At 68.2% G+C, this 226,239-nt stretch carries 204 protein-coding genes, 1 tRNA gene and 5 pseudogenes (2 of these 210 cut by a window edge); 119 read left to right on the top strand and 91 right to left on the bottom strand.

Features of this window, described 5'->3' with window-relative positions; all coding sequences use genetic code 11:
• Positions 1-394, bottom strand: partial view of an energy transducer TonB gene (locus ACORQU_RS09400; protein WP_491644836.1) — the beginning only. It extends 434 nt beyond the left edge of the window; 394 of the gene's 828 nt are visible here — the first part of the coding sequence; the start codon lies at positions 392-394; the stop codon falls past the left edge of the window.
• Between the two features lie 179 nt (positions 395-573).
• On the opposite strand from ACORQU_RS09400, the gene ACORQU_RS09395 reads away from it, so the two are divergent.
• Positions 574-2,370: a monovalent cation:proton antiporter-2 (CPA2) family protein gene (locus tag ACORQU_RS09395; protein WP_491644834.1), complete on the top strand. Its 1,797-nt coding sequence runs from the start codon at positions 574-576 to the stop codon at positions 2,368-2,370.
• A gap of 52 nt (positions 2,371-2,422) precedes the next feature.
• Here the strand turns inward: ACORQU_RS09395 and ACORQU_RS09390 are convergent, their stop codons facing one another.
• From ACORQU_RS09390 to ACORQU_RS09380, 3 genes are read right to left on the bottom strand one after another with little or no spacing between them, the layout of a single operon-like run.
• Entirely contained in the window at positions 2,423-2,776 is a 354-nt protein-coding gene (locus tag ACORQU_RS09390; protein WP_491644832.1) for a tRNA-binding protein, read from the bottom strand.
• Between the two features lie 33 nt (positions 2,777-2,809).
• Complete coding sequence (locus ACORQU_RS09385) at positions 2,810-6,133, bottom strand: ankyrin repeat domain-containing protein (protein ID WP_491644830.1); 3,324 nt, start codon at positions 6,131-6,133, stop codon at positions 2,810-2,812.
• A complete protein-coding gene (locus tag ACORQU_RS09380; protein WP_491644828.1) occupies positions 6,126-6,383 on the bottom strand; it encodes a YcgL domain-containing protein in 258 nt (85 codons plus the stop codon). The genes ACORQU_RS09385 and ACORQU_RS09380 overlap by 8 nt, the downstream gene beginning before the upstream one ends.
• A gap of 203 nt (positions 6,384-6,586) precedes the next feature.
• Between ACORQU_RS09380 and ACORQU_RS09375 the strand changes: the two genes are divergently transcribed.
• The 12 genes and pseudogenes from ACORQU_RS09375 to ACORQU_RS09320 all read left to right on the top strand — a co-directional run bounded on the left by ACORQU_RS09375 (position 6,587) and on the right by ACORQU_RS09320 (position 20,204).
• The gene (locus tag ACORQU_RS09375) at positions 6,587-7,780 is read left to right on the top strand and encodes a beta-ketoacyl-[acyl-carrier-protein] synthase family protein (RefSeq protein WP_491645036.1); all 1,194 of its coding nucleotides are present in this window, start codon (positions 6,587-6,589) and stop codon (positions 7,778-7,780) included.
• Positions 7,777-8,562: a beta-ketoacyl synthase chain length factor gene (locus tag ACORQU_RS09370; protein ID WP_491644826.1), complete on the top strand. Its 786-nt coding sequence runs from the start codon at positions 7,777-7,779 to the stop codon at positions 8,560-8,562. Before ACORQU_RS09375 ends, ACORQU_RS09370 begins: the two co-directional genes overlap by 4 nt.
• A gap of 11 nt (positions 8,563-8,573) precedes the next feature.
• On the top strand, positions 8,574-9,371 hold the full coding sequence (locus ACORQU_RS09365) for a glycosyltransferase family 2 protein (RefSeq protein ID WP_491645035.1): 798 nt from the start codon (positions 8,574-8,576) through the stop codon (positions 9,369-9,371).
• Positions 9,372-10,994 (top strand): NAD(P)/FAD-dependent oxidoreductase, encoded by a 1,623-nt coding sequence (locus tag ACORQU_RS09360; protein WP_491644824.1) that lies wholly within the window; start codon positions 9,372-9,374, stop codon positions 10,992-10,994.
• Positions 10,995-11,433: 439 nt separating this feature from the next.
• Complete coding sequence (locus ACORQU_RS09355; protein ID WP_491644823.1) at positions 11,434-16,020, top strand: RHS repeat-associated core domain-containing protein; 4,587 nt, start codon at positions 11,434-11,436, stop codon at positions 16,018-16,020.
• A complete protein-coding gene (locus ACORQU_RS09350) occupies positions 16,001-16,330 on the top strand; it encodes a hypothetical protein (RefSeq protein WP_491644822.1) in 330 nt (109 codons plus the stop codon). The genes ACORQU_RS09355 and ACORQU_RS09350 overlap by 20 nt, the downstream gene beginning before the upstream one ends.
• Positions 16,331-16,540: 210 nt before the next feature.
• A pseudogene (locus ACORQU_RS09345) lies at positions 16,541-17,304 on the top strand (RHS repeat-associated core domain-containing protein); the annotation flags it as partial.
• 162 nt (positions 17,305-17,466) lie between these two features.
• Entirely contained in the window at positions 17,467-17,844 is a 378-nt protein-coding gene (locus tag ACORQU_RS09340; protein ID WP_491645191.1) for a hypothetical protein, read from the top strand.
• Positions 17,841-18,254 carry a hypothetical protein gene (locus ACORQU_RS09335; protein WP_491644820.1) on the top strand — a complete coding sequence of 138 codons (414 nt, stop codon included), beginning with the start codon at positions 17,841-17,843 and terminating at the stop codon, positions 18,252-18,254. The genes ACORQU_RS09340 and ACORQU_RS09335 overlap by 4 nt, the downstream gene beginning before the upstream one ends.
• Positions 18,255-18,379: 125 nt before the next feature.
• Positions 18,380-18,691, top strand: coding sequence for a hypothetical protein (locus ACORQU_RS09330; protein ID WP_491644818.1), 312 nt, complete (start codon positions 18,380-18,382; stop codon positions 18,689-18,691).
• 434 nt (positions 18,692-19,125) lie between these two features.
• Positions 19,126-19,824 (top strand): annotated as a pseudogene (locus ACORQU_RS09325) (RHS repeat-associated core domain-containing protein); the annotation flags it as partial.
• Positions 19,821-20,204 (top strand): hypothetical protein, encoded by a 384-nt coding sequence (locus ACORQU_RS09320; protein ID WP_491644816.1) that lies wholly within the window; start codon positions 19,821-19,823, stop codon positions 20,202-20,204. The pseudogene ACORQU_RS09325 and the gene ACORQU_RS09320, both read left to right, overlap by 4 nt.
• Before the next feature lie 430 nt (positions 20,205-20,634).
• On the opposite strand, the gene fabG is transcribed toward ACORQU_RS09320, so the two are convergent.
• The 9 genes from fabG to ACORQU_RS09275 all read right to left on the bottom strand — a co-directional run bounded on the left by fabG (position 20,635) and on the right by ACORQU_RS09275 (position 28,221).
• Positions 20,635-21,378 (bottom strand): 3-oxoacyl-ACP reductase FabG, encoded by a 744-nt coding sequence (gene fabG / locus ACORQU_RS09315; protein WP_491644815.1) that lies wholly within the window; start codon positions 21,376-21,378, stop codon positions 20,635-20,637.
• Between the two features lie 332 nt (positions 21,379-21,710).
• A complete protein-coding gene (locus tag ACORQU_RS09310) occupies positions 21,711-22,145 on the bottom strand; it encodes a hotdog family protein (RefSeq protein WP_491644813.1) in 435 nt (144 codons plus the stop codon).
• Complete coding sequence (locus ACORQU_RS09305; RefSeq protein WP_491644811.1) at positions 22,132-24,477, bottom strand: MMPL family transporter; 2,346 nt, start codon at positions 24,475-24,477, stop codon at positions 22,132-22,134. The genes ACORQU_RS09310 and ACORQU_RS09305 overlap by 14 nt, the downstream gene beginning before the upstream one ends.
• A complete protein-coding gene (locus ACORQU_RS09300; RefSeq protein ID WP_491644809.1) occupies positions 24,474-25,133 on the bottom strand; it encodes a LolA-related protein in 660 nt (219 codons plus the stop codon). Before ACORQU_RS09300 ends, ACORQU_RS09305 begins: the two co-directional genes overlap by 4 nt.
• Positions 25,048-26,031: a lysophospholipid acyltransferase family protein gene (locus ACORQU_RS09295; protein ID WP_491644807.1), complete on the bottom strand. Its 984-nt coding sequence runs from the start codon at positions 26,029-26,031 to the stop codon at positions 25,048-25,050. Before ACORQU_RS09295 ends, ACORQU_RS09300 begins: the two co-directional genes overlap by 86 nt.
• Positions 26,028-26,309, bottom strand: a complete 282-nt coding sequence (locus ACORQU_RS09290; protein ID WP_491644805.1) for an ApeI family dehydratase — start codon at positions 26,307-26,309, stop codon at positions 26,028-26,030. Before ACORQU_RS09290 ends, ACORQU_RS09295 begins: the two co-directional genes overlap by 4 nt.
• A 17-nt stretch (positions 26,310-26,326) precedes the next feature.
• Complete coding sequence (locus tag ACORQU_RS09285) at positions 26,327-27,106, bottom strand: lysophospholipid acyltransferase family protein (protein WP_491644803.1); 780 nt, start codon at positions 27,104-27,106, stop codon at positions 26,327-26,329.
• Between the two features lie 121 nt (positions 27,107-27,227).
• A complete protein-coding gene (locus ACORQU_RS09280; RefSeq protein WP_491644801.1) occupies positions 27,228-27,977 on the bottom strand; it encodes a ketosynthase in 750 nt (249 codons plus the stop codon).
• Positions 27,952-28,221, bottom strand: a complete 270-nt coding sequence (locus ACORQU_RS09275) for a phosphopantetheine-binding protein (protein ID WP_271647564.1) — start codon at positions 28,219-28,221, stop codon at positions 27,952-27,954. The genes ACORQU_RS09280 and ACORQU_RS09275 overlap by 26 nt, the downstream gene beginning before the upstream one ends.
• Positions 28,222-28,415: 194 nt before the next feature.
• On the opposite strand from ACORQU_RS09275, the gene ACORQU_RS09270 reads away from it, so the two are divergent.
• The 3 genes from ACORQU_RS09270 (at position 28,416) to ACORQU_RS09260 (ending at position 31,357) form a co-directional block, all read left to right on the top strand.
• Positions 28,416-28,892, top strand: a complete 477-nt coding sequence (locus ACORQU_RS09270) for a nuclear transport factor 2 family protein (RefSeq protein WP_491644799.1) — start codon at positions 28,416-28,418, stop codon at positions 28,890-28,892.
• 69 nt (positions 28,893-28,961) lie between these two features.
• Positions 28,962-30,362: an NAD(P)/FAD-dependent oxidoreductase gene (locus tag ACORQU_RS09265; protein ID WP_491644797.1), complete on the top strand. Its 1,401-nt coding sequence runs from the start codon at positions 28,962-28,964 to the stop codon at positions 30,360-30,362.
• Entirely contained in the window at positions 30,359-31,357 is a 999-nt protein-coding gene (locus tag ACORQU_RS09260; RefSeq protein WP_491644796.1) for a chorismate transformation FkbO/Hyg5 family protein, read from the top strand. Before ACORQU_RS09265 ends, ACORQU_RS09260 begins: the two co-directional genes overlap by 4 nt.
• Positions 31,358-31,462: 105 nt before the next feature.
• Here ACORQU_RS09260 and ACORQU_RS09255 read toward each other — a convergent pair whose 3' ends face one another.
• The 4 genes from ACORQU_RS09255 to ACORQU_RS09240 form a co-directional block, all read right to left on the bottom strand.
• Positions 31,463-32,383, bottom strand: coding sequence for a hypothetical protein (locus ACORQU_RS09255; RefSeq protein ID WP_491644794.1), 921 nt, complete (start codon positions 32,381-32,383; stop codon positions 31,463-31,465).
• A 157-nt stretch (positions 32,384-32,540) separates the two neighbouring features.
• The gene (locus ACORQU_RS09250) at positions 32,541-33,497 is read right to left on the bottom strand and encodes a hypothetical protein (protein WP_491644793.1); all 957 of its coding nucleotides are present in this window, start codon (positions 33,495-33,497) and stop codon (positions 32,541-32,543) included.
• Between the two features lie 33 nt (positions 33,498-33,530).
• Entirely contained in the window at positions 33,531-34,862 is a 1,332-nt protein-coding gene (locus tag ACORQU_RS09245) for an AMP-binding protein (RefSeq protein ID WP_491645033.1), read from the bottom strand.
• Positions 34,863-34,953: 91 nt separating this feature from the next.
• Positions 34,954-36,300, bottom strand: a complete 1,347-nt coding sequence (locus tag ACORQU_RS09240; RefSeq protein WP_491644791.1) for an AMP-binding protein — start codon at positions 36,298-36,300, stop codon at positions 34,954-34,956.
• A 199-nt stretch (positions 36,301-36,499) separates the two neighbouring features.
• Between ACORQU_RS09240 and ACORQU_RS09235 the strand changes: the two genes are divergently transcribed.
• The 3 genes from ACORQU_RS09235 to hemF all read left to right on the top strand — a co-directional run bounded on the left by ACORQU_RS09235 (position 36,500) and on the right by hemF (position 40,738).
• Positions 36,500-38,884, top strand: a complete 2,385-nt coding sequence (locus tag ACORQU_RS09235) for a S9 family peptidase (RefSeq protein ID WP_491644789.1) — start codon at positions 36,500-36,502, stop codon at positions 38,882-38,884.
• A gap of 58 nt (positions 38,885-38,942) precedes the next feature.
• Positions 38,943-39,545, top strand: a complete 603-nt coding sequence (locus ACORQU_RS09230) for a hypothetical protein (RefSeq protein WP_491644787.1) — start codon at positions 38,943-38,945, stop codon at positions 39,543-39,545.
• A gap of 185 nt (positions 39,546-39,730) precedes the next feature.
• Entirely contained in the window at positions 39,731-40,738 is a 1,008-nt protein-coding gene (gene hemF / locus ACORQU_RS09225) for an oxygen-dependent coproporphyrinogen oxidase (RefSeq protein WP_491644785.1), read from the top strand.
• Positions 40,739-41,492: 754 nt separating this feature from the next.
• Here hemF and polA read toward each other — a convergent pair.
• On the bottom strand, positions 41,493-44,258 hold the full coding sequence (polA, locus tag ACORQU_RS09220; protein ID WP_491644783.1) for a DNA polymerase I: 2,766 nt from the start codon (positions 44,256-44,258) through the stop codon (positions 41,493-41,495).
• A 120-nt stretch (positions 44,259-44,378) separates the two neighbouring features.
• Between polA and ACORQU_RS09215 the strand changes: the two genes are divergently transcribed.
• Together ACORQU_RS09215 and ACORQU_RS09210 are read left to right on the top strand one after the other, a co-directional pair.
• Entirely contained in the window at positions 44,379-44,687 is a 309-nt protein-coding gene (locus ACORQU_RS09215) for a DUF2782 domain-containing protein (RefSeq protein ID WP_491645031.1), read from the top strand.
• Positions 44,688-44,757: 70 nt separating this feature from the next.
• Positions 44,758-45,003 carry a hypothetical protein gene (locus ACORQU_RS09210; RefSeq protein WP_491644781.1) on the top strand — a complete coding sequence of 82 codons (246 nt, stop codon included), beginning with the start codon at positions 44,758-44,760 and terminating at the stop codon, positions 45,001-45,003.
• 28 nt (positions 45,004-45,031) lie between these two features.
• Here ACORQU_RS09210 and lepB read toward each other — a convergent pair.
• Positions 45,032-45,658 (bottom strand): annotated as a pseudogene (lepB, locus tag ACORQU_RS09205) (signal peptidase I).
• Positions 45,659-45,901: 243 nt separating this feature from the next.
• Here lepB and ACORQU_RS09200 point away from each other — a divergent pair.
• The gene (locus tag ACORQU_RS09200; protein ID WP_491644779.1) at positions 45,902-47,596 is read left to right on the top strand and encodes an FAD-dependent oxidoreductase; all 1,695 of its coding nucleotides are present in this window, start codon (positions 45,902-45,904) and stop codon (positions 47,594-47,596) included.
• Positions 47,597-47,652: 56 nt separating this feature from the next.
• The gene (locus ACORQU_RS09195; RefSeq protein WP_491644777.1) at positions 47,653-48,552 is read left to right on the top strand and encodes a ketopantoate reductase family protein; all 900 of its coding nucleotides are present in this window, start codon (positions 47,653-47,655) and stop codon (positions 48,550-48,552) included.
• Between the two features lie 9 nt (positions 48,553-48,561).
• Here the strand turns inward: ACORQU_RS09195 and ACORQU_RS09190 are convergent, their stop codons facing one another.
• The 4 genes from ACORQU_RS09190 to ACORQU_RS09175 all read right to left on the bottom strand — a co-directional run bounded on the left by ACORQU_RS09190 (position 48,562) and on the right by ACORQU_RS09175 (position 51,053).
• On the bottom strand, positions 48,562-48,798 hold the full coding sequence (locus ACORQU_RS09190; protein ID WP_271647580.1) for a hypothetical protein: 237 nt from the start codon (positions 48,796-48,798) through the stop codon (positions 48,562-48,564).
• 130 nt (positions 48,799-48,928) lie between these two features.
• Positions 48,929-49,162, bottom strand: coding sequence for a hypothetical protein (locus tag ACORQU_RS09185; protein WP_271647581.1), 234 nt, complete (start codon positions 49,160-49,162; stop codon positions 48,929-48,931).
• A 152-nt stretch (positions 49,163-49,314) separates the two neighbouring features.
• Positions 49,315-50,394 (bottom strand): DUF1615 domain-containing protein, encoded by a 1,080-nt coding sequence (locus ACORQU_RS09180; RefSeq protein WP_491644775.1) that lies wholly within the window; start codon positions 50,392-50,394, stop codon positions 49,315-49,317.
• A 74-nt stretch (positions 50,395-50,468) separates the two neighbouring features.
• Positions 50,469-51,053 carry a phosphatase PAP2 family protein gene (locus ACORQU_RS09175; RefSeq protein WP_491644773.1) on the bottom strand — a complete coding sequence of 195 codons (585 nt, stop codon included), beginning with the start codon at positions 51,051-51,053 and terminating at the stop codon, positions 50,469-50,471.
• A 451-nt stretch (positions 51,054-51,504) separates the two neighbouring features.
• Between ACORQU_RS09175 and ACORQU_RS09170 the strand changes: the two genes are divergently transcribed.
• Positions 51,505-52,626 (top strand): NAD(P)/FAD-dependent oxidoreductase, encoded by a 1,122-nt coding sequence (locus ACORQU_RS09170; protein WP_491644772.1) that lies wholly within the window; start codon positions 51,505-51,507, stop codon positions 52,624-52,626.
• A gap of 9 nt (positions 52,627-52,635) precedes the next feature.
• On the opposite strand, the gene ACORQU_RS09165 is transcribed toward ACORQU_RS09170, so the two are convergent.
• Positions 52,636-54,078, bottom strand: coding sequence for a nitrilase-related carbon-nitrogen hydrolase (locus tag ACORQU_RS09165; RefSeq protein WP_491644770.1), 1,443 nt, complete (start codon positions 54,076-54,078; stop codon positions 52,636-52,638).
• A 149-nt stretch (positions 54,079-54,227) separates the two neighbouring features.
• On the opposite strand from ACORQU_RS09165, the gene ACORQU_RS09160 reads away from it, so the two are divergent.
• On the top strand, positions 54,228-54,617 hold the full coding sequence (locus ACORQU_RS09160; RefSeq protein WP_491644768.1) for an MAPEG family protein: 390 nt from the start codon (positions 54,228-54,230) through the stop codon (positions 54,615-54,617).
• 39 nt (positions 54,618-54,656) lie between these two features.
• Here ACORQU_RS09160 and ACORQU_RS09155 read toward each other — a convergent pair whose 3' ends face one another.
• Entirely contained in the window at positions 54,657-55,724 is a 1,068-nt protein-coding gene (locus ACORQU_RS09155) for an AbrB family transcriptional regulator (RefSeq protein WP_491644766.1), read from the bottom strand.
• 5 nt (positions 55,725-55,729) lie between these two features.
• Positions 55,730-56,296 carry a hydrolase gene (locus ACORQU_RS09150; protein ID WP_491644764.1) on the bottom strand — a complete coding sequence of 189 codons (567 nt, stop codon included), beginning with the start codon at positions 56,294-56,296 and terminating at the stop codon, positions 55,730-55,732.
• 80 nt (positions 56,297-56,376) lie between these two features.
• On the opposite strand from ACORQU_RS09150, the gene ACORQU_RS09145 reads away from it, so the two are divergent.
• Together ACORQU_RS09145 and ACORQU_RS09140 are read left to right on the top strand one after the other, a co-directional pair.
• The gene (locus ACORQU_RS09145; protein ID WP_491644762.1) at positions 56,377-56,979 is read left to right on the top strand and encodes a TetR/AcrR family transcriptional regulator; all 603 of its coding nucleotides are present in this window, start codon (positions 56,377-56,379) and stop codon (positions 56,977-56,979) included.
• Between the two features lie 93 nt (positions 56,980-57,072).
• Complete coding sequence (locus tag ACORQU_RS09140; protein WP_491644760.1) at positions 57,073-57,792, top strand: hypothetical protein; 720 nt, start codon at positions 57,073-57,075, stop codon at positions 57,790-57,792.
• Between the two features lie 550 nt (positions 57,793-58,342).
• Here ACORQU_RS09140 and ACORQU_RS09135 read toward each other — a convergent pair.
• The gene (locus ACORQU_RS09135; RefSeq protein ID WP_491644758.1) at positions 58,343-58,621 is read right to left on the bottom strand and encodes a hypothetical protein; all 279 of its coding nucleotides are present in this window, start codon (positions 58,619-58,621) and stop codon (positions 58,343-58,345) included.
• 159 nt (positions 58,622-58,780) lie between these two features.
• On the opposite strand from ACORQU_RS09135, the gene ACORQU_RS09130 reads away from it, so the two are divergent.
• The gene (locus tag ACORQU_RS09130) at positions 58,781-59,353 is read left to right on the top strand and encodes a DUF2058 domain-containing protein (RefSeq protein ID WP_491644757.1); all 573 of its coding nucleotides are present in this window, start codon (positions 58,781-58,783) and stop codon (positions 59,351-59,353) included.
• A 12-nt stretch (positions 59,354-59,365) separates the two neighbouring features.
• On the opposite strand, the gene ACORQU_RS09125 is transcribed toward ACORQU_RS09130, so the two are convergent.
• The 3 genes from ACORQU_RS09125 to ilvD form a co-directional block, all read right to left on the bottom strand.
• Positions 59,366-59,746 (bottom strand): VOC family protein, encoded by a 381-nt coding sequence (locus ACORQU_RS09125; protein WP_491644755.1) that lies wholly within the window; start codon positions 59,744-59,746, stop codon positions 59,366-59,368.
• Entirely contained in the window at positions 59,709-60,239 is a 531-nt protein-coding gene (locus tag ACORQU_RS09120) for a hypothetical protein (protein WP_491644753.1), read from the bottom strand. The genes ACORQU_RS09125 and ACORQU_RS09120 overlap by 38 nt, the downstream gene beginning before the upstream one ends.
• Positions 60,240-60,726: 487 nt before the next feature.
• A complete protein-coding gene (ilvD, locus tag ACORQU_RS09115) occupies positions 60,727-62,565 on the bottom strand; it encodes a dihydroxy-acid dehydratase (protein ID WP_491644752.1) in 1,839 nt (612 codons plus the stop codon).
• 161 nt (positions 62,566-62,726) lie between these two features.
• Here ilvD and ACORQU_RS09110 point away from each other — a divergent pair, with 161 nt between their 5' ends.
• Genes ACORQU_RS09110 through ACORQU_RS09100 form a run of 3 tightly spaced genes read left to right on the top strand, consistent with a single transcriptional unit; the run spans position 62,727 to position 64,926 of the window.
• Positions 62,727-63,260: a DUF1190 domain-containing protein gene (locus ACORQU_RS09110; protein ID WP_491644750.1), complete on the top strand. Its 534-nt coding sequence runs from the start codon at positions 62,727-62,729 to the stop codon at positions 63,258-63,260.
• Complete coding sequence (locus ACORQU_RS09105) at positions 63,260-64,438, top strand: glutathionylspermidine synthase family protein (RefSeq protein WP_491644748.1); 1,179 nt, start codon at positions 63,260-63,262, stop codon at positions 64,436-64,438. Before ACORQU_RS09110 ends, ACORQU_RS09105 begins: the two co-directional genes overlap by 1 nt.
• A 50-nt stretch (positions 64,439-64,488) precedes the next feature.
• The gene (locus ACORQU_RS09100; protein ID WP_491644746.1) at positions 64,489-64,926 is read left to right on the top strand and encodes a hypothetical protein; all 438 of its coding nucleotides are present in this window, start codon (positions 64,489-64,491) and stop codon (positions 64,924-64,926) included.
• A gap of 280 nt (positions 64,927-65,206) precedes the next feature.
• Here ACORQU_RS09100 and ACORQU_RS09095 read toward each other — a convergent pair.
• Positions 65,207-65,422 (bottom strand): annotated as a pseudogene (locus ACORQU_RS09095) (DUF58 domain-containing protein); the annotation flags it as partial.
• Positions 65,423-65,568: 146 nt separating this feature from the next.
• On the bottom strand, positions 65,569-66,024 hold the full coding sequence (locus ACORQU_RS09090; RefSeq protein ID WP_491645029.1) for a hypothetical protein: 456 nt from the start codon (positions 66,022-66,024) through the stop codon (positions 65,569-65,571).
• Positions 66,025-66,224: 200 nt separating this feature from the next.
• On the opposite strand from ACORQU_RS09090, the gene ACORQU_RS09085 reads away from it, so the two are divergent.
• On the top strand, positions 66,225-66,773 hold the full coding sequence (locus ACORQU_RS09085; RefSeq protein ID WP_491644745.1) for a hypothetical protein: 549 nt from the start codon (positions 66,225-66,227) through the stop codon (positions 66,771-66,773).
• 28 nt (positions 66,774-66,801) lie between these two features.
• Here the strand turns inward: ACORQU_RS09085 and ACORQU_RS09080 are convergent, their stop codons facing one another.
• The 6 genes from ACORQU_RS09080 to ACORQU_RS09055 form a co-directional block, all read right to left on the bottom strand.
• Positions 66,802-68,103 (bottom strand): DUF58 domain-containing protein, encoded by a 1,302-nt coding sequence (locus ACORQU_RS09080; protein WP_491644744.1) that lies wholly within the window; start codon positions 68,101-68,103, stop codon positions 66,802-66,804.
• A gap of 103 nt (positions 68,104-68,206) precedes the next feature.
• Positions 68,207-69,193, bottom strand: coding sequence for an AAA family ATPase (locus tag ACORQU_RS09075; protein ID WP_271647602.1), 987 nt, complete (start codon positions 69,191-69,193; stop codon positions 68,207-68,209).
• Complete coding sequence (locus tag ACORQU_RS09070; protein ID WP_491644742.1) at positions 69,190-70,353, bottom strand: DUF4350 domain-containing protein; 1,164 nt, start codon at positions 70,351-70,353, stop codon at positions 69,190-69,192. Before ACORQU_RS09070 ends, ACORQU_RS09075 begins: the two co-directional genes overlap by 4 nt.
• Positions 70,350-71,867 (bottom strand): DUF4129 domain-containing protein, encoded by a 1,518-nt coding sequence (locus ACORQU_RS09065; protein WP_491644740.1) that lies wholly within the window; start codon positions 71,865-71,867, stop codon positions 70,350-70,352. The genes ACORQU_RS09070 and ACORQU_RS09065 overlap by 4 nt, the downstream gene beginning before the upstream one ends.
• The gene (locus tag ACORQU_RS09060) at positions 71,857-72,858 is read right to left on the bottom strand and encodes a stage II sporulation protein M (protein WP_491644738.1); all 1,002 of its coding nucleotides are present in this window, start codon (positions 72,856-72,858) and stop codon (positions 71,857-71,859) included. Before ACORQU_RS09060 ends, ACORQU_RS09065 begins: the two co-directional genes overlap by 11 nt.
• Positions 72,855-73,571, bottom strand: a complete 717-nt coding sequence (locus ACORQU_RS09055) for an RDD family protein (protein ID WP_491644736.1) — start codon at positions 73,569-73,571, stop codon at positions 72,855-72,857. The genes ACORQU_RS09060 and ACORQU_RS09055 overlap by 4 nt, the downstream gene beginning before the upstream one ends.
• Positions 73,572-73,710: 139 nt before the next feature.
• On the opposite strand from ACORQU_RS09055, the gene ACORQU_RS09050 reads away from it, so the two are divergent.
• The gene (locus ACORQU_RS09050; protein ID WP_491644734.1) at positions 73,711-73,980 is read left to right on the top strand and encodes a YkgJ family cysteine cluster protein; all 270 of its coding nucleotides are present in this window, start codon (positions 73,711-73,713) and stop codon (positions 73,978-73,980) included.
• Here ACORQU_RS09050 and ACORQU_RS09045 read toward each other — a convergent pair.
• Positions 73,977-74,879 (bottom strand): DUF2167 domain-containing protein, encoded by a 903-nt coding sequence (locus ACORQU_RS09045; RefSeq protein WP_491644732.1) that lies wholly within the window; start codon positions 74,877-74,879, stop codon positions 73,977-73,979. The two genes, ACORQU_RS09050 and ACORQU_RS09045, sit on opposite strands and share 4 nt — an antisense overlap.
• Positions 74,880-74,959: 80 nt before the next feature.
• Positions 74,960-75,502 (bottom strand): gamma carbonic anhydrase family protein, encoded by a 543-nt coding sequence (locus tag ACORQU_RS09040; protein ID WP_271647609.1) that lies wholly within the window; start codon positions 75,500-75,502, stop codon positions 74,960-74,962.
• Positions 75,503-75,576: 74 nt separating this feature from the next.
• On the opposite strand from ACORQU_RS09040, the gene xth reads away from it, so the two are divergent.
• Complete coding sequence (xth, locus tag ACORQU_RS09035; RefSeq protein ID WP_491644730.1) at positions 75,577-76,344, top strand: exodeoxyribonuclease III; 768 nt, start codon at positions 75,577-75,579, stop codon at positions 76,342-76,344.
• Between the two features lie 75 nt (positions 76,345-76,419).
• Here xth and ACORQU_RS09030 read toward each other — a convergent pair whose 3' ends face one another.
• Positions 76,420-76,671: a GlsB/YeaQ/YmgE family stress response membrane protein gene (locus ACORQU_RS09030; protein ID WP_271647611.1), complete on the bottom strand. Its 252-nt coding sequence runs from the start codon at positions 76,669-76,671 to the stop codon at positions 76,420-76,422.
• Positions 76,672-76,881: 210 nt separating this feature from the next.
• Between ACORQU_RS09030 and ACORQU_RS09025 the strand changes: the two genes are divergently transcribed.
• Genes ACORQU_RS09025 through ACORQU_RS09010 form a run of 4 tightly spaced genes read left to right on the top strand, consistent with a single transcriptional unit; the run spans position 76,882 to position 79,940 of the window.
• The gene (locus ACORQU_RS09025) at positions 76,882-77,514 is read left to right on the top strand and encodes a 4'-phosphopantetheinyl transferase family protein (protein WP_491644728.1); all 633 of its coding nucleotides are present in this window, start codon (positions 76,882-76,884) and stop codon (positions 77,512-77,514) included.
• Between the two features lie 39 nt (positions 77,515-77,553).
• Entirely contained in the window at positions 77,554-78,207 is a 654-nt protein-coding gene (gene rsmG, locus ACORQU_RS09020; RefSeq protein WP_271647613.1) for a 16S rRNA (guanine(527)-N(7))-methyltransferase RsmG, read from the top strand.
• A 36-nt stretch (positions 78,208-78,243) separates the two neighbouring features.
• Entirely contained in the window at positions 78,244-79,044 is an 801-nt protein-coding gene (locus ACORQU_RS09015; RefSeq protein ID WP_491644725.1) for a ParA family protein, read from the top strand.
• The gene (locus ACORQU_RS09010) at positions 79,044-79,940 is read left to right on the top strand and encodes a ParB/RepB/Spo0J family partition protein (RefSeq protein WP_491644723.1); all 897 of its coding nucleotides are present in this window, start codon (positions 79,044-79,046) and stop codon (positions 79,938-79,940) included. The genes ACORQU_RS09015 and ACORQU_RS09010 overlap by 1 nt, the downstream gene beginning before the upstream one ends.
• Positions 79,941-80,527: 587 nt before the next feature.
• Here ACORQU_RS09010 and ACORQU_RS09005 read toward each other — a convergent pair.
• Both ACORQU_RS09005 and ACORQU_RS09000 read right to left on the bottom strand, forming a co-directional pair.
• Positions 80,528-81,337, bottom strand: a complete 810-nt coding sequence (locus ACORQU_RS09005; protein ID WP_491644722.1) for an alpha/beta hydrolase family protein — start codon at positions 81,335-81,337, stop codon at positions 80,528-80,530.
• Complete coding sequence (locus ACORQU_RS09000; RefSeq protein ID WP_491644720.1) at positions 81,321-82,463, bottom strand: DUF3182 family protein; 1,143 nt, start codon at positions 82,461-82,463, stop codon at positions 81,321-81,323. Before ACORQU_RS09000 ends, ACORQU_RS09005 begins: the two co-directional genes overlap by 17 nt.
• Positions 82,464-82,922: 459 nt before the next feature.
• On the opposite strand from ACORQU_RS09000, the gene ACORQU_RS08995 reads away from it, so the two are divergent.
• Positions 82,923-83,174 carry a hypothetical protein gene (locus ACORQU_RS08995; RefSeq protein WP_271647620.1) on the top strand — a complete coding sequence of 84 codons (252 nt, stop codon included), beginning with the start codon at positions 82,923-82,925 and terminating at the stop codon, positions 83,172-83,174.
• A gap of 14 nt (positions 83,175-83,188) precedes the next feature.
• Here ACORQU_RS08995 and ACORQU_RS08990 read toward each other — a convergent pair whose 3' ends face one another.
• A complete protein-coding gene (locus ACORQU_RS08990) occupies positions 83,189-83,938 on the bottom strand; it encodes a GntR family transcriptional regulator (protein ID WP_271647621.1) in 750 nt (249 codons plus the stop codon).
• Positions 83,939-84,075: 137 nt separating this feature from the next.
• Between ACORQU_RS08990 and zwf the strand changes: the two genes are divergently transcribed.
• The 5 genes from zwf to ACORQU_RS08965 all read left to right on the top strand — a co-directional run bounded on the left by zwf (position 84,076) and on the right by ACORQU_RS08965 (position 89,083).
• On the top strand, positions 84,076-85,560 hold the full coding sequence (zwf, locus tag ACORQU_RS08985) for a glucose-6-phosphate dehydrogenase (protein WP_271647622.1): 1,485 nt from the start codon (positions 84,076-84,078) through the stop codon (positions 85,558-85,560).
• Entirely contained in the window at positions 85,557-86,273 is a 717-nt protein-coding gene (gene pgl / locus ACORQU_RS08980; protein ID WP_491644717.1) for a 6-phosphogluconolactonase, read from the top strand. Before zwf ends, pgl begins: the two co-directional genes overlap by 4 nt.
• A 142-nt stretch (positions 86,274-86,415) precedes the next feature.
• The gene (locus ACORQU_RS08975) at positions 86,416-86,934 is read left to right on the top strand and encodes a c-type cytochrome (RefSeq protein ID WP_491644715.1); all 519 of its coding nucleotides are present in this window, start codon (positions 86,416-86,418) and stop codon (positions 86,932-86,934) included.
• An 89-nt stretch (positions 86,935-87,023) separates the two neighbouring features.
• Positions 87,024-88,715: an ExeM/NucH family extracellular endonuclease gene (locus ACORQU_RS08970; protein WP_491644713.1), complete on the top strand. Its 1,692-nt coding sequence runs from the start codon at positions 87,024-87,026 to the stop codon at positions 88,713-88,715.
• A gap of 17 nt (positions 88,716-88,732) precedes the next feature.
• Positions 88,733-89,083, top strand: coding sequence for a hypothetical protein (locus ACORQU_RS08965; RefSeq protein WP_491644711.1), 351 nt, complete (start codon positions 88,733-88,735; stop codon positions 89,081-89,083).
• 12 nt (positions 89,084-89,095) lie between these two features.
• Here ACORQU_RS08965 and ACORQU_RS08960 read toward each other — a convergent pair whose 3' ends face one another.
• The 4 genes from ACORQU_RS08960 to ACORQU_RS08945 all read right to left on the bottom strand — a co-directional run bounded on the left by ACORQU_RS08960 (position 89,096) and on the right by ACORQU_RS08945 (position 92,091).
• Positions 89,096-89,482 carry a MerC domain-containing protein gene (locus ACORQU_RS08960; RefSeq protein ID WP_271647627.1) on the bottom strand — a complete coding sequence of 129 codons (387 nt, stop codon included), beginning with the start codon at positions 89,480-89,482 and terminating at the stop codon, positions 89,096-89,098.
• Positions 89,483-89,545: 63 nt separating this feature from the next.
• Positions 89,546-90,403: an EamA family transporter gene (locus ACORQU_RS08955; RefSeq protein ID WP_491644709.1), complete on the bottom strand. Its 858-nt coding sequence runs from the start codon at positions 90,401-90,403 to the stop codon at positions 89,546-89,548.
• 70 nt (positions 90,404-90,473) lie between these two features.
• The gene (locus ACORQU_RS08950; RefSeq protein WP_271647629.1) at positions 90,474-90,806 is read right to left on the bottom strand and encodes an EF-hand domain-containing protein; all 333 of its coding nucleotides are present in this window, start codon (positions 90,804-90,806) and stop codon (positions 90,474-90,476) included.
• 85 nt (positions 90,807-90,891) lie between these two features.
• Positions 90,892-92,091 (bottom strand): DesA family fatty acid desaturase, encoded by a 1,200-nt coding sequence (locus tag ACORQU_RS08945; RefSeq protein ID WP_271647631.1) that lies wholly within the window; start codon positions 92,089-92,091, stop codon positions 90,892-90,894.
• A 132-nt stretch (positions 92,092-92,223) separates the two neighbouring features.
• Here ACORQU_RS08945 and ACORQU_RS08940 point away from each other — a divergent pair, with 132 nt between their 5' ends.
• From ACORQU_RS08940 to ACORQU_RS08925, 4 genes are all read left to right on the top strand, one after another.
• Positions 92,224-93,042 carry an ABC transporter ATP-binding protein gene (locus ACORQU_RS08940; protein WP_491644707.1) on the top strand — a complete coding sequence of 273 codons (819 nt, stop codon included), beginning with the start codon at positions 92,224-92,226 and terminating at the stop codon, positions 93,040-93,042.
• 94 nt (positions 93,043-93,136) lie between these two features.
• Complete coding sequence (mutM, locus tag ACORQU_RS08935) at positions 93,137-93,949, top strand: bifunctional DNA-formamidopyrimidine glycosylase/DNA-(apurinic or apyrimidinic site) lyase (RefSeq protein WP_491644706.1); 813 nt, start codon at positions 93,137-93,139, stop codon at positions 93,947-93,949.
• A gap of 75 nt (positions 93,950-94,024) precedes the next feature.
• A complete protein-coding gene (locus ACORQU_RS08930) occupies positions 94,025-94,594 on the top strand; it encodes an ECF-type sigma factor (protein ID WP_271647634.1) in 570 nt (189 codons plus the stop codon).
• Positions 94,595-94,612: 18 nt separating this feature from the next.
• Entirely contained in the window at positions 94,613-97,426 is a 2,814-nt protein-coding gene (locus ACORQU_RS08925; protein ID WP_491644704.1) for a protein kinase domain-containing protein, read from the top strand.
• 43 nt (positions 97,427-97,469) lie between these two features.
• Here ACORQU_RS08925 and ACORQU_RS08920 read toward each other — a convergent pair whose 3' ends face one another.
• Positions 97,470-98,093, bottom strand: coding sequence for a thymidine kinase (locus ACORQU_RS08920; RefSeq protein ID WP_491644702.1), 624 nt, complete (start codon positions 98,091-98,093; stop codon positions 97,470-97,472).
• Between the two features lie 51 nt (positions 98,094-98,144).
• Positions 98,145-98,846, bottom strand: coding sequence for a sel1 repeat family protein (locus tag ACORQU_RS08915; RefSeq protein ID WP_491644700.1), 702 nt, complete (start codon positions 98,844-98,846; stop codon positions 98,145-98,147).
• A gap of 104 nt (positions 98,847-98,950) precedes the next feature.
• Here ACORQU_RS08915 and ACORQU_RS08910 point away from each other — a divergent pair, with 104 nt between their 5' ends.
• A complete protein-coding gene (locus ACORQU_RS08910) occupies positions 98,951-100,930 on the top strand; it encodes a UvrD-helicase domain-containing protein (protein ID WP_491644698.1) in 1,980 nt (659 codons plus the stop codon).
• A gap of 18 nt (positions 100,931-100,948) precedes the next feature.
• Here ACORQU_RS08910 and ACORQU_RS08905 read toward each other — a convergent pair whose 3' ends face one another.
• Together ACORQU_RS08905 and ACORQU_RS08900 are read right to left on the bottom strand one after the other, a co-directional pair.
• Entirely contained in the window at positions 100,949-102,850 is a 1,902-nt protein-coding gene (locus ACORQU_RS08905) for a lysozyme inhibitor LprI family protein (protein WP_491644696.1), read from the bottom strand.
• Between the two features lie 55 nt (positions 102,851-102,905).
• Positions 102,906-103,580, bottom strand: a complete 675-nt coding sequence (locus ACORQU_RS08900; RefSeq protein WP_491644695.1) for a YceH family protein — start codon at positions 103,578-103,580, stop codon at positions 102,906-102,908.
• Positions 103,581-103,991: 411 nt separating this feature from the next.
• Between ACORQU_RS08900 and ACORQU_RS08895 the strand changes: the two genes are divergently transcribed.
• The 4 genes from ACORQU_RS08895 (at position 103,992) to plsB (ending at position 109,505) form a co-directional block, all read left to right on the top strand.
• A complete protein-coding gene (locus ACORQU_RS08895; protein WP_491644693.1) occupies positions 103,992-104,915 on the top strand; it encodes a 5'-nucleotidase, lipoprotein e(P4) family in 924 nt (307 codons plus the stop codon).
• Positions 104,912-105,625, top strand: a complete 714-nt coding sequence (gene pyrF / locus ACORQU_RS08890) for an orotidine-5'-phosphate decarboxylase (protein ID WP_491644691.1) — start codon at positions 104,912-104,914, stop codon at positions 105,623-105,625. The genes ACORQU_RS08895 and pyrF overlap by 4 nt, the downstream gene beginning before the upstream one ends.
• A 236-nt stretch (positions 105,626-105,861) precedes the next feature.
• Positions 105,862-106,833, top strand: coding sequence for a hypothetical protein (locus ACORQU_RS08885; protein ID WP_491644689.1), 972 nt, complete (start codon positions 105,862-105,864; stop codon positions 106,831-106,833).
• Positions 106,833-109,505, top strand: coding sequence for a glycerol-3-phosphate 1-O-acyltransferase PlsB (plsB, locus tag ACORQU_RS08880; RefSeq protein ID WP_491644687.1), 2,673 nt, complete (start codon positions 106,833-106,835; stop codon positions 109,503-109,505). The genes ACORQU_RS08885 and plsB overlap by 1 nt, the downstream gene beginning before the upstream one ends.
• 21 nt (positions 109,506-109,526) lie before the next feature.
• On the opposite strand, the gene ACORQU_RS08875 is transcribed toward plsB, so the two are convergent.
• On the bottom strand, positions 109,527-110,195 hold the full coding sequence (locus ACORQU_RS08875) for a hypothetical protein (protein WP_491644685.1): 669 nt from the start codon (positions 110,193-110,195) through the stop codon (positions 109,527-109,529).
• A gap of 170 nt (positions 110,196-110,365) precedes the next feature.
• Positions 110,366-110,572 carry a YdcH family protein gene (locus ACORQU_RS08870; RefSeq protein ID WP_271647645.1) on the bottom strand — a complete coding sequence of 69 codons (207 nt, stop codon included), beginning with the start codon at positions 110,570-110,572 and terminating at the stop codon, positions 110,366-110,368.
• 67 nt (positions 110,573-110,639) lie between these two features.
• On the opposite strand from ACORQU_RS08870, the gene ttcA reads away from it, so the two are divergent.
• The 3 genes from ttcA to ACORQU_RS08855 all read left to right on the top strand — a co-directional run bounded on the left by ttcA (position 110,640) and on the right by ACORQU_RS08855 (position 113,444).
• Positions 110,640-111,548, top strand: coding sequence for a tRNA 2-thiocytidine(32) synthetase TtcA (ttcA, locus tag ACORQU_RS08865; protein ID WP_491644682.1), 909 nt, complete (start codon positions 110,640-110,642; stop codon positions 111,546-111,548).
• Between the two features lie 139 nt (positions 111,549-111,687).
• On the top strand, positions 111,688-112,590 hold the full coding sequence (locus ACORQU_RS08860) for a recombination-associated protein RdgC (RefSeq protein ID WP_271647647.1): 903 nt from the start codon (positions 111,688-111,690) through the stop codon (positions 112,588-112,590).
• 71 nt (positions 112,591-112,661) lie between these two features.
• The gene (locus ACORQU_RS08855; protein WP_491644680.1) at positions 112,662-113,444 is read left to right on the top strand and encodes a M48 family metallopeptidase; all 783 of its coding nucleotides are present in this window, start codon (positions 112,662-112,664) and stop codon (positions 113,442-113,444) included.
• Between the two features lie 106 nt (positions 113,445-113,550).
• Here the strand turns inward: ACORQU_RS08855 and ACORQU_RS08850 are convergent, their stop codons facing one another.
• On the bottom strand, positions 113,551-114,405 hold the full coding sequence (locus ACORQU_RS08850; RefSeq protein ID WP_491644678.1) for an alpha/beta fold hydrolase: 855 nt from the start codon (positions 114,403-114,405) through the stop codon (positions 113,551-113,553).
• Complete coding sequence (hemH, locus tag ACORQU_RS08845; protein WP_491644676.1) at positions 114,402-115,406, bottom strand: ferrochelatase; 1,005 nt, start codon at positions 115,404-115,406, stop codon at positions 114,402-114,404. The genes ACORQU_RS08850 and hemH overlap by 4 nt, the downstream gene beginning before the upstream one ends.
• A 151-nt stretch (positions 115,407-115,557) precedes the next feature.
• On the opposite strand from hemH, the gene ACORQU_RS08840 reads away from it, so the two are divergent.
• The 4 genes from ACORQU_RS08840 to tatC all read left to right on the top strand — a co-directional run bounded on the left by ACORQU_RS08840 (position 115,558) and on the right by tatC (position 118,003).
• On the top strand, positions 115,558-116,463 hold the full coding sequence (locus tag ACORQU_RS08840; protein ID WP_271647652.1) for a lipid-binding SYLF domain-containing protein: 906 nt from the start codon (positions 115,558-115,560) through the stop codon (positions 116,461-116,463).
• A 103-nt stretch (positions 116,464-116,566) separates the two neighbouring features.
• Entirely contained in the window at positions 116,567-116,800 is a 234-nt protein-coding gene (tatA, locus tag ACORQU_RS08835) for a Sec-independent protein translocase subunit TatA (RefSeq protein ID WP_271647653.1), read from the top strand.
• 56 nt (positions 116,801-116,856) lie between these two features.
• Positions 116,857-117,267: a Sec-independent protein translocase protein TatB gene (gene tatB / locus ACORQU_RS08830; RefSeq protein ID WP_271647654.1), complete on the top strand. Its 411-nt coding sequence runs from the start codon at positions 116,857-116,859 to the stop codon at positions 117,265-117,267.
• Positions 117,248-118,003 carry a twin-arginine translocase subunit TatC gene (gene tatC, locus ACORQU_RS08825; protein ID WP_491644673.1) on the top strand — a complete coding sequence of 252 codons (756 nt, stop codon included), beginning with the start codon at positions 117,248-117,250 and terminating at the stop codon, positions 118,001-118,003. The genes tatB and tatC overlap by 20 nt, the downstream gene beginning before the upstream one ends.
• A gap of 76 nt (positions 118,004-118,079) precedes the next feature.
• Here tatC and ACORQU_RS08820 read toward each other — a convergent pair whose 3' ends face one another.
• From ACORQU_RS08820 to ACORQU_RS08810, 3 genes are all read right to left on the bottom strand, one after another.
• Positions 118,080-118,973, bottom strand: a complete 894-nt coding sequence (locus ACORQU_RS08820) for a BPSS1780 family membrane protein (protein ID WP_491644671.1) — start codon at positions 118,971-118,973, stop codon at positions 118,080-118,082.
• Positions 118,974-119,036: 63 nt separating this feature from the next.
• Entirely contained in the window at positions 119,037-119,762 is a 726-nt protein-coding gene (locus tag ACORQU_RS08815) for a glutamine amidotransferase (protein ID WP_491644669.1), read from the bottom strand.
• Positions 119,759-121,564, bottom strand: coding sequence for a GspE/PulE family protein (locus ACORQU_RS08810; RefSeq protein WP_491645027.1), 1,806 nt, complete (start codon positions 121,562-121,564; stop codon positions 119,759-119,761). Before ACORQU_RS08810 ends, ACORQU_RS08815 begins: the two co-directional genes overlap by 4 nt.
• 93 nt (positions 121,565-121,657) lie before the next feature.
• On the opposite strand from ACORQU_RS08810, the gene glyQ reads away from it, so the two are divergent.
• The 14 genes from glyQ to ACORQU_RS08740 all read left to right on the top strand — a co-directional run bounded on the left by glyQ (position 121,658) and on the right by ACORQU_RS08740 (position 137,885).
• Positions 121,658-122,587, top strand: coding sequence for a glycine--tRNA ligase subunit alpha (gene glyQ / locus ACORQU_RS08805; RefSeq protein ID WP_271647659.1), 930 nt, complete (start codon positions 121,658-121,660; stop codon positions 122,585-122,587).
• On the top strand, positions 122,584-123,234 hold the full coding sequence (locus tag ACORQU_RS08800; RefSeq protein WP_491644667.1) for a glutathione S-transferase family protein: 651 nt from the start codon (positions 122,584-122,586) through the stop codon (positions 123,232-123,234). The genes glyQ and ACORQU_RS08800 overlap by 4 nt, the downstream gene beginning before the upstream one ends.
• 18 nt (positions 123,235-123,252) lie before the next feature.
• Positions 123,253-123,522 (top strand): hypothetical protein, encoded by a 270-nt coding sequence (locus ACORQU_RS08795; protein ID WP_491644665.1) that lies wholly within the window; start codon positions 123,253-123,255, stop codon positions 123,520-123,522.
• On the top strand, positions 123,519-125,744 hold the full coding sequence (gene glyS, locus ACORQU_RS08790; protein WP_491644663.1) for a glycine--tRNA ligase subunit beta: 2,226 nt from the start codon (positions 123,519-123,521) through the stop codon (positions 125,742-125,744). Before ACORQU_RS08795 ends, glyS begins: the two co-directional genes overlap by 4 nt.
• A gap of 80 nt (positions 125,745-125,824) precedes the next feature.
• Positions 125,825-127,903 carry an autotransporter assembly complex protein TamA gene (locus ACORQU_RS08785; RefSeq protein WP_491644661.1) on the top strand — a complete coding sequence of 693 codons (2,079 nt, stop codon included), beginning with the start codon at positions 125,825-125,827 and terminating at the stop codon, positions 127,901-127,903.
• A gap of 80 nt (positions 127,904-127,983) precedes the next feature.
• Positions 127,984-131,751 (top strand): translocation/assembly module TamB domain-containing protein, encoded by a 3,768-nt coding sequence (locus ACORQU_RS08780; RefSeq protein WP_491645025.1) that lies wholly within the window; start codon positions 127,984-127,986, stop codon positions 131,749-131,751.
• A gap of 14 nt (positions 131,752-131,765) precedes the next feature.
• The gene (locus tag ACORQU_RS08775) at positions 131,766-132,443 is read left to right on the top strand and encodes a hypothetical protein (protein ID WP_491644660.1); all 678 of its coding nucleotides are present in this window, start codon (positions 131,766-131,768) and stop codon (positions 132,441-132,443) included.
• 678 nt (positions 132,444-133,121) lie between these two features.
• Complete coding sequence (locus ACORQU_RS08770) at positions 133,122-133,592, top strand: DUF695 domain-containing protein (RefSeq protein ID WP_491644658.1); 471 nt, start codon at positions 133,122-133,124, stop codon at positions 133,590-133,592.
• A gap of 71 nt (positions 133,593-133,663) precedes the next feature.
• Entirely contained in the window at positions 133,664-134,065 is a 402-nt protein-coding gene (locus tag ACORQU_RS08765; protein ID WP_491644656.1) for a hypothetical protein, read from the top strand.
• Positions 134,066-134,415: 350 nt separating this feature from the next.
• On the top strand, positions 134,416-134,772 hold the full coding sequence (locus ACORQU_RS08760) for a transposase (protein ID WP_491644229.1): 357 nt from the start codon (positions 134,416-134,418) through the stop codon (positions 134,770-134,772).
• A complete protein-coding gene (locus tag ACORQU_RS08755; protein ID WP_491645001.1) occupies positions 134,742-135,578 on the top strand; it encodes an IS3 family transposase in 837 nt (278 codons plus the stop codon). The genes ACORQU_RS08760 and ACORQU_RS08755 overlap by 31 nt, the downstream gene beginning before the upstream one ends.
• A 470-nt stretch (positions 135,579-136,048) precedes the next feature.
• Positions 136,049-136,591, top strand: a complete 543-nt coding sequence (locus ACORQU_RS08750) for a hypothetical protein (RefSeq protein ID WP_491644655.1) — start codon at positions 136,049-136,051, stop codon at positions 136,589-136,591.
• A 56-nt stretch (positions 136,592-136,647) separates the two neighbouring features.
• On the top strand, positions 136,648-136,959 hold the full coding sequence (locus ACORQU_RS08745) for a DUF6968 family protein (protein WP_491644653.1): 312 nt from the start codon (positions 136,648-136,650) through the stop codon (positions 136,957-136,959).
• A gap of 410 nt (positions 136,960-137,369) precedes the next feature.
• Positions 137,370-137,885, top strand: coding sequence for a DUF2199 domain-containing protein (locus ACORQU_RS08740; RefSeq protein WP_491644651.1), 516 nt, complete (start codon positions 137,370-137,372; stop codon positions 137,883-137,885).
• A 312-nt stretch (positions 137,886-138,197) separates the two neighbouring features.
• Here ACORQU_RS08740 and ACORQU_RS08735 read toward each other — a convergent pair whose 3' ends face one another.
• Positions 138,198-138,851 (bottom strand): trimeric intracellular cation channel family protein, encoded by a 654-nt coding sequence (locus ACORQU_RS08735; protein WP_491644649.1) that lies wholly within the window; start codon positions 138,849-138,851, stop codon positions 138,198-138,200.
• Between the two features lie 417 nt (positions 138,852-139,268).
• Between ACORQU_RS08735 and ACORQU_RS08730 the strand changes: the two genes are divergently transcribed.
• Together ACORQU_RS08730 and ACORQU_RS08725 are read left to right on the top strand one after the other, a co-directional pair.
• On the top strand, positions 139,269-141,410 hold the full coding sequence (locus tag ACORQU_RS08730) for a S46 family peptidase (RefSeq protein WP_491644647.1): 2,142 nt from the start codon (positions 139,269-139,271) through the stop codon (positions 141,408-141,410).
• 84 nt (positions 141,411-141,494) lie between these two features.
• Positions 141,495-142,250 (top strand): transporter, encoded by a 756-nt coding sequence (locus ACORQU_RS08725; RefSeq protein WP_491644645.1) that lies wholly within the window; start codon positions 141,495-141,497, stop codon positions 142,248-142,250.
• A gap of 54 nt (positions 142,251-142,304) precedes the next feature.
• Here ACORQU_RS08725 and ACORQU_RS08720 read toward each other — a convergent pair whose 3' ends face one another.
• Positions 142,305-142,478 (bottom strand): DUF1328 domain-containing protein, encoded by a 174-nt coding sequence (locus tag ACORQU_RS08720; protein WP_271647685.1) that lies wholly within the window; start codon positions 142,476-142,478, stop codon positions 142,305-142,307.
• A 79-nt stretch (positions 142,479-142,557) separates the two neighbouring features.
• On the bottom strand, positions 142,558-143,484 hold the full coding sequence (locus ACORQU_RS08715; protein WP_491644643.1) for a LysR family transcriptional regulator: 927 nt from the start codon (positions 143,482-143,484) through the stop codon (positions 142,558-142,560).
• Between the two features lie 98 nt (positions 143,485-143,582).
• Between ACORQU_RS08715 and ACORQU_RS08710 the strand changes: the two genes are divergently transcribed.
• The gene (locus ACORQU_RS08710) at positions 143,583-144,839 is read left to right on the top strand and encodes an MFS transporter (protein WP_491644641.1); all 1,257 of its coding nucleotides are present in this window, start codon (positions 143,583-143,585) and stop codon (positions 144,837-144,839) included.
• On the opposite strand, the gene ACORQU_RS08705 is transcribed toward ACORQU_RS08710, so the two are convergent.
• Entirely contained in the window at positions 144,796-145,593 is a 798-nt protein-coding gene (locus tag ACORQU_RS08705) for an AraC family transcriptional regulator (RefSeq protein WP_491644639.1), read from the bottom strand. The two genes, ACORQU_RS08710 and ACORQU_RS08705, sit on opposite strands and share 44 nt — an antisense overlap.
• Before the next feature lie 75 nt (positions 145,594-145,668).
• On the opposite strand from ACORQU_RS08705, the gene ACORQU_RS08700 reads away from it, so the two are divergent.
• Positions 145,669-146,886, top strand: a complete 1,218-nt coding sequence (locus ACORQU_RS08700) for an MFS transporter (RefSeq protein ID WP_491644637.1) — start codon at positions 145,669-145,671, stop codon at positions 146,884-146,886.
• A 31-nt stretch (positions 146,887-146,917) separates the two neighbouring features.
• On the opposite strand, the gene ACORQU_RS08695 is transcribed toward ACORQU_RS08700, so the two are convergent.
• A complete protein-coding gene (locus tag ACORQU_RS08695) occupies positions 146,918-147,271 on the bottom strand; it encodes a hypothetical protein (protein WP_491644635.1) in 354 nt (117 codons plus the stop codon).
• A gap of 183 nt (positions 147,272-147,454) precedes the next feature.
• Between ACORQU_RS08695 and ACORQU_RS08690 the strand changes: the two genes are divergently transcribed.
• Positions 147,455-149,818 carry a Tex family protein gene (locus tag ACORQU_RS08690; RefSeq protein ID WP_491644633.1) on the top strand — a complete coding sequence of 788 codons (2,364 nt, stop codon included), beginning with the start codon at positions 147,455-147,457 and terminating at the stop codon, positions 149,816-149,818.
• A gap of 63 nt (positions 149,819-149,881) precedes the next feature.
• On the opposite strand, the gene ACORQU_RS08685 is transcribed toward ACORQU_RS08690, so the two are convergent.
• Both ACORQU_RS08685 and ACORQU_RS08680 read right to left on the bottom strand, forming a co-directional pair.
• Positions 149,882-150,835, bottom strand: a complete 954-nt coding sequence (locus ACORQU_RS08685) for a PDR/VanB family oxidoreductase (protein WP_491644632.1) — start codon at positions 150,833-150,835, stop codon at positions 149,882-149,884.
• On the bottom strand, positions 150,832-151,881 hold the full coding sequence (locus tag ACORQU_RS08680; protein ID WP_491644630.1) for a Rieske 2Fe-2S domain-containing protein: 1,050 nt from the start codon (positions 151,879-151,881) through the stop codon (positions 150,832-150,834). Before ACORQU_RS08680 ends, ACORQU_RS08685 begins: the two co-directional genes overlap by 4 nt.
• 174 nt (positions 151,882-152,055) lie before the next feature.
• Here ACORQU_RS08680 and ACORQU_RS08675 point away from each other — a divergent pair, with 174 nt between their 5' ends.
• The 5 genes from ACORQU_RS08675 (at position 152,056) to ACORQU_RS08655 (ending at position 158,080) form a co-directional block, all read left to right on the top strand.
• Positions 152,056-152,799, top strand: a complete 744-nt coding sequence (locus ACORQU_RS08675) for a GntR family transcriptional regulator (RefSeq protein WP_271647697.1) — start codon at positions 152,056-152,058, stop codon at positions 152,797-152,799.
• Positions 152,800-153,167: 368 nt separating this feature from the next.
• Complete coding sequence (locus ACORQU_RS08670; protein ID WP_491644628.1) at positions 153,168-154,709, top strand: alginate export family protein; 1,542 nt, start codon at positions 153,168-153,170, stop codon at positions 154,707-154,709.
• A 13-nt stretch (positions 154,710-154,722) separates the two neighbouring features.
• Positions 154,723-155,703 (top strand): MBL fold metallo-hydrolase, encoded by a 981-nt coding sequence (locus ACORQU_RS08665; protein WP_491644627.1) that lies wholly within the window; start codon positions 154,723-154,725, stop codon positions 155,701-155,703.
• 22 nt (positions 155,704-155,725) lie between these two features.
• The gene (locus ACORQU_RS08660) at positions 155,726-156,727 is read left to right on the top strand and encodes an MBL fold metallo-hydrolase (protein WP_491644625.1); all 1,002 of its coding nucleotides are present in this window, start codon (positions 155,726-155,728) and stop codon (positions 156,725-156,727) included.
• A gap of 45 nt (positions 156,728-156,772) precedes the next feature.
• Complete coding sequence (locus tag ACORQU_RS08655; RefSeq protein WP_491644623.1) at positions 156,773-158,080, top strand: MFS transporter; 1,308 nt, start codon at positions 156,773-156,775, stop codon at positions 158,078-158,080.
• Here ACORQU_RS08655 and ACORQU_RS08650 read toward each other — a convergent pair.
• Positions 158,077-158,994 (bottom strand): helix-turn-helix domain-containing protein, encoded by a 918-nt coding sequence (locus ACORQU_RS08650; RefSeq protein WP_491644621.1) that lies wholly within the window; start codon positions 158,992-158,994, stop codon positions 158,077-158,079. The genes ACORQU_RS08655 and ACORQU_RS08650 overlap by 4 nt on opposite strands.
• A 98-nt stretch (positions 158,995-159,092) precedes the next feature.
• On the opposite strand from ACORQU_RS08650, the gene pobA reads away from it, so the two are divergent.
• Positions 159,093-160,271: a 4-hydroxybenzoate 3-monooxygenase gene (gene pobA / locus ACORQU_RS08645; protein ID WP_491644619.1), complete on the top strand. Its 1,179-nt coding sequence runs from the start codon at positions 159,093-159,095 to the stop codon at positions 160,269-160,271.
• A gap of 142 nt (positions 160,272-160,413) precedes the next feature.
• Here the strand turns inward: pobA and arsN2 are convergent, their stop codons facing one another.
• The 4 genes from arsN2 to ACORQU_RS08625 form a co-directional block, all read right to left on the bottom strand.
• Positions 160,414-160,848, bottom strand: coding sequence for an arsenic resistance N-acetyltransferase ArsN2 (gene arsN2 / locus ACORQU_RS08640; RefSeq protein WP_271647706.1), 435 nt, complete (start codon positions 160,846-160,848; stop codon positions 160,414-160,416).
• 65 nt (positions 160,849-160,913) lie between these two features.
• Complete coding sequence (arsH, locus tag ACORQU_RS08635) at positions 160,914-161,636, bottom strand: arsenical resistance protein ArsH (protein ID WP_491644617.1); 723 nt, start codon at positions 161,634-161,636, stop codon at positions 160,914-160,916.
• A complete protein-coding gene (gene arsC / locus ACORQU_RS08630) occupies positions 161,629-162,051 on the bottom strand; it encodes an arsenate reductase (glutaredoxin) (RefSeq protein ID WP_491644615.1) in 423 nt (140 codons plus the stop codon). Before arsC ends, arsH begins: the two co-directional genes overlap by 8 nt.
• Positions 162,052-162,207: 156 nt before the next feature.
• On the bottom strand, positions 162,208-162,540 hold the full coding sequence (locus tag ACORQU_RS08625) for an ArsR/SmtB family transcription factor (protein ID WP_491644613.1): 333 nt from the start codon (positions 162,538-162,540) through the stop codon (positions 162,208-162,210).
• A 357-nt stretch (positions 162,541-162,897) separates the two neighbouring features.
• Here ACORQU_RS08625 and ACORQU_RS08620 point away from each other — a divergent pair, with 357 nt between their 5' ends.
• The 19 genes from ACORQU_RS08620 (at position 162,898) to pcaC (ending at position 185,177) form a co-directional block, all read left to right on the top strand.
• Complete coding sequence (locus tag ACORQU_RS08620; protein WP_491644611.1) at positions 162,898-164,409, top strand: right-handed parallel beta-helix repeat-containing protein; 1,512 nt, start codon at positions 162,898-162,900, stop codon at positions 164,407-164,409.
• A gap of 70 nt (positions 164,410-164,479) precedes the next feature.
• On the top strand, positions 164,480-165,787 hold the full coding sequence (locus ACORQU_RS08615; protein ID WP_491644610.1) for a carbohydrate porin: 1,308 nt from the start codon (positions 164,480-164,482) through the stop codon (positions 165,785-165,787).
• A gap of 50 nt (positions 165,788-165,837) precedes the next feature.
• Positions 165,838-166,731, top strand: coding sequence for a type I 3-dehydroquinate dehydratase (gene aroD / locus ACORQU_RS08610; protein WP_491644608.1), 894 nt, complete (start codon positions 165,838-165,840; stop codon positions 166,729-166,731).
• Positions 166,732-167,740: 1,009 nt separating this feature from the next.
• Complete coding sequence (locus ACORQU_RS08605) at positions 167,741-168,265, top strand: MarR family winged helix-turn-helix transcriptional regulator (RefSeq protein ID WP_491644606.1); 525 nt, start codon at positions 167,741-167,743, stop codon at positions 168,263-168,265.
• Between the two features lie 145 nt (positions 168,266-168,410).
• Positions 168,411-169,406, top strand: coding sequence for a SphA family protein (locus ACORQU_RS08600; protein ID WP_491644604.1), 996 nt, complete (start codon positions 168,411-168,413; stop codon positions 169,404-169,406).
• Positions 169,407-169,421: 15 nt separating this feature from the next.
• On the top strand, positions 169,422-170,189 hold the full coding sequence (locus ACORQU_RS08595; protein ID WP_491644603.1) for a coniferyl-alcohol dehydrogenase: 768 nt from the start codon (positions 169,422-169,424) through the stop codon (positions 170,187-170,189).
• A 32-nt stretch (positions 170,190-170,221) separates the two neighbouring features.
• Complete coding sequence (locus ACORQU_RS08590; protein WP_491644601.1) at positions 170,222-171,694, top strand: benzaldehyde dehydrogenase; 1,473 nt, start codon at positions 170,222-170,224, stop codon at positions 171,692-171,694.
• 144 nt (positions 171,695-171,838) lie between these two features.
• Positions 171,839-172,672: a p-hydroxycinnamoyl CoA hydratase/lyase gene (locus tag ACORQU_RS08585; RefSeq protein ID WP_491644599.1), complete on the top strand. Its 834-nt coding sequence runs from the start codon at positions 171,839-171,841 to the stop codon at positions 172,670-172,672.
• Positions 172,673-172,758: 86 nt separating this feature from the next.
• Entirely contained in the window at positions 172,759-174,849 is a 2,091-nt protein-coding gene (locus ACORQU_RS08580) for an acetate--CoA ligase family protein (RefSeq protein WP_491644597.1), read from the top strand.
• A gap of 36 nt (positions 174,850-174,885) precedes the next feature.
• Positions 174,886-175,869, top strand: a complete 984-nt coding sequence (locus ACORQU_RS08575; protein WP_491644595.1) for an alpha/beta hydrolase — start codon at positions 174,886-174,888, stop codon at positions 175,867-175,869.
• 321 nt (positions 175,870-176,190) lie between these two features.
• Positions 176,191-177,414 carry an HD-GYP domain-containing protein gene (locus ACORQU_RS08570; protein WP_491644593.1) on the top strand — a complete coding sequence of 408 codons (1,224 nt, stop codon included), beginning with the start codon at positions 176,191-176,193 and terminating at the stop codon, positions 177,412-177,414.
• A 453-nt stretch (positions 177,415-177,867) separates the two neighbouring features.
• On the top strand, positions 177,868-178,548 hold the full coding sequence (locus tag ACORQU_RS08565; RefSeq protein WP_491644591.1) for a 3-oxoacid CoA-transferase subunit A: 681 nt from the start codon (positions 177,868-177,870) through the stop codon (positions 178,546-178,548).
• Positions 178,545-179,189 carry a 3-oxoacid CoA-transferase subunit B gene (locus ACORQU_RS08560; RefSeq protein ID WP_271647723.1) on the top strand — a complete coding sequence of 215 codons (645 nt, stop codon included), beginning with the start codon at positions 178,545-178,547 and terminating at the stop codon, positions 179,187-179,189. Before ACORQU_RS08565 ends, ACORQU_RS08560 begins: the two co-directional genes overlap by 4 nt.
• Before the next feature lie 13 nt (positions 179,190-179,202).
• A complete protein-coding gene (gene pcaF, locus ACORQU_RS08555) occupies positions 179,203-180,411 on the top strand; it encodes a 3-oxoadipyl-CoA thiolase (RefSeq protein WP_491644589.1) in 1,209 nt (402 codons plus the stop codon).
• A gap of 223 nt (positions 180,412-180,634) precedes the next feature.
• Positions 180,635-181,345: a protocatechuate 3,4-dioxygenase subunit beta gene (pcaH, locus tag ACORQU_RS08550; protein ID WP_271647725.1), complete on the top strand. Its 711-nt coding sequence runs from the start codon at positions 180,635-180,637 to the stop codon at positions 181,343-181,345.
• Between the two features lie 3 nt (positions 181,346-181,348).
• On the top strand, positions 181,349-181,912 hold the full coding sequence (gene pcaG, locus ACORQU_RS08545; protein ID WP_491644587.1) for a protocatechuate 3,4-dioxygenase subunit alpha: 564 nt from the start codon (positions 181,349-181,351) through the stop codon (positions 181,910-181,912).
• 702 nt (positions 181,913-182,614) lie between these two features.
• Positions 182,615-183,952 carry a 3-carboxy-cis,cis-muconate cycloisomerase gene (locus ACORQU_RS08540; RefSeq protein ID WP_491644585.1) on the top strand — a complete coding sequence of 446 codons (1,338 nt, stop codon included), beginning with the start codon at positions 182,615-182,617 and terminating at the stop codon, positions 183,950-183,952.
• Positions 183,953-183,978: 26 nt separating this feature from the next.
• Positions 183,979-184,758, top strand: coding sequence for a 3-oxoadipate enol-lactonase (gene pcaD / locus ACORQU_RS08535; RefSeq protein ID WP_491644583.1), 780 nt, complete (start codon positions 183,979-183,981; stop codon positions 184,756-184,758).
• Between the two features lie 26 nt (positions 184,759-184,784).
• The gene (pcaC, locus tag ACORQU_RS08530) at positions 184,785-185,177 is read left to right on the top strand and encodes a 4-carboxymuconolactone decarboxylase (protein ID WP_491644581.1); all 393 of its coding nucleotides are present in this window, start codon (positions 184,785-184,787) and stop codon (positions 185,175-185,177) included.
• Positions 185,178-185,944: 767 nt separating this feature from the next.
• Here the strand turns inward: pcaC and ACORQU_RS08525 are convergent.
• The 5 genes and pseudogenes from ACORQU_RS08525 to ACORQU_RS08505 all read right to left on the bottom strand — a co-directional run bounded on the left by ACORQU_RS08525 (position 185,945) and on the right by ACORQU_RS08505 (position 193,547).
• Positions 185,945-186,724, bottom strand: coding sequence for an IclR family transcriptional regulator domain-containing protein (locus ACORQU_RS08525; protein ID WP_491645023.1), 780 nt, complete (start codon positions 186,722-186,724; stop codon positions 185,945-185,947).
• A 227-nt stretch (positions 186,725-186,951) separates the two neighbouring features.
• Positions 186,952-189,366: a glucose/quinate/shikimate family membrane-bound PQQ-dependent dehydrogenase gene (locus ACORQU_RS08520; RefSeq protein ID WP_491644579.1), complete on the bottom strand. Its 2,415-nt coding sequence runs from the start codon at positions 189,364-189,366 to the stop codon at positions 186,952-186,954.
• 395 nt (positions 189,367-189,761) lie between these two features.
• Positions 189,762-190,569, bottom strand: a pseudogene (locus ACORQU_RS08515) (nucleotidyltransferase domain-containing protein).
• Between the two features lie 32 nt (positions 190,570-190,601).
• Entirely contained in the window at positions 190,602-192,506 is a 1,905-nt protein-coding gene (mnmG, locus tag ACORQU_RS08510) for a tRNA uridine-5-carboxymethylaminomethyl(34) synthesis enzyme MnmG (RefSeq protein WP_491644577.1), read from the bottom strand.
• A 432-nt stretch (positions 192,507-192,938) separates the two neighbouring features.
• On the bottom strand, positions 192,939-193,547 hold the full coding sequence (locus ACORQU_RS08505) for a hypothetical protein (RefSeq protein ID WP_491644575.1): 609 nt from the start codon (positions 193,545-193,547) through the stop codon (positions 192,939-192,941).
• A gap of 139 nt (positions 193,548-193,686) precedes the next feature.
• Here ACORQU_RS08505 and ACORQU_RS08500 point away from each other — a divergent pair, with 139 nt between their 5' ends.
• The 4 genes from ACORQU_RS08500 (at position 193,687) to ACORQU_RS08485 (ending at position 196,163) form a co-directional block, all read left to right on the top strand.
• A complete protein-coding gene (locus ACORQU_RS08500) occupies positions 193,687-194,646 on the top strand; it encodes a threonine ammonia-lyase (RefSeq protein WP_491644574.1) in 960 nt (319 codons plus the stop codon).
• The gene (locus ACORQU_RS08495) at positions 194,631-195,245 is read left to right on the top strand and encodes a YdcF family protein (RefSeq protein ID WP_491645022.1); all 615 of its coding nucleotides are present in this window, start codon (positions 194,631-194,633) and stop codon (positions 195,243-195,245) included. The genes ACORQU_RS08500 and ACORQU_RS08495 overlap by 16 nt, the downstream gene beginning before the upstream one ends.
• Before the next feature lie 56 nt (positions 195,246-195,301).
• Complete coding sequence (locus ACORQU_RS08490; RefSeq protein ID WP_271647736.1) at positions 195,302-195,733, top strand: ketosteroid isomerase-related protein; 432 nt, start codon at positions 195,302-195,304, stop codon at positions 195,731-195,733.
• Between the two features lie 103 nt (positions 195,734-195,836).
• The gene (locus tag ACORQU_RS08485; RefSeq protein WP_491644572.1) at positions 195,837-196,163 is read left to right on the top strand and encodes an EthD family reductase; all 327 of its coding nucleotides are present in this window, start codon (positions 195,837-195,839) and stop codon (positions 196,161-196,163) included.
• A 53-nt stretch (positions 196,164-196,216) separates the two neighbouring features.
• Here the strand turns inward: ACORQU_RS08485 and bioC are convergent, their stop codons facing one another.
• From bioC to bioF, 3 genes are all read right to left on the bottom strand, one after another.
• Positions 196,217-197,092 (bottom strand): malonyl-ACP O-methyltransferase BioC, encoded by an 876-nt coding sequence (gene bioC / locus ACORQU_RS08480; RefSeq protein WP_271647739.1) that lies wholly within the window; start codon positions 197,090-197,092, stop codon positions 196,217-196,219.
• A gap of 73 nt (positions 197,093-197,165) precedes the next feature.
• Positions 197,166-197,954, bottom strand: coding sequence for a pimeloyl-ACP methyl ester esterase BioH (gene bioH, locus ACORQU_RS08475; protein WP_491645020.1), 789 nt, complete (start codon positions 197,952-197,954; stop codon positions 197,166-197,168).
• Between the two features lie 58 nt (positions 197,955-198,012).
• Positions 198,013-199,212, bottom strand: a complete 1,200-nt coding sequence (bioF, locus tag ACORQU_RS08470; protein WP_271647741.1) for an 8-amino-7-oxononanoate synthase — start codon at positions 199,210-199,212, stop codon at positions 198,013-198,015.
• 234 nt (positions 199,213-199,446) lie between these two features.
• Between bioF and ACORQU_RS08465 the strand changes: the two genes are divergently transcribed.
• Positions 199,447-200,082, top strand: coding sequence for a ComFC family protein (locus ACORQU_RS08465; protein WP_491644571.1), 636 nt, complete (start codon positions 199,447-199,449; stop codon positions 200,080-200,082).
• 22 nt (positions 200,083-200,104) lie between these two features.
• Here ACORQU_RS08465 and ACORQU_RS08460 read toward each other — a convergent pair whose 3' ends face one another.
• Both ACORQU_RS08460 and ubiA read right to left on the bottom strand, forming a co-directional pair.
• Positions 200,105-201,511, bottom strand: a complete 1,407-nt coding sequence (locus ACORQU_RS08460) for a short-chain fatty acid transporter (RefSeq protein ID WP_491645018.1) — start codon at positions 201,509-201,511, stop codon at positions 200,105-200,107.
• A gap of 128 nt (positions 201,512-201,639) precedes the next feature.
• The gene (gene ubiA, locus ACORQU_RS08455; RefSeq protein ID WP_491644569.1) at positions 201,640-202,536 is read right to left on the bottom strand and encodes a 4-hydroxybenzoate octaprenyltransferase; all 897 of its coding nucleotides are present in this window, start codon (positions 202,534-202,536) and stop codon (positions 201,640-201,642) included.
• 200 nt (positions 202,537-202,736) lie between these two features.
• Here ubiA and ACORQU_RS08450 point away from each other — a divergent pair.
• A tRNA-Arg gene (locus ACORQU_RS08450) sits at positions 202,737-202,813 on the top strand.
• A gap of 265 nt (positions 202,814-203,078) precedes the next feature.
• On the opposite strand, the gene ACORQU_RS08445 is transcribed toward ACORQU_RS08450, so the two are convergent.
• On the bottom strand, positions 203,079-204,035 hold the full coding sequence (locus ACORQU_RS08445; RefSeq protein ID WP_491644568.1) for a rhodanese-like domain-containing protein: 957 nt from the start codon (positions 204,033-204,035) through the stop codon (positions 203,079-203,081).
• A 653-nt stretch (positions 204,036-204,688) separates the two neighbouring features.
• Here ACORQU_RS08445 and ACORQU_RS08440 point away from each other — a divergent pair.
• The 4 genes from ACORQU_RS08440 (at position 204,689) to cls (ending at position 207,245) form a co-directional block, all read left to right on the top strand.
• On the top strand, positions 204,689-204,958 hold the full coding sequence (locus tag ACORQU_RS08440; protein WP_491644566.1) for a hypothetical protein: 270 nt from the start codon (positions 204,689-204,691) through the stop codon (positions 204,956-204,958).
• A 215-nt stretch (positions 204,959-205,173) separates the two neighbouring features.
• A complete protein-coding gene (gene rpmB / locus ACORQU_RS08435) occupies positions 205,174-205,410 on the top strand; it encodes a 50S ribosomal protein L28 (protein ID WP_014159265.1) in 237 nt (78 codons plus the stop codon).
• A gap of 8 nt (positions 205,411-205,418) precedes the next feature.
• Positions 205,419-205,586: a 50S ribosomal protein L33 gene (rpmG, locus tag ACORQU_RS08430; RefSeq protein ID WP_205956734.1), complete on the top strand. Its 168-nt coding sequence runs from the start codon at positions 205,419-205,421 to the stop codon at positions 205,584-205,586.
• 237 nt (positions 205,587-205,823) lie between these two features.
• Positions 205,824-207,245: a cardiolipin synthase gene (cls, locus tag ACORQU_RS08425; RefSeq protein WP_491644563.1), complete on the top strand. Its 1,422-nt coding sequence runs from the start codon at positions 205,824-205,826 to the stop codon at positions 207,243-207,245.
• A gap of 128 nt (positions 207,246-207,373) precedes the next feature.
• Here cls and ACORQU_RS08420 read toward each other — a convergent pair whose 3' ends face one another.
• Positions 207,374-208,189 (bottom strand): DODA-type extradiol aromatic ring-opening family dioxygenase, encoded by an 816-nt coding sequence (locus ACORQU_RS08420; protein WP_491644561.1) that lies wholly within the window; start codon positions 208,187-208,189, stop codon positions 207,374-207,376.
• Between the two features lie 102 nt (positions 208,190-208,291).
• On the opposite strand from ACORQU_RS08420, the gene ACORQU_RS08415 reads away from it, so the two are divergent.
• Positions 208,292-209,215: a LysR family transcriptional regulator gene (locus ACORQU_RS08415; protein ID WP_491644560.1), complete on the top strand. Its 924-nt coding sequence runs from the start codon at positions 208,292-208,294 to the stop codon at positions 209,213-209,215.
• A 9-nt stretch (positions 209,216-209,224) separates the two neighbouring features.
• Positions 209,225-210,607 (top strand): FAD/NAD(P)-binding protein, encoded by a 1,383-nt coding sequence (locus ACORQU_RS08410; RefSeq protein ID WP_491644558.1) that lies wholly within the window; start codon positions 209,225-209,227, stop codon positions 210,605-210,607.
• A 72-nt stretch (positions 210,608-210,679) separates the two neighbouring features.
• Here the strand turns inward: ACORQU_RS08410 and ACORQU_RS08405 are convergent, their stop codons facing one another.
• A complete protein-coding gene (locus ACORQU_RS08405) occupies positions 210,680-211,600 on the bottom strand; it encodes an AraC family transcriptional regulator (protein ID WP_491644556.1) in 921 nt (306 codons plus the stop codon).
• A 98-nt stretch (positions 211,601-211,698) separates the two neighbouring features.
• Here ACORQU_RS08405 and ACORQU_RS08400 point away from each other — a divergent pair, with 98 nt between their 5' ends.
• On the top strand, positions 211,699-212,442 hold the full coding sequence (locus tag ACORQU_RS08400) for an SDR family oxidoreductase (RefSeq protein ID WP_491644554.1): 744 nt from the start codon (positions 211,699-211,701) through the stop codon (positions 212,440-212,442).
• A 184-nt stretch (positions 212,443-212,626) separates the two neighbouring features.
• On the opposite strand, the gene ACORQU_RS08395 is transcribed toward ACORQU_RS08400, so the two are convergent.
• The 4 genes from ACORQU_RS08395 to ACORQU_RS08380 form a co-directional block, all read right to left on the bottom strand.
• Positions 212,627-213,262, bottom strand: a complete 636-nt coding sequence (locus ACORQU_RS08395) for an exopolysaccharide biosynthesis protein (RefSeq protein ID WP_491644552.1) — start codon at positions 213,260-213,262, stop codon at positions 212,627-212,629.
• A gap of 95 nt (positions 213,263-213,357) precedes the next feature.
• On the bottom strand, positions 213,358-216,807 hold the full coding sequence (locus ACORQU_RS08390; protein WP_491644551.1) for a hybrid sensor histidine kinase/response regulator: 3,450 nt from the start codon (positions 216,805-216,807) through the stop codon (positions 213,358-213,360).
• A gap of 403 nt (positions 216,808-217,210) precedes the next feature.
• Positions 217,211-218,494 (bottom strand): sensor histidine kinase, encoded by a 1,284-nt coding sequence (locus ACORQU_RS08385; RefSeq protein ID WP_491644549.1) that lies wholly within the window; start codon positions 218,492-218,494, stop codon positions 217,211-217,213.
• Complete coding sequence (locus tag ACORQU_RS08380) at positions 218,484-219,179, bottom strand: response regulator transcription factor (protein ID WP_271647777.1); 696 nt, start codon at positions 219,177-219,179, stop codon at positions 218,484-218,486. Before ACORQU_RS08380 ends, ACORQU_RS08385 begins: the two co-directional genes overlap by 11 nt.
• Positions 219,180-219,397: 218 nt before the next feature.
• Between ACORQU_RS08380 and ACORQU_RS08375 the strand changes: the two genes are divergently transcribed.
• A complete protein-coding gene (locus ACORQU_RS08375; RefSeq protein WP_271647778.1) occupies positions 219,398-220,123 on the top strand; it encodes a phosphatase PAP2 family protein in 726 nt (241 codons plus the stop codon).
• Positions 220,120-221,811: a phosphoethanolamine transferase gene (locus ACORQU_RS08370; RefSeq protein ID WP_491644547.1), complete on the top strand. Its 1,692-nt coding sequence runs from the start codon at positions 220,120-220,122 to the stop codon at positions 221,809-221,811. Before ACORQU_RS08375 ends, ACORQU_RS08370 begins: the two co-directional genes overlap by 4 nt.
• 800 nt (positions 221,812-222,611) lie before the next feature.
• Here the strand turns inward: ACORQU_RS08370 and zapE are convergent.
• The 3 genes from zapE to ACORQU_RS08355 form a co-directional block, all read right to left on the bottom strand.
• Positions 222,612-223,700, bottom strand: a complete 1,089-nt coding sequence (gene zapE, locus ACORQU_RS08365) for a cell division protein ZapE (RefSeq protein WP_491645016.1) — start codon at positions 223,698-223,700, stop codon at positions 222,612-222,614.
• Positions 223,701-223,711: 11 nt separating this feature from the next.
• Positions 223,712-224,383, bottom strand: coding sequence for an alpha/beta hydrolase (locus ACORQU_RS08360; RefSeq protein ID WP_491644545.1), 672 nt, complete (start codon positions 224,381-224,383; stop codon positions 223,712-223,714).
• Between the two features lie 258 nt (positions 224,384-224,641).
• Positions 224,642-226,239, bottom strand: partial view of an MFS transporter gene (locus ACORQU_RS08355; RefSeq protein ID WP_491644543.1) — the 3' portion only. 64 nt of this gene lie beyond the right edge of the window; 1,598 of the gene's 1,662 nt are visible here — the last part of the coding sequence; the start codon falls outside the window, past its right edge — the gene reads right to left on this strand; its stop codon occupies positions 224,642-224,644.

The raw sequence follows: 226,239 nt of genomic DNA, 5'->3' as shown, positions 1-226,239 counted from the left end.
CCGCCGCCACGGGGTAGGAAGGCGGCTTCATGTCGCGACTTTGCACGCGCTCGCCCGGCTCAGGCTCACCGTCGAACTGCGCGCTGACCACGCTCAGGCCATAGCGATCCTCGCCCAGCTTGCGGGCCACCAGGCGCAGGCGCATGGGCGAGCGCGCCGCGACGGCATGCCCTTCCCGCTCCACCGGCTCGAAGCACCAGGCGGGAATCAGCTGGTCCAGCAGCCCGGTCACTTCCGGCGGCAGGTCCTCTCGCCCGGCGACGCTGAAGTTGCGCACCTGACCCTGCGGGCTGATCTCGATCTCGCCGGACACCAGCATGGACGCCTCGACCGTCTGGCGTACCGCCCTGGCCGTCTGCGCCTGGGCGCCCATCGACAGCATCAGCAGGGCCACGATCCCTCCTGTCCACCAACCCATTTTCGGCATGGTCCGCGCTCCTTTGCGATTGAAGAGCAGCAGCGTAGATGCAGGAATCGCGTCAGGCAAACCGGGATTGAACACAGCATCCAGCGAGCACCCGCCCCGTGCACGCGAGGCGCACCGCATAATGCGGGCCGTTCCTGGAGATTCCTATGCACAGCGGCGGCCTCGAAATTGCCCTGCTCTTCTTGCTGGCTGGCGTCATCGCCGTCCCGGCGTTCAAGCGCTTCGGGCTGGGCGCGGTGCTGGCCTACCTGGCCGCTGGCGTCGCGCTGGGGCCCTTCGGCTTCGGCTTCGTGCGCGATGCCGAACGCATCCTCAACGCCTCGGAAGTCGGCGTGGTGATGCTGCTATTCGTGATCGGGCTGGAGCTTTCGCCCTCGCGCCTGAAGGTGATGCGTAAACCGGTCTTCGGCACCGGTGGCCTGCAGGTGCTGCTGAGCACCCTGCTGCTGGGCGGGATCTGCCTGGCGCTGGGCCTGAGCTGGAAGGCCGCGCTGGTGGTCGGCATGGGCCTGGCGCTGTCGTCCACGGCGGTGAGCCTGCAACTGCTCGCAGAGCGCAAGGAGCTGACCACCGATTACGGACGCACCGGCTTTGCGGTGCTGCTGTTCCAGGACCTGGCGGCGATCCCGTTGCTGGCGGCCATCCCGCTGCTGGGCGGCGCCAAGAACCAGACCCTGACCTGGTCGATGGCGCTCCACGCGGTGGGCGCCATCGTCATCGTCATCGTGTTCGGGCGCCTGCTGCTGCGGCAGATGTTCCGCATCGTGGCGCGCACGCGCATGCCCGAGGTCTTCACCGCCAGCGCGCTGCTGGTGGTGCTGGGCACGGCGTGGTTCATGCAGCTGGCGGGACTGAGCGCCGGCCTGGGCGCGTTCCTGGCCGGCGTGCTGCTGTCCGATTCGGAATTCCGGCACGAGCTGGAATCGCAGATCGAGCCCTTCAAGAGCCTGCTGCTGGGGCTGTTCTTCATCGCCATCGGCATGACCGTGGACCTGGATCGCATCCGCAACGAGCCGTGGATCATCGCCGCCGGCGTCGTCGCGCTGCTACTGATCAAGGTGGGCGTGCTAGTCGCGCTCGGGCGCTGGCAGCAGCAGATGACCTGGCGCTCGGCGCTCAAACTGGGCGGCGTGTTGTGGTTGGGCGGTGAGTTCGCCTTCGTGGTGTTCAACCAGGCCGAGGCCTCGCAGCTGCTGAGCACCGAGCACCATGACCGGCTGGTGGCCATGGTCGGCCTGTCGATGGCGGCCACCCCGCTGCTGCTCATCGCTGCCGGGCGCTGGCTGGACAAGGCCCCGGTCGGTCCCAAGCGCGCCTTCGAAGAGGTCGACGATCTGCAGCCACAGGTGCTGATCGCCGGCATGGGCCGCTTCGGACAGATCGTGGCCCGCCTGCTGACCGCCCAGCGCGTGCCGTTCGTGGCGCTCGAGCACAGCCCGGAGACGGTCGACACCCTGCGCCGCTTCGGCACCGCGCGCCTGTTCTACGGCGACCCCACCCGCCCGGACCTGCTGCGCGCGGCCGGCGCGCAGCACTGCAAGGTCTTCGTGGTGGCCATGGATGACCCGGACACCAACATCAAGGCCACCCGCCTGATCCGGCGCATGTACCCGACGGCCACGGTGCTGTCCCGCGCGCGCAACCGCCAGCACGCCTGGCGCCTGATGGACCTGAGCGCCGAGCCCTTCCGCGAGACCTTCGGTTCCAGCCTGGAGATGGGCGAACGGGTCATGACCGCGCTGGGCGTGGACGCGGCCACGGCCGCCGAACACACCCAGCGTTTCCGCGCCCATGACGAGAAGCTGCTGCGCGAGCAGTACCTGGTCTACGACGACGAAGCGGCACTGCTGCAGACCTCCAAGGACGCGCGCCGCGACCTGGAACGCCTGTTCGCCGCCGACACCCAGACCTCGACCGACGGCGACACCGCCAGCCGTCCATGACCAGCCCTGCGATTCCGATCAGCGGTCGCGCCGCGCGATGCCCGCCAGGTGCTCAGCCCAGGCGCGATCCATTGGGAACGGGGCGCTCCAGCGCGCTGACCACCACACCGGCCTCGGTGTAGACACCGGTCAGCAGGAACTGCGACTTGAACGGGCCAATCTGCTTTTCGGGGAAGTTGATCACCCCGATGATCTGCCGGCCCACCAGGTCCTGTGGCGCGTACAGATCGACGATCTGCGCGCTGGTCTTGCGCTCGCCGTAGGGGCCAAAATCCACCCAGACCTTGTAGGCCGGGCGCCGGGCTTCGGGAAACGGTTCGACCCGCAGCACCGTGCCGGCGACCATCAGCACGCGGTCGAACTCGGACCAGGTGATGGGTTCGGCGGTAACCGGGCTGGTGGGCATGAGGACGCTGCAGTGGATCTGATCGGAGCCCGATCAGCGCGGATCGCGCAGGTAGCGGGCGATGGGCGTGCCGTTACCGGGCACCAGCGCCGGAGCGAGTTCTCCGGCCACGTCGACGAAGCCGCGCATGATTGCCACCTCGCGCGCGCTGCGGCCCAGGCCATCGCGCAGTTCCGGGTCGGCGCCGGCACGCAGCAGCCGCTGGACCACCCGCAGCAAGCCATGCAGCGCCGCCAGATGTAGGGGCCCGAAGCCGCGCGGATCGCGCGCCTCAAGCGAGACCCCTTCGTCCAGCAGGCGTTCGAGCCCGGCCAGGATGACGTCCTCGTCGCAGGACGTCCCTGGCTCGGCGCGCGCACCGAGCAAGAGCAACAGCGGGGTCACGGTGGCCGCATCCGCGCCATCGGCTTGCGCGCCGGCCAGCAGCAAGGTGTCCAGCAGCGCCAGCAGCCGGGCGCGATCGTGGGCGATGAAGCCGAACAGGCAGGCGCAGTGCAGCGAGGTCAGGCCCTGGGCGTCGGCGGCATGCACGTCGGCGCCCGCGGTGAGCAGGCGCGCGGCGATGTCCGGCAGGCCCAGCGCCGCGGCCAGCATCAGCACGCTGACGCCTCCGGGCAGGCGGTATTCCAGATCGGCACCGGCGTCGAGCAATGCGCCGACGATGCCGGCCTGGCGCATGCTCACCGCCGCCGACAGCGGCGTGGCGCCCGTACGCGCGGCGCATTGCGGATCGGCCTCGTGGGCCAGCAGCAGGTCGACCACCGGGCGGTGTCCACCGCCGGCGGCGCGCAGCAGCGCGCTGCAGCCCTGGGCATCGGGGGCGTCGACCGGGAAGCCGAGGTCCAGCAGCTTGCGCACCGCATCGGCATCGCCGGCCATCGCGGCCAACGGCAGATCGCCAGGACGCAGCGTGCGCCCGGGCAGGGTCCAGCCGCGCCAATCCAGCCAGTCGGCCAGATCGCGCCGGCCACTGGACAGGGCCACGCCCAGCGGGGTCTGCCCATCCGCGGCGCGGGCGTCGGGCGAGGCGCCACCGGCGATCAGGCGGCGCACCATCGGCACGTTGCCCAGCGCCGTGGCCAGGTGCAAGGCGGACATGCCGCGCGCATCGCGGGTCTCGCGATCCACGCCGATCGCCAGCAAGGCGTCGACCAGCGGCGCCCAGTCCAGGCGCACGGCCAGGGACAGGGGCGGATCGCCGGCGGGCGAGATGGCAAAGGGGTCGGCGCCGCGCTGCAGTAGTTCCAAGGCCAGCGCCTGCGCGCCAACCGAATCGGTCCCTGGACTGCAGGCAGCCAGGAAACGCGCAAGGCCGGCTCCGCCCGCAGGCGACAGCCCGGCATCAAGCAAGACCCGGATCACCGGCCGCGCCGCCGGGCCGCGCGCCAGATTGGCGTGCAGCGGCACATCGCCGCGCACGTCGCGCTCTTCGCCTGCCGCACGGTGGCGCAGCAGCCAGGCCACGGCCTGGGGTGAGGCGAACAGCGCCGGCGCATGCAGGAGGCTGCCCAGTTCTGCGGGGGTGCACAGGCGCGCCAGTTCGGCCAGGCCGTTGAACTGGCCGCGCTCGAGCGCCTCGCGCAGCAGGCCCAGCGGTGCCTGGTCCGGCGGCGGTTGCTGGCCCTCACTTGCCGAGACGGCATTGGGCAGCGGGTAGTCCGGGTCCAGCACGGCCACCAGCGACCAACGCCCGGCGGCGGCGGCCAGATCACTGGCGCGCTGCCCGTCGGAAGTGCGTCGCGCCGGGTCCAGGCCCAGCGCCAGCAGGCGCTGCACCAGGGCCGGGGTCACCCGCTCGGCCGCGCAGGCCAGCATCAGCGCATCGCGACCCCGCGCATCGACGGCCTGGCAGTCGGCGCCGGCCGCGGCCAGGGTGTCGAGCACGCGCTGGCGTCCGCCTCGGGCCGCTTCCAGCCAGGGCGTGGCCTGCGCGTCGTCGCGTGCATCCACGCTGGCGCCGGCCGCCAGGAGCGCGGCCAGGATGTCCTCGTGTCCGGCGAAGGCGGCCTCGTGCAGGGCGCTGCGTCCGCCCGTGCCACGCGCATCCACCTTGGCCTTGTGGCGCAGGAGCAGCTGCACGCCGGCGGCGTCGTCTTCCTCGGTGGCCGCTGCGGCGACCAGGGCCGGCTGGGCGCCAGCGGCCTCGGGCCGGGCCCCGCGCTCGAGCAGGAACTTGGCCAGGCGCCAGTTGCCGGCCAGGCAGGCGATGCCCAGCGGGGTGAACCGGTCGCGGTTGCAGGCATCCAGTTCGGCGGCGGCATCGCGCAACAGCGCGGCCACGCCCGGATCGGAACTGCGCGCGGCGTGGTGCAGTGGGGTGTTGCCGTCGCGATCGGCCTGGCGCGGATCGGCCCCGTTGGTCAGCAGGGTGGTCACCGCGTCGGGACGGCCATGCCAGCTGTCGCGGGTCGCGGCGAGCAGCGGGGTCATGCCGGCATGGGCCTGGTTGAGGTCGATTCCGCGGGCGATCAGCTGGCGCAGCAGTCGAAGATCCGGCAGCACCGCCGCCAGCACGGCCAGGCTGCGCTGGTCGCGGGCATCGGCGGGCGGCAGTGCCCGTGGATCGGCGCCGGCCTCGATCAATTCAAGCGCACGCTCGACCCGGCCACTGCGGGCGGCCTCGTACAGCGCGGCGACCTGCGCCGGCCCGGACACCGGACGCGGCGCGGGGGCGAGGACCGGCTCCATCACGGGCGCCGGGGACTGGGGCCGGGCCGCCGCGCGGCCGGGCATTTCCAGGACCGGAAGGCCACCGCTGCGCGGGGTGCGCTGCAGGCCCCAGTGCAGCAGCGGTAAGGCGATGACGTAGACCGCCGCCCCCAGACCACGCAGGTGGCCGGGCCACAGCGCCGGCCACGCAAGCGCCAGACCCGTACCGATGGCGAGCGCGGCTGCGAACGCGACAACCAGGCCATGCCAGTCGCCCGCATCGCGCTCGAGCATGAGCCGCCAGTGCCGCGACAGGCGCCCGCCCTGGCATTCCACTGCCTGCCACAGCGGCCAGGTCCGCCACAGCAGAATCAGGGACAGGCCGGCCGCCGCGCTCAGGCCCAGCGCCGCGCCCAGGCTGCCGCCGTCACGCAGGCGCTGCAGCGGCCAGGCCAGCAGCAGGGCCATGCCGGCGAACCCGCCCGCCCAGACCGCCAGCAGGGCCAGCAGGTCGCGCCGCAGGAAGCCCGCGCCGGCCATGCCGCGGGTCCGCGCGTGCCAGGACACGGCCAACGCGAACGCCGGCTGTGCCAGCCAGGCGCCGGCCAGGGCCAGCCAGCCGCCGAAGTAACTCAGCCCCGCCAGCACCAGGCCGGCGCCCATCGCGGCGGCCACGGCGGGCATCGGCGAACGGCCAGCATCAGGCATCGGGCGTTTCCCCGATCAGCGGCTTGGGCGGGAACTGGAGGTGGAACCCGCGCGTGGCCAGGTTCTGGCGGACCACCGCCACGTCCTCGCGGGCCAGCTTGCGCTCGGGGGTCAGGGTCACGTCCAGGACGAAGGCCAGCTCACCCACCTGCGTGCGCAGCGGCTCGGGCAGGCAGGCGAAATCGTCACGCACGGCCAGATAGACGTAAGTGTCGGCCTTGCGCAGGCTCTTGTAGACGAACGCTTGCATCAGGCGCGTGCGGAAGGTTCTTGAAGGAAAGTGTCACGATTGTGCGGGAATTGACGCAACGACGGAACCCGACGAGCGCCAGGCGCGCGTGCGGGCTTCAGGTGCCTGACCAGCACGGCGTCGGTGCACAGCGCATCGACGACGCGTGGCTATACTCGTCTGTCATCTTTTGACACATCCCGCTGATGCCGTCCCAGCCCCGCATGACGCCCCTGGCGATCACGGCCTACACCGCCACCACCGCCCTGGGCGCCGGCCGCCAGGCCCAGGCCCAGGCCCTCGACCAGCGCCGCAGTGGCCTGCGCGAGAACGATTTCGGACCCGCGCCGCGGTTGGATTGCTGGATCGGCCGGGTGGACGGCGTCGAGGACGTCACCCTGCCGCCGGAGCTGGCGCAGTGGGACTGCCGCAACAACCGCCTGGCCTGGCTGGCCCTGCAACAGGATGGGCTGCTGGAGGCGGCACGCGCGGCGGGCGCGCGCTACGGCACCCACCGGGTGGCCGTGATCGTGGGCACCTCGACCTCCAGCATCGGGGCCAGCGAAGAGGCCTATACCCGCTTGGAAGAAGACGCCGAGGGCGCGCGCTTTCCCGACGACCTGCAGCGGCCCATCGTGCACACCCCGCACTCGCTCGGGGATTTCGTCCAGCACGCCACCGGCCTGGCCGGCCCCTGCATGACCGTGGCCACGGCGTGCTCTTCCAGCGCCAAGGTCTTCGCCCAGGCCGCACGCCTGATCGCCGCCGGGCTGGTCGATGCCGCGCTGGTCGGCGGCGTAGACACGCTATGTGGCAGCGTGCTGTACGGCTTCAACTCCTTGCAATTGGTGTCCAGGAACAAGTGCATGCCCTTCGACGCCGCCCGTGACGGGCTTTCGCTGGGCGAAGCCGGCGGCTTCGCCTTGGTCGAGCGCAACGAGGCCGCCGACAGCGCCGTGCAGTTGCGCGGCTACGGCGAATCCAGCGACGCCCACCACATGTCCGCCCCGCACCCGGAGGGCCTGGGCGCGCAGCTGGCCATGCGCGATGCACTGGCCCGCGCCGGCATCGAGGCCGATCAGCTGGACTACCTCAATCTGCACGGCACCTCGACCCCGGCCAACGACACGGTCGAGGCGATCGCGGTGGCGGCCATGTTCCCCGGCACGTTGCACGCGGCCTCGACCAAGGCCTGGACCGGCCACACCCTGGGCGCGGCGGGCATCGTCGAATCGGTGTTCGCGCTCATCGCGCTGGAGACCGGGCAGTTGCCCGGCACGCTCAATTCCCAGATCCGCGATCCGGCCTGCGGTCCGCAGATCCGCTTCGCGCCCGAGCAACGCACGGTGCAGTACGCCATGAACAACTCCTTCGGCTTTGGCGGCAACAACTGCGCGCTGGTGTTCGGCCGCGCATGAAGTCGCCTGTCCTGTCCGCCCGCATCGCGGGCATCGGTTTCTGGTGTCGCGGCCTGCCCTCCTGGGACGCCGCTCAGTCCTTTGCCCGGGGCGGCGCCCTGCCCGAACAGGCGCCGGCCAAGCCTGCGCCGCAGCTGCTGGCCCCCAACGAGCGGCGCCGTGCACCGGAGACGGTGGCCGTGGCCTTGGAAGTGGCCCTGGCCGCCTGCCAGGCCGCCGGGCGTGACCCCAAGGTGCTGCCGTCGGTGTTCACCTCCACCCACGGCGACCTGGCGATCACCGACTACATGTGCCGGCAGCTGGCCGATGACCCGACCGGGATCTCGCCGACCCGCTTCCACAACTCGGTGCACAACGCCGCGGCCGGCTACTGGACCATCGGCGCCGGCGCCCACGCCCCGGCCACCGCGCTGAGCGCCTTCCACGGCAGCTTCGCCCAGGGCCTGCTCGAAGCCCTGACTCAGCTGGCCACCGACACCGATGACGTGCTGCTGGTGGGTTACGACAGCCAGTCGGCCGGGCCGCTGGGCCGGGTCTCGCACAGCCAGGGGCTGCTGGGCGCTGCGCTGGTTCTGAGCCGCACCGGCGAGGGCTCCGTGCTGCGCGCCACGCTGGGCAGCGGCGGTCGCGACCGCGCCCCGGCCGGCCCGCTGGAACACCACGCCGCCGGCAACGCGATGGCGCCAATGCTGCCGCTGTTCGATGCGCTGGCCGCTAACGCGTCGCACGCCCACCTTGACGCAGGCAACGGTGACGCGCTGCATGTGGAGCTCGCGCGGTGACGGCGCTGACGATGCAGGACGTGGCGGTGGTCATCCCCGCGCTCAACGAGAAACTGCGCATCCGCGAAGTGGTCAGCGACGCGCTGGCGGTGTGCCCGCACGTCATCGTGGTCGACGATGGCTCGGACGACGGCACCAGCGCCTGCCTGGACGGCCTGCCGATCACCCTGATCCGCCATCCGCGGCGCATGGGCAAGGGCGCGGCGCTGCGTACCGGTTTCGCCGAAGCCGCGCGCATCGGCGCACAGGGCGTGATGACCATGGACGGCGACGGCCAGCACAAGGCCAGCGACTTCCCGCGCATGCTCGAAGCCGCCAACGCCTACCCGGGCTGGGTGGTCAACGGTGCGCGCCTGCGCAAGCGCGCCAGCCAGCCGACCATCCGCCGCATCGGCAACGACTTCGGCGACTGGGGCATCGCCTGGGCCTGTGGCTTCCGCCTGCGCGACACCCAGAGCGGGCAGCGCTTCTATCCGCGCAGTGTGTTCACGCTCGAAGGGGTGGAAGGCGAGGGCTTCGTGTTCGAGGCACAGATGCTGATTTCCGCCGCGCGCCGCGCCAACGCGCGGCTGGTCTCGGTGCCGGTGGAAACCCGCTATCTGCATCTGGAAGGCGGCGAGTTCCGCCAGAGCCATTTCCGCCTGGTCCACGACCTGGTCAAGATCACCGCGCACGTGGTGAGGCAGGTCTTTGCGTACGGCCACGTGCTGCGTGAATATCGCAACGCGCGCCGGCAGCCGCCGGTGATCCACGATCCCTCCGGTGAGTTCGCGATGGTACCCGCATCGTCTGCCGCCAAGGACGCCTAGATGACACAGCACACCGATGTCGCCATCCTCGGCGGCGGCCTGGCCGGCCTGACCCTGGCCTTGCAGCTCAAGCGCCAGGATCCGGGCATCCAGGTGCAGGTGATCGAACGTCGCCGCCACCCGGTGGCCGAAGCGGCCTTCAAGGTGGGCGAATCGACCGTGGAGATCGGTGCGCGCTACCTGGCCGACGTGCTGGACCTGCGCGCCCACCTGGATGCCGAGCACCTGCGCAAGTTCGGGTTCCGCTTCTTTTTCTCCGACGGACGCCGCGACGTGGACCGCTGCACCGAGGTCGGCGTCAGCCAGCTGCTGCCCACGCCGTCCTGGCAGATCGACCGCGGCCGCTTCGAGAACTTTCTGGCCCGACACGCGGCCGAGCACGGCGTGCAATTCATCGATGGCGCCACCGTGCGCGCCATTGAGCTCGACCAGGACGATGCCCCGCACCGGGTGCGCTTCGAACGCGAGGGCGCGCTGCATGCGCTGGAGGCACGCTGGGTGATTGATGCCAGCGGTCGCGCCGGCCTGCTCAAGCGCCAGCTCGACCTGGCCCAGGACAACCCGCATCAGATCCACGCGGTCTGGTGGCGCGTGGACGGCCACGTCGATCCCAACGCCTGGTCGCAGGATCCGGACTGGCTGGCCCGCTGCACCCCGCCGGACCGCTGGCGCTCGACCAACCACATGTGTGGGCCGGGCTACTGGGTGTGGCTGATTCCGCTGTCCTCCGGCGCGCATTCGCTGGGCATCGTGTGCGACACGGCGATGCATCCGCTGGAGTCGATGAACACCCACGCCAAGGCCATGGACTGGCTGGCACGTCACCAGCCGCAGGTGGCTGCCGCGCTCGCGCGCGAAGAGCACGTGCTGCGCGATTTCGCTTTCTTCCGCAACGTGTCCTATGGTTGCCGACAGGTGTTCGGCGAGCATCGCTGGGCGATCACCGGCGAGGCCGGGCTGTTCCTGGATCCGTTCTATTCGCCGGGCACCGACTTCATCGCCATCTCCAACACCTACGTGGCCGAGCTGATCGCTCGCGACCGCGCCGGCAAGGACGTCGGCGCCTATGCCAGCGTCTACAACCAGCTCTACCAGGGCTTCTACGAGAACACCCTGACCCTCTACCAGGGCCAGTACGCGCTGTTCGGCGACGCCCAGGTGATGCCGGTCAAGGTGATCTGGGACTACACCTATTACTGGTCGCTGCTGGCACCGCTGTTCTTCGCCGGGCGCCTGACCGACATTTCGCTGTTGGGCCGACTGCGGCCGCTGTTCCAGCGTGGGCGCGCGCTCAACCTGAGCGTGCAGGCTCTGCTGGCCGACTGGGGCCGGCGCAACCTCGCCGCGCCGCCCGTGCTGGAAGACGGCCGCCTACTGGACCAGTACACCATCGGCTGGTTCCACGAACTCAACCGCGCGCTCAATGACGTGCTGGATACCGACGCGCTGGCCGCGCGCCTGCAGTCCAACGTCGCGCGCATGGAGTGGCTGGCTGGGGAGATCCTGACCCGCGCACAGAGCCAGCATGTCGGCATCGGCGACCACGAGTTGCAGGCCATGCTAGTCGACATTGCGCCGCTAGAAGAGTCGTTAGAGGCAACGTGGTATGCGGATGCGCCTTAGCATCGGTACCGCTCCTCCAATTCCGCGGCCATGCGCCGCGTGACCGCCTGTACTCACGCCCATCCCCGCGGATCTACCCACGGTGCATTTTTCAATCAAAATCGTCGTACGCCGTGTAGTGCATCAAGGTCTAGCCCATCGGATGGGAGCGTAAGAGATTCCGGCTTGACTTACTAAAAGCGATCTGAAATAAAGCTGGGGATCGCCGTTGCTGTCTCGCCCCGAAAAGGAAAAGCGAAGCGAACAGCCTGATAACGGAAAATGTGGCTCTCGATCTGAGTTCACGCAAAGCTGAAGCACATTGGCAAAAGGAGTTGCAATGGAAATGTTTGCGCGCCCGGCCTATGTAGCCCTGAGAGCGCTTCGTGTGCACGCCACATCGGCCTCACGTCGGGCGATAGTGTTTGCACTGGCGATGATGGCGGTCACGCTACCGGCGTTGGCACAAGAAACCAAGAAGGTTTGGACACTTTATTCTGCCTACCCAAGTGGTTATAACAGCGAAAAGGCGGTGCAGTTAGCTATCCAAAGTAAATGGGCGAGCTCAACCCCGGCCGACGCAAGATGGATTGTCTTGTCTACGAAGACGACGGAAAGCGAGACCGAGTACCACTACGGAATTGAATCCGTTCCGATTATCAAAGGCTCCTGGCATTACTCCATAGGCTACACCGGCGACAATTACGAGAATTATCCTGAGGATGACCAGGCGTTGATCGCAGGGCTCGTCGCGGAGATGGTGAGCGCTTGCGGTCCAGGCACCGACGTGCAGGTCACGCAGGAAAGCCCATGGGAAAACGCTCAAGTGGTCACCAGTGGCGTCAATGGTGAGCCCATGACGCAGATGATGGACTACTATATCCATGTACCTGGTGATCCGAGTTGCACCGCCGGTCAACGCGCATCTGCAAACGTCTGGCGCCAACGCACGCTGGAGTGCTCGCAAAAGCGGATTTGGGACGCGGCGACACAGATGTGCAAATCGCGAATCTCAAGCCAGAGCAGTCCTTCCAGCTACTTCAGCAAGCTCGTCGCAAAAAGCGACCAATGCCTCGGCAACCCCTGCGACCCCACGACAGGCGACAAGCACGAGACCGCGACTGACTTTGAATTGGGCTGGATCGCTTTCGTCAGGCATTTCCATTCCCTGATCGGTAACAGCACGCCCGGCTTTGGCGCGGGCTGGAGTCACGAGCACGCGGTCAGGGTAAACGCAGTGGCGGCCTCCGATGGCAGTTTGACAGTGTCCTACATCGACCCGCAGGGCTTCCAGATTCCCTTCCGCCTGCAAGGCACGTCCTATCTGGCCAGTGACGGCAGCGACGATGTGCTGAGTCAGGAGAATGGCGAGTGGATCTTGGAGCAGGCCGACCGCACCCTGCGCTTCGACGCGCAGGGCAAGGTTCTCTGGCAACGGCTGGATAGCGGCCTTCAGTGGACCTACGGCTACGCCGGGGAATTGCTGACCACCATTGCAGGCTCGAGCGGTCGCACGCTACAGCTGGTCTACGACGGCGACCGGCCCCGCGCAAGACTGACGGGGATCGCCAGCGACGGCGTGGTTCTGGTCGCCTATGCCTATGATGCCAACGGCATGCTGGAGACGGCCGGATACGCCGATGGCAGTAGCGTGCAGTACCACTACGAAGATGCGGCCTTCCCTGCATTGCTGACCGGCGTCACGCGCGAGGATGGGCAGCGCTACAGCACCTTCGCCTACGACGCGGCAGGCAGGGTAACCAGCACCACCCACGCCAACGGGATCGATCAGTTCACCTTGAACTATCCGACGACCGGCGGCTCCGTCGCGACCAGCCCGCTGGGCAACGTGACCACTTATGGGCTGGTGGGGACCACATACGGCCGTCCGCGTCAGTTTTCCGGTGCAAGCGACGCCGGGGGGCAGAGCGCCCGGACCTATTACCCCGAGTCGACCGATTTCCGCAGGCGCCTGGACACCGAGACCGACCGCAATGGCGTGATCACCAAGCATACGTATACCGAGGTAGCGGGAGGCGCGGCGACGCTGGACGTCCACACAGCCCAGCAGGCACAGGGCCGGCCGGAGCAACGCACCACCACCACCCGGACCTTGGTCGACGCCAACCGGGTGTCTTCGATCGAGTCCGATGCGCGACTGGTGTCCTACGTCCGCAATGGGCGACTGCAACCGACTGCCATCACCACAACTGACATGGATGCGGATGTGTCCCGCACCACGGCGATCATCTACTGCGAGGACGCCGACGTGTCGGCCAGCGGCAGCACCTGCCCCGTCCTGGGCTTGGTGAAATCGATCGACGGCCCGCGCACGGACGTGTCCGACCTCACCCAATACGCTTACTATCCAGCCGATGATGCCGGCTGTGCCGCCGGTGGCACCTGTGCCCACCGCAAGGGCGACCTGTGGAAGGTCACCGATGCCCTGGGCCAGGTCACCGAGACGCTGGCCTACGATGCGGCCGGCCGGAAGCTGTCGGTCAAGGACCCGAATGGCGTGATCACTGACTACAGCTATAGCCCGCGCGGCTGGCTGACCGCCATCAAGCTGCGCGGCACCAACGACGGTAGCGAATCGGACGACCGCATTACGACCATCGCCTACTGGCCCACTGGCCTGGTCAAGCAGCTCACCCAGTCCGATGGCGCCTTCACCGCCTACACCTACGACGCGGCCCATCGCCTGACCGATATCAGCGATAACACGGGCAACACGATCCACTACACCCTGGACAACGCGGGTAACCGGATTGCCGAAGACATCAAGGATGCCAGCGGCACACTCAAGCGCACGCTCTCACGCGTGTACAACCAACTCGGCCAGCTGGAGACGCGGGCCGATGCCGCGGCCAACCCCACCGACTTCGGTTACGATCCCAACGGCAACAACACTGCGATCACCGATGCGCTGGGCCATATTACCCAGCAGGATTATGATCCGCTCGACCGACTTAAGCGCACGCTGCAGGACCCGAGCGGCATTGCCGCGCAGAGCCAGTTCACGTACGACGCGCTGGATAACCTGACTCAAGTGACCGACCCCAAGGGCCTGAAGACCACCTACAGCTACAATGGCCTGGGCGATCTGACCACGCTGGTCAGCCCCGACACCGGCACCACCCGCTACACCTACGACAGCGGCGGCAACCCGGCCAGCAAGACCGATGCGCAGGGCAGGACAACCACCTACACCTACGATGCGCTCAATCGTTTGACTGAGCAGGCTTACGCCAACACCAGCTTCAACGTCACCTATACCTACGACGCCACGCAGAGCGTGTGCGCTGCTGGTGAAACCTTCACGGTCGGACGCTTGAGCAAGCTGCAGGACGCCAGCGGCACTACGCAGTATTGCTATGACCGTTTCGGCAATCTGACCCGCAAAGTGCAAACGACCAACGGCGTCGTGTTGACGCTGCGTTACGCCTATGCACCCGGCGGCCAGCTCAGCGCGATCACTTATCCCGATGGCGCGGTAGTGGATTACCAGCACGATGCGCAAGGCCGCACCACCGAGGTGGGCGTCACCCCCGCCGACGGCGGACGCCAGGTCCTCCTGACCGGCGCGACCTATCACGCGTTCGGTCCGGTGGCCGGCTGGATTTACGGCAATGGACGCCAGCTCAGCCGCACGTTGGATCAGGACTATCGCCCGTTGACCATCCATGATGGTGGTCCAGGCGGCCTATCGATGGAGTTGGACTACGACGCGGTGGGCAATGTAGATCAACTGCGTCAACCCGGCACCACACTGCCCCAGGTGAGCTTCGGCTACGACGCCTTGAACCGGCTGACTCAGTTCAAGGATGGTCCGACCGGCGCGGTGATCGATGCCTATGGCTACGACCAGACCGGCAATCGCACCAGCGCGACCACGGCCAGCGGCACCACGCTGTATGCCTATCCGAGCAGCAGTCATCGGCTGAGCAGTGTTGGCGGTCTGATGCGCCGTTACGACAGGACGGGCAACACCATCGGGATTAGCAGCAGCGCGCAGGATTTCTTTTACGGCCCGGCGGGGCGGATGAGCAGCGTGCGCCGGAACGGTGCGACGGTGCGCAATTACCAGTACAACGGCAAGGGCGAGCGGGTGCGCAGTTTCCTGGGCGCGGACAGCCGCTACACGCTCTACGACGAAGCCGGACATTGGATCGGCGACTACAGCGCCAACGGCACGCCCATCCAACAGGCGATCTGGCTGGACGATCTACCGGTGGGTTTGCGCAACGAGGCCAGCGGGGCGCTGACCTATATCGAGCCCGACCACCTGGGCAGTCCGCGCGTAGTGGTCGACCCGGTGGCCGACAAGGCCGTATGGAAGTGGGATCTGAAGGGCGAGGCGTTCGGCGCCACCGCGCCGGAAGAGGACCCGGATGGTGATGGCACTTCGTTCAAACTGGATATGCGGTTTCCGGGGCAGCGGTTCGACGCGGCGACGGGACTCAACTACAACTACTTCCGGGATTACGAGCCGACCACTGGGCGGTATGTGCAGAGTGATCCGATTGGGTTGGATGGAGGGCTTAGTACCTATGCCTATGTTGGCGGAAATCCGATTAATGCGATCGATCCATCGGGCTTAGTTGGCTACGTATGTCAGAAAGGCAATAACATTGGGATCGCCATTCCAATAAATTTCCAAGGTGCAACGGAAGCTCAAGTAGCACAAATTTCGGACGCAATCCAAACCGCTTGGAGTGGTCGTTTTGGCTCTTACAACGTTAAAACCGTAGTCATGTCAATGCCGTCGTGGGACCAAGGAAACAGCAACAGGATCGCCGTGAGACCTGGAAATGAGCGATCATGGGTTAATACCGCTGATATGAATTGGGGTGCATGGTATATGCAAAATTTTTGGGGGGATGCTTCATTTCCACATGAAGCAGGGCATCTTCTTGGACTTGTGCATGGCTCTGGAATTATGAATGCCGTCAGTTTGAAAGGCGCTTCTGTTGATGAAAATAATATCCGAGATGTACTTAAAATGGACAACGAGGCAATTAGACATGGCTGTGGGTGCAAATAACCGCCATTTTACGCTTATGAGCATAGCGATTTTTATTTGTAGCACACTACTCTCGATAGCCGGCTGCAAGCAGGAGACATTATCAACTGAGGAGTGTCGCCTAATTAGCAGCCGTGAACTTGCATTCAAGAAATCGCTACTAAAATTTGAACCTAATGATCAAATTTCTGAAGATTTATTAAATAAAGCCGCTAAAAGATGCATGTCTGAACAGCCATATACGCGAAAAGATTTTTACTGCATAAAGGCTGCTAAGACGGAGATAGAGATGAGTCGATGCATGGCGCAAATTCATGAAGCAATTCCCTGACGATACAATCGCTTTGGCGACTTAGCGTGCCAATGCAACGCCTCCTTGGTCGCCCGTTACGCCTACGACCTGGCAAGGCTGTAGCACAAACGCACAGGGCTACAAACACCCGCAAGGAGCGGATCTGGAAATCCGCACCTAGCCATGGCAACTACCGTCCTGACCAGCACGAACGTTGAACAAAGGGGGCGGAGTTACTTAAGACATCTTGGGGCGGTGATTGGCGGCTACGGCTACGACAAGACCAGCAACCGCATCAGCCTGACCACCGCAGCCGGTACTTCAACCTACGCCTATCCGACCACCAGCTATCGCCTGAGCAGTGTTGGCGGTCTGACGCGCCGTTACGACAGGACGGGCAACACCATCGGGATTAGCAGCAGCGCGCAGGATTTCTTTTACGACCCGGCGGGGCGGATGAGCAGCGTGCGCCGGAACGGTGCGACGGTGCGCAATTACCAGTACAACGGCAAGGGCGAGCGGGTGCGCAGTTTCCTGGGCGCGGACAGCCGCTACACGCTCTACGACGAGGCCGGGCATTGGATCGGCGACTACAGCGCCAACGGCACGCCCATCCAGCAGGCGATCTGGCTGGACGATCTGCCGGTGGGTTTGCGCAACGAGGCCAGCGGAGCACTGACCTATATCGAGCCCGACCACTTGGGCAGTCCGCGCGTGGTGATCGACCCGGTGACCGACAAGGCCGTATGGAAGTGGGATCTGAAGGGTGAGGCGTTCGGCGCCACCGCGCCGGAAGAGGACCCGGATGGTGATGGCACTTCGTTCAAACTGGATATGCGGTTTCCGGGGCAGCGGTTCGACGCGGCGACGGGAGTCAACTACAACTACTTTCGGGATTACGAGCCGACCACTGGGCGGTATGTGCAGAGTGATCCTATCGGCTTACGGGGGGCATTAGCTCTTATGGATATGCTGGGTTTAGTCCGCTCAGCGCAAGTGACTTTTCCGGGCTGGCATGCGCCTCTTATGGTGGCCTGACCGGCTGTAGCTACCCGGGAGGACCATCTTTCATCGTTCCGACGCCAATTGGGTGGCAAGACTTTGTCGGCAATGAATTGCTTTACCATAATTACGATTTCCAGCGTAGTTTATGGTGCGCGGATGCAGATGGCGTCATGAATGATCTGATAAATCATCCGACACCGTCTAAAAATGCACGCCCGGCGAGCTCTGGTGGTACGACCCACAATGATGCAGGGGTTCCGGGTCTCCCACTTTCAAATTTTGTCACCACTTACCTGACGAAAGACTTAAAAAGTGGTGGCGCCTTGGTGGTTAACATCACTGCTCCAGGAAGTGCTTTCAGCCCAGGCTATGTTGCGAGGTCAGTTATTAATGGGGCGGCTCACACATATGGCGGGGGGTTAAGCTGGATGCAAGCTGACAAAATGTCAAGCTCGGCGCTTATCAACAAAATCGTCAATGAAAAAGTATGGGGCGGTCAGATGCAGGAATTCATAAGCGAGAATTCAAAATGCGGGTGCAGGCGATGAAATTCAAGCGAGCAGTCATTAGTGCTTTGATCTCAGCAATAGCCCCGGCAGCTGTGGATTTAATTATTGCCCCTGAAAACTTTTTAAATTCACTTTCAACCTGGCTAGTAGTTTTTTCCGCATACTACATATTTTCCCTTCCCGTGATTGCAGTCGCCGGTTGGATCTCGGTAATTTCACTAGAAAAATTTAGATTTCTTAAGTACATAGGCCCTGTACTAGTCGGCATTTTTGTTGGCTTTGTTTTTTCAAAAATCCTTTACCCGGCTAGCACAAATATTTTGGATGCCTGGCGATTGCCCTTTAATGGCGGGTGCACCGCACTGGTTGGATGCCTGATTTATTTCCGACCATGGTCTGGCCGTGAAATTAGTCCGGAGTCTGGAACGAAGGGGAGCGGAGGTAGTTAGTCGGCATTGAGAGGCGCCCCAGAGCCGTCAGACCAAAGGATTTTCCGTCGATGAAGGCGTGCCTGGATCGCCAGATTTCGTTAGCCTGAGCGCTGCAATGCGAGTTTTGAGTAATGAACGAAATCATGAGTAATCGCGAAAGTCTGTCACCTCAGCAGGTGTTTGATCTCTACTACTCAACATCTCATATCGATAGGACACTAGTTGTTGAGCTCCTCAATCACGTAGCCGCAGAACTTTCGTTGCCCGCTGACAAGCTTCGGCCTGGCGACCGGTTTTCGGTTGAGTTGGCACCAAAAAAAGACGCCGCGTGGGATTCCGGCTATGGGGTCCTGCTGTTTGAATTGAAGCGATTAGCCAAAAAGAAGAACAAGAAAATAGAGAGGCGAATTACGACTCTCGACGACTATCTGAAGGCGATGGCCGAACTTTACTGAGCACTATCTATATATATTTGAGTTGGCCCAACCTCATTGACTGACATATTTTGGGTGCGCGCGGATTAAACTGGCATGTAAAATGAGTGATAATGCCACTAAAAAATCTAATGGCAGCGTGAAAAATATGGTCGGCTTCGGCTAGAAGCTTGCGAAAACAGGAGTCAAAGTGCAGTTTCCAACACATGCCTACAGCGCCCCGCAGTATTGCTACGACCGCTTCGGCAATCTGGTGCGCAAGGTGCAGGCGGCCGAAGGCAAGGCCTTGACCTTGCGCTAAGCCTACGCCTAGGCGGGGGATGCCTCCAAGACCATCTATCCGGACAACAGCGTGGCCGAGTACTGGCGCAACGCAGTGGGCCGGATTACGCAAACTGGTCGGTCCGCGCGTAGTGATCGGCCCCGTGGGCGACCACGCGATCTGAAAATGAGATCTGAAGGGCGAGGCGTTCGGCAGCACGCCACCTGACCAGGATCCGGATGCCGACGGCAACGCGTTCGTGTTGGATCTGCGGTTCCCGGGGCAGCGGTTCGACGCGGCCACGGGACTCAACTACAACTACTTCCTGGATTACGAGCCGACCACTCGGCGGTATGTGCAGAGTGATCCGATTGGGTTGGGTGCGGGGATCGGCACATACGCTTATACCGTTAGCAATCCGGTAAACCTCACAGACTCGCTGGCATTGGATACACTGGTTATCCGTTCGGGTGCCGTGGACGGGAATCCGTTTGGACATATAACTATAGCAACGTCAAGTGATGGCCTGTTTAGCTTTGGTACGGTACACCCCTACGGCAGCAGTACGCGTAGCTATTTGCAGTTACAAGTGAAAGACAGGTGCTTGGAAATTCTCCGGCTTAGCACCACGCCTCAGCAGGAGGCCGCGATCGCAGCTGAGATGAAGAAACATACGCAAAAAGACTATTCTGTTGCATCGAATAACTGTGCGACGGCAGTTGATAGATGCCTGCAGGAAGCTAGTATTGCTGACGCAAGTGGCCACATATCGCCTGGACTTGTCTATGTTCACGCACTTGCTAGCCCGCTCAATACCGGGTCTACGCTTATTCTGAAAGGCGGCGGCATTCCGATTGAGTTTCTGAATTTCAATGGGATGTCAGACCCATGAAATTTATCTATTTCCTGTCAATAACTGCATTAATTGGGATAGCATTCCTCTTCCTCAGGATCTTTTCTCAGGGAGAGTTGGCCGACAAGCCAGTATATGCTGCACTACAGGCGGCCGAACTGGAGCATCGGAATAAAATCGAAGCACGGGTAGTTTATGAGAATAAGGACGGCTATGCCTTGGCCGGCTTCTCTATTGGCTCAAAAGGAAGGGCGTGGATAGCGCTAAACTCTTTAAGCAGCGGAGGAAATTTGTTCACACTTCCTACTGAAGGACAAAGACTGATTCCCTGTCGCCTTATTGACCAATTACCTACTTCCGCGATGATTAGCCCAGATGTAACAAGCACCCTGCGGTCGTCGTGCGCAAAATCGAATTGATAAAAATAAATAAACTCATGTTTACAACCCAGTGTTTTAATTACTTTTATAAGGAAAGCGAATTAGGCGGATATTAACCGGGTCAGATCTAATACTTCAACGCTTATTCTGATTGGTACACACCTCAGTGGAGAACCCCGGCAGATCGCAAAATGCCCGCTCTAGCTAAGGCTTTGCGGCAGCCGCCGCCGCCAACGCGCCGAATGCACCCGTAAGCTCCCTACCTGGCAGACACCACATAAGTAGCCCTTTCTGGCATCGCTCCAAAACCATGAGGTTCCATGAGCAAGACCGCAAACGCATTATGCTCACGTCACCAAGCACGGGAACAATTCTGTGTATTCATTCGTCAAGAAGTGCCAACCAGCAAGAGCCCCGGCTCAATAGTTCCTTAGCCCGAGCGCCGATCTGCTGCGCCGGCGGCGCCGGCTCAGCCCATGCCGCCATTGACCCCGATGACCTGGCCGTTGATGTAGCCGGCCGCGTCCGAGCACAGGAAGACCACCAGCGCAGCGACCTCTTCGGGCTTGCCGGCGCGCGCGGCCGGCACGAGTTGCTTGATCGCTTCTGGCGGAAAGGCCTGGCCGATCATCGCGCCTTCGATCACGCCGGGGGCGACGACATTGGCAGTGATGCCGCGGCTGCCCATCTCCCGTGCCAGTGACTTGGTCGCGCCGTGCAGCGCCGACTTGGCCGCCGCGTAGTTGGTCTGGCCGCGATTGCCGATCACCGCCGCCACCGAGGACACGCTCACCACCCGGCCCCAGCGCGCGCGCGCCATCGGCAGCAGCAGCGGCTGGGTGACGTTGAAGAAGCCATGCAGCGACACGTCGATGACCCGGTGCCACTGCTGCGCGCTCATGCCGGCCATCGGCACGTCGTCATGGATGCCGGCGTTGTTGACCACGGCATGGACCGGGCCGGCTTCCAGCAGCGCCGCGATCCCCGCCGCGCTGGCCTCGGCGTCGACCACGTCGAAGGCCACCACCTGGGCATGACCGCCGGCATCGATGATCTGCTGGGCCACGCCCTGCGCCTTGGCCAGGTTGCCGTTGGCATGGACGATGACCTCGAAGCCCGCCGTCCCCAGGGCCAGGCAGATCGCGCCGCCAAGATCGCCACTGCCGCCGGTGACCAGGGCGCGGCGCGCGGATGTTGAAGTCTGTGCACTCATGCGCGTCATGCTAGCAGCCGCGGGAGATCACACCGCGGTGGGAGCTGCTGCCAAGGCAGCGCTGGGGCCTGCCCGGCAAAGCCCCATCGTCGCCGTGGCGACTCCCACAGCAGCAGCGCTGCATCAGGTCGAAGTCGCTTGCCTGTGGGAGCGGCTACAGCCGCGATGCGGCTTGCCCGGCGAAGCGCCATCGTCGCCGTGGCAACTCCCTCAACAGCAGCACTGCATCGGGTCGAAGTCGCTTTCCTGTGGGAGCGGCTATAGCCGCGATGTGGCCCGCCCGGTGAAGCCCCGTCGTCGCCATGGGAAACTCCCACGACAACAGCTCGACCTCAGGGCGCCGGACCCAGCATCACCGAGGCGCGGCCTTCTGCCAGCAGCGCGCCGGCGTGCAGGATGCGAAAGCCGTATTGCTGGCTGTCGGGGGTGTGCATCGACAGTTCGGCATGACCTTCCAGCGGGCCGTGCAGCGCATCGATTGCATCGACATGCAGCTGCACGCCACGCAGCGCCACCAGCATGCCCGGGCGCACCGGTGCGCCGCTGGCCTGACCGAGCAGGCCGCCGTGCACGGCCATGGCCTGGGCACCGTATTCGCACAGGTGCACCGCGCGCAGGCGGCCATGCGAACGTAGCGGATGTTCCGCATCGCGATGGCCGACGCTGCGCAGGGCAACCGAGGTCGCATCCCAAGCCACCACCTCCTCCCACAGGCACATCAGGCCCTGGTGCGGGACCAGCCTGGCAATCGCCTCACGCCCGCGCATCGACCACCTGTGCCACCGGCTCGCGCGAGACCAACAGGGCCAGTACGAAGTTGAACACCACGCCCATCGCCACCGTCGAGCCAATCGCGCGCAGCACCGGGATGCTGGACAGACCCAGCAGCACGAACACCAGCAACGTCATCAGGCTGCAGACAATCAATGCATGCAGGGTGCGGCGCTGGTCGGCGGCATCGTCGCCGGCGTGATCGAAGAACAGCGCGTAGTCCAGGCCCAACCCGGCCCCGAGAATCATCGAGATCAGATGGAACAGGTTGAGCTCCACGCCAAAGCCGCGCAGCACCGCCAGGATCAGAAGCACGCTCAAGCCCATCGGCAGCAGCACCCGCACGATGCGGCGGCGCTCACGCAGCGCCACGCTGACCGCGAGCGCCAGCAGCACCGCGGCCACGGCCATGGCCACCAGGACGCGGTGATAAGTCCCCACCAGCGTGCGCGAGGCCTCGCGCAGGTCCATCAGCTGCGCACCGGTGCCTTGCATTGCCTTGGCCAGCGCCTGCGCATCACGCAGGCCACTGAGGGAGACCAGCGCGGTGACATGGTCGCCCCCCTCCATCAACAGGCCCTGCACCGGCGAAGCCAGCGGCGTGCCGGCCAGGTCGGCCACGTCCAGCGGCTTGGCTGTGCGCGCCTGCTGCAGATCGGCCAGGAACGGGGCGAACACATCGCTGCGGAACGGCAGGTCCGCGGCGGCCTGATCCAGCATCGCGCGCGCCGCTTCCGGCGTGGGCAGCCGGGCTTGGCGACGGCGCTGCACGGCCTCGCTGGGCAGGTAACGCGCCGCCATGTCATAGCCACTGAGGTTGCCATCGGCGACCTGCGCGTCCAGGCGCGTGCGCAGGCCTTCCGACGCGTCCAGGGCCGCCTGGCGGGTGGGGCCCTGCACGGTCAGCACGTACATCACGTCCGGCGCGCCCAGTTCGGCGCGTAGCTCCTGGTCCTGCATCAGCGAGGCCGTGGGGACCGGGGTCAGCTTGGACAGGTCGTGCTGCCAGAACGGCGTGGGCATGACGACGATCACCACGATGGCGACGACCGCCAGCCCCAGCAGCGCCTGCCAGCCTGGGCGCGGCAGGCGCTCGATCAATACGTACATCCGCGCCATCAGGCGCGAATCGGCATAGTCGCGTGGCGAGGGGTCGATCAGCGCCGGGAGCAGGAAGCGCGTCAGCAGCGCCGCGCCGCCCAGCCCGCAGATGGTGAACACCGCCAACTGCCGCAGTCCCTCCACGCCGGAGAAGAAGAACGTCACATAGGCGATGCAGGTGGACACCACCCCGGTCGCCAGCGTCGGCCACAGGTGGCGTGCATTGGCGTAGGGCGCCAGGCCCGGGCGCTGGTGGCTGAATAGATGGATCGGATAGTCCTGGACCACGCCGATCAGGGTGAAGCCGAACGCCAGGGTGATGCCGTGGACCTGATCGAAGACCAGCATCACCGCGATCATGCCGACCAGGCCGGCGCTGGCCAGCGGCAGCACGCCGAGCAGCGGGATCTTCCAGCTGCGGTAGGCCACCAGCAGCAGCACGATCAGGCCGACGGTATCCAACATGCCGATCCACTGGGTCTCGTTCTGCGTGCGCGTGCTGATCTCCACCGAGAACGCGCCCGGCCCGGTCAGCAATAGCTGACTGTCGCTGCCCTTGGTCACCTCGGCGAATGCGCTGCGGATATCGGCCACGGCCTGCTGCTGGCCGCTGGGATCGAAGCCGCCGGCCAGGGTCTGTACCACCAGCAGCGCGCGTTTGCCGGCCTTGTCGAACCACACCCCGTCGATCAGCTGCGGCGCATCGGCCGGCTGCAGGGTCTCGGCCACGTGCAGCAGTTCCAGGGTCGGATCGCGCGGCAGCATCGGCTCGATCATGTCCGCCGCCGGCGAGCCCAGGTCCTGAACGCGCTCGACCAGGGCGGCGTGCAGGCTGGCGGCATCCAGCGGGTGCGCGTCGTAGCGGTCGGTCAACAGGAAGCGATAGGGCATCCAGCGCGGCGGGATAGCGTCGGACAAGGACTGGTCACCATTGCCGACCATCGAAAAGGTATCGCCCTGCGCTTGCAGCCGCGCGCGCAAGGCCTTGGACTGCGCGGCCAGGGTGGCCGGGTCGCTGCCGGAGACGGCCAGCAACAGCAGGCGTGACCCAGGCCCCTCGCCGAGTTCGTCCAGCAGCAGCTTTTGCGCCGGGGTGCGCGCCTCGGGCATGAACATGCGCAGGTCGCCGGAGAGCTTGAGCGTGTTGCCGATCCACGCACCCAGCGCCAGCAGCCCGGCCAGCCACAGCAGGGCCAGGCCGGTGCGCGCGATCGGGGGCAGACTCACCCGTGGGCGCCGTGGCACAGCGCGGTCAGTGCCGCGCCGTCATCCACGCCTGCCGCCGCTTGCGCGGCGCCGGCCAACAGCGTGCGCTGGGCTTGGCCCTTGACATCGGTGGTCTCGATGCAGCGCAATTCGGCGCCCTTGCCGTACAGCTGGATCTCGCGCACCGGGGCCTTGGCCGCGGTGGCGTCCTTGGGATCCAGCTTCAGCTGCCAGGCCTGGCGCGTCCCGCTGGCGCTCAAGGCGTAGTGCTGCTCGAGCTGGGTGGCATCGCCGGACAACAGCGCACCAAATCCGCGTTGCAGGTCGACCAGTTCCGGCGCGCGCGACAGCGAGAAGGTGCGGGTCTTCTTGCCCTCGCGCTCCAGGATGGCGCTGTCGCCCTTGAGGGTGATCTTCTCGTGGTAGGGCGCGGTGACCTCGCGCACCAGGGTGTCGTCGGCATCGCGCGCGTAGCGGCCCTCGACCCGCAGCGGGGTCTTGAGCAGCGCCGAACCGCGCAATTCCACGAACTGGGTGGTGATCGCCCCGGGGCGGGCGATCTTGGACAGGATCCAGGTCGGATCGACCGCGTCAGGCGACGCGGCGCACAGCGGTGCGGCGCTGCACAGCAGCGTCAGCATCAGCGCCCAGGGCCGCAGCGGCAGCGTCCTGCGCATGCTTGGTGTTCCAGAAATCATAGAAGTTGAACCAGTTGTAGGGCGCCAGGCCCACGTAATGCTCCAGCCGTCCGGCATAACCGCGGATGAGCGCTCCCAGGCTGGCCGCACGATTGCGACGCGGCACGTCCAGCCCCTCGCTGAAGGTCTCGAAGGTCAGCGAGTATCGCGCCTTGCCGTGGTACAGGCCGAAGGCCAGTACCACCGGCACCTTGAGCACCGCGCCGATCAACCAGGGCGAGGTCGGGAACTGCGCCTGGCTGCCAAGGAACTGCGCCGGCAGCGCCGGCTCCTCGGGGCGGGTGCGGTCGACCAGCAGCGCGACCAGATGGCCCTCGTCGGTGGCCTGCTTGATCGCCATGACGATCGAGGTGCTGTCCTGGCTGGCGTCGATGATGCACTCGGCCAGGCGCGGGTTGAGCGCGGCCAGCACCTCGGTCATCGCCGGCGCCTGGGCCTTGTCCAGCACCACCCTGACCTGCACGTCCGGCCGCTCCTGAGCCAGCACCCGCAGCGCGTCGAAGCTGCCCAGATGCGAGCCGAAGATCAGCACGCCACGGCCCTTGTCCATCTGCGCGTGCAGCTGGTCCAGGCCGCTGACATCCACATGGAACGCGTCCATGCGACCGCTCAGCAGGAACACCCGGTCCAGGATGACCGAGGCGAAGGTATGGATGTGGCGGGCGGTGTCGGTCCAACGCGCCGGGCGTCCCAGCACCCGTGCCAGATAGGCACGCGAGGCGCGGCGCTCGGGGCCGCGCACCAGCATGAAGTACAGCGTGATCGGATACAGCAGCATCCGCGCCAGCCCACGCCCGCCGTGGCAGGCGACGACCCGGAACAGGCACAGCGCCAGCCGCGTGCCGCCCTCGGGGCGCTGTTTCCAGGCCGCGTTCATGCCTGCACCACCTCGCCGCTGGCCAGCAGCGTGTTGGCGCGCAGCACGCGGAACTTCCAGCGCGGCGCGGTGCCGTCCAGTTCGATCCGCGCCGGCTGGCCGGGCAGCAGGGGCTGGACGAACTTCACCTGCGGCAGGCGCAGCGCCCCGCCCAGGGGTCCATGCGCGGCTTCCACCGCCTCCAGGACATGATCCAGCACCACCACGCCGGGCACGACGGGATGACCGGGAAAATGGCCAGGCAGCGCGGGATGGTCGTGCGGGACTGCGAATTCCATGGTGCGTCGAACGGCCTCTAGATCCGCGGTTCCAGCATGTGGCGCACGGCCTCGTGGGCGCGCTGGGTCAGGGCCTGGCGGTCCAGGGCCGCCTCGCCCTGCCCGACCTGGATCGGCGTGCCGATGCGCACGCGGATCGTGCCCGGGCGCACCCGGAACAGACCCGTGGCCGGCAGCACCTTGCCGCAACCGTCCAGGGCCACCGGCACCACCGGGACGCCGGCATCGATGGCCGCCTGCAGCAGGCCCGCCTTGAATGGCGCCAACGCACCGGTGCGGCTGCGCGTGCCCTCGGGGAACAGGCACAGGCTCTGCCCGCGCCGCAGCAGTGCGGCGGCCTGGCGGCGCACGATGGCCCCGGCGCGGCGACTGTCGCGGTCCAGAAACAGCATCCCGGTGGCCTTGGCGTACCAGTTCACGAACGGCACCTTGAGCATCTCGTCCTTGAGCAGAAAGCGCAGCGGCGCTGGAATGGCCATGTACAGCACGCAGATATCGATCACCGACTGGTGATTGGACACCACCAGATGCGGGCGGGACCAGTCGATGTCCTGTCCCCCTTCGACCACCAGCCGCGCCCCGGCGCCGAAGGTCAGGCCCGGCGCCCAGCAGCGGGCGGCCATGCGCAGCACGCGCTCGGTGGGCACCCCAATCAGGCGCAGGCCCAACGCCACGGAGATCCACGCGGCCGTCCACGCCAGGGTAAAAAGAAGCTGCAGGGCGTTCCAGACACTCCAGGCCAGCGAGGCGGAGGCCTGCGACGACTGCACATCCATGTTGTCGGTCGAGGTGCTCATGCGGGACAGCATACCGGGCAAAGGCGCGATTGCGTCGCCGGAATTTGCGATTTTTTAACGGTGAACAGTGCTGGTGCGGTGAACGGCACTCGCCACGCGCCTGGGACAACGCCGCCCTGGCTCAACGCAGCAGGTCGCGCCAGAAGCCCGGCCCCAGCCTGGCCAGCTGACGCACGAAATCCACGAAGTTGCGGTAGGGGCGCACCGGGAACCAGCGTGAGCGCAGGGCGTACTCCCCCAGGAAGAACCCACCGATCACCCCATACCCCAGCAGGTTGGCGAACAGCGAGGCGCGCGCATCGGGGATGGCCAGCGGTGGCGTGCTGCCCAGCTGGGCCAGGACTCCCCCGGGCACCGCACACAAGGCGAGCAGGAGGTTCAAGCAGGTCATGGCGGCCAGCAGCAAGGCCCAGGCGCCGGTCAGGCGGCGGGTATAGTGCCGCTGCGCGGTGGTGAGCACGTGTCCGGCCTGTGCGTACAGGCCCTCGACGATCCGCCCGATCAGCGGCTGCCGCCCGGGCAGCAGGCTGCGGCCGAAGAACCACGCCACCCAGGCGGTGAACACCACTGGGGGTGCAGTCAGCAGGACCAGCGCATGGGGGGAATCCCACAGCGGGGCCAAGGCCAGCAACAACAGCACGGCCAGCCCCCAGGCCCAGGGGCGCAGGCGCGCCATCGGCTCGACCAGCAGCATCAGCACCAGCGCCGCGCCGGCCAGCACGGCCAGGTCGCTGCGGCCGGATGCGTTGGCCCAGTGGGCCAGCGGCGAGTAGGCGATCGCCAGCAGCAGCGCGACACCGACGGCCCACGGCGGGGCGGCGGCATCGGCCTGCGGCGCGACGGGTTCAGACGGTCTTGTTGGCCTGGACATGCGCCGACAACGCGCGCAGCGAGGCGAAAATACGCTGGTTGTCCTCGCTGTCCGAACGCAGCTGGAAGCCGTAGCGCTTGCCGATGGCCAGGGCCAGCTCCAGTGCATCGATCGAGTCCAGGCCCAGGCCGGTGTTGAACAGCGGGGCCTCCGGGTCGATCGCGCCAGCGTCCACGTCCTCCAGGTTCAGGCTCTCGACGAGCAGCTGGGCCAGTTCGTGTTCTTCGGGCGTTTGCGCGGACATGCGGCGAGGGATTCCAGTACGTTGAAGGAGCGACAAGATGGTGCATCGTCGGCACGCGCGCAACTGCCACCCCGGGGATGGCAACTTTGGGGATGCGGGCCGTCGATCCTCATGTCATCGTGTAGTGAGGGTTTTCCTCCCGCGCCCCGGTGACTGCCCCGGCTTTTACAGGCCTAACTCTCTACGGAGCTTCCATGTCCCAGCCCTCGTCACGCCCTCCGCTGCCTCCGTTCAGCCGGGAATCGGCCATCGAGAAGGTCCGACTGGCCGAGGATGGCTGGAACAGCCGCGATCCGCACAAGGTCGCGCAGGCCTATACGCCGGACACCTCATGGCGCAATCGCGCTGAATTCATCGAAGGCCGCGCGCAGGTCGAGGCGTTTCTTTCCCGCAAGTGGGCCAAGGAGCTGGATTACCGCTTGATCAAGGAGCTGTGGGCGTTCGATGGCCATCGCATTGCGGTGCGCTACGCCTATGAGTGGCATGACGACTCGGGCAACTGGTTTCGTTCCTACGGCAATGAGAACTGGGAGTTCGAGGACAGCGGATTGATGGCGCGTCGTTATTCATGCATCAACGACCTGCCCATCGCCGAAGCCGAGCGGAAATTCCACTGGCCGCTGGGGCGCCGACCGGACGATCATGCAGGCCTGAGCGCATTGGGGCTGTAGGGAGACGCCGGCGTCTTCTTATAAGATGGCTGTCTTGTCAGGACAGCCGCACGCGCAAGGTTCGCACGCATGACCCCCGCCGCCGCCGTGATTTCCCCGCCCGCCGATCCCGTGCGCGCGCGGACGGAAGACGCCCCGGCCGCTTCCGCGGCACTCGACGCCACGCCCGATGTGTTGATCGTCGGCGGCGGCCCCGCCGGCAGCACCGCGGCCATCCTGCTGGCCCGCCAGGGCTGGAAGGTCACCCTGTTGGAGAAGGACGCCCACCCGCGGTTCCATATCGGCGAATCGCTGCTGCCCATGACCATGCCCCTGCTCGAACGCCTTGGCGTGCTGGAGCAGGTGCGCGCCATCGGCACGCTCAAGCTGGGCGCGGACTTCCCCAAGGACGGCGGCGGCTACAACACCTTCCGTTTCTCGCGGGCGCTGGAGGCCAAGGCCGACTTCGCCCTACAGGTGCCGCGCGCGGACTTCGACCGGATCCTGTTCGAGCAGGCCCGGGCCGAAGGCGTGGACGCGCATGAGCGCACTGCGGTCACCGGTGTGACCTTCGAAGGCGAGCAGCCGGTGGTGAGCGTGCGCCAGGGCGAGCAGGTGCACACGCTGCGCCCGCAGTGGCTGCTGGACGCCAGCGGTCGCGATGCCTTCCTGGGCAGCAAGCTCAAGCTCAAACGCAAGAACCCGCACCACCAGTCCGCCGCCGTGTTCAGCCACTACACCGGCGTGGCGCGTCGGCCCGGCGAGGACGCCGGCAATATCAGCATCTACCGCCACCGGCACGGCTGGATGTGGCTGATCCCGCTGCCCAATGATGTGATGAGTGTGGGTGCAGTGTGCTTTCCCGATTACCTCAAGACCCGTCAGGGCGACCTGGGCCGGTTCCTCGATCAGACCCTGGCGCTCAACGAGGAGGTCGCCACGCGCATGGCAGGCGCGACCCGCTGCGCACCGGTCCACGCCACCGGCAACTACGCCTACGAGTGCACGCAGATGAGCGGTGCGCGCTGGCTGCTGCTGGGCGATGCCTATGCCTTCGTGGACCCGATGTTCTCCTCGGGGGTGTTCCTGGCCATGCACAGCGCCGAACGTGGCGCGCAGATGGTCGACGCGGCGCTGCGCGCGCCGGCGCGGGCACCGCGCCTGCGCCGGCAGCTGCAGCGCCACCTGGACGCCGGGCTGGACGAGTTCAAGTGGTTCATTTACCGCTTCACCTCGCCGACGATGCGCCACCTGTTCGCCAATCCGCGCGACGTGCTGGACGTGGAGTCGGCGGTAGTGGCGATGCTGGCCGGCGACGTGTTCGAGGCGCCGCGCGTCACCCGGCGCCTGCGCGTGTTCCGCGCCATCTACGCCGCGCACGTGTTGATCATGGTGCCGCAGGCGCTGCGCGCCTGGCGCCGCCGCCGGCGCCAGCGCGTCGAGGGCTTCGACGGCGAAACCCTGCAACCAGGCGCGGAGGGCAGCGCGTGAGTCGTCCATTGCCAACGCTTGCGTCGACGCGCCTGACCGTGGACTACGTCGACGCCACGCAGCTGTCGGCCCTGCTGGCCAATGATCAGGTGCTGGCCGTGTTCGGCTTCGGCCCCGACGCGCCCGGCAGTGACGATCCGCGCTATCTGCGCGTCCCCCTGGCACCGCACGGCACCGCCCCGCTGGAAGTCTGGCGTGGGTCGCGGCCGGTCACCTGTGGCCGCGAGGGCGCCGTGGCCTGGGCCAGCGATGGCCGGCTGCAGTTCGGCGCGATCGAACTGGACGAGGTCGACGACGACATCGAGGCCGCAGGTGAACAGGCCTACGCCCTGCTCTCGCAATTCGTGCCGGCCAGCGATACCCCACACCTGCTGCGCGTCTGGAACTACCTGGATGCGATCACCGAGGGCGAGGGCGACACCGAGCGCTACCGGCGCTTTTGCGTGGGCCGCGCGCGCGGACTGGGGCAGTTCGATACCGGCCAGCTGCCGGCGGCCACGGCCATCGGACGGATCGACGGCGTGCGCCGCCTGCAGGTGTACTGGTTGGCCTGCGACACGCCCGGCACGCCGGTGGAGAACCCGCGCCAGGTCAGCGCCTACCGTTACCCGCGCCAGTACGGCCCGCAGCCGCCCAGCTTCGCCCGCGCGATGCTGCCGCCGCCGGGCGTGGAGACCCCGTTGCTGCTTTCGGGCACCGCCGCGGTGGTCGGCCACCAGACCCTGCACCCGGAGTCCACCGAGGCGCAGCTGACCGAGACCTTCGCCAATTTCGACAGCCTGATCGCCAGCGCCCGGCGCCACCGCCCCGCGCTGCCGGCGCAATTCGATGCCGGCAGCCGCCTGAAGGTCTACGTGCGCGATGCCGACGAGCTGTCGCAGGTCGCCGCGCTGCTGGAGGCGCGCCTGTCCGCCGATGTCCCGCGCCTGCTGCTGCACGCGGTGGTCTGCCGCCGCGACCTGCGCATCGAGATCGACGGCGTCCACGGCGCCTGACGCTCAGCATTGAAACCCACCTGGTGGGAGCCGCCATGGCGGCGATTGAGGCTCCACAGGGAAAGCTTCATCGCCGCCATGGCGGCTCCCACCAGGCAGATTCGCTCAGTCGCCGCAGCGGGCCGGGGCGATGTCCGATACCCCGCCGTCCATGGAGAACGTGCCGCGGGTCTCCTCCGGCGGCACGGGCGTCCACTGCTGCTGCCACTGGCGCGACAGGGCGTCGGCTTGGGCCATCTGGTCGGGCGACATGTTCGCGCGCAGCCAGTCGATGTTGCGCTCGAACATCGTGTCGCGGAAGCGCCGCCGCCGCGCCTGCGTTTGGTCCGTTGGCGTGTTGCCCAGCGCCTGCTGCGCACGCAGGTACAGGGCCAGCGAGCGGGCCGGATCCGGCGTCACGACCTGCGCCAGATAGGTGCGCCGTCCACTCTCGCGCTGGGGCGAGTACGCGCCCGCCAGCGCCAGCGTGGCCGACAGGCTGCCGCGCTGGGCGGCCTGCAGCGCGAGCGACTCGGCCTCGTTGCGATAGACCTGCAGCTGCGGCAGCAGCTGCAGGGTGTCGCGGAGACGGAACGCATTGCCCACCGCGTACTGGGTCAGTGCCGGCAGGCTGCCGCCGAGCGCGGCGGCGCGCCACAGGTCGGCGCGCTGGGCCGGCGAGATCACCGGGACACCGTCGCACTGTTCGGACGCTTCCAGCAGCCGCTGGCCGCGCTTGGCCAAGAGGCGCTCCATCATGTCCTTGCGCCGTGCCGTCTCTTCAGGATTGCCCGCCACAACTTCCTGGGTATGCCTGAGCGATCCCATCTGATCGTCGAACTGCGCCAGCTGCATGCGCACGCGCTCGCACTGCTCCAGTTCTGCCGCCAGCCGGCATGCCGCGCGGGCATCGCCGGTGCCAGCGCGACGTTTGAGGTCGTCGAACACCAGCCGCAACGGGGTGCCCTGCGCCGGCAGCGGCGCGCTGGCGGCTGGGGCGTTGGCGATGTGAGGGGCCGCGGCGCCAGCAGACGCGTCTAGCGGCATGGCGACCGCGGTCGTTTGAGGCGTTGGACCGTGGCGAACCGACCACCAGCCCAGCGTGACGAGCCCCACAAGGCCGATCCCAGCCAACCATCTCAACCAGCGCGTCCTCATCGCCAACCACATCGCACGGATCCAGCGATCGATGCTGCCACAGCGCTCAATGGGCGCAATCCCGTTGCGCGAGCCGCTCGGCTTCGCTGGCAGGCCAATAGAGCGCCAGTCCTGCTGGCGTGAGGTCGATCGGGGCCCAGGTCTTGTCCCATTCCGCGACCAGACGCCCGGCCCTGTCCGTCTCTTCGGCGGACATGCCGACCCGGACGCGCTGCAGCTGGAAGTCCGCCTGGCGCGCCCTGAACCACCGGTTGCGCTCCTTGGGGAGCGTGCGCATCGCACCGGCCAGTCGTGTCAGCAAGGCCGCCGCCATCGCGCGATCGGGCTGCACGGCCTGAGCAAGCGGTGCCTGCGCCGACTGCGGATCGGCTGGCCAGTAGGCCGAGGCAAGCGTCTGATGAGCGATCGCATCGCCGCGACGGGCCGCCGAGCGCGCCAGCGCCTCGGCTTGCGCCCGATACGTCGCGCGCTGGGGCTCCAGGCCTGCAGGATCCGTCGTGAGCCGCGCCGCGCCGACATAGACCATCAGCGCAGTGCGGTTGCCCGCCTGCGCAGCGTCGTGCCAGAGATCAATGCGCTCGGCGGGGCCAAGGGCGGGAGCGCCGGCGTAAGCCGTCTTCCAGCCAAGCAGGGCCGGTTCCAGCCGCGCCCGCAGCGCCGCGGCGTCGCGCGCCATGGCCTTGGCCGCCTGCGCATCCTGGCCCGTGCTTGCCGCAGCCGCACGCCGCTGCAGGTCGTCCTGCAGTTCGTCCAGACGCGTGGCGTAGGTCTCGCAATCGTCCAGCGCCGAGGCCAGGGCGCACATCGCGACCGGGTCACCGTGCGCCACGCCGGCCTGCAGGGCCGGCAGGCGGTCGCGCAAGGGGACCGTGGGCGGTGGCGGCGCCGGGCGCGGCGGCATGCGGGGAGTCACGGCATATCCCGCCGTGGCCAGGCAAAGCGAACCGATCGCCATCATCCACACCCGCCATGCGAGGGTCCTGCATCTTTCCTGCGTTTTCACGAGGCCTCCTTGCGCCGTGGTGTGTCTCTCGGATTATTCGCCCAGCAACCGCAGCAGGTCCGCACGCGGGAGCTTGCCGGTCTCGTTGCGCGGCAGGGTGTCGACGAAGCGTACGCGGCGCGGCAGGAACACCGGGTCCATGGATTCGCGCAGGGACGAGAGCACATCGCCTTCGGACAGGCCCAGCGCGACCACCAGCGCGGCGATGCGACGCACCTTGCCGGGTGTATCCAGCTGCACCACCACGCCATCGCGCACGCCGGGTACCGCAAGCAGGCGCCGGGTGAGGTCCCCCAGCGAAGCGCGCTTGCCCGCGATCTCCAGCAGGTCGGCCTGGCGCCCGTGCAGGACGAAGCGCCCGTCGGGCAACACTTCGGTCAGGTCGGCCAGGACCACCGGCTGGTGCAGGTGCGGCGCATCGACACAGGTTCCGTCCGGTTGCGGCTGCACGCTCACCCCGGGCAAGGGCATCCAGGCGCGCTCGTGCGCGGTGCGGCGCGTGGCGAAGATGCAGGTCTCGGTCGAACCAAAGACCTCCCGCACCTGCCCGCCGAAGCGCGCCTCGGCCGCCGCCGCCAGTGCCGGCTCCAACGGCGCGGTGGCCGACACGCAGCCGGCGATCGGCGGCAGCCTCACGCCGGACTCGACCAGCGCACGCAGGTGCACCGGGGTAGTGATCAGCAGCCGCGGCGCGGGCATCTGCTCCAGCGCGCGGGCCACGTCCTGCGGGAAGAACGGGCGCCCGCCATGCGCGGTCGCCTCGGTCAGCAGCGGCACCAGCACCGACTGCTCCAGGCCGAACATGTGCTGAGGCGGCACCGTGGCCACCAGGCTCGGCGCCGCACCTGCGCACAGGTCGGCCAGGGACGCGACCAACTGATCGGTGCTGGCGCGGAACTGGGCCAGGGTCTTGGGGAACGCCTTGGGGGTGCCGGTGCTGCCGGAGGTGAAAGCGACGGCGAACACCGCGTCCTGGTCGACCTGCGGCGGCGGGCCGTCGGCCTGCTCCAGGACGTCGGGCAGGCGCCAGTAGTGCGGCGGTTCGACCTCCAGCGCCTGGTCGCCCAACGCATAAGTGGCCGGCTGCCGGGCCATCAGGTCACGGACCACTGCCGGCGCGCGCGAAGGCGGCAGCAGGGTGACCTGACCACGCAGCGCCACCGCGCACAGGGCAACCATGAACCGGTAGCGGTCCTCGCACAGATTGACCGCATGACGACCGGCCGGCAGCCGCAGGGCCAAGCCACGGACGTGCGCGTGGAAGGTCGCCAGGGAGAGGTCGCGGCCGGCGCAGCGGGCGATGACCCGGTCCGGGGCGCCGCTGCCCAGCGCGCAGCGTCCTGCCGGGCGGGGCGATGATTCGATGACGGCTGACATGGCGTGCGGCTCTACATCCCTGTGTGTCCATGCCGGGCGAGGACCGACGTCAGCGCCCGGCGCGATCAATCCTCTGGATTCAAGCTTGCAGCAGGCGCAGCGCGGCATCGCGCGGCAGCTTGCCGGTCTCCCCGCGCGGCAGCGCGGCGACGAAGCGGATACGCCGGGGCAGGAACACCGGATCCATCGCCGTGCGCAGCTGGGCCAACAGCGCGGCCTCGGTCAGGTCCGGCGCCACCACCAGCGCGGCGATCCGGCGCACGCCCATCTCGTCGGCGTCCAGCTGCAGCACCGCGCCATCGCGCACGCCGTCCACCGCTAGCAGGCGCCGGGTCAGGTCGCCCAGCGAGGCGCGCTTGCCGGCGATCTCCAGCAGGTCGGCTTGGCGCCCACGCAGGTGGAAGCGGCCGTCGGGCTCAACCTCCATCAGGTCGGCCAGCGCCACCGGCTGCGGCAGGTGGCGGGCGTGCACCAAGGTGCCGTCAGGCTGCGGCTGCACCCACACACCGGGCAGCGGCGTCCAGGTCGTGTCCAGCGCGGTGCGGCGCTTGGCGAAGATGCAGGTCTCGGTCGAACCAAAGGTCTCGCGCAACTCACCGCCGAAGCGCGCCTCGGCCGCCTGCGCCAGCGCCGGCTCCAGCGGCGCGGTGGCCGAGACATAACCGGCGATGGGCGGCAGCGACACGCCCGATTCGACCAGTGCGCGCAGATGCACCGGCGTGGTCACCAGCACGCGCGGGGCGGGCATGTCGGCCAGTGCGCTGGCCACGTCCTGCGGGAAGAAGGGCTTGCCGCCGTGCACGCAGGCATCGCTCATCAGCGGCATGACCACCGACATCTCCATGCCGTACATGTGCTGCGGCGGTACGGTCGCCACCAGGCTGGGCGTGGCATCGCCCCACAGGTCGGCCACGGCGCTGAGGTTCTGCGCGTTGCTGGTGCGGAAGGCCGCCAGCGTCTTGGGAAAGGGCTTGGGCGCGCCGGTGCTGCCGGAGGTGAAGCCGATACACACCACCGCGTCCTCGGGCACTTCCGGCACCGGGCCGTCTGCCTGGGCGAAGGTCTGCGGCAAGCGCCAGTAGCCCGGCGGCGCCGACGCGATGTCGGTATCGCCCAGCGCATAGCAATCCGCGTGACGGCCCATCACGTCGGCCACCACGGCCGGCGCGCGCGAGGACGGCAGCAGGGTCACCTGCCCGCGCAGGGCCACCGCGCAGAAGGCCACCAGGAATCGGTAGCGGTCCTCGCACAGGTTGACCGCGTGGCGCCCGGCCGGCAGCTGCGCGGCGAGCGCCCGGACGTGGGCGTGGAAGCTGGCCAGGTCGACGGCCTGCCCGCCGCTGCGGGCGATGATGCGGTCCAGCGGGCCTGCGCCCAGGGGACACAGACCGGCGTCGGGCGACGCCGGATGGATGACAGCTGACATAGAGGGTCCTGCTTCCCCGGTGGGTTGGCCCGGTTCTGGTGCCGGGCGTCCTGCCCGTACTTTGGCCGCTGCACCGCGCCCATGGCAAGCCGCGCGGGCACAAACCGGCCGGAAACCCGGCATGACCTTGGACCGGTGCGGGTGCCGCCGAGCGGCTGCTACCCTTCCGCGCTTGCCTTTCCACGGATCGACCTTGCCGATGCGCCTGACCGCCACCGTCCTGTCCTGCCTGCTGTTCGCGCCCGCCACCCTGGCCCAGACCACGCCCGCCACCCCGCTCACCATCGAGCAGGTCATGGCCGACCTGGACTGGGTCGGTCCGCCGGTCGAGGACGCACGCTGGACCTGGGACAGCCGCGCGGTGGAGTACGACCTCAAGCGCAACGGCACCCCGATCCGCGACACCTTCCGCCAGGACATCGCCGGCGGCGCGGCGGCGCGGGTGGCCGACGACGCCCGCGACACCCTGGGCGCGCCCGGCGCGGTCTACGACGCCAAGCGCCAGCACCAGGCCTTCGTGCGCAATGGCGACATCTTCGTGCGCAACCTGCGCAGCGGCGCGCTGGTCCAGGTCACCCGCACCCTGGAACCGGAGCGCGCCCCGCAGTTCGCCAGCGACGGCGGCCTGGTCTGGCGCGTGGACAACCAGTGGTACCGCTGGAACGGCACCAGCGTGGCCCAGGCCGCCCAGGTCAAGGCCGAGGACGACCCGGACAAGGACCCGGCCGAGGACCTGCTGCGCGAACACCAGCTGTCGACCCTGACCACCCTGGCCCACGACCGCGACATGCGCGAGCTGGCCCGCAAGCAGGACGAGCGCCTGCGCAAGGCCGACCCGACCCGGGCCCCAGCGCCGATCTACCTGGGCAAGGACGTGGAGATCGAGCAGACCGCGCTCTCCCCCGATGGCCACTGGCTGCTGGTGGTCACCCAGAAGAAGGGAGCCGAGGCCGGCGAAGCCGGCAAGGTGCCCCACTACGTCACCGAGTCCGGCTACGCCGAGGAACAGGAGGCCCGCACTCTGGTCGGCCGCAACTCGCCGATCCCGCAGGCGCTGTGGCTGGCCGACATGACCACCGGCACGGTCAAGCCGCTGTCCTTCGACACCCTGCCCGGCATCGGCACCGATCCGCTGGCCGACCTGCGCAAGGCGGCCGGTAAGGAGGCACTGAAGGGCAGCCGTGCCGTGCGCGTGGAAAGCGACGGTGATGGCGACGGCGCGGCGATCCACTGGAGCGAGGATTCGCGCAACGTCGCGGTGCTGCTGCGCGCCACCGACAACAAGGATCGGTGGATCGCCGGGGTCGACCTGGCCGCCGCGCGCCTGCAGGTGCGCGACCGGCTGACCGATCCGGGCTGGATCAACTGGAGCTTCAACGACTTCGGCTGGATGCCCGACAACCAGACCCTGTGGCTGCTGTCCGAGGCCAGCGGCTATTCGCAGCTCTACACCCAGCGAGGGGGCGACCGGCCCAAGGCGCTGACCTCCGGCAAGTGGGAGGTCTCCGCACCGGCTCTGTCGGCCGATGGCAGCGCGTTCTATTTCCTGTGCAACCGCGCCGCGCCCGGACGCTACGAGGTGTGCCGGGTCGGCGCCGACGGCGGCAAGGTCAGCGAGGTCACCGCGCTGGGCGGCGGGGTGGAAGGCTTCACCCAATCACCCGACGGGCGCAGCCTGCTGGTCGACTATTCGGCCAGCTATCTGCCCACCCAGCTGGCGGTCGTCCCGGCCAATGGCGGCGCCGCCAAGGTCCTCACCGACACCCGTAGCGCGGCGTTCAAGGCGGTGGACTGGATCAAGCCCGAGTTGGTGCAGGTGCCGTCCGAACATGGCGCGGGCACGATCTGGGGCAAGTACTACGCGCCCGCACACCTGGTACCCGGCAAGCGCTACCCGATCGTGATGTTCGTCCACGGCGCCGGCTACCTGCAGAACGCCATCGCCGGCTATCCGCCCTATCCACGCGAGCAGATGTTCCACAACCTGCTGGTGCAGAAGGGCTACATCGTGCTGGACCTGGATTACCGCGGCAGCGCCGGCTACGGCCGCGACTGGCGCACGGCGATCTACCGCAACATGGGCCACCCGGAGCTGGAAGACTATCTGGACGGCCTGGACTGGCTGGTCGCCGGCCACCAGGGCGACCGCGACCGCGCCGGCATCTACGGCGGCAGCTATGGCGGCTTCATGACCTACATGGCGCTGTTCCGCGCGCCGGGCGTGTTCAAGGCCGGCGCCGCGCTACGCCCGGTGGCCGACTGGATCCAGTACAACCACGAGTACACGTCCAACATCCTCAACACGCCGGACATCGATCCGCAGGCCTACAAGACCTCCTCGCCGATCGAGTACGCCGCCGGCCTGCAGGACCGCCTGCTGATCGCCCACGGCATGATCGACGACAACGTGTTCTTCAAGGACTCGGTGGACATGACCCAGAAGCTGATCGAGCTGCACAAGGATCACTGGTCCATCGCACCCTACCCGATGGAGCGCCACGGCTTCACCCGCGCCGACTCCTGGCTGGACGAGTACAAGCGCGTCATGCGCCTGTTCGACGACACGCTCAAGCCAGTCCCCTGATGCCTCATGCAGGCGTGCCGCACCCAGCGGCCACCTGCCCTTTCGCCAAGCAGACGCCATGAACGCTCCGCTGCCTCCAGAAGCGCCACCCTCGCCATCGCGCAGCACACGCAGCGGGCCGCAGGGCTTCGTCTCCGTCCTGGCCTGGATCACCATCGTGCTCGGCATCCTGGGCGTGGCCTACGGCCTGCTGCAGCTGCTGGTGGCCGCGCTCGTGCCCGCCGATGCGTACCTGCAGATGCTCGACCCACTGGGCACCGGCCAGGTCGACGTGCCCCCGCTGCTGCGCTGGGTGCTGACGCATAACGGCCTGATCGGCACGATCGAAGCGATCGCCTCGCTGCTGCTGACCGGACTGGGCTTTGGCCTGCTGCACCGCCGGGAATGGGCGCGCCTGGGCTTCATCTGGTACCTGGTGCTGGCCACGGTGATGACCTTCGGCGGCATCTGGCTGGTCCCGGCCACGTTGGACGCCAGCCTGGCCTCGCAGGCCGCCCTGCTCTCGCCCGATGGCAGCGTCCCGCCCGAACTGGCGCCAATCCGCACGCTGGCCTTGGTGTTCTCGGTGATCGTCGTGGTCGTGTTCAGCGTCCTGCACGGCGCCATCATCTGGAAGCTGTGCACCGGCCCGGTGCGCGCGCAGTTCCAGCGAATCGCCTGAAGGCTGGGCGTCCGCCCGCGCTCCTGCACGGCGCGGCGGCTTGGGCGCACTCGGTGCCCGCCATGCACACGAACCGAACGCCAAACCGGCCAGCGCGTGGTCCCCTCCACCGCCAACGCCGTTCCACCAGGCTCGCGACGCAGCGCGAGAGGGTTCCGACGACACGCGCCGCTTAAACTGGCGCGATGAACACCATCCCCGACATCGACCCCGTCCGCGATTACCTGACCGGACTGCAGGACCGCATCTGCGCGGCCATCGAAGCGGCCGACGGCCAGGCGCGCTTCCAGGAGGACGCCTGGGCGCGCGGCGAGGTCGGCGGCACGCCCGCCTCCGACACTGGCCCGTCCCTGGGCGGCGGTCGCTTCCGGCCTCCTGCCTCCCGCGACACTGGCCCGTCCCTGGGCGGCGGTGGGCGCACCCGCATCCTGCGCGATGGCGCAGTGTTCGAGCAGGCCGGCATCGGATTTTCCGATGTCTCCGGCAACCGCCTGCCGCCCTCGGCCACCGCCACCCGTCCCGAACTGGCCGGCGCGTCCTGGCGCGCGGTCGGCGTGTCGCTGGTGTTCCACCCTCGCAATCCGCATATCCCGACCACGCACGCCAACGTCCGCCACTTTCGCGCCGAGCGCGACGGCCAGACCGTGGCCTGGTGGTTCGGCGGGGGCTTCGACCTGACCCCCTTCTATCCGGTCGATGAGGACGTCCTGCACTGGCACCGCACCGCGCGCGCGCTGTGCGAGCCGTTCGGCGGCCAGTCGCGCTACGAGGCGCACAGGCGCTGGTGCGACGAGTATTTCTTCATCAAGCACCGCAACGAGACCCGCGGCGTGGGCGGGCTGTTCTTCGACGACCTGCATGGCGACTTCGAGAACGAGTTCGGCTACCTGCGCGCGGTCGGCGACGGGTTCCTCGACGCGTATCTGCCCATCGTCCAGGCGCGCAAGGACACGCCATACACGGACGAGCAGCGCGCGTTCCAGCTGTACCGGCGCGGGCGCTACGTGGAGTTCAATCTGGTCTACGACCGCGGCACGCTGTTCGGTCTGCAGAGCGGCGGGCGCGCCGAATCCATCCTGATGAGCCTGCCTCCCCTGGTGCGCTGGGAATACGGCTACACGCCCGAGGCGCAGAGCGCCGAGGCGCGGCTGGCCGACTATCTGGTGCCGCGCGACTGGCTGGCGGACAGCTAAGGCCGACTGAAACACCGGGACCTGCAAGCGACGCGAACCAGGAAGGCTTGTCGGCATGCAGGCATGCAGGTAACGAGGCCTGCCGCGACTTCTCTCAGCACGTGCAAAACGCGGGATCAAACGCTCGCCGGATCGCAGGCATAAAAAAGCCCCGCGGAGCAGGGGGAGCTCGGCGGGGCCAGGGTACGGGAGCCTGGGGAGGGGCCCTTCGTACCAGAGATCTATCCCCAGGGGATGGGGGGACGATCTGCGACAGACCTTGCATCTGTCGAGGGCTATGAGAGCACTTCCAACATGGATGGATCGTGAAGATTTCAGTTAAAAACCTGTTGGATTTAGGGATTATTCAGATAATAAACTCATCAGTATTGAAATTATTTTTCCGTTACTTCCAAGCATCGATCCGGCAACCCTTCATCTCAAGACGCTGCGTCCCACGCGTCACCTTCGATGTGTCACCGCGTTGCGGAATGCGAAGCACATCCGCAGCGTTAACGGCGCCGCGTTTGTGGCGCCAAAGACGCGTCTTCTCTCACCGCACCACACTGCTTCCGGAGTGAGCCCATGCCACCGCGGCCATGCCCATCGTGGCGGTTCGGTCCGTCGACATGAAACAGTGTGTCGACGCCGCGCGTGCTGCCTTTTCCAGCCAGGCCTACCCGACGCTGCAAGCAGTCCAGGCGCGACAACGAGGCTCCGCTTCGTGTACTGAAGCGCTGGTGCGCCGAGGCCCGCTTGTCAGCGGCCGCACTGGCTAATGCGCTTGGTCCCAGTTGTCACCGACGCCACAATCGACTTCCAGCGGCACCGCCAGGCTGGCCGCGCCGGACATCAGCGCGCGCGCCTGCGCGCTCAGCGTCTCGACAAAGTCCACGTCGGCCTCGAACACCAGTTCGTCGTGCACCTGCAGGATCATCAGCGCCCGGTCAGCGTGGTCGGTCAGCCAAGCATCCACACCGACCATCGCGCGCTTGATGATGTCCGCCGCCGTGCCCTGCATGGGCGCGTTGATCGCCGCGCGCTCGGCGCCGGCGCGCTGGGCCTGGTTACCGGCATTGATGTAGTCCAGGTACAGGCGACGGCCGAAGACGGTCTCCACATAGCCCTTCTCGCGCGCCTGCTGGCGCGTGGCCTCCATGTAGTCGCGCACGCCGGGATACCGGTTGAAGTACTGGGCGATATAGTCCTGCGCCTCGCCGCGACCGATGCCCAGCTGGCGCGCCAGGCCGAAGGCGCTCATGCCATACATCAGGCCAAAGTTGATCGCCTTGGCCGCACGGCGCTCGTTGCTGGTGACGTCCTCCAGCTTGCGCCCGAACACCTCCGCCGCGGTGGCGCGGTGCACGTCCAACCCATTGGCAAAGGCGCCGACCAGGCCGGGATCACCGGACAGATGAGCCATGATCCGCAGCTCGATCTGCGAGTAGTCGCAGGCTACCAGCTTGCGGCCCGCCGGGGCGACGAAGGCGCGGCGGATCCGGCGCCCATCCTCGGTGCGGATCGGGATGTTCTGCAGGTTGGGATCGGACGAGGACAGCCGCCCGGTCGCCGCACCGGCCTGGTGGTAGCTGGTATGCACACGGCCGGTATCCGGATGGATCATCTCCGGCAGCTTGTCGGTGTAGGTGCTGCGCAGCTTGGCCAGGCCGCGGTACTCCAGGATCACGCGCGGCAGTTCGTGCTGGTCGGCAATGGCTTCCAGCGCCTCCTCGTTGGTCGAGGGCTGGCCCTTGGGCGTCTTGACCACCGCCGGCAGCTTGAGCTCGTCGAACAGCAGCGCCTGCAGCTGCTTGGGCGAATCCAGATTGAAACTGCGCCCGGCCAGCTCGGTGGCCTGCTGCTGGGCGGCGAGCATGCGCTTGGACAGGTCAGCGCTCTGCCGGCGCAGTTCCTCGGCATCCACGCGCACGCCGTTGGCCTCGATCCGCGCCAGCACCGGCACCAGCGGCATCTCGATGTCGCGGTAAACGGTTTCCAGTCCCGGCTCGGCGGCCAGCTTGGGTGCCAGCACCTGGTGCAGGCGCAGGGTGATGTCGGCATCCTCGGCGGCGTAACGGGTGGCGTCCTCGAGCGAGACCTGCGAGAACGGGATCTGCTTGGCGCCCTTGCCGCACACGTCCTCGTACTTGACCGTGTCGTAGCCCAGATAGCGCTTGGCCAGGCTGTCCATGTCATGGCGCGCGCTGCCGGAATTGAGCACGAAGCTCTCCAGCAGCGTGTCCTGGGCGTAGCCGGCCACGTCCACGCCATGGCGGCGCATCACGTGCAGGTCGTACTTGCCGTGCTGGCCGATCTTCTCGATGGCCGGGTCGGACAACAGCGGGCGCAGCGCGTCCAGGACCGCCTCGCGAGGCAGCTGTGCCGGCACGCCGGGCGCGTCGTGGCCGAGCGGCACATAGGCGGCCTTGCCGGCTTCGGCCGCCAGGCTCAGCCCGACCAGGTTCGCCCGCATCGGGTCCAGGCTATCGGTCTCGGTATCGAAGGCGAAACGGCCGGCCGCGGTGAGCGTGGCGATCCAGGCATTCAACCGCTCGGCGTCCAGGATGGTTTCGTATTCGCCTGCGGCGGCCAGCGCCGGGTCGAGGTCGCTGGCTGCTGCCGACACAGGCGCCGCACTGAAGCCCGTCCCGCGCGCCTTGCCCGGCTCCTTCTCGGCCACCGATGCGGTCACGCTGCCGCCGTCCAGGTCCTTGAGCGCCTGGTTGAAACCGTAGCGCGCGTAGAGCTCGCGCAGCTCATCCACATGCTGGTCGCGCAGCGCCAGGTCCTGCGCGGCCACCTCCAAAGGAACGTCGGTCTTGATGGTGACCAGCGTGCGGTTGAGCGGCAGGCGCTCCAGCGCGGCGCGCAGGTTGTCGCCGATCTTGCCCTTGATCTCGCCGGCGTGTTCGATCACCCCGTCCAGGCTCTCGTACAGGCCCAGCCACTTGGCCGCGGTCTTGGGGCCGCACTTCTCCACCCCGGGCACGTTGTCCACCGTGTCGCCCATCAGCGAGAGCAGGTCGATGATCTGATCGGCACGCACGCCGAACTTGTCCATCACCGCCGCATCGGAATCCATGCGGCTGCCACTCATGGTGTTGACCAGCTCAACGCCCGGGCGCACCAGCTGGGCGAAGTCCTTGTCGCCAGTGGAAATGGTGACCTGCAGGCCATCGGCGCACGCCTGCAGGGCCAGCGTACCGATCACGTCGTCGGCCTCCACACCTTCGATGCGCAGGATGTCGATGCCCAGCGCATGCACGATCCGGCACATCGGCTCGATCTGTGCGCGCAGGTCGTCGGGCATGGCCGCGCGGTTGGCCTTGTAGGCGGGATAGAGGTCGTCGCGAAAGGTCTTGCCCGGCGCATCGACCACGAAGGCGATGTACTCGGGCCTTTCCTTCAGCGTGGCGCGCAGCATGTTGACCACGCCGAACAGCGCACCGGTCGGCTCACCGTCCGCATTGGTCAGCGGTGGCAGCGCATGGAAGGCGCGATACAGGTAGGAGGAACCATCAATCAGGACGAGTCTGCTCATCGCGCAATTCTACGCGGTGCCCGTCATGACCAGGCCGTCACCCCCAGCCGCGCGCACAGGCGGATAATCAGATCCTGTTCTTCCCGACAAGGTCCCGCCATGAAGCGCCTGATGCCCGCCCTGACCTGCCTGCTGCTGAGTGCCGGCCCATTGCTTGGGGGATGCGCCACCAACCCGGCCGCCGGCCCCGAGCAGGCCGTGAGCGAGATGGACCTGGACAACGCCGACGTGGCGGTGCGGACCGAGGACAATGGCGATGTCATCCAGGAGTATCGTGTGGCCGGCGCACTGCGCATGGTCAAGATCACGCCGGTGCGTGGCCCGGCCTACTACCTGTACGACGACAACGGCGACGGCAAGCTGGACCGCAGCAGCGACCCCAATCGCGGGGATATCGCCCCGGTCTACTGGAAGCTCTACGGCTGGTGAAGCGCCGGCCTCGTTCAGCTTGGATGTAAGCTGCCCCGTCAACCCTGTTGCGGGGACACGAGGGGAGCCAATGCCAGATCAAGAACGCCGCGGCGAACACACGCCCACGGAGGCCGCCCTGCGTGCCGGCCTGTCCGAGGCCCAGCTGAAGACGCTCAAGACCATGGAGCAGTTCGGCTGGACGCTGCGCTTCGTGCGCAAGCCCTTGTTCCGCGACCCGTTGCCGGTGCTGTTCGACCGCGCGGGCGCACGCTACGTGGTGCTGGAGCGCGACGGCACCATCGACGAGCAGCCCAATATCAAGGTTCGCGATTGATCCCGGCGACACATTGGCGACCCATCGCCTAGAGGCGACGCCAGCCCAGCCCTTCCCCGCGCCGCCAGTCAACCGCGACTGCGCGACCATACAGCGCGTTGGCCTGAACCAGCCCGAAGAAGCGCCCGTCCTCACTGTTTCCCCGGTGGTCGCCCAGCATCAGCACCTGGCCAGGCGGGACGATCAGCCCGTCGATATCCGGCCCGCCGCCATGATCCAGATCCAGCGGCGCGGCGTGCATGCCGAAATGTTCGACCTGCCCATCGGCGGCGGCCAGCGCCTATCCGTTGATCCACAGATGGCCATCGAGCAGGCGAACCTGATCACCTGCGACCGCGGCGACCCGTTTGATCAGGCGCGTGCCATCCACCGGTGAGTCGAAGACGGCCACATCACCATGCTGCGGCGTCCCGGTGGGCCACACGACCCGATTGCCGAGCGGCAGGCGCAGGCCATAGGCGCGCATGTCCACCGCGACTCGGTCGCCGACCTCCAAGGTGTGCTGCATCGAGCCGGATGGCACTACGTAATGATTGGCGAACGACGCGCGCGCCGCGCCCAGCAGCGCAATCAGCGCCAGCAGGCGCATGGCGTCCCGCCACCACGCATACGGACCGTCGCCGCGGACTTGTCGTGAAGAAGTCTGCGCCTGCATGAGCGGATTCCGAGAAGTGGAGGCAATGATCCTGCGTTGTGGGAAGCGCCTGTCACAGGTGCCAAGGGTCGTGTCCGCCCCACGCCATTTGCCCGACGCGCCGCGGATCGCGCGCGTGCCCAGCCTGACCTGCAGATGACTGTCCTGTCACTTTGGAGAAGCGCGTTCTCCCTCGCAGGAGCCCCACTTTCATCCAATACCCACCGGCGTTTACACAAGCTGGAAGCCTGCCGACAGGAAGCGATGTCTATGTTCATCGACGCCAGTGCCCTCCCCCGCAACACCATCATGGATGCCGATCTCTGCATCATCGGCGCAGGTCCCGCCGGGATCGCGCTGGCGACCGAGCTGCGCCGCAGCGGACTGCAGGTGGTGCTGCTGGAAAGCGGCGGGCTGAACGAGGAAACGAGCGAGCGCGGACAGCCGGACAGCAAGTCGGTCTTCGAGGGGCACCGCGGCCTGTGGACCACGCGCCGGTTTGGCGGCAACGCCAACCGCTGGCTGGTCGACGCGGGCATCGGTCCCAATCATCTGCGCCTGATCACGCTCAGCGCCGCCGATTTCGACCGCCGCCCGTGGATCCCCAACAGCGGTTGGCCGCTGACCCTGGAAGAACTCAGGCCGTTTTACACGCGCGCGCAGTCCTGGTTCGAGCTGCCCGAGTGGCACTACGGCCCCGGCTACTGGGAGGACCAGGGCAACCGGCGCCTGCCGCTGCAGAACAGCGGCCTGCGGACCAGCATGTTCCAGTTCGCCGACAAGAACGTTGTGCTGACCAAGCACCGCGACCTGATCGGCGCTTCCGGTGACATCAACTGCTATTTCAACGCCACTGCCACGCGGCTTGAGATGAACGAGGCGGGCAACCGGATCACGGCCGTCCACACCCTGCCCAAGCCGGGCCTGGAGGTGACCTTCCGCGCCCGCACCTTCGTGCTGGCCCAGGGCGGACTGGCAACGCCGCAGCTGCTGCTGTCCTCGACCGACCGGCAGGCGAGCGGCATCGGCAACCAGCACGACCTGGTGGGTCGCTATTTCATGGATCATCCGCTGCTGTTCGGGGGCACCCTGACCCCGACCTCGCGCAAGCTGATCGATCGCATGGCGCTGTACGACCTGCGCCGCATCGGCGGCACCTCGGGCATGGGCCACCTGCAGCTCACCGACGAGACCCTGCGCGGCGAGCCATGCGTGAACATCAGCACCATCCTGTTCCCCCGGCGCAGCATGTCCCGTCGCCGGGAACTGGGGTTCCGCGCCTCCCAACGGGTGCGCGAGGCGTTGCACAAGCGTGGCCGGCTGCGCAAGCGCGACCTGCTGGCGATGCTCTACGGCCTGGATGGCGTGGCCCAGCAGTACAACGACCGGCTGCGCAATCCCATTTCCCATCTGGGCATCGGCGGCTGGTCCAAGACCAACGCACCGAGCCAGCGGCTGGACCACTTCGAGGTCCTGCACCAGGCCGAGCAGCCGCCGCGCTACGACAACCGCGTCAGGCTTGGCGAGGAGCGCGACGACCTGGGCAACCGCCGGATCGAGATCCAGTGGCGCTGGCACGACCGGGACGTGGCCCTGGTGGAAAAGGCCCAGGACATCCTGGCGCGCGAACTGAAGCGCAGCGGCGTGGGCGAGTTCAGCATCCGGCGCCCGATGGAAATCAAGACCAGCTCCACGACCCACTTCTCCGGTACGACACGCATGCACGACGACCCGCGCGAGGGCGTGGTGGATCGCAACTGCCGCGTCCATGGCGTGGATAACCTGTTCATCAGTGGCTCGAGCGTGTTCCCCACCGGCGGCTATGCCAACCCTACCCTGACCATCGTGGCGCTCTCGCTTCGCCTGGCCGACAGGATCCGCCAGGAAGCCGGCGTCAACGGCGGTCCGCTGCGCGGCACGCAGGCCCTACCGAGCGCCAGGGAAGTACGCCAGGACTGACGCGCGCGCGCCGTGCTGGCTAGAGTGTCCGATCCGTTTCAGCGAGGATCGAACACATGCGGATCGCCATCATGGGCGCCGGCGCGGTGGGTTGTTATTACGGGGCACTCCTGGCGCGCGCCGGTCATGTGGTGACCCTGATCGGGCGCCCCAGCCTGGTCGACGCGGTGCGCCAACGTGGCCTGCTGCTGGACTCGGAGCGCTTCACCGGCACTGTCGCGCTCGAGGCCAGTGACGAGCCCGCCGCCGTGGCCGGGGCGGCGCTGGTGCTGTTCTGCGTGAAGTCGGGCGACACCGAAAGGGCCGGGGCGCAGATCGCCCCCTGGCTGGACTCCGACGCGCATGTGCTCAGCCTGCAGAACGGAGTGGACAACGCCGCGCGTCTGGCACAGGTACTGGGACGCGACGTGATCCCCGTGGCCGTCTACGTCGCCACCGAAATGATCGGGCCGGGCCATGTGCGCCATCACGGCCGCGGCGACCTGATCATGGGGCCTTCGCCGGGTGGCACGGCGCTGGCCGCGGTGCTGGATCAGGCGGGGATTCCGACCCGCGTCTCGGACACCGTCATGGCCGCGCTCTGGGCCAAGCTGACGATCAACTGCGCCTACAACGCGCTCTCGGCGCTTTCCGGGCAGGCCTACGGCACGCTGGTCCAGTCCGAGGGCGTGTCCGAGGTGATGCGTGATGCGTTCGACGAATGCCTGGCCGTGGCGGCCAGTCAGGACATCGCCCTGCCGAAGTCCCTTTGGCAGGACACGCTGAACATCGCCCGCAACATGGCCGCACAGCGCTCATCGACCGCGCAGGACCTGGCGCGCGGCCGGACCAGCGAGATCGACCACCTCAACGGCGCCGTCGTTCGCATGGGTCAGGCCGCCGGGATCGCCACGCCGGTCAACCGGACCCTGTGGTGCCTGGTCAAGCTCGCCGAGCGGCGTGCCGCGCCGGCCTGAGGCGTGCGCTCAGGGCGCGCGCCGATACACCGCGGCGTTGATGCACGACAGCACGCTGATGATGAACCAGCCGAAGGGCAGCAGTGACAGGGTGATCAGCCAGGTGATGGCAAAGGCGACGCAGGCCACCACGAACCAGCACACCGCCGAGATCAGGCGCCCCTGGAACAGCTGTCCCAGACCGGGAATGAAGAAACTGCAGATGGCGGCAATCACGTTGCCGGTCGAACCCTGCCCTTCGCTCATGCGCCTTGCTCCTGGTGCCCAGGTACGCATTGTGCAGGCTTGGCCGATCGCAGCGAACGTGCAGGAGGTCACGCCCCATGCAGGAAGCGCAGGAAGATGGCCGCGCCTGGACAGGCGCCGAGGTCCACGCCTATTCGACCGCTGCGATCCGCATGCCGTAAGGGGCCAGCATCGTGTTGACGCGCTGCATGACCGCCACGCCGTCCGCATCGGCGACGCTGTCTTCGATGGGGTCCACGCGGGCCATGAAGGCCTGCCAGAACGCATTGGGCGACGGATGCGCGGCGACCAGCGCGGGCAGCTCCCGCTCCAGGGCGCCGAGCATAGCGTCCAGCTGTTGCGCAGAGGCGTATTGACTGGCCATGACATTCACGGGAAATCACTTTGGGTCCACGGGCGCCGCACGCCACCCCGACATGATACGAGACGCGTCCGCCCCCCGCGATCGGCATTTCCAATCCGATGGGAGGTTCCCTGTCCGGTGGTCCGACACTCGCGCGGGAAGCGCGCGTGGACCTAACGCTGCATGCAGCGCTGCCAGCGGGCATTGACCCGATCGGCGAACCATGCGGTGGTCAGCTTGCGGGTGATCTTGGGGCTTTCCAGGCGGATGCCCGGCAAGATGGCACGCGGCATGGCGCGTCCCGCGGCGGCGTCTGCCAGCGCGAACACCCGGGCATAAAGCGCGGTGTCCTCGAACTCCAGGCGATCGCCACGCGCCAGCGCGTCACGGATCTGCCCGTCGCCCATGTCCAGGCGCGCGCCCAGGGCGCGTATCGCGCGCTCAGTGCTGCCAGGATGTTCCAGGTCAGCGCCGGGCTGCAGCAGATCGCCGTCCAGCGCCAGATCGATGCCGGTGGCCCGGCTCACCGCGGCCTGGAAGGCGGCGTTGCGGCTGGCGTACCAGCCCGCGTTGAAATCGGCGAAGCGATAGAGCAACGCGTCATAGTGGGCCGGATAACCCAGCAGATGCGCCGTTCCGAAATACAGCCCGCCGCGGCGGGTGAACACCTCGTGCCGGATCGAGCCTTCGATCGGATACGGATAGTCCCGCGCGTGTTCACGGGCGAAGTCCACGCTGACCTGCATGGGCCCGCCGGTATGGACCGGATTGAGCCCACCGAACAGCCTACCTCCCAGCGGCACCATGCCGATGAAGTCCTCATAGAGCGCGCTGAGCTGGCGCTCGGTACGGACTTGGCCCAGCCGCTGGGCGTAGCTGCGACCATCTGGCGAATCGATCCGCAGCGCGGCGCTGACCAGCAGGCCAGGAACATGCAGCGCCGCGGCCCGACGGTCGATCTCCGCGCGCGCGATCCTGGCCAGCCCCGGTACGACCGGATCGGCGGTATAGGTGCTCTCCTGCTCGGTCACGGCCAGGACCGCGCACAGGTTCGCCGTGCTGGTGGAGATGTCCTGCGCAGACAGCGCGACATAGACGTCATTGGCCCAGCCACTGCGGTCGGACACGCTGGCCGGCAGTTTGCGCAGGATCTCGGCGCGCACCACCTCGGGCTGGCGTTGCGGGGGGAGCGCAGGCTGGGTGGCACAGCCTGCCAACAGCACGAGTCCCAGGCAGAACAGGCGGATACGCATCGGGAGATCCGGGACGGCGGTAGCGGTCGAGCGGCCTATCGTGCCATGCGCGGGTCGAAGCCCGGCGCGCGTGCTCAGCTGTTTTGCAGCCGCCATGCGATGTGCGAGAGCACCCGCTCGGCCGACACATGCGGCGCCATCCACACCACTAGGCCGGCGGCCATCAGCGCGCCGGCCATCCACGGCAATGCCCGCGCCGGCAGCGCCATCTCGCCGTGCCAGCGACGCAGCAGCAACCCGCCGACCGTCAGGCCCAGGGCCAGACCCACCATGATCTCCACCGGCGTGTGCCGGTAGGTGAGGACGCGCGAGATGGCGATGGCCAGCGCGACGCAGACCCCCAGCGCCAGCGACGCGTGGCGCACGCCTGGCCGCGCGCCTTCGGCCAGGCTGTAGCACAGCAGCGGATACAGCAGCGCCGACAGGGCGCTATGCCCGCTGATGGTGAAGAACCCGATGGTGCGCCAATCGATGCCCGCGGCCTTGTAGGCCAGCTTGGAGACGACCAGCAGCGCGATCATCCCCGACACCGCCACGGCCGCTTCCAGCGCCAGACGTGGGTTGCGACGCCACCATTGCCAGCCCAGGACCAGCATCACCGGCGCCACCAGGCGTGCATCACCCATCCAGGTCAGGAGAAGGGCCAGGGAATGGGGCATGCAGGATCCTGAAAGCGGCGTGCGGGAGACGCCCAGTGTTACGCAGATCACAGACGAATCAGGCCCCGACGGGCAGGACCAGCCAGCTGCGACTCAGGCTGCAGCGGCGCCCAGGCGCCATAGCGACATGAAGCCGCGGCCATACGCCCGATTGGTGGGTGAAGCCTGTCAGCGCCGACAGGGAGACACGGATGCACCTCCCGTGGTCCTTGTCCGCACGCCGAGCGGACCTGCTCGTCGTCGCGTGGGCTCACCCGACCATGCCGCCGTCTTCAGCGGATGAATTCACTTGCGGCCAGCGGTGGCAGATCCGGCATGACGCGTCCTCGAGGGCGCATCCCGCGAAGCGTGCAGCGCCGCACGGGAGGACCGCCATCGGTCGCCGCGCACGCGCGCGTCCTTCCGGGGCGCTAAGTTGCGTCTCTACAGGCGGGCAAGCGAGGAATGACGAATGGATCGGGTGGATTGTGTGGTGATCGGCGCGGGCGTGGTCGGGTTGGCGAGCGCCCGCGCGCTGGCGCTGGCCGGGCGCGAGGTCTTGGTGCTGGAAGCCGAGGCCGCCATCGGCACGGGCACCAGCGCGCGCAACAGCGAAGTGATCCATGCCGGCATCTACTACCCGCAGGGCTCGCTGAAGGCGCGTCTGTGCGTCCAGGGACGGCGGATGCTCTACGCGTTCTGCGCGCGTGCCGGCGTGGAGCACCGCCGCTGCGGCAAGCTCATTGTGGCCAGCGAGCCGGAACACGTCGCGGGACTGGAGCAGATCCGTCAGCACGCGCTGGCCAATGGCGTGGAGGACCTGCAGCTGTTCGATGCCGGTGCGGTCGCGGCGCTGGAACCGGAACTGCGAGCCGTGGCCGGGCTGTTCTCCCCCAGCACCGGCATCGTGGACAGCCACGGCCTGATGCTGGCGCTGCAGGGCGAGGCCGAACACCACGGCATGATGCTGGCCCTGCGCGCGCCGGTCGTGCAGATGGCGCGGGTGGACGACGGCTTCGTGCTGGACGTCGGTGGCGATGCGCCCATGCGACTGCATGCCACCACCCTGGTCAATGCAGCCGGGCACGGTGCCCCGGCGCTGGCCGCCGGGATGGCCGGGCTGGACGACAAGCACGCGCCCCGGGCGTGGTTCGCCAAGGGCAGCTATTTCAGTCTGTCCACGCGCACGCCGTTCCGGCACCTGGTCTATCCCCTGCCCGAGCCCGGTGGACTGGGCGTGCACCTGACCCTGGATCTGGCCGGGCGCGCGCGCTTCGGCCCGGACGTGGAATGGGTAGACGGCCTGGACTACGCACTCGATGCCCAGCGCGGCGAGCGCTTCTACGAAGCCATCCGACGCTATTGGCCGGGCCTGCCCGATGGCGCCCTGCAACCGGCCTATACCGGGATCCGGCCGAAGATCAGCGGCCCGGGGCAGCCCAATGCGGATTTCCGCATCGATGGGCCGGCCGAGCATGGGGTCGCTGGGCTGGTGAACCTGTTCGGCATCGAGTCGCCCGGCCTGACCAGCAGCCTGGCCATCGGCGAGCACGTCTGCGCCCTGCTGGAATTGACCGAACCTCTGGCGGTCTGACCTAGGCGATCAATGGCTGCGAGGCGGCGCCAGCAGCATCAGCGCTGACAGCCCAACGCATAGCCAGCCGAACACATTGCCGATCCGGGTGAACAAGGTCGGCTGGATCGGACCAACCGTTACTTGCGCCAGCAGTGTGGCGCCGGGCATCGGCGCACTGAGGGCTTCGGCGACGAAGCGACCGTGCGCGTCGCTGACGCTCAACAGTCCCTCGCGCGAGGCGCGGATCACCGTGTAGCCATTTTCCAGCCCGCGCATGGCGGTCATGCGCGCCGCCATCCAGGCATCGGCATAGGCGAAATCCCAGGCCGGCACCAGCATGACGCCAGACGCACGCTGCCCATAGGCGCGACCGAAACGGGCAAAGTGCATGTCCTTGCAGAGCGCCAGCCCGACCCGCGTGCCGACGATGTCATGCACGGCGTAGGCTGTGCCGCTTGCATAGGCTTCGGCCCGCTCGGGCGGGGCCATGAAATGCTTCTGGAAGTCTTCCACGCGGCGCCCGGACGGGTCGAAGAGCCAGGCGTGGTTGCGTGGGCGCCGACCGTCATCGATGGCGATCCCCACTTCCAGCCAAAGATGATGCCGGGCCGCCACCGTCGCGAAATGTGCCTGCCAGGCATTGGCCTGTGATGGCCCCAGCACGGCGATCTTTTCCGGCAGCACGACCAACATGGCGCCCTGTGCGGCCAGCTGCGCGATCAAGGTGTCGTAGCGATCGCGGATGTCGGCCGCGTAGCCCGGTGCGGCCTTCATCCCGATGGCATCGTCGATCGACGCCAGCCCGACCGGGATCTGCGTGCCGGGCAATGGCTGCTGCATGCGCAGCGCCCCATACCCCAGCATCGCCAGCACCACCATGCCGGTCGCGCCCAAGGCCCAGCCCTTGCCACGCACTGGCTGGCGCCACAGCAGCAGGGCCAGCGTCGCGGGCACCAGGCACAGCACGAACAGCACTGCCGAAGTCCCGCCCAGCGCGGCCAGCTGGCGCACCCACGGCAGGTCGGCCTGCGAATAGGCCAGGCTGCCCCAGTTGCCATCGGGCAACAGCACGGCCATCAGCGTATCGGCGCTCACCCACAGCAGCGGATAGGCCAACACTGTCCAGGCCCGGGGCGAACGCCGCATCACGCGCCGGCTCAGGCCCAACACGCCGACCCAGACCGCTGACTGGCCGATCAATGCAAGCACCGCCGGCAGCGCTGGCATGACCAGCAGGAAATACGACAGGTAGCGGCTGCAGGCCACCAAACTCGCCACCAGCATTGCCAGCGCGGCCAACCAGCGTCGTTCGACGGACAACGCCAGCCACAGCGTCGGCACCGGTGCGATCCAGGCCATCCAGCCGTTGGGCGTCAGCCCGGTTGCCAGGCTCAGCACGCCACCGGCGCACACGGCCAGAAACAGCGTCCACAGCACGCGTGCAGGTCTTAGCGCGTTGGTGGTCTTCATGCGTGCACCCGAGAAGGATCGGCCAGGCCGTTGCACGCCAGCCTGCCTGCCGGGCGGCGCGCGCGACATGGCCAGAAGTCAACACGTGTGGGCCGTCTTCACCCCAGGCCCCCGACACTGCAGACCCCACATACCCCCGGAGGACCGCCATGCCTGTTGAACTGAAGATGCTCGCCTGGTCCATCCTGCTGGGATTGGTTTACGTGCTGACCGCCGGCGCACTGGTCACCGCCAAGCGCGGGATGAAATGGAATGCCGGCAATCGCGACGCACCGGTCGAGCCGCTGACCGGGCCGCCAGCACGCGCGCAGCGCGCCAGCGCCAACTTCCTGGAGACCTTCCCCTTCTTCGCCGCCGCCGCACTGGCCGTGGTCGCGCTCGACCGCGGTACACCGCATACCGCACTGGCCGCCGAGCTGTACTTCTGGGCGCGGCTGGCCTATCTGCCGGTGTACATCGTCGGCATCCCCTATCTGCGCACGGCGATCTGGGTGGTCTCGCTGTGGGCGATCCTGCAACTGGTGTGGGCCCTGCTCTGAGCCCGGCCGGCACGCGCAAGGACGCTTTCGGTTTGCCGCCTAGGTCTGCACGCGCCGGCCCAGCCAGCGCGCGATGACCGGCCCCAGGATCAGGACCACCAGCAGGCGTGCGGTCTGCATGGCCATCACGAACGGCACGTCTACCTGCGCCGAGGATGCGGCGATGATCGCCACCGAATCCGCGCCGCCCGGACTTGTCGCCAGGTAGGCGGTCAACGGGCTGACCCCGGCCAGCGCGACCAGCGCCCAGGCGATGCCGCCGCACAGCACCAGCAGGGCAAGCATGGCGCCCAGCACCCTTGGCAACGCGCCCAGCGCATTGCGCAGCACGTCCGGGGTGAAGCGCAGCCCGATGCTCCAGCCTAGTACCGCGTAGCTCGCGGCGAGCAGCAACGGCGGCAGGGTCACCTGCAGCAGGCCGGTGTCCTGGAGTGCCACGCATACCACCAGCGGCACCAGCAAAGGCCCGGCGGGCACCTTGAGCCGCACGGCCGCCCACACGCTCACCGCAATCACCGCCAAGGTCAGCGCAGCGGCCGGCACGTCGCCGATCGCCAGCCACGCCATGGGCGTCGCGCCATGCCCGGACACGTGCCACAGTCGGGCGACGATCGAAGCCGCAACGGCCACCAGCACCACGCGCAGGTACTGCATGAACGCCACCAGGCGCATGTCGCCGCCGAACGAGGCCGACATCAGCGCCATCGCCGAAGCCGCACCAGGGAAGGTGCCCCATAGCGCGGTCGTTCCCGGCAGGATGCGCCAGCGCTGCAGCAGCAGACCCAGTAGCACCGCCACCACGATCACCGCCAGCACGCAGCCAACGAACAGCGGCGCATCGCGCACCACTTCGCCCAGGATCGAGGCCGGCATGCTGCGCGCGATCATCGCGCCGACCACGCCCTGGGAGAACGCGAACGCCACCCGGTGCACCGGCACCGCGCCCCCGGTGACCGCCAGGCCGATCGCCGCGACCATCGGCCCCAACAGCAGCGCCGCCGACAGGTGCGCCGCTTCCAGCACGACCACCAAGGCCAGGGAGACCGCGACCAGCAGCAGCCAGCGTTGCCAGGCCGGTCGTGGATGGGGAAGGGGCCGGCTGGGCACGTGCGTCAGGCCTGCAGGGCGATGGCCTCGCTGTACACGATGCGCGCGACGCGCGGCAGCACATGCTGCAGGGTCATCTCGTGCAGTTCGGTCGACACGCTGGCGCACAGGTCGGGGGCGATGACCACGGCGAAGCCCAGTTCCCAGGCGTGGCGGGCGGTGGACTCGACGCCGAAGTTGGTGGCGATGCCACCCAGGACGATGGTGTCGATGCCCCGGCGACGCAGCCGCTGCTCCAGCCCGGTGCCGGTGAACGCGCCCCACTGACGCTTGGTCACCCGCAGGTCGCCGGGATGCTCCAGCCCCTCGACCAGGACGGCCCAGTCGTCCGGTAGCGGCCCATTGGCACGTGGCGCGGCATCGACGGGCTGTCTGGGCGCATCGACCAGGCCCGGGCCGAAGTCGACGTTGACCAGGATCACCGGCGCGCCCGCCTCACGGAAGCGTGCGGCGGTGGCCTTGGCGCGAGTCACCAGCTCAGGGCCGGTGATGGGCTGCAGCGGCATGGCGGTCGTCCCGTGCTGCAGGTCGATCAGGACCAGCGCGGTCCGGTTGAGAGGGAGGGTGAGCATGGAAGGCTCCTGGAAACGGGCCGCACACGCGCGGCAATGGATTAAAATGCGAGGATGGATTCGCATAGAGAATTGTGAGGATGCCCTCGCAAAAGTCAACCCAGGCCGTGCCCCCCAAGCGCCAGCGCGGACGCGAACGCGTCGCCGCGATCCTCGATGCCGCCGCCCAGCTCTTCGTCGAACAGGGCCAGACAGTCACGATGACCGAGATCGCCGCCCGCTCGGGCACGGCGATCGGCTCGCTGTATCGCTTCTTCCCGACCCGCGAGGCGCTCATCGCCGTCCTGCTGGAACGCTATGCAGAACACCTGCGTGCGGCCCTGACCTCGCTGCAGGCGCGTGCGCCCGCTTTGGACCCGGAGGCCCTGGCCAATGACCTGCTGGCCCTGGCCACGGACCTCAAGCTCGAGCGCGCCGCCGCGCTGGCGTTGCTGGACCACACCGAGGACGATGCGCTGCGACAGCAACTGCGCACCGAAATGCACCAGGGCGTGGCGGCGATCCTGACCGGCGCAGGCATCGCGCCGGGCGCCGCCCCGGCCGTCGCGGCGGCGGTCATCCTGGTGATCAAGGCCGCCGGCACCCTGGCGTTGCAGCCGGATAGCGCGCCGGCGCTGGCCGAACTCCATCGCATGCTGCGGGGCTATCTCGCTGGGCTTGCCGCGCCGGCCCGCCGGGACTGAACAGCGTCATGCCGGACGTGGCAACATCCTTTTAATGCCGCTGCGGGTATCCCTGCGGGTTTCGTGGATCACCGGTTCACCACAGGAGTCTTCATGAAGCAGTTCTTCGGGGTCCTCGCGCTGGCCATGGCGTGCGCCGCCTGCAAGCCCGAACCCGCCGCGCCGGCCGCCACCGAGCAGCCCCCCGCGCCCCGCCAGTGCAGCGCGGACACGGATTGCGAAGGCAACGAGATCTGCGACACCGGAACCTGTGCGATGCCGCGCAGCGGTGCCAATCCGATCCAGCCAGGTGCGCCAGGCGCCTCTGCGCCCAGCGCCCCGCCGACCGACGGCGCGCAGGCGTCCACGCCGCCGCCGGGCAGCCGCGCGATGGCCGAATCGGGCGACCTGGTCCCCGGCATTCCCACCTGCAAGCCGGACGACAACCGCACGCCGATCCCGGTGTGGAAGCCCACCGTCGACGCAGAGAACACTCTTAGCGTGGCCCCGCCCCAGACCCCCGACCAGGTGGTCGCCCTGGAGCTGGAAGTCCACACGGACGCCAAGTGCAACGACAGCGATCTCAACGTCTTCAAGATCGCCAATCCCGGTGATGCCGGTGGCGGCGTACAGGTCACCGTGCGCGGCAACTCCCAGGAGATCGACGGGGTCTGCCACCTCAGCGGTCTGTACCGCAACGCCCCGATCGAGGACAAGAAGCTCGCCCGCCAGGCCCCCAAGCTGGAAGGCGGCTGGAGCGGCGTGCATTTCTCGGCGGCCGATGCCTCGGAAGTCGCTTCGTCCAACCGCTACTGCGTGCAGACAGGCGGCTGATCACCGACCTGCGCCGGCATGCCGGCGCCACGCATGACCCCTGATCCTGATGGCGGCCATGGCGCACGGCCAGCGCCGACCTTGTTGTCGTTGCGAGCCGCAGCGTCAGGGGCCGTGATCACCGTCAGCCACTAAGGCCGGCGCTCGCCGCATGCTGAAAATGGCGCCAGCGCGGGACTCTCCTTTCGAGCGCCGGACCCTGCGCGGACGCCGCAAGTCACTTCCGTTGCAGTGCGTGCGGTCGGCCAGCCACGCCAGCGACTGCAAGATGCGACCGCTCACGCGCCACCACGTCTGCCTTGGCCGAAGGCGTTTCCCCCTTGTGCGTCCATGGCGCCAGGCTGGGGTGTGCGTCGAAGGCGGCTCCGACGCGAGAGGCTGCCCGCATTGCGAAATGCACGCATCCCCGAATCGATCGCCTTCTTGAACAGCGAAGACCTCACGCAGGAGCGGCGGTGCGCGCAACGCTGTCTGGCCAATGCGCGGGTCGCGCGCGGTCGTGAAAGCGTTCGCCGCCAAAGGCGCCCTGCGTGTGCCCAGATCCGTCTGCTCAGCCCGGCACACCGCTGGCGGCCAGGCCGAGCATGCCCAGCAAGGCGGCCATCAGCAGCGCACCCAGCGCGCCGATCCAGCGCCGCAGGGTCCGGCGCGTGCGCAGCGCGGCCCGGTGCTCCAGCTCGGCCAGGCGTGCCAGCGTTGGCCGCAGTCGATGCGCCACGTCCTCGACCGGCTCCTGGTTGGCGAGGGCGGCATCCAGCTCCACCGCGACCTGCGCCCTGAGCGTCTTGCGCAGCTGTGCGGACACCTGCGACGGCGAAGGACTGGACATGAAATTTCCCCTGTTCAAACGCCGGTCCGCGCAGGCGGGCGGCCGGCCGACTGGCCGATACTGTATGCGAACGCGCCCGCGCGCCAGCACAGGACATCGACTGTCATCCGGGCAAGCCGGCGCTACACTGCGCGCCCGTCATGTGGTCTGCGTTGTCCGATGCGTAATCCCCTGCAGGAGCAGCTGCTCAAGGCCGGCCTGGTCAAGAAGGGCAAGGCCGACCAGATCGCCCGCGACCAGGTCAAGGCGCGCCTGGCCAAGGGCAAGGCCGCCAAGCCGTCGACCGAGCAGGACCAGGTCGATGCCGCCCGGTTGCAGGCCGAGCGCGCCGAACGCGACCGCGCCCTGGCCGCCGAGCGCAACGCGCAGGCCAGGCGCCAGGAGCTGCAGGCGCAGATCCGCCAGATCGTCGACACGCACAAGGTCAAGCGCAGTGGCGAAGTGGAATACCGCTTCAACGACGGCAGCGTGATCCGCACCGTGCTGGTCAACGCCACGCTGCGCACGCAGCTGGCCAGCGGCGCGCTGGTCATCGTGCGCCATGGCGAGGGCGTTGAGCTGATCCCACGCGCCGCCGCGCAAAAGGTCTACGAACGCGATGGGTCGTGGGTGCTGCTCGATCACGGCCGCCAGGAGGAAGACGCGCCTTCCCAGGCCGCCGCCGGTGCAGCACCTGAAGACGACTTCTACGACCAGGACCGTTTCAAGATCCCGGACGATCTGATGTGGTGAGGCGCCGGGCGCTTACTGGCCTGCCGGTGGCTCCCACAGTTCCACCTTGTTGCCCTCTGGATCGATGACCCAGCCGAACCTGCCCTGCTCGGAGGACTGGGTGTCGTCGAGCACGTTGCAACCTTCGCTGCGCAGCGCGGCCAGCAGCGCGTCGAGGTCGGCGACGCGGAAGTTGACCATGAACGACGCGGTGCCGGGCGCCATGTACGTGGTGTCGGCATCGAACGGACTCCACAAGGTCATGCCCGATTCGCTGCCATCGCCACCCCAATTGAAGATGGCCGCGTTCCAGTCGGACACCTCCAGGCCCAGGTGATCGCGATACCAGGCAGCCAGCGCGCCGGGATCGCGCGCCTTAAAGAAGATCCCGCCGATTCCCGTGACTCGCTTCATTGCGCTGCTCCCTGGGTGATGGTGGATTCTTGGCCACCGGCGTGGCCGGATCAAGTGCGCTCAGCGCTTCCGCGCGCCCCTGGCGGCCTCCCAGTACGGCGGCTTGTGCAAGCGCGGCAGCGGCGCATCGCGGCGCATCGCGGTGCGGATCGGCGGATCGGCGGATCGGCGGATCGGCGGATCGGCGAGCAGTCGGGCAGTCGGGCAGTCGGGCAGTCCGGCAGTCCGGCAGTCCGGCAATCCGGCAGTCCGGCGGACAGATTGCGGTGAAGCTCGCGTCGCCGCCGGTGCCTGTCTCGTACCGCGCGAATCCGATCGCCACCAGCGCGTCGACTTCCGGCACCTGGTCCAGGTGCGCCGCGCCATCGGCCTGGGCGTACCTGTGGTGCATCAGCCAGGCCTCGACCTCCGGATCGGGGCTGTCGTCGGTGTCCAGCGGCTCGTGCCCATCCGCAGGACGTGGCGCTGCTCGTGCAGGAAGTTCAGCGCCCACAGCGACACGCCGGGAAGCAATGGGCCCGCGGTCGCGTCGTCGGCATGTTGACCGGCCCTTGTAGCGCCGAGCTCGCTCAGCCAGGGCTCTCCCGGGCAAGCTTCAGCGGAGCAAGCTCCGCTCTACGGCAGGTCACGCGTAGCGACGCGCTCCCGAATGGGCGGCGCCGGATCAGGCCAGCCCCGGACTCCCCGGCACGTACGGCAGCCAGTGCTCCTTCCGAGGTACGACCGGCGATGACGTGTGAGAGCACCACGTCCCTCACCCCCTTGAGCGGGTGGACATAGACACCCCATAGGCGGGTATCGCCTGCGGGCTGCACCGGCAGCACGCAGGCGTCCGGGCACGCGAGCCACAGCGCGAGCGACATCCGGAGAGCGAACGACGCGGCAGGCGAACTCCCGCAAGCGAGGTCGAAGGCGCATCGCCCCAACCACGCCTCCGCGATCCGCGCAGAAGCCGCGACAGCGGCTTGCGCATCTGCGGATCAGCCGTCCAGCAGCGCCTTGTTGCGCACGGCGCCCTTGTCGGCGCTGGTGGCCAGCAGCGCATAGGCCTTCAGCGCGGTGCTGACCTTGCGCGGGCGCACTTCTACCGGCTTCCAGCCCTTGGCGTCCTGCTCGGCACGGCGGGCGGCGAGCTCCTCGTCGGAGACCTGCAGGTTGATGCCGCGGTTGGGAATGTCGATCAGGATCCGGTCACCCTCGCGCACCAGGCCGATGGCACCGCCCGCGGCGGCTTCCGGCGAGGCGTGGCCGATGGACAGGCCGGAGGTGCCGCCGGAAAAACGGCCATCGGTGAGCAGCGCGCACTGCTTGCCCAGGCCTTTCGATTTCAGGTACGAGGTCGGGTAGAGCATCTCCTGCATGCCGGGCCCACCCTTGGGACCTTCGTAGCGGATCACCACCACGTCGCCCGCTTTCACCTCGTCGGTCAGGATGCCCTTGACCGCTGCGTCCTGGCTCTCGAACACCTTGGCCGTGCCTTCGAACACGTGGATGGATTCGTCCACGCCGGCGGTCTTCACCACGCAGCCATCGCGGGCGATGTTGCCGTAGAGCACGGCCAGACCGCCTTCGGCCGAATAGGCGTGCTCGACGCTGCGGATGCAGCCTTCAGCGCGGTCCACGTCCAGCGACGGCCAGCGCGTGGCCTGGCTGAAGGCCACCTGGGTCGGGATGCCGGCCGGACCGGCCTTGTAGAAGGTCTGCACGGCTGCGTCCTCGGTCACGGCCACGTCCCATTGGGCGATGGCGTCGGCCAGCGTCCTGGCATGCACGGTGGACACGTCGGTATGCAGCAGGCCGCCGCGCGCCAGTTCGCCCAGGATCGCCATGATCCCGCCGGCGCGGTGCACGTCCTCGACGTGGTACTTCGGCGTGTTCGGCGCCACCTTGCACAGCTGTGGCACGCGCTTGGACAGGCGGTCGATGTCGCGCATGTCGAAGGGCACCTCGCCCTCCTGCGCGGCGGCAAGCAGGTGCAGGATGGTATTGGTCGACCCGCCCATGGCGATGTCCAGCGTCATCGCGTTCTCGAAGGCCTCGAAGGTGGCGATGCCACGCGGCAACGCACTCGCATCCTCGGCGCCGTACCAGCGGTGACACAGTTCCACCGCGGTGACGCCGGCCTTCTTGAACAGCGCCTCGCGATCGGCATGGGTGGCGACCACGGTGCCGTTGCCCGGCAGCGACAGGCCCAGGGCTTCGGTCAGGCAGTTCATCGAGTTGGCGGTGAACATGCCGCTGCACGAGCCGCAGGTGGGGCAGGCACTGCGCTCGACCGTGGCGACCTGCTCGTCGCTGGCATTCGGATCGGCCGCCATGACCATCGCGTCGATCAGGTCCAGCTTGTGGTCGGCCAGCTTGGTCTTGCCCGCTTCCATCGGCCCGCCGGAGACGAACACGGTGGGGATGTTCAGGCGCATGGCGGCCATCAGCATGCCGGGGGTGATCTTGTCGCAGTTGGAGATGCACACCAGCGCATCGGCGCAATGCGCATTGACCATGTATTCGACCGAGTCGGCGATGATCTCGCGGCTGGGCAGCGAGTACAGCATGCCGTCATGGCCCATGGCGATGCCATCGTCCACGGCGATGGTGTCGAATTCCTTGGCCACCCCGCCCACGCGCTCGATCTCGCGCGCGACCAGCTGGCCGAGGTCCTTCAGGTGCACGTGGCCGGGCACGAACTGGGTGAACGAGTTGGCGATGGCGATGATGGGCTTCTGGAAGTCCCCATCCTGCATGCCGGTGGCGCGCCACAGCGCGCGGGCTCCGGCCATGTTGCGGCCGTGGGTGGAAGTTTTCGAGCGGTATTCGGGCATGGCAAGGTCTTCACGCAGGCCCGTGGCCTGCAGCGGGAACAGAGAGGCACATGTTCGCCGCTTTTCTCGGTTGCTGCTGCAACTGACCATTCCGCCATCCTCGGCACAGGGCCGGGAACAGCAGGCATCATGGAACGCCGTATGCCCTGGATTCGACCCGCATGAAGCGCTCCAGAACCGCCACCCTGCTCCTGATGGGCAGCGCCCCGCTGCTGCTGGCGGCCTGCCAGCGCGAGCCGGAAGCGCGCGAGGGCCTCTACACCTCGGTGGACGCCTGCTATCGCGCCACCGGCGAGCGCGACAGCTGCCAGCGCGCCTTCGACGAGGCGCAGCGCCAGTCCGCCGAACAGGCCCCGCGCTATGCCTCCCAGGAGCAGTGCAAGGCCGACTGGGGCCAGGACCGCTGTACCGAGCAGCGCGACAGCCAAGGCCATGCCTTCATCGGGCCGCTGATGACCGGCTTTTTCATCTCGCAGATGCTCAACAACCGCGCCGGCCTGCGCAGCGCGCCGGCCTACCAGACCCCGGCCAACGGCTGGGTGCGGCCGCGTCCGGGCGCGCTGCCGGACACCTCCAACGCCTTCCGCACCCCCACCGCGAGCATGACGCCGGTGACCACGCCTCCCAATCGTGCGTTGACCGTCAGCCGCGGTGGCTTCGGCAGTCGCAGCAGCAGCCGCAGCTTCGGCGGCTGATGCGCAGGGTCTCGATCATCGAGCGCGGCGACTGGCGTGCACAGGCCGCCGCGTGCGGATTCGACTTCCACACCATCGACGGCGCAGCGTACTGGGACGAGACGGCCTATTACGCGTTCAGCCTGCGCCAGATCGAGGACGATCTGGAGGACCCCAGCGCCGAGCTGCATGCCATGGCCCTGGACCTGGTCGATTCGGTCGTGCGCGACGAGGCCAAGCTGCAACAGCTGGCGATCCCGCAACCCTACTGGCAGTGGATCGCCGACAGCTGGCAGCAGCGCCAACCGCATCTGTACGGGCGGCTGGACCTGGCCTACGACGGACGCGGCCCGGCCAAGCTCTACGAGCTGAACTACGACACGCCGACCTCGCTGTTCGAGGCCTCGTTCTTCCAGTGGCAGTGGCTGGAAGACCAGCGCGCCGCGGGACGGCTGTCAGCGCACGCGGATCAGTTCAATTCGCTGCATGAAGCGCTGGTCGCGCGCTTCGCCGAGATCGCACCCGCGCTGCCGCATCCGCTGATGTTCGCCGCGGTGCGCGGCTCCAACGAAGACCAGGGCACGGTGGCCTACCTGCGCGACTGCGCGATGCAGGCGCAGCTGCGCGGCGAGTTCATCGCGATCGAAGACCTGGGGCTGTCGGAGGATGGCCGCTTCACCAATCTGGATGACGAGGTGATCGGCACGCTGTTCAAGCTGTATCCGCTGGAGGACCTGTTCGCCGAGGCGTTCGGCCACGCCCTGCCCGCCTCCGGCCTGCAGCTGCTGGAGCCGGCGTGGAAGGCGGTCCTGAGCAACAAGGGCATCCTGCCCCTGTTGTGGGCGCGCCACCGCGGCCATCCCAACCTGCTGGAGGCGCACTTCGACGACGGCGCGCCGCTCAGGCACGGCTGGGTGCGCAAGCCGCTGCATTCGCGCGAGGGCGCCAACATCGCCTTGCACCTGGCCGACGGTAGCTGGCAGGAAAGCGAAGGCCCCTACGCCGGCCCGTGCATCGTGCAAGCCGCGCATCCGCTTGTCGGCTTCGACGGCCGCTACCCGCTGATCGGCAGCTGGGTGATCGGCGATGCCGCCTGCGGGATCGGCGTCCGCGAAGACGACAGCCGTATCACCCGCGACAGCGCGCGGTTTGTGCCGCACGCCATCGTCGATGAAGCGCCCGGGGTGTTCTACGCTTGAGCGCTGCGGCAGACTGAGCCCGGTGGAAGGCGACACAAGGACGAGGCCCGATGCGATTCCTGAAATCCCATGCGCTGTTGATCGCGAGCCTGTTGCTGTACGGCGTGTCGCTGTTCCTGCCCGCCTTGTACGGCGGTGGCTCGCACCTGATCGGGTTGGTGCTGCTGATCTTCGGAGCCCTCCCGCTGGCGGACGCCTCCTGTTTCGCCTGGCTCGCCAATGGCCTGTACGCCGCAGCGCTAATCGCCTATTTCATGCGCCGAACGCGCGTGGTCCTCGTCCTGAGTCTGTTCGCATTTGTGGTGGGACTGGACGCACTGCGCGTAGACCGCTTCCCGCTGGACGAAGGCGGAATGAACGTCATGCGCCATGCCTTCGGCGAAGGCTTCTACCTCTGGGAGGCGAGCTTCCTGCTGCTGGCCGCCTCGGCCGCTGTGATGCTGTTGCGGGCGCGCAAGAATGAGCCGTCGCCTATGCCGCCAGCGTAAGCAGAGTACTTGGTGGCGGCGGGCTGAGGCGATCGTCGATAAGGCGCCTGGGGCTTTGTACGCCTGATCAAGGCGGACCCGCCGCCACCTGTTGCGAATCCGCAGAACAATGATGCAGCAGTCTGCTCCCGTGGGAGCAGCCCTTTCGGCCTTTAGCCGATGGCGGCGAGGGGCTTCACCGGAAAGCTTCATCGCCGCCATTGTGGCTCCCGCCCATACGAGTTCAACAGAGGGAAGCAGGCAGTAGCGATCTTCTCGCTCCACTCCATTCACTCCTGCCTCAAAGCAGTCCCTCGCGCTTGACCGCCAGATAGCGCTCGACCAGCGCGGCGGGCAGTTGCGCGGTGGTGACATCCAGCACCATCACGCCGTGGCCGCGTAGCGCGTCGTGGGCGGCGGCGCGCTGCTCCAGGTAGCGGGCCACCGCGCCGGCCTGGATCGCCCCAGACAGGTCGGTGACCTCGGCGTCCAGCGCCCGATCCAATCGGCCCTGTCGGGGACACCGCGATGCCGCGTCCCGGTAGAACCCTCGCGCCCTCGCGGGCGCTCATGTACCAGGCCATCGACCAGGCACACCCGCGTGGCGCGGGTCAATGACGCGACTGCGCTTCGCATGCCGCCTTCAGCACAGCCGCAAGCCGCTTACTCGATGTGGTATAGCACAGCAGCACCTGGCTTTGCTTCAAAGGCAGGCACGGTGCGCTGCTGGAGCGGCTGACCCTTGGTGTCCCACACCAGCGTTTGCGGTGGGTACTCGTCCTGACGGGTCATGGCATCGATCTGCTTGACGATCACCGCGCTGCTGGCCTTGACCTCGGGATTCCATGCAAACACTCCAACCCGGCCGTAGAACACCGCGGGCGCATCGGCGTCCAGACGACGGTCCGGACACATCACCAGGCCGCGTTCCAGCATCACCCGTAGTGCCGCCACCGGCGTGGCCTTGACCGTCGGCGTGGTCCGGTCGGCGCTATGTCCCGGACAGACGTTCGCCGAGCGCGTCACCATTCTTTCGACCACTTCGCGGTCGGACTGGGCCAACGCGGGGCAGGCGACGGCTGCCAACGAAACGAGCACGAATGAAGACTTCCATTGCATCATTTGATCTCCTGTTAGGTGACAGACACGGCGCAACGGTCCGGGTGAACGACTGAATTGTGCGTGAGGACGCGGGTTGCACCCAGAAACCCAGCCCGCCGTGATACCGCCGACCAAGGCATCGGCTCAAGCGCGACATGCGACCATTGATGGCGCGCGAGGATGAGCCTCCGTACTCAATTCAGACAGGACGTCGCCTCATGCATGAAGCAATGGACACCATGGAGAAGTTCCGGACCCAGTGGCGTCAAGACTGGAGAAATTTCTTGATCGCAGGCTGCCTGAGCTGCCTGCTTGCGCTGGCGGCCCAAGCGCTATCCAGCACACCGGCACTGCAATCCTCTCCCGAGGCAAGTCTGCTAGGCATGCGTGCTTGGCTTTATGTGGTGGCCGGCTATTTCTTATTGGTCCCGGTCTCGCTGGTCTTGCAGAAGGCGCGTATGCAAGCCATCTCTCCGCGCCAAGGGAACCTCGCCGACCGCATCTTCATGCTCGTGCTTGCGGTCTGCATCTTCCTTCCCGTTTTCTTTTTCCCGGAGGCGATCCTCGTCTTCGGCCCGGAGGCGGCCGGTCGGTTGCACGGGATCTACCGCGCCATGGTCAGCACTGTTCCAGGCCTGGCAGTCACCGGGACGTTCCTGTTCTACGGTGCGGCGTCCGCTGTGTGGATGCTATCGGCTGCTTTCAGGCACCTCGGACCAAGCCATCAAGACAGACGGGATGCCGCACAGGGAGCCGCGTCGCGTTGAAGGTGTGCAGCCGTGATCAAGGCGACGCCTAAAGCAGTCCCTCGCGCTTGACCGCCAGGTAGCGCTCCACCAGCGCGGCGGGCAGTTGCGCGGTGGTGACGTCCAGCACCATCACGCCGTGGCCGCGCAGCGCGTCGTGGGCGGCGGCGCGCTGCTCCAGGTAGCGGGCCACCGCGCCGGCCTGGATCGCGGCGGGCAGGTCGGTGACCTCGGCATCGAGCGCCTGATCCAGTTCGCCTTCGCGCAGGCTGGCCACGCACACCAGATGGCGGCGGCGCAGCAGGTGCACGGCGGCCAGCAGGTCCTCGATGTCCTCGTCGCGCACGTTGGTCACCAACATCACCAGCGCGCGGCGGCGCTGGCGTGCCGACAACTCGGTGGCCAGGGCCAGGTAATCGCAGGCGCTGGCCGCCGGCTGCAGGTCGTAGGACGCCCGCAGCAGGGTGTCGATGCCGCCCATGCCGCGCCGCGGCGGCACCCAGCGCGGCTGTTCGCCAGTCGCCAGCAGACCGGCGGCATCGCCCTGGCGCAGGGCCAGGTAGGCCACCACCAGCGCGGCGTTGAGCGCGTGGTCGAAGTGCGCCAGGCCGTCCTCACGCGCCAGCATGCGCCGGCCGGTGTCCAGGGCCAGCACCAGTTGCTGGTTCTTCTCGTCCTGGTACTCGCGCGAGATCAGCTTCTGCGCGCGCGATGTGGCCTTCCAGTCGATCTGGCGCAGGCTGTCGCCCACGCGGTACTCGCGCATCTGGTTGAAGTCGGTGCCTTCGCCACGGCGGCGCTTGAGATGCGCGCCGACCAGCCGCGAGGCCTGATCGGCACTGAACAGCGCCAGCCGCGCCAGCGGTGCGAAGTCTGGATACACGCGCACCGCCTGCGGCGCGCCGGCCACGCGCGACTGGCGCCACAGGCGCAGCGAGGAGCCCAGGCGCAGCTGCACGCCGGAGAACCACGCATCGCCGCGCGCCACCGGGCGCAGGCGGTAGACGAACTCCACCGCCTCGTCGCGCGCGACGACCACCTTGCGCGGCAGCCCCTGCGAGGGCCAGCCGCCCGGATGCAGGTCGAATACCGCCAGCCGCTGCGCGCGCCCCGGCGAGGCGATACGCAGACGCACCTCACGCTCCAGGTCCAGCGCCAATGCCTCGGGCACCTGGCGGCTGACCTGCGGGGTGGGCCGACGCCAAAGAAGGACGGCATCGACCAGCGCCAGCAGCATCAGCCCCGCGCCCGTGGCCTGCCAGGCAACCAGCGGCATTCCCGCGTAGAGCACCGCCAGCCCGGACAGGCCCCAGGCGCACAGCAAGGCGATCAGCAACGGCGCTGGCCTCATCCCGGAACCGTCCTGGTGGGAGTCGCCATGGCGGCGATGGCGCGCTCACGCGAAAACTCCTCGCCACCAGGGTGGCTCCCACCTGGGCAGATGGCGCTCGGCCTCACTTGCGCGGCGCCTCCACCTTGGCCAGCAGCGCGCCGAGCACCGTGTCCGGCGACTGCCCCTCGATCTGCAGTTCCGGCGCCAGGGCGATGCGATGGCGCAGGGCCGGTAGCGCGACCTCGCGCACATCGTCAGGCACCACGAAGTCGCGCCCGTTCAATAGCGCCTGCGCACGCGCCGCGCGCACCAGCGCGATGCTGCCGCGCGGGCCGGCGCCCAGGGCGATGCCCGGCCAGCCGCGCGTGGCCGCCACCAGCCGTACCGCGTAGTCAATCACCTGCGTGTCCACCTGCACTGCGGCGGTCGCCTGTTGCAGGGCCACCACGTCCTCGGCCCCGGCCACACACTGCACGCGCGACAGATCGAAATCCCCGGCGCGGCGCCCGGTGGTGACCGCATCGACCATGCGCTTCTCGTCTTCCAGGTCGGGATAGCCGATCAGCACCTTCAACAGGAAGCGATCCAGCTGCGCCTCGGGCAGGGGATAGGTGCCCTCCTGCTCGACCGGGTTCTGCGTGGCCAGCGCCAGGAACGGCGGCGCCAGCGGAAAGGACTGGCCCTCGATGGTCACCTGCCCTTCCTGCATGGCCTCCAGCAGCGCCGACTGGGTCTTGGCCGGGGCGCGATTGATCTCGTCGGCCAGCAGCAGATGGGTGAACACCGGGCCGCGGCGGATCTCGAAGCGCTGGCTGCCCGGGTCGAACACCGCATGGCCGGACACATCGCTGGGCATCAGGTCCGGGGTGAACTGCACGCGCGCGAAGTCCAGCGACAGCGCGCGCGACAGCGCCCGCACCAGCAGGGTCTTGCCCAGCCCGGGCACGCCTTCGATCAGCACGTGGCCACCGGCCAGCAGCGCGATCAGGATCTGGTCGAGCACCTCGGGCTGGCCGATGAAGGCCTTGGCGACCTCCTCGCGCACCGCGCCCACGCGCTCGGCGATGGACGCGTCGGCGCTGGCGGGGGTGTCGGACGGTTCGCTCATAGTCGGTTCCTCATGTGCATCAGCAGGGAGATTCGGTCGGCAAATTCGCGGCGCTCGCGCTGCAGGGGCACCTGCAGCGCGCGACGCAAGCGCGCGGCCGGCAGGCCGAAGCGGCGGGCCAGCGCATCGACCTGAGGCTCGCCACTGAGCGCGGCGGCCACCGGATCCCGGCGCCGCAGGCGCATCAGGAAGGCCTTGCGCGCGGCCGCGTAGAGCAGCGGCCCCTTGCCGTAGCGGTACAGGTGCTCGCCGCTGGCACGCACGTGCTCCAGCAGGGAGCGGCGCGCCGCCTGGGGCGCGGGGAGCGGCGGCCCGAAGCGCTGCGCACGCGCCCACAGCCAGCCCAGCAGCGCCACCAGCAACGGCACCCACACCGGCCAGCCGCGCGCCAGCACGGTGCGCCACAGCGAGGGCATCTGCACGGCGTAAATCAAATGCATCGTGCCCTGGCCGTAATTGGGCGCTAGGATCTGCCGGGCCAGCACGCGATGGGGAATGTCGCGCAGGCCACCGCTGGCCGGCCGGTCACCGCGGGCAGGCGTGCCATTGCCGAGGAAGTCCACATCGGCCAACACGTCCACGTGGCCCTGGCCATGGCCCAGGCGCGCATAGACATAGCCATCGCGCAGGTTGCCCCACGACAGCTCGGGCTCGACTTCGGCAAAGACGAAGCGCCGCGCGCGACAGAACTCCACGTGGCGCTCGTCTCCCTCGACCTGGAAGGGCTCGCACGCTCCGGGGTCCTTGACCTGCAGTCCCAGTGCGTCCAGCAGCGGCATGGCCTCGTGCTGGGACAGGCGCGCACCTGGCGGCGTGCGCACCACCAGGTGCCCGCCGCGCGCCACCCAGTCCAGCAGCGCCTGCGCGCGCGCGGCATCCAGGTAGCGCGAGTCGTCGAGCAGGACCAGCGTATCGCGTGGCCCCAGCGCGGACACCGGCAGATTGAAACGTGGACGCGACTCGACCCGCACGCCGTCGGCCTTGAGCGCCTGCTTGAGCACGTAGAGCGGATTCCACGCCGCCTCGCCCACCGGCGGCAGGGTCACGGTGCGCTCCACCCGCTCGTAGGTGTGGACGAACCACGCCACCAGCACGAACACGCACGTGCCCACCGCCAGCGCGATCAGCCCGCCCTTCGCCCCGCGCGTGGTCTCGCTCATGCGCGCCACCGGTAGCTGGCCTGCAGATCGCCCACCAGCGCCTCGAAATCGGCATCGTCGGGCAGGCGCTGGGCATAGGCCGCCAGCTGCCACACCCGCACCATGCGCGCGAACAGGCTGCGGTCGGCGTCCTCGGGCTGTCGGCGCGAGGCACGCAGGCACTGCGACTCGGTCGCCCCCGGCGGCAGGACCACGCCAGCGCGCGCGGTCATCGCCTCCACGCTGGCCCGGTACAGCAGGGCCAGGGCACGGCGCCGGTGGCCGTCGCGCCACAGCGCGCGGGCCTGGGTCGCGATGTCCTCGGGCAGGACCTCGGGAAGTTCGATGGCGCTGGAGGTGGCCTCGCTCGGCACGGCGCGCGGCGCACGCACCCCGCGCATCCACGGCCACCAATGCCTGGCACTGGCCAGGACGAAGATCACCACCAGCGCCAGCAGGATCCACAGCCCCCACTCGCCGATGAAGGCCAGCACGCCCTGCAGGCCCCGCAGCCAGGACAGGTCCGGCGCCTTGCGCTGGATCGGCTCGGGCGCGTCCTGCGGCCGGCGCTGCCAGTACCGGTCGGTGCGGTGGCGGTCGATCAGCGGGTCGTCATACGCGGTGTCCACCGCCTTGCGGAAGGCGTGGTCGTCCACGCGCGCCTGACCGAACACCTGCTCGACCCCGGGCGGCGGCGCCTGCCCGGGCGCGGGGGCCTGCGCGCGCGACGGCCCGGCGAGCCCTACAAGGCACAGCACCAACACGAAGCCGGTCGAGGCCGCCTGCAACCGCTGGCGCAGGCGGCGGAAGGCGATCTCCACGTCCCAGGCCTCGATCTGCGTGCGTCGGTTGAGGTACAGCCCAAACCCGGCGCCGACGAAGAACGGCTCAATCGCGCCCACGCCGATCCAGAAGGCCGTGTTGAGCCCCAACTGCGCCCACAGCGGCGGATCGCGCAGCAGGGCCAGGCCTGCGCGCGCGGCCTCGGGCATGTAGTCGACCGGCACGAACAGGAACACCAGCGCCACGCAGGCCAGTGCCACCGCCAGCTGGAAGGCCAGGCACACCAGGGCCAGCACCATCGCGTTGCCGTAGACGGTCGCGCCCAACACCGCGCGCCGCTGGCGCAGGCGCGGACCGCGCTCGCCTTCCAGCAGTTCGATGGGCAGGTACAGCGCGCGCGCCGGGCTGAAGCGGCGCCAGGTGAGATAGCCCAGCATCGGTCCCCAGCCCCAGCGCAGCTGGGCGGCCAGGGTCTGGCGCGTGGTCGGCGCCTGCCCGAACACTCCGCGCGAGATCACGAACAGCGGTACGCGGTCCAGCAGCGGCTTGATCCACCACAGCGCCAGACACGAGGCCAGCGGCATGGACAGCGCCCAGGCGGCCGCGTTGACCAGCACGAAGACCGGCACGGCCACCCACAGCCACGGCGCCCAGACCGCGCGGGCGTGGCGCCGGACCAGCGCGGTGCCCAGTTCCACCGCTTCCCACGGCGAACGCGCGCGCAGCTCGACGGTCAGATGCTCAGCGCGCATCGGCCTGCCCCGCATCCAGGCCACGGCCGCCGCGCCACAGCCAGGTCAGCACGCCAGTCCACAGCACCGCGGCCACCGCGTGCTTGACCGGGTACGGGACACTGGCAATCGAGGACCAGAAGGCCTCGATGAAGGCCGCCACCAGCAGCATGAAGGCCACGCCCAGGCACAGCCGCGCGCCCTTGAGCCCGGCCTGGACCAGCGCCTGCCCACGGCTGCGCCGGCCCGGCGCCAGCCAGTGCAGTCCCATCTGCAGCCCGGCGCCGCCGGCGATCACGATGGCGGTCAGCTCGAAGGCGCCATGCCCGCACACGAAACTCCAGAACGGTCCGCCCGAGCCGATCCGGGTCAGATGCCCGGCCACCGCCCCGATGGTCAGCCCGTTGCTGATCAGCACCACGATGCTGCCCACGCCCACCAGCAGGCCGCTGGCGAAGGTCTGCAGGCCGATCCCGGTGTTGTGCATGATGTAGTAACCGAACATCGTCCAGTCGCTGCCGCTGTCGCGGCCGATGCGGGCATTGGACGGGTCGTACATCCGCTCCATCTGTGCCAGCTGGCGTGGGTCGATCAGCGCGTGGATCAGTTCGGGCCGGACCTGCAGCAGCACCGCGATGCCCACCAGCGGCAGCGCGAACAGCGCCAGCGAGGCCCACATGCAAGCCGCCTCGCTGCGCACCAGCCGCGGGAACCCCGCCAGCAGGAATTCCAGCGCCGCGCGCCAACGCACCGGTGGGGTGCGGTAGAGCACCTGGTGGCCCTGTTCCATCAAAGCTTGCAGGCGGGCGGTGACCTGCGGGCTGTAGCCACGCCGGCGCGCCAGCGACAGCTGCTGGGCGATGCGCCGGTAACGCTGCGGGACCGCCTCGTCGCCCAGCGCATCGGTGTTGCGTGTGTCCTGGGCACGGCGCGCGTCGGCGCGGGTGCGCAGCCAGTGCTCCAGTTCCACCCATTCGTGCTGGTGGCGGGCGATGAACTGCTCCTGTTTCATCGCCGACCCAGCAACCAGTTGGCCATGCCGAACAGCCGCAGCACGCCCGGTGCGCCGCGCGCGCCGGTGAGTGGCTCGACCAGGTCGGCCAGTTCGGCCTGGCGCTCGGGGGTGAGACCCGGCGCGCGCTCACCGAAGGCGACGATGGCGGCCTGCTCGGCCGGGCGCAGGGCGACCTGCGGCACGTAGAGGGCATTGACCGGTGCCCGCGTGCCGGCCTCGGTGTGTTCGGCATGCACCACCACGGTCCCGGCGGCCAAGTCACCCAGGCGGCGTGCGGACGGGTCGATCAGGCTCACCACCAGCCCGGTGGCGTAAGCGAAAGGCAGCATGTCCACCACGCGCAACAGGTTGCGGGTGATCGAGGCCAGCCAGCCGATCGGCGCGCCGTTGGCCTGGACCACGCGCAGGCGCATCGCCCGCTTGCCCAGAGTCTGGCCATGCCACAAGGCTTCCAGCACGATCATGTAGGCCCACTGGATCAGGAAGCTGGCGATGGCGGTCAGCCCGGCGCCCAGCTTGCCCAGCAGGGCCAGCAGCAGCGAGACCACCAGCATCAGGGCCACGCGCACCACCAGGTCCACGCCCCAGGCGATCGCGCGCGGCACCGGCCCGGCGGTCGGCAACTGCAGGGCCACGCCTTCGGGCGTGACCACTTCGCGATAGGTGTCCAGGACCGGGACCTGCGTGGCGGCCTGCGGCACTGCGCTCATCCCCTTCCCCGTCTCACTCGCCTCGCGCTGCATCGTCCCTGCTTGCCTGATATCCATCCATGGTGCCGGCCGACTGTAACGGCCCCGGCCACGCTTGCCCATCCCGGGTGGCGACGCGGCCACGCACTAGACTGGCGTCATGTCCGGATCCGACCTGCCCTGCCGCACCGGCTGCGCGGCCTGCTGCACCGCCCCGTCGATCAGCTCACCCATCCCGGGCATGCCGCAGGGCAAGCCTGCGGGCGTGCCGTGCGTGCAGCTGGATGCCGACCTGCGCTGCATGATTTTCGGGCGGCCCGAGCGGCCGGCGGTCTGCGCCCGCCTGCGGCCGCAGGCGGCGATGTGCGGCGCCTCGCGCGGCGAGGCGATGGCCTACCTCGCCGCGCTGGAAGCTGCCACCCGGCCCTAGCGCACCGTGGTCGATGCCCGGTCCTTGCGCGAGGAGAGGAACTTCTTGATCGCCGCGCCTGCGGCGATCAGGCCGAAGATCAGCAGCTTGCCCAGCTTGGCCAGGATCAACCCGAGCTTGGCCAGCAAACCGGTCTTGGCGGCCAGGCCGCCACCGATCAACGCCGCCACGCCGTAGGCGGCGACCTTGTCGGTGGAAGCGTTGTGGTCGGCGTAGCGCGCGCCGGGGTCGAACTCGGTCATCGGCAGCAGCTGCTGCATCCCGGCCTGCACCTGCGGCAGCTCGTCCATCCCCGAGACCGCGTTGAGGCTGAGATAACCATGGCGCCCGAGCACGCGGATGTCGTAGTTGAGCGTGTGGGTCGACTCACCGTTGAACGCCAGCTCCTTGGCCCAGTAGAGCTTCTTGCTGGAGGCGTCGTAGCGCGGGGGCACCGCCCAGCCGACCAGGTCGACCCGGCCGTAGCCGGCCTTCTCGCGTTCGGCGTTGGCCTCGCGCGTGCCGTCCTGCATGTCCTTGAGCAGCGCGTCGTAGTCGATCTTGGAGGCATCCTCGTCGGAGACGTAGCCCTCATCGTCATAGGTGACCACCACGGCCCAGCTGCCTGCTTCGTCCAGCCCCGGCCGGGTCGGCACGACCATGCCCAGTACGCTGTCGTCTTCCGGGTTGCCCCACAGCTGTTCGAGCACCTTGCGGGTGTCGGCCTTGTCCAGATAGCGGAACTGGTCGCCCAGGTTGAAGTGCACCGCGGCCTGGTCCACCGCGATCTCGCCGCTGCGGAAGTGCAGCCCGTCCACGAGCTGGCGCACCGTATCGTCCGGTGTTTGCTGTGCCAGCGCCGGAACGGCGAGCGCCATCATCCACGCGGCCACTAGGCCACGGAGCTTGGTCTGCGTCATCTCTTCCCCTTTCGTCCTTGCAGGCATCCCCATGCCCAGGCGCCGAGTGTCGCCCGACGCGGGCGCGGCTGACAAGACGGTCAGTCGTTGTCCTGGGCCAGGTACTGGTCCTTGAGCCGCACGTAGTGCTGGGCCGAGTACAGCAGACCTTCGAGGTCCTGGTCCGAAAGCCTGCGCGCCAGTCGTGCCGGGTTGCCGACCCACAGTTCGCCGCTGCCGACCTGCTTGCCCGGCCCGACCACCGCGCCGGCCGCGATGAAGGCGTTGGGCGCGATCACCGCCCCGTCCAGGATGCAGGCGCCCATGCCGATCAGGCAGGCATCGCCAATGGTGCAGGCATGGATGATGGTGCCGTGGCCGAGGGTCACATCCTGCCCGATCAGGGTGGGATAGCCGCCCTTGTTGTAGGGACTGGCGTGACTGACGTGGATGATCGTGCCGTCCTGCACGTTGGTCCGCGCGCCGATGCGCACGTGGTTGACGTCACCGCGGATCACCGTGCCCGGCCACACCGAGACATCGTCGCCCAGTTCCACGTCGCCGATGACGGTGCAGGCCGGATCCACATACACGCGCTGGCCCAGCACGGGCCGCTTGTCGAGATAGGGACGCAGGGTCTTCATCGGGCCAGTGTACCGATGGGCTCGGTGCCGGTGAGTTAGGCTGTGCCGCCCTCGCCGCCGCCCCGCGCACCGCCATGAAGATCGCCAGCTGGAACGTCAACTCGCTCAACGTGCGCCTGCCGCATCTGGAACAGTGGCTGCGCGACTTCGCACCCGATGTGGTCGGCCTGCAGGAAACCAAGCTGGAGGACCACAAGTTCCCAGACGCGGCCTTGGTCGCGGCCGGCTATCGCAGCGTGTTTTCCGGGCAGAAGACCTACAACGGCGTGGCCCTGCTGGCACGCGGCCAGATCCAGGACGTGCAGGTCGGCATTCCCGGCTTCGAGGACGAACAGAAGCGCGTGATCGCCGGCACCATCGATGGCGTTCGCGTGATCAACCTCTATGTGGTCAACGGCCAGGACGTGGGGACCGACAAGTACGGCTACAAGCTGCGCTGGCTGGAAGCGGTGCGCGAATGGATCAAGGCCGAGCTGGCCGCGCATCCGCAGCTGGTGGTGCTGGGCGACTTCAACATCGCCCCAGACGCGCGTGACGTGCATGACCCGACGGTGTGGAACGAAGACCACATCCTCACCTCCAGCGCCGAGCGCGGCGCGCTGCAGTCCCTGCTGGATCTGGGCCTGCACGACGCCTTCCGCCTGCACAGCGAGGAGGCCGGGATCTTCAGCTGGTGGGATTACCGGATGGCCGGTTTCCGCCGCAACCTAGGCTTGCGCATCGATCTGACCCTGGTCTCCGACGCCCTCAAGGCGCGCGCGAGCGCTGCCGGCATCGACCGCGAACCCCGCACCTGGGAGCGTCCCAGCGACCATGCGCCGGCCTGGGTCGAGCTCGGTTGAGCCTGTGGGCTGCGCAAAAGAAAAGCCCGGGCAAAGCGCGGGCTCTTCCACCTCGTCGAACTGCGCGTCGTGCGTTTAACGCACGCTCTTGCGGGTGAACAGGTTGACGATGGCCAGCAGGATCACCGCGCCAAGCAGCGACCACAAGAAGGTGCCCACGGTGATGCCGGCATTGATGCTGCCGCCGCCCAGGAAGCCTGCAATGGCCGCACCGACGATGCCGACGACGATATTCAGGATGATGCCCTGCTGGGCGTCACGACGCATGATGATGCTGGCCAGCCAGCCCACGATGCCGCCCACGATCAGCCAAATAATGATGCCCATTGCCGTTCTCCTCGTTTGATGGGTTTCGATGCCCCGCGCTGTGGGGTGCGGGACGATTTGGCGGCCGCTGGCGTGAAACCGTCGTATACGACATGGGTTCAGAGATGATCAAAACCCCTCTAAAACAGGCGTTTTCCGCGATGCAACGGCTGTGGCCTTCACATGCCCGACGCGTACATGCCGCGACTTTCGCGAGCCATCGGGCGACGCATGCACATCCCTGAACCAGATGAGGACGCTGAACGCCGCTGGTCGATCGGCCCGCTGCAGGTGTGGTGGAGCGCCTATCCGATGCGCGGATCGGGCGAACCATTGGCACGTCCGCTGCTCGAGAACTGGTTCGCCTTGCCCGCCGGAACCCTCCCGCTGGCCCGCGATGCCCGGGGCCGACCACGCCTGCACGGCCCATTGGCGGGGCACGACGTCGGCTGGAGCCACAGCGGCCAGGGACTGCTGCTGGCCACCGCCCCAGGGGTGGAGCTGGGCACCGATCTGGAGCGGCTGCGTCCGCGTCCCAACGCCTTGGCGCTGGCCGAACGCTATTTCGCGCCGGCCGAGGCCCAGGCATTGGCGGCGGTGCCCGAGGCGGTCCGCGAGATGGCCTTCCTGCGCCTGTGGTGCGCCAAGGAAGCCGTGCTCAAGGCGCATGGTCACGGCATTTCCTTTGGTCTGGAGCGCCTGGCCTTCGCCCCGATGGACACAGCGACGCTGGATGCCGGCCCCCTGCGACTGGTTGCGTGCGACGCGGCGCTGGGCGCGCCCGATGACTGGAGCCTGCACCAGTGGCAGCCCCGCCCCGAGTATCTGGCGGCCGTGGCCTGGCGCAGGCGGCCTGGCGATTGAGCGCTCCGCCAGCACGCCGCCCTGCGATAATCGGCGGCGATGACTCCTGATTCCCTGCCCCCTGGCCTGGATGCGCTGCTGCGCGACGGGCTGGCCGACCTCGGCCTGTCCACCGATCTGGCGCCCCCGCTGCTGGCCTACCTGGCCCTGCTGGTGCGCTGGAACGGCACCTACAACCTCACCGCCGTGCGCGACCCCCGACAGATGGTGACCCGCCACCTGCTCGACTCGCTGGCCATGCATCGCTTCGTTTCCCACGGCACCCTGGCCGACCTGGGCACCGGCCCCGGCCTGCCCGGCATTCCGCTGGCCATCGCCCACCCGGATCTGCAGGTCACCCTGGTGGAGAGCAACGGCAAGAAGGCCCGGTTCCTGCGCGAGGCCGTGCGCCAGCTCAAGCTGGGCAACGCCCGCGTGGCCGAATCGCGCGCCGAGGCGGTGGACGAACCGGCCGCCTACGACCATCTCACCGCCCGCGCCCTGGATACCCTGGCCGGGATCATCGCGGTGGGCGGACACCTGCTCAAACCCGGCGGCACACTGCTGGCGATGAAGGGCGTGATGCCCCACGAGGAAATCGCGGCCCTGCCCGCCGGCTGGGCGCTGGTCGGCACCGAGCCGCTGTCCGTGCCGGGCCAGGAGGGCGAACGCCACCTGGTCACGGTGGGACGCGCCGGGGTGAAACCCGCATAATCCCTGACCCGCCCCCTTCCCGAGGAACGCCGCCGCATGGCCAGGATCATCGCCATCGCCAACCAGAAGGGTGGCGTGGGCAAGACCACCACCGCCGTCAACCTGGCCGCCGGACTGGCACATACCCCGCAGCGGGTGCTGCTGGTCGACCTGGATGCCCAGGGCAACGCGACCATGGGCAGCGGCGTGGACAAGCGCGAGATCGAGGCCTCGACCTTCGAGGTGCTGCTGCAGGAAGCGCCGGCGCGCGACGCGATCGTGCGCACCGGCGAGGACTTCGACCTAATCCCGGCCAACATCGACCTGACCGCCGCCGAGATCCAGCTGATGGATGCCGAAGGCCGCGAGCAGCGCCTGAAGGCCGCACTGGAGCCGCTGCGGGCCGACTACGACTGGATCATCATCGACTGCCCGCCCGCGCTGTCGCTGATGACCCTCAACGCCTTGACCGCCGCCGACTCGGTCCTGGTCCCGATGCAGTGCGAGTACTACGCACTGGAGGGCCTGAGCGCGCTGATGGATACCATCGCCGCCATCCGTGGCCGGCTCAACCCCAGGCTGGAGATCGAGGGCGTGCTGCGCACCATGTTCGACGTGCGCAACAACCTGGCCAACGCCGTGTCGGCCGAACTGACCGAGCATTTCGGCGACCAGGTCTTCCGCACCATCGTCCCGCGCAACGTGCGCGTGGCCGAAGCCCCCAGCCACGGCCAGAGCATCGTCGGCTACGACCGCGCCTCGCGCGGTGGCGTGGCCTACCTTGGCCTGGCCGGGGAGATCATCCGACGCCAGCAGGAGCGGTTGCGACCCGCTCCCCCGCCCATGGAGAGCTATTGATGTCCGCCCCGAAGAAGCGCGGCCTGGGCCGCGGCCTGGAAGCGCTGCTTGGCCCCAAAGGGGCCGAGACGCCACCGACCGAGGTCCAGCCTGGCGAAACCCTGCGCACGGTCCCCGTGGGCGAGCTGCAGCCCGGCCGCTACCAGCCGCGCCAGGCGATGGACCCGGCCAAGCTGGACGAGCTGGCCGATTCGATCCGCGCCCAGGGCGTGATCCAGCCGATCGTGGCGCGCGCGGTGGACACCGGCGGTTACGAGATCGTCGCCGGCGAGCGCCGCTGGCGCGCCTCGCAGCTGGCCGGCCTGGCCGAAGTGCCGGTGGTGGTGCGCGAGCTGGACGACCGCACGGTCATCGCCATGGCGCTGATCGAGAACATCCAGCGCGAGGACCTCAACCCGCTGGAAGAGGCGCAGTCACTGCAACGGCTGATCAACGAATTCTCGCTGACCCACGGCCAGGCGGCCGAGGCGGTCGGGCGTTCGCGCGCTGCGGTGTCCAACCTGCTGCGCCTGCTGGAACTGCCGCCGGCCATCCGCCATCTGCTGGAGGCACGCCGCCTGGAGATGGGCCACGCCCGCGCCCTGCTGACGCTCTCGCCCGAGCTGGCCAGCAAGCTGGCCGCCGAGGCCGCCGACCAGGGCTGGTCGGTGCGCGAGGTCGAACACCGCGCCTCCCAGTTCGCCGCCGGCCGGGTGCCGGCCAACGGCAAGAAGAAGCCAGCCAAGGTCGCCCCGCAGGCCGACATCGCCTCGTTGCAGAACGAGCTGTCCGAGACCCTTGGCACCTCGGTGGTCATCGCCCACGGCCGCAATGGCAAGGGCAAGCTGATGATCCACTACACCGATCTGGACACGCTGGAAGGGGTGCTGGAGCGGTTGCGGGGGAAGCGGGAATAAGCCGCTGCTGAGGGTTGGCGCGATGTGCGCGCTAACGCTAGCGGACCTGTTTGTCTTGAACTCCCGGTTTCCCCGGGAGCTCCCATCTTTTCCTCTGAAGGCAAAGGCTTTCGCGCCTAACGGCGCGACTTCCTTTTGTCTTGTCAAAAGGAAGCAAAACCGCTTCTCGCCGGGACGCTCGCCGCCGCGACGCGGCGGTCCCCTGCGCTTCTCGAAGAAGACGGCATGTCGCCCAAACTCGCTGCGCTCAAACAGGGCGACGCTTCGGCCGTCTTCTTCTCCGATGCTCGGCTCGCTTTACGGCTCAGACATACGGAGCAACAGCAATACCTGCGGCCGGAGCAGAAGCAAGCGCAAACAGCTTTGCTTTGTCTCTGCTCCGAACCCCTCCATAACGCACGGCGGAGGGACGAGGTTAAGACCCATGAAGGCGCCACGCATGGGGGCGCGGCGTGCCACACGAGCCGTGGTTCTTCGCTTAGCATTCCTTTGCAGCGCAAAGAATGCTGACTGGTTGCGGCAGGAAAGCGTCTGCTCAAGAAGCCGAATCCAAGAAAATCGTCAAGCCGCAATCATCGGCCTCGCGATCAGTGCGAGGCAGGAGCCGCCTGCCCATCGCGCACCCGCTTGCGCTCGTTGATCTTCTCGCGTGCGGCGTGCTCGCGGGCGCCGACGACCATTTCGGTCAACCACTTCACCAGGACCGCGGTGTAGGTGCGCTGCACCGGCTTTTCGGAGAAGCCGTGGTCCGCGCCGGCGATCACGCGCGAGGTGCGCGAGCGCGCGCGGGTGAAGGCGGACATGTAGTTTTCGATCACCTGATGCGGAATGATCTGGTCCAGTTCGGCCTCGACGATCAGCGCGTCGCCGCGAAACTCGGCGCAGGCGCGCAATGCGCGATTGTCCTTCCATGGCACCTGACGGTGGCGGAAGGGAATCAGATCCGGATCCTGGTGCAGCTGGCGCTTGGGCAGCTCCCAGCCTTCGTCCTTGTAGAGAGCGGGCGTGCGCAGCGCCAGCCAGCGCACCGGGCGCAGCGAAGACAGGATCGCCCCCAGATAAGCGCCGTAGCTGATCCCCACCACGGTGATCGCATCGGGATCGACATTGGGTTGCTTGACGAACCAGTCGTACGCCGCCAGCAGGTCGTCCAGATTCTGCTGCCGGGTGACCCGCTCGAGCATCTGTGCATCGCCGTCGTGGCCCCGCAGGTCGAAGGTCATGCAGACCACGCCCAGACCTGCAGCCTCGCGCGCACGCGCCAGGTCATGGTCCTGGCTGCCGCCCCAGCCGTGGACGAACAACACGCCGGGCAAGGCCCGGGCCGGTGCCAGCAGGGTCCCGGCGAGCCGGTCGTGCTCTACATCAAAGCCGATGTGTTCAAGGGTCACGTCCATCGCGCACGACCCTAGCGTATTTGGTCAGGGTCCCGAGTGAAGCCACTTCACCCCGGAAATAGACCTCCGCGTCGGCCGGTGCCGGGACATCGTCCCAGACCTCGCAGGTCATCGCGTCCAGCCATGGCACCTCTGGCTGGGTCACCAATGTCTCCAATGCCAGGATCTCGGCCGGGCTCGCCCCGCCGAAGCGCCAGGACTGCTCGAGCACGCCGCAGTGCTCCCAACCGTCGCCATCGCGCCCATGGACCACGTCGTAGTTGCGGCGCGAGGCGAAGAAGCCTGGATAGGCCTCGGACACCTGGGCTTCGTAGTGCTGCACCTTGGCGATGGCGTCGGCGGCCTGCGGCGGCAACGGCACGTGCTGCAGCTGGTCCAGTCCGCCACGGGCCACGCGCAGCGTCGAGCCGCCGTAGACCGTCTCGCCGCGCGGGTTCTCCACGGTACACTGGGTACCGAAATAGGCGATGCAATGCCCGCCCACTTCCACCTGGCCAATGCTGAAGGTCTGCGCCTGCTCCAGGTTGAGCTCGGCAACCACGCCCTCGGCGACCTGTCCGAGCGGCACGGTAGCCAGCCACGCATCCAGCGCCTGCAGCGAATCCACCACCTGTTGCCCATTGCCGCCGCGCGCGTGGGCCAGCTTGCAGCGCACACGTCCCATCGGCAGCAGGCGGGAGACCGCCTGGATCAGGTCGTCCGGGGTAAACGCGGCGAAACCGGGCAGGACCGCGCTACCCAGCGCACCGCCCAGCCCAGGTGCCCAACCCTCCGGCACGTTTCCCGGCGCTTCGACCAGGCCGTGGCTGATCACCTTGGTGGCCACGAACGCATGCGGCACCACGCCGCCGAAGATGTGTTCGCCGCTGGTGATGCCGCGCATGGCGGCCTGTTCGCGGGTGAGGGTCTCCATGGGAATGAAATAACCCGGCAGTCCCGGCAGCGCGCGCAACCGGAAGTCGCGGCCCATCAGTCCCGCCAGGCGACGGCCGAAATACTCCACGCTGGCGCGCTCGTGCGGCGCGCGCGCTTGATCGATGAACAGCGGCGTGACCGCCGGGGCCTGCATCGACAGGCCCGCGCGGTCGAGCGCGGGTGCGGTACGGAAATCGAGAGTCGCGTTCATGACAGCTCCCTGGGCCTGCGTTTGGGGGAACGCGACCTCCGGCGGCGCACGGCGACCGGGGGATCGCGGGAAGCGTGATGCGCTTGCAGGTAGTTGCCGGATCGGCCGGCACGGGAAGAGCGGTTACTTATTCATTCGCGAAGCCTGACGCATCCGGCACTGCATTCTTGATGTGGCCGGGGCAGCACCGAGGCGCGGACGCGCGTCGGTACGTGAGCGTGAACTTGGCCCGAGTCTTGGTAGAACGACGTGAATCGTGCGCGAAATCCCCGCTTACATTTCGCTCACGACTGCAGAACGCTTCCGACGGCATCTTCGCGTTGGATCCCGGAGCCCCTCCATAGAACCGCGCTTTGGTCGTTTGATCATCCGACCCAGCGCAGCGTTCCGGGACCAACCCACACCGGCGCGCTGCAGTACGCACGGACAACACCGGTTCCATGCCCGGAGATGCAACCAATGACCTGGGAAGACCTCAGTCAGCGGCTCGATGCCCTGCACGAAACGATCGCCACACACGGGCCGGCTCCGTTGGAGCAGACGTTCTTCGATGCCTGCGCCGCCGAGGCGACCGCCATCCTCGAACAGGCGGAGGACGCCAAGCAGGCACAACAGGCGATTGAGCGGATCACCGCGATCTTCGACGAGATCGGCGTGGATGCCCAACGCCTGCTGTCGGCTGGTCAGCGGCGACCGCTGGCCGTGGATTGAAACGACCGCAGGGACTATTCGCTCTGCAGCTCCGCCACGAAATCGTAGGCATCGCCGCGATAGAACGAGCGGGTGAATTCCACTACACGACCGTCGGCCAGAAAGGCGCGGCGCTCGACCAGCAGGCCGGGGGCACCGGCGTCGAGCTGGAGCAACTGTGCAGGCTCGGCATCCAGGGCGACGGCGCGCAGGCGCTGCAGTGCGCGGCGCGGGCGGTGGCCGTAGGTATCCAGCGCCTCGTACAGCGAGGCGCCGATGCGTTGCGGATCGGGCAACAGGGCGTGCGGCACCAACGTGCGTTCGGCGGCGATGGGCGCGCCATCCACGTGCCGCAGTCGATACAGCCGCACCACGCCGCTGCCGGGCGAGAGATTCAACGCCATGGCTTCTTCGGGGGTCACCTCTCCCAGGCTGCGTTCCAGGAAGGTGACCTGGGGATTGAGCCCACGTTCGCGCAGATCGTCGGTGAAGCTGGTCAGGCGCGAGAAGCTGCGCACGATGCGTTCAGACACGAAGGTCCCGGCGCCCTGGCGCTGGCTGAGCAGTCCCTGGTCGATCAGCCCCGACAGCGCCTTGCGCACCGTCACGCGCGACAGTTGCAGGCCGGTGGCCAGGTCGCGCTCGCTGGGCAGGCCATGGCCGGGACCGAGCACCCCGGTATCGATGAGATGCTGCAGCGCGCGGCGCAGGCGCAGGTAGGCCAGCGTGCGGCTGGTTTCGGCCGACTGCAGGCGCTCGTATTCGGTGGCGATGGCGGAAAGCATGCCTCAATAGTACCAATGCGATACCAAGGCTTCAATCCAGAACGAATCGACCAGTCCAACAGCGCCAGGACTGGGAGGCGTGGTAGCGCGGTGGTATCGTCTTGCGCGTTTTCTTCCTTCATCGACAAGGCCGTGCCGTGACCGCCAAGACCGTACCCGTGGACAGCTTTGACCTGGTGATCTTCGGAGGCACCGGCGATCTGGCGTTGCGCAAGCTGCTGCCGGGTCTGCTGCGCCGCTACGCCGATGGCCAGATCCCGCAGGACAGCCGCATCATCGGCGTGGCGCGCGATCCGCAGGATGGCAGCGAATACCGCGCCAAGGTCGGCGAGGCGCTGGAGAAGATCGCCGAGGGCGACACGCTGCTGCGCGCGCGCCTGCCGGCCTTCCTGCAGTTGCTGGACTACCGCCCCCTAGATGCGACCAAGGACGAGGGCTGGGAGGAGTTCGCGACCCTGCTCAAGCAGTCCGGCGAAGACCGCATCCGCGTGTTCTATCTGTCCACCAGCCCGAGCCTGTTCGTCGACCTGTGCTCGCGCCTGCGCGATGCCGGCCTCAATAGCGGCAATGCGCGGGTGGTCCTAGAAAAGCCCATCGGCAAGGACTCGCGCAGCGCCGCGGGCATCAACGACGCCGTTGGCGCGGTCTTCAGCGAGGCGCAGACCTTCCGCATCGACCACTACCTGGGCAAGGAGACGGTGCAGAACCTGCTGGCGCTGCGCTTTGCCAACATCCTGTTCGAACCGCTGTGGAACGCCAACCGCATCGACCACGTGCAGATCACCGTGGCCGAGACCGTCGGCCTGGAAAAGCGCGCGGGCTATTACGACACTTCCGGCGCCCTGCGCGACATGGTCCAGAACCACCTGCTGCAGCTGCTATGCATGGTCGCCATGGAGCCGCCGGCCACGCTGGAAGCCAATGCACTGCGTGACGAGAAGCTCAAGGTGCTGCGTTCACTCAAGCCGATCACCTCCAACGAGGTCAGCCATGTCACCGTGCGCGGCCAGTATCGCGCCGGCGCCTCCGGCGGCCAGGCCGTCCCCGGCTACCTGGACGAGCTGGGGCGCACCGACTCGCGCACCGAGACCTTCGTGGCGATCAAGGCCGAGGTCTCCAACTGGCGCTGGGCCGGCGTGCCGTTCTACCTGCGCACCGGTAAACGCCTGCCCGAGCGTGTCTCGGAGATCGTGGTGGCCTTCCGGCCGGTGCCGCACTCGTTGTTCGACGCCGGCGCCGGCACCGCACAGCCCAATCGCCTGGTGTTGCGCCTGCAGCCGGACGAAGGGGTCAAGCTGTGGCTGATGATCAAGGACCCCGGCCCGGGTGGCCTGCGCATGAAGTACGTCCCGCTGGACATGAGCTTTGCCGAGGCCTTCGGCGTGCGCCAGCCCGAGGCCTACGAGCGCCTGCTGATGGACGTGGTGCGCGGCAACCAGTCGCTGTTCATGCGCCGCGACGAGGTCGAGGCCGCGTGGGCCTGGATCGATCCGATCCTGGAGGCGTGGGAACAGCTGCCCGAGGCGCCCAAGTCGTACACGGCCGGCTCCTGGGGCCCCAATGCGGCGGTGGCGCTGATCGAGCGCGACGGCCGCACCTGGCATGAGGACGCCGGCACATGAGTCTGACCCTCCCTGCCTCGCTGGCCCAGGTTCACGCCTGCGCCGACCACGAAGCCCTGGCCCAGGCACTGGCCGCCTCGGTCGCCGACCAGTTGCGCGCAGCCCTGGCCGAACGCGGCCGCGCGGTCCTTGCCCTGTCCGGCGGGACCACGCCGGTGCGCTTCTTCCAGGCCCTGGCCGAACAGCCGCTGCCGTGGAAGCAGGTCGCCATCACCCTGGTGGACGAGCGTTGGGTGGACGAGACCCAGCCCCGTTCCAATGCCGCCCTGGTCCGTGAGCACCTGATGTACGGCGCGGCCGCGGTGGCCAGCTTCCTGCCGCTGTACCGCAACTACGGCGAGGATCCGGCGCAGGCCCTGCCCGAGCTGGAAACCGAGCTGGCGCAGCTGCCGCTGCCGCTGGACGTGGCCGTGCTGGGCATGGGCACCGATGGCCACACCGCCTCGTTCTTCCCCGATGGGGACTACCTGGCCCAAGCCCTGGACCCGACCGGGATCGCCAAGGTGCTGCCGATGCACGCGCCGGGCGCGGGCGAGCCGCGCATCACCCTGACCCTGCCGGTGCTGGTGGCCGCCCGCCACCTCTACCTGCACATCGAAGGCCAGGAGAAGGCCCAAGTCATCGAAGCGGCCGTGGCCGCCGAGCCGGGTCCGCCGATCGCCGCGGTGCTGCGCGCGGCCTCCGCGCCGGTCCAGGCCTACTGGTGTCCTTGAGGGGCGGGCCACAGGCCTGCTTATAATGCGGGCCGTCGCTGCCTGACCGGTGGCGACACCCGGGCGCCCCCACGACCGGAACATTCGCTGGATGATCGAGTGTTTTCAGCCACGCCGGTGACGGCGCTGCCAAAGGTGGACTGTGCGCAACTATGACCTGGAGTTCCTCAAGCGCTTCTCGATGGTGATCGGGATCCTGGCGGTGGTGACCGTCGGATTGATCATCGGGGCGTATTTCCTGTCCAAGACCATCCCGGCGGAAGTCTCGCCGGTGGCGGCCAAGCAGACCCAGAGCCGCATCGCGCCGGTGGGCGCGGTCTATGCCGGCGCCACCGGAGCCGCGGCCCAGGCCGCCGCGGCGGCCGCCGCGACGGCCGCCGCCGCAGCCCAGGGCGCCTACGGCGGCACGCTGGACGGCAAGGAAATCTTCAACCAGCTGTGCACGGCCTGCCACACCGCCGGCGTGGGCGGGGCGCCCAAACTGGATGCGGCCGGCTTCGGCGCGCGGGCCTCGAAGGGCAAGGACACCTTGTACAAGCACGCCATCGAGGGCTACACCGGCCCGGACGGCGGGGTGATGCCGCCCAAGGGCGGCAACCCGGGCCTGAGCGAGGCGCAGATCCACGCCACGGTCGACTGGATGCTGGAGCAGTCGAAGTAACGCGCGTCATCTGACGCAGGCACAATCGGGGGTTCCGACGCCGCCTTCGGGCGGCGTTCTCGTGTCTGCCTTGGCCTTGTGGAACCCGCATGTCCCCGATCCGCCCGCTGTTGCTGTCCGCCTGCCTGAGCGCGCTCTGCGCCGTCGCCGCCCCCGGCCTGGCCGACACCCCATTGAACATCGGGCAGCTGCCCACCGCGGTCGACGCCAGCGCGGTCACCGTGCGCGGCGTGCTCACCGCGGACCTGCGCACCGGACTGGGCGGCCTGTTCGTGCAGTCGCCCGGCACGGGCGACGGCGATCCACGCACGCCCGAAGGCCTGTTCGTGCAGGTCCCGGCGGACATGGCCCTGCCCGCCTTGAAGGCCGGCCAGACGCTGGAGCTGCAGGGCAGCCTGCACGCTGTCTCTGGCGCGAGGACGCTGGCACTGGCGCATCTGCGCGTTCTGCCCGGCAAGGCGACGGCACCGGCGATCACCACGCTGACCGCACCGCCGGCCGACTGGGCGGCACTGGACGGCATGCGCGTGCGCATCGACGCGCCGCTGACCCTGGACGGCACCGACACCCGGTATGGCCAGACCATCGCCAGCTTCGGCGGGCGCATGTGGACCCCCGCGGAGCAAGCGGTCGCCGGGACCCCGGCCTTCGCCGCGATCAACGCGGACAACGCGCGGCGCCGCATCGTGCTGGACGATGCAAGCGACGCGCGCGATCCCGCCACGCTGCCCTACCTGCCAGCCGGGCCGGTGCGGACCGGATCGGTCGCCACCGGCGTGGAGGGCATCGTCGACTATCGCCATGACGCCTGGCGCCTGCAGGTTACCCAGCCGCTGCACGTGCAGGCCGCGGCGCGCCCATCGGCGCCCACGGTGCCGGGCAACCTGAGGATCGCGGTGTTCAACCTGGAGAATCTGTTCAACGGCGATGGCGCCGGTGGCGGCTTCCCGACCATGCGCGGGGCCAAGACCGAGGCGCAGTGGCATGCGCAGGTCGCCAAGCTCATCGCCACCCTGATGCCGCTGCATGCCGACATCGCCGCACTGATGGAACTGGAGAACGACGGCTACGGCCCCCGCTCGTCGTTGGCCCAGTTCGTCGATGCCCTCAATGCCGGTGGCGGCGACTGGACGTACGTGAATGCCGGCAGCGGACCCGGCGACAACCCGATTCGCGTGGGCCTGATCTACCGCGCCTCGAAGGTCACTCCGGTCGGCAAGCCGGTGGTGCTCGAAGGCGGCCCCTTCGCCGAGCACAGCCGGGTGCCGTTGGCCCAGGCGTTCCGGCGTGGCGACGGCCCGGTGTTCGTGGTGGCCGCCAACCACTTCAAGTCCAAGGGCTGCCGCGACGCCAGCGGCACCGATGCAGACCAGCACGACGGCGCCAGCTGCTGGAACGCCACGCGTACCGACTCGGCGCGCCGCGTCGACGCCTGGCTCAAGTCCGATCCCACCGGCCAGGGCGCCACGCGCAGCCTGATCGTCGGTGACCTCAACGCCTACGCGCAGGAGACCCCGCTGCGGACCCTGCGCGCCGCTGGCTGGGCCGACGCCTTCGCCCTGGCCAAGGTCGAGGCTCCTTACAGCTACGTCTACGACGGCCAGAGCGGGCGCCTGGACCACGCATTGCTGTCCCCGGACCTGGCGGCGCACCTGAAGGGCGCGGCCGAATGGCACGTCAACGCGGACGAGCCCTTCGACGTCGGCTACGAGGGCCTGGACGCGGCCGGCCCGTGGCGCAGCTCCGACCACGACCCGATGCTGCTGGGCTTCGATCTATAGCCGACGGGGGACGAGGGATGGACCTGACCACGCGCAGCGATGCCGAGATCCTGGCCGTCGTCGAACCGATCATGGATCGGCTGATGGCCGCGTCCACCGCCATCGACTATGCAGGCCACGTGCGTGACTTCACCCCGCGCCTGCTGGCGCAGTTGCCGCCGGAGCGCTTCGGGACGCTGTGCCATGCGTACCAGGCCGAGCGCGGGACGTTCGCAGGGCGCGAAGTGGTCGCGGTATTCCGTCGACCCGCGTCCATCGCCGTGGTCTGGCGCCGGGGGTTCGACGGGGTCGCAGGCGAGTTCGTCGCCGAGCTGGTCCTGGTCGAGCAGGATGGCCGCTCTCTGGTCGATCACGTCATGGTGTTCTGAGCGCGGCTGCCCTCAGCCGTTGGCGCAGGTCGCATGCGGACGGCGGCGCCAGTTCCAGACATGCGCGCTGGCCAGCAGCAGGCTGCCGGTCACGGTGAGCGGCGTCTCCAAGGCATGCAGCACGGCCCCGGCCACCAGGCCGGTCAGGCCCAGCAGCGCCAAGGCCACCAGCGCAGGCGGCAGGGGGCGGTGCCGGTGCGCGCGCCACAGGGCGGTGCCGGCCAGCGGCGCGGCGATGGCCGCGAACACCGGATGGACCCATTCGGCCTGTGCCCAGGTCCCCAGGGCCGGCAACAGCGCGGCCAGGACAGGCAAAAGCAGGCAGTGGGCCAGGCACAGCATCGACAGACCGATGGCGGAAGCGTCGCAGGCCGCATGCGCGGCCGAGGAAGTTTTCATGGGGGGCGGCCCTGATTTCGTTACATTGTAACGATACAGGAGGCGTCAAGCCCCCCGCCGACGTCAGCCCATGCCCCGGCTGATCAGGGCGATGGCCAGCACCGCCAGGGGAATCGCCAGTCGATTGAGACGGCCCAGACGCTCACCGAAGCCCGCCACGCCCACGACGGTCCCCACCAGCACCACACCGATGTTCATCGCCGCGAACACCGTGGCCGGCGCATGCGGCAACGCGCGATGCGCGGCCAGGTAGAACCCGATGTTGGCGAAGTTGAGCGCGCCCAGTCCCAGCCCGGCCACCAGGCTGCGCAGTCGCAGCGGCGTGCCCTGTGCGTGGCGCCACAGCTGCCAGGCCAGCATCGGCACGAAGGCGATGGCGAAGGTCGCCAGCAGCGAGGCCGACAGCGGTGCGCCGTCGGCGGCGATCCGCTTGAACAGCACGTCGGTCGTCGCCCAGCCCACCAGGACCACCAGTGGCAGGCCCCACGCCGGCGCTTCCAGGCTAGCGTCGCCGCGCGGCCGCGCCAGCAGGCAGGGGATCGCGATCAGGCCCAGGACCAGCCCCGCCACCTGCCAGGCACCGGCGCGCTGCCCGAACAGGGTGAAGGCGGCGATCAGCGACAACAGCAGCGACAGACGCTGGGCGATATCGGTGCGCACCACCCCGGCGCGCCGGATCGACGCGGCCAGCACCAGGAACAGGCCCGGCAGCAGCAAGCCCAGCGGCAGCCACCAGCGCCACGGCGCGCCCTCGCCACGCAAGGCCTCCAGCCGCGGGTGCAACAGGGCCAGCGCCAACACCGTGCCGGCCAAGTAGTTCCAGGTCACCGCCTGTGGCACGTCCACCTGCCAGCGTGGCGCCAACCGGAACACCGCCGAGACCGCCACGCTGCACAGCACGGCCAGCAACAGGAACCACATCGCCACACCACCAGGAACGCCTTGAGGAGGCGCGCATTATCGCCGCCGGCCACACAGGCCGTATGCCTGCCTATTGCGGCGGGGCGGCCAGTTCGCGGGCATCCAGGTACCCGTCGTGGTTGCGGTCCTGGCGGCCAAACCGGGTCCGCAACTGCTCGACCAGCACCGCACGCGAGACCGGCTTGCCGCGGCTGCCGGGCAACTCGGCCCCTTCCAGCACGCCATTGTGGTCGGCATCGCGCGCATCGAAGGCGTAGGTCATCCAGGCCACGTACTCGTCGACGCTGACCCGGCCGTCATGGTCGGTGTCCAGGCGCGCCAGATAGTCCGAGGTGCGATCCGGCACCTGGGCCAGGGCCGCAGGCACGCAACAGGTCAAGGCGATCAGGAGGGGCAGGCGCATGGTCGCCAGTGTCGCAGGAGCTGGGGTCGGACACGACACGCCCCGGACGGGCCGGGGCGTGTGCAAGCCGGGCAGACCGACTGATTCAATGCGCCAGCGCGTAGCCCTTGAGCCGGCGCGAGTAGGCCTGCAAGGAGGCGATGCCACTTTCCTCGGCCTCCTTGCACCACTGCTGCAGCTGGCGCAGGCGTTCGGCGGCATCGTTGGAACGTGCCTCCAGGACGGCGGCCAGACGCTTGCGATGCTCCACCAGCGCCTGCATGCGCGGCCGCTGCGAGACCCAGGAATGAAGGGCATCACGCGCATCGGGCTTGAGCCAGCGACCGTCGTCGACCAAGCCGCGGCGCATCCGGCTCGGCAGCAACTGGCGCAGCTTCTGCCCGGCGTTGGCGGCTTCCTCGGCCAGCACCGGCTTGAACACATTGCGCTGGTAGTCGGTCATGGCCTGGAAGCGATGCGACAGCAGCGCCTTCAGGGTATCCGCATCCGGCACGGCGATATTGGGGCGAATGTCCAGGCGTGGGGCCACGCGCAGCACCTTGGCCAGACGCAGTGCTTCCAGGCCCTTGATCGCGGCCCAGCCGATGTCGAACTCGAAGCGACGCATCGCAAAGCGCGCCGAGCTGGGGAAGGCGTGGTGGTTGTTGTGCAGTTCCTCGCCGCCGATCCAGAACGCCCATGGCGTCAGGTTGGTCGAGGTGTCGGCCGATTCGAAGTTGCGATAGCCCCACCAGTGCCCCAGCCCGTTGACCACGCCGGCGGCCCAGAACGGGATCCACGCCATCTGGATCGCCCACACCGCCACGCCCGGCAGGCCGAACAGCGTGGCCTGCACCAGCAGCAACAACACCGGCCCCCAGTTGGCACGCGGGGTGTAGAGGTGACGCTCGATCCAGTCTTCCGGCGCACCGCGCCCGTACTGCTCGATATCGGCACGCTGGCCGCGCGCTTCGCGGTACAGCTCCACGCCTTCCCAGAACACCTTGCCGATGCCCTTGGCTTGCGGGCTGTGCGGATCCTCGTCGGTTTCGACCTTGGCGTGGTGCTTGCGATGGATCGCCACCCACTCCTTGGTGATCATCGAGGTGGTCAGCCACGTCCAGAAGCGGAAGCCGTGGTTGAGCACGGGATGGAAATCCACGCCGCGATGGGCCTGGCTGCGATGCAGATACAGGGTGACCGAGAAGATGGTCAGCTGGGCGCACACCAACAGCACCAGCAACAGCTCCCACCACGTGAACTGCAACAGCCCGCCGGTCAGCAGGTCGATCAGGGTTGCGTGCATGTGTTCCCCCTCCAGGGACGAAGCGCCGGCAGCACGCGCGACGCAGGCCTCCATAATGGAGCCTCCCACCGCAAACTTCACCCGTCGCGGACGTATGGCGTTCAGCCCCGTGCACGGTGTCCCCAGGAAATCATGCCGTCCGTCACTGAGTCATCTTCCCCAAACGCCCTGATCGAGCTGGACAACGCCACCGTCGTGCGCGGCGAGTCGCCGGTGCTGCATGCGCTGGACCTGCGCATCGTGCTGGGCCAGCACACCGCCCTGCTGGGCCCCAACGGCTGCGGCAAGTCGACCTTCATCAAGCTGATCAATCGCGAGCTCTATCCACTGGCGCGCGAGGGCCAGGCCCCGGTGCGGGTGTTCGGCCAGGACCGCTGGAATGTGACCCAGCTGCGTACGCGCCTGGGCGTGGTCACCAGCGATGCAACCCGCGACCTGCAGGAGATGTACCAGTTGCGGGTGGAGGACGCGATCGTCACCGGCTTCTTTGCCAGCTTCGTCCTGCCCATCGACCAGGAGGTCACCGCCGAGATGCGCGCGCGGGCGACCGAAGCGCTGGCCCGGGTGGACGGGCAGGCGCTGTCCGGGCGCCTGGTCGCCGAGTTGTCCACCGGCCAGATGCGCCGGGTCCTGATCGCCCGCGCCCTGGTTCACCAGCCGCAGGCCCTGTTGCTGGATGAGCCCACCGCCGGGCTGGACGTGATCGCCCAGCAGCAGTTCTGCACCTTGATGGGCGAACTGGCCGCCCAGGGGATCACCCTGGTGCTGGTCACCCACCACCTGGAGGAAATCGTGCCGGCGATCGACCGCGTGGTGCTCATGCAGGACGGTCGCATCGTCGCCGATGGTTCCCGCGCCCAGACCCTGACCGCCCCCCTGCTCTCCCAGGTCTACGGGGGGCCGCTGGACGTGCGCTGCGAGCGTGGCATCTACCGGGCCTGCGCCGCCTGAGCCGCACCGTGGCCTTGGACGCCGCCCGGCACGGCCCCACCTGTGTGGATCCGGCCGGTTCCTGCGACCGCGGTGAATTCCAGGACCTCTGCCCATGCCCGAACTGCCCGAAGTCGAAACCACCCGCCGCGGTCTGGCCCCGCACCTGGAAGGGGCGATCGTGCGCGCGGTCCTGCAGCGGCGCGACGATCTGCGCTGGCCGATTCCCACCGAGGTCCGAGCCCATCTGCCGGGCGCGCGCATCGACGCGGTCCGCCGCCGCGCCAAGTACCTGCTGCTGGACACCCAGGCCGGTAGCGCCCTGCTCCACCTGGGCATGAGCGGCAGCCTGCGGGTGCTGCCCGCGGCCACGCCGGTGCGCGCGCACGACCACGTCGACCTGGCGCTCGACAGCGGCCAGGTCCTGCGCTTCAACGACCCACGCCGGTTCGGCTGCCTGCTCTGGCAGGCGCCGGGCACGGTGCATCCGTTACTGCGTGACCTGGGGCCCGAGCCGCTCTCGGACACCTTCGATGGGGCCTATCTGTTCGCCCGCAGTCGTGGACGCAGCGCCCCGGTGAAGACCTTCCTGATGGACCAACGCGTCGTAGTGGGCGTCGGCAACATCTACGCGGCCGAAAGCCTGTTCAGCGCGGGCATCCACCCGCTGCGGCCGGCAGGCAAGGTGTCCCGGGCGCGCTACGACGCGCTGGCCGACGCGGCGCGGGCCATCCTGGCCCACGCGATCCAACGCGGCGGCACCACCTTGCGCGACTTCATCAGCCCGGACGGCGCGCCGGGCTACTTCGAACAGGAGCTGTGGGTCTATGGCCGCGGTGGGCAGCCCTGCAAACGCTGCGGCAGCGCGCTCAAGGCCGAGCAGATCGGCCAGCGCACCAGCGTGTGGTGCCCGCGCTGCCAGCGCTGAATGAAGACGCGGTTACGGCACCGGGCCGGCGCCAGGGCGCTATGATTCACGCGGGGAGCCGAGGGACGTGCAGGTATGGAACGCGGGGCCGACATCACTTCGTGGCTGGATTCTGCGCGTGCGGGCGACCGTGCGGCGCTGGATCGCGTGCTCTCCACGCTCTACCAGGAACTGCACACCATGGCCCGCCGGCAACTGGCGGGTCACCAGGGCCATACCCTGGACGCGACGGCGCTGGTCCATGAGTCCTATCTCAAGCTGCTGGGCGCGCAAGGCGCGGCGCAGTTCGATGATCGGGCGCATTTCTTCGCCTACGCCGCCTCCTCGATGCGTTCGGTGGTGGTCGACTACGCGCGCAGCCGGCTGGCACGCAAGCGTGGCGGCGATCTCAAGCGCGTGGCCGAGATCCCCGAGGACGTGGAAAGCAACCTGCTTCGGCTGGACGAAACCACCCTGGCCCTCAACAGCGCGCTGGACAAGCTGTCCGATGCCGATCCGCGCCTGGCCAAGGTGGTGGAGATGCGCTATTTCGCCGGCCTGTCCGAACTGGAGATCGCCGAGCTGATGCAGCGCTCCGAGCGCAGCGTCCGCCGCGACTGGCAGAAGGCCCGCCTGTTCCTGCTGGCCGCGATGCAGGACGAGTAACCGGGCCTGGGACACGCGATGGACCCTGCCCGCTGGAAGCGCGTCTCCCCGCTGCTGGACCTGTTGCTGGACATGAATCCAGAGCAGCGCGCGCACCAGCTGAAACGGGTGGCGCAGGAGGACCCGGACCTGGCCGAGGACGTCGCTGGCCTGCTGGCGCTGGAGGAAGACAGCGAGGAGGCCTGGCCGCCGCCCCTGCACGAGCCCCAGCCAACCCTGCGCGCCGGTGCCCGCATCGGGCCCTACCGCTTGGAATGCGTGCTGGGCGAAGGCGGTATGGGCATGGTCTGGCGCGCCGCGCGTGCCGATGGCAGCTACCAACGCCGGGTCGCGCTCAAGCTGCTCCGCCCTGGGTTCGCGGACCACCGCTTGCGCCTGCGCTTCTCGCGCGAGCGCGACATCCTGGCCCGGCTGGAACATCCGCATATCGGCCGCCTGCTCGACGCCGGTGTCGGCGAGCAGGGCCAGCCCTACCTGGCGCTGGAATACGTCGAAGGCCTCCCCATCACCGAGTACTGCCAGCAGCACGCGCTGGGCCTGGAGGCGCGCCTGGCCCTGTTCCGCCAGGTCTGCCAGGCGGTCAGCCACGCCCACGCCAACCTGATCGTCCATCGCGACCTGAAGCCTTCCAACATCCTGGTCACCGCCGAAGGCGACACCAGGCTGCTGGACTTCGGCATCGCCAAGTTGCTCGACTCGCCCGAGGGCGGTGGCGCGCGCACCGAGTTGCGGGCCTTCACTCCGCACTATGCCGCGCCCGAGCAGATCCGCGGCGAGCCGGTCACCACGCGCACCGATGTGTACGCCCTGGGCGTGGTCCTCTACGAACTGTTGGCCGGCACCAAGCCCTACCGGCTGACCGGCGAATCGTCCCTGGAATGGGAGCGGGCGATCGTCGGGACCGAGCCTCCCCGGCCGTCGCAGGCCGTGCTGGGCATGGACGCGCCAAAGGAAATGCGGGGCGAACTGCACCGCCAGGCCCGCCGCCTGCGCGGCGACCTGGACCGCATCGTGCTCAAGGCGCTGCTCAAGAAGCCCGAGCACCGCTACCCCTCGGTCGAGGCGCTGTCCTCGGACCTCGGGCGTCACCTTGAAGGGCTCCCGGTACAGGCGCGCCGGCAGAGTATCGGCTACCGCCTGGGCAAGTACGTCCTACGTCAACGCTGGTGGCTGCTGGCGGGCAGCCTGGCCTCGCTGATCCTGCTGGGCGCTGCCGCGATCAGCCTGCGCCAGGCCAGCCAGGCCGTGCACGAAGCCCAGCGGGCCCAGGCGATGCAGGATTTCGTGATTGGGCTGTTCGACAGCGCTGGCGCCGCCCCACGCGGCGACGCCTTCGATACCCGCAAGCTGCTGGAGCTCGGGGTGGCGCGTGGCGAGCGCGAGCTGGCCCAGCAACCCCTGGCCCACGCCGAACTGCTGGCGGTGGTGGCCCGGCTGCGGATCGGCCTGGGCGACTACGAGCAGGCGCTGGCGCTGCTCGAACGTGCCCAGGCACTGCTCCCTCCCGACCGGCAGGCGCCCGCCAATCTGCAATTGCAGATCGCCGCCCAGGAAGGCCGCGCGCTGCGGCTGCTCGATCGCGGCGACGCCTGCGCACACAAGCTCGCCCCGCTGGAGCCCTTGACCCACAAGCCCCTGACTGACGATGCGGAGGTCGCGGACTTCCTGTCCCAATACGCCCGCTGCCTGCGCCCCCGTGGCGACCTGGAGCTGGCCCGACAGCTGCTGGACCGCTCGCTGGCACGGCGCCGGAATCAGGGCGACGAGGTCGGCGTGGCCGAAAACATGCTGGACCTGGCCATGCTCGATACCGACCTGGCCCGCGAACAACAGGCGCTGGAGGGCTACCAGGCCGCGCTGGCGCACCTGGACCAGCATTCCGGACGCGAGCATCCGCTGGCCGTGGAAATCCTGCGGGTCTTGGGTGCGGCCTGGCGGTTCCGCGGCGAGACCGCACGCGCGCAAAGCACCTATCAACAGGCGCTGGCGCTCTCCAATCGCCTCAACGGCACCGATCACCCGGTCACCCTGAGCCTGCAGCGCCAGATCGTCGCCCTGCAGGTGGACATGGGGCAGATCAGCGCCGCGGCTGCGCGCATGCGCATTTTGCTGCCCGAGACCGAGCAGGTGCTTGGGCCGCACCACCGGGAAACCGGCCTGGCCTGGAACACGATGGGCATCATCGCCTGGGAGCAGGACGACCTGGAGGCCGCCCAGCGCGACATCGCCCACGCGGTGGAGATCTGGCGCACGCCGGAGGGCGCCGGACAGCTGGCGGGCGGACTGTTCAATTACGGACGGGTCCTGCACGCCGCCGGCCACGACGGCCAAGCCCTGGAAGCCCTACGCGAGGCGCGCACCCTGCGCATCCAGAACTACGGCGCCAACCACCCCCTGGTCGGTGACACGGACCGCATGATCGGGCAGATCCTCGCCGACGGCGGCGCGCCGGAGAAGGCCGAATCCTGGTTCGAAAATGGGGCAACGCTGATCCGCAACGGTTACCCCGCCGACCATCCACGCCGCCTGGAGGCCGAGTTGGCCGTGGCCCGCAACCAGGCGCGCCTGGGCCAACTGGAACCGGGACTGTCCCGCATGGACGCCCTGGCCCGACGCGCCGGAACCGGCAGCGAGGCCATCCGCCTGCGCTGGAGCGCGAGCGCCTACGCGGCCGAGGCCCGCTGCAGGATCAAAGCCTCCAGCGCCCCGCTCAAGCAGTTGGATGCCTTGCTGGAACAGATCGACCAGGCGCGCCCGGATGGCGGCACCCTGGCCCGTGAGATCCAACAGATCCGCGATCGCTGCGCGACCCAGCGACTGGCCCAGCGCTGAAGCGACCGCGGGCGTGCCATCGATCGGAAATTGACGACACGCCCTAGAGCGGCAACCTGGCCTGCAGCGGCGGGGCCATCGCCGACTCGCCGCGGGTGATCTTCTTGTACTCGGCACGGCTGACCGACACGTAGGCCTCGTTGCCGCCGATCTCCACCTGCGGACCGTCCTGCACCACCCGTCCCTGACCATCGACGCGCACGGTCATGGTCGCCTTGGCGCCGGTGTGGCAGATGGTCTTGATCTCGCTGAGCTCGTCGGCCCAGGCCAACAGGTACTGGCTGCCCTCGAACAACTCGCCGCGGAAATCGGTACGCAGTCCGTAGCACAGCACCGGGATGCGTCGCTGGTCGACCACCTCGCTCAGCTGCCAGACCTGGGAGCGGGTGAGGAACTGCGACTCGTCCACCAGCACGCAATGCAGTGCCCCGTGCGCGGCGATATCGGCATCGACCACGCCCAGGAGGTCATCGTCGGCACCGAAGGCGGTCCCTTCGGCACGCAGCCCGATGCGCGAGGCCACCACGCCGGAGCCGGCGCGGTGATCCAGGCGCGGGGTCAGGATCAGCACGCGCATGCCGCGCTCCTGGTAGTTATGCGCCGACTGCAGCAGGGTCGTGGTCTTGCCGGCGTTCATCGCCGAATAATAGAAATAGAGCTTGGCCATGGCCGTAATTGTGCGGGCGCGACCTGGTCACCGCCACACGCCGGTCCAGGATCACTTTTCCCCTGAATGCGCCTCGGACTCACTGGCATCGGGATCAATGGCACCCACCTTGACTTGGCCCTTGCCGTAATCCATCCAGCCCTTGTCGACCCATTGCTTGTATTGGACCGGATCCCAGAACTGGGATTTGTAGAACTCCGAGGCTTGGATGCTGCGCCCTCCAAGAGGGCCAAGGAACTGAATCTCCACTTGACCGGTGAGCGCCCCGGTCCGACTCCCGGTCATGGCACGTTGCCCGCGCTGGAGCTCCTTGGCGATACGCGGCAACGCGACCTCGTCCGCGTATTCATCCCACAATGCCTGTCGCTGAGCCTGCGCCTGCTGCCACTGGGCCGGATTCAGCGCCGCGCGATAGCGGTCGCGTAACTCCACGAACGTGGGGTAGTCACGCTCTGCCGCCAGTTCCATCCACAAGAACGCCTTGACGTGATCTGCCGGCATGTTGACGCCATACCAATACATCTCTCCCAACGTCCCTTGCGAGGCTTTGTCTGCATAGCGCGCCGCGCGGCGGAAGTATTCCATGGCACCAGGTGCGTCACCTGCACGCAATGCCTGCATGCCCCGATTGTGGTTGGCCATGTCCGGGTGGTAATCCAGAAACCCACCGTTGAGGACATCTTGACGAATCTCCGCCGATTCTTGTGCTGGCGCGACTTGGACGCTCAACGGCAAAAGCAGCGAAGCTGCCACCCAGTGTCTCCAGCGCATGCACATCTCCTTCCGTGATATTGGCGTCGATCATGACCTACATGCTGGGGCGCTAAAATAGGCCGATCGTCATCGGCCGTGTGTTCATGGACTTCCTCAACCCCCCACAGCGCGCGGCGGTGCTGCACGTGCATGGTCCGCTGCTGGTGCTGGCCGGCGCCGGCAGCGGCAAGACGCGCGTGATCATCGAGAAGATCGCGCACCTGATCGCGTCCAAACGCATGCCGGCCAAGCGCATCGCGGCCATCACCTTCACCAACAAGTCGGCCAAGGAGATGCGCGAGCGCCTGGCCAAGCGCGTCAAGGGCGATGCGGCCGAAGGCCTGACCATCTGCACATTCCACGCGCTGGGACTGAAGTTCCTGCAGATCGAGCACGCTGCGGCCGGGTTGAAGCGTAATTTCTCCATCTTCGACGCCGACGATGCCAACGCGCAGTTCAAGGACCTGATGCCCGGCGCCAAGCCCGACGCGGTCGAGCAGATGAAATCGCTGGTCTCGCGGGCCAAGAATGCCGGGCTGTCGCCCGAGCAGACCGCCGAACTGGCCCGCAGCCCGCGCGAGGTGGAGGCCGCCGCGCTGTACGCGCGCTACCAGGCGCGGCTGACCAGCTTCAACGCGGTGGACTTCGACGATCTGATCCGCCTGCCGGTGCAGATCCTGGAGGGCAACGCGGAGATCACCGCCGCCTGGCGCGAGCGCATCGGCTACCTGCTGGTGGACGAATCGCAGGACACCAACGACGCCCAGTACCGCCTGCTCAAGGCCCTGGCCGGCCCGCGCGGCGACTTCACCTGCGTGGGCGACGACGATCAGTCGATCTACTCCTGGCGCGGCGCCAACCCCGAGAACTTGATGCTCATGGCGCGCGACTATCCGCAGCTGGAGGTCATCAAGCTCGAACAGAACTATCGCTGTTCCAACCGCGTGCTGCGCGCGGCCAACGCGCTCATCGCCAACAACCCGCACGAGCACCTCAAGCAGCTGTGGTCCGACCAGGCCGACGGCGAGCGCATCCGGGTCTGGGAATGCCGCGACAACGAGCACGAGGCCGAGAAGGTCGCCGCGGAGATCGCCTTCCTGCAGAGCGCCAAGCAGGTGCCGTGGAACGAGTTCTGCATCCTGTTCCGCGGCAACTTCCAGTCAAGGGTGATCGAAAAGGCGCTGCAGCTGCTGCGTATCCCCTACCACCTGACCGGCGGCACCGCGTTCCTGGAGCGACAGGAGGTCAAGGACGCGCTGAGCTGGCTGCGCCTGGTGGCCAATCCGGATGACGATGCGGCCTTCCTGCGCGCGGTGCAGGCGCCCAAGCGCGAGGTCGGCGCGACCTCGCTGGCGCGCTTGGCCGAACTGGCCCAGGCCCGACATCTGCCGATGGCGCGTACGGCCGAGATTAGTGGCGCCCTGCAGGCCCTGCCGCCGCGCGCGGCCAATGGCCTGGCCGCGTTCAACGATGCCCTGCGCGACCTGCGCAGCCAGGCCCCCAAGCTGCCGGCGGCCGAACTGGTCCTGCTGCTGGCCGAGCGCTCGGGCCTGCTGGCCGACCTGCGCGTGCAGTCCAAGGACGAAGCCTCCTTCCAGCGCCGCAAGGCCAACCTGGAGGAACTGGCCGATTGGTTCGGTGGCGGCCCGCGCGGCGCCAGCGCGGGCGACCTGGCCGCGCAGCTGGCGCTGCTGTCGCGCAACGACAAGGACGATGGCGGCAACCAGGTGCGGATGATGACGCTGCACGCGGCCAAGGGGCTGGAGTTCCGCTATGTGTTCATCGTCGGCTGCGAGGACGGCGTGCTGCCGCACGAGGCGGCGCTGGAGGAAGGCTCGCTGGAGGAAGAGCGCCGCCTGATGTACGTGGGCATTACCCGCGCCAAGCAGGGCCTGTACCTCAGCCACAGCCGCACCACGCGCAAGTTCCGCGAGCTGATGCGTCTGCAGCCCAGCCGCTTCATCGACGAGCTGCCGCAGAGCGAGCTGCAGCGCGACGGCGCCGACCCGGTACTGGACGCAGCCAGCAAGCAGGAACGGGCCAAGGCCGGCCTGGCGGCGATCCAGGCACTGTTCGACGACTGAGCGGGCGGTGCTTACCGCCTACGGGGCGTCGTTGGATCCCGATGGCGGGGTCGAGATATCGGAAGCAGGCGCGGCGCTCTGCTGGGCCTTCGCCTGCGCGGCGGCGGCTTCGGCCGCGGCGACCTGGGCCAGCACCTGGCGGACCAGGGCATCGGTGGCCTCGGCGGCGGTCATCCGCGACCGCGCGCGCGTTGCGGTGCGTGCAGGCGTGGCCGGGGTCGAGTGCGAGGCGCCCGGCGCGGTCTCCCGGACCAAGGCGTCGGTGGCCTGCGCGGCCGTCCGCGGCGCTGGCGTGCGCGCAACGGACGCTACCGGTGGCGACACCGGGGTCCCGGACGCCTGGGACGCGGCCTGTGCCACCAACGTCCCGGTCGCGCGCGCCGCCGGCGTGGAGGGCCTGGGCGGGGCCGGCGCCGGCTCGGCCGTGCGTCCCGCGGCGCGTGCCGGGCTCTGCGCTGCCAGCGTCTCGGTGGTCGTTGTGGCGGCGCGCGGCGCCTTCGCCCGCGGCGGGGTCGAGACCGGAGGCGCAGCGTTGTCGGCCCGCCCGGCGACGCGCACCGACGCCTGGCTCGCCAATGCGTCGTTGCTGCGCGCGGCCTTGCCGGGACTGACGCTGGGCGCGGGCGCCCGCGGGGCGGGCGTTTCGACGGGGGCCTTGGCGGTAGCTTCACTGACGTTTGCCGTCGACGTGGCCTTGGCCGGCGCCGGGGCCCGTGTAGATGTGGCTTGCGGCGCGGGCCTGGCTGCGGGGGTGGCCGCCGCCACAGCCGAGGGCACGGGCGAACGCGTCGGGCGCGCCACCGGCTGGGCCGGGGCGGGCGTCGCCTCCGCGACCACGGGGCGCCTGGGCGTGACGACGGCGGGCACCTCGGCGGCGGGGGTTGCCGCAGCGGCAAGGTCCGTCTTCTTTGCCACTACCGGGGGCGCGGCGGCGACCGCGCGATTCACCGTGGGCCCTGGCGCAGGCTGCCGCTCCGGGGGCGTTGCCGGGACGGGCGTGGGTACATTGGCGATAGAAGCCGGTGCCGGTGGCGCTGCCGGCGTCGAAGCCTCGATCGGCGCCGACGCTTGCTCCGATGCCGGCTCAGGCACGGTGGTCGTTGCCGTTGTCGTGGCGGGCTCGGTCGCCGCCGGATCGGCATCGGGCAATGCAGCGGGAGGCGGCGCGAGGGCCTTGACCAGCAGATCGGAGGTCGCCGACGCCGACGGCAGCGCACAGGCCAGGTTACGGCCGTACAGGTCGGCGGCGACCTGCCCATGCAGCAGGACGAAATCCACCCCGGTGCGCTTGTAACGCAGGCCGACCGGCGAGGGTTGCACGAACACCACCGCGTGCTGGCTCCCGTAATCCAGCACCGCGAATGACGGCTTGATGGTGTCGTAGAACTGCGCCTGCAGCGCCGTGCCGGTCCCGCGACAGCCGAAGGACAGGGTGAAGCGCGGCTGGGTGGCCGGGTCCTGCAGGACCAGTTCGGCCAGGCGCGTGCGGCTGGACTCGGCCACGCAGTCGCGCGGGTCGGCCGCCTTCAGGCAGGTCTCACGGTCGGTCTCCCACTGCTGCTGGGCATGCGACATGGCCGCACGGTTCACGCCGCCGCGCAGGCGCGCGGCGACATACGCGTCGTGCACCTGGTGGTCGAGCATGGCCAGCTCGACCTCGTCGCAGATCAGCTTTTGCAGATCGGTCAGCGGCTCGGCCAACGGCAGCATCGGCTCGCCCTCGACCGGGCGCGAGGGGCATTGGAAGGAGGCCTTGATGGTGCGCGGCGGCGCCGGCGGCAGCGTCTCGGGGATGGCGTTGAGCGCAGGCTCGGGCGCGCTCGACACCGCCTGCCGGGGCGGGGCGGGCGGCTGCGGTTTGCAGGCTGCCAGCAGCAGCGCCAGCGACAGCAGCGCTGCGGCAGTCAGGGTCAAACGCATGGAGCACCGGTCATGAGGGGGAGGTTCTTGCGGTTTCACGCGCGCAGCGGGTCATTCAGGACAGCTGGGCACCCGCGCCCGGCGCGGGATCGCTGCCTCCGTGATCCCCCAGCCGCGCCTCCAGTTCGGCGACGCGGGCCTCCAGCGCAGCCAGGCGGTGTTCCAGCTCGCCGGCAGCCGCGGGGACCGCCCCTGTGGTGCGCGCCTGCACCGCCTCCACGTCCACTGGGCCAGCCAACAGGTGCATCCAGCGATCCTCGCGCTGGCCGGGCCCGCGTGGAATCTGCACCACCAGCGCGGGACTGCGATGGGCCAGCCGGTCGAGGTGATGGCGCGCATCCTCGGCGTCGGCCAGGGTGGTGAGCCGCTCGGCGCGGGCCAACAGTTCGTTGACCGTCTGCGGCCCACGCAGCAGCAGCAGGCCCAGCAGCGCGACCTGCTGATTGGGCAGGCCGAAGGCCTTGCCGGTCAGGTGCTCGTAGCGCTCGGCGCGGGAGGAGAACTGCTGGCGCGCCAGGCCCAGCGACTCCAGGGCGCGCAGCGCGTGCTGCACGGCCCCGGCCTGCAGGCTCATCAGCGGATCGCGCGCGGTCTTCTGGTTGGCGGCCGAGACCGCGGCGTTGACGGTCAGGGGGTAGACGTCCGGCGTGGTGGCCTCCTTCTCGATCAGACAGCCGAGCAGGCGCGCCTGGGCGGCGTCGAGCACGGGCAGTTCGGTGGCATCGGTCATGGGGCACCTGTTGGAGCGGAAGCGGGGCGCAAGGATAGCTGCCGCGCGCAGATGGCTGGGTGCAGGGCAGAACGGCGGCCATGCGCCGCGCCGCCCACCTCGGAGGTCTTCGATTCCCGCAGCCTGCGCCGGGAGCCGGGCCACAGCCGGAATTCCCCGGTCTTGCTCGGCGCTAGGCGACCGCGTGGCATCGCACATTCTGGATCAGCTGCTGGCGTGCGTGGGTCTCCCGCGAATTGGGCTGCCCCGCCGCGGGTGGTCAGGCGCACGCCTGCGCGCTGACTCGTGCGCCAGGCCACCCTGCGTAGTTGCTTGAGTTGCGGCCATCGGGCCGCCCGGACAGCGGGCGCAGCACGGTGGTCATGGTCAGCCGTTAAACTCGCGCATCCTTCAAGCCTTGCCCTTCGTCTCGTGACCCGACCCCGCACCCTGCTCCTGAGCGCCGGCACCGTGCTGGCGCTGGCCGCCTGCAAACCGGCCCCCGCCCCGGACACCACGGCGACGACGCCCCAGTCCTCCGCCCAGGCCAGCGCCGATCCGGCCCCGGCCACCACCGAGGTGCTGGCCGACGACAACCTTAACGCCGTGCTCTGGGTGCAGCGCTCGGCCGAATACAAGGCCATCGCCGAGCAGACTTACCGCGCCGCCGCCGACCACCTCGATGCCGCGCTCAAAGACAAGACCTGGGACGCCCTGCCCGAGGACGAACGCGGCGGCGCGGTCGGCGATCTCAAGCCGGCGGTGATCCTGGATGTGGACGAGACGGTGTTGGACAACTCGCCCTACCAGGCCCGCCTGATCCGCGACAACGCCGAATACGACGAAGTCAGCTGGGACCAGTGGGTCGCCGAGAAGAAGGCCAAGCCGGTCCCGGGCGTGGTCGAATTCGCCAAGGCGGCCAAGGCCCGCGGCATCACCCTGTTGTACATCTCCAACCGCGCCGTGCACCTCAAGGACGCCACCCTGGCCAACCTGCGCAGCGCCGGGCTGCCGGTGGCCGATGACAGCGTGTTCCTGGGGCTGGGCACCGTGCTCAAGGGCTGCGAGCAGAACGGCACCGAGAAGACCTGCCGGCGCAAGCTGGCCGGGCAGCAGTACCGGGTGCTGATGCAGTTCGGTGACCAGCTCGGCGATTTCGCCCAGGTCATCGCCAATACCGAGGAAGGCCGCGCCGGGCTGCTGGACAAGTACGACGCCTGGTTCGGCCAGCGCTGGTGGATGCTGCCCGGTCCGACCTACGGGTCGTGGGAACCGGCGCTGTTCAACAACGACTGGCAGCAGCCGCGCGGGGTCCGCCGGGCCGCCAAGCGCGCACAGCTGGATTTCGCCCAGTGAGCGCGCTGACCCTGGGCCCGCGCGAACGCCTGATCGTCGCCCTGGACGAACCGACCGGCGCGCAGGCGCTGGAATGGGTCGACCGCCTGGGCGATGCGGTGCAGTTCTACAAGATCGGCATGGAGCTGCTGGCCTCTGGCGACTACTTCACCGTGCTCGACGCGCTGGCCAAGCGCGACAAGAAGATCTTCGTGGATCTGAAGTTCTTCGACATCCCCGCCACCATCGCCGGCGTCATCGGCGGACTCTCGCGCTGGCCGGTGACCTTCGCCACGCTGCACGGCTGGCACGCACCGATGATGGAGGCCGCCGCCAACGCGCGCAGCGGCCAGCTGCGCCTGCTGGCGGTCACCGTGCTGACCTCGATGGACCGCACCGACCTGGGCGCGATGGGTATCGACGCCGATCCGCAGGCCGTGGTGGTGCAGCGGGCGCTGGCCGCCAAGGCCGCCGGCATCGACGGGGTGATCTGTTCGGGCCAGGAAGCCGGGCCCGTGCGCGCGGCGACCGGCGCCGGCTTCGACATCGTCTGCCCGGGCATCCGCCCGGCCGGCAGCGCGACAGGCGATCAGAAGCGGGTGATGGGCGTGGCCGAGGCGTTCGCCGCCGGCGCCAGCGCCATCGTGGTCGGCCGGCCGATCCGTCAGGCGCCCGATCCACGCGCCGCCGCGGAAGCGATGCAGGCGGAGATCGCCAATTCACTCATTTGAAATCAACAACTTGCATCAATTAACTTAAAGTATTGCCTTGGATTCATTCAGGCGCTAGGCTGTGCGCCGTCCGGTTTCGACCGGGTCGTTGCCACAACCAAGTCCGCCGGGATGTTTCCCGGATTTACCAGGCCCGCGCGTCGTGATCGACCGGGCCTGTTTTTTTGCCCCGCGACGGGGTTTCTTGCCCACGCCACGGCGCTGCGGCCAAGATGAGGCTCCACAGGGGATTACGCATGCGACTGGCCAAGCGCTCCATTGCTGTCCTTGCCTGTGCGCTGCTCGCGCTGGGCGCCTGCACACCGGACACCGCGCCGCAGGCGCAGGTGCCCGGCCCGCCCGACGGCCCGGCCGCCACCGTGATCCATCTGGCCCAGCGACTGGGCCAGGACGATCTGGCCGGATTCGCCCGCGACGCGGTGCCGGCGGCGGACTACGCCACCTTCGCCCGCGCCTGGTCGCAGGACCTGAGCCGCTGGCCACTGAGCGAACTCCCCCTGCCCGAACGCATCGTGCCGATGCTGGCCACGTTGTCGGCCAACGATGCCGAGCGCCAGCTGGGCATGGACTACGACCGCCAGCTGGCGGGTCAGACCCAGGACCTGCGCAACGCTGCCCAGACGCTGGGTCTGTTCGCCACCCAGTACGTGCGCAACCAGGGTGATTTCACCCCGGCCCAGCGCAAGCATCTGGCCCAGGTCATCCCCGCGCTGTCGTCCTGGGCCCAGGACGCCCCGCTGGCCGACGCGCCGCGCGCCCACACCGCCCTGCGCGAGCTGGTGGCGGCTGCCCGGGCCACCGGGATCGACAGCGACCTGGACCTGCGCGAGGCGGGGATGGAAGCCTCGCTGCGCAGACTCGATCCCTTCCTGGCCACCTTCGTCAAGGTCCTGGACGACTACGGCCTGTCCCTGCACGAGAGCCTGGCCCAGCTGGTGACCGGGGCGGTCACCATCGAAGGCGATGTGGCCACCGTCCAGGTCCGATACCCGCTGGCCGGCAAGCCGATCACCCTCACCGTCACCCTGCGGCGCCAGGCCGGACACTGGTATGTGGCCGACTACATGGACCGCGCCGAGGCCCTGCGCAAGCGGATGGAACAGACGCCATCGGCGCCGGACCCGGACCAGGCACCCGCCGAACCGGCCCCGGCCGAAGACAAGGTCGCCCTGCGCCTGCGGGCGGGCGCGCGCGGGCATTGGGCATAATGCCGCCGATGCCCGAACAGACTCCCCTCCCCCTCCCGGACGACAACGCTCCGCAGCCGCCGCGCGCGGGCCAGCCCGAGACCGCCGAGCACGCCGCCGCGGCCAGTGCGCCGGTGGACGGCGAACACGCGCACCTGCCGGTGCCGGTGTCCGCGCCGATCGGCCGCAGCGGCAAGGCGCCCCTGTGGGCGCGCCTGATGCACCGCCTGGTCGACCCGTGGGTGAACCTGGACATCGAACCGGAGGCCCCCGGGGCGATGATCGACAACCGGCCGGTCTGCTATGTGCTGGAAGACTATGGGCTGTCCAACGCCCTGATCCTGGACCGCGCCTGTCACGCCGCCGGCCTGCCGTCGCCGCTGCAGCCGATCCCGGGCGACCCGATCCGGCGCAAGCGCGCCTACCTGGCGCTGTCGCGGCGCAGCTCGCCCACGCTGATCCCCGAAGCTGGCAGCGCCAAGACCCATTCGGACTCGCTGGCCCGGCTGCTGCAGGCACACCGCCATAACCTGGCCCTGGACGTGCAGCTGGTCCCGGTGTCGATCTTCGTGGGGCGCGCGCCGGACAAGCAGAGCGGCTGGTTCGCGGTGCTGTTCTCGGAGAACTGGGCCCTGGTGGGCCGCTTCCGCCGGCTGCTGGCCATCCTGCTCAACGGACGCAACACCATCGTGCGGTTTTCGCCGCCGGTGTCGGTCCGCGATACCGTCGCCGAACAGCTCCCCCCCGAACGCACGGTGCGCAAGCTCTCGCGCGTGCTGCGCACGCACTTCCACCGCATCCGCGAATCGGTGATCGGCCCGGACCTGTCGACCCGGCGTTTGCTGGTGGACCAGGTGCTGGCGGCCGAGTCGGTCAAGCAGGCCATCGCCGACCAGGCCCGCCGCGACAACACCAAGCCGGAGGACGCCTGGAAGAAGGCCCACGCCATGGCCTGGGAGATCGCCGCGGACTATTCCAACCCGGTGGTGCGCTCGGCCAGCTTCCTGCTGTCGCACGTGTGGAACCGCATCTACGCCGGCGTGCTGGTGCACCACCTGGACAAGTTCAAGGACGCCGCGCCCGGGCACGAGATCGTCTACGTGCCCAGCCACCGCAGCCACATGGACTACCTGCTGCTGAGCTACCTGCTGTACGAGCGCGGCATCGTGCCGCCGCACATCTTCGCCGGCATCAACCTCAACCTGCCGGTGGTCGGCACCCTGCTGCGCAAGGGCGGGGCGTTCTTCGCCCGGCGCTCGTTCCGCGGCAACCCGCTGTATTCGGCGGTGTTCTCCGAATACATGGCGCAGCTGGTCGCTGGCGGCTATTCCATCGAGTACTTCGTGGAAGGCGGACGTTCGCGTACCGGCCGGCTGCTGCCGCCTAAGGGCGGGGTGATCTCGATGACCGTGCGCGCCTACCTGCGCCAGCCGCGCAAGCCGGTGCTGTTCCAGCCGGTCTACATCGGCTACGAGAAGCTGATGGAGGGCAAGAGCTACCTGGACGAACTCTCCGGCCGGCCCAAGCAGAAGGAATCGATCTGGGGCCTGCTGTGGAACATCCCCAAGGTGCTGCGCTCCAACTTCGGCCAGGTGGTGGTGAACTTCGGCGAGCCGATCGAACTGAACGCGGTGCTGGCCGAGCACGCGCCGGAATGGGACGGCACGCCCCTGCCCGACGAGGAAAAGCCGCGCTGGCTGTCCGATACGGTCGATGCGCTGGCCCAGACCATCAATGTGCGGGTCAATGCGGCCGCCGACGTCAACCCGATCAACCTGCTGGCGCTGGCCCTGCTGTCCACGCCCAAGCACGCCATGGCCGAGGGCGACCTGATCGCCCAGATCGAGCTGTCCAAGGCCCTGCTCAAGGAACTGCCGTATTCGGACCGGGTGACCGTCTCCCCGCACAGCCCCGAGCGCATCATCGCCCACGGCCTGGACATCAACGTCCTGCGCCGCATCTCCCACCCGCTGGGCGATGTGCTGGACGTGGTCGACGAAGACACCGCGGTGCTGCTGAGCTATTACCGCAACAACGTCCTGCACCTGTTCACCGCGGCCTCGTGGATCGCCTGCTGCTTCCAGAACAACCGGCGCATGTCGCGCCAGCGCCTGGTCGGGCTGGGCGTGCAGCTGTATCCGTTCCTGCAGGCCGAGCTGTTCCTGCCGTGGACACCGGAGCAGTTCAGCGCGCGCATCGAGCGCACCATCGACGTGTTCATCCAGGCGCGCCTGCTCGAGCAGGTCGGCGATGACGACGGCGGCATCCTGGCCCGCAACGCCGGCCAGACCGACGAGGTGTTCCGCCTGCGGGCGATCGGCCACTCGCTGCAGCAGGCCTTCGAGCGCTATTACATCGCCATCTCGGTGCTGGTGAAGAACGGCCCTGGCACCCTGGGCTCGGCCGAGCTGGAGAGCCTGTGCCAGCAGGCCGCCCAGCGCCTGAGCCTGCTCTATGCGCCGGCCGCCCCGGAATTCTTCGACCGCACCCTGTTCCGCGGTTTCATCCAGAAACTGCGCGAACTCAAGCTGGTCTGGCCCGACGAAAACAGCAAGCTGCTGTTCGACGAGCGCCTGGACGCCTGGGCGCGCGATGCCAAGATCATCCTCGGCCGCGAGCTGCGCCACACCATCGAGCGGGTCAGCCCCGAAGCGGCGCGCCCGCAGGACACCGCCCCGGAACCGTCCGAATAAGCCAAACCGGGCCCGCCCGGCTCAGCCCAGCATCGGAAAGGCCTGCGCCAGCCAGGCGTGGGCCGAGGCTCCGATCTCCGGCTGCTGCACCAGCTCCAGCAGGGGCGAGCCGGTGGCGCGGAAATCGGCGGCGTGCTCGCAGACCATCACCATGCGCAGCACCGCGCTGCCGCCGGGCAGGATCGCCGGCGGCAGGTATTCCTGGAAACCGTAGAAAGCGAACAGCGCATGCAGCTCCGGCGGGCACATGATCAGGCCGAAGCGCACCCCGGAATCGCGCGACAGCTGGTAAGCCTCACGGACCAGCGCATCGATCACCGGCCGCACGCGATGCTCGGCCAGCACCGCCAGGCGCGAGCCGACCACCAGGCTGGCGGCCGGCCAGGTCCCGGCAAAGCGCTCCAGGCGCAGCAGACCGGCCATCTCCTGGCGCAACTGCGGGGTGTCGGCCGCATGCAGCCGCAGCGCGGCCACCGGCTCCTGCCCCTGCAGGACAACCACCTGGGTGGCGCTCATTTCCAGGGCATCGTCCTGCAGCCAGTGGTCCTGGCCCTGCTCGTCTAGCAGTCGCGTGCGCAGACGGCGCAGCATGGCGCCCCCCTGGCCGGGCCCCAGGCGCACGGCGTGCAGACGCCCCTGCCCCGACGACGGGCCGTGGCTGGAACTGGCGGAGGAAGCAGCGGCTTGCATGGAGCGGGTACCGGCTGGCCCGAAGACGCGGGTCGATAGGGGTGCCCAAGCAAACATCGCGCCAACGGCCGGACCCCGCCATCGCCTTGCCGTGCAGGGTCCAACGCCGGGTGCGCAGGATGCGGGGTGACGTGACGGGTCACAAGCGGCCCGATCCGGCTAGCGCAAGGTCAGGCCGGCTCGTCGGGGATCAGGGCGCTTTCCAGCCGGGCGATGCAGTCCTTCAACCACAGCTTGCGCTTCTTCAGACGCTTGACCGACAGTTCATCGGCCTGGATGCCCGCGAGCAGGCGCAGGATCTCTTCGTCCAGATCGCGGTGTTCCCGCCGCAGGCGGGTCAGCCGGGAGACCACCTCTTCGGTCGCGCCGTTGTCCATGGGCGCAGCATACCCCGCGCACGTGGCGGCGGTGAGGCCCGCGCCACGGGCCGGTAAAATGCCCGGCATGAGCACGCCTTTGCCCCTGCAGCTGCTGGACGATCCAGCCCCCCGCCCGGCCGACCGGCACGGCCGCGCCTACCGCGAGCAGACCAAGCTGGCCAAGCGCCTGCGTCGCCAGGTCGGCCAGGCCATTGCCGACTACGGGATGATCGAGGCCGGCGACAAGGTCATGGTCTGCCTGTCCGGCGGCAAGGACAGCTACACGATGCTCGACGTGCTGCTGCAGCTGCAGAAGAAGGCCCCGGTGGACTTCGAACTGGTGGCGGTCAACCTGGACCAGAAGCAGCCCGGCTTCCCCGAGCACGTGCTGCCGGCCTATCTGGAATCCTTGGGCGTGCCGTACCACATCATCGAGCAGGACACCTACTCGGTGGTCAGCCGGGTGATCCCCGAAGGCAAGACGATGTGCTCGCTGTGCTCGCGCATGCGCCGCGGCGCGCTGTACAGCTACGCCGCCGAGCACGGCTTCACCAAGATCGCCCTGGGTCACCACCGCGACGACATGGTGGCCACCTTCTTCATGAACCTGTTCCACCACGCCAAGCTGTCGGGCATGCCGCCCAAGCTGCTGTCCGACGATGGCCGCCACGTGGTGATCCGGCCGCTGGCCTACGTGCGCGAGGCCGACATCGTCGACTATGCCGAGGCAAAGGCCTTCCCGATCATTCCCTGCAACCTGTGCGGCAGCCAGGAAAACCTGCAGCGGCGCCAGGTCGGCCACATGCTCAAGGCCTGGGAGAAGGAATCGCCGGGGCGGATCGAGCAGATCGCCCGGGCGATGGGCGACATCCGGCCCTCGCAGCTGGCCGATCCGAAGCTGTTCGATTTCCTCGCCCTGGGCGCGCGCGGGGCCGGCGCGCCGCCCGATGCGCGCGCTTGGCTGGGCGGTGGCCAGGACGAGCACCAGGACTGAGGCCGCCCCGGCCCGATTCCGGGCGCCCTGGGGCGATCGCTGTCAATGGTGTCGGCCGCGGCGCCAGCAGCGATAATCGCCGGTCCATTCTTTCGCGCCGGACGCTTTGCCAGCGCCGCGCCCCCATCTGGTCCCTCGCATGTTCTTTCGCAACCTGACCCTGTTCCGCTTCCCCACCTCGCTGGATTTCTCCGAACTGGACAGCCAGCTGCAGCAGGCCCCGCTCAAGCCGGTTGGCCCGCTGGAGATGAGCTCGCGCGGCTTCATCTCCCCGTTCGGCCGCAACGAGGAGGTCGCCAGCCATCGCGCCGACGAGGCCATCTGGGTCAGCGTTGGCGGCGAGGACAAGATCCTGCCCGGCGCGGTGGTCAACGACCTGCTGGCGCGCAAACTCGACGAGATCGAGGAAAAGGAAGGCCGCCGCCCCGGTGGCAAGACCCGCAAGCGCCTCAAGGACGACCTGCTCCACGAACTGCTGCCGCGCGCCTTCGTCAAGCCCTCGCGCATCGATGCCATGCTGGACCTGAAGTCCGGCTTCATCGCCGTGGACGCCTCCTCGCGCAAGAGCGCCGAGAACGTGGTCTCCGAGCTGCGCGGGGCGATGGGCAGCTTCCCGGCCGTGCCGGTCAACGCCGAGGTCGCCCCGCAGTCCATCCTCACCGCCTGGATCGCTGGCGAGCCTTTGCCCGAGGGGCTGAGCCTGGGCGAGGAATGCGAGATGAAGGACCCCATCGACGGTGGGGCCGTGGTCAAATGCCAGCATCAGGAATTGCGCTGCGAGGAGATCGACAAGCACCTGGAAGCCGGCAAGCAGGTCACCAAGCTGGCCCTGGTGCTGGACGACCACGTGTCCTTCGTCCTGGGCGATGACCTGATCATCCGCAAGCTGAAGTTCCTCGATGGCGTGGTTGACCAGCTCGAATCGACCGGCAGCGACGACCTGCGCGCCGAACTGGACACGCGCTTCGCGCTGATGAGCGCCGAGGTCCGGCGCCTGTTCACCATCCTGGAAGGCGCGCTCAAGTTCAGCCGCATGGAATGAGGCCGCGCGGCCGCGCCGAGTGACACGCGGCTGTCGCACCGGCGCAGGACGTCGCGCCCTAGAATGGCCCCATGCTGCTGCGCCGGCTCACCGCCAAACCACCCCGCAGCGTCGAGCGCGACACCATCGTCGTGCCGGCGCGTGCCGGTGCGCCCCCGATCGAGGTTCAGCGCGTGCGCGACCCGCGCGCGCGCCGCATTCGCCTGAGCGTGGATGAGCGCGGCGCGCGCCTGACCCTGCCCTCGCGGGCCAGCCTGCTGGCCGGCGAGCGCTTCCTGGAAGAACACCATCAATGGCTGTGCGAGCAGCTGGCCCGCAGCGCCGTGCCCGAGACGGTGCAGCCGCTGCGCCCGCACGCGACCCCCAGCCTGCCGCTGCGGGGACAGGACATCGCCCTGCACTGGCGCAGCGGCCGCTATACGCAGCTGGACCTGCGCGAGGATGGCCTGCACCTGCAATGGCCCGGGCGCGCCAGCCAGGCGACCCTGGTCCGCACCCTGCGCAGCTTCTACGAAACCCAGGCCATGGCCGACGTGCAGGCCTGGACCCCGCGCCACCTGCCCGGCCTGCCGCGCGCGCCGGGCCGGGTGCGCTTCAAGATCATGTCCTCGCAATGGGGCTCGCTCAGTCCGGACGGGTCGATGGCGCTGGACCTGTCCCTGGTCCTGGCCCGGCCGTCGGCCTTTGAGTACGTGCTGGTCCACGAGCTGTGCCACCTGGCCCAGGCCAACCACTCGCCGGCGTTCTGGGCCGAGGTGCAGGCGCGCTTTCCCGACTGGCGCGCCGAACGCGCCTATTTCCACGAACACGGCCGCATCCTCAAAGCGCAGCTGCGCACCCTGCTGCAGAGCTGACCACCTCGCTGGGTGGGAGACGCCATGGCGGCGATGCGGCTTTCCCGATAGCGCCCTATCGCTGCCATGTCGGCTCCCACAGCGGTCTGTGAGTGCAGCGGTCGGCTCAGTCCTCGCCGAGAAAGCCGCCAATGACCCCGGCCACGGCCGGCGCGTCATCCATGTGTAGATGGTGATGGCCGGGCAGGACCGCGACGTGGCCACGACGCAGGCGCGCGGCGCGCTGGCTGCGCAGGGGTTCGGGGAAATAGTGCTGCGCCGGGGTCGCCAGGATCACCTGGGCCGGGCAGTCGATGGATGCCACCAGCGCATCGACCTGGTCGTGCGTGGCGCGGTACAGCGAGGGCAGCATCAGGCGCGGGTCGCTGCTCCAGACCCAGCCATCGTCGACCCCGCGCACGCCGCGTTCGACCAGCAGCCGTGCGCTGGCCTCGCTCAGGCCGTTGGCCTGCATGCGCGCGCGGATCGGGGCCGCGAGCGCGTTGAAGACCCGCAGCGGGCGGCGCGAAGGCAGGCGCGCCTGCGCAATGGCATCGCGCATCCGCGCCGGGGCCTGGTCCGCCGCCTCGCCCAGGCCGCCCAGGGCCTCGATGCACACCAGCCGCCGCACGCGCTGCGGACAGGCCGCCGCGATCAGGCTGGAGATGCCCGCGCCCATCGAATGGCCCAGCAGGGCGAAGCGCTCCCAGCCCAGGGCATCGGCCGCATCGAGCACCGCGTTGATCGCCACGAATGGCGAGTACTCGGTGCCCGGCGGCAGATGCACGCTGCGCCCATGCCCGGGCAGGTCCAGCGCCAGCACGTCCAGCGGCTGCGGCAACAGGTCCAACAACGGAATCCAGCTGGCCGCGTTGTCCAGCCATCCGTGCAGGGCGATGACCTTGGACCCCTCCGGATCACCGCCACGCAGGGCGTGCAGCGCGCCGACGCTGGCCGGCAGCACGCATTCGACCAGGTTCATGCGCGCATCGGCCCCAGCTGGCGCTCCAGCATGGCCAGCAGGGCCTGGGCGTGTTCGGGCGAATCGTTGAGGCAGGGGATGTAGCGCAGAGTGCCACCGGCCTCGGCGAAGCCCTCGGCAAACTGCATGCCGACCTCCTCCAGGGTCTCCAGGCAGTCCACCGCGAATCCGGGACAGACCACGTCCACCTGGCGCACGCCGCGCGCGGCCAGCGCGGCCAGCTCGGTATCGGTGGCCGGCTCCAGCCAGCGCTCCTTGCCGAAGCGCGACTGGTAGGTCAGCGTCCAGTCGCCTTCGGCCAGGCCCAGGGCCTGGGCGATCAGCGCGGCGCTGCGCTCGCACCGCTGCGGGTACGGGTCGCCGTTGTTGGCCACGCGCTGGGGCAGGCCATGGAAGGAGAACAGCAGGTGTTCTCCGGTGCCGTTGGCCTGGCGCCAGCGCGCGATGGAGGCCACCACCGCCGCGATCCAGTCCGGATCGTCCGAGTAGTCGTCCACCCAGCCCAGTTGTCCCGCGCCAGCGCTAGGCAGCACCGCATCGACCACGTCGCGCACCGAGGCGGTGGTGGTGGTCGAGTACTGCGGATACAGCGGCAGCACCCGCAGTGGCGTGCCCTCGCCCTTGAGCCGTTCCAGCAGCGCGCGCAGCGCCGGCTGGCCGTAGCGCATGGCCGGCACGACCCGCCAGCCCGGCAGCAGCGCCTGCATCCGCGCGGCCAGGCCAGTGGTGTACACGGCCAGCGGCGAACCGCCGTCCAGCCACACCTTGGCGTATTTCTCCGCGGACTTGGGACCGCGCAGCGGCAGGATCAGGCCACGCAGCAGCGGCTGCCACAGCAAGGGCGGGATGGCGACCACGCGTCGGTCACTGAGGAATTCGGCCAGGTAGCGGCGCACCGCCGGCGCGGTCGGCGCCTCGGGGGTGCCCAGGTTGACCAGCACCAGGGTGCCGGTGGCCGGCAGTGGCACGGGGCCGGCGGCATCAAGGGAGGTCGTTTGCATGGGCACATGATGACAGACCCACGGTGTGGGCCTGGCTCAACTCATGGCCGATTCACCCGTCCGTGACTAGGCTCGCGCCGGTGCATGGCGGGTCATGTCACCCGCGCACAGATCGGTTACAACGCCATTTCCTCGCTCGGAGTCGCCCCGCATGTTCCTGTCCCGTCTTTCTCCGCGCCCTCTGGCCCGATTCGGCGTGCTGATGCTGGCCGCCCTGGTCAGTACCCAGGCCATGGCCGGGACCGAGCAGGACGAGCGCGCGATCAATGCCACCCGCGTGCTGACTGACATCCAGCGCATCCCGGAAGAGTCCATCCCCGACAAGCTGCTCGACGAGGGCAAGGCGATCATCGTCATCCCCGATTCGCTCAAGGTCGGGCTGGTGTTCGGCGGGCGCAGTGGCCACGGCCTGATGTCGGTGAAGAACCCCGACGGCACCTGGTCCCAGCCGGTGTTCGTCAAGCTCACCGGCGGCAGCATCGGCTTCCAGGCCGGCGTGCAGTCGTCTGACATCATCCTGGTGTTCCGCAACGAGCGCTCGCTCAACAACATCGTCAACGGCAAGTTCACCCTGGGCGCCGATGCCTCGGTCGCTGCCGGCCCGGTCGGGCGCAATGCCTCGGCCGCCACCGACGGCCAGCTCAAGGCCGAGATCTGGTCCTGGTCGCGCGCGCGCGGCCTGTTCGTCGGTGTCGCGCTCGATGGTGCGGTGCTGTCCATCGACAACGACGACAACGTGGCCGCCTACGGGCCCACCGCCACGCCGCGCGCGATCTTCGAGAACCGCGCAGGCCACCCGTCCTCGCAGATCGTCAGTTTCCGCGACGAACTGGAGGAAGCCACCGCCGCGGCACGCGCCAACCGCGGCACCGATGCCCGCCCGGTGGTGACCACCGGCACGCCCTACGCACCGCCCGCCCCCGCCCAGCCGGCGCAGGCCGCCCCGCAGGTGCAGACCGCCCCGGTCGGCACCCAGCCGGCCACGACCGAGCCGGCGCCTCAGCAGGGCTTCCAGCCGGTGGAGGAAGGCGAGATCCGGACCGAACAGCTGAACTGATCGGTCAAAACAGCGCGATCCCGCGGTCCGCAGCCACACCGGCGGACACTTTGCCGATGCGGCTGCGGTATCCTGATCGTCCACTTTCCCCAGCGAGTCGGTCATGGGCAGTCTCAGCATCTGGCATTGGTTGGTCGTGTTGGCCATCGTCCTGTTGGTCTTCGGCACCAAGCGACTGACCAGCGGCGCCAAGGACCTCGGCAGCGCGGTGAAGGAATTCAAGAAGGGCATGCGCGACGAGGACAAGCCGGCTGCACGCCTGTCCGACGAAGCGCGCGGCGCCGACGAGGCCGCCGCCAAGGAGCGCGAGCGCGAACGCAGCGGCGAGGACCGCTGATCGCCACCGCTGACGTGCCAACCCTCCGAACGCCCGCCTGACGGGCGTCAGTCGCCATGTTCGACATCGGCTTTCCCGAACTCATCGTCATCGCCATCGTGGCCCTGGTGGTGCTTGGTCCCGAGCGCCTGCCCAAGGCCGCGCGCTTCGCCGGACTGTGGGTGCGCCGGGCGCGCAACCAGTGGGACTCGGTGAAGAGCGAACTGGAACGCGAACTGGCCGCCGACGAACTCAAGCGCAACCTGCACGAAGCCCAGGAAGCCCTGCGCCGCACCGACCAGTCCATGCGCCGTGGCCAGGACGACCTGCAGCGCGAGTTCGACAGCGTGGGCGAGGAAGTCCGCTCGACCGGCGCGGAGACCGAGACAGCACGCGATGTCGCGGCGGCGTCCGCACCGGAGGCCGCCGCGCCTGCGACACCCGCGCAGGGTCACAAGGAGGGCGGCGATGAACGCCCCAACCCCTGACCACGAGGCCGAAAGCAGCCTGATGGAGCACCTGATCGAGCTGCGCACGCGGCTGATCCGGGGGATGGCGGGGGTGGCGGTCGCGCTGGCGGTCGCGCTGCCCTTCGCCAAGCGCATCTTCGAGCACCTGGCCATGCCGCTGCTCTCGCAGCTGCCGGTGGAGCAGGCCTCCAAGATGATCGCGGCCGACCCGACCTCAGGATTCTTCGCGCCGATCAAGCTGGCCCTGTATCTGGCGATCTTCGTGTCCTCGCCGTGGCTGATCTACCAGGCCTGGTGCTTCGTCGCGCCCGGCCTGTACAAGCACGAGAAGCGCCTGGCCGTGCCGCTGCTGGTGTCCTCCATCGCGCTGTTCTTCGCCGGCTGCGCGTTCGCCTATTTCGTGGTGCTGCCGGCGGTGTTCCACGCGCTGACGCTGTTCACTCCGGACGTGGTGACCCTGGCGCCGGATCCGGGCAAGTACCTGGATTTCGTCGTGGTGATCTTCCTTGCCTTCGGCGTCAGCTTCGAGCTGCCCGTGGCGATGGTCATCCTGGTCGCCCTGGGCCTGGTCACCCCGGCCCAGCTCAAGCATTCGCGCGGCTACGCGGTGGTCGGCGTGTTCGTGGTGGCCGCGGTGATCACCCCGCCGGACGTGGTCTCCCAGCTGTTGCTGGCCCTGCCGATGTGCCTGCTCTATGAACTGGGCATCCTGGCCTGTCGCTGGGTGGTGCCGCGGAGCCTGGCGCGCGGCTAGTTGGACAGGCGCCACGCTTCATAAAAAAGCCCGCCATTCGGCGGGCTTTTGCATTCCAGTGCAGCGCGCGTGCGGCTCAGGCCTCGAACGTGGAGCTGGACACCGGCGCCGCAGGCGGCATCGCCGAGGCGCCCGCCGCCCCGCCCAGGAGCTGGCGCCAGGCGCTGGCCACGCAGCCGGCGATCAGGGGCAGCATCACGCCCATCAGCAGCACGTTGGTGACCAGCACACCCAGCAGCTGGCCACCGACCATCGTCATCGCCAGACCCAGCAACTGGACCATGATCATCAGCGGCACCAGGACGATGAACAGCAGCACGTAGAACAGGATCACCGCCGGCAGGTTGTGCAGGCAGGCGCGCAGGCTGTTGAACATGGCCTCGCCCCCGCGTCGATCGCCGAACACCACGTCCGGCACCGCGACGAACACCAGCAGGCTGGCCACCAGCGCACCGGCCACCAGCAGCGCCAGCCACAGCAGCAGGCGACCGGCCGGCAGCTGAGACACCAGCGCCGGGTCGGGCTGCCCCCCAGAAGCGGCCTGCTCTTCCAGGTGGGCGATCACTTCCTGCAGCTGCTGCACGCCCTGGCTGCCCAGCAGCGCCATCAGCAGCAGCCCGGCCGCCAGGGCCAGCAGCACCTGCGGCAGCAGCGTGGCCACCAGGCTGGGCACATGCCCGGTGCGGAAGCCTCCGAACAGGTCGCCCGGCACCACCGCCTGTCCGGTCTGCGCCTTGCGCACCGCACCCAGCACCCCGGCGAACAGCACCGGCGAGGCCAGCCCCAGCAGCAGCTGCAGGAACAGCCCGGGGACCGTGGCCAGCGCCATCACCTGGGCGGCCAGCAGCGACAGCAGCGCCCACAGCGCGCCCAGCAGGCCCAACTGCAGGGGCGCCCGGCGCAGGGTGGCCAGGCCGTCCAGCAGCCATTGCGCACCGGCGCTGGCCGGCACCTTGTTGATCATCGACATCGGGACTTCCGAAGAAACGGGATTGTGCAGGGCGACAGTCTACGCAAGCCGCACGCCGCCGGCTCAGCGCCCGCGGACCTGCCGGGCGTGGCGCACGAACCGCCGCAGCAGCGCGCGCGCCTGCGGCGCGGCGCTGACCTCGCGGCTGATCCGCAGCGGGCATTGCCCGCTGCTGCGCAGGTGCTCGGCGCGCGCGGCCACGTAGCCGCGCATGTGGTGGGTGGCGAACTCCGGGTGGAACTGCACGCCCCAGGCGCGCGCGCCCCAGCGGAAGGCCTGGCAGCCGTCGCGCTGCGAGCGGGCCAGCACCGTGGCCCCGTCCGGCGCGCGCAGCACGGTCTGCACGTGGCTGGTATGGGCCATGAAGCCGGTCGGCGCATGGGCGAAGAGCGGATCCTCGGCCGCCGGCGGATGCAGATCGATGCGCACCGTGCCCGATTCGCGCCCGGCCGGGTTGTCGGCCACCTCGCCGCCCAGCGCATGGGCCAGCAGCTGGTGGCCGTAGCAGATGCCCAGCAGCGATTGCCCGTCGTGGGCCGCCTCGCGCAGCCACGCGGCGGCGCGTTCGCTCCAGTCGGCGCGATCGGTGACCATGGCCGAGGACCCGGACACGATGATCCCGGCGAAATCGCGACGGTCCGGGAGCGCATCGCCGCGTTCGACATTGGCCACGACCGACGCGTCGGCTTCCAGCCCGGCGGCGACACGGATCCAGTGGGCGAAGCCGCCGTGGCGCTTGAGCGTGCGCAGCGGCTGGCCGGTTTCGACGATCAGGAAAGGCGCGTTCATTCCCGTGGGGGCAGGACCGAGACAACTTCCTCGATTGTCGTCAGACCACGCGCCACCATGTCAAGGCCGGCGTCGCGCAGGGTGCGCATGCCCTGCAGGCGCGCGGCGCGGGTGAACGCGGCCAGATCCATGTCGGCGCGAATCATGTTGCGCAGCTGCGGGGTCAGCGGCATCAGCTCGTACAGGCCGACGCGGCCCATGTAGCCGGTGCGGCGGCATTCCAGGCAGCCCACCGGTGCGTTGGGCGCGGCGTCGTCCGGCACCTGGCGCCCGGTTTCCAGCAGCGCATCCCAGGCATGAGCCGGCAGCGTGGTCGGCTGGCGGCAGTGCGGACACAGGGTGCGCACCAGGCGCTGGGCCAGCACGCCGCTCAGGGTCGAGGCGACCAGGTAATGGGCCACGCCCAGGTCCAGCAGGCGGGTGATGGCCGAGGGCGCGTCGTTGGTGTGCAGCGTGCTCAGCACCAGGTGGCCGGTGAGCGAGGCCTGGACCGCCATCTGCGCGGTTTCCAGGTCGCGGATCTCGCCGATCATGATGATGTCCGGATCCTGGCGCAGCAGGGTGCGCACGCCGGCGGCGAAGTCCAGGTCGATGTTGTGCTGGACCTGCATCTGGTTGAACTCGGCCGAGATCATCTCGATCGGGTCTTCCACCGTGCACACGTTCACATCACTGGTGGCCAGCTTGCGCAGGGTCGAATACAGCGTGGTGGTCTTGCCCGAGCCGGTCGGCCCGGTGACCAGCACGATGCCGTGCGGCTGCTCGACCAGCCCGTTCCAGCCGGCGGCCTCGGTCGGACTGAAGCCCAGCTCGGCGATCGGCTTGAACGCGGTGTCCGGGTCGAAGATGCGCATCACGCACTTCTCGCCGAAGGCGGTGGGCATGGTCGACAGGCGCATCTCCACCTCGCGCCCGCCGGGCGAGCGGGTCTTGATGCGGCCATCCTGCGGGCGGCGCCGTTCGGCCAGGTCCATGCGGCCGAGCACCTTGATGCGGGAGATGACCGCGGTCATCACCGGCGGCGGCAGGTCGAAGACCTTGTGCAGCACCCCGTCGATGCGGAAGCGGATGCGGCCCAGCTCGCGACGCGGCTCCAGATGGATGTCCGAGGCACGCTGCTCGTAGGCGTACTGCAGCATCCAGTCCACGATCTGCACCACGTGGTGGTCGTCGGCGCCGACCTCCCCGCTCTGGCCCAGGTCCACCAGCTGCTCGAAGCTGGGCATGGCGGTGTTCTGCTCGCGATCGCGCAGGTCCTTGGCGCCGCGCACCGAGCGGGTCACGCCGAAGAACTCCATCGTGTAGCGGTGCAGGTCCAGCGGATTGACCAGCGCGATCTCGATGCTGCGCCGGGTCAGGTGCGACAGGTCGCCCTTCCAGGCGATGTCCAGCGGCTCGCTGGTGGCGATCAACACCCGGTCCGGACGCACCGCCAGGGGCAGGATGCGGTGCCGGCGCGCGTAGGCCTGGCTGACCACGGCGGTGACCTCGGCCACGTCCACCCGGGTCGGGTCCACGCGCAGGTAGCGCACGTCCACGCGCTTGGCCAGCCATTCGGTCAGGCGCTCCAGGCTCAGCTCGCCGCCGGCGGCGGCGGCCAGCTTGAGGTTGGCCAGCAGCACCAGCGGATGCACCTCGCTGGCGCTGCGCGCACCGGCGGCGGACATCTGGATGCGGCCGGTGTCGGCCTCGGCCACCAGGCCATCGGCCAGCAGCGCGCGGGTGACCTGGGCGAAGTCCAGCCGGCCGGATCCCAGCACGGTGGATTCGGGCGAAAAATCGGCCCTGCGCTGCTGCTCCATCGACACGTCCGGCTCCCGGCACATCGCGTGCGGCCAGGGCGGCCACACCACGCTGCGTATACTAGCCCACCCCTTTTTCCAGCCCTTTGCCGCATGACTGTCCAGACGGCCACCCCCATCACCTTCCAGGGCCTGATCCAGACCCTCAACCAGTACTGGGCAAGCCAAGGCTGCGTGCTGATCCAGCCGCTGGACCTGGAAGTCGGCGCCGGCACCTTCCATCCGGCGACCTTCCTGCGCGCGCTGGGCCCGGAGCCGTGGAACGCGGCCTACGTGCAGCCCTCGCGCCGTCCCACCGACGGGCGCTACGGCGAAAACCCCAACCGCCTGCAGCGCTACTACCAGTACCAGGTGGCGATGAAGCCCAACCCGGACAACATCCAGCAGCTGTACCTGGATTCGCTCAAGGCCCTGGGGATCGATCCGCGCGTGCACGACCTGCGCTTTGTCGAGGACAACTGGGAATCGCCCACGCTTGGTGCCTGGGGCCTGGGCTGGGAAGTCTGGCTCAACGGCATGGAAGTCACCCAGTTCACCTACTTCCAGCAGGCCGGCGGCCTGGAGTGCCGGCCGGTGCTCGGTGAGATCACCTACGGACTGGAGCGCCTGTGCATGTACCTGCAGGACTGCGACAACGTCTACGACCTGATCTGGACCTACGGGCCGGACGGCACGCCGGTGACCTACGGCGATGTCTACCACCAGAACGAAGTCGAGCAGAGCACCTACAACTTCGAATACGCCGACGTGGACGAGCTGTTCCATCGCTTCGACGCCTGCGAGCGCGAGGCGGTCAAGCTTGTCGAGGCCGGCCTGCCGCTGCCGGCCTATGAGCAGGTGATGAAGGCCAGCCATACCTTCAACCTGCTCGACGCGCGCCGCGCGATCAGCGTGACCGAACGCCAGCGCTACATCCTGCGCGTGCGCACGCTGTCCCAGGCCGTGGCCAAGGCCTACTACGCCCAGCGCGAAAAGCTCGGCTTCCCCGGCATCAAGCGCGCAGCGAGCGAGGCCGCGGCGTGATCCTGATCGGCATGTTCGATTCGCCGTTCGTGCGCCGCGTGGCGGTGAGCATGACGGTGCTCGGCGTGCCGTTCGAGCACCGCAACTGGTCGACCGGGCGCGATGCGGCGCTGATCCGCGCCTACAACCCGCTGGGCCGCGTGCCCACCCTGGTGCGCGACGATCAGGAGGTGCTGTTCGAATCGGCCGCCGTGCTCGACGCGCTGGACCAGGACGCCGGTCCGGAACGCGCCCTGCTGCCGGCCGGCGGCGCCGAGCGTCGCCAGGCCCTGCAGCTGATCGCCCTGGCCACCGGCGCGGCCGACAAGGCCGTGGCCATGGTCTACGAGCGCGTGTACCGCCCCGAAGACAAGCGCCACGGCCCCTGGCTGGAGCGCTGCGCGGCCCAGGTCCACGGCGCGCTGGCCGCGCTGGAGGCGCACTGCGTGGACCGCGCAGACCACGAGTGGCTGATCGGCACGCGCATGAGCCAGGCCGACATCACCCTGGCCTGCTGCGCCACCTTCACCGCCGAGGCGGTGCCGTTCGATCTTGCGCCCTACCCGGCCCTGGCCGCGCGCGTGGCGCGCTACGAGGCCCTGCCGGTGTTCCAGCAATTCCACGTGGCTTTCGACGCCCCTGCGCCGGCGGCAGCGACCTCCAACTGAGCGCGTAAGGACACACCCATGAACGCCCAGATAGTGCACGCCTTTGCAAGCGGTCTGATGCTGTTCTACAGCGCACCGATGGCATTTGGCCTGTTCTGCGCGTGGTGGGCACAGCAGCATGGGCGCAACGCCTGGGCTTGGTTCTTTTTCGGCCTGCTGCTGATGCCGGTGGCGGGCATCTGGCTGCTGGCCATCAACGGCGACCTCCGAGACGCCGCCCGCACAACACGCAGCTCCGCGACCGTACCCCGCCACGATCTGCTCTCCACCCGTAAGGACGTTCCATGAGCAACACGCTTCCCCTCCTGATCGAACTGGGCACCGAGGAGCTGCCGGTCAAGGCCCTGCCCGGCCTGGCCGATGCGCTGTTCGACGGCATCAAGGCCGGCCTGGAAAAGCGCGGCGTGGCCGTGGACGCCACCGACGCGCGGCCGCTGTTCACCCCGCGCCGGCTGGCGGTGCTGCTGCCGGGCGTGTCGGCCGAACAGCCCGAACAGGCCAGCGAGGTGTTTGGCCCGTACGTGAACATCGCCCTGGATGCGGACGGCCAGCCGACCAAGGCCCTGAGCGGTTTCGCGGCCAAGGCCGGCGTGGAGTGGACCGCACTTGAGCGCACCACCGATGCCAAGGGCGAGCGCTTCGTGCATCGCGCGGTCAAGCCAGGCGCGCGGACCGCCGCGCTGCTGCCGGAGGTGATCGCCGAGGCCATCGCCGCCATGCCCATCCCCAAGCCGATGCGCTGGGGCGACCACGACTACGCCTTCGCCCGCCCGGTGCAGTGGTTGGTGGTGCTGTTGGGCAGCGAGGTGGTGGAGATGCCGCTGATGGGCATCAAGTCCGACCGCATGAGCCGCGGCCACCGCTTCGAGCACGACAAGCCGGTGTGGATCGGCGCGCCGGGCGACTACGTCGAGGCGCTGGCCGCCGCGCGCGTGCTGGTCGACCCGCAGCAGCGCCGCGCACGCATCATCGAGCAGGTCCAGGCCGCCGCGCGCGGCGTGGGCGGCGATGCGCGCATCACCGATGACAACCTGGAGCAGGTGGTCTGTCTGACCGAGTGGCCGGGCGCGGTGGCGTGCAGCTTCGAGCCGGCGTTCCTGGCCGTGCCGCAGGAAGCGCTGATCGAGACGATGGAGATCAACCAGAAGTTCTTCCCGGTGCTGCGCGATGGCACGCTGACCGAGCACTTCATCGGCATCGCCAACATCGAGTCGCGCGACCCGGCCCAGGTGCGCGCCGGCTATGAGCGTGTGATCCGCCCGCGCTTTGCTGATGCCAAGTTCTTCTTCGACGAGGACCTCAAGCAGGGTCTGGTGTCGATGGGCGAAGGTCTTGCGACCGTCACCTACCAGGCCAAACTGGGCACGGTGGCCGACAAGGTCGCGCGCGTGGCCGCGCTGGCCGAAACGATCGCGCCGATGGTGGGCGTGGACGCCGCGCAAGCGCGCCGCGCTGCGACGCTGGCCAAGAACGACCTGCAGTCGCGCATGGTCGGCGAGTTCCCCGAGCTGCAGGGCATCGCTGGGCGCCACTACGCGCTGGCCGCCGGCGAGCCGGCCGAGATCGCCCTGGCCATCGACGAGAGCTACCAGCCGCGCTTTGCCGGTGACGACATCGCCCTATCGCCGCTGGGCAAGGTGTTGGCGATCGCCGAGCGCCTGGACACGCTGGCCGGTGGCTTCGCCGCGGGTTTGAAGCCGACCGGCAACAAGGATCCGTTTGCGCTGCGGCGCAATGCGCTGGGGCTGGCGCGGACGATCATCGAGAGTGGGTTTGATCTGGACGTACGCGGTCTGATTGGCTCGGCCGTCATGCAGACGGGCACCGCTGTCGCAGCGCATGCAGCTCGGAATGAGAAAGCAGGAAAGCCGGCCGAAGCGAATGCACGGATCGAGCCTGCTAAGGGCGACGACTTCGTGACCGATCACCTCAAGGGGCACTTTGCGGCGCAAGGCAAGACCTTGATGCAGCTGGATCTGGCACCGCTTGTTTCAGAGCTCTACGACTTCATCCTCGACCGCCTGAAGGGCTACTACGCTGACAAGGGCGTGCCGACCACGCAGTTCAACGCGGTGGCCGAGCTCAAGCCGGCCTCGCTCTACGACTTCGACCGCCGCATCGACGCGATCGGCACCTTCGCCGCGCTACCCCAGGCCGCGACCCTGGCCGCCGCCAACAAGCGCATCGCCAACATCCTGAGGAAGGCCCAGGCCGAGGACTTCCACATCCCCGACCACATCAACCGGGGCCTGATCGAACACCCGGCCGAGGCCGCGCTGGCCGAGGCGGTGGAAGCGGCCATCGGCGACACCGATGCGGCCCTGCACCAGCACGACTACGTGCAGGTGCTCTCGCGCCTGGCCTTGCTGCGCGAGCACGTCGATGCGTTCTTCGACGGGGTGATGGTCAACGCGGAAGACCAGGCCGTGCGTGCCAACCGCCTGGCCCTGCTGCAGCGCCTGTCCCAGCGGTTCGGCGCCGTGGCCGACATCGCCCAGCTGTCTGCGTGATCGATCCGACGGGGCGCGCCGGCGCGCGCCCTCATGACGCCTTAACCCGGCCGATGCGAGGCGCCGGGTATGCTCCGCCCATGCGCTTTTTTCCCCCGTTTGCCATTGCCGCCGTGTTGTTGCTGCTGCCCACGGCCTCACTGGCGGCGGTCATCGTCGACAAGGTCCAGATCAAGGGCCTGAACGAGGACAACGACACCGAGCGCGCGATGGCCGAGAACATCCGCGTCTCGCTGACCTTCAACGATGCACTGGGCAAGCGCCTGGGCGAGGCGCGCCTGGAATACCTGATGGACCAGACCAAGGCCGAGGCGGCCAAGGCGCTGGAGCCGTTTGGGTATTACACGCCCACCATCGAGGTCAGCTCGCAGCGCCAGGAGGCCGCGGGCGCCGACACGGGACAGCCGGAGCCCGGCGCCGCCAGCCCGCAGCGCGAGACGGTGCAGGCAGCCGAGGACAACGACAAGGACGATGGGGATCCCGACGACGCAACGTCCAGCGAGCCGAAAGGCCGGGTAGAGCGCGACAACGGCGATGCCGACGGCCAGGTGACTACCTCCACCGCCCCGGCCGACGCCCAGGACGACCGCGCCGCGACCGCCGCCTCCGCGCAGGCGGGGCAGGCCCAGGACCGGCCGCGCCGCCCACGCCGGCCGGCCGACCACATGACCATCACCGTGACCGTGACCCCGGGCGGGCCGGTGCGCGTGCGCGACGCGGATATCCGCATCGAGGGCCAGGGCGGCAACGACCGCTACCTGGCCGAGGACCTGGCGGCCTTCACTCCGCGCGAGGGCGACATCTTCGACCACCAGACCTACGAGGCCAGCAAGCTCAAGATCGTGCGGCGCCTGGCCGAGCGCGGCTACCTGGATGCGGACTTCCTGGACCGCAAGGTGGAGGTCACCCGGGCCGAGCACGCCGCCGACATCGACCTGTCCTGGATCAGCGGCATCCGCTACGACATGGGACCCACGCGTTTCCATCAGGACTACTTCCGCCCCGGCCTGCTGGACAAGCTGGTGTACTGGAAGGAAGGCAGCTACTACCACCAGGGCAAGCTGGACCGCCTGCGCCAGTCGCTGGTGCAGCTGGACTACTTCAGCGGGATCGACATCCAGGCCAATCCGGAAGAAGCGGTCGACGGCCGCGTGCCGATCGACGTCAACCTCAAGCTGGCCCCGCGCAACATCTATACCGCCGGCGTGAGCTACGGCACCGAGTACGGCGCGGGTTTCCTGGCTGGCGTCGAGCGGCGCTACGTCAATTCGCGCGGGCACAAGCTCAAGACGCTGCTGGACTACACCCAGAACCGCAAGTCGCTGACCACCACCTACCGCATCCCGGCGTTCAAGTGGCTCGACGGCTGGTATGCAGCCACCGCGCAGGTCTACGACGAGCAGACCGACTACATCGATACGCGCCGGGTCGAACTGATCGGCAGCCGCAGCGGCGAGCTCAACGATCAGTGGACGCTGACCGCCTCGGTGCATGCGCTGCGCGAGCGCTGGCTGTTCCAGATCGCCGACGATGGCGACGGCGCGCTTTCCCGCCGCCCGTACCGCTATGCCACCTACGTCTACCCGCAGGTGGAGGCGCAGTACGTCAACGTCGATGACCGCCTGTTCCCGCGCAGCGGCTATGTCGGCAAGGCCACCCTGCGCGGCGGCCTGGAGGGCGCCGGCTCGGACACCAACTTCGCCCAGATCCAGCTCGGCGCCACGTGGTATCGCGGCCTGGGCGACAACGACCGCCTTATCGTGCGCGGCGAACTGGGCCAGACCACCTCTGGCTCACAGGACGCGCTGCCGCCCAGCCTGCGCTTCTACGCCGGCGGCGACCACAGCATCCGCGGCTACCAGTACCGCGAGGTGGGCCCGCGGGTGGAGACCGACGGCGGCGAGTATTCGGTGGGCGGCAGCAAGCTGGTCACCGGCAGCGTCGAATACGAGCACTATTACAAGGGTGGTCCATTCGGCGGCGCGATCTTCGTCGACAGCGGCAGCGCCTACGACGACTCGCCTGACTTCAAGACCGGTGTCGGTATCGGGGTGCGCTACAAGTCGCCCATCGGGCCGATCCGGGTGGACATCGCCCACGGCCTGGACGACCCCGATTCGGTGGTGCAGCTCTACCTGAGCATCGGGGCGACGCTGTGAAGCGGCGCATCGATCCCAACCTGAGCCCGGAAGAGCGCGAGGCACGCATCGCCGAGTTGCGCGCGCGGCGCCGGCGCCGCATGCGCACGCTGGCCATCCGCAGCGCCATCGGCACCGGCGTGCTGGTAGTCGTGCTGGCCGTGGCCCTGTACTGGCTGTTGCAGACCGTCGCCGGGCGCGACGTGCTGTTGGCCCAGGTCAAGGCACGCCTGCCGGCCGGGGCCACGCTGAGTTACGACGGCGCCGAAGGCCCCTTGGCCGGCCCGCTGACGCTGACCAACGTGCACTTCGTCTACGACACGATCGACTTCACCGCCAAACGGATCACCCTGGACCCGGACCTGCGCCCCTTGCTGGGCCGGCGCCTGCGCCTGGACAGCCTGCAGATCACCGATGCGCACCTGGAGATGGCGCCCAGCCCGGATGAGCCCTTCGAGCTGCCGCGCTGGCCGGAGGTGATGCCACAGATCGAACTGCCCCTGGACCTGCAGGCCGACCAGCTGGTGGTGGATCGCTTTGTCTACACCTCCGGCGGCGAACAGGTGATGGACATCAGCAGCCTGCGCGGCGGCATCGACATGGGCGATGGCTACGTCGAGGCGACCGCGATCAAGGCCCGCACCAACCTGGGCAATTTCAGTGTGGACGGCTACTACCGGCCCGGCGACCGTTACGACACCGATCTGACGGTGTCGGCCGGCTTCCCCGCGCCGCGTGGCAAGACCCCGGCACGCCTGGGCCTGGTGGCGCGCGGCGATGTCCGCCACATGGAGGTCGCCATCGGCGGCAACGCGCCGGCGCCGGTGCGCGTGCACCTGGACGTGCGTGGCGCCAGCAAGCCGGACTGGGCGCTGCGCGCGCGCAGCAAGCAGCTGGACTTGGCGCTGTTCGGGGTGGGCGCCGCCGATGCACCGCCATTGGCCTTCGACCTGCGCGCCAGCGGGACCGACGGCGGCGCGGCGGTCAGCGGCACGGCGACCCAGGGCGAGAACACCGTGGTGATCGAGCCCTCGCACGTGCGCATCGCCGACACAACCTTGACCGTCGAACCGCTGGCGGTGCAACTGCTCGGTGGCCGGGTGACGCTGCGCGGCCATGCCGATTTCGCCGACACCGCCGATCCGACCTTCAAGTTCGCGGTCAACGCGCGCGACCTGCAATGGGGCGCGGGCGAGCAGCACATCAGCGCCGACGCCGACCTGGGCGTGGCCGGGCGCAAGGCGCGCTGGGTGGCGATCGGCAAGGCCGACCTGGCCCGCGGGCAGGACACGGCCAAGGTCGACTTCGACGGGCGTGGCGACCTGGAGAAGGTCCTGCTCAAGACGCTCAAGGCGACCACGCCGGCCGGCGCGCTGGACGTCACCGGCCAGGTCGGCTGGGCACCGCAGCTGTCCTGGGACGTCAAGGCGACGCTGGATGACTTCGACCCGGGTTACTTTGCCGCCGGCTGGGATGGTGCGGTCACCGGCACCCTGGCCAGCCAGGGCGCCCAGCGCGATCCGGCGGCCGGCAAGGGCAGCGGCTTCGATGCCAGCCTGGACATCCCCAGGCTTGGCGGCCGGCTGCGCGACCGCAAGCTGTCCGGCAGCGGCAATTTCACCGTGCAGGGCGCCAATGGCGACGGCAAGCTGGACCTGACCCTGGGCAGCAGCCACCTGCGCGCGCAGGGCTCGGTCGCCGACACGCTGGACATCGATGCCGATCTCTCACCGCTGCAGCTGGCCGACCTGCTCCCGGGTGCCACCGGTCGCCTGTCCGGCACGCTCAAGCTGAGCGGGGCACGCACTGCACCGACGCTGGACGCCGACCTGTCCGGCAACGCCCTCACACTCGACAGCTACGCGGCGGACACCTTCAGCCTGCGCGGCCGCCTGCCGTGGAAGGGCAGCGGTGGCGATCTGGCCTTGCGCGGCACCGGCGTGCAGGCCGGTCTACTGCTGGACACCCTGGCCGTGGACGCGCGCGGCGCCGTGCAGGATCTGGAACTGGCCGTGCGGGCCGACAACCCCACCGTCTCGCTGACCCTCGGCGGCCAGGCGCGGCAGGCCCAGGATGGCAGCTGGTCCGGCGCACTGGACACCCTGCGCCTCGTGCCGTCCAAGGGCGATGCCTGGGCGCTGACCGACCCGGCGCGCTTCACCCAGTCCGGCACTGCCTTCACCCTGTCCGACAGCTGCCTGTCCGGTGCCGACGATGGCAGCCTGTGCCTGTCCGCGGACTGGCCGCGCAACGGGGTGAGCGTGCACTCGGACAAGCTGCCGCTAACCCTGATCCAGCCGTGGCTGGCGCCCAGCGACGGACGCCCGCTCACCCTTCGCGGCGAGATGACCCTGGACGCCAACCTCAAGCCGCAGGGCAATGCCTGGCAGGGCCAGATCCACCTGGCCTCGATGGACGGCGGGTTGAAGATGGGCCGCAATACGCGCGGCGAGATCGTGCACTACGACCACTTCAGCATCGACGTGGACATGACCCCGCAGCACATCCACGGCCGCCTGGGCACCGGCTTTGCCGGCAACGGCTACGTGGACGCCACCTTCGACACCGGCTGGGACGACTTCGCCCCGCTCAGCGGCGACATCTACCTCTACAACGATCGCCTGTTCTGGCTGGAGCTGTTCTCCCCGGATCTGGTCCGGCCCAGGGGCAAGCTCAAGGGCCACGTGGGACTGGCCGGCACCCGCGGCACACCGCTGCTGAGCGGCGAGGCGGACCTGAGCGAGTTCACCGGCGACCTGCCGGCGCTGGGCATCACCCTGGTCGATGGCGCCGCGCAGCTGACCGCGCTGTCCGACGGCTCGGCCAAGATCACCGGCAGCATGAAATCGCAGTCGGCCACCGGCGGCGGCGATACCGGCGGCACCCTGTCTATCGACGGCTCACTCGGCTGGCAGGGCGGCGACGAGCCCCTGCTGTTCAAGGTGCGCGGCGAGAACTTCCTGGCCTCGGACACCACCGAGTTGCGTGCGGTGGTCGCCCCGGACATGACCATCGCCCTGCAGGACAACGTGCTGGGCGTGGGCGGCAAGGTCACCGTGCCCTCGGCCACCATCAACCTGGAAAAACTCAGCGAGGGCGTGTCCACCTCCGAAGACGTGGTGGTGCTGGACCCGGCCGATCCGGAAGCAGGCGGCAGCTCGCTGCTCAAGCTGGACCTGGCCATCAGCCTGGGCAATGCGGTCAAGCTCAATGGCTTCGGCCTGGACGGCACGCTGCAGGGCGACATGAGCGTGCACTCGCGCGCCGGCCGCGCGATGTCGGCCACCGGCCAACTCAACGTGGACGGGCGCTACACCGCCTATGGGCAGAAGCTCTCCATCACCCGTGGCGAGCTGAGCTGGAGCAACGACGACGTCTCCGATCCCAACATCAACATCCGCGCCGAGCGCGAAGTCGTCAGCGCCGGGGTGACGGCCGGCATCGACGTCACCGGCCGCGCCAGTGCGCCGCATGCCAGCGTGTGGTCCAACCCGGAAACCTCCGAGTCCGACGCACTGGCCTACCTAGTGCTGGGCCGCCCGCTGAGCAACGCCAACAGCCAGGAGAGCGCGCAGGTCAGCGCCGCCTCCTCGGCCCTGTCCGCCGGCGCCGGCCTGGTCGCCTCGCAGCTGGGCGCCAAGATCGGCCTGGACGATGCCGGCGTGCTGGAGTCGCGCACGATGGGCGCCTCGGTGTTCGGCGTGGGCAAGTACCTCTCGCCCAAGCTCTATGTCAGCTACGGCGTGTCGATGGTCGGCTCCGGCTCGGTGGTCACGTTGAAATACCTCCTGCGCAAGGGCTTCAACGCCGAGATCGAATCCTCCACCGTGGAGACGCGCGGCTCGCTCAACTGGCGCAAGGAAAAGTAGCCGGCGCTCGCCCGATGCACCGCGCCGTGTCGATCAGGCCGCTTCAGAATCCCCGCCGGCCGCCGCTATCAGTGCCTCAAAATCACGATGAGGCCAGAATTGAACTCCTGCCCAAGCTTTTTCTGCTGACCGCGCTCTTCGCCGCCGCTTCTTCGGCAGCCGCCCTCCCCCTCGGCGACGATGACGAAGACGAGGATCAGCGCCAAGTCAATCCCGACAACCAGGCCCGCATCCGCTTTTTCGGACAAGCCGTGATCGGCCTGGAGTTCTACCGCAACACCCTGTGCTACGGCGGCGATGCGGAAAGCGAAACGCCCTCCAGTCGCGGGTTCGGCGGCGCCTTCGGCAGCAAGAAGAGCATCTCGCTGGGCATGCCGGTCACCCCCAACGTCATCAATCTCAAGCAGCGCAACGGCATCCTGGCCAAGGCGTTCTATCGCGAGTACGCCATCACCGCCGGCGAACCCATCGCCATCCATGGGTCGTACTACGAAGCCACCAGCCACATGTCCCGTGGCTGCGAGGACTTCGGCGTGTCCTTCGTCCCCGAGAAGGATCAGGACTATGAAGTGGCCCTGGATCTCACGGACAAGTTCTGCCATCTGGTTGTCTCCAAAATCACCCAGACCAGCGGAGGCGTGGCGCTGGCCCCGGTCGAACTCAAAGACGCGCAGGAATGCAGCGACGAATAACGTCGGTTCGCGTACGAGCCTGACTCCGTCGAAGGCGTGATGCCCGGACCGGCGTCGGCTTGCATAGCCGCTCGGAAAGATCCCGCCCACCACCCCGCTGCCGCCCACCGGAATAGAGCCATGAGACGCGGCCCGTTACACCCACGCTTCCGACGCGTATCTCATACATCTTCGATACCGATGCTCCAGCGGGACTGGCATGGGCGTCCAACCACCGCCAAGCCACTGATTACGCGAGGAACTGCGGCGTTGACAGCTGCGCGGGCGTGCTGAATATTCTCGTGCAACGCCCCGCTTATGGGGCCTAATAGTTGTTAGGGCGCTTATGGAGAGATTCGAAGCAAATGGATAAGTCCCACGCAGACGCAATCGCTAAAGCCATCCTCGAGCCGGATCTCAAGGCCCAGGAGGAGCTAAATCGGAAGCGTGCTACTCAAGAGCGCAGTCTGGCTGACCGCCGGTTGGTCGCGTGGTTCTCTCTACCCGGATTTGCTATCGGTGCAGCCGTGGCGTACTTCACCGGCCATCGCCTATCAAACGGGGTTATCTGGGGCGGTGTCGCCGGCGGCGCTGTGGGCTGGGCAGTGATCTGGTGGCGCCGTCGCCGGTCCGCGCCCTAACAATTCGTTCAAGCCGATGCTGCTTCGCGGCACGGCTTAACTGAGGTTTTAGGCATCTGTGACAGATAATCACGTCCGCATAGTTCTTCCGGATCCGCACTACACGCTCTTTGAAAGCAATCGCAATGATCTTCCGGAGGTCATTGTGGTTAACGACGCGCTGCTGTCCTTCCAGCACTCGGAGATATTCCCATGGCACTTAGAGGTAAATATCCAAGCCGAGGAACTTGCCGAGAAAGGCATGCCAACCCCTGAGGAGAGCAAACTCTTGTTCGAGATTGGCGACAAGATTGAGTCCGCTATTGAGGGCAAGAATGCGTTGTTTCTGGCGCGCAGCACCTGGGACGGCCTCCGGCAGCTATCATTTCGCGTGCATGACCCGGAGCTAGCCAATGACACCTTGCAGTCACTGCTTGCGGACAAGCCACATGCCCGGTTCTGGGAGTTCCGCATGCACCACGATCCAGGGTGGCAAGAGGCTGGTTACATCTTCAAGCTTTTCCCATTGGCTAACGGGGCAGATGCCTAACAATTCATTCAAGCCGAACCCGCTTCGCGGATCGGCTTAATTCAGGTGATAGGGCTCAAGGGGAGCGCTTCGTGATCATCGATATCACTTGCAAGACTGATCGCTTCAGCCTTTCTGTAGTCGGCCCCGACTTTATTAATGATTGCTGCTTTGGCGAGGACTTCTCCAAGTGGCTTGTCTCTGCTCTCTCAGAAGCCGGCGTCAATGCCGATGTGATTTGTATGGAGGACTTTGGATGGGCAAATCAGGCTGACTACCTAGGAGTCTCCTACCTTGTGTGCGTGGCCGGCAACTCAGACGAGGACCCTAGTCGCCCCAACTACGGGGAATGGCATGTCATGCTTGAGCGATCTCGCTCGTTCACACAGAAGCTTCTGGGCAAAAACAAGACTTCTGCCAGTGACCCGCTTGTTAGCAAGGTCACGGGTGCGCTTCGTGCCGCAGGATTCGCAGATGTCACGGTTGAGCCCTAACAATTCAATCAAGCCGAACCTGCTTCGCAGGTCGGCTTATTTCAAGCGTTAGGCCGCAATGGACAAAATTCTGAGAAAATGCGATGAATGCGAGAGCCAATATGCCGCCACCGCTTCAAACATGTCGTCGCTTTGTCCAGAGTGCTCTCATATTCTGTATGCCACACCCGAATGCCCACATGAGTTCGTTTCAGGGCAATGTGTCATCTGCGGCTGGGATGGCTCCAGCTCGCCATACATTCAATCGCTACTGCGGCCGCCTCAGTCGTCAGCCTAACAGTTCAATCAAGCCGACGCGATAGTTCCCACGGTTTAGTGGACACCCTGATCTAACTTTTCAGGAGTGTCCCATGCCCAAGCCAGGCCCTAGAACCACGACCCGCTACAGCGAGCAATTCAAAGCCACCGCCGTGCGCCTCAGCCGGCTCCCCGGCGTCCAGGTGCAGGACGTTGCCGCCTCGCTTTACATCCATCCCTTCATGCTGTCTCGTTGGCGCAAACAGGCGCGCGAGGGCACGATCATGGTCAAGGGTGTGGACGTCGATCCGGCCGTCGCGGCCGAGCTGAAGGAACTGCGTCGGGTGAAGAAGGCCTACGAGCAGCTGAAGGTCGAGCATGACCTTTTAAAAAAAGCGATCGCGTTCACTACCGAACGAAAAGCGAGCGCTTCGCCTTCATCCAGACCCAGCAAGAGCACTGCCCGGTGAGGCGGCTGTGTCGCCTGTTTGGGGTCAGTGCCAGCGGCTTCTACGCTTGGCGTGCCCGTCCGCTCAGTGAGCGCGCGCAGGAGGATGGACGGCTGATCGCAAAGGTTCGCCAGGTGCATCGGGCGAGCCGGGAAACCTACGGCAGTCCGCGCGTGCACGCCGAGCTGCGCCGGCAGGGCGAGCCGGTCGGGCGCCGCCGGATCGAGCGCCTGATGCGCGAGCACGCGGTGCGCGCGTGCTCGGCCTCGCTGTATCGCCGTCTGCCCGGCCTGGGCCGGTTCTATGCCAGCGTCGACAACCAGATCCATGCGTTGACCATTGAGCGCTGCGATCAGGTGTGGGTGACCGATGTGACCTACCTGAAGGTCGCGGGCACCTGGCGCTATCTGGCCACGGTGATGGACCGCTATTCGCGCCGCCTGCTGGGCTGGGCGCTGGGCCTGGAGAAGACGGCCGCGCTGACCTGTCGCGCGCTCGCTGCGGCCGTACGCCACCGACGCCCTGCACCGGGCACGCTCGTGCACAGCGATCGCGGCGTCGAGTTTCTCGCCAGCGACTTCAAGCAAGTCCTAAGCAGGGCCGGCCTGGTGCAGAGCGTGAACCGCCCGCGACGCATGACCGACAACGCCCACGTGGAGTCGTGGAACAAGTCGATGAAGTCGGACATGTATCACCGCCAACGCTTCACCGACGACCGGACACTGCGCCACGCGCTTCGCAGCTACATCAATTTCTACAACCAACACCGCTTACACTCGGCCTTGGGATATCGTTCGCCGATCGAGTTCGAGGCACAATGTGTCTGACCCACGGTGTCCACCTTTTCGTAGGAACTCTCCGCCGCTTCTCGGCGCGGCTTAATTCAGGTGTTAGGCGCTATGGCTAGACCTCCACATCCGCCAGATATCGAAGCAGACATTAGCTTCGTCAGCACCGAGGCTGGCGGAAAGAAGAACGCCGTTCGCTCTGGCTACAGGCCGCAACACGATTTCGGCCTTGAGGGCATGTTCAACGACGCGCATCATGAGTACATTGGCGTTGAGTCTGTAGCGCCAGGGACAACTGCGAGGGCACAACTCTGGCTACTCGCTCCGGAGCTCCAGGCCGGGCGCCTTTTCGCTGGCTTTAAATTCTCGGTTCACGAGGGATCACACCTTGTCGCACATGGAGTTGTTGTCAGCGTAAACAATCCGGCGTTGCGGGCAAGCGCCTAACAATTCAATCAAGCCGATGCCGCTTCGCGACACGGCTTATTTCCAGCGTTAGGCCTAAAAGCATGGACTTCCAAACGTCACTGGTGCTGAGCTCAAGTAACGCGGATGGGCCAGCTTCGACCACGCTCTATTCAAATGCGCCTGGCGCGGGGGTCTACTCGGAAGGCTTATTGGTCGTGCTTGGTCAGCAGCTATCGAAACAACTCGCGCAAAGCTGGCAGTGGTTACTAGGTCACGATGCGACGCCGCTAGCTCATACCGCGTTTGGAGATTTCTTTTTTTGGTCGCAAAAGCACGAGTCTGTCTTTTATTTTGAGACTCAACGTGGCAAATCGACGTTCGTCGACCGAAGTAAGGAGTGGTTCTTTGAGCAGTTCATTCCTCAGAGCAGCGTACTTGAGCAAGTGTTGGAATTGACCAAAGTCCGCCAACTAGTAGAGCGCTTAGGTGCCATTGCCTATGGCAGCTGTTTCATCGCTGAGCCTTGGCAATGTATTGGTGGAAGCGGCACTTTGAATGACTATTCCATTGGAAACATTGCGGTCTACAACTCATTGGTGGCTCAGCACGTTCACGGTGTAATGTCTGGGCTGCGTAAGGCCTAACAAATCGTTCAAGGCGGACGGCTTCGCCGCCGCTTAACTCAAGCGTTAGACCGCTCATGCCAACAACACTGCCAGCTGCTGAAAGAACTTGGTTTTCCGTTGCGCCGGACGGCACGGAGCATGAGGTGGTGTTGCGCGTGGGTACACCGACACTAGCGCCTGGCGGCGAGTGGCGAGCCGCTGTTTCACTCGGCGTTTTGGAGTCTCGCGTCCACAGCATTGCTGGTGTTGACGCTTGGCAAGCCGTTATCTTGGCCATGCGCTTTGCGGCTACGCGGGTTTCTCATTTCGCGGAGGACGGCTGGCTGTTCTACTGGGATCGCGGCGGTGACCCAGCATCACCATCGGAGCTTGCGGATGCGCCATGAGCGGTCTAACAATTCATTCAAGCCGACGCCGCTTCGCGGCGCGACTTAATTCAAGCGTTAGGCGGCTTTCCAGCCGCCATCTCTGACTGAGGTTAAGTGTATGAGTATGTTTGAGTGGATAGTCATCGTGCTGCTCGTCCTGATCTGGCTTAAGCCTAGCGGTAAGCCTTTTCGCTTGGAGGGCAATGCCTTGACCTTCATGCAGCAATACGAGATGCGCCTAGCAAGCATGGAGACGCACCTTGCGGAGATTTCCGCATCCAGCCACTCAACTAGCCTTGACATTGGTGCAATGCGCATTTCTCAGCTCCCAGAGTACCCGCCTAGTGGACCGTGAGCCGCCTAACAATTCATTCAAGCCGACGCCGCTTGGCGGCTCGGCTTAACTCCGGCGTTAGCTGCTAGCAAACATGGCCGCGATCTTTGCATTTACCTGCTCATGCTGCGGAGAGCGGCATGAGGGCTCGCCCAGCTTCGGGTACAAGACCCCAATGCCCTTTGACCACTTGTCAGAGCATGACAAGCAATCAATCGCGCAGATCAACGACGACCTTTGCAAGATCGACCACCCGGAAGGCACTGACTACTTTGCTCGGGTTGTTTTGGAGCTTCCCATCAATGGAGCTGAGGAGCCGTTCCTATGGGGTGTCTGGGTTTCCCTTAGCAAAGAGAGCTTTGACAAGTACACGTCAACCTGGGGCGAGCATGATGAATCAGACAGCTACTTTGGCTGGTTTAGCAATCGCCTTCCGTATTACCCTGACACAATCAACCTAAAGACAAATGTGCGGCCTAGAAATGCAAACGCGAGACCATATCTTGAGTTGCAACCAAGCGACCATCCACTAGCCGTCCACTATCATCATGGCCTGAGCGCCCAGGAAGCTCAGAAGATCGCAGAAGAGGCTATGCATGGACGCAGCTAACAATTCATTCAAGCCGACGCCACTTCGCGGCGCGGCTTAATGACGTTGATCGTGCGGTACTGCTCAAGGTCAAGCGTTGAGACCAGTTGAAGCAGCTTGCTGATTACATGCGCGGATGCTGCGCATGTGGCTTGTGGCTTACCTGACACGCATCGAAGGCCGCGCCATGATGATCGATCGCCCAGCCTGCGGGCGAGCTTGTTGGCCACGCCCGCCGTTGCCTTGTGGTGGGCTTGGCGCTGCTGTAGCTCCAGTGCCCAGGGCTGCAGCGGATCTACAGTGTCGGCAAGACCACGTGCTCGATCAGCGCTTTCACCTGCGCGGCGCGTCGTCGCGTTTGTCCGCGTGGCGGCCGCCGGCCACCGGGAGCTGCCAGCCGCGCCGGATGGCCATCATGCGCAGGGTGAAGCAGCAGGCGGCACCGGCAAACATCGTCGCGGCCGATGCAAGCCCTAGCATGGCGCCGATCACCACCACGCCTGCGCCGAGCAGGGCGGCCACCGCATACAGGTCCGCGCGCAGGACCATGGGCACGTCGGTGAGCAGGACATCGCGCGCCATGCCGCCACCGATGCCGGTGAGCATGCCCAGCAGCGCGGCCATGGGCGGATTGAGGCCGGCGGCGAGCGCCTTCTCCGCGCCGGCCACCGCGAACAGCGCCAGGCCGGCGGCGTCGAACATACGCACGGGCGTCTGCAGCCGCTCGATCAACGGTGCCCACCTGAAGGTGATCAAGCCGGCGCACAGCGAGGCGGCCAGGTAACGCCAGTCGCGGATCGCCGCGGGCGGGACTGCGCCGATCAGCAGGTCGCGGGCGATGCCGCCTGCGTTGGCCGCGGCGAAGGACAGCACCAGCACGCCGAACAGGTCCAGGCGGCGGCGCATGGCCGCGGTCGCGCCGCTGATGGCGAATACGAACGTGCCGGCCAGGTCGGCGATCAACAGCAACAGGTGGGTACTGGGCATGGCGGTCTCTTGCAGGACGCACACTCTAGCGGCCGCGGCCCGCCCGTCCCAGCCACGCTGCCGGGATGTCGCCGACTCGCGCGCCGGAACTGCTCTCGTGGCAAGGCAGTGCGCGTGTCTTGTGACGCGCTAACACTCGCAGCGGCGTTCGTCCTCTCCCCGACGGTCGGCGGCCTGACCTGGGTAAGCAGGCCGCCATGCACCCGCTGCCCGGGCATGGCCCAGGCTTGGCGGTGCCGGACGCTGGAGGCCGCGCTTGCCGGGCTGCGGTGTTTTGCTGGCGAGGCACGCGCATGCGCGCAGCTGCAGCAGGCGGTCAGGACGTACGATGACCGTACGGTCATGCGCCTGGGGTTTGCCCGCGTCCCGTGTGGCCGCTACTGTCGCGCCCACGTTCGACTCGCCCTGGCCCATCGCATGACCCGCACCCTGCCCCTGGCCGCCTCGCTGGCGCTGCTGCTGTCCTCCACCGCCCGCGCCGACGAAGGCATGTGGATGCCTTCGCAGCTGCCGGCCCTGTCCGACCCGCTGCGCGAGGCCGGCTTCCGCGGCAATCCGCAGGACCTGGCCGATGTCACCCAGGCCCCGTTGAGCGCGGTGGTGAAGGTCGGCGGCGGAACCGGGGCGTTCGTCTCGGGTGATGGCCTGCTGCTGACCAACCACCACGTGGCCTACGGGGTGATCCAGTACAACACCAAGGCCGGCGCCAACCTGATCGACGATGGCTTCGCGGCCACCGATCGCGCCGGCGAACTGCCGGCCAACCCGGACTTCCGGGTGCTGGTGACCACTGCGTTCGACAAGGTCAACGACCAGGTGCTGGCACAGGCCAAGGGCAAGACCGGCCGCGCCTACTTTGACGCGGTGGACCAGGCCAGCAAGCGCCTGGTCGCCGATTGCGAGGCCCAGGGCCATGTGCGCTGCAGCGTGGCCAGCATGAACTACGGCAGCGATTTCTATCGCATGACGCAGCTGGAATTGCGCGACATCCGCCTGGTGTACGCACCGCCGCGCGCCATCGGCAACTACGGCGATGAGATCGACAATTTCATGTGGCCACGCCACGCCGGCGACTTCACCTTCCTGCGCGCCTACGTGGGCCGGGATGGCAAGCCGGCCGACTACAGTGCCGATAACGTGCCCTATCAGGCGCCTGCGTTCCTCAAGGTGGCCGTGGACGGACCGAAGGAAGGCGACTTCGCCATGCTGGCCGGATATCCAGGCACCACCTATCGCAACCGCACCGCGGCCGAGTTCAAGGCCCAGGTGGAACACGTGCTGCCGGCGCGGGTAGCGGTGTTCGACGCGATGATCGACACCATCGAGCAGGCCGGCAAGGCCAACGCCGACGCGCGCACCCGCTATGCCTCGCAGCTGCAATCGCTGAAGAACAACCGCAAGCGCGCCGCCGGTGAGTTGGAAGGCCTGCTGCGCAGCGATGCGGTACGCCTGCGCGGCGAGGACGAAGCCGGCATGCTGGCCGCCACGCGCGGCGCGCGCGCCCAGCAGATCGCGCAGCTGCAGACGATCCTGGCCGAAGGCGGCGCCCAGGGCGATCGCGACCTGCTGCTGGGCCTGATCGCCACTCAGACCCAGCTGATGCGTTCGGCGCTGACGCTTGAGCGCCTGCGCATCGAATCGGCCAAGCCCGACGCCGAGCGCGACACCGGCTACCAGCAGCGCGACCAGGCGCTGATCGAAGGCATGCTCAAGCAGGTCCAGCGTCGCTACGACCCGGCCACCGAGCAGGCGCTGCTGACCGTCCTGCTCTCTCGTTACCAGCAACTGCCCGAGGCGCAGCGCGTGCCGGCGTTCGACCAGGCGTTTGGCCGCACCAGCCAAAGCCTGGCCCAGGCGCTGGATGCGCTCTACGCCGACACCGCGCTGGGGACCGAAGCCGAGCGCCTGTCGCGCTTTGCCGCCGCGCGCCAGGGCAAGCCGCTGGCCGAGGATCCCCTGATCGCGCTGGCGGCCAAGCTGGTGCCTGCGCAGCTGCAGCTGGACGATGCCCGGAAGGCCCGCGAGGGCGATCAGCTGCGCCTGCGCCCGGCGTACATGCAGGCGCTGACGGCCTGGCGCGCCAAACAGGGCCGCGCCAGCTATCCCGATGCCAATAGCACGCTGCGGGTGAGCTTCGGGCGGGTGACCCCGCTCAACCCGCGTGACGCGGTGACCTATGCCCCGGTGACCACGGTGGCCGGCATCGTGGAGAAGAACACCGGCGTGGCGCCCTTCGATGCGCCTGCGCCGCTGCTGCAGGCCATCGCCAAGGGCGATTTCGGCAGCACCGCCGACCCGGTGCTCAAGACCCAGACCGTGGATTTCCTGACCAACCTGGATACCACCGGCGGCAATTCCGGCTCGCCGGTGCTCAACGCCAAGGGCGAGTTGATGGGGCTGAACTTTGACAGCAACTGGGAAGCGGTCAGCGCCAGCTGGTGGTACGACCCGCGCTACAAGCGGGCCATCCATGTCGACGCGCGCTACATCCGCTGGCTGCTGGCCAAGGTCTATCCGGCGCCTGCCCTCCTGCAGGAAATGCAGCTGCCGGCCGAGTAAGCCACGCGCGCCTGCACGCGCTGCACAGGCGGGGCCGGCCACAATCGCCGGCCCCGATACGTTCGAGGCCACGCGATGGCGCCTGTGTTCCGTCCCCGCTGGCGCCTGTGCGGCGCCGCCCTGCTGCTCGTCCTGCCCTGGGCGGCGGCAGCCGATGACATTCAATTCGATCGCCCGGGGATTCCGTTCTCGCCCAGCACCCTGGGCCGCGGCGGATTCGCCTGGGAACAAGGTTTGCCCGATGTCAGCTGGGAACGCAGCGATGGCGGGATCCAGCGCGAATACGATACCGGCACCGTGTTGCGCCTGGGACTGAGCGACCGGCTGGAACTGCAGCTGTCCAGCGACACGCAGGTGTGGCACCGCGATACCGGCCCGGACGCGTTGCGCGGCCATGGGGCCGGCAGCACAGCGCTGGCGGCCAAGGTGGTGTTGCCGAGTTCGCGCGAGAGCTTCGCCTGGGCGCTGCTGGCCCAGGCCGATCTGGACAGCGGCAGCCGGACCTACGGCAGCGACGACCACCTGCGCTCGATCGCGCTGACGGGCGAGTGGACGCTGCCGCAGGACCGCGCCCTGGCCCTCTATGCGCAGCTTGCCGACAGTCGTGCCGGACACAGCTGGACCTTCGCGCCCAACTACACGTTTGTCAGTGGCGAGCACTGGCAGGCCTACGTGGAGGCCGGGATCGGCCATGGCCCGGACAGCACACGCGCGGCGGGCGCAGGCATGGCCTGGATGCTGGGCCAGCACGCGCAGCTGGACGTGTCGCTGCTGCGCGGGACGGCCGCGGATGCGCCGGATTGGCAGGGCGGGCTGGGCCTGTCGATCGGCTTCCAGTAGCCGCAAGCGTCAAGCAGGTGGCGAGCGCGCCGGTGAAGACGCGCACGTCCTGGGTCAGGTGACCTTCTTGAAGACCGTCACGCCGAGCACGAGCAGGATCACGGCGATGATGATGAACGCCCAGAACAGGAACTTGGCGATGGCAAACGCGCCGCCGGCAACGCCGCCGAAGCCGAGCACGCCGGCAATGACGCCGATGATGGCGAAGATGAGGGCCCACTTGAGCATGATGTCTCCAGATGTCGAGTCGTTGCCCCGAGGCTAGGCGCGTGCGGGTGACGCGCCTGTCACGCTGATCGGCGACCGCTCACGGCACCGGCAGCTTGAACACTTGGTCTGCCGCGCGCATGGCGGCGATGAAGTGGCGCAGCTTGGCCGGCTGATAGCGCGCATACGGGTAGACCACGTGCACCGGCAGCGGCGCCGGGCGCCAGTCCGGGACCAGGTGCAGCAGCCGGCCCTGGGCGATGTCCTCGGCCACCACCCAGGCCGAGACCATCGCCGCGCCCAGTCCAGCCAGCGCCGCCTCGCGCAGTGGATAGAGGCTGTCGGTGCTCAGGCGGGGGCGGATCGGGAAGCGCGCCACGCGCCCGTCCCCACCTTCTTGCAGGACCACCTCGTTGCGGTAGAAGGTCTGCATCGCCAGCCATGGCAGGGTGGCGAGCGCCTCGGGCGTGGTCGGCCTGGGGCGGCCTTCCAGCAGGCTGGGCGCCGCCACCACCACGCGCGGGACCTGGCCGATGCGCGAGGCCACTACGCCATCGCCGGGCAATTCGCCCACGCGGATGGCGCAATCGATGCCCTCGGCGATGAAGTCGGGGTTGCGGTCGTGCAGCAGCCATTCCACCGAGACCTGCGGCCAGCGGCGCAGGTAGTCGGTCAACGGCACCACCAGCTGCGACTGGCCGAAGGCGTGCGGGGCCACCACGCGCAGCAGGCCCTGCGGCTCGTCCTCGCGGCCACGCAGACCGTCCTCCATCGCCTGCCAGCGCGGCAGCAGCTCGCTGGCCTGCTCGTAGCAGCGGCGGCCGTCCTCGGTCAGGGTCATGGCGTGGGTGGACCGGCGCAGCAGGCGCAGGCCGAGGAACTGCTCCAACATCTTGAGCCGCCGACTGACCGTGGGCTGGGTCGTGCCCAGCTGGGCGGCCGCGGCCGAGAGGCTGCCAGCCTCGACGATGCGCACGAAGGTCTGCATCAGGGCCAGGCGATCGACACTCAGGGCAGGCTCTTTCATACGTTCTGCGTATAAAACTTGTCCGGCCGGCGAGGCTACCACGCCCTCACAACGCAGATCAGACTGCGCGCCACGCTTTCCACCGTGTTGGAAACCCCATGTCCACCATGCATACAACGAATACCCATCCGGACGGCCTGCCGCGCTCCCTGATCCTCCTGCTGGCCATCGGCGCCGGCGTGGCCGTCGCCTCGCTCTATTACAGCCAGCCGATGCTGGAAGTGATCGCGCGCGACCTGCGCGTGCCGGCTTCCGCCGCCGGGCTGCTGCCCATGCTCAACCAACTCGGCTATGCGCTGGGCATCGCCCTGCTCGCCCCACTGGGCGACCGCTACGACCGGCGCCGGGTGATCCTGGCCAAATCCGCCCTGCTTGCCCTGGCCCTGCTGGCCAGCGCCTGGGCCGGCGGCCTGACCTGGTTGCTGGTCGCCGGGCTGGCCACCGGACTGGTGGCCACGCTGGCCCAGGACATCGTGCCGGCGGCCGCGGTGCTGGCTCCGCCGGCGCACCGCGGCCGGATCGTCGGCACGGTGATGACCGGCCTGTTGCTGGGCATCCTGCTCTCGCGCGTGGCCAGTGGACTGATCGCCGAACACTTGGGCTGGCGCGCGGTCTACCTGGTGGCCACCGCGCTGGTGCTGGGCGTGGGCGTGGCCGCCTGGCGCGCGCTGCCGGCCTTCGCACCGACCACCCACCTGGGCTACGGCGCGCTGTTGCGCTCGCTGGGCACGCTGTGGAAGCGGCACCCGGCGCTGCGCCGGGCGACGCTGGCCCAGGCGCTGCTGTCGGTCGGCTTCAGCGCGTTCTGGTCGACCCTGGCGGTGATGCTGGCCCAGCCACCGCTGCAGCTGGGCAGCACGGTCGCGGGCGCCTTCGGCCTGGCCGGAGCGGTGGGCGCGATCGCCGCGCCGCTGGCCGGCCGCCTGGCCGACCGTCGCGGTCCGGGCTTCGTCACCCGCGCCGGCGCGGGCCTGTCGGTGGTCTCCTTCGCCAGCCTGGCGCTGATGCCGACCCTGTCGGTGCACGGGCAGCTGGCGCTGCTGGTGGTGGCGACGATTGGCTTCGACCTGGGCGTGCAGGCCACGTTGGTCTCGCACCAGACCATCTACTACGGGCTGGATCCCGATGCCCGCAGCCGCCTCAATGCGGTGTTCTTCACCGGTGTGTTCATCGGCATGGCCACCGGCGCGGCGTTGGGTGCCTGGGCGCTGGCCCAGGCCGGCTGGATGGGCGTGGTCGGCCTGGCCACCCTGACCTCGCTGGCGGCCCTGGGCGTGCGCCTGTGGCCGCCGATGCGCGGGACCGGCGCGCTCAACGGAAGAACTGACTCGGCGTCTGTCCGAAACGGCGCTTGAACATGGTCGCGAACGCGCTGGGGCTGTCATAGCCCAGCGCCAGCGCGACATCTATCACCTTCTCGCCAACGGCCAGGCGTTCCAGGGCGCGCAGCAGCCGCGCCTGCTGGCGCCACTGGCCGAAGGTCATGCCGAACTCGCGGGCGCACAGGCGCTGGATGGTCTTGACGTCGACCTTCAGGCGCGCGGCCCAGTCCTGCAGGGTGGAGGCATCGTCGGGCCGTTGTTCCAGGCGCCTGCCGATGGTGCGCAGGCGCGCATCGCGCGGTTCGGGCAGGTGCAGCGGCAGCACCGGCAGGGTCTGCAGCTCATCCAGGATCAGGCGCATCAGCCGGCCATCGCGCGAGTCGGCCATGTACGGCTGCGGCACCTCGGCCGCAGCGTGGATCAAGGCGGCCAGCAGCGGCGTCACCGACACCGTCGACGGACCCGCTGGCGGTTGCGACATCGCACCGGGCACGATGTAGAGGCTACGCATGCGCACCAGGCCGATGCAGTGCACGACATGGCCCATGCCCGCTGGCATCCACAGCGCGCGCGTGCTTGGCACCACCCAGCGTCCGGTGCCCGCGCGCACCACCAACACGCCGCCCTCGGCATAGACCAGCTGGTGGCGGTCCGGGTGGTGGTGCAGGCCGATCATCGTGTCCGGCGCGTAATCGCGCGCCTTGCAGTACACCGGCACGTCCGGGCCAGCGGGCAGGCGCTTGGCCGCCCCCGCCGAGACGCCGATGTCCTTTTTGCGGGATGTCATGACCAGATCGCGCGGGAAGGGCTTTGCGGGCGACTCTAGCATGCGCACCGACCTCGCCCGAACGCGCCACCCGCCATGTCGTCCACCGCCTCGCCCCTGCCCGCCGCGTCCACCCCGTCCCGTCGCCCGGTGGCCGTGGGCGTGCTCGCCGCGATCACCAGTTCGCACCTGGTCAACGACATGATGCAGTCGCTGATCCTGGCGCTGTATCCCATCCTCAAGGGCCAGTTCCAGCTCAGCTTCGCCCAGGTCGGGCTGATCACGCTGACCTACCAGCTGACCGCTTCGCTGTTCCAGCCGCTGATCGGCCTCCGCACCGACCGCAAGCCGGCGCCGTACTCGCTGCCGATGGGCATGGGCTCGACCCTGTGCGGGCTGTTGCTGCTGGCCTACGCGCCCAACTTCGCGATGGTGTTGTGTGCGGCGATGCTGGTCGGCATCGGCTCGGCGGTGTTCCATCCCGAATCCTCGCGCATCGCGCGGCTCGCCTCGGGCGGGCGCCACGGGCTGTCGCAGTCGGTGTTCCAGGTCGGCGGCAACACCGGCACCGCGATCGGCCCGCTGATCGCCGCGGCGGTGATCGTGCCCAACGGCCGCAGCAGCGTGGCGTGGTTCGCCGGCGCGGCGCTGATCGGCATCGGCCTGCTCAGCTATGTCAGCCGCTGGTATCGGCAGCATCTGGCCTTGCATGCCGGCTCGCGGAAGACCGTCGCGCACAGCGAGGCCCCCGCGCTGCCGGCGCGCACCGTGGCCTGGGTGGTGGCCGTGCTGCTGGTGCTGATCTTCAGCAAGTACTTCTACATCGCCGGGTTGAGCAGCTACTACACCTTCTACCTGATCCAGAAATTCCACGTCTCGGTGCCCAGCGCGCAGCTGCATCTGTTCGGCTTCCTGCTGGCCTCGGCAGCGGGCACGCTGATCGGTGGGCCGGTCGGCGACCGCATCGGCCGCAAGCCGGTGATCTGGACCTCGATCCTGGGCGTGGCGCCGTTCGCGCTGGCGCTGCCCTACGCCGACCTGGGCTGGACCACGGTGCTGACGATGATCATCGGCTTCGTGCTGTCCTCGGCGTTCTCGGCCATCCTGGTCTACGCGCAGGAGCTGATGCCCCACCGCATCGGCACGGTGTCCGGCCTGTTCTTCGGATTCGCCTTCGGCATGGGCGGCCTGGGCGCGGCGGTGCTGGGCGTGCTGGCCGACCACACCAGCATCTTCCGGGTGTACCAAGTCATTTCGTTCCTGCCGCTGCTGGGGATCGTGGCGGCCTTTCTGCCCAATCGGCGCCATCCCTGAGCCGATCAAAACCTGGCGCGCGTGCAAACGCCTACCGCGAGCCCACGACGTTCATCAGCAACACCAGGATCAACGCAAGCGCGACCAGCAGCACGGACAACCACAGTCCGAGGCCCGATCGCCGGGTCCGCGGATCCGCGTGACCCAGCAGGCCTGGCGCTGCAGGCGGTCCAGGCCTGGTGGCGTCTCCCGGGTGAGCGGGCAACGACAAGGTCAGTTGCGCGAGCCGAGCCACGTAGCGGTCGGCGAAGGCGATCTGCTCGGCTTCGGGCAGATGCTGGACGGCGGCCTCCAGCGCGCGACCCGCCTGCCGCAGCATCCGGTCCTGCGGACCAGCGAATTGGCGCGCGTGCAGTTCTGCCAGCTGTTCCGGGTCGGGTGTCATGGCGACGTCCTGTCGGTGGTGATGGCCGCGGCGGCCGACGCCCTTGGGCGCTCGATCTTCTAGCAGCGGCCAGGCATGGCGTCAAACCGCCGTCTGCCCTCGCGCAGTGAAAGTCAACGGCTTGGACTGGCGCACGCAGGACGCCACAATCGCCGGCCCTGTAGTCCCGATTGAACCCAACGCATGGCAGAACTCTCCGCGGCGCTTGCGCGCCAGATCGCCCAGACCATCGCCGACGAGATCGGCGCCCAGGCCGCGCAGGCGCTGGCCGCCATCGCCCTGCTGGATGAAGGCGCCACGGTGCCGTTCATCGCGCGCTACCGCAAGGAAGTCACCGGCGGCCTGGACGATACCCAGCTGCGCAACCTGGAAACGCGCCTGGTCTACCTGCGCGAACTGGAAGACCGTCGCGCCGCGATCCTGTCCAGCATCGACGAGCAGGGCAAGCTCACCGACGAGCTGCGCGGCGACATCCTGGCCGCCGACAGCAAGTCGCGCCTGGAAGACCTGTACCTGCCCTACAAGCCCAAGCGCCGCACCCGTGCGCAGATCGCGCGTGAAGCCGGGCTGGAACCGCTGGCCGATGGCCTGCTGGAAGATCCGACCCGCGTGCCGGAGGAATTCGCTACCGGCTTTGTCGATGCCGACAAGGGCGTGGCCGATGCCAAGGCGGCGCTGGAGGGCGCGCGCGCGATCCTGATGGAACGCTGGGGCGAGGACGCCGCGCTGCTGGGTGAGCTGCGCAGCTGGCTGGACGCCAACGGCGTGATCCGCGCCAAGGTGGTGGAAGGCAAGGAAGAAGCCGGAGCCAAGTACCGCGACTACTTCGACCACAGCGAGGCGCTGGCCAAGATTCCCTCGCATCGGCTGCTGGCGCTGTTCCGCGCGCGCCGCGAGGAATTTATCCAGCTCGAACTCGACCCGGGCAGCGACGTCGATGCCGGCAATGCCTACGCAGAAGGGCGCATCGCCCTGGCCGCCGGCATCCGCCCGCAGGGTCGCCCCTCCGACGCCTGGCTGTCGCAGGCCTGCCGCCTGACCTGGCGCGCCAAACTGCACCTGCACCTGATGCTGGACCTGTTCAACCAGGCGCGCGAGAAGGCCGAGGGCGAGGCCATCGAGGTGTTCGGCGACAACCTCAAGGACCTGCTGCTGGCCGCGCCGGCCGGCCCCAAGACCGTGCTCGGCCTGGACCCGGGCATCCGCACCGGCTGCAAGATCGCCGTGGTCGATGCCACCGGCAAGCTGGTGGCCACCGACACCATCTACCCGCACGAACCCAAGCGCCAGTGGGACCAGTCGCTGCACACGCTCAAGCGCCTGTGCGAGCAGCACAACGTGGCGCTGATCGCCATCGGCAACGGCACCGCCAGTCGCGAGACCGACAAGCTGGCCGGTGAGGTCATCAAGGCCTGCAACAATCCGGCCTTGCAGAAGATCGTGGTCAGCGAGGCCGGGGCGTCGGTGTACTCGGCCTCGGAAACGGCGGCCAAGGAATTCCCGAACCTGGACGTCTCCATCCGCGGCGCGGTCTCCATCGCGCGCCGCCTGCAGGATCCGCTGGCCGAACTGGTGAAGATCGAGCCGAAGGCGATCGGCGTGGGCCAGTACCAGCACGACGTGGACCAGTTCCGTCTCGCGCGGGCGCTGGATGCCAAGGTCGAGGACTGCGTGAATGCCGTGGGCGTGGATGTGAATACCGCCTCGGCCGCGCTGCTCACGCGCGTGTCCGGCCTGTCATCGACGGTCGCCGAAAACATCGTGGTCTATCGCGACCAACATGGCCCCTACCCCACGCGCAAGGCGCTGCTGAAGGTGCCGCGCCTGGGCGAGAAGACCTTCGAGCAATGCGCGGGCTTCCTGCGCATCAGCGATGGCGAGGAGCCGCTGGATGCGTCCTCGGTGCATCCGGAGGCCTATCCGGTGGTCGAGCGCATCCTCAAGGAAGCCAACGGCAAGGGCGTCAAGCAGATCATCGGCGATACCGCCTTCCTGCGCGGGCTCAAGGCCGAGCGCCTGACCGACGAAAAATTCGGCGTGCCCACCGTGCGCGACATCCTCAAGGAACTGGAAAAGCCCGGCCGCGACCCGCGTCCTGAGTTCAAGGCCGCGCGCTTCGCCGAAGGCGTGGAAGACATCAAGGACCTGCGCGAAGGCATGATCCTGGAAGGCGTGGTGAGCAACGTGGCCGCCTTCGGTGCGTTCGTCGACATCGGCGTGCACCAAGATGGCCTGGTCCACATCTCCGCGCTGTCGGATACCTACGTCAAGGATCCGCGCGAGGTGGTCAAGGCCGGCGACATCGTCAAGGTGAAGGTGCTGGAGGTCGACGTGGCGCGCAAGCGCATCGCCCTGACCCGCCGCCTGGACGACGTGCCCGGCGCGCCGTCCGCGCGCGACGAGCGCAATGCCGGTGGCCGTGGCAACGGCCCTCGTGGTGATCGTGGCGGTCGTCCCGGTGGCGGTGGCGCCCGTCCGCCCAAGCCCAGCGCCCCGCCGGCCGACAACGCGCTGGCCGCCGCCTTCGCCCGCGCGCGCGGCAAGTAAGCGCGCTCCCAGGCATTGCCGCGCCGCGCGTTGCGGGCGCGCCGCGACGCCTGCGCGGCGGCGCTACAGGTCCAACACCAGGCGTGCGCTGCGGGCGCGCGAGCAGCACAGCGTCATCTGGTCGTTGCGTGCGTGCTCGTCCGCCGAGAGGAACTGGTCGCGGTGCTCCGGCGTTCCTTCCAGGACGGCCGTCACGCAGGTCCCGCAGATGCCCTGCTCACAGGACACCGGGACGAAGACGCCCGCCTCGTCCAGCACCTGGGCGATGCTGCGCCCCGGCGGGATGGTATGGACCTCTCCAGAACTGGCGACCTGGACCTCAAAGGATTGCTCCCCGGCGTCCACCGGTGACGGCGCGGCGCTGAAGTATTCGCGGTGTAGACGCGTCGGGTCCCAGCCGGACGCCTCGGCCGCCTGGAACACGTGGTCGATGAAGCCGGCCGGGCCACAGACATACAGATGGGCTCCGTCCGGCGCGGCGGTCAGGGCCTGGGCCACGTCCAGACGCAAATGCGCGGGGCCATCGTCGAAATGCAGGTGAACCCGATCGCCCCAGGGCGCCGCGCGCAGACGTTCCAGGAAGGCGGCCCGGCCGGGACCGCGCGCGCTGTAGTGCAGCTCGAAGGAACGATCGTTGCGTGCGAGGTGCTCGGCCATGGCGATCAGTGGGGTGATGCCGATGCCGCCGGCGAACAACAGGCTGTGGGCGGGCGCCGGGTGCAGGGCAAACAGGTTGCGTGGCGCGCTGATGGTCAGCACGCCGCCTTCGGCCAGGGCATGCATGGCCTCCGAGCCACCGCGCGATGCGGATTCGCGCAGCACGCAGATCAGGTAGCGATGGGTCTCGTGTGGCGCGTTGCAGAGCGAGTACTGGCGGGTCAGCTTGCCGGGCAGCTGCACGTCGATGTGCGCACCGGCCTCGAAGGCGGGCAATGCGCCACCGTCCGTGCGCCGCAACTCGAAGCTGCGCAGGTGTTCGCCCTCCTCGCGCACGGCGACCACCTGCACCTCGATCATGCCGCGGCCTCGGCGCCGGCGGCGCGCTCGGCCGCCAGCAGACGGTCGATGATGCGGCGCGACTGCACCCCCCCTGCATCGATATTGAGCTTGAGCAGCGCGCGTTCGGGGTGTTCCAACAAATTCTGCTGCTGGCGTTCCAGCATCTCCAGGTCCTCGGCGAAGATCTTGCCCTGGCCCTCGCGGATGCTGGCGGTGAGCTCGGCGTCGTCGGGCCGGAAGTTGCGGGCCATGCCCCAGAAGTACCAGTGCGAGGTCTCGGTCTCCGGCGTGATGAAGTCCACCACGATGCTGCTGACCTTCTTTTCGGCCGGTGCGTCATAGCCGCCGTGGCCCGCATGGGCGACGCCCACTTCGATCAGGACGTGGCTGGGCGGGGTGAAGCGGCAGATCTGCCAGCGATCCACCGGCACATCGTCCGCCAGTCCGTTGCCACGTAACGCCATCCGCCAGAACGGCGGCGCGGCGATGTTGTCCATGAAGCGGCTGGTCACGACCTGCTCGCCTTCCATGCGCGTCTTGACCGGCGCCTCGTCGATCTCCTTCTGGCCGATGCTGCTGGCGTGGACGTAGGTCTCGTGGGTCAGGTCCATGAGGTTGTCCACCATCAGGCGGTAGTCGGACCTGATGTGGTACATGCCGCCGCCATAGGCCCAGTCCGCACGCTCTGCCCATTCCAGGTGATGCAGCTTGGCCGGATCGGCCAGGGCCGCCTCCCCCGGCCACACCCACACGAACCCGTAGCGCTCGATCACCGGATAGGCCTTGTTGCAGGGGAACCCCTGGACACGCTGGCCCGGCATGGAAACCGGCTTGCCATCCCCGCCCATCACCAGTCCGTGGTAGCCGCAGACCAGGTGGCCGTCCTGCATGAAACCCAGCGACAGCGGCGCGCCACGGTGCGGGCAAAAATCCTCGACCGCCTGGACCGCGCCATCGGCGCCCCGAAAAAAGACGATCTTTTCCCCGCAGATCCTGCGACCGAGTGGCTTGTCGGCCAGTTCGTCGGGCATGCAGGCCACGTACCACGCGTTCTTGGGAAACATCGACAGAGTCCTCTAGTGGGTTAATCTCTGCGCCGCACTTTATTGGATCCAATATCGCGGGTAATCATCCTTTGGTCTAAGTAATTTGGATATTTTGGATCCAAAAAACCCCGGCGAAGCGCTGTGCTTAAGATGCGACTCCCCTCCAGATCCGCACGAAGCATCCCCTTCACCATGGAATCCAAGCCCGGGCAGCGCGTCCTGATCTCCTTGCGCAACATGATCGCGTCCGGTGCGTTGCCCGCCGGGGTGCGCCTGGCCGAAATCCAGACTGCCCAGTCCCTGGGCGTCTCCCGCACGCCGGTGCGGCTTGCGTTCCGCACGCTCGAACAGGAAGGCCTGCTGGTGCGATGCGGTGCGCGCGGCTACATGGTGCCGAGCGTGGAAGCGCAGGACCTGGCCAATGCCGTGGAGGTGCGCGGCGTGCTGGAGGGGCTGGCCGCGCGCCAGGCGACCGAGCGCGGCTTGCCGGCCGCGTCACTGGCGGTTCTGGAGCAATGCCTGGAACGCGGCGATGCGCTCTTCGCCAAGGGCCACATCGTGGCCGACGACATGCAGGTCTACCACGAGCTCAACATGACCTTTCACCAGGTGATCGTCGAGGCCAGCGGCAACGCGGCCGTCGCCACCGCGCTGTCGCGCAACGACCACCTGCCTTTCGCCTCCAGTAGTGCATTGGCGTTCGACAACAACAACCTCGCCGGGGAGTGGACCCGCTTCAACTTCGCGCACCTCCAGCATCACGCCATCGTCGATGCCATGCGCACCGGCCAGTCGGCACGTGCCGAAGCCCTCATGCGCGAACACGCCAACGCGACCCTGCGCTACGCCGAAATCTTCACCAAGGCACGCGCGGGACAGCGCCCCCTGGAAGTGCTCCACGGCGACGCCGACGCCAGCAAGACCCGCACGGACTGATCGGACTGCGGGCGGGCCAGCCCTCGCCCCGCCCCGCCGCCCACCTGTCAGGGGCGGCCTTCAGGCCTTGCGTGGTCCAGATGACGCCCCGCGAAGTCAGAAGCGCGCCTGACCCTTGGTCTTGCTTCCTGAACGCGCCATCGGCCAGAGCGGCGCGAGGCCATGCTAGACAAAAGTCTCATGCCAAGCGTTCGAATATCGCCCGTGCATTCGATATTCGAACTTGAATGGTGCGGGGCGATAAACCTAGCGTGTAAGCCCTGCTGAGAAAGGGTCGGCAGGCACCGGTGGAAGGACGCCGGTCAGCGCGCACGGACGATACGCACATCACTCAACAACGATTCCTGATTTCCGGGAGAGGGGAAGTCATGCCAACGAAAATCCGGGCGCTGCGCCTGACAGGTCTTGCGGCCGCCTTGCTGTTTGGCCAGGGCCTGCCGGCCCTGGCTGGTGCACAGCAGGCCGCCACGACGGCGACGCCGCCATCAGCGCATGACTCACAGGATCCGGTGACGGTCCCCGATGCGCAGCACGGCCGCGTGCCGGCCAAGCAGGTGCCAAACCCGCGCATCCTGCCGCCCAATGCAGGCAAGGGGCCGCCGGTGGGCCCCTACCGGCTGATCCGCTACAACGACGTTTACAAAGGCCAGGACACCGGGCCACTGCACGCCTGGAAAAACCGCCCGATCGGCGACACTGGCGATGTGACCCTGACCCTGTTCGGCGAAGAGCGCGTGCGCTCGGTCTGGCAGACCTGGAATTCCTACACCGGGGCGGGGGAGCGGGACCAGCGCTTCATGCTGCTGCGCCATCAATACGGTGCGGACCTGCATGTCGGCGAGGGTTTGCGCTTCTTCGGGCAACTGATCAGCGGCCAGCAGTTCGGCAGCCACTACCCACGGCCCGAGTCACCGCGCCAGTCAAACGATGTAGATCTGTCGCAGGCCTTCATCGAAGCCAAGCACAAGACACGGACGGGCACGCTGGGCGTGCGCGCGGGCCGCCAGCAGGTGCACTTCGGCACCGGTCAGGTCTTCGCACTGCAGGCGGCGCCGAACGTGGAACGCAATTTCGACGGCGTGCGCGGCTATTACGACTGCCCAACCTTCAAGCTGGATGCGTTCCTAATGCGACCGGTCGCCTATGGACGCCACAGCTTCGACGACGACACCGACCACGATACCGCGGTCTGGGGTCTTTATGGCTCCCTGCCACTGGTGCGCAAGCAGGAACTGTCGCTCAACCTTGATCCCATCTACGTCGGCCAACGTGACGACAGCATCGCTTTCAACCAGCTTCGGGGCGCAGAGACCCGGCACACCTTCGCGACGCGCTTCTGGGGCAAGGTCGGCGCTGCGGCCATCGACTACACCCTGCTCTACCAGACCGGTAGCTTCAACGGGCGCGATATTCGCGCCAGTGCGGTGATGACCACCACCTCATTCAACCTTGGCCAGGACAAGGACGCACCGGTCCTGGCCTTCAACCTGGACATGGCCAGCGGCGGCAAGCGCGATGGCAGCACCGTGAAGACTTACAACCCGCTTTACATGTCCGGCGAATACGTGAGCCTGAACGGATTCATGAGCCTGTCCAATATGTACAGCGTCGCGCCCTCGCTGTCCTTCAGCCTCCCACACGATCTGAGTCTGGAGATTTACAACCGTTTCTACTGGCGCTACTCCACCGACGATGCGATCTACGGCCAGAACTTCGGCACCCTCGCGCCCTCGCTGCGCACCGATGCCCGTTACACCGGCCAGCAGCCGGCGATGGACCTGCGCTGGCAGGCCTCGCCGAACCTGCAGCTGCGAGGCTCGGGCGCCTATTTCGAGCCATCCAGCCAGATGCGCGTGGCCGGGCTGCGACATACGCCCACCTTCCGCATCGACCTCACCTACATCTTTTGATCCAGGACCTCACATGTCACACATGACATTCAGGGCCTCCCTGCTCGCCCTGCTGTTGGCGGTCGCTCCGCTCGCGCAAGCCCAGCCCCCTGCCAAGCCGGTGATGCCCGCGATCCGGGTCACCCTGTTGGGTACCGGGACGCCCAGCTTGAACCCCGAGCGCTTCGGCAATTCCACGCTGGTGCAGGCCGGCGGACTGAATCTGGTCTTCGACGCCGGCCGTGGCGCGACCATCCGCCTGGCGCAGTTGAAGGTGCCGCTGGGCAAGATCGATGCCACCTTCATCACCCACTTCCACTCCGACCACCTCAACGGGTTGGCCGATCTGTGGACCACCAGTTTCCTGCGCACGCCGCAGAACGGCCGTACCACGCCGTTCGAACTGTACGGGCCGACCGGCATCACACCCATCGCCCGGGCAATGGAAGCGATGTTCGCGCCCGACGTGGCAATCCGTGAGGCCGATGCAGAGGTTCCGCCGGCAGCGACCGAGGTGCGGGTGCATGCGTTCGATGCTCCCGCCGTGGTGTTCCAGCGCAACGGCGTCAGGGTCAGTGCGTTCAAGGTCGACCACGGCAAGGCGATCCAGCCGGCGGTGGGCTACCGGATCGACTATGCCGGCCACTCGGTGGTGATCTCCGGGGACACGCGCTATGACCAGCGGGTCATCGACCAGGCCAAGGGCGTGGACCTGCTGGTGCACGAGGTAGGCGCCATCTCCACGCACCACCTGCACGAGTCCTGGGCCAAGCCAGTAGCCGGACATCACACCTCGCCAGAAGAGGCCGGCAAGGTCTTCGCCCTGGCCAAACCGAAGATGGCCGTGTTCTCGCACATCTCCCGGCCCGGCCCCAAGGACCAGAGCAACACCGACCAGGCCATCCATGACCGCGCCGCGACGGCGTGGGACGGCCCGATCGTCGTGGGCGAGGACCTGATGTCCTTCGACATCGACTCGACCGTCACGCTACATCGCTTCGAACCCCAGCATTGAGACCCAACCGGGAGCAACAGACATGAGCATTGATCGACGCAAGTTCATCGCCGGCATCGGCATGGGAGGCGCGAGCCTGCTGATGGCCCGCCATGCCGCCGCGCAGGCCGTGAGCGGTAATGACAAGCCGGGCGCCGCCTCGGCGCCAGCCGACCTGACTGCCGAGCGCGGCACGGTGCTCTACACCATCGGAACCAAAGGCGGCCCACGCGTGGGCGGGCGTCGCGGCAATCCAGCCAACCTGCTGATGGTCGACGGTGTGGCCTTCGTTGTGGATTGCGGCTACGGGGTCTCGCGTGGGCTGGTCGACGCGGGACTGCCACTGGACAAGCTGAAGTATGTCTTCATCACCCACCATCATTCCGACCACAATCTGGAGTACGGCAACCTGTTCTACAACGGCTGGGTCACCAACCTGCGCACGCCGGTGAAGAGCTATGGCCCGATCGGGATCGAGCAGATGACCCGGGATTTCTGGGCCCTCAACCGGATCGACGTGGCCACGCGCATGGCTGACGAGGGACGCGTGGATCCGCACCCGCTGCTCCAGGCCCATGATCTTCCTGGCCCGGGGAAGGTCATGGAAGCCGACGGCGTGCGCGTGACGTCGGCCCACATGCTGCACCCACCGCTCGAGCATTGCTTCGCCTATCGTTTCGACACGCCGCACGGCGCGGTGGTGTTCAGTGGCGATACCGCCTACAACCCCAAGCTGGCCGATTTTGCCAAGGGCGCTGATGTGCTGGTGCACGAGGTTGTCTATCCGCCAGGCGTGGACAAGCTGGTGCAGAAGGTCGCAAATGACAAGGAGGCCTTTAAGCACCACCTGCTGGCGTCGCATACCACACCCGAGGACGCCGGAAAGATCGCCCAGGCTGCTGGCGTCAAGACCTTGGTGCTGAGCCACTTCGTTCCCGGCGACATGGACTGGATCACCGACACCATGTGGCAGGAAGGCGCAGGAAAGCATTTCAAGGGCCAGATCGTCATCGCCCGCGACCGCCAGCGCATCCCGGTCGGTTGACCGCCGCCTCAACCGTCGTAGCGCCCAACGAATCAGGATTCAGCAATGACCGCACCCACCGCCGCTTCCAGCAACCTCGCGCTTGATCGCATGAGCCCATTCCAGTGGGTGGCGATCGGGGTCTGCATCGTCCTCAACATGCTGGATGGCTTTGACGTGATGGTCATGGCCTTCACCGCCCCGCACGTGTCCAGCGATTGGTCGCTGTCCGGCAGCGAGTTGGGCCTGATGCTCAGCGCCGGGCTGGTGGGCATGGCGGCTGGCTCACTGTTGCTGGCACCGTTGGCCGACCGCTTCGGGCGGCGCACCATGATCCTGTGGTGCCTGGTCATCCTGACGCTGGGCATGGCCAGTTCGGCCCTGGCCAACAACGCATGGCAGCTCGGACTGCTGCGCGTGTTCACCGGGCTGGGCATCGGCGGCATGCTGGCCTGCTCGGGCGTGATCACCGCCGAATACGCCAGCGCCCGCTACCGCAGCACGGCCGTGGCGCTGCAGGCCACCGGCTATCCGGTCGGCGCGACCATCGGCGGCCTGATCGCCACACTGATCCTGCAGCACTTCTCCTGGCATGCGGTGTTCCTGTTCGGCGCGCTGGCCTCGCTGCTGTGCATCCCCCTGGTGTTGTTGCTGCTGCCCGAGTCGTTGGACTTCCTGATGAGCCGTCGTCCGGCCGGCGCGCTGGAGCGACTCAATGGGCTGTTGCAGCGGATGCGCCAGCCGCGGCTGGAAGTTCTCCCGTCCCCGCCCGAAGTAGCGCCACGCACGGGCTACGGAGCGCTGTTCACGCCACAGCTGCGCAGGACCTCGCTGCTGATCGCGGCCAGTTTCTTCCTGCACATGTTCACGTTCTACTTCGTGCTGAGCTGGACGCCCAAGCTGCTGGTGCAGGGCGGCATGTCGGCCGAACAGGGCATCACCGGCGGGGTCCTGCTCAACCTGGGCGGCATGCTGGGCGGCAGCATCTTCGGCTGGCTGGCCTCGCGTTATCTGCTGACCCGGTTGACCGCGGGCAGCTTCCTGCTGGCGGGGGTGTCGATGGCGGTCTTCGCCATGGCCGGGACTCAGCTGCAGGTGGCCTTCCCGACCGCCTTCGTGATCGGCATGGCCCTGTTCGGCTCCATGGCGGGCCTGTATGGCATGGCGCCGGCGGTCTTCGACCCGACGGTGCGAACCACGGGCTTGGGCTGGGCGATCGGCATCGGCCGGATCGGCGCCATCCTCTCGCCGATGACTGTGGGCGTGATGGTCGATGCCGGCTGGCAGCCGGCCAATCTGTATTACCTGCTGGCCTTGCCGCTGGTGCTGGCGATGGTGGCGGTGCTGTCGATCCGCCTGGCCGCGCCCCGCTAGCCCACGCCCTGGCGGCGGCCCCGGCTCCTGAACGCACTGGGTGCGCAGCCGGCGCTGCGGCTGAACCAGCGGCTGAAGTACGCAGCATCGGAAAATCCAAGCATCGCCGCGACCTGCTGCACGTCCAGGGTGGTATAAGTCAGGCTCCGCTGTGCCTCCAGCAGCAAGCGCCGCTGCTGCAGCTGCAGCGCAGTCGCGCCGGCCAGGCGCCGACACAGTGCGTTGAGGTGGCCGCTGCTCACCCCCACCTGCTGCGCATAACGTTGCAGCGGCCAGTGCTCGCGGTAGTGCGCATCCACCAGTGACAGATAGGCCTGCAGATGCCGCGCGCCCCGTGCGTGCGGCGTCGCGTCCTGCATCGGGGCATCCACCCGGCTCTGGCAGGCGCGTGCCGTCCACACCAGCAGTTGGGCCACCAGGGCCTGCAGCATCTCCCCGCGCGCGGGCCGACGCCCCTGGTACTCGCCGGCCACTGTGTCGAACAGGTGGTCGAGCATGCCGGTGTCCGCGCCGGCGTCCAGGCATGCCGGCTGCGCGAGTCCACGTCCCAGCGCCGGCCACTGATTGCAGAACTCGGCCATCACCTGGGCCGACAGGGTCAGCACATGCCCCTGCACGCGGCGATGGAAGCGGAAGCCATGCACGCTCAATGGCGGCAGCAACACCAAGGTGGGCGCGTCCACCCGCTGCGTCGCATAGTCGATCTCCAGGTGGGCCGGACCGCGCTGCACGTACATCAGCTGCAGCAGGTCGCTGTGTCGATGCGGGCGGATATGCCAACCGTGCAGGCGGCTGCGCGCCGGGATGGATTCCCAATGCATCCGATCCAGCACCTGGCTGGACCAGGTCTCGCCGTAGAGGCCGAAGGCAGGCACCGCATTGGCGTGGACTGAATCGGCGGCGTGGTTTGGCATCTGCGAAAAGTCCAAGGACTGGCCCGCATCGTCCCTTGGACACGGGCGTTTGGCAATCGACACTGGCCGCCATCACATCTGAAGTGTCGGGAGGGCGCATGAGGACCACAATCGCCATCGTCGGGGCGGGCCCGGCCGGCCTGCTGCTGGGCCAGTTGCTGCAGCGCGCGGGTATCGACAACGTCATCGTCGAGCGGCGCAGCGCGGACTATGTGCTCTCGCGCATCCGCGCCGGCGTGCTGGAACAAGGCACCGTGGATCTGTTGGACAGCGTCGGTGCCTCGCAACGGCTGCATGCCGAAGGCATCATCCACCATGGCTTCGAACTCCTGCTGGACGGACGCCGCGAGCACATCGACCTGGATGCCGGCGGCGTGCCGGTGACCATCTATGGCCAGACCGAAGTGACGCGCGACCTGATGGACGCACGCGCCGCGCAGGGCGGGCAGACCCTGTACGAGGTCGATGATGTCGCCATCGGCGGTGTCGATGGCGACCGCCCCTGGCTGGACTTCACTTTGGACGGCGTGGCCACCCGGCTGGATTGCGACTACGTGGTGGGCTGCGACGGTTTCCACGGCGTCAGCCGACGGACGATTCCCGAAGGCGTGCTGCGGACCTACGAGCGCGTCTATCCGTTCGGATGGCTCGGCATCCTGACCGACACCGCGCCGGTCAATGACGAACTGGTCTATGCACGCCACGCGCGCGGCTTTTCCCTGTGCAGCATGCGCTCGGCGAGCCGGTCGCGTTACTACGTGCAAGTGCCCACGGACGAACGCGTGGACGACTGGTCCGACGCGCGCTTCTGGAACGAACTGCGCGCGCGCCTGTCGCCGGACCTGGCCGAACGCCTGCAGACCGGTCCTTCCCTGGAGAAGAGCATCGCGCCGCTGCGCAGTTTCGTGGTCGAGCCGATGCAGCACGGTCGGCTGTTCCTGGCCGGCGACGCCGCCCATATCGTGCCGCCCACCGGCGCCAAGGGCCTGAACCTGGCGATGGCCGACGTGGGCTTGCTGGCCAGCCTGTTCGACAAGGCCTATGCCGGTGGCGAACCTCAAGCGCTGGCTCGCTATTCGGAGTTGGCCCTGCGCCGGGTCTGGCGCGCGCAGCGGTTCTCCTGGTGGATGACCTCCATGCTGCACACCTTGCCGGGACTGGATGCGTTCACTCGCCGCGTGCACGGTGCCGAACTGGACACCCTGCTGGCCAGCCGCGCCGGCCGCGCCACCATCGCCGAAGCGTATGCAGGCTTCCCGGGGCAGACATTGGGCTAAGACGCGCCTGCCATCGCGAATGCGGAACCGGTGCGGACAACAAACACGCGGCCCGGACTAGGCGCAGGTCCTTTCAACGCCTCAAGCGTGGGTCGAAGCAAGCAGCGACTCAGCGAGGCATGCTGAGCCGTGGTTGTCGCTTTCAGCCCAGTGCCTTGTGCATGAACACCGCGCTGTCCGGGCACAGCCCGTTGAACTGGCGCGTGGCGGCAATCTGCGGTGGCGCGTGTTCGCGTGCGATGCGCGTGTAGCCCAGCCTGACGAACAAGGCCTCGGCGCTGGTGGTGAGCAGGTAGAGATCGCGCACGCCGGCACGGGCCGCATCCTGCTCGGCATGGGCGACCAGCGCGCTGCCCACGCCGGCCAGGCGCTGCTCCGGGGCCACGGCCAACGAGCGCAGCAGGCCGCAAGCGGCGTGCAGTTCGACCGCGACCACGCCCAGCAACTGTTCGCCGTCCCACAGCGCGTGCATCGCGCGCGGCACGGGATCGTGCAGGTCATCGGTGGGCAGGCCGACGCGTTCCAGCAGCGCCAGGGCCTGCGGGCCGGGTTCGATCAGGGTGATCCGCTGCGCCATCGTGCCTCCAGGGCCGGTCGGCTGCGGGGAGTATTCCCAAACCACGCGCCGACCGCCACCGGCGCCTAAATGGCGTCTTGTGCCACGCGCGTGGACAGGCGCTCGGCCGCCTCGTGGCGCTCGCTGTAGCGATCCACCAGGTGGTCTGCGACGTCACGGGTGAGCAGGGTGAATTTCATCAGCTCCTCCATGACATCCACGATGCGCGCGTAGTAGGGCGAGGGCTTCATCCGCCCGGCCTCGTCGAACTCCTGCCAGGCCTTGGCCACCGAGGACTGGTTGGGGATGGTCAGCATCCGCATCCAGCGTCCCAGCACGCGCATCTGGTTGACCGCGTTGAACGACTGCGAGCCACCGGAGACTTGCATCACCGCCAGGGTCTTGCCCTGGGTCGGACGCACCGCGCCCACCGACAGGGGGATCCAGTCGATCTGGGTCTTCATCACCCCGGTCATCGCGCCGTGACGCTCGGGCGAACTCCACACCATGCCTTCGGCCCAGGTCGCCAGCGCGCGCAGTTCCTGGACCTTGGGGTGGTCCTCGTTGGCTTCGTCGACCAGTGGCAGGCCGGTGGGATCGAACAGGCGCGTCTCCCCGCCCAGCGCGCGCAGCAGGCGCGCCGATTCCTCTGCGGCGAAGCGACTGAACGAGCGCGCGCGCAGCGAGCCGTAGAGCAGCAGAAAGCGTGGCGCGTGGGTCACGCGTTCGACCGGGAACAGGCGCGACGGATCGGGCTGGGCGAACGACGCCGCATCCAGGTTGGGCAACGTCTCCAGCGACTCAGACACGCTCGCCTCCCGCATCCACCACCGGCGCGCCGTCTTCCTTGTTGAACGCGCCACGCTGCGGCTGGGGCAGCAGATCGAGGACTCGCTCGGAAGGCCGGCACAGGCGCGCGCCGAGCGGGGTGACCACGATAGGCCGGTTAATCAGGATCGGGTGGGCCAGCATCGCGTCGATGAGTACGTCATCGCCGAGTTCCGGATCGTCCAGGCCAAGCTCGGCGTAGGGCGTGCCCTTCTCGCGCAACAGCGCACGCACGGGGACGCCCATGGCGGCGATCAGCGCGGTCAAGGTGGCGCGGTCCGGCGGGGTCTTGAGGTACTCGACGATGGTCGGTTCCACACCGCTGTTGCGGATCAGGCCGAGCACGTTGCGCGAGGTCCCGCAGTCGGGGTTGTGATAGATCGTGATGGGGCTCATGGGCGCCTCAGCGGGGGAAACAGCGAAGGAAAAGGGGCCTTGGGCATCCGGCGTTGCCGCACATCCGCGCGACCACGCGTGCGGCGATCGCCGGGCTTCGTGTCAGGGCGGAGGATGTCGACAAGCCGCGGTTCGCAAGCGGGTTCGGCATTGGGCTCATCCCTCGCACACCTGGCGGGCGGCTGCGGCGGATGCCTCGCAGGTTCCGCCCTGGCAGCAGTGCTCGGTCAGGTAGTCGAGCAGGCCGGTCATGCGGTCATAGCGGGCGCGGTAGATCAGGTTGCGGCCCTGCGGCTCGATGTCGACCAGCTCTGCATGGGCCAGTTCCTTGAGATGGAAGGACAACGTGCTCCGAGCCACCTCCAGCCGCGAGGCCAGCACGCTGGGGACTAGTCCATCCGGTCCGGCCACCACCAAAGCCCGGAACACGCGCAGGCGCTGGGCATGGGCCAGGGCGGATAAAGCGGCGACAGCTCGATCTTCGTCCATGTGGCGACAATACACGAACTATCGAACTGTAGGGAACCACGCCACGACGCTGGCGCGGCCCATATCGGCGGAAGACGCGTGATTCTTTGGCTTTGCGTCGACGGCAATCGGCGCCGGGCGGCCCGCGCGCGACCTTCGACGGCGCCAGGTATTGGACCAAGGTCGTAGACATTACGTTCGAATATCGCCCATATAAGCGATATTCGAACTTGCTGACTGACAGCTTCGCCACCTAGCGTGTACGCCCATGTTCAGGCCGCCTCCGGACGGCCGTCATCGGCGCCGCGCTGCGCGTGCGCCGCAGCGTGTCGGACCCAAGCGCGGGCCTGGCGCCTTTCCTGTCTGCTGGAGTGCTGTATGCGTCGATCCGTTTCATTCGCCGGTCTGTTGCCGGTGGCCCTGCTGGCCTGGCTGCCCGTGGCGGCCGCCCACCAGGCCGAGCCGACACCGGCGCCGCGCCAGGTGCTGACGGTGGACCGCTACGCGGACGACGACGCACCCGGCTCGCTGCGCTGGGCCATCACCACCGCCAACCAGGCCCCGGGCACCTACCGGATCGAGATCGCCGCGGTCGGCACCGCGCCATACGTGATCAAGCCTGCCAAGCCGCTGCCGGCCATCAACGGCCCGGTCGCCATCGTCGGGCTGCCCTGGCAGCAGGCCGGGCAGTACGTGGCCATTGATGGCGCGGCCTACGTCACCGGCGAAGGCACCAAGGCCTGCCCCGGCGCGGTCGAAGGCCAGTACGGCACCAACGTGCGCACCACCACCCTGCCCGGCCTGGTCCTGCGCGATACGCAAGGGGTGGAACTGGCCGGCCTGGAGATCCGCAACTTCTGCATCGGCGTGCTGGTCAACCGCGCCTCGGGCAGCGAGATCCACGACAACCGCATCGTCGCCAACAAGGGCGGCGCGGGCGTAATGCTGACCGGCGACGACGGCAGCGGACAGTCGACCGCCACCACCACGATCCACAACCGCATCGTGCGCAACGAGTTCCTGGACAACGGCGACGGCCTGGAGCTGACCCGGGGCGCGGCCTGGAACCTGGTGGCCGACAATGTGTTCCGCTCCACCGATGCCAATCCCGAACCCTCGCAGGGCATCGAGATCCTATGGGGCAACGACAACACCGTCATCCGCAACCGCTTCGAGAACTACTCCGACGGCCTGCAGATCAACTGGGGCAACCGCAACACCATCGCGGCCAACACCTTCACCGGCAACTCCATCGGAGTGAGCCTGACCGGGCGCGACAACGTGGTCGATGACAACACCATCACCGGCAACGGCATCGGCGTGGCCGTGCGCCCGCAGCCCACCTCGCTGCCCAACCGCATCAGCGCCAACAGCATCACCGGCAACGGGCTGAAGATCATGCGTTGCCAAGCCGGTGGTGCCTGTGTCCCGGGCCAGCGGCGTGGCGCGATCGTGTTCGGCGTGCCAGGCCTGGAACACGCCGGTTTCGTCGGCTCGCGCGGCGGCGGCGTCCACAGCGATCCCGACAAGCTGGCCAAGATCTGCAGCGATCGCGTCAACGAGAACTGCCAGCCCGCGCCCAACGGGGGTATCGTCGCGCCCGTCATCGACAGCGCACGACGCGATGGACAGGACCTGAGCGTAACGGGTCATTTCCTGGGCGCGTCCAACACCGTGCATCGCATCGAGGTCTTCGGCAATGCCAAGGCCACCGACGACGAAGCCGCGCACTACCTGGGCAGCGCGTCGGTCGCCACCGACGCCCAGGGGCAAGGCCATTTCCGCCTCACCCTTTCCGACGCGGCCGGCTTGAACGGCGTGACGGCCACCGTGACCTCGCTGGAAGGGGCCACCTCGCCGTTGTCCGCGCCGCGCGCCGTGGGTCGCTGACATCGCAGGGCTGGCATCGGATCGAAGCCTGCCCGCGTCCCACCTCCCTCACATCAAGGTTCCTGTTTCCATGTCGTACCGCCCCACCGTGTCTGCACGCCCCTCCCTGGCCCTGGCGCCACTCGCCGTCGCGCTGCTGTGCGCGCTGCCCCACCCGGCCGCCGCCGCCGATGCCTACGACACCGACAACCTCTTCGGCGGCTGGAACGGCGAGCGCGCCGCGCTGGTGGACAAGGGCGTCACCCTGCGCGGGGACTACACCGGCGAAGCCATGGGCGTGGTCGACGGCGGCCTGGACTCCGGCGCGCGCTATGCGCAGCAGGTGCGCGTGGGCTTGGACCTGGACATGGGCAAGCTGGCCGGCTGGAACGGCGGCACCCTGCGCTTCACCCTCAACGACCGCCGTGGCAACAGCACTTCGGCCGACCTGGTGGGCAACCGCTTCCCGATCCAGGAAGCCTACGGCGGCCAGTACACACGCCTGAGCGAATTCAGCTACGACCAGAAGTTCAACGACGGCCGGTCCTATTTCAAGCTGGGCTTCTACGCGATGGGCAATCAGTTCGGCGGCCTCAGCGCGGGCACCAGCTTCGTCAACGCCGCGTTCTGCGCGCACCCGCTGTCCATGAGCGGCAACAGCGGCTGGTACAACTACCCCACCGCACGCTGGGGCGGCGAGTTCGCCGAGCAGCTGACCCGTTCGGTCAACGTGCGCGCGGGCTGGTTCCAGGTCAATCCCAACCTGTCCGGCGACAATGTGCACAACGCCTTCCGCCCTGGCGTGTCCGGGACTACCGGCTCGTTGTTCCCCGTGGAAGTGACCTGGAAGCCCTTCGCCGGCACGCGCCTGCCAGGCGTCTACAAGTTCGGCGGCTACTACGACTCCTCGCGTGTTTCCAAGAAGGGCCTGGACACCGGCGCGGTCACCGGCCGCGATGGCGCCTACGTGCTGGCCGAACAGAAGGCCTATACCCCGGGCGCCAATCCCGAGATCGGCCTGACCGCCTTCGCCGAATACATGGCCTCGGACAAGGACACCGCGCAGATCACCCGGTGGTACGCGATCGGTGGCCTGTGGCAGGGCATCGGCCACCGGGAGAAGGACCGCATCGCGCTGGGCTATGTCGGAGCGGACATCAACCACCGCCTGATCGATGCCCGGCGCGCCACGCTGGCCAACGCCGGCGTGCCTGCCGACTCGCCCCTGTATGGGCTGACCGGCGCCGAAGAGCTGGTGGAGCTGTCCTACAGCTTCCAGGTCAACCCCTGGCTGATGCTGCGCCCGGACGTGCAGTACATCACCAACCCCGGCACCTTCGCCTATACCCAGACCGATAACGCCCTGGCGGTCGGCCTGCAGGCCAAGGTCACGTTCTAACGCTTTCGCGCGCCTGGTCGCGCCATGAAATCCACCTGGGAGGGACTCACATGCTGCTTGCCCGTACTACCCTAGCCGCCCGCGTGCTGCTGGCCATCTCGATGACGGCCGGCGTCAGCACCGCCGCCGCCGCTACCGACATGACCGACGCCTCCGCCGCTGCCGTTCCCGTCCGTACCATCGCCGTCAAGGGCGTGGTGATTGGACAGGGCGCGCCCAAGACCATCGTGCCGATCACGGCCAAGACCGCGGCCGAGGCGATCGCCCAGGCCGAGCGGATCGGCGCCAACGCCGACACCGACGTGGTCGAGTGGCGCATCGACTACCTGGACATCGCCACCGACGCCAAAGCGCTGGTCAAGCTGGCTCCGCAGGTCGCCAGCGCGGCGGAGGGCAAGCCGGTGATCCTGACCTTCCGCACCAAGGCCGAGGGCGGCGCCACCGCGATCAGTGATGCCGACTACGGCAAGCTCTACGCGGCACTCATCAAGGCCCATGCCGCCGACCTGTATGACGTGGAGATGTTCCGCGACCAGGCGGTGGTCAAGTCGATCGTGGCCGCCGCGCACCGGGCCGGCGCCTACATCGTCATGTCCAACCACGATTTCCACGCCACGCCGGACACCGCCGAGATCGTCGCCCGTCTGCGCAAGCAGCAGGCGCTGGGCGCCGATGCGCTGAAGATCGCAGTGATGCCGCAGAACCCGGGCGATGTGCTCAAGCTGCTCGATGCCACCTGGCAGATGCGCCAGAGCAGCGACCGCCCGCTGCTGACCATGTCGATGGGTCCGACCGGCGTGGTCTCCCGCCTGGCCGGAGAAACCTTTGGCCAGGCGATGACCTTCGGCATGCTCGGCACCGCGTCGGCGCCGGGGCAGATCGAGGTCGGGACGCTGCGCGGCATCCTGACCACGCTGGACAAGGCCACCAAGAAGACGCCGTAACCGCGCGCATGGCCGTGCCCGCGCGGCGCGGTCATGCCCCATCCGCGCGGTGTGACGCGCCGCCATCCGGGCACTAAAGCGATCACAGGAGCTGCCCGTCCTTTCCCGGGGAGGCGCCAGGGCCGAGGCCGCTGCGCCCCCACTGTCACCCTGCGCCGCACAAGTCGCCTCTCCTCCTCGCATCGCCGATGCATCGGCACCAGCTTCGTGCCGGGCAGGCTCGATGGCGCTTGCCGGCTCGCGTTTGATGGCTTCGATGCGTGTCCGCGCCCTCGACCGCACGATTCGTCCTGCTCGCGTGCTTCAGGCTAAGTCGGACATGCTGCGGGTCAAGGCCGTCGTGCGCACGACGGTGGCCGATGCCGTCCTGCGTTGCATCGCCTGTGCGGCACCGTGCGCGCAAGCGGCGACTGGCGCACATTGCGCTGGAGGCTAGTCCCGAATTGATTCGCAGGGCGGCGGGCGACGCCACGGGCGTGCAACAGCCCGAACGCGCCGCTGCGCTCGCGTCCCGGACCGATCTACAGGCAGCTGGAGCGAGACCGGACGCCGGGCACCCTGCCCCGCAACTCTTCCGCGCAAGACCGTCGGACTGGATGGCGGGATGCAGAGTCACGGGCTCATCGCCCGCCACGGTGCTGGCCGCGCCCCTGATTCAGGTCGCCAGGCCCAAGCAACCCGCGCCGCGACACCGACCTCGGCCGCCCTGCATACCTGGCGCGTGCGTACCGCACCTCCGTGACGACGCCGCCTGTCGAGGCGTGACTCAGCATGCTGCACTGCAGCTTTACCATAATAGTTATTAGTCATAACTTTTATTTCGTTGAGCGATTGCCGAATGGGCGACGCGAGTTGACGCACGCGGGATGACCGCAGCGGCCCCGGTCCAACGCTCCAATCGGCCCCAACACCACGATGCGCAAGCGGAACGATCCAATGCCTGGAATCAACAGCAATCGCGTGTGCGCCACATCCCGCTCCCTGGGCGGGGCGTGCGGGCGAAAGGGTTATGCTGTGTCATCCACCCTTTCCCACGCCTGGTCGTGCGCACTTGAGCAGCCCGCCCCCCGCCGATCCCAGCGAGTCGCTCGATCCGCTCGACCTGAGCAGGCTGACCTGCCTGCTCGGCTTCAGGATGACCCGGGCCGAGTTGCGTATTCGGCGGATCTTCGTCGATTGCGTGCAGTCGTTCGACCTCAAGCCGGTGGATTTTTCGGTGCTGGTGCTGGTCGATGCCAATCCCGGCACCAACCAGCGGCTGCTGTGCGAGGCGCTGGATGTCTCACCGCCCAACCTGGCCATCGTGATCGCACGGCTGGTCAAGCGTCGGCTGCTGCGCCAGGTGCGCGGGCGTCAGGACCGTCGCATGCAACACCTGCATCTGACCGCCACGGGCAAGGCGCTGCTGGAACAGGCAGAAGGCCGCGTCCAGCGAATGGAAGCCGCATTGACCAACGCACTGAGCAAGTCCCAGTCCGGATCGCTGCTGCGCGCTCTGGATCTGCTGTCGCGCGTCGAGATCGACCCGAGCTAATCCGCCTTCCCCCGGCCCATGGCGATGCCATGGCGTCCCAGCCCGACACCCTCACGCCACCTGCGCCTTGCGCGGTGGCCGTCGGCGTGCGCGCCTCGATTCCTCCCCACGTCCCACCCTCCCCTGTCACTCAGGAGATCTCATCGTGAACGACGTTTGCGCTCCCATCGGTGTGCGGCGCCTTGGGCTCGCCGTGCTGAGCTGCCTATTGGCAATACCCGCAGCAGCACAGCAAGTACCCCAGACCGTACAGCTGCCCAATGGGCTGAACACAGGCGGCACCAGCTTCCTCGATGGATTCACCCGGACCACACCGGGCTGGGCGGTGGTTCCCTACCTGACCATCAGCCACCTGGATGAGATCAAGGACGCCAACGGTGACGACGTCCCTGCCTTCCGGCGCCCGCGTATCGACTCGACCCTATTGCTCACCCAGGTGGCCTACGCCACCAGCTACCGTCCGCTGGGCGGGGTGCTGGGCTTCACCGCTCTGGTGCCATTGGTGAACCTGGACGCGTCGTTCGCGGCAAACAGCCCGGTGCGGCTGCGCGACAACGGCTTCGGCATGGGCGATGTCACCTTTGGCCCTTACCTGCAGATGTTGCCGGTGATGCGCGAGGGGCGGCCGGTGTTCATTCAGCGCTTTGAATTGGATGCGGTCGCGCCGGTCGGAAAGTTCGACCGCGACCTGGATCTGAATCAGAGTTCGGGCTATTGGTCGGTGATCCCCAACTGGGCCTTCACCTTCCTGCCGACCCCCGAGTGGGAGATCAGCGGGCGCCTGAACTACGTCTACAACTTCCGCGCCGACAAGGCCTCCAATCCACCGCCCATCCCCGGCTTCGTGTTTCGCAACGGCAAGGCCGGCGATGCGGCATGGCTCAATTTCGCAACCTCTTATCAGGTCGCACCCACGTTGCGCCTGGGGATCAACGGCTATTACCTGCAGCAGCTGCGTGACAACCGGACCAACGGCGTGCGCGTGGCCGACAGCAAGCAACGCAAGTTCTACCTGGGGCCGGGCACGTCCTGGCAGATCGACCAACGCAACATCCTCAATACCAACCTGTACCTGCCGGTCGACGTGGAAAACGCCGCGGCCGGCAACAGTCTCAACCTCCAATACATCCATGTGTTCTGAACCGAGGTCACGCCCATGAATCTGCACAACAAAACGCTCATCGTCACCGGGGTGTCTTCGGGCATCGGCGGTGAGGTGGCCAGGCTGGCTCGCTTCCAGGGCGCGCGCGTGATCGGCGTGGATCGCAATCCGGCCAGCATGACCCTGGACGGCTTTCACCAGGCCGATCTGGGAGACCCGGCGGCGATTGACGCGCTGGTCGCGCAACTGCCCGAGCGCATCGATGCGCTGGCCAATATCGCAGGCGTGCCCGGGACCGCACCGGTGGACCTGGTAGCCAGGATCAACTACCTGGGACTGCGTCATCTGACCCAGGCGCTGCTGCCGCGCATCGTGCCCGGTGGCAGCGTGGTCAACGTCGCCTCGATCCTGGGCGCGGAGTGGCCGCAGCGTCTGCAACTGCATCGCGAACTGGCGCAGACCGCGGACTATGCCGCCGGTGCACAGTGGCTGGCCCGGCATCCGGTGGAGCAGGCCACCTGCTACCAGTACTTCAAGGAGGCGCTGATCGTGTGGAGCGCGCTGCGCTCGCAGGACTGGTTCGCCCAGCACGACGTGCGGGTCAACAGCGTCGCGCCCGGCCCGGTGTTCACCCCGATCCTGGGCGACTTCGTGACCATGCTGGGCCCGGACCGGGTCGCCGCCGACGGCGCCAAGATGAAACGCCCGGCCTACGCCGACGAGGTGGCCGAAGCCATCGTGTTCCTGGCGTCGGACGCGGCGCGCTGGATCAACGGCGTCAACCTGCCGGTCGATGGCGGCCTGGCGGCCACCGCGATTTGAAGCCCTCCTTTCCCATCCTTCAGAGCACATCAATGGACATCACCACCACTTCCCTGGCTCGCGTCGAGACCTGGCGCGGCAAGATCTTCAATGGCGCTTGGGTCGATGCGCAGGGCGGCACCCTGGACGTGATCGAACCAGGCAACGGCGAGTCGCTCTACCGCGTCGGCCAGGCCAATGCCCAGGACGTAGCCAGCGCCGTCGCACGCGCACGCGCGGCCCAACGCGCCTGGGCGGCAACGCCACCGCGCGAACGCGCGGCCGTGTTTCATAGTGCCGCAGCGATCCTGCAGGAGCACGCGGCGGCGGCCTCGGCACTGGTGGCGCGCGAGACCGGCGGCATCCTGCCCAAGGGCGAGCACGAAGTCCGCGAAGCCATCGTCCTGCTGCAGCGCGCGGCAGCCATGCCGCTGCAGGCCAACGGGCAGGTGTTGCCGAGCGTGCCAGGCCGTTTGAGCATTGCGCGCCAGCTGCCGCTGGGCGTGGTCGGGGTGATCTCGCCGTTCAATTTCCCGCTGGTGTTGTCGCTGCGCTCGGTGGCGCCGGCATTGGCGGTGGGCAATGCGGTCGTGCTCAAGCCCGACCCGCGCACGCCTTACGCAGGTGGCTTTGTGATCGCCGAAGTGCTGGCCGCTGCAGGCTTGCCCGAGGGCCTGTTGCACGTCGTCCCGGGCGGGGCCGAGGCCGGGCAGGCCCTGGTCGAGGCGCCGGGCGTGCCGATGATCGCCTTCACCGGCTCGACCGGCGCCGGGCGCCGGATCGGCGAGCTGGCCGGCAGGCACCTGAAGAAGGTTTCACTGGAACTGGGCGGCAAGAATTCGCTGATCGTGCTGGAGGATGCCGACCTGGACCTGGCGGTCTCGGCCATCGCCTTCGGTGCCTACTTCCACCAAGGCCAGATCTGCATGGCCACTGGCCGGGTGCTGGTCCAGCGCAGCATCGCGGCCGAACTGACCCGGCGCCTGGCCGAAAAGGCACGCCATCTGCCGGTAGGCGACCCGGCCACCGGCCAGGTCGCGCTGGGCCCGATCATCGACCAGCGCCAGCTGCAGCACGTCAAGGACATCGTCGATGCCTCGGTCGCCGCCGGCGCGGTGGTCGAGGCAGGCGGCACCCATGAAGGCCTGTTCTATGCGGCCACGGTGTTGTCCAACGTCACCCCGGGTATGCGCGCCTTCGACGAGGAAGTGTTTGGCCCGGTCGCCAACATCATCAGCTTCGACAGCGACGATCAGGCGGTGGAGCTGGCCAACGCCACCGAGTACGGCCTATCGGCCGGGGTGATCTCCGCCTCGGTCGGCCGCGCCATGGCCATCGGCGAGCGCCTGCACACCGGCCTGCTGCACATCAACGACCAGACCGTGGCCGACGAGGTGATCAACCCGTTCGGCGGCACTGGCGCCTCGGGCAATGGAACGAGCGTGGGCGGGCCGGCCGATTGGGAGCAGTACACCCACTGGCAGTGGGTCACGATCAAGGACGCCGTGCCGCAGTACCCGTTTTGATTCTTGGGGCAAGGGTCCGGCGCGAAAGCGCATCGCGGATTCAAGCGCGCAAGGCCTCGCCCGGACCCTCATCCGTCCCTCCAGGGCACCTTCTCCCAAAGGGAGGAGGAAGTCCCCATTCTCCCCCCACTGAAGGTGATCCACATGAGCAGCAACACTGAACACGACACCGTCGCCTACGCCGTCGAGGACGGCGTGGCCTGGGTGAAATTCAACCGCCCGCAGAAGCGCAACGCGATGAGCCCGGCGCTCAATCGCCGCATGATGGCGGTGCTGGACGAACTGGAATTCCGCGACGATGTCGCCGTGCTGGTGCTGACCGGTGAGGGTAGCGCCTGGACCGCCGGCATGGACCTGCAGGAGTACTTCCGCGACACCGAGGCCGACGGCCTGGCCGGCACGCGCAAGGCCCAGCGCGAGAGCTACGGCTGGTGGCGTCGCCTGCGCTGGTACCAGAAGCCCACCATCGCCATGGTCAACGGCTGGTGTTTCGGCGGCGGCTACGGCCCGCTGTTCGCGTGCGACCTGGCCTTCGCCGCCGAGGAGGCCAAGTTCGGCCTGTCGGAAATCAACTGGGGCATCCTGCCGGGCGGCGGCGCCTCCAAGGTCGCCACTGAGTTGCTCTCCTTCCGCCGCGCGATGTATCACGCGATGCTGGGCGAGCCGATCGACGGCCGCACCGCCGCCGACTGGGGCCTGGTCAACGAAGCCCTGCCCGCCGCGGCGCTGCGGGCACGCGTGAACGAGGTGGCCCAGGCGCTGCGCAAGAAGAACCCGGTCGCGCTGAAGGCCACCAAGGATGCGGTCCGCCGCGTGCGCGAGATGACCTACGACAATGCCGAGGATTTCCTGGTGCGCGCGCAGGAGGCGGCCAACAGCTACGACGAGGGCCGCAAGGAAGGCCTCAAGCAGTTCCTGGACGAGAAGAGCTACAAGCCTGGACTGGGCGCCTACGACCTGACCAAGCAGCGCGCCTGAAGGCCGACCGGGAGGACTCGATGGACATGCAGACGACCCGGCCGCCGTCCCTGGGCACGCGGCACTCCGCGGTGGAACGGCTGTTGATGCCGCGTTCAATCGCCATCGTCGGGGCCTCGCCGACGCCAGGCGCGCTGGGCGCCTCGGTGCTGGCCAACTTGGAGCGCAATGGCTATGCCGGCGACATCCATCTGATCAATCCCAAGCGCGACCGGATTGGCCATCGCCCCTGCCTGGACGCGATCCAGGCCCTGCCCGAGGGCGTGGACGTGGCGGTGTTGGCCATCCCACAACCGGCGGTACTAGAGGCGGTGCGGGCCCTGGCCGAGCGCCGGGTGGGGGCCGTGGTGATCTTCTCCGCCGGCTTTGCCGAGGCCGGTGAGACCGGCCTGAGCCAGCAGCGCGAGATCGCCAGGATTGCCGCGCAGGCCGGCATGCTGGTGGAAGGCCCCAACTGCCTGGGCAGCATCAATTACCGGCAGCGCATCCCGCTGACCTTCATCGAGGTGGACATCGCGCCCGAACAGGCCAGTGCCGCCCGCGACCGGTCCGCCATCGGCATCCTCTCCCAGAGCGGGGCGATGATGGCCGTGCTCAACACCACCCTGGCCAGCCGCGAACTGCCGCTGTCCTATGCGGTGTCCACCGGCAACGAGGCCGCCAGCCACCTGGAGGACTACGTCGAGTTTCTGCTCGATGACCCGGGCACCCAGGTGATCACCATGATCGCCGAGCAGTTCCGCCAACCGCAGCGCCTGCTGGCCCTGGCCCGGCGCGCCGGTGAGCTGGGCAAGCGCATGGTCCTGCTGCATCCGGGCAAGAGTGGCGCGGCGCGCGCGGCGGCCGCGACCCACACCGGGGCGATGGCCGGCGATTACGCGGTCATGCGCACCCTGGTCGAACACGCCGGCGTGGTCATGGCCGAAACCCTGGAGGAACTGGGCGACATTTCCGAAATCGTGTTGCGTTGCCCGGCCCCGCCCACGCCCGGCACGGCCATCGTCGGCGAGTCCGGCGCGTTCAAGGCGCTGTGCCTGGACCTGGCCCAGGACCTGGGGCTGGACCTGCCCACGGTGGACGACACCAATGCCCCGGCGCTGCGCGCGGCGCTGCCGCCGTTCGTGCCGGTGAGCAATCCGCTGGATCTGACCGCCCAGGGCCTGGTCGATCCGGATCTGTATACCCGCACCCTGGCGGCCCTGTTCGAGGATGGGCGCTTCGGTTCGATCGTGGTAGGACTGATCCAGACCGACCTGGTCACCTGTGCGATCAAGCTGCCGCCGGTGCTGCGCGCCGCGCGCGAGCTGCACCCGGACAAGCCGGTGATCTGTGCAGGCCTGGACGAAGGGGCCGTACTTCCGGCCGAGTACTTGGCCGAGCTGCGGACGCTGGGAATGCCGTACTTCCCCACCAGCGAACGCGCCCTGCGCGCGCTCACCCGGTTGACCGCCCACTCGGCGCGCCAGGCCACGCATCGCCAGGCCGAGCCGGCGCTGACGACCCTGGCCTTGCCCGCTCGCGCGGGCGTGATCCCGGAGTACCGGGCCAAGCAGCTGTTGGGCCCGGCGGGCATCGCCTTCGCCCGCGGCGAGCTGGTCACCACGCTGGAACAGGCGCAGGCCGCTGCAGCGCGGCTGGGTGGGCCGGTCGCATTGAAGGTGCAATCCGAACAGCTGAGCCACAAGAGCGATGTCGGCGGCGTGGTGCTGGGGCTGGAAGGTGCCGATGCCCTGGCCCAGGGTTGGCAACGACTGCAAGCCAATCTGGCCGAGCACGCCGCACAGATCCCGATCGAGGGCGTGCTGGTGGAGACCATGGGCGCGCGCGGCATGGAGATGATCGTCGGCGCACGCAACGATCCCCAGTGGGGGCCGGTGATCCTGGTCGGCTTTGGCGGGGTCACCGCCGAGGTCCTGCACGACGTGCGTCTGCTACCACCAGACCTGTCGGTGGAGGCGGTGATGGCCGAGCTGGACCAGCTCAAGGCCGCACCGCTGTTGCACGGCTACCGGGGAGCACCCGCCCTGGACGTGACCGCCCTGGCCACGCTGGTGGTGCGCCTGGGCGCACTGCTGTGCGGCACGCCCCGGATCCGCGAAATCGACCTCAACCCGGTGGTGCTCTACCCGCAAGGACATGGCGTGGTGGCGCTGGATGCGCTGATGCTCATCGATTGATCCCGGCGCGACGGCGCGCTGCACTTTGGAGATTTCATGCAAGCAGACCCTTTCGACCCGGCCCGATTGACCCCGGACGTGCTGGCGGTGCTGACCCGCATGGCGGCCTCCGGCGCGCCGGCGCTGGAGTCCTTGCCCATCGCCGAGATGCGCCAGGCCTATCTGCAGGTCGGCGCCCTGCTGGGCGGGGAACCCATGCCGGTGGGCCAGATCCTGGAACTGCAGGCCGCCGGCCCGGCCGGCCCGATTCCCTTGCGGCTCTATCTGCCCTGGACCGGCACCGCGCCCTATGCCACCACGATCTACCTGCACGGCGGCGGCTGGTCGCTGGGCGACCTGGACAGCCACGACAAGGTCTGCCGCCGGCTGGTCCACACGGCCGGGTGCGCGGTGGTCGCGGTGGACTATCGACGCGCGCCCGAGCACCCGGCGCCCGCCGGGCCTGACGACGCAGTGGCCGCGGTGCGCTGGATCGCGGCGCAGGCCACGGAGGTGGGGTTGGATGCCAGCCGACTCGCCGTTGCCGGCGATAGTGCCGGCGGCAGCCTGGCGGCGGTGGCCTGCCAGCAGTTGCGTGGCAGCGAGGTGGCGCTGCGCGCCCAGGTGCTGTTCTACCCAGCGACCGACCTGAGCCCGGCCGGGGACGCGTTCGACTCGCGGCGCAGGAACGGCGCGGTGCCTCCCCTGACCCTGGAAGCGATGCAGGCCATGTCGGGCCCGTTCCTGTGCAGTGGGTTCGATACCCGCGATCCGCGCGTGTCGCCACGGCTCGCAGCGGACCTGCGCGGCCTGCCGCCGGCGCTGATCATCACCGCGCAATGCGATGCCCTCCTGGACGACGGCCGACTGTACCGGGACGCACTGAATGAGGCCGGAGTGCCGGTGGAGTACATCGAATACCCGGGCATGATCCACGGCTTCATCGAAATGGCCGGTGTGCTGCCCGCGGCACGGACCGCGATGGAGCAGGCCGCGGCCTTCCTCGGCGTGCATCTGGATCTGGCCGCGATCCGGGCGTAGTGCCTGGCGTTCGCCGTTCGCCGACCTGTCCAGCGCGTGACAGGGAAGGTCTTGTTCGAGGGGCACCACACGAACGTGCCAGCCTGACCGCGCATCCAGGCGCTGCTGGCGATTCGGCCCCGCAGCCGGTGACGGCCGACGCCTGGGTCGGCGCCGGAATCCCTGCAGATGCTCGCGCGACGGCGTGGGTTGGAGGGGCAGGCGGCGCCGGTCCGAACACAGCAGTCACCGAAGGCCCTTCAACAAGTCGCCTGACCGGCCGATAGTGCTGCGAGGAGTCCGCGCGTGCGGCACGCGCTCCCGTTCAGGAAGCGATTCGGCATGTTGAAAACGATCAGATCCGAGCAACTGCGTCCCGGCATGTACCTCCACCGGTTTTCCGGTTCGTGGGTGGACCATCCATTCTGGCGTCGCGCGTTCCTGGTCGAGCAGTCGGAGGTCGACCGCATTCGCGCCAGCCGGGTCGCTGAGGTGGTGATCGACACCAGCCGCGGCCTGGATCTCGAGGACGCCGCGCCCTGCGACCTGGCCGCGCCGGAGCCCGCCGACCCGTACGCCAGCGACGAGACCTCGCAGGCGGGCGACGCGACCGAGCCCGAGGTCGCCCATGTCAGCCTGGCCGCCGAAATGGTCCGCGCCCGCAAGATCCTGGAGCAGGGACGGGAAACGGTCGAGGCCATGTTCAGGCAGATCCGGCTGGGCCGCAGCGTGGACACCGAGGCGGCCATGCCGCTGGCCCAGGCGATCAACGATTCGGTGCTGCGCAACCCGCAGGCACTGATCAGCGTGGCCCGGCTCAAGACCGCCGACGACTACACCTATCTGCATTCCATGGCCGTGGCGGGGATGATGAGCGCGCTGGCACGCCAACTCGAGCTTCCCGAGGAACAGGTCCTGGAAGCGGCCATGGGCGGTCTGCTGCACGACATGGGCAAGGCCTCCACGCCCATGGAGATCCTCAACAAGCCGGGCAAGCTGACCGACGAGGAATTCGCGGTCATGCGCCTGCATCCCCAGGCCGGCCACACCCTGCTGGCCCAAGGCGGGGTGGAAAACACGGTCGTCCTGGACATCGCCCTCCACCATCACGAAAAGGTCGATGGCAGCGGCTATCCGCATTGCCTGGTCGGGGAGGGCATTAGCCTGATGGCGCGCATGGGCGCGGTCTGCGATGTCTACGACGCGATCAGCTCCGACCGTCCCTACAAGCGCGGCTGGTGCCCGGCCGACTCGATCAAGCAGATGGCCTCTTGGAAGGGGCACTTCGATCCGACGGTGTTCAAGGCCTTCGTGCGCTGCCTGGGCATCTACCCGGTCGGCTCGCTGGTCCTGCTGGAATCGCAGCGGCTGGCCGTGGTGATCGAGCAGAACGCCGGCCAGCTGCTCAAGCCGCGGGTGCGGGTGTTTCATTCGGCCAAGCGCCGCAGCCACCTGCTGGTGCAGGACATCGACCTGTCGCGCGATGAATGCCAGGATCGCATCGTCCAGCTCGAGTCCCCGAGCAAATGGGGCTTCCGCGATCTGAACAAGCTCTGGATGAACTGAACGACCGCGCGGCCTGCGGGTCATCATTGCCTGATCCTGGGCCGGCACATGAAAGCCGCCTGGCGGGCCAACGCGCTCCGAGGCGGCCGCAGAAGCAGTCGCCAATGCGGGCCGTCCGGCATGATGCGCGCCAGTGCATCTGTTCGGGAATGCACCCGCCCGGACGCACCTGCGAGGTCCCCATGGCATGGCCAGGACGCGTCAGCCCTGGGCTCGCCTCCACCACGAGAATAGGGGTCGCGGACTGCACGACGGGCCAACAGCTTAGACCTTAGTTCAATTTGTTCGAATATCGCCCATTAATCCGATATTCGAATTGACCTTGCGCCGCGTGGCGCGCCACCTTGCGCATCTTCCACGCGCGCGGTGCGCGTGAGCCACGTAGAAGACCGCTTCCCATGGCCCATTTCCTCCACGCCACGCGATGCACCAACGCCGGGGCCGGATGCTGACATGATCGACAAGACTTTCCCCTCCTGCGCCGCGGCGGTCGCCGACATCCGCGATGGCGCCACGGTGATGATCGGCGGCTTCGGTACGGCCGGCATGCCAGACCAGCTGATCGATGCGCTGATCGAACACGGCGCGCGTGAACTGACCATCGTCAACAACAATGCCGGCAACGGCGAGACCGGCCTGGCCGCGCTGATTAAGCACAAGCGCGTGCGCAGGATCGTGTGTTCGTTCCCACGCCAAAGCGATTCGCAGCACTTCGATGCCGCCTACCGCGCCGGTGAGATCGAGCTGGAACTCGTGCCACAGGGCAACCTGGCCGCGCGCATCCATGCCGCCGGCAACGGCCTGGGCGCCATCTTCACCCCGACCGGCTACGGCACCGAACTGGCCGCCGGCAAGGAAACCCGCGAGATCGACGGCAGGCACTACGTGCTCGAGTATCCGATCCACGCCGATGTCGCGCTGATCAAGGCCTATCGCGGCGACCGCTGGGGCAACCTGGTGTACCGCAAGACCGCGCGCAACTTCGGCCCGCTGATGGCCATGGCGGCCAAGTGCACCATCGCCCAGGTCCATGAGGTGGTCGAACTCGGTGCGCTGGACCCGGAAACCGTGGTCACGCCCGGCATCTTCGTCCAGCGGGTGATCGCGGTCGGGCACAAGGAGGCATGCGCATGAGCGGCTACCAGCGACTGACCCGCGAACAGATGGCCGCGCGCGTGGCGCGCGACATCCCCGAAGGCGCCTACGTCAACCTGGGCATCGGCCTGCCCACCCAGGTCGCCAACTATCTGCCGGCGGACAAGGAGATCTTCCTGCAGAGCGAGAACGGCCTGCTCGGCATGGGCCCGGCGCCCGCGAAGGGCGAAGAGGATCCGGACCTGATCAACGCCGGCAAGCAGCCGGTGACCTTGCTCACCGGCGGCTGCTATTTCCACCACGCCGACTCGTTCGCGATGATGCGTGGCGGCCATCTGGACATCTGCGTGCTCGGTGCCTTCCAGGTCTCCCAGCATGGCGACCTGGCCAACTGGAGTACCGGCGCGCCCGACGCGATTCCCGCCGTGGGCGGCGCGATGGACCTGGCCATCGGCGCCAAGCAGACCTACGTGATGATGGACCTGCTGACCAAGACCGGCGAAAGCAAGCTGGTCGCCGAATGCAGCTATCCGCTGACCGGCCTGCGCTGCGTCAGCCGCGTCTACAGCGACCTGGGCGTGTTCGACCTCGGTCCCGACGGCGCACGCGTGGTCGAACGGGTGGACGGACTTTCCATTGACGAGCTGCAGCGCCTGACCGGCCTGACGCTGGCGCACTGAACGGAGTGATGCAATGAACGAGGTCTTCATCATCGATGGCATCCGCACGCCGGTGGGCCGCTACGGCGGCGCCCTGTCCGGCGTGCGCGCCGACGACCTGGGCGCGGTGCCGCTCAAGGCACTGCTGGCCCGCCATCCCGATCTCGATCCGGCGCTGATCGAGGACGTGTATCTGGGCTGCGCCAACCAGGCCGGCGAGGACAACCGCAACGTGGCGCGCATGAGCCTGCTGCTGGCCGGCCTGCCCTTCAGCGTGCCGGGCAGCACGATCAACCGCCTGTGCGGCTCGGGGCTGGATGCCATCGGCACCGTCGCGCGCGGCATCCGCGCCGGCGAGCTGGGGCTGGCCATCGCCGGCGGCGTGGAATCGATGTCGCGCGCGCCATGGGTGATGGGCAAGGCCGAGGGCGCCTTCGCCCGCAACCAGAAGATCGAAGACACCACCATGGGCTGGCGCTTCATCAACCCGAAGATGAAGGACCAGTACGGCGTCGACCTGATGGGCGAGACCGCCGAGAACGTGGCCGCGCGCTACGGCATCTCGCGCGAGGACCAGGACGCGTTCGCCCTGCGCAGCCAGCAGCGCACCGCTGCCGCGCAGGCGGCCGGCTTCTTCGATGGCGAGATCACCGCGGTGACCACGCCGGGCAAGAAGCGCGGGGAGACCATCGAGGTGAGCGTCGACGAGCATCCGCGCGCCGACACCACGCTCGAAGGGCTGGCCAAGCTGAAGGCGATCTTCCGCCAGCCGGGCACGGTCACCGCCGGCAATGCCTCGGGCATCAACGACGGCGCCGCCGCGCTGCTGCTGGCCTCGGCCGAACAAGTCGAAGCGCTGGGCCTGGCACCGCGCGCCCGCGTGTTGGGCTTTGCCTCGGCAGGCGTGGAGCCGGCGTACATGGGCATCGGCCCGGTGCCGGCCACGCGCAAGCTGATGGCCCGCCTGGGCCTGAAGATCGAAGACTTCGACGCGATCGAGCTCAACGAGGCCTTCGCCGCACAGGGCCTGGCCTGCCTGCGCGAACTGGGCGTGGCCGACGACGCCACGCACGTCAACGCCAATGGCGGCGCGATCGCCATCGGCCATCCGCTGGGCATGAGCGGTGCGCGCATCGCGCTGACCCTGCTGCGCCAGCTGGAGGCCAGCGGAGGCCGACGTGGCCTTGCGACCATGTGCATCGGCGTTGGCCAGGGCGTGGCCCTGGCGATCGAGCGGGTTTGAGTGGCCCGAGGATCGCTCTGCCTGGTAGAGCGGAGCTTGCTCCGCTGAGGCTTTCCCAACGCGCTGAACACCTGCGCGTCTTTCGCGTGAAGCAAAATCAACAGCAACAACAACAACAGCAACAGCAACAGCAACAGCAACAGCAGCAACAGCGGCGGAGCAAGCTCCGCTCTACATGAAGCAACAGCGGCGCCTCGGTGTCGCCCAGCCAACGGAGCCCGCGATGAGCGAATCCAAGCCTCTTACCGGTTACCGCAAGCCGTATCCCGGCTCGCAGCCTCCTTTCATCCACGCGCCCTACGCATCCACCGTGTTGCGCGGCGTCGGCAGCGAGCCGATCGCGATCCCGGTGACGCTCTCGGAAGTCACCGGGCCCACGCTCGACCGCCTGACCCTGGGCGAGCACGCCGCGGACATGACCGCTGGCTTCCCCGGCCAGCCGCTGGGTGAGCGCATCATCGTCTCTGGTCGTGTGCTGGACGAGAACGGCAAGCCGGTACGTAACACCGTGGTCGAGGTCTGGCAGTGCAACGCCGCCGGCCGCTACCTGCACAAGGGTGACCAGCACGACGCGCCGCTGGATCCCAACTTCAAGGGCACCGGTCAGGTGCTGACCGACGCGCACGGCCGCTACCGCTTCAAGACCATCAAGCCCGGCGCGTATCCGTGGCGCAACCACTACAACGCCTGGCGCCCGGCGCACATCCACTTCTCGCTGCACGGCGGTGGCATCGGCCAGCGCCTGGTCACGCAGATGTATTTCCCGGGCGATCCGCTGCTGGCTTTTGACCCGATCTACAACTGCGTGCCCGACGAGAAGGCCAAGGCCCGCATGGTGTCCTCCTTCGACTGGGAGACCACCGAGAACGAATACGCGCTGGGCTACCGCTTCGACATCGTGCTGCGCGGTCGCAAGCAGACCGTCTGGGAGTAAACCATGAGCTTTCAATCGACCCCGTGGCAGACGGTCGGCCCGTACTACCGGATCGGCCTGGAACCGCTGTACCACACGCAGATCGCCCCGGCCGATGCCAAGGGCGAGCGCATCACCATCACCGGCACGGTGTACGACGGCCTGGGCCAACCGGTCAGCGATGCGGTGCTGGAACTGTGGCAGGCCGATGCCGACGGCATCTACGACCACGCCGAGGATCCGCGCCGCGACGCGCACGACCCGGCCCTGCACGGCTGGGGACGCGTGCCGACCGACGAGGCAGGCCGCTTTTCCTTCACCACGATCAAGCCGGGCCGGGTGCCGGGGCTCAAGGGCGTGGCGCAGGCGCCGCACATCGTGGCGCTGGTGTTCATGCGCGGCCTGCTCAAGGCGGCGCCAACGCGCATCTACTTCTCCGATGAGCCCAGCAATGGCGAGGACGGCATCCTGGCGCTGGTGCCTGAGGCGCGCCGCGGCACGCTGATCGCGGCGCAGACTGCGCCGGGGCAGTACGTTTGGAACGTGAAGATGCAGGGCGAAGGGGAGACGGTGTTCTTCAGCTACTGAGCCTTCTTGTTTCGCTCTTTTGCATTAGCAGTTGCGTTTGATTTGGCGTTGCTGTTGCTGTTGCTGTTGCTTCAACTGCCTGAGCCGTAAAGCACGCCGAGCACCGCAGCGAAGCAGGGCCGAAGAGGCGCGCTGTTTGAGCGAAGCGAGTTTGGGCGCCGTGCCCTGCTTTGCGAGGAGCGCAGGGCACCGATGCGCAGCATCGGCGTGCGTCCGGCGAGAAGCGGTTTTGCCTTCTTTTGCCGCGACAAAAGAAGGTCGCGCCCGAAAGGGCGTGAAAGCTCTTGATCTTGCTTAAAGTCCTGAACATCGCCTCGAACGGTCAATGGAAGCAAAGACAGCACGCTTGCAGCGCGCCAGGAGCAGAGCTTTCGCGCCTGCGGCGCGAGCTACTTTTGTCTTGTCAAAAGTAGCCAAAATCGCTTCTCGCCGGGACGCGAGCCGCCGCTACGCGGCGGTCCCCTGCGCTTCTCGGAAGAAGTGGCACGTCGCCCAAACTCGCTTCGCTCAAACAGGGCGACTCTTCGGCCCCTTCTTCCTGCGATGCTCGGCTCGCTTTACGGCTCAGACAGGGAGAGCAACTGCAACAGCGACAAGCAAAAGCAAAAGCAAAAGAAAAGCAGCGGCAACACGTTGACGTCATCCTTCCTGCCAACACTCGACCATAATCCCCAAACGTCTCACCACCGAAGACACGCATCGATGACTTCCCGCCTGCTCGCCCCCCTGTTCGGCGATCCCGACATCGACGCCCTGTTCGATGACCGCGCACGGCTGCAGGGCATGCTCGACTTCGAAGCCGCCCTGGCCCGTGCCGAGGCACGCTGTGGGGTGATTCCGGACAGTGCCGTCAGCGCGATCACCGACGCCTGCGTGACGGACGCCTTCGATCTGGACGCGCTGGGCGCCGCTACGGCGCTCTCCGGCAATCCGGCCATCCCGCTGGTCAAGGCGCTGACCGCCAGGGTCAAGGCCACCGATGACGACGCTTCGCGCTGGGTGCATTGGGGCGCGACCAGCCAGGACGTCATCGACACCGGCACCGTGCTGCAGCTGCGCGCCGCACTGGACGCGATCGCGCCCAAGCTCGACGCGCTCTGCGCCACGCTGCGCACGCTGGCCCAGGCCGAACGCCAGACCGGAATGCCCGGTCGCACGCTGCTGCAGCAGGCCGTGCCGGTCACCTTTGGCCTGAAGGCCGCCGGCTGGCTCGACGCCCTGCAGCGCGCGCGCAAGCGCCTGTCCGCCCTGCGCGAGGACGCGCTGGCGCTGCAGTTCGGCGGCGCCGCCGGCACCCTGGCCTCCCTCCAGGAGCGCGGGCTCGATGTCGCGCAAGCCCTCGCCGACGAGCTGAGGCTGCCGCTGCCCGCCCTGCCCTGGCACACCGCGCGCGACCGCATCGTCGAAGTCGGCACCGCATTCGCCTTGTTGGCCGGCGCGCTGGGCAAGATCGGCACCGACATCGTCCTGTTGATGCAGTCAGAAGTCGGCGAGGCCTTCGAGCCCAGTGGTGCCGGCAAGGGCGGTTCCTCGGCCATGCCGCACAAGCGCAACCCGGTGGGATGCGTGGCGGCCATCGCCGCGGCCACGCGCGTGCCCGGGCTGGTGTCCACGCTGTTCGCGGCGATGAACCAGCCGCATGAGCGCGCGCCCGGCCAGTGGCACGCCGAATGGGAAACCCTGCCGGAGATCATCCGCCTGACCGCCGGCAGCCTGGCGCAGATGCGCATCGTGCTCGATGGCGTAGAGCTGGATCGCGCGCGCATGGCCGCGCACCTGGACAGCTTCGGTGGCCTGCTTTACGCCGAGGCCGTTTCGGTCACCCTGGCCGGCACGCTGGGCAAGGCCAGCGCGCACGCCCTGGTCGAGTCCGCCGCCAAGCGCGCGGTGACCGAGGGCCGCCACCTGCGCCAAGTGCTGGCCGAGGATGCACAGGTCAATGCCGTCCTCGACACCGACGCCCTCGACGCCTTGTTCGCCGCCGACAGCTGGCGCGGCATGGCCAACACCTGGATCGACCGCGTGCTCGCGGCCGACTGATCTTTCCTCCCGACGGAGCCCGCGCAATGGCATTTCTCGACCTGCCCACCCACCGACTGCACTACCGGATCGACGGTGTGGAAGGCGCCCCCTGGCTCACCTTCTGCAACTCGCTGGGCACCGACCTGACGATGTGGGACGGCCAGGTGGCCGAACTGGCCAACGACTTCCGCATCCTGCGCTACGACCGACGCGGACACGGTCAGTCGACCGCGGCCGAGGGGGTGTACACCATCGACCAGCTCGGCGGCGACGTGCTTGCGCTGTGGGATGCATTGAACATCCAGCGCACGCATTTCTGCGGGCTGTCCATCGGCGGCCTCACCGGACAGTGGCTGGGCCTGAACGCGGCCGACCGGCTGGACCGGCTGGTGGTGTGCGCCACGGCCGCCAAGATCGGCACCGGCGAGAGCTGGGAGACGCGCATCGCGCAGGTGCGCGAGCAGGGTCTCAAGCCGCTGGCCGAGGGCACGGTGATGCGCTGGTTCACCGAGCACTACACCGACACGCACGAAGAACAGGTGCGTGCGGTGCTGGACATCTTCCTGGCGACCTCGCCCGAGGGCTATGCCGGCTGTTGCCATGCGGTGGGCAACGCCGACTTTCGCAGCGACCTGGCCGGCATCGGCGTACCGCTGCTGGCCATCGCCGGCGACGACGACCCTGTGTGCCCGCCGGCCGATTTGCAGTTCATCGCCAAGCACGTGGCCAACGGCCAATGCGCGCAGGTCGGCGGCCGGCATATCTGCAACATCGAGTCGGCTGCCGAATTCAACGCCACGCTGCGCGATTTCCTGCGCGCCTGATCCCCCACATCACACCGAGACCCCCAATGGACGAACAAGCCCGTTACGACGCCGGCCTGGCCGTGCGCAAGGCCGTGCTGGGCGAGGCCCACGTGCAGCGCTCGCTGGAAGCTCGCACCGATTTCACCACCGAGTTCCAGCACTTCATCACCCGCGCCGCCTGGGGCGAGGTGTGGACGCGCGATGGCCTGCCGCGGCACACGCGCTCGTTGCTGACCATCGCGATGATGGTGGCGCTGGGCCACGATGAGGAATTCAAGCTGCACATCCGCGCGGCGCGCAACAACGGGGTCAGCGCCGATGAGATCAAGGAGGTGCTGCTGCAGGCCGCGATCTATTGCGGGGTGCCGGCAGCCAACCATGCCTTTGCCTTGGCCAAGCCCATCCTCGAAGAGCAAGCCGCCGAGTCGGCCGCTTAAGTCTCTCCCCCGGTCGCTGTAGACGTTGCCGTTGCCGTTGATTTTGCTGTTGCTCCTGATCTTTCGAGCCATAAAGCCCGCCGAGCACCGCAGCAAGGTGGGGCCGTAGAGGTGCCCTTGTCTGAGCGAAGCGAGTTTGGGCACCGCGCCCCACTTTGCGAGGAGCGCAGGGGACCGGGCCGCAGGCCCGGCGGGCGTCCGGCGAAGACGGTTTTGCTTCCTTTTGCCAAGACAAAAGGAAGTCGCGCCAAAGGCGCGAAAGCCTTTGATCTTGCTCTACGTCCTATGGCTGCAGTGCTCTACTAAGGCCAGAGCGAAGGCCAAAGCAAGTGCGGGAGCAAAGCTTTCGCGCTTGCAGCGCGAGTGACTTTTGTCTTGGCAAAAGTCACCAAAACCGCTTTCGCCGGACGCCCGCCGAGCCTACGGCCCGGTCCCCTGCGCTCCTCGCAGCATCGGGGACGGCGCTTAACTCGCTTCGCTCAAACAGGCGCGCCTCTTCGCCCCGATGCTGCTGCGGTGCTCGGCGGGCTTTATGGCTCGGAGATTCAAGAGCAAAAGCAAAATCACAAGCCACAGCCACAGCCACAGCCACAGCCGCCGCCGCAGCAGCAGCGGGAGCAGCAGCGGGAGCGGATTTCTTCTATCCAGACGCTTTGCGCACCGACCCCTGTGGGGGGAGAAGTCGTCGCCAAGCCGTGACGTTGCACGCACCATCGCCCCGCCTCGTCACCCGAACACGCGCACCAGCGCGCGGGGTACCGCTCAGCTCAGCTCAGCACCGCTCCCAACCGCAACGCCGCCTGACGCAGCGGCGGCAGCAACTGCGCATGCATCGTCTGCAGGCTCACCCGGCCAGCCTGGGTGCCGATGTTGAGTGCGGCGATGACCGTGCCAGCGCGATCGCGTACCGGCACGGCAATCGAACGCAGGCCGATTTCGAGCTCCTGGTCGGTCAGCGACACTTCCTCGCGCCGGACCTTGGCCAGTATCTCTAGCAACTCCTCAGTGCGGGTTACGGTGCGCTCGGTGCGTGGCCGCAACGGGTTGCGCTCCAGATACGCATCCAGCGTGTCCTCAGGCAGCGCCGAGAGCAGGATGCGCCCCATCGAGGTGCAGTAAGCCGGCAGGCGGCTGCCCGAGCGCAGGCCAATGGACATGATGCGCACGGTTTCGGCGCGCGCCACGTACAGCACGTCGTCGCCGTCCAGCACCGCCAGGGAGCAGGATTCATGCACCGCATCGCGCAGCGCGTCCAGCACGGGCTGGGCGGCGACGGACAGCGAGGCCGAGGCCACGTATGCACCGCCGATGCCCAGCACGCGCGGCAGCAGCACATACCCGCGGCCGTGTTCACCCACGTAGCCCAGCTTGGCCAGCGTATAGAGCGCCCGGCGCACGGCCGCCCTGGGGATCCCGGTATCGGCGCTGATCTGCGACATGCTCACTTCACGACCGCCGTGTTGGGCAAAGACACTGAGCACCGCCATGCCGCGCGCCAGGGAGGTCATGAAATCGGGATCCCCCTGGGCGTATTCGATCTGGCGCATGATCTCGCGCGCCAGGCCACGCTCGCCCGGGGTAGGCGAAGGGGCGGTGGCGTGACGTCGGGCGCGCGGGCCCCGGGGTGGTTCGGTCATGGGCGCGTGTTCCGGGCATAGGTCCGATGAAACACGTCATGGTAAGCCGATGCACCCGACCCGGGCGCATCCCCATGCACAGAGGGCGGATCGCATGGCGACCCGCCCCCGGTCCGAGCTTGCGCTCGCGCAGCCGGTCAGGACTGCGGCAGCGCGTAGGCGATCACATCGTCGCCGCGGTCCGGCGACTGCCGCGCACCACCGGCAGTGATGACGATGTACTGCCGGCCGTTGATCGAATACGTCATCGGGCCGCCCTGGCTGCCGACGGGCAGGCGCTGCTTCCACAGCACCTTGCCGGTGGCCGAGTCGAACGCGCGCAGGTAGTAGTCCTGGGTGCCTGCGATGAACACCAGGCCGCCCTGCGTGGACAGCGTTCCGCCCAGGGTCGGCATGCCGATCGGCATGGCCATGTGCATCTTGATGCCCAGCGGACCGGTGTCTTCCACGGTGCCCACCGGGACCTGCCAGGCGATTTTGCGGGTCTTCAGGTCGATCGCGGTCAGCGTGCCGAACGGCGGCGCCTGACAGGGAATGCCCAGCTTGGACAGGAAGCGGTTCTTGTTGACCGCGTAAGGGGTGCCCTTGAGCGGGACCGCGCCCATGCCGGTGTTGACCGCCTCGCCACCGCCTGCGGCCGCGTCCCGGTTGGCCGAGGGAATCATCTGGCTCCACAGGCCCAGGCGCATGTCATTGGCGAAGATGTAGCCATGCACCGGGTCGGTCGACAATCCGCCCCAGTTCAGGCCGCCCAACGAGCCGGGGAAGCTCAGCGACAGGTCGGTACCAGGCGCGGTGTACAGACCGTCATAACGCATCGACTTGAAGGCGATGCGACACAGCATCTGGTCGATCGGCGTGGCCCCCCACATATCCGACTCGGTCAGGGTCTGCGCGCCGATCTGGGGCATGCCCACCGACCGGGGCTGAGTCGGAGAATAGGGTTCGCCCGGGATGTTGGAGGCCTTGACCGGCACTTCCTTCACCTCGGTCAGCGGCCTGCCGGTGGCGCGGTCCAGCACGTAGATCTGCCCGGCCTTGGTGCCGATGACCACCGCGGGGGTGGTGCTGCCATCGGCGTTGGGGAAGTCCACCAGGCTCGGCTGCATCGGCAGGTCGAAGTCCCACAGGTCGTTGTGTACAGTCTGGTAGACCCACTTCTGCGCGCCGGTGCTGGCATCCAGCGCCAGGACCGAGGCTCCGTAGGTGTGGTCCAGCTTGGTGCGCTCTACGCCGTAGATGTCGGTCGAGGAACTGCCCATCGGCAGGAACACGGTGTTCATCGACGCGTCGTAGGACATCGGGGCCCACGAATTGGGCGTGCTGCGCGCATAGGTCTTGCCGTCGGCGGGCGCCTGCCTGTCCTGCGGATTGCCCGGATCGAACGCCCAGCGCATCTGCCCGGTCACCACGTCGAAACCGCGGATCACCCCGCCGGGCATGTCGGCCTGCACGTTGTCGGCCACGCGTCCGCCGACCACCACGGTGGTGCCGGCGACGATCGGCGGCGAGGTCAGCTGATAGAACGGATCGGGCGCAGCGCCCAGGCCCGCCTTCAGGTCGACCTGGCCGTTGTCGCCGAAGCCCTGGCAGAACGCACCGGTATCGGCGTCCACGGCGATCAGGCGTGCGTCGATGGTGTTGGTGAGGATGCGACGGGTGCAGTTGGCGCCCTCGGCCAGGGCCACGGGCGGCACCGGGCTGGCGCCTGCGACGGTGGGCTGCACCAGCGGCTTGCTGGCATCGAAGTAGGCCAGCCCGCGGCAGCGCTGCCACACCGAGGACGTCGCGTTGATGTCGTGCTTCCACAGCTGCTTGCCGGTGGCTGCATCCAGGGCGATCAGGTTGTTGTGCGGCGTGCACAGGAAGACCTTGTCGCCGACCTGCAGCGGCGTCATCTGGTCCTCGGCGCCGTTGCCGTTGCTCTCGGCCACGTCACCGGTGTGGTAGGTCCAGGCGACCCGCAGCTTGTCCACGTTGCCGCGGTTGATCTGGTCCAGCGCCGCGAAGCGACTGCCGCCCTTGGTGTTGCCGTAGGCGGACCAGTCGGTCTGTGCGTGCGCCGGATCGACCTTGGTCAGGCCCGGGCCATCGCCGGTGGCCGGCACGGTCGGGTGCGGGACAAACATCCGGGCGAAGCCGGCGATGAAGCCCACGCCGATCAGCCCCGCCAGCGCGTAGCCGGCGCGACCGGGCTTGCCGCCCAGGCGGTTGAGCGTCGGCCAGGCCAGCGCCACCAGCACGGCGAAGCCGGCCGGCATCATCAAGCGCGAGACCAATGGCCAGAACTGCAGACCGGCATCGGCCAGCGCCCACACGATGGTCGCGGCGAACGCGATCAGGTACAGCCACGCCCCCGCGCGCCTGCGCAGGGCGACCAGCACGCCCGCCACCAGCGTGGCCAGTCCCATCACTGCGAAATACAGGCTGCCACCCACGGTCAGCAGCTTCACGCCACCAGCCAGCAACACCACGCCCAGCAGGGCCAGCACCACGCCCAGCAGCGTCAGTGCGCCCCGGCCCAGCGCCGAAACACCAGTTTGAGTCTTCACGACATCGTCCTTCATGATTCAGATGGAAGCGCAAGGCCAGCGGCCGCGCCGTCTTCCCACGTGCGCGCAGCGCCACGAGGCGGGGGCGTCGTACAGGTCCGGTCGATCCGAAGACGCGCGTGTGCGGCGGGGTTCCGCCGAGCGTTGCCAGCGAGGCGCCGCCGCGCTTGCCGCGCATGTGCACGGCCCATGCGCAGGACATCGCGGTCCGGATGACGTGCGGATTATCGGCGCCTGCGCCGTGTCAGGGAGCGCACGTGGCGTGAAGGCTCCGCGGGGCTGAATCAATCGCGCGGATCACGTCAGCGAACTGACGCAATCCCCTCAATTGAGCGCGCGGTCCCGCAGCTGCGTTGGCGACGGAACGCCCGATGGCGTGGCAGATGCGTCGACGCTCAGCCGATGACGGTGCGGAAGAACACATCCAGCCGCGCTGCCTCGCCGGTGCCAGCGCCAAGTTGCGGTGGATGCGCGCCCATGCGCGCCAGCATGTGGTCCAGAAAGTCGCTGATCACCGGATCACGCGGGCCGTCGCCGACCTCCGCACTGGCGCGCTTGACCACCAGCAGGCGGTCGACGGCCTCGCGGAGCGGCCCCTCTGGCAACAGGCGCGTCAGCAGGTCCTCGAACGCCATCGGCGGCAGGGTGCCGACCTGCTCGATCCACAGGCAGGCCAGCATCGGGCGCAGCACGTAGAGATATTTCTTGGTCCGCACTCGTGCGCCATGCAGGTAGCCACGATCATTGCTGCGCGCCATGTTGAAGTAATGCCACCAGGTCGCCAGCGGCGAATGGAACTCGGCCAGCAGCGGCAGCAGGCCGGCCATGAAGACCGGATCCTGCCGGTAGACCACCGGCGAGCGGCACCACTCGGACAGGGTCGGGTTGGACTTGGACAGCAGGCGCAGCGCCTTGCGCAAGTCCCAGCCACTGACGTCCAGCTCGTCGCTGATCGGCAGCTCGATCACATCGCGCTGCGGCTCACCTGGCCCGGTGCGCTCGTTGACCGTCAGATACCAGTCGCGCGGATGGACGTAGATGAAGCGTCCGTCGTAGTCACTGTCCGGCGAGGAGAACCCCCCAGCCACGGCTGCCGGATTCGCAGGCATACAGCACGCGCACATCGTGGCTGCGCTCGATCTGCGCCAAGGTGTCGAGGATGGCCTCGCACTTGTCCGGCGCGATGGGGTGGATGTCGTCCATGGCGATACAGGTCCTGTCAGCGGATCGGCTTCCTACGCGACGGCCGTGCGTCGCGCCCGCTCCAGATGCACCAGCAGCAGCGAGATCGCCGCCGGGGTCATGCCCGGGATGCGCTGGGCCTGGCCCACGGTCTGCGGGCGCACGCGTTCGAGCTTGCCCTGCACCTCGGCCGACAGGCCGCGCACGCTGGCGTAGTCGAACCCCTCGGGAATCGGGGTGCCCTCGTTGCGCTGCTGGCGCTCGATCTCCACGCGCTGGCGGTCCAGGTAGCCGGCGTACTTCACGCCGATCTCGACCTGCTCGGCCACCTGCGCATCGTCCACGCCCGGGCCGATGCCCTCCACGTGCATCAACTTGCCGTAGTCCAGTTCCGGACGCTTGATCAGGTCCAGCGCGTTGGTCTCGCGGCTGACCGCCACGCCCAGCGCGGACTCCAGCCGGCGGCCGAGCGCATTGGCAGGCGTCGCCCACAGCGCGCGCAGGCGCTGGGTTTCCTGCGCCACGGCCTCGCGCTTGGCCTCGAAGCGCGCCCAGCGCGCGTCATCGACCAGGCCCAGTTCGCGTCCGACCGGCGTCAGCCGCGCATCGGCGTTGTCCTCACGCAGCTGCAGGCGGTACTCGGCGCGGCTGGTGAACATGCGGTACGGCTCGGTGGTGCCGTGGGTGATCAGGTCATCGACCAGCACGCCCAGATAGGCCTCGTCGCGCCGCGGCGACCAGGCTTGGAGGTCCTGAGTGAAGCGCGCGGCGTTGAGGCCGGCCAACAAGCCCTGCGCGCCAGCCTCTTCATACCCGGTGGTGCCGTTGATCTGGCCGGCGAAGAACAGCCCGGACACCAGTTTGGTCTCCAGCGAGGTCTTCAGCCCACGCGGGTCGAAGAAGTCGTATTCGATCGCATAGCCAGGGCGGGTGATATGCGCGTGCTCGAAGCCGCGGATCGAACGCACCAGCTCCAGCTGCACGTCGAATGGCAACGAGGTGGAGATGCCGTTCGGGTAGATCTCCACCACGTCCAAGCCTTCGGGTTCGACGAAGATCTGGTGGCTGGCCTTGTCGGCGAAGCGCACCACCTTGTCCTCGATCGAGGGGCAATAGCGCGGACCGATCCCCTCGATCTGACCGGAGTACAGCGGCGAGCGATGCAGCGCGGCGCGGATGATCTCGTGGGTGCGCTCGGTGGTGTGGGTGATCCAGCAGCTGACCTGACGCGGGTGGTCGGCGACCTGGCCCAGGAAGGACATCACCGGCATGGGCGTGTCGCCCGGCTGCTCGTCCATCACCGCGGTGTCGAGCGTGCGGCCGTCGATGCGCGGCGGCGTGCCGGTCTTGAGCCTGTCGATACCGAATGGGCGCTCGCGCAGGCGCGCGGCCAGGGTGGTCGCCGGCGGATCGCCCATGCGGCCGGCGGCGTACTGGGTCTGCCCGACGTGGATCTTGCCGGCCAGGAAGGTCCCGGCGGTCAGGACCACCGCCTGCGCCTCGAAGCGCAGGCCGGTCTGCGTCACAACCCCACGCACCGCGTCACCTTCGTGCGCGTCGTTTTGAATCAGCAGGTCATCCACCGCCGCCTGGAACACCGTCAGTCCCGGCTGGGCCTCGACCATGCGGCGGATGGCCATGCGGTACAGGTTGCGGTCGGCCTGGCAGCGGGTGGCGCGCACGGCCGGACCCTTGGACGCATTGAGCGTGCGCCACTGGATGCCGGCCTGGTCGGCCGCGCGGGCCATGGCGCCGCCCAGCGCATCGATTTCCTTGACCAGATGGCCCTTGCCGATGCCGCCGATGGCCGGATTGCAGCTCATCGCGCCCACCGTCTCGATGTTGTGGGTCAGCAGCAGCGTGCGCGCACCGGCGCGGGCGGCGGCCAGCGCGGCCTCGGTGCCGGCGTGGCCGCCGCCGATCACGATGACGTCGTAGGCGTGGAAGGAGGCGTTCATGGGCGGGATTTTCTCATGCGCGGAGCCGGCCTGCGCCGGCGCCCGGAAAAGTTGGCACGGCTTCTGCTTGAGACAAGCTGCACCCATCGTGGCAAGCGACTTCGGGCGCCTAGGCTGGATTTGGAACAGGGGCCAGCCGCTAGCGCACGTTGGGGATGCCGGGGCCGGTAGTCGGGGGACTACCGGCCCCACTTTTATCCGGCCCCCGATCCGGGGAATCGGCTGCGGGACACGAATTGCAGAAAGAACAACGCCCGGCACTGCCGGGCGTTGTTCGTATGGGAGCCGACGGCCGGCAAGGGCCGGAACAGGGGGGATCCAGATTTCCCCACCGGACGTCGGCATGGAAGCCTTAGCCCGTGTTACGTCAGAAAACGACGCAACCGGTCAACGTTCGCTAGCTTGCGGTGCGCCTCCGCTCCGCGCAAGCGCTCATTGCTCCTGCCGGCGGAGTCGTATTCCATTTTGAGACGCCCTTGGCAAAGAGGGGGGTGAAGCGCGCGGACGGGGCGGGGCGACATTCGGGCTCGCCCGCCGCGGCGGCTGCGCCACGGCCGGGCGGGGCGCCCCGCCGGAGAGGCGTGCCGGGCCCTCTCGCCGGCCCATGGGCCTGGGCCCATCGCCATCGAAATCGGGGACCCGTGGTCGCCCACCCGGACCAATGAGATGGTCCGGCCGGCCGCCGCGCACCATGGGCGGCGCGGGGCGATGACCATCGGGACGATCAGGCCGGTGGTCTCCGTCATGGTCATGGCCATGGTCATGGTGTCCACCGTGGTGATCGTCGTGGCGGTCAGGAGGCCGGCGGATCACGTAGTAGGTCGGTCCGGGATAGCCGTAGCCGGGGTAGCCATAGCCGTAGCCGCCGTACGACCCATAGGCCCCACCGTAGTAGCCGCGGTAATACCCGTCCGGATAGGTGTACTCGTAGGTCTGACGCCCCTGGTAATAGCCGCCGGGCCCACTCCCACTCGCGTAATCGTAGGTGGCACATCCACTCAGGCCGGCCACGGCCAGGGCGGAAATCAAGAGACGGTTCATGGCGGACCCCCTGGTCTGCACCTTTTCGTATGGATCCCAGCTTGGGCGTCACGCATTGAACCCGTCATAAATTCTTGCCAGCGCTGACACATCGCAGCCATTGGCGCCTGCATCCAGAGCCATCGGGTAATCTTGACCCATGCCGCACGTCCTTCCCTGCTTCGACGACGTCCTCGACGCCGCCGCCCGGATCGCGCCGCATGCGCGCGTGACGCCCACCCTCACCAGCCGCACGCTCGATGGACGCTCCGGGGCCCGACTGTTCCTCAAGGCCGAGCACCTGCAGCGCAGCGGCGCCTTCAAGTTCCGCGGGGCCTGCAATTCGGTGTGGTCGCTGACACCTGAACAGGCGGCCTGCGGCGTGGTCACCCACTCCTCGGGCAACCACGGCGGCGCCCTCGCCCTGGCGGCCCAGACCCGCGGGATCGCGTGCCATGTGGTGGTGCCCGAAGGCGCCGTGGAGGCCAAGCTGGCCTCGATCCGGCGTTACGGCGCCACCGTGCACCCGTGCGCACCGACCATCCATGCGCGCGAAAGCGTCGCTGCCCAGGTGCAAGCGGCCACCGGCGCGCAGCTGATCCACCCCTATACCCATCCGGCGGTGATCGCCGGACAGGGCACCGCGGCGCTGGAGCTGCTGGAGCAGGCCGGTCCGCTGGACATGATCGTCGCCCCCCTCGGTGGCGGGGGCCTGGCCTCGGGCACGGCCCTGTCGCTGCATGCGCGCAATCCCCAGGCCATGCTGTGGCTGGCCGAGCCGGAAGGCGCGGCCGATGGCGCCCGTTCGTTCGCCGCCGGCACCCTGCAGCTGGATTTCGTCCCCGACACCATCTGCGATGGCCTGCGCGGCACCCTGGGCGCACCCAACTTCGAACTGCTGGGCCAGCATGGCGCGCAGGTGTTGACCGTCAGCGACACCGACACGCGGGCGGCCATGCGCCTGCTGTGGCAGGTCACCAAGCAGACGGTCGAGCCATCGTCGGCCATCACCCTTGCCGCGGTGCTGGCGCACCCGGCGCGGTTCGCCGGCAAGCGTGTCGGCCTGATCCTGTCCGGCGGCAATATCGACCTGGACGCACTGCCCTGGGCCGGCGCATGAGGCGACGACGACGCGGGCTGTGGGGCTGGCTGTGGCGCCTGGGCGCGCTGGGCGTGCTGTGGCTGGCCGGCGTGTCGGCCTACATCATCTGGGTCGGCGACCGCGACCAGGCGGCGCCGGCCGACGTAGTGATCGTGCTGGGCGCGGCGGCCTACGACGCGCGCCCTTCTCCGGTGTTCGAAGAACGCCTGCGCCACGGGATCGACCTGTACAAGCGCGGCCTGGCCAGCCGGCTGATCTTCACCGGCGGGTTCGGCGGGGCCGGGGCGCGCTTTTCCGAATCCCAGGTCGGACGTCGCTATGCGCTCAAGGAAGGCGTGCCGGCCGACGCGATCCTGATCGAGACGGTCTCGCGCACCACCCGCCAGAACCTGCACCAGGCCGCCCGCCTGATGCGGGAGAACGACCTGCACCGGGCGATCATCGTCAGCGATCCGCTGCACATGGCGCGCGCCATGCGCCTGGCACGGCAGGAGGGCATCGATGCGCTGGCCTCCTCCACCCCGACCACGCGCTTCCGCAGCTTCAACACCAGCTGGCGCTTCCTGCTCAAGGAGCTGTACTACTTCCACCGCGACCTGGTCCTGGAGGCGGTCTAGGGCCTGCGCCCACAGGCGCTATGATGCTCGGGACTCCCATTGCGAAGATGCAGCAGATGAAGATCGACGGATCCCGCCGGCAGGATCGCGCCACGGAACTGGTGCTGGCCTACTACGCCGCCTTCAACCGTGGCGATCGCCAGAGCATGCTGGCCCTGCTGACCGACGACGTCGCCCACGACCTCAACCAGGGCGCGCGCGAAACCGGCCTGGAGGCCTTCGTCGCCTTCATGCAGCGCATGGACGCCTGCTACAGCGAGCAGTTGCGCGACATCGTGGTGATGGTCTCGCCCAATGGCGAGCGCGCCGCGGCCGAATACGTGGTGCACGGCACCTACCACCACAGCGACGAGGGCCTGCCGCCGGCCAAGGGCCAGACCTACGTGCTGCCCGGCGGAGCGTTCTTCGAAGTGCGCGGGGATCGCATCGCGCGGGTGAGCAACTACTACAACCTGCAGGACTGGATCGCCCAGGTCTCGGCGGACTGAGTCCGCCTCCACGCCTGCTGCACTGCACCGGCCGCTCCCGCGGTTGCGTGCCATGCTGGTGGACCCCGCGCCGCTTCCACCCGCCATTGCTGGAGTGAAACCGATGATCAAGGTCAGCGTCATGTATCCGTTCCAGGCCGGCGCGCGGTTCGACCACGACTACTACGCCAATCGGCATATGCCGATGCTCGCCCAGAAGATGGGCGATGCCTGCCTGTACTACACCGTGGACAAGGGCATTGCCGGCGGCCTGCCGGGCAGCGACCCGGCCTTCGTGGGCATGTGCCACATCTTCTGCGCGTCAGTGGACAGCTTCAGCGCAGGGTTCGGCCCGCATGCGCAGGAGATCCTGGGAGACATCCCCAACTACACCGACCTGGAGCCGGTCATGCAGATCAGCGAGGTCGTGGTCGGGCATCCTCCGGGCTGACGCGCAGGGCGCATGCGCCTCACCCGCCGCCCGGGCCAGCCGGGCTGGGCGGATCAGCTCCGACGACGGATCGGGATGCGTGAGAGCGGCACGGCCGCCACGTCATGACCGCCCTCGCGGATCGGGGTCCCGGCCTCGGGTGCCCAGGCATGGGCATAGATCACTTCCCAGGTGCTAGGCAGGCGTCCGTCGGCGTCGCGTGCGCGGGCATAGGCGGCCCTGGCGGCGTCGAAGCGGCCTTTCCCGGTCAGGCTGGTGCGACGCGCGGACAGGGCGTTGGTCGCACCCAGCGCCCGCAGCTCGCGCATCAGCGCCGACAGATCCGGATAGGTCAGGGTGAACAGGTCGCGGTCCAGCACCGGGTCGCGGAAGCCGGCCATCATCAGCGCATCCCCGAACTGGGCGATCTGGGCGAAGGGATGCACATGCGGCGCGGTGTCGCCCGCGAAGGCCTCGCGCAGTTCGACCAGGGTCTCCGGCCCGTAGGTGGAGCACAGCAGCAAGCCGCCCGGACGCAGCACGCGGCGGAAGCCGGCAAAGACCGCGGGCAGGTCTTCCAGGTCGTGCAGGCACAGGTTGCAGAACAGCACATCGACGCTGTGCTCAGCCACCGGCAGCGCGCGCGCATCGGCGCAGACACGGGCGAACGGTTTCCACCAGCCGGCCTGCTTCCTGGCTTCGCGCAGCATCGGCAGGGCAACGTCCATGGCGATGACCCGCGCCTTGGGCCAGCGCTTATGCATGGCCGCGGCGGCGTGGGCCGGGCCGCTGCCGACATCCAGGACGACCTGCGGCACGCGCGCATCCAGGTACTCCAGCGAGTCGAGCAGGCGGCTTTCGACCTCGCGCTGGAGCGCGGCGGCATCGGTGTAGTGCGGGGCCGCGCGCGCGGCGGCGCGGCGAGACTGGCGGACATCGAAGATCGGCATGACGCTTATTGTCCGTCAGCTGCCGCAGGCGCGTCAGTCCGGCGCGCCGAAACACTGCGGCCGCGATCCTGGCTCACCGGCGCGCAGGTGGATCCGGACGGTCCATCGCCTGCTGCAGAAATGGCACCAGCGCCGCTTCCACCGCATCGAGCTGGGCCAGGAACGGCGCGTGCCCGCCTCCGGCGATCTGGGCGAAGGTGCCATGCGGCGCCAGCGCCGCCGCGGCCTGCATGCCCCGCGGCTGGACCAGGCGATCGCGGGCGCCAGCGATCCACAACGACGCCATGCCCAGCCCAGGCAGCACGTGGCGCAGGTCGCTGCCCTCCAGCAGCGCCAGTCCGGCGCGCAGCGCTTCAGGCGCCGGCTCGCCACGGGCGAAGAGCATCGCGCGCAGGGTGCACAACGTGTCCTGCCCGTGTGGGCTGCCCAGCGTATCCAACGCGATGAAGCGCTCCAGCGTTCCCCGGTAATCCCGAGCCAGGTCGCGCTCGAACTGGGCGAACACCGCCGGGGGCACCGCATGCGGCCAGTCCGGCGCCGCCGTGAACCGGGGCACCGAGGACACCATCGCCAAGGCCCGCACCTGCCCGGACGCCGCGGCTGCCTTGAGCGCGACCAGGCCACCCAGCGACCAGCCCAGCCAGGCCGCTGGCGGGGTCACCGCGCAGATCGCCTCGGCGCAGGCCTGCAATGTCAGGGGCACGCCGCAGTCACGACTGTGGCCGTGCCCGGGCAGGTCGACCACATGCAGCGCGAACCGATCCCGCAGGCGCGCCACCAGCGGCGCGAACACCCCGCCATGCAGCGCCCAGCCGTGCAGCAGCACCAGCGGGGGCCCGGCGCCGACGACCTCGACGTGCAGGCTCATCGGCAACGCCAGCGCTGCTGGCCGCAGGATCTCCAGCGCATCGATTCAGGCGTCAGGCGACGGTCTCGGCCTGCGGGGCCGGCACACGGGTGGCGGCCAGCGCGTCGACCAGGCCATCGACCTGCTCGGGCGTGTGCAGCGCCGAGAGCGTCACCCGCAGGCGGGCGGTGCCTTCGGGCACGGTCGGCGGGCGGATCGCAGGCACCCAGTAGCCTGCCCGCTCAAGCGCCGCCGACCAGGCCAGCGCCTGGGCATCGGGCCCGCACAAGAGGGGTTGGATGGGGGTCTCCGACAGGCCCAGGTCCAGCCCTGCGGCTGCGGCGCGGGTGCGGAAACGGTCCACCAGCCCGGTGAGCTTCTCCCGGCGCCATTCGTCGCGTCGCGCCTGGCGCAGGGCCTCGCTGCTGGCCGCGGCCAGGGCCGGCGGCAGGGCCGTGCTGTGCAGGTAGGGGCGCGCGGTCTCGGCCAGGTGCTGGATCAGCGCGGCATCGCCGACCACCGCCGCGCCGTAGCCGCCCAGCGCCTTGCCCAGCGCCACCAGTTGCAGCGGGGCGTCCTCGACGCCCAGACGGGCTTCGGCCACGCTGCCGCGGCCCTGCGGTCCGCGCACGCCGATGCCATGCGCATCGTCCACGTACAGCATGGCCTTCTGCACGCGCGCCACCAGGGCCAGGCCACGCAGCGGTGCCACGTCGCCCTCCATCCCGAACACCCCATCGGTGGCCAGCATCGCCGCACCCTCGGGCACGTTGCGCAGCTGGCGGATGGCTCCTTCGGCGTCGGCGTGTGGATAGCGCCGCAGTCGGCATCCGGCCAGCCGCGAGGCATCGAGCAGGCTGGCGTGGTTGAGCCGGTCCTGCACGCAAACATCGCCCTCCTCGCCCAGCAGGGCCTGCTGCACGGCCAGGTTGGCCAGGAAGCCGTTGGCGAACAGCAGCGCGGCCGGGCGCTCCAGCCACTCGGCCAGCTCCCGCTCCAGCGCCACGTGCGCGGCGTGATGGCCGCTGACCAGATGCGAAGCGCCGCTGCCCACCCCGTCTCGCCCGGCGGCGTCCTGCAGGGCGGTGGTCACCTGGAACTGCTGGGACAGGCCCAGGTAGTCGTTGCTGCTGAAGGCCACCAGCCAGCGCCCTTCGGTTTCCACCCGCACGCCATCGCGCCGGCTCACGATGCGGCGCACGCGCACGCGATCCTGCGCCACGCGCAACTTGCGCAGCGCCGCGATGCGGTCATGCAGATCCGGGCGGGCCATGGTCCATCCTGTGCGTCGGCGAAGCTGGCTAGCGTAAAGCAGCGACCCCGCGTCGTGGCGACCGGCCAGGCCCGGTTTCGTGCCGCACGTCGCGCTGTGCGGTTCTGGGTCCGCGGCACGATAGAGTCTGCTGCGACCCGACAGGCTGACACGGACCGTCATCGGCATGGATCACAAGGGAATCGCACACTGGCTGCGCCAGGCTGGGCGCGTGCATGGGCACCGAAGTGCCTGATGTGCGGCGAGGCGGGTGCTGGCGGGCTGGACCTGTGCGCCGGCTGCCTGGCCGCCCTGCCCTGGAACCACAACGCCTGCCCGCGCTGCGCGCTGCCCACGCCCCACGGCGAGCTATGTGGCGCCTGCTTGCGCCGGCCGCCACCCCTGGACGCCACGACGGCCTGCTTCACCTATGGATTTCCGCTGGATCGCCTCGTTCCGCGCTTCAAGTTCCATCAGGATCTGGCGGCCGGACGCCTGCTCGCCGAACTGGCCACGCCGCACCTGCGCCAGGCCGCGCGTCCCCAGGCGCTGGTGCCCGTCCCGCTGCATCGCGCGCGCCTGCGTGCGCGCGGCTACGATCAGGCCCTGGAACTGGCGCGCCCGCTGGCGCGCGCCCTGTCACTGCCCCTGTCCGCAGACGCGCTCCTGCGGCCCCGCGCCACCGCCCCGCAGTCCGAGCTGGACGCCGTGGCCCGACGCCGCAACCTGCGCCAGGCCTTCGCGGTCGACCCGGCCGCGAAGCTGCCCGGGCACGTCGCGCTGGTGGACGATGTCATGACCACTGGCGCAACCCTGGCCGCCTGCGCCCGCGCCCTGCGCCGCGCCGGGGTCCAGCGCGTCGACGCCTGGGTCATCGCCCGGGCCCCTTGAACCGGCGTTGCCGTCTTGATGTTCAGCCCGCGGGCGTCGGCATCACTGGCGGCACGTAGTCCAGGGTCATGCCCAGCAGCCACAACAGGCCGATCACCAGCGGCACATGCACCAACAGCTGGATGAAGGTGAAGCCGACGATGTCGCGCGCCTTCAGCCCCAGCACGCCCAGCAGCGGCAACATCCAGAACGGATTGATCAGGTTGGGCAGCGCCTCGGCCGCGTTGTAGACCTGCACCGCCCAGCCCAGGTGGGCGTGGAGTTCGTTGGCGGCCTGCATCACGTACGGCGCCTCGACTAGCCACTTGCCGCCGCCGGAGGGCACGAAGAACCCCAGCACCGCCGAGTACACGCCCATCACCGCCGGGAAGGTGTCCTGCGTGGCCACGTGCACGAAGGCCTGCGACAGGTGGTGGGCCAGGGTGTCGCCATCGGCGCCCTTGGCTCCGGTGAGGATCATGGCGATGCCGCCGTAGAGCGGAAACTGGATCAGCACGCCGGTGGTGCTGGGCACCGCCTTGGCCACCGCGTTGAGGAAGCTGCGCGGCCGCCAGTGCAGCAACAGGCCAAACGACAGGAACAGGAAGTTGTAGGTGTTGAGGTTGGCGATGGCGCTGACCAGCGGCTTGGACGCGAACTCGGAAAACAGCCAGCCGAAGGCCAGCAGCGAGAGCAGCACGGTCAACAGCGGGCTGTATTCCAGCCACTCACCGGGGCGGGTGCGCGGCGGCAGCACGGCCTGCGGCTCGCCCGCCCCGGCCTCTTCGAACTCGGCCTGGGTGCGGGCGGCCTGGCCGGTGGGCGCGGTGACCCAGCAGATCACCAGCGACACGCCGATCAGCACCGCGGTCAGCACGATGGACTGCCACAGGAAGATGGTCTCGGTGAACGGCAGCACGCCGGTGATCTGCAGCAGGCCCGGCGGCATCGAGGCCGGGTTGGCCTGCAGCTGCGCGGCCGAGGAACTCAGGCCCATCGCCCACACCGCGCCCAGGCCCAGGTAGGCGGCCGCACCGGCGGCGCGATAGTCCATCTTCAAGTCGACGCGCCGGGCCAGCGCGCGCACCAGCAGTCCGCCGAACACCAACGAGAACCCCCAGCTCAGCAGCGAGGCCAGCATGCTGACCAGGCCCACGTACACGATCGCCCCGCGGCCGCTGCGCGGCACCTTGGCCAGCTGGTCGATGAAGCGCGCCACGATCGGCGCGGTCGCCACCGCATAGCCGCCGATGACCACGAAGGCCATCTGCATGGTGAAGGGGATCAGGCTCCAGAACCCGCCGCCGAAGGCCTCCGCCGTCGCCTTCGGGCTGGCCCCGGCCAGCAGCGCGGCAATGGCCACGATGACCACGCCCAGTACCGCGAACACATAGGCATCGGGGAACCACTTTTCCGCCCACGCCGCGCTGCGCAGCGCCGCGCGCGCCATCAGCCCCTGCCGGGGCGCTCCTTCCACCTGTGCCATGTGCCGCTCCCGATCCGCCAGTCAGCGGCATTGTGTGGAAGCGATTGCGTCGCGGTCTGCTGGACCTTGGTCTAGCGCTGCGCGCCGGGCGGTCAGTGTCCGAGCATCAGATCGGCCACGATGCCGGCGAACACCGCCGCCCCGACCCAGTTGTTGTGCAGGAAGGCCTTGAAGCACGGCCCGCGCGCGCGGTGTCGCGTCAGGAAGAATTCGTACACGACCAGAAGCACGCCCACCCCCAGGCCGCATCCGTAATACAGCCCCAGTCCGGCCTGCCGGCCGACCAGGGCCAGGGTGGCGAAGGTCAGCGCGTACAGCACGCCCTGGATCACCAGGTCCAGGTCGCCGAACAGGATCGCGGTGGACTTGGACCCCGCACGCAGGTCGTCCTCGCGGTCGACCATGGCATACCAGGTGTCATAGGCCGTGGCCCACAGGATGTTGGCGGCGTACAGCAGCCAGCCCAGGGCCGGCACCGTGCCCTGGATGGCGGCGAAGGCCATCGGGATGCCGAACCCGAACGCCAGCCCCAGGTAGACCTGCGGCAGATAGGTGTATCGCTTCAGATAGGGGTAGCTGGCCGCCAGGAACGCGGCCACCACGCTCAGCACGATGGTCAGCCGGTTCATCGTCAGCACCAGACCGAAGGCCACGAGCATCAGCACCGCAAACACCCACAGCGCCTCGCGCCCGCTGACCTGGCCCGATGCCAACGGCCGGTAGCGGGTGCGCTCGACCTGCGGGTCCAGCCAGCGGTCGGCGTAGTCGTTGATCACACACCCGGCCGAGCGTGTCAGCCAAACCCCGGCGGTGAACACCAGCAGCGTCCACCACGGCGGCATCCCGCCAGCGGCCAGCCACAGCGCCCACCAGGTCGGCCACAGCAGCAGCAGCACCCCGATCGGCCTGTCGCCGCGGACCAGCTTCCAGTACAGCGCCAGGCGCCCGGGCGGCGTCACCACCGGCGTATCGAAACGTTCGTAACCCATGTGCAAAGCGTAGCAGCCCGGCAGGCGGCGGCACGCCGGGCCGCCACGCCGACGCTGCGCCGTCACGGGTCGTCCGCTCCGGCTCGCGACCGGTCTGGTGGCCCACCGACGCGATCCTTGGCATCCGGTTCGCTTCGCGGCGCGCTTTCAGGGATAATGGCGCGCTCCGCCGGCCCTGCCGCGCGGAATGCAGCATCCATGCGCCTGTAGCTCAGCCGGATAGAGTAGTGGCTTCCGAAGCCATTGGTCGGGGGTTCGAATCCCTCCAGGCGCACCATCTGATCCTCCGCAGTTGTCCGGAGACGTCCAAAACCCTCGAGACATCGGGGGTTTTTTGTTGCCTGAGGTTTTTGGGATCAGGCCTTGAACTATCGGGAGACAAAGCAGACTCACCGACGGGTCCGCCAGCGTGCCTGCCTGACCGGGGCGCGGTGAGAACGCCGCATGACGCCGCGGGGCGCCGACGCCGAAGGCAAGACCGGTGTCGGCTGGCCGCCGCGCGAAACCTTGGGGCTTTGCTACCTGCCACACGAGGTCCTGGATCAGCCGGCAGGCGGTGAGCGCAGGTCCTGTTCCTGGCCGCGCGCGATCTCGTAGCCACCCGCCCGCCAGGCGCTCAGGCCGCCGGCCAGGGGGAAGACCTGGCGGAACCCCATGGCGCGAAGCTTGCGATAGGCGATGACCGCCGAAACCTCGGACGGGCAGTCGCAATACACCACCACCGGCGCATCGCGCTGGGCGCGCATCGCCGGTCCCGTCCAGTCGACGCTCTCGAAAGTGGACGCCCCATGGATCCGCTCCTGCTCCCAGAGCTTCCTCTGGCGGACATCGACCAACAGCACCCCATCGCGCCCCTGCAGCATGGCGTTGAGTTCCTGCACGGACAGACGCGCGACCGATACATCGCGGCTGGAGAACCGGTCCCAAGCCTTGCGCGCCAGGTACAGCGCCAGCAGCGCGGCGACGAGCACCAGCCCCCAGCGCCCGAGGCTGACCAGCGTGTCGAGCAGGCGCTCGACCGCATCGGAAAAGACCCAGCCCAGCGCCAGGCCCGAGGACGCCCATACCAGCGCGCCCACCGCGTCGTAGACGATGAAGGTCCGGCGCGGCACCTGGGTCGCGCCGGCCATGGCGGTGGCCACGGTCGCGAAGCCAGGGATGAACTTTGCCACGATCAGCGAGCGCGCGCCCCAGCGGTCGAACATCGATTCGGTCTGCGCAACGCAGCCGTCGGGCGTCAGTGACAGCCGGCACATGCCGCGCAGCACGCGCGCGCCATAGCGGGACCCGGCGGCGTACCAGCCGAAGTCGGCGATCACGCAGGCCAGCACCGCGGCCAGCGCCGTCAGGCCCAGGGACTGTTCCCCGGTCGCCGCCAGGGAGCCGGCGACCACCAGGAGCGGAAATGCGGGGATCGGCAAGCCCGCCTGCTCGACAAGCACCCACCCGAACACCAGCAAGACACCGTACTGGGTGATGAGTTCGATCAGGGCGTACATGCGGGATCCATCGGCGCGTGGCGCGTCTTTGCTGGGAATGCCCGACGCGTGGCGGGCGGCCGGCATGCAAGGCGGACGCAGCGTACACCGCCGCTGCAAGCGCGACGAGGCGATGAACGTCACGCTCCGTCCCAAGCTCTATCGGGCCTGGGTATCTCTTAATTAATGCTCTGCATCTTGACCTGCTTCGCGTAACAGCGGGCGCAACGACCAGGCAAGCTGGCTGGCGCCGCGCAAGACCGTCCGCAAGCTCGCCTCAACCCAAAGGCTTGGACGCAAAGTCCTGCTCAACACTGACCAATGGAGCCGGTACGCCATCACTCTATCGCCTGCACCGCAGCCTAGGGCGATTCGCGAGCAGATGACGCTGGCACCATAAGCATTCGGATATCCGAGATATCCGACCACGTTAATCCGGCCACCCAATTGATCGAGAGTGATTGAGTGGGTCGCCAGAGCCGCGTCGCGCGGCCGGACGAGACCAACTACACCACCTCAACACAGACAGGTCGATCGTTTTGGTCCGCAAGCCTCAGCCGTGTGGCCCCTTCGCAGAAGACGCGTCCGCCGCCGCCCCTGTTCATCCCTGCCATCACGCATCGGGCACGCCGCCGACAGGATGCTGGCCGTCCACCGGCTGCTGGATGCGCGCCATGATGCGTTTGATGAGCTCCACGCTGTTTTTCGGGCTGGGTCTCGGAATCGGGACCCTGCTCAGCGATGCTGGCGGAACCGCTGGCACGGCGGGTGTCTCGGCTGTCCAGGACGCACGCCTCACCGCCGGGGACGCCGCCCCCCTGGACCGCGCGGCCGAACGCGTCCTGCCCATGCCGGCCAAGAGCCAGGATGGTCCCCTGCAGCGCCTGGACGCATGCCCCGGCAACTGTGTGAGCGCCGAAGCGCACCGTCCGGCTCAAAGCTGAGCGCCCCCAGGCGCTTGCGCGCCGGTGAATTTATCCACATAATGCGCGGCTCGCTGCGTCCGGCTCCTGCCGGATCAGGGTCAGGAAGCGCGATTTCCGACCCGCCCGGCAGCGAATTCATTCCCGTATCGCATGGCCTTTGACGCGTTCCGCGGCATCGGCCGGGGCCGCCATCTCCCAGGCTATGGGCGATTCAATTTCATCGAGGTGCACAGATGTCCCGCGTATGCCAAGTGTCCGGCAAGCGAGTGATGACCGGCAACAACGTCTCGCACGCCAACAACAAGACCCGCCGCCGTTTCCTGCCCAACCTGCACGAGCGTCGCTTCTGGGTCGCCAGCGAGAACCGCTGGGTCAAGCTGAAGGTTTCCGCGCACTCCCTGCGCACCATCGACAAGAACGGGATCGACTCCGTTCTGGCTGAGCTGCGTGCGCGCGGCGAGAAGATCTAAGGAGAATCATCATGGCAGGCAAGCGCGACAAGATCCGCCTGATTTCTTCGGCAGGCACCGGTCACTTCTACACGACCGACAAGAACAAGAAGAACACCCCGGGCAAGATGGAAATGAGCAAGTACGACCCGGTCGTGCGCAAGCACGTGATCTACAAGGAAGGCAAGATCAAGTGACGCAACGGCGCGGGTGCTGGCACCCGCGCTTGCATCGCGTCATCCCCGAGAAAGCGGGGATCAAGCGCCTCAAGAGAAAGCCCGCCGCAAGGCGGGCTTTTTCGTGGCGATTCCAAGGCCTTCCGGCCTGATCCGCATGACCGCCGCGTCAAGTAAGCGCATGACGGCAAGGCTCCGCTATCCGATCGACGAAAGCCTTGTCACAATCCGGACCTTGACCCGATCACCGAGACTTCGATGACCGAGCCGTCCTCCATCGGCAGCTGGCTGCTGATCCTGGACTGGGTGATCCGCCTGGCCGCGCTGGCGTGGATTCCCTCCCGGACCACGCCGGCGGCAGCGCGCAGCTGGCTGCTGCTGGTGTTCTTCGTCCCCCTGGCCGGGTTGCCGCTCTACCTGCTGTTCGGTCACCCGTGGCTGTCGCGCGAACGCATCCGGCGCCAGGCCGAGGCCTCGCAGCTGATCCGTGAGGAACAAAAGCCCCTGGGCGAGCTGCGCTGGCATCCAGCCGGCGACGGCGCCGATACCGAGATGGTCCCGCTGGTCGAACGCCTGGGCGATTTCATGCCCACCCACGGCAACGCGGTGACCCTGCTGGACGATTACGAGGCCTCCCTGCGCGCCCTGCTGGAGGACATCGCCACCGCGCAGGACCGCGTCCACCTGCTGTATTACCTGATGTTCGACGACCGGGTCGGGGACATGGTCTGCCATGCCCTGCTGCAGGCCGCCGCGCGCGGCGTGGAATGCCGGCTGATGCTCGACGCGGTGGGCGCCAAGCGCGGCATGCGCGCCTACGCCACGCGCCTGCGCGCCGGCGGGGTGCGCGTGCAGGAACTGCTGCCCGGCGGCCTGCGCTGGCGGCGCAGCGGGCGCATCGACCTGCGCAACCACCGCAAGGTGGCGGTGATCGACAACCGCGCCGGCTACATCGGCTCGCAGAACCTGGCCGATCCGGGCGCCTTCGTGCGCGGCCACCCCAACCGCGAACTGGTCGCGCGCGTGGAAGGCCCGGCGGTCTCGCACCTGGAGGCCATCTTCGCCAGCGACTGGTACCTGGAGACCGGCGAGCGCCTGGACGTGATCGTGACCACGCCGGTGCGCGAATCCAACGTGGCCGCGCAACTGCTGCCCAGCGGGCCAGCCTATCCGTTCTCCAATGCGCGCGACGTGGTGTGCGCGTTGATCCACCTGGCCCAGCGCAAACTGGTGCTGACCACGCCGTACTTCGTGCCCGACGACGGCACCCTGAGCGCCCTGCGCATCGCCGCGCTCTCCGGCGTGGACGTGCAGCTGATCCTGTCGGCCAGCAACAACCAGCGCCTGACCGCCTGGGCGCAGGAGTCCTACTACGGCGAGCTGCTCGAATCGGGCGTCAAGATCGCCCACTACCGCCCGCACTTCCTGCACGCCAAGCACCTGAGCGTGGACGAGGACATGGCGCTGGTCGGTTCGATGAACCTGGACATCCGCTCCTTCGCCCTCAACGCCGAGGTGGGCATGCTCTGCTATGACGCTGGCGTGGTGGCCAGCATGCGTCGGATCGAAGCCGGGTACCTGGCCGAGGCGGAGGTGCTGACGCTCGAGCGCTGGAACCAGCGACCGGCCTGGAAACGCAGCCGCGAAGGCATTGCGCGGCTGGCCGATTCGTTTATCTAAGCCGACGTGCTGGCAGCCGCCAGGCGCATCGCACCCCACGCCAGCAGGCCCAGCCGCGTCATGCGACATGCGCGCGTGCGGGGCGTCGCATGGCGTTCGCATGCAGCGCCCGGATCACTGCAGCGTGCTCAGGCCGCCGCCCGGGCCGGCAGCGCATCGTCGAAGCGGTAGATATCCATCGCCAGAAGGCCCATGTCGATGCCCGCATCGATGCGCGTGGCGCGGAACGTGTCGCCCGCCGCGCCCATCGCCACATAGATCGGCTGCCAGTGCTCGTCGGTGGGATGGGCCTGCTCGGCACCCGGCGCACGCCGCCGATAGTCCAGCAGCGCCTCCACGTCGCCGGCTGCCAGCGTGCGCTCGACCCAGTCGACGTACGGCCGCACGTACGGCGCCTGTCGGCCTTCGCCGTAATTGCGCAGATCATGCAGGTTGTGGGTGATGCTGCCCGAGCCGATCACCAGCACGCCCTCCTCGCGCAGCGATGCCAGCGCGCGGCCCACGGCCAACTGGTGTGCCGGGCCAGCCAGGGGCTGGATCGACAGCGGCACCACCGGCACGTCGGCGTCCGGATAGAGCAGGCGCAGCGGCACCCACATGCCGTGGTCCAGGCCGCGCCGCGGATCGATGTGCGGCTGCAGGCCGGCCGCGTCCAGCAGCTGGGCCACGCGCAGCGCCACCTCCGGTGCGCCCGGCGCCGGATACTGGATGTCGAACAGCGCCTGCGGGAACCCGCCAAAGTCATGAATGGTCTCCGGCGTGGCCGCGCTGCCCACCAGCGGCGCGCGGGCCAGCCAGTGCGCCGAGGCGATCACCACCGCCCTGGGCCGGGGCAGGTCGCGGGCCAGTTCGGCCAGGCGCTGGCCCACCTGCCCGGGGTCGAGCGCGGTCATCGGCGAGCCGTGCGAGATATACAGCGAGGGCAGGCGGGCGGATGCGTTCATGGCAGGGTCTGTTCCAGCACGAAGAAAGTGCCGCAGCGTATTCCCGCCAACCCAAGGGATAAACTGCGCGGGAAGCCAGAATTTGTTGCGGAGGCAGAAACAATGGACACGCTTGAGGCCATGCGGGTCTTCGCCACGGTGGTCGAGCGCAGCGGGTTTTCCGCCGCGGCCGACGCCCTGGACATGTCCACCCCCAGCGTCACCCGCCACGTCGCCTGGCTGGAGCAGCGCCTGGGCACGCGCCTGCTCAACCGCACCACCCGCCATGTCAGCCTGACCAGCGCCGGGGCCACCTACCACGAGCGCTGCCTCAAGCTGCTGGCCGAGTTCGAAGCGACCGAGGCGGCGCTCACCGCTCAGACCCTGGAGCCCTCGGGCACGCTGCGGGTCAACGCCCCGGTGAGTTTCGGCATCGCCCGCCTGGGGGATCTGGTCACCCGGTTCTCGCGCCTGCATCCGCAGGTGGTCGTGGACGTGGATCTGTCCGACCGCCTGGTGGACCTGGTCGAGGAAGGCTACGACGTGGCGATCCGGATCACCCGCGAGCCCGCGCCCTCACTGATTGCCCGGCCGCTGGCCGAGGCGGAGATGATGCTGTGCGCCGCGCCCGCGTACCTGCGCCAGGCCGGGACGCCGCAACGCCTGTCTGAACTGGCCAGCCACCAAGTGCTGGGCTACCGCTACTGGGCGGGCGGCGACGAATGGCGCCTACATGGACCCGACGGCGAGGAGAGCGTCCGCGTGCGCGAGTCCATGCGCGCCAACAATGGCGACCTGCTGCGCGAAGCGGCGATCGCGGGAATGGGTATCACCTTGCAGCCGGACTTCATCGTCGGCGAGGCGGTGGCCGACGGCCGCCTGGTGCGCCTGCTGCCGCAGTACCAGGTGCCCGCCGTGCGCATCTACGCGGTCTACGCCAGTCGCAGTCACCTGGCACCCAAGGTGCGCAGCTTCATCGACTTTCTGGTCGAGACCTTTGGGACCACCTGTCCGCGCCCTGCCTCCGACCTCACCCAGGCCGCCTAGGACCTCCCCATGTCTTCCCTGCCCCCACAGGACATTGCCATCATCGGTGGTGGCGCCGCCGGCACGCTGACCGCGCTCCACGTGCTCCGCCAGGCCACCGGTCCGCTGCGCATCGCCATCCTCGAACCCCGCCCTGGCCTGGGGCTCGGCGGCGCACACGCCACCGAGCATGCCGAGCACTTGCTCAATGTCCGTGCCGGCGGCATGAGCGCCTTCAACGCGGTGCCGGGCGACTTCGTGGACTGGCTGCAGCACGACATGCCCGAAACCACGCGCGAGGCGCTGGCGGCCAGCTTCCAGCCGCGTCGGCGCTTTGCCGCGTATCTGGCCGCGCGTCTGGCCCAGGCGCAGCAAGCGAGCCGTGCCACGCTGATCCACCTGCGCGTGCGTGCGCTCGGGCTGGAACAGGCCGACGACGGCTTTGTGCTCGCTTTGGCCGACGGCACCACACTGCAGGCCGCGGCGGTGGTGCTGGCGACCGGCAATGCGCCGCGTCCGCTGCCGGCGCGCGGCGCGTCCTCGCTACCGGCCGGGCGGCGGGTCGAAGCTTGGGACATCCCCGCGATCGAGCGCATCGCGCCCGAAGCGCCGGTGTGCATCATCGGTTCCGGCCTGAGCATGGTCGATGCCGCCATGGCCCTGCTCAGCGCTGGTCACGCCGGGCCGTTGCACGTGGTCTCGCGCCATGGGCTGATGCCACTGCCGCACGTGGACGGGCAGCCCGCCCATGCGCTGGACATCGACGCCTTCGCCGCGCTGCCGCTGCGCGCACGCATGCGCGCGCTCCGGCAGGAGGTCGCCGACGCCCAGGCACGCAGCGCGCCGTGGCAGTCGGTGATCGACGCCCTGCGCCCCCACGTGCAGCGCCTGTGGACCACGCTGTCGGCCGACGACCAGCGCCGCTTCCTGCGCCATGTCGTGCGCCTGTGGGACGTGCATCGCCATCGTATCGCCCCGGCCATCCACCAGCAGCTGATGGCCGCGATGGCACGCGGCCAGCTGCAGCGACATCGCGCGCGCCTGGCGACGGCCATCGCCGGCGAGCGCTGCGTGCAGCTGCAGGGACAGGGCCGCGTCGGACAGGTACTCGCGCTGGACGTCGAACACGTCATCAACGCCACCGGCGTTGAACTGCGCACCCAGGCGATGGGTAACCCCCTGCTCACCGAACTGGCCGGCCGCGGCCTGGCCCGCCCCGGCCCCCACGGTATCGGCCTGGACACCGCCCCCGACGGCCGCCTGCGCGACGCCGATGGCCACGCACAGCACGGGCTGTTCGCCCTGGGTAGCCTGCGCATCGGCACCCTATGGGAATCGCTGGCGATCCCGGAATTGCGGGGGCAGGCAGAGGGAATTGCTTCTGTGGTGTTGGCCGAGCAGGGCGCTATCTGAGGGTGCAATGCCTGCCCGGGATATAGATAAGGGGCATGTGGTTGCGTGACCGCTGCCCACCCCAAGCGGGCATCAGGCGGCACGCGAGCGTATCTGGCGTCTCTCCCGGGCGTAGCCACTCGGGGATCGACCCACGTAGCGAGTGAAGGCAGTACTGAACGTGCTCGCAGACGAATAGCCCACGCGCTCGGCTACCTTCTCGATCACAAGATCCTGACGATCGAGGATGTCCTTCGCAATTGCCATCCGCCAGGCGAGCAGGTACTCCATCGGCGGCATGCCGACCGCGCGCGTGAAGCGCTGGAAATAAGCCGACCTCGACAGCGCGGCGGCCTTTGCCAACTGCTCCACCGTCCAAGCGCGAGATGGGTCGCGGTGCATCTCCCGGATCGATAGGGCCAGACGCTCGTCCGCGAGGCCGCGTAACAGACCTGCCGGCGCGGCGTCGCCCGGGGCTGCGCGCAAGGCTTCGATAAGCAGAACCTCGACCAGCCGGGTCAGGACGAGGTCGCGCCCCGACCTCGTTTGCATGGCTTCCTCACGCACGAGCCGCGCCAGCACGCCGAAGCGATCCTCGCCTCGGACGTGGATGACCGGCGGGAGCAGCGCCACCAGCAGCGCCGTGTCGGGCGAATCGAAGACGAAATAGCCGCCCAGCATGCGTACGTCGGGCTCCCCCTCGATGGAGCCATGGCGCAATTCATGGCCTTGGTCCGCGATGGCGGTGGGATCGACCTGCTGCGGCTCAGCGGGCTCGAACCCGGACAGGATAAATCCCGGAGTAGCAGGTAAGAACACGAAGTCGCCTGCCTCTAGATGCAGCGGATCCGCGCTATCGACCTGCAGCAGGCATGCGCCATCGGTCACCACGCAAAAGCCCGGGTGCCCGAATGGCGCGTAGCGGACGCTCCATGGCCCGGTGCCGGAAATACTCTTGCCCATGACTTTGTCGGGTCGGAGCAGGGTGATCAGCTCAGCCAGTGGATCGGTCATGACAGGACTCAGGCCAATGTTTTCTGGACGATACAAGATCAATAGTCCTTTGTCGCACGTCTATCGTGGTCACACCTATCAACCACGGAGGCACCACAATGAAAACCGTTCTGATCACTGGCAGCTCTTCCGGCTACGGGCTCGAAACCGCGCGTTACTTCCATGATCGCGGCTGGAACGTCCTCGCCACGATGCGCCGCCCGAATCCGGCCCTCCTGCCCGCGTCCGACCGCATCAAGCTGGTCGCGCTGGATGTCACCGACGCCGACAGTATCGCGCGCGCCATCGACGGGGCCGGTCAGATCGATGTTCTCGTCAACAACGCCGGCATCGGCGTCGTCGGCGCCTTCGAGGCCACGCCGATGCAAACGGTGCGCGAGGTGTTCGAGACCAACACGTTCGGCACGATGGCGATGGTGCAGGCCGTGATTCCGCAGATGCGCGAGCGCCGGGCGGGCACGATCGTGAATGTCACCTCGAGCGTCACCCTGGCCAGCATGCCGCTCGCTGCCGCCTACACGGGAAGCAAGACGGCGGTCGAAGGTTTCACCGGCTCTTTGGCGCACGAACTGGGCGCGTTCGACATCCGGGTCAAGCTGGTCGAGCCCGGCTATGGCCCGGCCACGCGGTTCGCCGAGAACGGGGCCGAGCGCATGAACGGCCTCATCCCAGAGACCTATGCGGACTATGCCCGACCGATCTTCGAGGCTTTCGCTCGTCCGCATGCGACAACGCGCCCCGAGGATGTTGCCGAGGTCGTCTGGCGAGCCGCGCACGACGGCTCCGACCAGTTCCATTTCCCCGCTGGAGCCGATGCCGTCGCATTGGCAGGGCCGCGGTGAAGACGCCGGCACGATTGCCCCGACCTGGAAGGCAGCAGCAGCGCTGGATGTCGGTCCTCGGGTTGCTCTTAGCAGCGGCGCTCGTCACATGTCCTGGCCAAGCCGCTAGTGCTTCGCGCGCTCCGAACGTCTGCTCATGGACGAGGCTGGAGGCCATTACGTCCAAAATTCCTGAGCAATCCGCTCACCCCACCACCCTCCCCCACATCTCCCGAATCGCCAGCCCACCACCGCCGATCAGCACGCCGAAGTACACGATGCTGGCCAGGTTCATCAGGTGGCCGAGCAGCACCGCCACGCCGTCGCGCTGCATCAGGCCGATGGCGAGCAGCAGCAGGGCGATGGCGGGCAAGGTGTTGCTGAAGGGCACGAAGCCGAACGGGGCCATCAACAGCACGGCGCCCAGGACCAGTCCGGCATCGTTGAGCATCTGCGCGGGGCGTGGATCGACCAGCCCGGGCAGGCGATGCGGGCGGCTGACCTTCTGCAGGCGGCCGACCCAGGTCAGGCCGCGCGTCAGTGCAGCCCGTAGCCGGTCTGCTGGCAGCCGACGCTGGCGCAGGCGGGCCGGCAGCCACGGTGGGCGGCGCAACAGGCGCGAGACGCCCACCAGCAGGATGCCCGCGCCGAACACCGTGCTCACCCCCGGGATGGACACCGGGATCAGGAACACCAGGGTCAGCAGCGCGGTCAGCATCAACAGGCCTTGTGGGCCGAACTGCTCCAGCAGCGCATCCAGGCTGAGCTGGTCCGGCGGGAGGCGATCGATGGCGTGCTGCAGCTGGTCGCCCAGCGTCTGCTCCGAGGCGGTCGAGGACATGCGCGAGGGACGTGTGGTGGGGGAGACGCCCGAGCCTAGCCCGAAGGCCGATGTCGGCGCTGTCAGGCACCGATCGGACGGGAGCTGGCGTTCAATCAGGCGTGCCGACGCTCGCTGTGGGCGGCCAGGAACGAGCGCAGCGAGGCCGGCTTGACCGGCTTGGTCAGCAGCCGGTAGCCGCGCTCGCGCGCCTCGACCTTGAGCTCGTCGCGGCCATCGGCGGTGAGTAGGGCCCCGGCAATGGGCTTCGGACTGGCCGCGCGCAGCGCATCGAGCGTATCCAGGCCTTCCAGGCGATCGTGCAGGTGGTAGTCGACCAGCATCACCGCCGGTGCATCGGCGACCACGCGCTCGAGCGCGGCATCCACCGTGCTGGCACTGACCACCTCCACGCCCCAGCGGCCCAGCAGCACGCGCATGCCGTCCAGGATCTCCTGGTCGTTGTCCACGCACAGCACCTTCAGGCCGGTCAGCGAGTCGCTGGCCGGTGGGCGCCGCTGGCGCACGGCCGGAGCACTGACGGCGGCCGCGCGCGGCACGGTGATGGAGAACATGCTGCCCATCCCGACGTTGCTGCGCGCATCCAGCGGCGCATCGAGCACGCGGGAGATGCGCTGGCAGATCGACAGGCCCAGCCCCAGGCCCTGCTCGCCCCAGTCGAAGGGCTGCTGGTAGCGCTGGAATTCATCGAAGATCTGACGCATGTGCTGGGGCGGGATGCCCGGGCCGGTGTCCCACACTTGCAGCTCCAGCTGCTTGCCGCGCCCGCGCATGCCCAGCACGATGCGGCCCGAGCGGGTGTAGCGCAGCGCATTGGCGATGAAGTTCTGCAACACGCGACGCAACAGGCGGCGGTCGCTGCGCACCGGCGCGCTGGCGCGGGTATGCACGCGCAGCTGCAGGCCGCGATTGGCCGCGACAGGCGCGTACTGGGCGGCCAGTTCGCGCAGCAGCTCGGCCGCGTCGAAGTCGCTCAACTCGGTGCGCAGGCGATTGGCGTCCATGCGCGAGACATCAAGCAAGCCGTCCAGCAACTCCTCGGCCGCACGCAGCGAAGCGTCCACGCGCTCGGCCAGGCGCACCTGCTCAGCCGCATCGCCGCCGCTCTCGCGCAGGGCCGAGGTGAACAAGCGCGCGGCGTTGAGCGGCTGCAGCACGTCGTGGCTGATGGCCGCCAGGAACCGGGTCTTGGACTGCTGCGCGGCCTCGGCCTCCTGGCTGCGCTCGGCCACGCGCTGCTCCAGCGTCTCATTGACGCGCAGCAGCGCCTGTTCGACGTGCTTGAACTCGGTGACGTCGTTGTAGCTGGTTACGTAGCCGCCGCCGGGCAGCGGCTGACCGCGCATCTCGATCACCTGGCCATCGCTGCGCACGCGCTCGAACACATGCGGGCTGCCCGCGCGCATGTAGCCGATGCGCTTGCTGACCTGCTCCTCCACATCGCCGTCGCCCAGCTCGCCCTTCTCCGCGTTGTAGCGGATCAGGTCGGCCACGGGGCGGCCGACGTAGAGCATGCCCTCGGGGTAGCCGAACATGGTCTGGTAGCGACGGTTCCAGGCCACCAGGCGCATCTCGTGGTCGACCACGCTGACCCCGGAGCTGATGTTCTCCAGCGTGGAGGAAAGGATCTCGCGGTTGAAGCGCAGCTCCTGCCCGGCCTCGTCCAGCACCGCGACCACCTCGCCCAGTTCCATGCCCGAGCCGCGCAGCACGCTGGTCAGCACCAACCGCGCCGAGGCCGCGCCGATAGCCGAGGCCAGCAGCCGCTCGGTGAACTGCACCCAGGCGCGGTCGGCGTTGGCATCGAGCTTGAGCTCGCGGCCCAGCTCCTCGGCCTGCTCGGTGAAGGCGCGGCTGGCATGGCGCTCGCCAACCACGCGCTGGGCCAGGGACATCAGGTCGGCTACGCGCACGTTGCCCGGCCACTCGCTGGCGATCAGCGCGCGCCGCTGCGCATACGGGTCCAGGAACGGCACGATGCGCAGGCGCTCGTCCAGGCTGGGTCGCCAGCGCGCCGAGACGATCATCATCGTGGCCGCGTTGAGCAGCAGGGACCAGAACGTGCCGTGGGTCAGCGGATCCCAGCCGGACAGGTGGAACAGCTGCTGCGGGCGCAGCCAGCTGATGTCGAACGGCCCGGTGCGTAACCATTCCGGCCCCAGCCAGCCCGAGGCCGACAGGGTCGGCAGCAGCAGCGTGTAACCCCACACCGCAAAGCCCACCGCCATGCCCAGCTCCACGCCGTGGCGGCTGGCGCCTCGCCAGTACAGGCCGCCGATCAGCGCCGGGGCGAACTGCGCCACCGCCGCGAAGGCGATCAGGCCGTAGCTGGCCAGTGTGCTGTCGCCATTGCTGCCCCGGTGGTAGGCGTAGGCCCCCAGGGCCAGCAGCACGATGACGGCACGGCGGATCCACAGCACGCGGGTGGCCATGTCGGCGGCGTCGTGGCGCTCGCCCCAGCCGCGACGCAGCAGGATCGGCATGACCAGGTCGTTGCTGATCATCGTGGCCAGGGCGATGCTGGCCACGATCACCATGCCGGTTGCCGCCGAGAAGCCGCCGATGTACGCGGCCATCGCCAGCTTGTCATGGCCCATGGCCATTGGCAGGGCCAGCACGTAGGTGTCGCCAGCCTGGGCACCGCGACCGCCGAACAGCTCTACGCCGGCCGTGGCGATGGGCACCACCATCAGCGAGATGATCACCAGGTAGCCGGCGAACATCCAGCGCGCACGACGCACGTCGCCCACGTCGCCGCACTCGACCACCGCCACCTGGAACTGGCGCGGCAGACACAGGATGGCCAGAAAGCCCAGCAGGGTCTGGGTGAAGAAGCCCACCGGCGGCTGATTCTCGAACAGCGTGCGCGCGGCCTCCCCCAGCGGATGCTCGCGCGCGCCCAGCCAACGCCAGGACACGAACCCCACCGCGACCAGGGCCACCAGCTTGACCACCGATTCGAAGGCCAGCGCGGCCATCATGCCGTGATGGTGCTCGGTGGCATCGACCTGGCGGGTGCCGAACAGCGCGGCGAACAGTGCCATCAGCAGGGCCACGTACAGGGCCGGATCGTGGAAGAAGCCGGTAGCCTCCGGGTTGTACCCGGTCAGCACGCCCAGGCTCATGGCCACCGCCTTGTACTGCAGCGCCAGGTAGGGAATGACGCCGAACAGCGCGATCAGGGTGACCAGCGCGGCCAGTCGGCGCGAGCGGCCGTAGCGCGAGGAGATGAAGTCGGCGATGGAGACGATGTTGTGGCTACGCGCCACCAGCGCCAGGCGCTCGATGATGCGCCAGCCGAACAGCATCAGCAGCAACGGGCCCAGGTAGATCGGCAGGTAACTCAAGCCATGGCGCTCGGCCGTGCCCACCGCGCCGTAGAAGGTCCACGACGAGCAGTACACCGCCAGCGCGGCCGAGTAGATGATCGGACGCAGCCAGCTACGGTTGGGATAGAGCGGGTAGCGATCGCCCAGCCAGGCCACGCCGAACAACACTGCGGCATAGCCGACGGAGATCCCCAGCAGGACCCAGCCTGAAATCATGGTCTCTCTTCCTGATGGCCGCCGGGCCGCCGTGGCACCTCCCGGCAAGGCGGGCCAGTGTACGTTGCCGCTGTCGGCGCACGCACGCGACACTCGGGCCGCCATGCGCGCATTGCGATGCATCGACGTGGACTGAAGAACGCCTGCGCCGTCCGGCTCGCCTGGCGAGCGGGTTGGGCAGGCGCGGTCGCTCCTGCGTGCCGGTGGTTACCGACGCCAAGGCCCGTGTGCGCCGCTTTCTGGGGGTTTGCTGTACGGCCGGGAGCGTCGGGCGCGGCAAAGCGCAGAGCGGAACACCGTCATCCTGCAAGGCGCGATCACGCTGGCCGGACCGGACAGCGCAACGCCATCAACCGTCGCGCAGCGGCAACGCATGCGGCGACACCCGCACCGCAGGCGGTATTCAGCCCACCTGCGCCGGAGCGAAGCTCAACCGCGCCACGGTACCGCGCCCTGGATCGGACTCGATCTGCATGCGCCAGCCCAGGTGCTCGCTCAGCCGGGCGATCAGGTCCAGGCCGATGCCGCCCCCGTCTCGCCCGCCCCCACCACGCGCCAGCCGGCCATAGACCGCGCTAATTTCTTCCGGCGACATACCGTGCCCGGGGTCGCGAATGACGACGGTGGCCTCGGGCTCCAGCCCCACCTCGATCCGGCCGCGGTCGCTGTTTTCCACGGCGTTGCGCAGCAGGTTGCCGACCGCGGCCTGGACGATGGCCAGCGGCGCACGGATCGCGCAGGGCTGCAGGGGCGCGACGACCAGCTCCAGGTCACGCCCCTCGGTCAGGTGTTGATGGTCGGCCACGACCTCAGGCAGCAGGTCCTCCAGCGCGACCACGTCGGCGCTGCGGTTCAGGCGCGAGGGATCCTTGGCCAGGACCAGCAGCAGAGAGATCAATTGCTCGACATTGCGTGCGGTGCGGCGCACCCGCAACAGCGGCTGGCGGGCGGCGGGCGGCAGGTCCGGCTGCTCCAGGGCCAACTCGTTGGCACCGGCGATCACCGCCACCGGCGTGCGCAGTTCATGGCTGGCGCTGTCGATGAAAGCGCGCTCGCGCTCGACGAAGCGGGCGTTGCGCTCCAGGTAGTCGTTGAAGGCATCGCCGATCACACGCAGTTCCTCGCTGGCGTCGTCGGCCACAGCGATGCGCGCGGTCCCCTCATCCGGCCGCAGTCGAACGATCTCGCCGGCCAGCGCGCTCAATGGTCGGACCGCGCGGCCCAGGCCCCAGGCCATGACCAGACCGAAGATGGTGATGGCCGCCGCCGCGGTGCCGATGGTGACCGCGGTCACCGAGCCTTCCACCCCCTCGAAGCGGGTCAGATCCAGGGCCAATGCCAGCCGCCCCAGGGAGGTGTCCTCCACCAGCACCACGTGTTCGACCCCGCCGATCTCGAAGTCGTCGTGCAGGCCTGGACTGAGCCTGGCCAGATCGGTCGGCACGTCGGGATCGGTCTGCAGGAAGTACATGCGCTCGGCCGGGTCGTCGATCCAGTTGTAGCGCGGGTCGGCGGTCCTGCGGTCTACGAAGTGCTGCATGTCCGAACGCATCAGCGAGCGCCAGACCTGACGCTCGGCGTGTTCGTTGACCACCTCGCCGCCCATGACCACCGCAGCGGTCACTACCACCAGGTAGAGCAGGGCCCAGCGCAGCAGACGCGCGCGCAGCGAGCTTCTACGCGCCATCGGCCGGCGCCGTTCCCGCATCGATGCGATAGCCCACCCGCGGCAGGGTCTGGATCAGCTTGGTGTCGAACGGGCCATCCACGCTGCGCCGCAGCTCGTAGATATGCGAGCGCAGCATGTCCCCGTCCGGTGGCTCCTCGCCCCACAGCGCATATTCCAGGCGCTGCCGGGTCACCGCAGCCGGGCTGGCCTGCATCAGTACTTCCAGGACCTTGCGGCAGGCCGGATACAGATGCAGCGCGCGGCCGGCGCGATGGGCTTCCAGGGTGGCCAGATCCAGGGTCAGGTCACCGACCTGCAGGACCCGGCGCCGGTTGCGCCCCTTGGCCCGGGCCAGCAGCGCCTCCAGGCGCACCTCCAGCTCCTGCATGGCGAACGGCTTGGTCAGGTAGTCATCGGCCCCGGTGCGGAACCCGTCGATCTTGTCGGGCAGCTCGTCGCGCGCGGTCAGCATGATCACCGGCACGTCGCTGGCGTGCTCGGCGCGCAGGCGATGCAGCACCTCGCGGCCATCCATGCGCGGCAGCATCCAGTCCAGGACCACCGCATCGAAGGTCTGCGTGGTGGCCAGATGCAGGCCGGTCACCCCATCCGGGGCGGCATCCAGGGCATGCCCACGCGGTTCGAAATAGTCGAACAGGTTGGCGACGAGATTGCGATTGTCTTCGATGACCAGCAGCCGCATGGCCGCATCCTCCTGCACAGGTGGCGGCGCGGGCAGCCCACGCGAGGCGGATTTTGCACGCGCGGGCTGTCGGAATCCCGTGGGAACCGGCGCCGGCGCCCATGTTCCCATAGCCACACGTGACTTGATTGGTTAAGCGCGGCCAACGTCGCTCCGACGGTGCTCCGACAGCGGAATGTCCAGCATGGTGGCGTTTCCGGTGAGCCGTCTGCCTTGCCATGTCCAATACCGTTCTGGTCCGGGCGCGTGCGTCCAGCGTTCCACGTCTCCATCCCGATCTCCTGCTGTGGGGCCCGCTGTGTGCGGCAGCCGTGGCCATTGCGCTGTTGCAGAGCGCTGGCGGGGATCTGTGGCTGGCTGATCACCTCTACGCCTGGGAGGGCGGGCGGTGGGCGCTGGAGCACGCCTGGGCGACCGAAACGCTGGTCCACCAGTGGGGCAAGCGGCTGGACGTGGTGGCCTGGCTGGCGCTGGCGGCGGTCCGGATCTATCTGGTCCGCAAGCCTGCCGCCCGGACCTGGGGCAAACCGCTGAACTACCTGCTGGTCGCCACGGTAGCCGGGCCCTTGCTGGTGTCCTGGATGAAGGGCTGGACGCTGGTGGACTGCCCCTGGGACCTGGCCCGCTACGGCGGCGCCCACCCCTACATCGAGCTGTTGCAAGCGCGTCCGGCTGCCTATGGACCCGGCCGTTGCTTCCCGGCTGGCCATGCGAGCGCCGGCTACGGCTGGCTGGCGCTGTTCTTCGGCCTGGGCGCGGTCCGGCCGCGGCTGGGCTGGTTCGGGCTGGCCATCGGCGCGATGATCGGCCTGGCCTTCGGGATCGGCCAGCAGCTGCGCGGCGCGCATTTCCTCTCCCATGACATCGCCGCGGCTACCACCTGCTGGTGTATGGCACGGCTCGTGCAGCGCTTCATGCTGCCCTCCTGGAACACGCGTACATGAGCTCCCGCTCCACCGCCACCCATCCGCCCGCCGCCGCTGTGAAAGGGACCCGCTTCTGGCAGGACGGTCGGCCCGTGGTGTCCAGCGAGACGCTGGTACTGGTGACCAGCCTGTACTTCGCGGTGTTCAGCAACGCCCGCTTCTGGTCGGCGGCGATCAGCTCGCTGGATCGGCAGTGGGGGATGGCCCTGGCCCTGTTGGTGCTCCTCGTTGCCCTGCATGCCCTGCTGCTGGGCCTGGTGGTCAACCGCTGGACGGCCAAGCCGCTGCTGACGGTGGTACTGCTGGTCACCGCATTCGCCTCGCACTTCATGGTCAAGTTCGGCCTGTACCTGGATCCAGACATGATCCGTAACGTGCTGGCCACCGACCGGCGCGAGTCTTCCGAGCTGATCACCTGGTCGCTGCTGATCCCGCTGCTGCTGGGCGGCATCCCGGTGGCGCTGCTGTGGTGGGTGCGCCTGAAGCGGCGCCCGTGGCCGCGCGCGCTCGCAGCGCGCAGTGCGCTGCTGGCCGGCGCGCTGATCGCCACCGGCGCGGCGGCCATGGCCGGCTATCAGCCGCTGTCGGCGCTGATGCGCAATCAGCACGACCTGCGGTACCTGGCTACGCCAGGCAACTGGATCTTCTCGCTGATCAACGTGAGCGTGTCCGGCCCGCCAGGACAGAAGCAACCCAAACTGCCCATCGGCACCGATGCGGTCCAGGTGGCGGCGCGGCCGGCCGGCGCCCGGCCGCGCCTGCTGGTGCTCGTGGTGGGCGAGACCGCGCGCGCCAAGAACTGGGGCCTGGACGGCTATGCGCGCGACACCACGCCAGCGCTTGGCAAGGCCGACGTGATCAACTTCCCCGATGCCCACTCCTGCGGGACCGCCACCGAGGTCTCGGTGCCGTGCATGTTCTCGCCGTGGGGCCGCCACGACTATGACGAGAAGCGGATCCGCCAACACCAGTCCCTGCTCAACGTGCTCGACCATGCCGGCATCGGCGTGGTGTGGCGCGACAACCAGGCCGGCTGCAAGGGTGTGTGCGACGGCCTGCCGACCCAGTCGGTGACCAATGCGAAGGATCCGGACCTGTGCAACGCCGAGCGCTGCTGGGACGGCATCCTGCTCAAGGATCTGGACGGCGCGCTCGCCATGGCCAAGGGCAGCAGCGCCGACCGGGTCCTGGTGCTGCACATGCTGGGCAATCATGGTCCCAGCTACTACGACCGTTATCCGCCTCAGTTCGCACGTTTCATCCCGGCCTGCCAAAACGCCGACCTGGGTCGCTGCTCCCAGCAGGACATCGTCAACGCCTACGACAACGCGCTGAGCTACACCGACCACGTCCTGGCCAGCCTGATCGACCAGCTCAAGGCCCGCACCGACGTGGACACCGCGCTGGTGTACATGTCCGACCACGGCGAGTCGCTGGGCGAGAAGGGGCTGTTCCTGCACGGCGTGCCCTACGCCATCGCGCCGCAGGAGCAGACCCACATCCCGATGATCATGTGGTTCGGCGAGGGTTTCGCCCATGACGAGGGACTGGACACGCAGTGCCTGCGCCAGCACGCGGGCGAACGGGTCGGCCACGACAACCTGTTTCCCTCGGTGCTGGGCCTGCTGGACGTGAAGACCTCGCTCTATGACCGCTCGCGTGACCTGTTCGCGCCATGCCGAGGCAAGGTAGTAGCAAGCCGGTAGCTCGATGCAGTTGCGGTTGCGGTTGCGGTTGCGGTTGCAGTTGCAGTTGCAGTTGCAGTTGCAGTTGCAGTTGCGGTTGCCGTTGCCGTTGCCGTTGCCGTTGCCGTTGCCGGACAGCTTCTGCTTTTGCGCCTTGCTTCACCTGTCTGAGCCGTAAAGCGCGCCGAGCACCGCAGCAAAGCAGGGCCGAAGAGGCGCCTTGTCTGAGCGTAGCGAGTTTGGGCGCCGTGCCCTGCTTTGCGAGGAGCGCAGGGCACCGATGCGCAGCATCGGCGCGCGTTTTCAATCCCCTTTTTGGGACCGGCGAGTCGCGGTTTTGGTGACTTTTGCCGCGACAAAAGTCACTCGCGCCTGCAAGGCGCGAAAGCCTTGCCCTTGTCGCGCCGCAGGTGCGATGCCTTTTTCTCCACTCATCAAGCGCACCCGAGCAAAATGGGTTTGCTCAAAATTGAGAAGCTTTAAGCAGGATCAAAAGCTTTCACGCCCTTCGGGCGCGACTTCCTTTTGTCTTGGCAAAAGGAAGCAAAACCGTTACTCGCCGGACACTCGCCGCCGCTACGCGGCGGTCCCCTGCGCTTCTCGGAAGCCAGGGCACGTCGCCCAAACTCGCTGCGCTCAAACAGGGCGACTCTTCGGCCCCGTCTTCCTGCGATGCTCGGCTCGCTTTACGGCTCAGACAGGGGAAGCGAAAAGCACATGCAACAACCAAAGCGACAACAACGGCTCAGAGGCACAGGCACAGGCACAGGCACAGGCACAGGCACAGGCACAGGCACAGGCACAGGCAAGCCTGCGCCGAATCAGCCCCGATGCGGCGTCCCCAGATACTCGGCGCTCTGCATCTCGATCAGACGCGAAGCCGTACGCTCGAACGCCCCCGCCAGGCGCGTGCCCGAATACAGCGCCACCGGCGAGGCGTCCGCGCTGCAGACCAGCTTGACGTGGCGGTCGTAGACCTCGTCGATCAGGTTGACGAAACGGCGCGCGGCGTCTTCGTTGAGCCGGTCGAAGGTCGGGATGCCGCCGATCACCAGGGTCTGGAACTCCCGCGCCAGCTCGATGTAGTCGGTGGTCGAACGCGGGCCTTCGCACAGCTCAGCGAAGTCGAACCACGCCAGGTCCTGGGTCCGCCCGCGCAGGGCGATCGCGCGCCCGTCGACCTGGATCTCCCCGCCCTGTGCTGGCGCGCCGGCCAGCTCCTCCCAGCGCTGGGCCAACCACGCCTCGGCCCCGGCATCCAGCGGCGCGCGGTACACCGGCGAGCGGGTCAGGGCGCGCAGGCGATAGTCCTGCTCGCCTTCGGCGTAGAGCACCTTGCAGTGCTTGACCAGGGTGTCGATGGCCGGCAGGAAACGCTCGCGCTGCAGGCCGTCCTTGTAGAGATTCTCCGGCGCGGTGTTGGAGGTGGTCACCAGGGTCACGCCCTGGGCAAATAGGCGCTCCAGCAGGCGCCCGAGCAGCATCGCATCGCCGATGTCGGTGACGAAGAACTCGTCCAGCACCAGCACCCGCAGCGAGTCCTTCCACTCCTGGGCGATGCGCGCCAGCGGATCACTCTGCCCGGCGTGCTCACGCAGGCGCTCGTGGATGTCGCGCATGAAGCGGTGGAAGTGGGTGCGATGCTTCTGGCGCACCGGCAGGCCGTCGTAGAACAGGTCGACCAGGAAGGTCTTGCCGCGGCCCACGCCACCCCAGAAATACAAGCCATTGACCGGGGCGGGCTTCTTCCAGAACGCCGACAGGCGGTCCAGAAAGCCGTCCTGCTCCTCCTCGCACAGGGCGGCGTGGATGCGGTCCAGCTCGGCCAGCGCCGCATGCTGGGCACGGTCATCGCTCCACTGGCCGGCCTTGGCGCCCTGCGCATACCGTTGCGAGGGCAGCAGGTCCACCTGCGGCGCGCTCACGCGCCCGCCGCCGGCAGCCAGCCCTTGACCGCGTGCTCAATGGCGCCGCGCAGGTCGATCAGCTTGCGATGGAAGAAGTGACTGGTGTCGGGCATGCGCACCAGCGTATGCGGGGCCTGGTCGCCGATCTCCTCCAGCCAGTCGTAGACGGCCTGCGGATCGACCACCTCGTCGGCGTCGCCCTGCACCACTAGCCAGCGCGACGGCGGCTGGATCCCGGAAAAATCCCAGCGTCCTGCCGGCGGCGCGATGGAGACCAGCACCTGCGGCTGCAGTGCGGCGCTGGCTTTGAGCGAAACGTAAGCGCCAAAACTGAACCCGGCCAGCCACAGCACCTTGTCCGGCTGCTGATCGCGGACCCAGGCGACCACCGCGGCCAGGTCCTCCTGTTCGCCGACACCGTCGTCGAACTGGCCCTGGGACTGGCCGACGCTGCGGAAATTGAAGCGCACGGTCGTGATGCCCAGCTCGCGCAGCGCGCGCGCGGCCATCGTCACGACCTTGTTGTGCAGGGTGCCGCCGTCGGTGGACAAGGGGTGGCAGACCACGGCAATGGCGCGGACGGCCGGGACGTCGGCCTCGGGTAGGTCCACGGCCACTTCCAGGGCGCCGGCGGGCCCGTCCAGCAGCAAGGTGCCGGACGCGTTGGGGAATGCGGGGGTTGGCATGGGCGCCATGATAACGCCGACGCCTGCGCAGGCCCGATCAAGCGCTCCGCGGCGACGGGCCAGCTGCGGCGCGCTGCGCGTCCAGGCACGCAGCGACCGGTGCATCAGGGCAGTCCCGCAACCGAGACGCACCTCGGTGCCCGGCAGCCCATGGCACGCGTGTGGGCCCAGACACAGCGACGCCGGCCCTCACGGACCGGCATCGGTGTGGGCCGGCGTTCTCCGCCCCGGCCCGTGGCGCCCCTCCCAGGGAGTTGTCTACTTGGTGATATCCACGTGTTTGGTTTCACGCAGGAAGATCATGCCCAGCACCAGGGTCATGAGCGAGATGCCGATCGGATACCACAGGCCGTAGTACATGTTGCCGGTGGCGGCCACCAAACCGAAGGAGATCGTCGGCAGGAACCCACCGAACCAGCCGTTACCGATGTGGTACGGCAGCGACATGGAGGTGTAGCGGATGCGGGTGGGGAACAGCTCCACCAGCCATGCGGCGATGGGGCCGTAGACCATGGTCACCAGCAAGGCCAGGACGAACAGCACCGCCACCAGCATCGGCTTGTTCATCCGCGCCGGATCGGCTTTCTCCGGATAGCCCGCCGTGGTCAGGGCGCCTTTGAGCTGGCTGACGAACGCATCGGATCTGGCCTTGCTTTCTTCCTTGGACAGTCCGCCGCCCTCGTAGGCGTTGATCTGGTTGTTGCCCACGTTGACGGCGGCCACCGTGCCCGGCGGCGCGGCCTTGACCGAGTACGGCACGCCAGCCTTGGTCAGGGCGGTGGCGACGATGTCGCAGGAGCTGGTGAAGGACTTCTTGCCCACCGGATCGAACTGGAAGCTGCAGGTCTCCGGATCGGCCTGGATGACCACCGGGGCGCTGGTCCGGGCTTCCTCGATGGCCGGGTTGGCGTAATGGGTCAAGGCCTTGAACAGCGGCATGTACAGCACCGCGGCGAGCAGGCAGCCACCCAGCACGATGACCTTGCGGCCGATGCGGTCGGACAGCCAGCCGAAGAACAGGAAGAACGGCGTGGCGATCAGCAGCGCGCCGGCCAGCAGCAGCGCACCGGTGGTGGCATCCACCTTCAGCGCCTGGGTCAGGAAGAACAGCGCATAGAACTGCCCGCCATACCAGATCACCGCCTGGCCGGCGGTGGCGCCCAGCAGCACCACCAGCATCAGCTTGAGGTTGCCGCCCTTGAGGCTGTCGCGGAACGGCATCTTGGAGCCCTTGCCTTCGGACTTCATCTGCTGGAACAGCGGCGACTCGCTGAGCTGCATGCGGATCCAGACCGACACCCCGAGCAGGATGATCGACACCAGGAACGGGATGCGCCAGCCCCAGGCCTCGAAGGTTTCGTTGCCTAGCAGGGTCCGGCAGGCCAGGATGATGGTCAGCGACAGGAACAGGCCGACCGTGGCGGTGCACTGGATGAAGCTGGTGTAGAATCCACGCTTGTTGGCGGGCGCATGCTCGGCCACATAGGTGGCCGCGCCGCCGTACTCGCCGCCCATGGCCAGACCCTGGGCCAGGCGCAAGATGATCAGGATCACCGGCGCGGCAAAGCCGATGCTGGCGTAGGACGGCAACACGCCCACCAGGAAGGTGGACAGGCCCATGATCAGGATCGTCACCAGGAAGGTGTACTTGCGGCCGATACGGTCACCCAGGCTGCCGAAGAAGGCCGCGCCGAACGGCCGCACGAAGAAGCCCGCGGCGAAGGCCAGCAACGCGAAGATGAAGGACGTGGTCTCGTTGACGCCGCTGAAGAATTGCTTGGCGATGATCGCCGCCAGCGAGCCATAGAGGAAGAAGTCGTACCACTCGAACACGGTACCCAGGCTGGACGCCAGGA

Source organism: Pseudoxanthomonas sp. JC1303 (genome assembly GCF_058448525.1).
This window is presented reverse-complemented; position numbering and strand designations above follow the sequence as displayed.

Excerpts from the sequence above, each read along its gene's own strand:
- ACORQU_RS09395 (WP_491644834.1), top strand. The coding sequence starts at position 574 with ATGCACAGCGGCGGCCTCGAAATTGCCCTGCTCTTCTTGCTGGCTGGC.
- ACORQU_RS09390 (WP_491644832.1), bottom strand. The coding sequence starts at position 2,776 with ATGCCCACCAGCCCGGTTACCGCCGAACCCATCACCTGGTCCGAGTTC.
- ACORQU_RS09385 (WP_491644830.1), bottom strand. The coding sequence starts at position 6,133 with ATGCCTGATGCTGGCCGTTCGCCGATGCCCGCCGTGGCCGCCGCGATG.
- ACORQU_RS09380 (WP_491644828.1), bottom strand. The coding sequence starts at position 6,383 with ATGCAAGCGTTCGTCTACAAGAGCCTGCGCAAGGCCGACACTTACGTC.
- ACORQU_RS09375 (WP_491645036.1), top strand. The coding sequence starts at position 6,587 with ATGACGCCCCTGGCGATCACGGCCTACACCGCCACCACCGCCCTGGGC.
- ACORQU_RS09370 (WP_491644826.1), top strand. The coding sequence starts at position 7,777 with ATGAAGTCGCCTGTCCTGTCCGCCCGCATCGCGGGCATCGGTTTCTGG.
- ACORQU_RS09365 (WP_491645035.1), top strand. The coding sequence starts at position 8,574 with ATGCAGGACGTGGCGGTGGTCATCCCCGCGCTCAACGAGAAACTGCGC.
- ACORQU_RS09360 (WP_491644824.1), top strand. The coding sequence starts at position 9,372 with ATGACACAGCACACCGATGTCGCCATCCTCGGCGGCGGCCTGGCCGGC.
- ACORQU_RS09350 (WP_491644822.1), top strand. The coding sequence starts at position 16,001 with ATGGCTGTGGGTGCAAATAACCGCCATTTTACGCTTATGAGCATAGCG.
- ACORQU_RS09340 (WP_491645191.1), top strand. The coding sequence starts at position 17,467 with ATGAATGATCTGATAAATCATCCGACACCGTCTAAAAATGCACGCCCG.
- ACORQU_RS09335 (WP_491644820.1), top strand. The coding sequence starts at position 17,841 with ATGAAATTCAAGCGAGCAGTCATTAGTGCTTTGATCTCAGCAATAGCC.
- ACORQU_RS09330 (WP_491644818.1), top strand. The coding sequence starts at position 18,380 with ATGAGTAATCGCGAAAGTCTGTCACCTCAGCAGGTGTTTGATCTCTAC.
- ACORQU_RS09320 (WP_491644816.1), top strand. The coding sequence starts at position 19,821 with ATGAAATTTATCTATTTCCTGTCAATAACTGCATTAATTGGGATAGCA.
- fabG (WP_491644815.1), bottom strand. The coding sequence starts at position 21,378 with ATGAGTGCACAGACTTCAACATCCGCGCGCCGCGCCCTGGTCACCGGC.
- ACORQU_RS09310 (WP_491644813.1), bottom strand. The coding sequence starts at position 22,145 with ATGCGCGGGCGTGAGGCGATTGCCAGGCTGGTCCCGCACCAGGGCCTG.
- ACORQU_RS09300 (WP_491644809.1), bottom strand. The coding sequence starts at position 25,133 with ATGCGCAGGACGCTGCCGCTGCGGCCCTGGGCGCTGATGCTGACGCTG.
- ACORQU_RS09295 (WP_491644807.1), bottom strand. The coding sequence starts at position 26,031 with ATGAACGCGGCCTGGAAACAGCGCCCCGAGGGCGGCACGCGGCTGGCG.
- ACORQU_RS09290 (WP_491644805.1), bottom strand. The coding sequence starts at position 26,309 with ATGGAATTCGCAGTCCCGCACGACCATCCCGCGCTGCCTGGCCATTTT.
- ACORQU_RS09285 (WP_491644803.1), bottom strand. The coding sequence starts at position 27,106 with ATGAGCACCTCGACCGACAACATGGATGTGCAGTCGTCGCAGGCCTCC.
- ACORQU_RS09280 (WP_491644801.1), bottom strand. The coding sequence starts at position 27,977 with ATGTCCAGGCCAACAAGACCGTCTGAACCCGTCGCGCCGCAGGCCGAT.
- ACORQU_RS09275 (WP_271647564.1), bottom strand. The coding sequence starts at position 28,221 with ATGTCCGCGCAAACGCCCGAAGAACACGAACTGGCCCAGCTGCTCGTC.
- ACORQU_RS09270 (WP_491644799.1), top strand. The coding sequence starts at position 28,416 with ATGTCCCAGCCCTCGTCACGCCCTCCGCTGCCTCCGTTCAGCCGGGAA.
- ACORQU_RS09265 (WP_491644797.1), top strand. The coding sequence starts at position 28,962 with ATGACCCCCGCCGCCGCCGTGATTTCCCCGCCCGCCGATCCCGTGCGC.
- ACORQU_RS09255 (WP_491644794.1), bottom strand. The coding sequence starts at position 32,383 with ATGCCGCTAGACGCGTCTGCTGGCGCCGCGGCCCCTCACATCGCCAAC.
- ACORQU_RS09240 (WP_491644791.1), bottom strand. The coding sequence starts at position 36,300 with ATGTCAGCTGTCATCCATCCGGCGTCGCCCGACGCCGGTCTGTGTCCC.
- ACORQU_RS09235 (WP_491644789.1), top strand. The coding sequence starts at position 36,500 with ATGCGCCTGACCGCCACCGTCCTGTCCTGCCTGCTGTTCGCGCCCGCC.
- ACORQU_RS09230 (WP_491644787.1), top strand. The coding sequence starts at position 38,943 with ATGAACGCTCCGCTGCCTCCAGAAGCGCCACCCTCGCCATCGCGCAGC.
- hemF (WP_491644785.1), top strand. The coding sequence starts at position 39,731 with ATGAACACCATCCCCGACATCGACCCCGTCCGCGATTACCTGACCGGA.
- polA (WP_491644783.1), bottom strand. The coding sequence starts at position 44,258 with ATGAGCAGACTCGTCCTGATTGATGGTTCCTCCTACCTGTATCGCGCC.
- ACORQU_RS09210 (WP_491644781.1), top strand. The coding sequence starts at position 44,758 with ATGCCAGATCAAGAACGCCGCGGCGAACACACGCCCACGGAGGCCGCC.
- ACORQU_RS09200 (WP_491644779.1), top strand. The coding sequence starts at position 45,902 with ATGTCTATGTTCATCGACGCCAGTGCCCTCCCCCGCAACACCATCATG.
- ACORQU_RS09195 (WP_491644777.1), top strand. The coding sequence starts at position 47,653 with ATGCGGATCGCCATCATGGGCGCCGGCGCGGTGGGTTGTTATTACGGG.
- ACORQU_RS09190 (WP_271647580.1), bottom strand. The coding sequence starts at position 48,798 with ATGAGCGAAGGGCAGGGTTCGACCGGCAACGTGATTGCCGCCATCTGC.
- ACORQU_RS09185 (WP_271647581.1), bottom strand. The coding sequence starts at position 49,162 with ATGGCCAGTCAATACGCCTCTGCGCAACAGCTGGACGCTATGCTCGGC.
- ACORQU_RS09180 (WP_491644775.1), bottom strand. The coding sequence starts at position 50,394 with ATGCGTATCCGCCTGTTCTGCCTGGGACTCGTGCTGTTGGCAGGCTGT.
- ACORQU_RS09175 (WP_491644773.1), bottom strand. The coding sequence starts at position 51,053 with ATGCCCCATTCCCTGGCCCTTCTCCTGACCTGGATGGGTGATGCACGC.
- ACORQU_RS09170 (WP_491644772.1), top strand. The coding sequence starts at position 51,505 with ATGGATCGGGTGGATTGTGTGGTGATCGGCGCGGGCGTGGTCGGGTTG.
- ACORQU_RS09165 (WP_491644770.1), bottom strand. The coding sequence starts at position 54,078 with ATGAAGACCACCAACGCGCTAAGACCTGCACGCGTGCTGTGGACGCTG.
- ACORQU_RS09160 (WP_491644768.1), top strand. The coding sequence starts at position 54,228 with ATGCCTGTTGAACTGAAGATGCTCGCCTGGTCCATCCTGCTGGGATTG.
- ACORQU_RS09150 (WP_491644764.1), bottom strand. The coding sequence starts at position 56,296 with ATGCTCACCCTCCCTCTCAACCGGACCGCGCTGGTCCTGATCGACCTG.
- ACORQU_RS09145 (WP_491644762.1), top strand. The coding sequence starts at position 56,377 with ATGCCCTCGCAAAAGTCAACCCAGGCCGTGCCCCCCAAGCGCCAGCGC.
- ACORQU_RS09140 (WP_491644760.1), top strand. The coding sequence starts at position 57,073 with ATGAAGCAGTTCTTCGGGGTCCTCGCGCTGGCCATGGCGTGCGCCGCC.
- ACORQU_RS09135 (WP_491644758.1), bottom strand. The coding sequence starts at position 58,621 with ATGTCCAGTCCTTCGCCGTCGCAGGTGTCCGCACAGCTGCGCAAGACG.
- ACORQU_RS09130 (WP_491644757.1), top strand. The coding sequence starts at position 58,781 with ATGCGTAATCCCCTGCAGGAGCAGCTGCTCAAGGCCGGCCTGGTCAAG.
- ACORQU_RS09125 (WP_491644755.1), bottom strand. The coding sequence starts at position 59,746 with ATGAAGCGAGTCACGGGAATCGGCGGGATCTTCTTTAAGGCGCGCGAT.
- ilvD (WP_491644752.1), bottom strand. The coding sequence starts at position 62,565 with ATGCCCGAATACCGCTCGAAAACTTCCACCCACGGCCGCAACATGGCC.
- ACORQU_RS09110 (WP_491644750.1), top strand. The coding sequence starts at position 62,727 with ATGAAGCGCTCCAGAACCGCCACCCTGCTCCTGATGGGCAGCGCCCCG.
- ACORQU_RS09105 (WP_491644748.1), top strand. The coding sequence starts at position 63,260 with ATGCGCAGGGTCTCGATCATCGAGCGCGGCGACTGGCGTGCACAGGCC.
- ACORQU_RS09100 (WP_491644746.1), top strand. The coding sequence starts at position 64,489 with ATGCGATTCCTGAAATCCCATGCGCTGTTGATCGCGAGCCTGTTGCTG.
- ACORQU_RS09090 (WP_491645029.1), bottom strand. The coding sequence starts at position 66,024 with ATGCAATGGAAGTCTTCATTCGTGCTCGTTTCGTTGGCAGCCGTCGCC.
- ACORQU_RS09085 (WP_491644745.1), top strand. The coding sequence starts at position 66,225 with ATGCATGAAGCAATGGACACCATGGAGAAGTTCCGGACCCAGTGGCGT.
- ACORQU_RS09080 (WP_491644744.1), bottom strand. The coding sequence starts at position 68,103 with ATGAGGCCAGCGCCGTTGCTGATCGCCTTGCTGTGCGCCTGGGGCCTG.
- ACORQU_RS09075 (WP_271647602.1), bottom strand. The coding sequence starts at position 69,193 with ATGAGCGAACCGTCCGACACCCCCGCCAGCGCCGACGCGTCCATCGCC.
- ACORQU_RS09070 (WP_491644742.1), bottom strand. The coding sequence starts at position 70,353 with ATGAGCGAGACCACGCGCGGGGCGAAGGGCGGGCTGATCGCGCTGGCG.
- ACORQU_RS09065 (WP_491644740.1), bottom strand. The coding sequence starts at position 71,867 with ATGCGCGCTGAGCATCTGACCGTCGAGCTGCGCGCGCGTTCGCCGTGG.
- ACORQU_RS09060 (WP_491644738.1), bottom strand. The coding sequence starts at position 72,858 with ATGAAACAGGAGCAGTTCATCGCCCGCCACCAGCACGAATGGGTGGAA.
- ACORQU_RS09055 (WP_491644736.1), bottom strand. The coding sequence starts at position 73,571 with ATGAGCGCAGTGCCGCAGGCCGCCACGCAGGTCCCGGTCCTGGACACC.
- ACORQU_RS09050 (WP_491644734.1), top strand. The coding sequence starts at position 73,711 with ATGTCCGGATCCGACCTGCCCTGCCGCACCGGCTGCGCGGCCTGCTGC.
- ACORQU_RS09045 (WP_491644732.1), bottom strand. The coding sequence starts at position 74,879 with ATGACGCAGACCAAGCTCCGTGGCCTAGTGGCCGCGTGGATGATGGCG.
- ACORQU_RS09040 (WP_271647609.1), bottom strand. The coding sequence starts at position 75,502 with ATGAAGACCCTGCGTCCCTATCTCGACAAGCGGCCCGTGCTGGGCCAG.
- xth (WP_491644730.1), top strand. The coding sequence starts at position 75,577 with ATGAAGATCGCCAGCTGGAACGTCAACTCGCTCAACGTGCGCCTGCCG.
- ACORQU_RS09030 (WP_271647611.1), bottom strand. The coding sequence starts at position 76,671 with ATGGGCATCATTATTTGGCTGATCGTGGGCGGCATCGTGGGCTGGCTG.
- ACORQU_RS09025 (WP_491644728.1), top strand. The coding sequence starts at position 76,882 with ATGCACATCCCTGAACCAGATGAGGACGCTGAACGCCGCTGGTCGATC.
- rsmG (WP_271647613.1), top strand. The coding sequence starts at position 77,554 with ATGACTCCTGATTCCCTGCCCCCTGGCCTGGATGCGCTGCTGCGCGAC.
- ACORQU_RS09015 (WP_491644725.1), top strand. The coding sequence starts at position 78,244 with ATGGCCAGGATCATCGCCATCGCCAACCAGAAGGGTGGCGTGGGCAAG.
- ACORQU_RS09010 (WP_491644723.1), top strand. The coding sequence starts at position 79,044 with ATGTCCGCCCCGAAGAAGCGCGGCCTGGGCCGCGGCCTGGAAGCGCTG.
- ACORQU_RS09005 (WP_491644722.1), bottom strand. The coding sequence starts at position 81,337 with ATGGACGTGACCCTTGAACACATCGGCTTTGATGTAGAGCACGACCGG.
- ACORQU_RS09000 (WP_491644720.1), bottom strand. The coding sequence starts at position 82,463 with ATGAACGCGACTCTCGATTTCCGTACCGCACCCGCGCTCGACCGCGCG.
- ACORQU_RS08995 (WP_271647620.1), top strand. The coding sequence starts at position 82,923 with ATGACCTGGGAAGACCTCAGTCAGCGGCTCGATGCCCTGCACGAAACG.
- ACORQU_RS08990 (WP_271647621.1), bottom strand. The coding sequence starts at position 83,938 with ATGCTTTCCGCCATCGCCACCGAATACGAGCGCCTGCAGTCGGCCGAA.
- pgl (WP_491644717.1), top strand. The coding sequence starts at position 85,557 with ATGAGTCTGACCCTCCCTGCCTCGCTGGCCCAGGTTCACGCCTGCGCC.
- ACORQU_RS08970 (WP_491644713.1), top strand. The coding sequence starts at position 87,024 with ATGTCCCCGATCCGCCCGCTGTTGCTGTCCGCCTGCCTGAGCGCGCTC.
- ACORQU_RS08965 (WP_491644711.1), top strand. The coding sequence starts at position 88,733 with ATGGACCTGACCACGCGCAGCGATGCCGAGATCCTGGCCGTCGTCGAA.
- ACORQU_RS08960 (WP_271647627.1), bottom strand. The coding sequence starts at position 89,482 with ATGAAAACTTCCTCGGCCGCGCATGCGGCCTGCGACGCTTCCGCCATC.
- ACORQU_RS08955 (WP_491644709.1), bottom strand. The coding sequence starts at position 90,403 with ATGTGGTTCCTGTTGCTGGCCGTGCTGTGCAGCGTGGCGGTCTCGGCG.
- ACORQU_RS08950 (WP_271647629.1), bottom strand. The coding sequence starts at position 90,806 with ATGCGCCTGCCCCTCCTGATCGCCTTGACCTGTTGCGTGCCTGCGGCC.
- ACORQU_RS08945 (WP_271647631.1), bottom strand. The coding sequence starts at position 92,091 with ATGCACGCAACCCTGATCGACCTGCTGACCGGCGGGCTGTTGCAGTTC.
- ACORQU_RS08940 (WP_491644707.1), top strand. The coding sequence starts at position 92,224 with ATGCCGTCCGTCACTGAGTCATCTTCCCCAAACGCCCTGATCGAGCTG.
- mutM (WP_491644706.1), top strand. The coding sequence starts at position 93,137 with ATGCCCGAACTGCCCGAAGTCGAAACCACCCGCCGCGGTCTGGCCCCG.
- ACORQU_RS08930 (WP_271647634.1), top strand. The coding sequence starts at position 94,025 with ATGGAACGCGGGGCCGACATCACTTCGTGGCTGGATTCTGCGCGTGCG.
- ACORQU_RS08925 (WP_491644704.1), top strand. The coding sequence starts at position 94,613 with ATGGACCCTGCCCGCTGGAAGCGCGTCTCCCCGCTGCTGGACCTGTTG.
- ACORQU_RS08920 (WP_491644702.1), bottom strand. The coding sequence starts at position 98,093 with ATGGCCAAGCTCTATTTCTATTATTCGGCGATGAACGCCGGCAAGACC.
- ACORQU_RS08910 (WP_491644698.1), top strand. The coding sequence starts at position 98,951 with ATGGACTTCCTCAACCCCCCACAGCGCGCGGCGGTGCTGCACGTGCAT.
- ACORQU_RS08905 (WP_491644696.1), bottom strand. The coding sequence starts at position 102,850 with ATGCGTTTGACCCTGACTGCCGCAGCGCTGCTGTCGCTGGCGCTGCTG.
- ACORQU_RS08900 (WP_491644695.1), bottom strand. The coding sequence starts at position 103,580 with ATGACCGATGCCACCGAACTGCCCGTGCTCGACGCCGCCCAGGCGCGC.
- ACORQU_RS08885 (WP_491644689.1), top strand. The coding sequence starts at position 105,862 with ATGCGACTGGCCAAGCGCTCCATTGCTGTCCTTGCCTGTGCGCTGCTC.
- plsB (WP_491644687.1), top strand. The coding sequence starts at position 106,833 with ATGCCGCCGATGCCCGAACAGACTCCCCTCCCCCTCCCGGACGACAAC.
- ACORQU_RS08875 (WP_491644685.1), bottom strand. The coding sequence starts at position 110,195 with ATGCAAGCCGCTGCTTCCTCCGCCAGTTCCAGCCACGGCCCGTCGTCG.
- ACORQU_RS08870 (WP_271647645.1), bottom strand. The coding sequence starts at position 110,572 with ATGGACAACGGCGCGACCGAAGAGGTGGTCTCCCGGCTGACCCGCCTG.
- ttcA (WP_491644682.1), top strand. The coding sequence starts at position 110,640 with ATGAGCACGCCTTTGCCCCTGCAGCTGCTGGACGATCCAGCCCCCCGC.
- ACORQU_RS08860 (WP_271647647.1), top strand. The coding sequence starts at position 111,688 with ATGTTCTTTCGCAACCTGACCCTGTTCCGCTTCCCCACCTCGCTGGAT.
- ACORQU_RS08855 (WP_491644680.1), top strand. The coding sequence starts at position 112,662 with ATGCTGCTGCGCCGGCTCACCGCCAAACCACCCCGCAGCGTCGAGCGC.
- ACORQU_RS08850 (WP_491644678.1), bottom strand. The coding sequence starts at position 114,405 with ATGAACCTGGTCGAATGCGTGCTGCCGGCCAGCGTCGGCGCGCTGCAC.
- hemH (WP_491644676.1), bottom strand. The coding sequence starts at position 115,406 with ATGCAAACGACCTCCCTTGATGCCGCCGGCCCCGTGCCACTGCCGGCC.
- ACORQU_RS08840 (WP_271647652.1), top strand. The coding sequence starts at position 115,558 with ATGTTCCTGTCCCGTCTTTCTCCGCGCCCTCTGGCCCGATTCGGCGTG.
- tatA (WP_271647653.1), top strand. The coding sequence starts at position 116,567 with ATGGGCAGTCTCAGCATCTGGCATTGGTTGGTCGTGTTGGCCATCGTC.
- tatB (WP_271647654.1), top strand. The coding sequence starts at position 116,857 with ATGTTCGACATCGGCTTTCCCGAACTCATCGTCATCGCCATCGTGGCC.
- tatC (WP_491644673.1), top strand. The coding sequence starts at position 117,248 with ATGAACGCCCCAACCCCTGACCACGAGGCCGAAAGCAGCCTGATGGAG.
- ACORQU_RS08820 (WP_491644671.1), bottom strand. The coding sequence starts at position 118,973 with ATGTCGATGATCAACAAGGTGCCGGCCAGCGCCGGTGCGCAATGGCTG.
- ACORQU_RS08815 (WP_491644669.1), bottom strand. The coding sequence starts at position 119,762 with ATGAACGCGCCTTTCCTGATCGTCGAAACCGGCCAGCCGCTGCGCACG.
- ACORQU_RS08810 (WP_491645027.1), bottom strand. The coding sequence starts at position 121,564 with ATGGAGCAGCAGCGCAGGGCCGATTTTTCGCCCGAATCCACCGTGCTG.
- glyQ (WP_271647659.1), top strand. The coding sequence starts at position 121,658 with ATGACTGTCCAGACGGCCACCCCCATCACCTTCCAGGGCCTGATCCAG.
- ACORQU_RS08795 (WP_491644665.1), top strand. The coding sequence starts at position 123,253 with ATGAACGCCCAGATAGTGCACGCCTTTGCAAGCGGTCTGATGCTGTTC.
- glyS (WP_491644663.1), top strand. The coding sequence starts at position 123,519 with ATGAGCAACACGCTTCCCCTCCTGATCGAACTGGGCACCGAGGAGCTG.
- ACORQU_RS08785 (WP_491644661.1), top strand. The coding sequence starts at position 125,825 with ATGCGCTTTTTTCCCCCGTTTGCCATTGCCGCCGTGTTGTTGCTGCTG.
- ACORQU_RS08780 (WP_491645025.1), top strand. The coding sequence starts at position 127,984 with ATGCGCACGCTGGCCATCCGCAGCGCCATCGGCACCGGCGTGCTGGTA.
- ACORQU_RS08775 (WP_491644660.1), top strand. The coding sequence starts at position 131,766 with ATGCACCGCGCCGTGTCGATCAGGCCGCTTCAGAATCCCCGCCGGCCG.
- ACORQU_RS08760 (WP_491644229.1), top strand. The coding sequence starts at position 134,416 with ATGCCCAAGCCAGGCCCTAGAACCACGACCCGCTACAGCGAGCAATTC.
- ACORQU_RS08750 (WP_491644655.1), top strand. The coding sequence starts at position 136,049 with ATGGACTTCCAAACGTCACTGGTGCTGAGCTCAAGTAACGCGGATGGG.
- ACORQU_RS08745 (WP_491644653.1), top strand. The coding sequence starts at position 136,648 with ATGCCAACAACACTGCCAGCTGCTGAAAGAACTTGGTTTTCCGTTGCG.
- ACORQU_RS08740 (WP_491644651.1), top strand. The coding sequence starts at position 137,370 with ATGGCCGCGATCTTTGCATTTACCTGCTCATGCTGCGGAGAGCGGCAT.
- ACORQU_RS08735 (WP_491644649.1), bottom strand. The coding sequence starts at position 138,851 with ATGCCCAGTACCCACCTGTTGCTGTTGATCGCCGACCTGGCCGGCACG.
- ACORQU_RS08730 (WP_491644647.1), top strand. The coding sequence starts at position 139,269 with ATGACCCGCACCCTGCCCCTGGCCGCCTCGCTGGCGCTGCTGCTGTCC.
- ACORQU_RS08720 (WP_271647685.1), bottom strand. The coding sequence starts at position 142,478 with ATGCTCAAGTGGGCCCTCATCTTCGCCATCATCGGCGTCATTGCCGGC.
- ACORQU_RS08715 (WP_491644643.1), bottom strand. The coding sequence starts at position 143,484 with ATGAAAGAGCCTGCCCTGAGTGTCGATCGCCTGGCCCTGATGCAGACC.
- ACORQU_RS08710 (WP_491644641.1), top strand. The coding sequence starts at position 143,583 with ATGTCCACCATGCATACAACGAATACCCATCCGGACGGCCTGCCGCGC.
- ACORQU_RS08705 (WP_491644639.1), bottom strand. The coding sequence starts at position 145,593 with ATGACATCCCGCAAAAAGGACATCGGCGTCTCGGCGGGGGCGGCCAAG.
- ACORQU_RS08700 (WP_491644637.1), top strand. The coding sequence starts at position 145,669 with ATGTCGTCCACCGCCTCGCCCCTGCCCGCCGCGTCCACCCCGTCCCGT.
- ACORQU_RS08695 (WP_491644635.1), bottom strand. The coding sequence starts at position 147,271 with ATGACACCCGACCCGGAACAGCTGGCAGAACTGCACGCGCGCCAATTC.
- ACORQU_RS08690 (WP_491644633.1), top strand. The coding sequence starts at position 147,455 with ATGGCAGAACTCTCCGCGGCGCTTGCGCGCCAGATCGCCCAGACCATC.
- ACORQU_RS08685 (WP_491644632.1), bottom strand. The coding sequence starts at position 150,835 with ATGATCGAGGTGCAGGTGGTCGCCGTGCGCGAGGAGGGCGAACACCTG.
- ACORQU_RS08680 (WP_491644630.1), bottom strand. The coding sequence starts at position 151,881 with ATGTTTCCCAAGAACGCGTGGTACGTGGCCTGCATGCCCGACGAACTG.
- ACORQU_RS08675 (WP_271647697.1), top strand. The coding sequence starts at position 152,056 with ATGGAATCCAAGCCCGGGCAGCGCGTCCTGATCTCCTTGCGCAACATG.
- ACORQU_RS08670 (WP_491644628.1), top strand. The coding sequence starts at position 153,168 with ATGCCAACGAAAATCCGGGCGCTGCGCCTGACAGGTCTTGCGGCCGCC.
- ACORQU_RS08665 (WP_491644627.1), top strand. The coding sequence starts at position 154,723 with ATGTCACACATGACATTCAGGGCCTCCCTGCTCGCCCTGCTGTTGGCG.
- ACORQU_RS08660 (WP_491644625.1), top strand. The coding sequence starts at position 155,726 with ATGAGCATTGATCGACGCAAGTTCATCGCCGGCATCGGCATGGGAGGC.
- ACORQU_RS08655 (WP_491644623.1), top strand. The coding sequence starts at position 156,773 with ATGACCGCACCCACCGCCGCTTCCAGCAACCTCGCGCTTGATCGCATG.
- ACORQU_RS08650 (WP_491644621.1), bottom strand. The coding sequence starts at position 158,994 with ATGCCAAACCACGCCGCCGATTCAGTCCACGCCAATGCGGTGCCTGCC.
- pobA (WP_491644619.1), top strand. The coding sequence starts at position 159,093 with ATGAGGACCACAATCGCCATCGTCGGGGCGGGCCCGGCCGGCCTGCTG.
- arsN2 (WP_271647706.1), bottom strand. The coding sequence starts at position 160,848 with ATGGCGCAGCGGATCACCCTGATCGAACCCGGCCCGCAGGCCCTGGCG.
- arsC (WP_491644615.1), bottom strand. The coding sequence starts at position 162,051 with ATGAGCCCCATCACGATCTATCACAACCCCGACTGCGGGACCTCGCGC.
- ACORQU_RS08625 (WP_491644613.1), bottom strand. The coding sequence starts at position 162,540 with ATGGACGAAGATCGAGCTGTCGCCGCTTTATCCGCCCTGGCCCATGCC.
- ACORQU_RS08620 (WP_491644611.1), top strand. The coding sequence starts at position 162,898 with ATGCGTCGATCCGTTTCATTCGCCGGTCTGTTGCCGGTGGCCCTGCTG.
- ACORQU_RS08615 (WP_491644610.1), top strand. The coding sequence starts at position 164,480 with ATGTCGTACCGCCCCACCGTGTCTGCACGCCCCTCCCTGGCCCTGGCG.
- aroD (WP_491644608.1), top strand. The coding sequence starts at position 165,838 with ATGCTGCTTGCCCGTACTACCCTAGCCGCCCGCGTGCTGCTGGCCATC.
- ACORQU_RS08605 (WP_491644606.1), top strand. The coding sequence starts at position 167,741 with ATGCTGTGTCATCCACCCTTTCCCACGCCTGGTCGTGCGCACTTGAGC.
- ACORQU_RS08595 (WP_491644603.1), top strand. The coding sequence starts at position 169,422 with ATGAATCTGCACAACAAAACGCTCATCGTCACCGGGGTGTCTTCGGGC.
- ACORQU_RS08590 (WP_491644601.1), top strand. The coding sequence starts at position 170,222 with ATGGACATCACCACCACTTCCCTGGCTCGCGTCGAGACCTGGCGCGGC.
- ACORQU_RS08585 (WP_491644599.1), top strand. The coding sequence starts at position 171,839 with ATGAGCAGCAACACTGAACACGACACCGTCGCCTACGCCGTCGAGGAC.
- ACORQU_RS08580 (WP_491644597.1), top strand. The coding sequence starts at position 172,759 with ATGCCGCGTTCAATCGCCATCGTCGGGGCCTCGCCGACGCCAGGCGCG.
- ACORQU_RS08575 (WP_491644595.1), top strand. The coding sequence starts at position 174,886 with ATGCAAGCAGACCCTTTCGACCCGGCCCGATTGACCCCGGACGTGCTG.
- ACORQU_RS08570 (WP_491644593.1), top strand. The coding sequence starts at position 176,191 with ATGTTGAAAACGATCAGATCCGAGCAACTGCGTCCCGGCATGTACCTC.
- ACORQU_RS08565 (WP_491644591.1), top strand. The coding sequence starts at position 177,868 with ATGATCGACAAGACTTTCCCCTCCTGCGCCGCGGCGGTCGCCGACATC.
- ACORQU_RS08560 (WP_271647723.1), top strand. The coding sequence starts at position 178,545 with ATGAGCGGCTACCAGCGACTGACCCGCGAACAGATGGCCGCGCGCGTG.
- pcaF (WP_491644589.1), top strand. The coding sequence starts at position 179,203 with ATGAACGAGGTCTTCATCATCGATGGCATCCGCACGCCGGTGGGCCGC.
- pcaH (WP_271647725.1), top strand. The coding sequence starts at position 180,635 with ATGAGCGAATCCAAGCCTCTTACCGGTTACCGCAAGCCGTATCCCGGC.
- pcaG (WP_491644587.1), top strand. The coding sequence starts at position 181,349 with ATGAGCTTTCAATCGACCCCGTGGCAGACGGTCGGCCCGTACTACCGG.
- ACORQU_RS08540 (WP_491644585.1), top strand. The coding sequence starts at position 182,615 with ATGACTTCCCGCCTGCTCGCCCCCCTGTTCGGCGATCCCGACATCGAC.
- pcaD (WP_491644583.1), top strand. The coding sequence starts at position 183,979 with ATGGCATTTCTCGACCTGCCCACCCACCGACTGCACTACCGGATCGAC.
- pcaC (WP_491644581.1), top strand. The coding sequence starts at position 184,785 with ATGGACGAACAAGCCCGTTACGACGCCGGCCTGGCCGTGCGCAAGGCC.
- ACORQU_RS08525 (WP_491645023.1), bottom strand. The coding sequence starts at position 186,724 with ATGCGCCAGATCGAATACGCCCAGGGGGATCCCGATTTCATGACCTCC.
- mnmG (WP_491644577.1), bottom strand. The coding sequence starts at position 192,506 with ATGAACGCCTCCTTCCACGCCTACGACGTCATCGTGATCGGCGGCGGC.
- ACORQU_RS08505 (WP_491644575.1), bottom strand. The coding sequence starts at position 193,547 with ATGAACCGTCTCTTGATTTCCGCCCTGGCCGTGGCCGGCCTGAGTGGA.
- ACORQU_RS08500 (WP_491644574.1), top strand. The coding sequence starts at position 193,687 with ATGCCGCACGTCCTTCCCTGCTTCGACGACGTCCTCGACGCCGCCGCC.
- ACORQU_RS08490 (WP_271647736.1), top strand. The coding sequence starts at position 195,302 with ATGAAGATCGACGGATCCCGCCGGCAGGATCGCGCCACGGAACTGGTG.
- ACORQU_RS08485 (WP_491644572.1), top strand. The coding sequence starts at position 195,837 with ATGATCAAGGTCAGCGTCATGTATCCGTTCCAGGCCGGCGCGCGGTTC.
- bioC (WP_271647739.1), bottom strand. The coding sequence starts at position 197,092 with ATGCCGATCTTCGATGTCCGCCAGTCTCGCCGCGCCGCCGCGCGCGCG.
- bioF (WP_271647741.1), bottom strand. The coding sequence starts at position 199,212 with ATGGCCCGCCCGGATCTGCATGACCGCATCGCGGCGCTGCGCAAGTTG.
- ACORQU_RS08465 (WP_491644571.1), top strand. The coding sequence starts at position 199,447 with ATGTGCGGCGAGGCGGGTGCTGGCGGGCTGGACCTGTGCGCCGGCTGC.
- ACORQU_RS08460 (WP_491645018.1), bottom strand. The coding sequence starts at position 201,511 with ATGGCGCGCGCGGCGCTGCGCAGCGCGGCGTGGGCGGAAAAGTGGTTC.
- ubiA (WP_491644569.1), bottom strand. The coding sequence starts at position 202,536 with ATGGGTTACGAACGTTTCGATACGCCGGTGGTGACGCCGCCCGGGCGC.
- ACORQU_RS08445 (WP_491644568.1), bottom strand. The coding sequence starts at position 204,035 with ATGTACGCCCTGATCGAACTCATCACCCAGTACGGTGTCTTGCTGGTG.
- ACORQU_RS08440 (WP_491644566.1), top strand. The coding sequence starts at position 204,689 with ATGATGCGTTTGATGAGCTCCACGCTGTTTTTCGGGCTGGGTCTCGGA.
- rpmB (WP_014159265.1), top strand. The coding sequence starts at position 205,174 with ATGTCCCGCGTATGCCAAGTGTCCGGCAAGCGAGTGATGACCGGCAAC.
- cls (WP_491644563.1), top strand. The coding sequence starts at position 205,824 with ATGACCGAGCCGTCCTCCATCGGCAGCTGGCTGCTGATCCTGGACTGG.
- ACORQU_RS08420 (WP_491644561.1), bottom strand. The coding sequence starts at position 208,189 with ATGAACGCATCCGCCCGCCTGCCCTCGCTGTATATCTCGCACGGCTCG.
- ACORQU_RS08415 (WP_491644560.1), top strand. The coding sequence starts at position 208,292 with ATGGACACGCTTGAGGCCATGCGGGTCTTCGCCACGGTGGTCGAGCGC.
- ACORQU_RS08410 (WP_491644558.1), top strand. The coding sequence starts at position 209,225 with ATGTCTTCCCTGCCCCCACAGGACATTGCCATCATCGGTGGTGGCGCC.
- ACORQU_RS08405 (WP_491644556.1), bottom strand. The coding sequence starts at position 211,600 with ATGACCGATCCACTGGCTGAGCTGATCACCCTGCTCCGACCCGACAAA.
- ACORQU_RS08400 (WP_491644554.1), top strand. The coding sequence starts at position 211,699 with ATGAAAACCGTTCTGATCACTGGCAGCTCTTCCGGCTACGGGCTCGAA.
- ACORQU_RS08395 (WP_491644552.1), bottom strand. The coding sequence starts at position 213,262 with ATGTCCTCGACCGCCTCGGAGCAGACGCTGGGCGACCAGCTGCAGCAC.
- ACORQU_RS08390 (WP_491644551.1), bottom strand. The coding sequence starts at position 216,807 with ATGATTTCAGGCTGGGTCCTGCTGGGGATCTCCGTCGGCTATGCCGCA.
- ACORQU_RS08385 (WP_491644549.1), bottom strand. The coding sequence starts at position 218,494 with ATGGCGCGTAGAAGCTCGCTGCGCGCGCGTCTGCTGCGCTGGGCCCTG.
- ACORQU_RS08380 (WP_271647777.1), bottom strand. The coding sequence starts at position 219,179 with ATGCGGCTGCTGGTCATCGAAGACAATCGCAATCTCGTCGCCAACCTG.
- ACORQU_RS08375 (WP_271647778.1), top strand. The coding sequence starts at position 219,398 with ATGTCCAATACCGTTCTGGTCCGGGCGCGTGCGTCCAGCGTTCCACGT.
- ACORQU_RS08370 (WP_491644547.1), top strand. The coding sequence starts at position 220,120 with ATGAGCTCCCGCTCCACCGCCACCCATCCGCCCGCCGCCGCTGTGAAA.
- ACORQU_RS08360 (WP_491644545.1), bottom strand. The coding sequence starts at position 224,383 with ATGCCAACCCCCGCATTCCCCAACGCGTCCGGCACCTTGCTGCTGGAC.